Source organism: Flaviaestuariibacter amylovorans, assembly GCF_039541815.1.
Taxonomy (GTDB): Bacteria; Bacteroidota; Bacteroidia; order Chitinophagales; family Chitinophagaceae; genus Flavisolibacter; species Flavisolibacter amylovorans.
Map to the genome: position 1 here is coordinate 227,179 of NZ_BAABGY010000008.1, position 230,686 is coordinate 457,864.

141 protein-coding genes (2 of these 141 running past the window's edge) are annotated in these 230,686 nt (G+C 60.0%); 87 read left to right on the top strand and 54 right to left on the bottom strand.

What is annotated here, in order from left to right:
- A protein-coding gene (locus ABD937_RS14675) for an ImmA/IrrE family metallo-endopeptidase (protein ID WP_345256508.1) crosses the window boundary here: on the top strand, positions 1-261 show its end. The gene continues 510 nt to the left of window position 1, outside the view; only the last 261 of its 771 coding nucleotides appear in the window; the start codon falls outside the window, past its left edge; it ends in the stop codon at positions 259-261.
- A 278-nt stretch (positions 262-539) separates the two neighbouring features.
- Here the strand turns inward: ABD937_RS14675 and ABD937_RS14680 are convergent, their stop codons facing one another.
- Both ABD937_RS14680 and ABD937_RS14685 read right to left on the bottom strand, forming a co-directional pair.
- The gene (locus tag ABD937_RS14680) at positions 540-2,132 is read right to left on the bottom strand and encodes a DnaA ATPase domain-containing protein (RefSeq protein WP_345256509.1); all 1,593 of its coding nucleotides are present in this window, start codon (positions 2,130-2,132) and stop codon (positions 540-542) included.
- A gap of 37 nt (positions 2,133-2,169) precedes the next feature.
- Positions 2,170-2,940, bottom strand: a complete 771-nt coding sequence (locus ABD937_RS14685) for a hypothetical protein (protein ID WP_345256510.1) — start codon at positions 2,938-2,940, stop codon at positions 2,170-2,172.
- 249 nt (positions 2,941-3,189) lie between these two features.
- Between ABD937_RS14685 and ABD937_RS14690 the strand changes: the two genes are divergently transcribed.
- Together ABD937_RS14690 and ABD937_RS14695 are read left to right on the top strand one after the other, a co-directional pair.
- Positions 3,190-4,347: a site-specific integrase gene (locus tag ABD937_RS14690; RefSeq protein ID WP_345256511.1), complete on the top strand. Its 1,158-nt coding sequence runs from the start codon at positions 3,190-3,192 to the stop codon at positions 4,345-4,347.
- Positions 4,348-4,576: 229 nt separating this feature from the next.
- Positions 4,577-6,022, top strand: a complete 1,446-nt coding sequence (locus ABD937_RS14695; RefSeq protein ID WP_345256512.1) for a hypothetical protein — start codon at positions 4,577-4,579, stop codon at positions 6,020-6,022.
- Between the two features lie 401 nt (positions 6,023-6,423).
- Here the strand turns inward: ABD937_RS14695 and ABD937_RS14700 are convergent, their stop codons facing one another.
- The 3 genes from ABD937_RS14700 to ABD937_RS14710 all read right to left on the bottom strand — a co-directional run bounded on the left by ABD937_RS14700 (position 6,424) and on the right by ABD937_RS14710 (position 9,029).
- A complete protein-coding gene (locus tag ABD937_RS14700; protein ID WP_345256513.1) occupies positions 6,424-7,128 on the bottom strand; it encodes a hypothetical protein in 705 nt (234 codons plus the stop codon).
- A 668-nt stretch (positions 7,129-7,796) separates the two neighbouring features.
- A complete protein-coding gene (locus ABD937_RS14705) occupies positions 7,797-8,258 on the bottom strand; it encodes a hypothetical protein (protein WP_345256514.1) in 462 nt (153 codons plus the stop codon).
- 3 nt (positions 8,259-8,261) lie between these two features.
- Positions 8,262-9,029, bottom strand: a complete 768-nt coding sequence (locus ABD937_RS14710; RefSeq protein WP_345256515.1) for an abortive infection family protein — start codon at positions 9,027-9,029, stop codon at positions 8,262-8,264.
- Between the two features lie 182 nt (positions 9,030-9,211).
- Here ABD937_RS14710 and ABD937_RS14715 point away from each other — a divergent pair, with 182 nt between their 5' ends.
- Positions 9,212-10,093, top strand: a complete 882-nt coding sequence (locus tag ABD937_RS14715) for a hypothetical protein (RefSeq protein ID WP_345256516.1) — start codon at positions 9,212-9,214, stop codon at positions 10,091-10,093.
- A 379-nt stretch (positions 10,094-10,472) separates the two neighbouring features.
- Here ABD937_RS14715 and ABD937_RS14720 read toward each other — a convergent pair whose 3' ends face one another.
- On the bottom strand, positions 10,473-11,255 hold the full coding sequence (locus ABD937_RS14720) for a hypothetical protein (RefSeq protein WP_345256517.1): 783 nt from the start codon (positions 11,253-11,255) through the stop codon (positions 10,473-10,475).
- Between the two features lie 208 nt (positions 11,256-11,463).
- Between ABD937_RS14720 and ABD937_RS14725 the strand changes: the two genes are divergently transcribed.
- Complete coding sequence (locus ABD937_RS14725; protein WP_345256518.1) at positions 11,464-11,802, top strand: hypothetical protein; 339 nt, start codon at positions 11,464-11,466, stop codon at positions 11,800-11,802.
- Between the two features lie 45 nt (positions 11,803-11,847).
- Here ABD937_RS14725 and ABD937_RS14730 read toward each other — a convergent pair whose 3' ends face one another.
- On the bottom strand, positions 11,848-12,411 hold the full coding sequence (locus ABD937_RS14730; protein ID WP_345256519.1) for a hypothetical protein: 564 nt from the start codon (positions 12,409-12,411) through the stop codon (positions 11,848-11,850).
- 95 nt (positions 12,412-12,506) lie between these two features.
- On the opposite strand from ABD937_RS14730, the gene ABD937_RS14735 reads away from it, so the two are divergent.
- The 4 genes from ABD937_RS14735 to ABD937_RS14750 all read left to right on the top strand — a co-directional run bounded on the left by ABD937_RS14735 (position 12,507) and on the right by ABD937_RS14750 (position 16,810).
- Positions 12,507-13,337 carry a DEAD/DEAH box helicase family protein gene (locus ABD937_RS14735; RefSeq protein ID WP_345256520.1) on the top strand — a complete coding sequence of 277 codons (831 nt, stop codon included), beginning with the start codon at positions 12,507-12,509 and terminating at the stop codon, positions 13,335-13,337.
- 78 nt (positions 13,338-13,415) lie between these two features.
- Complete coding sequence (locus tag ABD937_RS14740; RefSeq protein WP_345256521.1) at positions 13,416-14,432, top strand: DUF3871 family protein; 1,017 nt, start codon at positions 13,416-13,418, stop codon at positions 14,430-14,432.
- 385 nt (positions 14,433-14,817) lie between these two features.
- Entirely contained in the window at positions 14,818-15,765 is a 948-nt protein-coding gene (locus tag ABD937_RS14745; protein ID WP_345256522.1) for a phospholipase D-like domain-containing protein, read from the top strand.
- Between the two features lie 43 nt (positions 15,766-15,808).
- On the top strand, positions 15,809-16,810 hold the full coding sequence (locus tag ABD937_RS14750; RefSeq protein ID WP_345256523.1) for a restriction endonuclease: 1,002 nt from the start codon (positions 15,809-15,811) through the stop codon (positions 16,808-16,810).
- 32 nt (positions 16,811-16,842) lie between these two features.
- Here ABD937_RS14750 and ABD937_RS14755 read toward each other — a convergent pair whose 3' ends face one another.
- The gene (locus tag ABD937_RS14755; protein WP_345256652.1) at positions 16,843-17,094 is read right to left on the bottom strand and encodes a helix-turn-helix domain-containing protein; all 252 of its coding nucleotides are present in this window, start codon (positions 17,092-17,094) and stop codon (positions 16,843-16,845) included.
- Positions 17,095-17,194: 100 nt separating this feature from the next.
- Between ABD937_RS14755 and ABD937_RS14760 the strand changes: the two genes are divergently transcribed.
- Complete coding sequence (locus ABD937_RS14760) at positions 17,195-17,758, top strand: hypothetical protein (RefSeq protein ID WP_345256524.1); 564 nt, start codon at positions 17,195-17,197, stop codon at positions 17,756-17,758.
- A 702-nt stretch (positions 17,759-18,460) separates the two neighbouring features.
- Here ABD937_RS14760 and ABD937_RS14765 read toward each other — a convergent pair.
- Entirely contained in the window at positions 18,461-18,787 is a 327-nt protein-coding gene (locus tag ABD937_RS14765; protein ID WP_345256525.1) for a hypothetical protein, read from the bottom strand.
- On the opposite strand from ABD937_RS14765, the gene ABD937_RS14770 reads away from it, so the two are divergent.
- Positions 18,771-21,380, top strand: coding sequence for a glycoside hydrolase family 2 TIM barrel-domain containing protein (locus ABD937_RS14770; protein WP_345256526.1), 2,610 nt, complete (start codon positions 18,771-18,773; stop codon positions 21,378-21,380). The two genes, ABD937_RS14765 and ABD937_RS14770, sit on opposite strands and share 17 nt — an antisense overlap.
- Before the next feature lie 100 nt (positions 21,381-21,480).
- Here ABD937_RS14770 and ABD937_RS14775 read toward each other — a convergent pair whose 3' ends face one another.
- The 3 genes from ABD937_RS14775 to ABD937_RS14785 all read right to left on the bottom strand — a co-directional run bounded on the left by ABD937_RS14775 (position 21,481) and on the right by ABD937_RS14785 (position 27,563).
- The gene (locus tag ABD937_RS14775) at positions 21,481-23,985 is read right to left on the bottom strand and encodes a WD40/YVTN/BNR-like repeat-containing protein (protein ID WP_345256527.1); all 2,505 of its coding nucleotides are present in this window, start codon (positions 23,983-23,985) and stop codon (positions 21,481-21,483) included.
- Between the two features lie 137 nt (positions 23,986-24,122).
- Positions 24,123-26,363 (bottom strand): GH92 family glycosyl hydrolase, encoded by a 2,241-nt coding sequence (locus tag ABD937_RS14780; RefSeq protein ID WP_345256528.1) that lies wholly within the window; start codon positions 26,361-26,363, stop codon positions 24,123-24,125.
- A gap of 9 nt (positions 26,364-26,372) precedes the next feature.
- Positions 26,373-27,563, bottom strand: coding sequence for an esterase (locus ABD937_RS14785; RefSeq protein ID WP_345256529.1), 1,191 nt, complete (start codon positions 27,561-27,563; stop codon positions 26,373-26,375).
- Positions 27,564-27,712: 149 nt separating this feature from the next.
- Between ABD937_RS14785 and ABD937_RS14790 the strand changes: the two genes are divergently transcribed.
- From ABD937_RS14790 to ABD937_RS14835, 10 genes are all read left to right on the top strand, one after another.
- Complete coding sequence (locus ABD937_RS14790) at positions 27,713-28,762, top strand: helix-turn-helix domain-containing protein (RefSeq protein WP_345256530.1); 1,050 nt, start codon at positions 27,713-27,715, stop codon at positions 28,760-28,762.
- Positions 28,663-32,142, top strand: coding sequence for a SusC/RagA family TonB-linked outer membrane protein (locus tag ABD937_RS14795; RefSeq protein ID WP_345256531.1), 3,480 nt, complete (start codon positions 28,663-28,665; stop codon positions 32,140-32,142). Before ABD937_RS14790 ends, ABD937_RS14795 begins: the two co-directional genes overlap by 100 nt.
- 18 nt (positions 32,143-32,160) lie before the next feature.
- Entirely contained in the window at positions 32,161-33,822 is a 1,662-nt protein-coding gene (locus ABD937_RS14800) for a RagB/SusD family nutrient uptake outer membrane protein (RefSeq protein WP_345256532.1), read from the top strand.
- Between the two features lie 222 nt (positions 33,823-34,044).
- A complete protein-coding gene (locus ABD937_RS14805; protein WP_345256533.1) occupies positions 34,045-35,463 on the top strand; it encodes a purine-cytosine permease family protein in 1,419 nt (472 codons plus the stop codon).
- Positions 35,460-35,642: a hypothetical protein gene (locus ABD937_RS14810; protein WP_345256534.1), complete on the top strand. Its 183-nt coding sequence runs from the start codon at positions 35,460-35,462 to the stop codon at positions 35,640-35,642. Before ABD937_RS14805 ends, ABD937_RS14810 begins: the two co-directional genes overlap by 4 nt.
- A gap of 9 nt (positions 35,643-35,651) precedes the next feature.
- A complete protein-coding gene (locus tag ABD937_RS14815; protein ID WP_345256535.1) occupies positions 35,652-37,613 on the top strand; it encodes an ADP-ribosylglycohydrolase family protein in 1,962 nt (653 codons plus the stop codon).
- Positions 37,610-39,721 (top strand): bifunctional aldolase/short-chain dehydrogenase, encoded by a 2,112-nt coding sequence (locus ABD937_RS14820; protein ID WP_345256536.1) that lies wholly within the window; start codon positions 37,610-37,612, stop codon positions 39,719-39,721. The genes ABD937_RS14815 and ABD937_RS14820 overlap by 4 nt, the downstream gene beginning before the upstream one ends.
- Positions 39,722-39,732: 11 nt before the next feature.
- Positions 39,733-41,013, top strand: coding sequence for a sugar isomerase (locus tag ABD937_RS14825; protein ID WP_345256537.1), 1,281 nt, complete (start codon positions 39,733-39,735; stop codon positions 41,011-41,013).
- Positions 41,010-42,311, top strand: a complete 1,302-nt coding sequence (locus ABD937_RS14830; protein WP_345256538.1) for an FGGY family carbohydrate kinase — start codon at positions 41,010-41,012, stop codon at positions 42,309-42,311. Before ABD937_RS14825 ends, ABD937_RS14830 begins: the two co-directional genes overlap by 4 nt.
- A 44-nt stretch (positions 42,312-42,355) precedes the next feature.
- Positions 42,356-43,501, top strand: coding sequence for an alpha-hydroxy acid oxidase (locus ABD937_RS14835; RefSeq protein ID WP_345256539.1), 1,146 nt, complete (start codon positions 42,356-42,358; stop codon positions 43,499-43,501).
- A 627-nt stretch (positions 43,502-44,128) separates the two neighbouring features.
- Here ABD937_RS14835 and ABD937_RS14840 read toward each other — a convergent pair.
- Together ABD937_RS14840 and ABD937_RS14845 are read right to left on the bottom strand one after the other, a co-directional pair.
- On the bottom strand, positions 44,129-44,818 hold the full coding sequence (locus tag ABD937_RS14840; RefSeq protein WP_345256540.1) for a nucleotidyl transferase AbiEii/AbiGii toxin family protein: 690 nt from the start codon (positions 44,816-44,818) through the stop codon (positions 44,129-44,131).
- A complete protein-coding gene (locus ABD937_RS14845) occupies positions 44,802-45,332 on the bottom strand; it encodes a hypothetical protein (RefSeq protein ID WP_345256541.1) in 531 nt (176 codons plus the stop codon). The genes ABD937_RS14840 and ABD937_RS14845 overlap by 17 nt, the downstream gene beginning before the upstream one ends.
- A 769-nt stretch (positions 45,333-46,101) precedes the next feature.
- Between ABD937_RS14845 and ABD937_RS14850 the strand changes: the two genes are divergently transcribed.
- On the top strand, positions 46,102-47,196 hold the full coding sequence (locus ABD937_RS14850) for an alginate lyase family protein (RefSeq protein ID WP_345256542.1): 1,095 nt from the start codon (positions 46,102-46,104) through the stop codon (positions 47,194-47,196).
- An 84-nt stretch (positions 47,197-47,280) separates the two neighbouring features.
- On the opposite strand, the gene ABD937_RS14855 is transcribed toward ABD937_RS14850, so the two are convergent.
- Entirely contained in the window at positions 47,281-48,288 is a 1,008-nt protein-coding gene (locus ABD937_RS14855) for a LacI family DNA-binding transcriptional regulator (protein WP_345256543.1), read from the bottom strand.
- Between the two features lie 254 nt (positions 48,289-48,542).
- On the opposite strand from ABD937_RS14855, the gene uxuA reads away from it, so the two are divergent.
- The 6 genes from uxuA to ABD937_RS14885 all read left to right on the top strand — a co-directional run bounded on the left by uxuA (position 48,543) and on the right by ABD937_RS14885 (position 59,610).
- Complete coding sequence (uxuA, locus tag ABD937_RS14860; RefSeq protein ID WP_345256544.1) at positions 48,543-49,733, top strand: mannonate dehydratase; 1,191 nt, start codon at positions 48,543-48,545, stop codon at positions 49,731-49,733.
- A 229-nt stretch (positions 49,734-49,962) separates the two neighbouring features.
- Positions 49,963-53,112 (top strand): SusC/RagA family TonB-linked outer membrane protein, encoded by a 3,150-nt coding sequence (locus ABD937_RS14865; RefSeq protein ID WP_345256545.1) that lies wholly within the window; start codon positions 49,963-49,965, stop codon positions 53,110-53,112.
- A gap of 11 nt (positions 53,113-53,123) precedes the next feature.
- On the top strand, positions 53,124-54,713 hold the full coding sequence (locus ABD937_RS14870) for a RagB/SusD family nutrient uptake outer membrane protein (RefSeq protein WP_345256546.1): 1,590 nt from the start codon (positions 53,124-53,126) through the stop codon (positions 54,711-54,713).
- Positions 54,714-54,749: 36 nt separating this feature from the next.
- Positions 54,750-55,574 (top strand): DUF1091 domain-containing protein, encoded by an 825-nt coding sequence (locus ABD937_RS14875; protein ID WP_345256547.1) that lies wholly within the window; start codon positions 54,750-54,752, stop codon positions 55,572-55,574.
- 253 nt (positions 55,575-55,827) lie between these two features.
- Complete coding sequence (locus tag ABD937_RS14880; RefSeq protein WP_345256548.1) at positions 55,828-58,278, top strand: glycoside hydrolase family 2 TIM barrel-domain containing protein; 2,451 nt, start codon at positions 55,828-55,830, stop codon at positions 58,276-58,278.
- Positions 58,279-58,314: 36 nt separating this feature from the next.
- Positions 58,315-59,610, top strand: coding sequence for a glycoside hydrolase family 88 protein (locus ABD937_RS14885; protein ID WP_345256549.1), 1,296 nt, complete (start codon positions 58,315-58,317; stop codon positions 59,608-59,610).
- Between the two features lie 258 nt (positions 59,611-59,868).
- Here ABD937_RS14885 and ABD937_RS14890 read toward each other — a convergent pair whose 3' ends face one another.
- Positions 59,869-61,410: a pectate lyase family protein gene (locus tag ABD937_RS14890; protein ID WP_345256550.1), complete on the bottom strand. Its 1,542-nt coding sequence runs from the start codon at positions 61,408-61,410 to the stop codon at positions 59,869-59,871.
- Between the two features lie 242 nt (positions 61,411-61,652).
- Between ABD937_RS14890 and ABD937_RS14895 the strand changes: the two genes are divergently transcribed.
- From ABD937_RS14895 to ABD937_RS14910, 4 genes are all read left to right on the top strand, one after another.
- Positions 61,653-62,783, top strand: coding sequence for a DUF4861 family protein (locus tag ABD937_RS14895; protein ID WP_345256551.1), 1,131 nt, complete (start codon positions 61,653-61,655; stop codon positions 62,781-62,783).
- A gap of 85 nt (positions 62,784-62,868) precedes the next feature.
- Positions 62,869-63,345 carry a YHS domain-containing (seleno)protein gene (locus ABD937_RS14900; protein ID WP_345256552.1) on the top strand — a complete coding sequence of 159 codons (477 nt, stop codon included), beginning with the start codon at positions 62,869-62,871 and terminating at the stop codon, positions 63,343-63,345.
- A 77-nt stretch (positions 63,346-63,422) separates the two neighbouring features.
- The gene (locus ABD937_RS14905) at positions 63,423-63,992 is read left to right on the top strand and encodes a sigma-70 family RNA polymerase sigma factor (RefSeq protein WP_345256653.1); all 570 of its coding nucleotides are present in this window, start codon (positions 63,423-63,425) and stop codon (positions 63,990-63,992) included.
- Positions 63,967-64,272 carry a zf-HC2 domain-containing protein gene (locus ABD937_RS14910; RefSeq protein WP_345256553.1) on the top strand — a complete coding sequence of 102 codons (306 nt, stop codon included), beginning with the start codon at positions 63,967-63,969 and terminating at the stop codon, positions 64,270-64,272. The genes ABD937_RS14905 and ABD937_RS14910 overlap by 26 nt, the downstream gene beginning before the upstream one ends.
- Before the next feature lie 29 nt (positions 64,273-64,301).
- Here the strand turns inward: ABD937_RS14910 and ABD937_RS14915 are convergent, their stop codons facing one another.
- From ABD937_RS14915 to ABD937_RS14925, 3 genes are read right to left on the bottom strand one after another with little or no spacing between them, the layout of a single operon-like run.
- Positions 64,302-66,077: an NRDE family protein gene (locus tag ABD937_RS14915; protein ID WP_345256554.1), complete on the bottom strand. Its 1,776-nt coding sequence runs from the start codon at positions 66,075-66,077 to the stop codon at positions 64,302-64,304.
- Positions 66,046-66,573 carry a hypothetical protein gene (locus ABD937_RS14920; RefSeq protein WP_345256555.1) on the bottom strand — a complete coding sequence of 176 codons (528 nt, stop codon included), beginning with the start codon at positions 66,571-66,573 and terminating at the stop codon, positions 66,046-66,048. The genes ABD937_RS14915 and ABD937_RS14920 overlap by 32 nt, the downstream gene beginning before the upstream one ends.
- Before the next feature lie 8 nt (positions 66,574-66,581).
- The gene (locus ABD937_RS14925) at positions 66,582-66,992 is read right to left on the bottom strand and encodes a DoxX family protein (RefSeq protein ID WP_345256556.1); all 411 of its coding nucleotides are present in this window, start codon (positions 66,990-66,992) and stop codon (positions 66,582-66,584) included.
- A gap of 218 nt (positions 66,993-67,210) precedes the next feature.
- On the opposite strand from ABD937_RS14925, the gene ABD937_RS14930 reads away from it, so the two are divergent.
- On the top strand, positions 67,211-67,882 hold the full coding sequence (locus ABD937_RS14930) for a spondin domain-containing protein (RefSeq protein ID WP_345256557.1): 672 nt from the start codon (positions 67,211-67,213) through the stop codon (positions 67,880-67,882).
- Positions 67,883-67,891: 9 nt separating this feature from the next.
- Here the strand turns inward: ABD937_RS14930 and ABD937_RS14935 are convergent, their stop codons facing one another.
- Complete coding sequence (locus tag ABD937_RS14935; RefSeq protein ID WP_345256558.1) at positions 67,892-69,346, bottom strand: sialate O-acetylesterase; 1,455 nt, start codon at positions 69,344-69,346, stop codon at positions 67,892-67,894.
- A gap of 763 nt (positions 69,347-70,109) precedes the next feature.
- Complete coding sequence (locus ABD937_RS14940; RefSeq protein WP_345256559.1) at positions 70,110-73,934, bottom strand: glycosyl hydrolase; 3,825 nt, start codon at positions 73,932-73,934, stop codon at positions 70,110-70,112.
- Positions 73,935-74,580: 646 nt separating this feature from the next.
- On the opposite strand from ABD937_RS14940, the gene ABD937_RS14945 reads away from it, so the two are divergent.
- Positions 74,581-75,813, top strand: coding sequence for a DUF2264 domain-containing protein (locus ABD937_RS14945; protein ID WP_345256560.1), 1,233 nt, complete (start codon positions 74,581-74,583; stop codon positions 75,811-75,813).
- A gap of 418 nt (positions 75,814-76,231) precedes the next feature.
- Here the strand turns inward: ABD937_RS14945 and ABD937_RS14950 are convergent, their stop codons facing one another.
- Positions 76,232-76,570 (bottom strand): helix-turn-helix transcriptional regulator, encoded by a 339-nt coding sequence (locus ABD937_RS14950; RefSeq protein WP_345256561.1) that lies wholly within the window; start codon positions 76,568-76,570, stop codon positions 76,232-76,234.
- 234 nt (positions 76,571-76,804) lie between these two features.
- Here ABD937_RS14950 and ABD937_RS14955 point away from each other — a divergent pair, with 234 nt between their 5' ends.
- The 9 genes from ABD937_RS14955 (at position 76,805) to ABD937_RS14995 (ending at position 105,816) form a co-directional block, all read left to right on the top strand.
- Positions 76,805-77,545: a LytR/AlgR family response regulator transcription factor gene (locus ABD937_RS14955; RefSeq protein WP_345256562.1), complete on the top strand. Its 741-nt coding sequence runs from the start codon at positions 76,805-76,807 to the stop codon at positions 77,543-77,545.
- 200 nt (positions 77,546-77,745) lie between these two features.
- Entirely contained in the window at positions 77,746-80,544 is a 2,799-nt protein-coding gene (locus ABD937_RS14960) for a sensor histidine kinase (RefSeq protein WP_345256563.1), read from the top strand.
- Positions 80,545-81,998: 1,454 nt separating this feature from the next.
- Entirely contained in the window at positions 81,999-83,672 is a 1,674-nt protein-coding gene (locus tag ABD937_RS14965; RefSeq protein ID WP_345256564.1) for a fibronectin type III domain-containing protein, read from the top strand.
- A gap of 134 nt (positions 83,673-83,806) precedes the next feature.
- Positions 83,807-88,030, top strand: a complete 4,224-nt coding sequence (locus ABD937_RS14970; RefSeq protein ID WP_345256565.1) for a beta strand repeat-containing protein — start codon at positions 83,807-83,809, stop codon at positions 88,028-88,030.
- Between the two features lie 463 nt (positions 88,031-88,493).
- Positions 88,494-92,291 (top strand): tail fiber domain-containing protein, encoded by a 3,798-nt coding sequence (locus ABD937_RS14975; RefSeq protein WP_345256566.1) that lies wholly within the window; start codon positions 88,494-88,496, stop codon positions 92,289-92,291.
- Between the two features lie 139 nt (positions 92,292-92,430).
- Positions 92,431-97,266 (top strand): tail fiber domain-containing protein, encoded by a 4,836-nt coding sequence (locus ABD937_RS14980; RefSeq protein ID WP_345256567.1) that lies wholly within the window; start codon positions 92,431-92,433, stop codon positions 97,264-97,266.
- A gap of 187 nt (positions 97,267-97,453) precedes the next feature.
- The gene (locus ABD937_RS14985; RefSeq protein ID WP_345256568.1) at positions 97,454-99,856 is read left to right on the top strand and encodes a tail fiber domain-containing protein; all 2,403 of its coding nucleotides are present in this window, start codon (positions 97,454-97,456) and stop codon (positions 99,854-99,856) included.
- A 132-nt stretch (positions 99,857-99,988) separates the two neighbouring features.
- Positions 99,989-105,100 (top strand): tail fiber domain-containing protein, encoded by a 5,112-nt coding sequence (locus ABD937_RS14990; RefSeq protein ID WP_345256569.1) that lies wholly within the window; start codon positions 99,989-99,991, stop codon positions 105,098-105,100.
- A gap of 266 nt (positions 105,101-105,366) precedes the next feature.
- A complete protein-coding gene (locus ABD937_RS14995) occupies positions 105,367-105,816 on the top strand; it encodes a hypothetical protein (protein WP_345256570.1) in 450 nt (149 codons plus the stop codon).
- Between the two features lie 92 nt (positions 105,817-105,908).
- On the opposite strand, the gene ABD937_RS15000 is transcribed toward ABD937_RS14995, so the two are convergent.
- Entirely contained in the window at positions 105,909-106,691 is a 783-nt protein-coding gene (locus ABD937_RS15000; RefSeq protein ID WP_345256571.1) for a metallophosphoesterase family protein, read from the bottom strand.
- Positions 106,692-106,949: 258 nt separating this feature from the next.
- On the opposite strand from ABD937_RS15000, the gene ABD937_RS15005 reads away from it, so the two are divergent.
- The 14 genes from ABD937_RS15005 (at position 106,950) to ABD937_RS15070 (ending at position 151,935) form a co-directional block, all read left to right on the top strand.
- Positions 106,950-108,062: an MBL fold metallo-hydrolase gene (locus ABD937_RS15005; RefSeq protein WP_345256572.1), complete on the top strand. Its 1,113-nt coding sequence runs from the start codon at positions 106,950-106,952 to the stop codon at positions 108,060-108,062.
- A 181-nt stretch (positions 108,063-108,243) separates the two neighbouring features.
- Entirely contained in the window at positions 108,244-122,298 is a 14,055-nt protein-coding gene (locus ABD937_RS15010) for a PKD-like domain-containing protein (protein ID WP_345256573.1), read from the top strand.
- Between the two features lie 274 nt (positions 122,299-122,572).
- Positions 122,573-124,333, top strand: a complete 1,761-nt coding sequence (locus ABD937_RS15015; RefSeq protein ID WP_345256574.1) for a DUF885 domain-containing protein — start codon at positions 122,573-122,575, stop codon at positions 124,331-124,333.
- Positions 124,334-124,420: 87 nt separating this feature from the next.
- Positions 124,421-125,038, top strand: coding sequence for a Crp/Fnr family transcriptional regulator (locus ABD937_RS15020; protein WP_345256575.1), 618 nt, complete (start codon positions 124,421-124,423; stop codon positions 125,036-125,038).
- A 311-nt stretch (positions 125,039-125,349) separates the two neighbouring features.
- Positions 125,350-141,630 carry a glycine-rich protein gene (locus ABD937_RS15025; RefSeq protein WP_345256576.1) on the top strand — a complete coding sequence of 5,427 codons (16,281 nt, stop codon included), beginning with the start codon at positions 125,350-125,352 and terminating at the stop codon, positions 141,628-141,630.
- Between the two features lie 288 nt (positions 141,631-141,918).
- Entirely contained in the window at positions 141,919-143,166 is a 1,248-nt protein-coding gene (locus ABD937_RS15030) for an efflux RND transporter periplasmic adaptor subunit (RefSeq protein WP_345256577.1), read from the top strand.
- Positions 143,167-143,170: 4 nt separating this feature from the next.
- Positions 143,171-144,625, top strand: coding sequence for a TolC family protein (locus ABD937_RS15035; RefSeq protein WP_345256578.1), 1,455 nt, complete (start codon positions 143,171-143,173; stop codon positions 144,623-144,625).
- Between the two features lie 21 nt (positions 144,626-144,646).
- Complete coding sequence (locus ABD937_RS15040) at positions 144,647-145,339, top strand: ABC transporter ATP-binding protein (protein WP_345256579.1); 693 nt, start codon at positions 144,647-144,649, stop codon at positions 145,337-145,339.
- On the top strand, positions 145,332-146,573 hold the full coding sequence (locus tag ABD937_RS15045) for an ABC transporter permease (RefSeq protein ID WP_345256580.1): 1,242 nt from the start codon (positions 145,332-145,334) through the stop codon (positions 146,571-146,573). The genes ABD937_RS15040 and ABD937_RS15045 overlap by 8 nt, the downstream gene beginning before the upstream one ends.
- 24 nt (positions 146,574-146,597) lie before the next feature.
- Positions 146,598-147,773 carry an ABC transporter permease gene (locus ABD937_RS15050; RefSeq protein ID WP_345256581.1) on the top strand — a complete coding sequence of 392 codons (1,176 nt, stop codon included), beginning with the start codon at positions 146,598-146,600 and terminating at the stop codon, positions 147,771-147,773.
- 18 nt (positions 147,774-147,791) lie between these two features.
- The gene (locus ABD937_RS15055; protein ID WP_345256582.1) at positions 147,792-149,165 is read left to right on the top strand and encodes a sigma-54-dependent transcriptional regulator; all 1,374 of its coding nucleotides are present in this window, start codon (positions 147,792-147,794) and stop codon (positions 149,163-149,165) included.
- On the top strand, positions 149,149-150,459 hold the full coding sequence (locus ABD937_RS15060) for a sensor histidine kinase (protein WP_345256583.1): 1,311 nt from the start codon (positions 149,149-149,151) through the stop codon (positions 150,457-150,459). Before ABD937_RS15055 ends, ABD937_RS15060 begins: the two co-directional genes overlap by 17 nt.
- Positions 150,460-150,591: 132 nt before the next feature.
- The gene (locus ABD937_RS15065) at positions 150,592-151,017 is read left to right on the top strand and encodes a hypothetical protein (protein WP_345256584.1); all 426 of its coding nucleotides are present in this window, start codon (positions 150,592-150,594) and stop codon (positions 151,015-151,017) included.
- 33 nt (positions 151,018-151,050) lie between these two features.
- Positions 151,051-151,935, top strand: coding sequence for a glycerophosphodiester phosphodiesterase family protein (locus ABD937_RS15070; RefSeq protein WP_345256585.1), 885 nt, complete (start codon positions 151,051-151,053; stop codon positions 151,933-151,935).
- Positions 151,936-152,022: 87 nt separating this feature from the next.
- Here the strand turns inward: ABD937_RS15070 and ABD937_RS15075 are convergent, their stop codons facing one another.
- The 3 genes from ABD937_RS15075 to ABD937_RS15085 all read right to left on the bottom strand — a co-directional run bounded on the left by ABD937_RS15075 (position 152,023) and on the right by ABD937_RS15085 (position 158,298).
- Positions 152,023-153,525, bottom strand: coding sequence for a calcineurin-like phosphoesterase C-terminal domain-containing protein (locus ABD937_RS15075; RefSeq protein WP_345256586.1), 1,503 nt, complete (start codon positions 153,523-153,525; stop codon positions 152,023-152,025).
- 103 nt (positions 153,526-153,628) lie between these two features.
- Positions 153,629-155,068, bottom strand: a complete 1,440-nt coding sequence (locus ABD937_RS15080; protein WP_345256587.1) for a SusD/RagB family nutrient-binding outer membrane lipoprotein — start codon at positions 155,066-155,068, stop codon at positions 153,629-153,631.
- A 17-nt stretch (positions 155,069-155,085) separates the two neighbouring features.
- Positions 155,086-158,298, bottom strand: a complete 3,213-nt coding sequence (locus ABD937_RS15085; RefSeq protein WP_345256588.1) for a SusC/RagA family TonB-linked outer membrane protein — start codon at positions 158,296-158,298, stop codon at positions 155,086-155,088.
- A gap of 379 nt (positions 158,299-158,677) precedes the next feature.
- Between ABD937_RS15085 and ABD937_RS15090 the strand changes: the two genes are divergently transcribed.
- The 3 genes from ABD937_RS15090 to ABD937_RS15100 all read left to right on the top strand — a co-directional run bounded on the left by ABD937_RS15090 (position 158,678) and on the right by ABD937_RS15100 (position 161,784).
- Positions 158,678-160,921 carry a YCF48-related protein gene (locus ABD937_RS15090; RefSeq protein ID WP_345256589.1) on the top strand — a complete coding sequence of 748 codons (2,244 nt, stop codon included), beginning with the start codon at positions 158,678-158,680 and terminating at the stop codon, positions 160,919-160,921.
- Between the two features lie 247 nt (positions 160,922-161,168).
- A complete protein-coding gene (locus ABD937_RS15095; RefSeq protein WP_345256590.1) occupies positions 161,169-161,303 on the top strand; it encodes a hypothetical protein in 135 nt (44 codons plus the stop codon).
- A gap of 232 nt (positions 161,304-161,535) precedes the next feature.
- Entirely contained in the window at positions 161,536-161,784 is a 249-nt protein-coding gene (locus tag ABD937_RS15100; RefSeq protein WP_345256591.1) for a hypothetical protein, read from the top strand.
- A gap of 143 nt (positions 161,785-161,927) precedes the next feature.
- Here the strand turns inward: ABD937_RS15100 and ABD937_RS15105 are convergent, their stop codons facing one another.
- From ABD937_RS15105 to ABD937_RS15130, 6 genes are all read right to left on the bottom strand, one after another.
- Positions 161,928-162,389 carry a response regulator gene (locus tag ABD937_RS15105; RefSeq protein ID WP_345256592.1) on the bottom strand — a complete coding sequence of 154 codons (462 nt, stop codon included), beginning with the start codon at positions 162,387-162,389 and terminating at the stop codon, positions 161,928-161,930.
- 139 nt (positions 162,390-162,528) lie between these two features.
- On the bottom strand, positions 162,529-162,822 hold the full coding sequence (locus ABD937_RS15110) for a hypothetical protein (protein WP_345256593.1): 294 nt from the start codon (positions 162,820-162,822) through the stop codon (positions 162,529-162,531).
- 28 nt (positions 162,823-162,850) lie between these two features.
- The gene (locus ABD937_RS15115) at positions 162,851-163,159 is read right to left on the bottom strand and encodes an RNA recognition motif domain-containing protein (protein WP_345256594.1); all 309 of its coding nucleotides are present in this window, start codon (positions 163,157-163,159) and stop codon (positions 162,851-162,853) included.
- Positions 163,160-163,321: 162 nt separating this feature from the next.
- Positions 163,322-163,666 (bottom strand): hypothetical protein, encoded by a 345-nt coding sequence (locus ABD937_RS15120; RefSeq protein WP_345256595.1) that lies wholly within the window; start codon positions 163,664-163,666, stop codon positions 163,322-163,324.
- Positions 163,667-163,708: 42 nt separating this feature from the next.
- Positions 163,709-164,572: a sigma-70 family RNA polymerase sigma factor gene (locus ABD937_RS15125; RefSeq protein ID WP_345256596.1), complete on the bottom strand. Its 864-nt coding sequence runs from the start codon at positions 164,570-164,572 to the stop codon at positions 163,709-163,711.
- 40 nt (positions 164,573-164,612) lie between these two features.
- The gene (locus ABD937_RS15130) at positions 164,613-165,020 is read right to left on the bottom strand and encodes a hypothetical protein (protein WP_345256597.1); all 408 of its coding nucleotides are present in this window, start codon (positions 165,018-165,020) and stop codon (positions 164,613-164,615) included.
- A 343-nt stretch (positions 165,021-165,363) separates the two neighbouring features.
- On the opposite strand from ABD937_RS15130, the gene ABD937_RS15135 reads away from it, so the two are divergent.
- Complete coding sequence (locus tag ABD937_RS15135; RefSeq protein ID WP_345256598.1) at positions 165,364-165,675, top strand: RNA recognition motif domain-containing protein; 312 nt, start codon at positions 165,364-165,366, stop codon at positions 165,673-165,675.
- A gap of 115 nt (positions 165,676-165,790) precedes the next feature.
- Positions 165,791-166,240 carry a cold shock domain-containing protein gene (locus tag ABD937_RS15140; RefSeq protein ID WP_345256599.1) on the top strand — a complete coding sequence of 150 codons (450 nt, stop codon included), beginning with the start codon at positions 165,791-165,793 and terminating at the stop codon, positions 166,238-166,240.
- A 249-nt stretch (positions 166,241-166,489) separates the two neighbouring features.
- On the opposite strand, the gene ABD937_RS15145 is transcribed toward ABD937_RS15140, so the two are convergent.
- The gene (locus ABD937_RS15145) at positions 166,490-166,729 is read right to left on the bottom strand and encodes an RNA recognition motif domain-containing protein (protein WP_345256600.1); all 240 of its coding nucleotides are present in this window, start codon (positions 166,727-166,729) and stop codon (positions 166,490-166,492) included.
- Positions 166,730-167,006: 277 nt separating this feature from the next.
- On the opposite strand from ABD937_RS15145, the gene ABD937_RS15150 reads away from it, so the two are divergent.
- Positions 167,007-167,648 carry a porin family protein gene (locus ABD937_RS15150; protein ID WP_345256601.1) on the top strand — a complete coding sequence of 214 codons (642 nt, stop codon included), beginning with the start codon at positions 167,007-167,009 and terminating at the stop codon, positions 167,646-167,648.
- 359 nt (positions 167,649-168,007) lie between these two features.
- Here ABD937_RS15150 and ABD937_RS15155 read toward each other — a convergent pair whose 3' ends face one another.
- Positions 168,008-168,247, bottom strand: coding sequence for a hypothetical protein (locus ABD937_RS15155; RefSeq protein ID WP_345256602.1), 240 nt, complete (start codon positions 168,245-168,247; stop codon positions 168,008-168,010).
- Between the two features lie 171 nt (positions 168,248-168,418).
- Here ABD937_RS15155 and ABD937_RS15160 point away from each other — a divergent pair, with 171 nt between their 5' ends.
- Positions 168,419-170,419 (top strand): amidohydrolase family protein, encoded by a 2,001-nt coding sequence (locus ABD937_RS15160; protein WP_345256603.1) that lies wholly within the window; start codon positions 168,419-168,421, stop codon positions 170,417-170,419.
- Positions 170,420-170,719: 300 nt separating this feature from the next.
- Here ABD937_RS15160 and ABD937_RS15165 read toward each other — a convergent pair whose 3' ends face one another.
- Positions 170,720-170,905, bottom strand: a complete 186-nt coding sequence (locus ABD937_RS15165; protein WP_345256604.1) for a hypothetical protein — start codon at positions 170,903-170,905, stop codon at positions 170,720-170,722.
- A 177-nt stretch (positions 170,906-171,082) separates the two neighbouring features.
- Here ABD937_RS15165 and ABD937_RS15170 point away from each other — a divergent pair, with 177 nt between their 5' ends.
- The 5 genes from ABD937_RS15170 (at position 171,083) to dctA (ending at position 186,327) form a co-directional block, all read left to right on the top strand.
- The gene (locus ABD937_RS15170) at positions 171,083-172,783 is read left to right on the top strand and encodes a tetratricopeptide repeat protein (protein WP_345256605.1); all 1,701 of its coding nucleotides are present in this window, start codon (positions 171,083-171,085) and stop codon (positions 172,781-172,783) included.
- A gap of 119 nt (positions 172,784-172,902) precedes the next feature.
- Positions 172,903-173,064 carry a hypothetical protein gene (locus tag ABD937_RS15175; protein ID WP_345256606.1) on the top strand — a complete coding sequence of 54 codons (162 nt, stop codon included), beginning with the start codon at positions 172,903-172,905 and terminating at the stop codon, positions 173,062-173,064.
- A gap of 19 nt (positions 173,065-173,083) precedes the next feature.
- The gene (locus ABD937_RS15180) at positions 173,084-184,075 is read left to right on the top strand and encodes a LamG-like jellyroll fold domain-containing protein (RefSeq protein WP_345256607.1); all 10,992 of its coding nucleotides are present in this window, start codon (positions 173,084-173,086) and stop codon (positions 184,073-184,075) included.
- A 156-nt stretch (positions 184,076-184,231) separates the two neighbouring features.
- The gene (locus tag ABD937_RS15185) at positions 184,232-184,891 is read left to right on the top strand and encodes a GDSL-type esterase/lipase family protein (RefSeq protein ID WP_345256608.1); all 660 of its coding nucleotides are present in this window, start codon (positions 184,232-184,234) and stop codon (positions 184,889-184,891) included.
- Between the two features lie 176 nt (positions 184,892-185,067).
- Positions 185,068-186,327: a C4-dicarboxylate transporter DctA gene (dctA, locus tag ABD937_RS15190; RefSeq protein ID WP_345256609.1), complete on the top strand. Its 1,260-nt coding sequence runs from the start codon at positions 185,068-185,070 to the stop codon at positions 186,325-186,327.
- A gap of 285 nt (positions 186,328-186,612) precedes the next feature.
- Here the strand turns inward: dctA and ABD937_RS15195 are convergent, their stop codons facing one another.
- The gene (locus ABD937_RS15195; RefSeq protein ID WP_345256610.1) at positions 186,613-186,816 is read right to left on the bottom strand and encodes a hypothetical protein; all 204 of its coding nucleotides are present in this window, start codon (positions 186,814-186,816) and stop codon (positions 186,613-186,615) included.
- Between the two features lie 223 nt (positions 186,817-187,039).
- On the opposite strand from ABD937_RS15195, the gene ABD937_RS15200 reads away from it, so the two are divergent.
- Positions 187,040-187,261 carry a hypothetical protein gene (locus ABD937_RS15200; RefSeq protein WP_345256611.1) on the top strand — a complete coding sequence of 74 codons (222 nt, stop codon included), beginning with the start codon at positions 187,040-187,042 and terminating at the stop codon, positions 187,259-187,261.
- Positions 187,262-187,774: 513 nt separating this feature from the next.
- Entirely contained in the window at positions 187,775-188,206 is a 432-nt protein-coding gene (locus ABD937_RS15205) for a hypothetical protein (protein WP_345256612.1), read from the top strand.
- Positions 188,207-188,335: 129 nt separating this feature from the next.
- Here the strand turns inward: ABD937_RS15205 and ABD937_RS15210 are convergent, their stop codons facing one another.
- Entirely contained in the window at positions 188,336-189,979 is a 1,644-nt protein-coding gene (locus ABD937_RS15210; protein ID WP_345256613.1) for a M28 family peptidase, read from the bottom strand.
- Positions 189,980-190,123: 144 nt separating this feature from the next.
- Between ABD937_RS15210 and ABD937_RS15215 the strand changes: the two genes are divergently transcribed.
- Positions 190,124-191,035 carry a YsnF/AvaK domain-containing protein gene (locus tag ABD937_RS15215; protein WP_345256614.1) on the top strand — a complete coding sequence of 304 codons (912 nt, stop codon included), beginning with the start codon at positions 190,124-190,126 and terminating at the stop codon, positions 191,033-191,035.
- A gap of 87 nt (positions 191,036-191,122) precedes the next feature.
- Positions 191,123-191,377, top strand: coding sequence for a WGxxGxxG family protein (locus tag ABD937_RS15220; RefSeq protein ID WP_345256615.1), 255 nt, complete (start codon positions 191,123-191,125; stop codon positions 191,375-191,377).
- Positions 191,378-191,466: 89 nt separating this feature from the next.
- Here the strand turns inward: ABD937_RS15220 and ABD937_RS15225 are convergent, their stop codons facing one another.
- A complete protein-coding gene (locus tag ABD937_RS15225) occupies positions 191,467-192,273 on the bottom strand; it encodes a DUF1206 domain-containing protein (RefSeq protein ID WP_345256616.1) in 807 nt (268 codons plus the stop codon).
- 276 nt (positions 192,274-192,549) lie between these two features.
- Here ABD937_RS15225 and ABD937_RS15230 point away from each other — a divergent pair, with 276 nt between their 5' ends.
- Together ABD937_RS15230 and ABD937_RS15235 are read left to right on the top strand one after the other, a co-directional pair.
- Positions 192,550-193,509, top strand: coding sequence for an SMP-30/gluconolactonase/LRE family protein (locus tag ABD937_RS15230; RefSeq protein WP_345256617.1), 960 nt, complete (start codon positions 192,550-192,552; stop codon positions 193,507-193,509).
- Positions 193,510-193,522: 13 nt separating this feature from the next.
- The gene (locus tag ABD937_RS15235) at positions 193,523-194,062 is read left to right on the top strand and encodes a VOC family protein (RefSeq protein ID WP_345256618.1); all 540 of its coding nucleotides are present in this window, start codon (positions 193,523-193,525) and stop codon (positions 194,060-194,062) included.
- A 332-nt stretch (positions 194,063-194,394) separates the two neighbouring features.
- Here ABD937_RS15235 and ABD937_RS15240 read toward each other — a convergent pair whose 3' ends face one another.
- The 3 genes from ABD937_RS15240 to ABD937_RS15250 form a co-directional block, all read right to left on the bottom strand.
- A complete protein-coding gene (locus ABD937_RS15240) occupies positions 194,395-195,522 on the bottom strand; it encodes a fatty acid desaturase family protein (protein ID WP_345256619.1) in 1,128 nt (375 codons plus the stop codon).
- A gap of 115 nt (positions 195,523-195,637) precedes the next feature.
- Entirely contained in the window at positions 195,638-196,084 is a 447-nt protein-coding gene (locus ABD937_RS15245) for a cold shock domain-containing protein (RefSeq protein WP_345256620.1), read from the bottom strand.
- Between the two features lie 133 nt (positions 196,085-196,217).
- Positions 196,218-196,430, bottom strand: coding sequence for a hypothetical protein (locus ABD937_RS15250; protein ID WP_345256621.1), 213 nt, complete (start codon positions 196,428-196,430; stop codon positions 196,218-196,220).
- A gap of 377 nt (positions 196,431-196,807) precedes the next feature.
- Between ABD937_RS15250 and ABD937_RS15255 the strand changes: the two genes are divergently transcribed.
- Genes ABD937_RS15255 through ABD937_RS15265 form a run of 3 tightly spaced genes read left to right on the top strand, consistent with a single transcriptional unit; the run spans position 196,808 to position 201,471 of the window.
- Positions 196,808-197,839, top strand: coding sequence for a LacI family DNA-binding transcriptional regulator (locus ABD937_RS15255; protein ID WP_345256622.1), 1,032 nt, complete (start codon positions 196,808-196,810; stop codon positions 197,837-197,839).
- Entirely contained in the window at positions 197,836-198,888 is a 1,053-nt protein-coding gene (locus tag ABD937_RS15260) for a glycoside hydrolase family 53 protein (protein WP_345256623.1), read from the top strand. Before ABD937_RS15255 ends, ABD937_RS15260 begins: the two co-directional genes overlap by 4 nt.
- A gap of 36 nt (positions 198,889-198,924) precedes the next feature.
- Complete coding sequence (locus ABD937_RS15265; RefSeq protein WP_345256624.1) at positions 198,925-201,471, top strand: glycoside hydrolase 5 family protein; 2,547 nt, start codon at positions 198,925-198,927, stop codon at positions 201,469-201,471.
- Positions 201,472-201,945: 474 nt separating this feature from the next.
- Here the strand turns inward: ABD937_RS15265 and ABD937_RS15270 are convergent, their stop codons facing one another.
- Together ABD937_RS15270 and ABD937_RS15275 are read right to left on the bottom strand one after the other, a co-directional pair.
- A complete protein-coding gene (locus tag ABD937_RS15270) occupies positions 201,946-202,533 on the bottom strand; it encodes a hypothetical protein (protein ID WP_345256625.1) in 588 nt (195 codons plus the stop codon).
- 218 nt (positions 202,534-202,751) lie between these two features.
- The gene (locus ABD937_RS15275; RefSeq protein ID WP_345256626.1) at positions 202,752-203,780 is read right to left on the bottom strand and encodes a branched-chain amino acid aminotransferase; all 1,029 of its coding nucleotides are present in this window, start codon (positions 203,778-203,780) and stop codon (positions 202,752-202,754) included.
- Between the two features lie 342 nt (positions 203,781-204,122).
- Here ABD937_RS15275 and ABD937_RS15280 point away from each other — a divergent pair, with 342 nt between their 5' ends.
- From ABD937_RS15280 to ABD937_RS15290, 3 genes are all read left to right on the top strand, one after another.
- Positions 204,123-205,568: an aminotransferase-like domain-containing protein gene (locus ABD937_RS15280; protein WP_345256627.1), complete on the top strand. Its 1,446-nt coding sequence runs from the start codon at positions 204,123-204,125 to the stop codon at positions 205,566-205,568.
- Positions 205,569-205,809: 241 nt separating this feature from the next.
- Positions 205,810-206,754, top strand: coding sequence for a phosphatase PAP2 family protein (locus tag ABD937_RS15285; RefSeq protein ID WP_345256628.1), 945 nt, complete (start codon positions 205,810-205,812; stop codon positions 206,752-206,754).
- Positions 206,755-206,814: 60 nt separating this feature from the next.
- Positions 206,815-209,031 carry a TonB-dependent receptor gene (locus tag ABD937_RS15290; protein ID WP_345256629.1) on the top strand — a complete coding sequence of 739 codons (2,217 nt, stop codon included), beginning with the start codon at positions 206,815-206,817 and terminating at the stop codon, positions 209,029-209,031.
- A gap of 187 nt (positions 209,032-209,218) precedes the next feature.
- On the opposite strand, the gene ABD937_RS15295 is transcribed toward ABD937_RS15290, so the two are convergent.
- Positions 209,219-211,855: an MGH1-like glycoside hydrolase domain-containing protein gene (locus tag ABD937_RS15295; protein WP_345256630.1), complete on the bottom strand. Its 2,637-nt coding sequence runs from the start codon at positions 211,853-211,855 to the stop codon at positions 209,219-209,221.
- Complete coding sequence (locus ABD937_RS15300) at positions 211,830-213,044, bottom strand: MFS transporter (protein ID WP_345256631.1); 1,215 nt, start codon at positions 213,042-213,044, stop codon at positions 211,830-211,832. The genes ABD937_RS15295 and ABD937_RS15300 overlap by 26 nt, the downstream gene beginning before the upstream one ends.
- Before the next feature lie 264 nt (positions 213,045-213,308).
- Here ABD937_RS15300 and ABD937_RS15305 point away from each other — a divergent pair, with 264 nt between their 5' ends.
- From ABD937_RS15305 to ABD937_RS15315, 3 genes are all read left to right on the top strand, one after another.
- Entirely contained in the window at positions 213,309-214,163 is an 855-nt protein-coding gene (locus ABD937_RS15305; protein WP_345256632.1) for an FRG domain-containing protein, read from the top strand.
- A 357-nt stretch (positions 214,164-214,520) separates the two neighbouring features.
- Positions 214,521-214,712 (top strand): hypothetical protein, encoded by a 192-nt coding sequence (locus ABD937_RS15310; RefSeq protein WP_345256633.1) that lies wholly within the window; start codon positions 214,521-214,523, stop codon positions 214,710-214,712.
- A gap of 79 nt (positions 214,713-214,791) precedes the next feature.
- On the top strand, positions 214,792-214,959 hold the full coding sequence (locus tag ABD937_RS15315) for a DUF6728 family protein (protein ID WP_345256634.1): 168 nt from the start codon (positions 214,792-214,794) through the stop codon (positions 214,957-214,959).
- 597 nt (positions 214,960-215,556) lie between these two features.
- On the opposite strand, the gene lpxB is transcribed toward ABD937_RS15315, so the two are convergent.
- The 3 genes from lpxB to surE all read right to left on the bottom strand — a co-directional run bounded on the left by lpxB (position 215,557) and on the right by surE (position 217,870).
- Positions 215,557-216,666: a lipid-A-disaccharide synthase gene (gene lpxB / locus ABD937_RS15320; RefSeq protein WP_345256635.1), complete on the bottom strand. Its 1,110-nt coding sequence runs from the start codon at positions 216,664-216,666 to the stop codon at positions 215,557-215,559.
- Between the two features lie 129 nt (positions 216,667-216,795).
- Positions 216,796-217,110, bottom strand: a complete 315-nt coding sequence (locus ABD937_RS15325) for a hypothetical protein (RefSeq protein ID WP_345256636.1) — start codon at positions 217,108-217,110, stop codon at positions 216,796-216,798.
- A complete protein-coding gene (gene surE / locus ABD937_RS15330; protein WP_345256637.1) occupies positions 217,082-217,870 on the bottom strand; it encodes a 5'/3'-nucleotidase SurE in 789 nt (262 codons plus the stop codon). The genes ABD937_RS15325 and surE overlap by 29 nt, the downstream gene beginning before the upstream one ends.
- Positions 217,871-218,132: 262 nt before the next feature.
- Between surE and ABD937_RS15335 the strand changes: the two genes are divergently transcribed.
- Together ABD937_RS15335 and ABD937_RS15340 are read left to right on the top strand one after the other, a co-directional pair.
- Complete coding sequence (locus tag ABD937_RS15335) at positions 218,133-218,882, top strand: XRE family transcriptional regulator (RefSeq protein WP_345256638.1); 750 nt, start codon at positions 218,133-218,135, stop codon at positions 218,880-218,882.
- A 217-nt stretch (positions 218,883-219,099) separates the two neighbouring features.
- Positions 219,100-221,583, top strand: coding sequence for a DUF5916 domain-containing protein (locus ABD937_RS15340; RefSeq protein WP_345256639.1), 2,484 nt, complete (start codon positions 219,100-219,102; stop codon positions 221,581-221,583).
- A gap of 279 nt (positions 221,584-221,862) precedes the next feature.
- Here the strand turns inward: ABD937_RS15340 and pdeM are convergent, their stop codons facing one another.
- Entirely contained in the window at positions 221,863-222,516 is a 654-nt protein-coding gene (gene pdeM / locus ABD937_RS15345; RefSeq protein WP_345256640.1) for a ligase-associated DNA damage response endonuclease PdeM, read from the bottom strand.
- A 75-nt stretch (positions 222,517-222,591) separates the two neighbouring features.
- On the opposite strand from pdeM, the gene ABD937_RS15350 reads away from it, so the two are divergent.
- The gene (locus tag ABD937_RS15350) at positions 222,592-223,401 is read left to right on the top strand and encodes an alpha/beta hydrolase (RefSeq protein ID WP_345256641.1); all 810 of its coding nucleotides are present in this window, start codon (positions 222,592-222,594) and stop codon (positions 223,399-223,401) included.
- Positions 223,402-223,470: 69 nt separating this feature from the next.
- On the opposite strand, the gene ABD937_RS15355 is transcribed toward ABD937_RS15350, so the two are convergent.
- The 5 genes from ABD937_RS15355 to ABD937_RS15375 form a co-directional block, all read right to left on the bottom strand.
- Positions 223,471-226,083: a ligase-associated DNA damage response DEXH box helicase gene (locus ABD937_RS15355; protein WP_345256642.1), complete on the bottom strand. Its 2,613-nt coding sequence runs from the start codon at positions 226,081-226,083 to the stop codon at positions 223,471-223,473.
- A complete protein-coding gene (locus ABD937_RS15360) occupies positions 226,080-227,453 on the bottom strand; it encodes a c-type cytochrome (protein ID WP_345256643.1) in 1,374 nt (457 codons plus the stop codon). Before ABD937_RS15360 ends, ABD937_RS15355 begins: the two co-directional genes overlap by 4 nt.
- A 118-nt stretch (positions 227,454-227,571) precedes the next feature.
- Entirely contained in the window at positions 227,572-228,822 is a 1,251-nt protein-coding gene (locus ABD937_RS15365) for an MFS transporter (RefSeq protein WP_345256644.1), read from the bottom strand.
- A 71-nt stretch (positions 228,823-228,893) separates the two neighbouring features.
- Positions 228,894-230,591 carry an ATP-dependent DNA ligase gene (locus ABD937_RS15370; protein ID WP_345256645.1) on the bottom strand — a complete coding sequence of 566 codons (1,698 nt, stop codon included), beginning with the start codon at positions 230,589-230,591 and terminating at the stop codon, positions 228,894-228,896.
- Positions 230,588-230,686: the 3' portion of a ligase-associated DNA damage response exonuclease gene (locus ABD937_RS15375; RefSeq protein ID WP_345256646.1), read on the bottom strand. 942 nt of this gene lie beyond the right edge of the window; 99 of the gene's 1,041 nt are visible here — the last part of the coding sequence; its start codon lies off the right edge, out of view — the gene reads right to left on this strand; the stop codon is at positions 230,588-230,590. The genes ABD937_RS15370 and ABD937_RS15375 overlap by 4 nt, the downstream gene beginning before the upstream one ends.

Below are 230,686 nucleotides of genomic sequence, written 5' to 3' on the forward strand. Positions count from 1 at the left end.
ATCGATGACGGTGTTATTAAGTGGAAGATGAACTCAAAAGATTTCTCATTTCCATACCTGCCATACGGTACACGAGTGCCGGCGTGGACGGTCGCGGGCGACTTTTTCAGTGGAAAGCCGTTGGAGAATAAACCTGTTCAGGTGGATGCAATTGAATGGTTTCCGGACGATTTCAAGCTTCGAGACAATGCCAAACGGAAACTCTGGGAACAGTGTTTCCGCGTTTCACAAAAAGGGCTTATGGTCTGTCTTTGGTCGTAAAGACCACTCTTGCTATTGCAGATATGTTAGTTCGCTTCCAAGATGGAATCTTGGATTAAGCTGAAACTTGCATGTCCTGAAAGTCCGCAGCAAATCGTCCAAGCCTTTTGCTGGTTGGCATAAAATTGAGGAGGCGATCTAGTGGAATTAATTTGATATGTAGTTACCGAATTGATTCTCCGAGAAAGTATAAATTTTCCGTGCACAATACAATTGACTCCGGCATCATTAATCTATATGACGTCGTGCGCCACTATTTACTTTACCTCAATAGCCGGCTATAGATTATGAATGATGGCGTTTCGTATGATAGAAATCACCGTGTCTTTAAAACTTTTATTCTCAAAAAGCATTTTTTGCAAATGCGTAAGTGAATATTGGAAAATATTATTTTGCGAATTGATAAACGGTTCGGAAGAGTAATTTGATTTTTCTTTGAATAATCCGAAGGCAAAATGATAAAAGATGTCGTCACCCAGCTTTGAAGGACGTATGTGGTCGATATCAATAGACGATGAAAAGGGTAAAGAGTCGGGTGACTTATATTTCCTCTCAAAAAGTTTTCTCAATGAATTGAAATCCGAAAATTGAGTTCCTAGTTGATTTAAAACAAGAGCCCTGCTGAGATACAACTCGACGTCGGCAACAGAGGAAATTTCAGCATTTTGGGATAGCCTGGCGATGGCGGTTTCCGTCAGCGGAATTTCATAATCTTGAACTTTTGCCCTAATTAAACGGCTCTTATCGGCCTCCTTTGGTGGATTTAGAGTAAGGGTGTCTGCGTGTCTTATTTGCTCTGCCACCAAGGGCATAGCTAAATCGTTTCTTTGCGAAATGATAATGTTTTTGCCTTGATCCGACCATGCTTTTAGGATTTCGACGAGTCGAGCAAAGTTCTTTTCCTTGCTAACCCAGTGAATGTCGTCAACGATGACGATTTTTTGATGTTCGGCACTGCGGTAAAAGGTGTCGATTGCTTCATTGTCTAATTTCCCGGTGCCAGACGGATCTACGATCCGGTAGAAGCCAACATTGTCAGTTGCAGCTTTACATCGATTAGCAATCGCATTGATAAAATGAGTTTTTCCCACTCCCCATGCTCCCTGTACAACTGCGAAATTTGACGGCTTTAAAGAAAAGAGTTCTTGGGCTCTCAGGAATGCTTTCTCGTTAAAATCGCCTACTACAAAGTTGTCAAAGTCTTGATGTGGGTTTATAGCAGTTTGTAAGATAAAACTTCCCGCGGTATAGATTGCATCATGCCCACCATAATAGACAAATGGAGGAAGTGTTAGGCCGCTCTCGTATTGTTCCTCAAATACAATATGTATATCAGATTCTTTCAGTTCAGTTTCTATCTTCAGTTGAAACTTCTGTTCAAAAAGTTGCTTTGCTGGCTTATTGTTCGACTGGATGCGGAGCGTTTTTCCGTCGAAAGAAATCGGTACCAGTTGATTTCGAAAAATTTGAGCGAGCCTTTCACTATCGTGTGAGACAATTTGAAGCGATAAGTCCCATACTTCTTCTTTTGAGCTTGGCTGTTTTGGTAACTCTAATTTCTCCCATTTGTCGAAAAAGGCTTGCGCAAGCTGACTAATGTGGACTTTTCCATTATCCAACTCCTGTTTCAGAAATGCGTCCATTTCGCGTCCATTCAGGTAAATAATCTTTTCTTCATTCTTGAATCCATAAATAGGAGAATCGACCGAATGTTCGGAAGGCGAGGCACCATATTTCTTTACAAGCGTCGAATAGCCTTCATCTAAAGTTTGCCATTCAATAAATTGTCGGCACCGACTTCCAACCTGAATAAAAAAACTACCAGAACCATCGGAAAAAACAGGAGTTACAAAGCCGACATCATCCGGCACGTACTCGAGGTACCCGTAAACTTGATATCGATTTTTGTTAGGCATTGAGTAATTTCTTATCGATCATTAATTTTTGGACCTTGTCCAGCAGGTGGACGTAGTAATTTCTCGATGCGACGCCAAAATCTGAGTAAGACAGGGTCGGAATACTCAACCCATCAAGAATGCGCCTGACAGTTGGTGATTTATCCAAGTGTTCCGGAAGCACGATTGCGTCTATGTTGTCAGAAGTAATGTCAATTGGATAGTCCAATTGAATTTCAATTGTAGCGCGACGGTCATCGGTGGTTGACTCGCGGCTGCTGGTGATGAGCGAGTGGTATCCTTCAACTTGATAATGCACTTGATCATATGGAGGAAGCTCCTGCCTCGCCTGACCTTTGAAGTACCTCGTATTACTGTAGTAGAAGAAGTCAATAATTTTTCTGATGGCGTCAATGTTGGGATTTAGTTGAAACTCTTCCCGGCCCATGGATTTGTGGAAAAAACCGTCGTAGCGATCGAAAGCCCCCGAATCGAAAGCCAATGCTCGTTTGATGCTCGGCACTGCGTTCCAGTTGATCATAAAGCAAACCGGTGACAGGTAACCTGGGTTCGAATTGTCATTTGCCGATTTGTAGGACGGCTTTCCGTAGAACAGGTAAAGCAGTTCCTCATGATAAACGTTGCAGAGACGCGGCTTTAGCTGCATGCTGTCCAATATCCTCTGAATATAAATGGCTTCGAAGCAGTGAAACAACGGGAGTGCCGGGTGCGCTGCACCGGCCGCCACAATACGCTCATCTAGAAATTGATCGCTTAGACCCATTGCTAACTGTGAATGTACAAAAAAACCAAGCGCGGTGGTATGATCGATTGTCACCTATTAAGCCCAGAAAAAATTGTAATTAGGCGCATAAGTCATTGATTAACAGTAATTCAATTTCAAAAAGGTTCGAGTTTTGTCCGCCGCTCTCCACGCTTTAAAAGAGCCTCGCGGAAACGCGGGGTTTTTTTATGTCCGTCACTGTCCTGTTTATACCCTTTTCAACACCCGTCACTTCAAAATGGGTACGGAATGGGTACGAAAAATCCAAAGGGCTCCGTCAGTATCGAGAACATCGACGGACGCATCAGGCTGCGCTTCAGGTATCTAGGAAAGCGCTATGCCATTAATCTGTTCGCTTACAATAGAGCAAACCTTCTGGAGGCGAAAAAGGTAGCACTCCAGATTGAGCAGGACATTAGGTCATGCTCCTTAGACCTAAGCCTAGATAAGTATCGCCCAGGGCAAAAGGCGGCAGAGCAGGAGCCAAAGACCATCATTGAGCTATTCGAGGGCTGGGTAAGGGACTATCGCAACATGGATTGTGAGAAGGATATCGACTATAACTCTACCCGCAATATGATGCGACGGTGGGGGAGGTTCGACACAAGAAGTGTGGTACGGCTCTTAAACGCTGAGAACATAGCCCCCAGGACGTATAATCGGCGTTTGACCCTTCTACGTGCCTTCTTCACTTGGGCGGTTAAGTCAAAAGCGGTTCCAGAGAATCCATTGGAGGAGGTTTTGCCTAAGAAGGCAAAGCGAACTGAGAAAGCTAATCGGAAGCCATTCACCGAGTATGAGATAGTCAGAATCCTAGAAGCTTTTAGAAAGGACAGCTTTTCTAGCGACGGGCAACAGGTCAGGCATTCGCATTACTACCCATTTCTGTTCTTTATGTTCTCAACCGGAGTACGCAATGCAGAAGGAGTGGGGCTTAGAGTGAAGCACGTTGACTTGCAGCGCAATTGCATTTACATCAATGAAGCTTTAGCTAGGTCGCTCAAAGGCACAAATGCAGCAGCGCGCGTGCGAAAAGATACCAAGAATGGTAAGCATCGTGTTATTCCAATGTCTGAAGAGCTTAGAGTAGTTGTTGAGCCCCTGTTGGAAGGAAAGGGTCCTGAGGACTTAGTTTTTAAATCGCCCAAGGGGAAGGCCATAGACGATAGCATGTTCCAGAAACGCATCTTCAGTAAGGTCCTTAAAGGCTTGGGCATCGAGCATCGAGTCTTATATGCTTGTCGGCATACATTCGGAAGCAGATGTATCGCGGATGGTATAACTCCCGTAATGACGGCATTTTTAATGGGCAATAATCCAGAGACAGCGTTGAGGAATTATACACACCAGCTTGGGCTCCCTAAAGCCTTGCCGGCGATAAGCGGTAATAGCAATGACGCTCGATAGCAGTTTGCGATGTATTGATTTAGGGTTAGGCCTTCTGTAAAGGGGCCTAACTTTTTTTGGAATCGCCTTGCGATTGTTGTATATTTGCTTTACGCCGACCGGCTGAAAGGCTCTCCCAGAGCTGGTTTGAAGATATCGCCGAATAATTAGCAGACTTAGCACTACACTTATTGCAGGAACAAAGAAGGATTAAGAAGGAGTTTTAATTCCATCTCAACTTCTATCACTTGTGAGTAATATACTCATACCCAAAAACCTCACTTTCGACGGTTCAGAATGCTCATTACCTGGAGGTAAGAGAGCTAAACACATCCTCGCCTACTTCATTCACCTCGTAATCACACAAAGTATGAAGCACGGAGGCTACAATGAAAAGCATAATGGCTTTATCCCATTAAAGGCAGATTACTTAAGAAGAATACACGAAGACTATAAGCAACATATGGCATACCTCGTCAGGCAAGGATATCTTGAATGCGATGGGTATTGGGTTCAAGGTGTAAAAAGTAAGGGATACCGTCTCTCAGACCGATTAGCACTTGATGGATATATGGAACAGGAGGTTACCGACTCAATACTTAGGAGCACTCTGCGAGAGCAGGATGAGCTGCAACGTAAGGAAAGGAAGCTGTCCCTAAAGCCGTATAAGCATATCGTTGATTGGTATCTCACAAACGACCTCGAAATAGACGCTGATGGCGCGCGTAGATGGGCGAAGAATCACTTAGACCAGGAGTTGATGAATTGTAATGTGGCACGAGCAGAAAGACGTGCCAAGACGGACGCCTACAATGCGTCGATGTGGTTCATTAATAAGATTGCGAATAAGTCCATAACCGAGCTTGACTTCTCCGTCTGCGAGTTCGGCGGACGTCTACATGGAATGTTCACGTTCCACAATAAGGAGCTGAGGAAGTTCGTGACCTACAAAGGTCAGGGGCTAGTAAGCATGGATATAAAGAATTCTCAGCCGTTCTTCTCTACACGTCTTCTGGATACCGATTTCTGGATGTGCTCAAAAAGCTCCTCCGATAGGCTCCGCCTATCAAAAATAAACGAGGAACTATATAAGGAGATAAGGAAGGAGGAGGAACTATATAGAGGTATTACGATTCGGAAAAGGCCTGAACCCCTTACCAGTGGCGGGTTCCACACATCGAACTTTCGGAACTCTGTCGTCGGCGGCAACATTTATGAGGCGTTTATGTCGAAGCTGCATAGCACTTTATGCGAGCAACAGCGGATAGAACTTGCTAGTCGCGTGAACGACAGGCAAGCTGTAAAACGGGAGGTGTTACGGACGTTCTATGAATGCCCAACTATGTTCACTCGCCCCTTCTACAAGCCCTCTGAAGTACTTATAGGCATGTATCCTGAGGTGTTTGAGGTCTTCAACAGGATAAAGAGGAACACGTTCTTCAGACGCGAGCAGCGCAAGCAATACACGTTACTAGCAAAGATTATCCAGCTCGTCGAAAGCCATTGTGTACTCAAAGGGGCTGCTAAGAGGATAGCTAGGGAACAGCCTGGGCTTCCCCTATTCACTATTCACGATAGTATTGTAACTCTAGACGGGCATCAAGCATATGTAAAGCAGGTAATAGAAGAAGAAGTTAATCGACTTGTAGGAGTGACGCCAAAGCTTGAGGAAGAGAGATGGCAGATGCCCCATTAAAACTCTAAGCGAATCAATAAAAACACTATACATTAGCCTTCCTATATGGAGGGCTACTTTTTTTGCCTCACATATGTAGAACAAACACTGGCAGGGCTACATCTCGAGTAAACAACCCGCTAACACCATCGCAGAAATCCGTCTCACATAGGAGAATATAGATAATGCTCTCTGACCACCCAACGACAGAACACCTCAGAATAAGTCCAAGGGTCTTAACGCAACCCCGCCATTCTTCACATGATGCCTGTTATACAAAGCAAAGACACCATAAGTGTCGTTGAATATAGCTTACACCGAAGGTCGCGTACAATGTAGAATGACAAGGCTCTGGCCTATTTTTTTAATAACACTATCCTATTCTATAAAACCGTATCAACTTCAGACAGGGGTAGAGAAATCTATTGTTTTCGTGATTGGCTTACATACTTCTCTCTTAAAAACATCTCAAGCGGGATGCATGCCGGATAATATTCGCGTCGACTATACTCCAAAAGCCTAAACAGAATCATTTCCTTTATCTGCAACGCCATCAGTTTACTAAAAGTACCAAACTTATCCAACCGGGTTTGCTGAACGCTCGCCTCAAACCATTCATATTGTTCAAATTCAGCGGTAGGGCCTCCATGAACATAACTTGACGTGATATTGTATGCTTTTATTAGAACAGGATAAGAATCCATAATGTCAGCATATTCATGTGACTCTGGAATTCCGTGAATCAGGAACTTCATAATGTTCTTTATATCGAATCTGTATTCGACTTTATGTATTCTCTCTCTGTCGCTTTGTGACCACGCTTGGTCTAGAGCACGATTGATATTCTCTAGACTATCATTCTTTTCAACGTTATGCAACATTCCCTCTAGGCGTAAATCATATGCAGTCCGTTTGATTATTTCAGAATCAAGATATCCAGTGTAGTAATCAAGTGCTGCCTCGTCCGACTTCTCGATATCATTTCGGATTCCAACAAATAGAGCTGTTAAGAAGTGCTCAACAATTGTTCTGAATAGAATAGAATTGGGATAATAATGTTCGAGGTTATTATGCTTCAAAAAAAGCCCAACTAAAGTATCAACCTTCAATGTTGCTCTATAAAGCATGTGCAAGGTTAATGAATGCTTCGCCCTTTGTATGTCTGCAACAATTTTTGGGCGAAGAGTCGAAAATATCCCATTTACAATCCTATACCTTTCATCAATACGCCTATCGTCTGACTGTGTGTCCATTTGCTTAAGCGAGTAGTTGAAATAATGATTTTGGAGAGAACGTTTCTGTCTTAAGGTCCAGAGACGCTTTGTTATTGGTCGCCATACACTGCGCCTGAATTACTCAAAGGAATCTATCGCTTCTCCGCCAATCGTTTCATCATGCCTCCTATACCAATCGAATGACTCATATTCACATTCTACCCACTTACCTTTTCTGGACCTAAAGCCATATGTCAAGATACCCTTATACCCACCTTCCGGCACACTAAAGGAGACTTGCAGCCTATCCCTTTCTTTAGGGTGCAAAGGAATATCAAAGGCGCCTGGGTCATTGACCCTTTCCAACAGAACCCTCCGATTATGTGCATCATCGAAGGTAATGAGTGAAGGCGGCGCCAAAGGCTCCCCTACCAACTCCACATTCTTTCCTTTTACATATGTGTGGAAAACCCAATAGTTATCTAGTTCATTGATGTCTTCTAGATTGCTGCAGGTACAAAACTTTATCTTATCGGATACTTGGCACATAAACGCTTCAGCTACTTAATTTAGTCTGCTATCTAGAAATGGTTGTCGTTTCTATTTCTGAATGTAGACCAGTCTATCTCTGCCACTACTTTACCCCATTTCTCTTCATTGTGAGTGCATTCGACTTCGAAGTATTTGTAATGGTGGGTAACCCACTTGCCCGCCTTAAATTGAAACTGATACCTCACAAAACTGCCATGGTCCATGTATTCTCCTTTCTGACGCGGCACTTCAAAGACAATAATCAAAGCATCACGCTCTTTAGGGCTGAGTGGCATATCAAAGGCATCTGGCTCATTGATTCTTACCAATAGAATCTTCTTATTTGCCGCATCATCTTTCAGGTCTATGCTTGCAGGAAATAGGGGACGACCCATCATATGAATTCCCTTATCCTGGTCAAAGGAATGAAACACCCAATAACTTTTGAGTTGAGCAAGTTCATCCGGCTTGGCACAAGTGCAGAACTTTATCTGATTAGAGACTCGACACATAGGTTAAAAAGGCAGTTGTTCGTCTGTATTGATTTCTAGCCTTGCTTTATTGTCCACACGGCTCTCAAGGGCTTTAATGAACTCCACTAGGCTGGAGATTGACTTGAATATAAGCCGACTCTCGTCATAGTTCAAAAGGCTATTATCGTGTGCGAAGGAATGATGATTACGCACATGATTAAACTCCTCAAGAACCGATATGGATGTCTTTAATATCTTCTCAGACATACCAGACTCTAAGTGACCGCACTTCTTGAGGTGGTTTACATATCGGCCGAAAAGACCATGAAGGGCCATCTCCTTATTGTGCTCCAACGCATGCTTATCACATAGCTTTCTAATATGCTTTGTAACAAATGTGTGGAGCCTATCTAATGATACGTCAGGAGCATCTCTCTCAATTGCTTCCCTTATCTCTTGTGCTAACCTATCGAAATCTTCGTCATTCCCATCAGTCTTGATAGCATCTATGTCCAAGTCTCCTTCAGCTTCTAGTTTTTCTACAACTCTTAAACAGAAAGTAAAAGCCTCATATTCTTCATCAGATACGTAGCAGCCGCCCATTAATACCTCTCTCCAATAAGTCGCTAACTCCCGCAATACCTTTGCTACCACTAGGTTCGGTTCCACCTCCCAGAAGCACCGTAAACGGTTTGCTTTAGAGTTTCCTTTATCGCCGTACTTGTCGTCATAAATGTTGCGCCCCGTATTGTACTTGAAGAAGTCCTGAAACGTATTATTTGAGAAGTCAAGCACGAAGCCTCCGCTCATCTGAAACAGAGTTTCTAGCCTTATGCGTTCGATGTAAGAAATGTTAGCCATACAGTTGGTTGGTGCAACCAATATAAGAAGAAAGCTGATTCTGCGCCATTAACGTGTGTCTTCTTCTTAAACTGACGGCAAGGCAATGCTAACATTTTTAGCTACCTTTATCCAGAGCAATACAGGCCCTTATGGCAATCAACCAGAATGCACCATGTAAACTTTGCGGAGTCACCGCCAGGCTGATTCGAAAGTCTCATATTATCCCTGACTTTCTGTACGATGGAATAAGGGACCAGACCAACCGTATGGTAATGCTCAATAATACTGACAGCACAAGTCGGCCTCGCATACACCAAACCGGAGTGTTTGAGAAGTATATATTATGTGATAAGTGTGAACATGAGAGGCTCGGGCAACTTGAGCGATACGCTGCTATGATACTAAATGGTGGGACGAGCAAGACCGCACCAGTATTCGAGAATAGAATCAGCAACGATGGAATTCGTAGTATATATGCTTCAAATCTAGACTACACAAAATTCAAGCTGTTCGTTTTATCAATTGTCTGGAGAGCTCATACATCTTCACAGCGTTTCTTCAATGCTGTTACCCTCTCCAAGGAAGATGCAGAATGCATCAAATCCCTACTACTCCGCCGCCTCCCAGGCAAAGAAGATGAATACAGGGTTTCAATCGTAGGCTTGAAGAATGTAAATGGTGAACTGGTCAGGTTCTTAACTAGCCCCTGGGTAGGCGTTATCGAAGGTCGCCCGATGGCAACTTTTTATATCGCAGGCTTTTGCTACTTTATCAATCTTTCTAGCCTCCCCGCCATGGAACTGCTTGAGAAAGTATATTTAAAGGAAACTGGCGAGATTGAGATACCGATACTTAATGGCATGCAGAGCTTCGAGCTATTGAAGGCGATGAGGATAAACGAGCCGTTAGCTAAGTACATGACGTTAATGACAGTGGGCAATGTTATTGCAACAAAAAAGAAGGCAGAAGCGCCTACTTATACACTCACATACAGAAATCCACCTCTTTCCTCTTCAAAACCATTCCGGTGAGTGGGTATCTAACAAGGGCAAACTCCGTCTATTAGTTCATACTCAGTATGACCCATTAAATTACCTACATCGTCTACAGTAACTAGAAGCATTCGACCATCACCCAACCCATAGCAATGATGGATTACAAACTCGGTCCGAAAGGTTTCATAATATTCTCCGTCCTCTAGATTAGTAAAATCATTAGCGTAATACCCGCTTTCAAATAGCGTGTTGAACCTCTCAAGTACTCCTTCTCGAACATACCTATCTACAAAACAGAAGTCATTGATGACGGTACCAGCTCCGAAAAATTTAATGAAAGTATAAGCATCCATGCCATTAAATAATACGGCCTGCTTACTCTTATATACCAAGCTAGTGAAATTCATAAAACATCTTAGTTCCACCAATAGGAGTGATTCCAGTATCTAACGCCGCCATGCCAAGAGCAAGCGCCTGACCCCGTTGCGTAACTTTCGGTGCCATCTTCGCACTTGCACCCTACTCGTTTCCTAGTGCACATTGTAAATATGGAGCCTAAGAATAATACGGATAGTACTACTCCAAGCAACCCAGAAAAGAAGTTCGACTTAGCTTGTTTCCATCTCATTAACTCTTCAGCCTTCGCTGCCTCTTGCATCTTTCTATAGTCGTGTATCACCGTGGAAGGAGGGTCTATATACCTACTTGTTGGAGCGCGAATGGCATCCAACAAGTCATTCTTGGGCTCCTTCCTTTGTTGAACGACCTTAGCAGTGACGATTGACTCGGCAAACGCATAGGAGCTCAAATTAATCGAGCCAAGGTGATTAGTCCTTACAAGTGGTTTGTCGGAGAACTTGAATGAACCAACCCCACCATAAGGCAGGAAGTCCATCATGGCCTTTCCAACATTAGAATTCGACATCCTAAACAGTTGAAGAGCGTCTCCTTTGAACGCACCAGAAAATGATGTTTGTTGTTTATCACTTAATCGAAGCTGAAACGACTTGCCGTCATAAGTGTACTTCCCGCTTTTGACACCCGGTTTAACACAGCCTATGTTGAACCAGGTCATTACCTTATCAAAGTCCTTAACAGCCCGGCCGACGTTGCACCAAACCGCACTACCGTCTGTATAGACACGCAGGAGTATTGTCGTACTGGCACTTGAATAGAAATATAAAAGTTTGCTCTCCACAGACTCTAAGTTAAGATAGCCAAGGCATCTCAGGTTTCTGTCTTGTTTTTTTCTATTGTATTTTTTGCGCCCTTTTCTTTTGGGCAAACGCACTTTGTATAGACACCCCCTGGGTCCTCCCCTTCAAACAACCCGGGTCTCACAGCGCAGGTCGGGGTACCCCCGGCCACTAAATCTCATAAGTTTTAAAACCTTAAAAGTTTATCCCATGGTCAAGGTAACAAATGTCGTACTCCGTGAAGGAGAGAATGGAAATTTCGTGCTTCTCGAACTGTCTGGCGACTTAGAGCTCGTGCAAAGCCAGAAGACAGGCTTATTCTATGGCACCGTACGCAAGTCGACGATGCCAGTTACAGTGGACTTCGAGTCTGCTAAAGCGTTTATTGGACGTGAGATTCCCGGGACGATTGTTCGCGTCGAATGCGCTCCGTACAACTATGTAACGGAGCAAGGAGAAGTCTTGGAACTAAATTACCGGTGGGCTTATGTGCCGGAGGAAAAAATGGGAATGAAGGAGCTGCCTACCGTGGATAGCCAGATTGCATAGCTCATAAAGCTGGCTAAAGGCAGGTGGGTCCTATACCCATCTGCCTTATTTTTTTTTATACTTACCCATTGCCTTAATAGTCTTTCGCAGTTGCTTCCAATCAACATTATCAGCCTGACTGATTTTCACAATGGCTTCGACATCAGCACCGTTGTTATATGTGCGCACTTCCAAGCTGACATCGCCATACTTGGGCCTGCCATACTCTTTCGTCAGCTCATCATTCTTTCTTATAAAGGCCTTAAAGTAGTATTCCACAAAATCACTTATTGTGTTCATATGTTCCATAAACTGAACGGCCAATAAGAAGAACTCTGGCCCGCTCTCATGAATACTGAACAACACCTTCTGTCCCGTCGCGTTCTCAACAATGGCGGAGCTATAATTGGATTCAACCTTATATCCCTGAAGCGAGGACAGGTATTCTAAAAACTCGCCGTTCTCAGAGCCGTATACATACTCATTTACATACTGACCATTCTGTTCCTTGATTGGACGAATCTTTATTGATAGCACTTCCTCAGGCTCCGCTCTAAGTACTGAGGCTGCTTCTTCCAAATCTCGATTATAAGTATCCATCGGTAAGGTGGTCGCAAAGTGCTTTATCATAATAGTTGCTTTGAGGCTAAAAATATATAGAAACTGATATACACCGACCTCTCTTTAACCGGATGCCTTTCATCCACTAATCCAAACAGAATCATATGAAATTGAATCCAGCGACTCAGAAAAAACAGAAACTAAGATTAAGCCTCGAAGGCCAAACTTACACCGGAAAGACGCTTTCGGCACTTCTGGTTTCCTATGGACTTGCAAAAGACTGGTCCAAGACAGCCATTATTGACACTGAGCATCACTCGGCGTCTTTTTACAACTGGCTCGGGCCATTCAACACTATCCAGATAAGCGCTCCCTACCGGACAGAGAAGTACATAGACGCTATCGACCTATGTGAAAGTGCAGGCATTGAGGTCATTATTGTGGACTCCATCAGCCCAGAGTGGGTAGGTGAAGGCGGCATTCTGGATGTATACTGCTCGACGCCAGGCTCACGGGCACAAAAGCGCAATAATGCATTTCCTCAGCACCATGCCTTTATGAGCTATCTGCTGGAGAGCACAGCTCACATCATTACGACAGTAAGAGTATCAGGTAGTAGGCTTGAGCAGGACCTAGCCTACCGGCACAACTTCCATGCAGTAGTCTCCTTAGACCAAAATCAGGAAGCAAGTGTCGTTAAGGACCGCACAGGAATATTGAAAGGCGAATGCCCTTGCAAACTCTCACTTGAAATAGGGTCTAAGCTACTCCAATGGTGTAATCAGGGGGAGGACCCTGTATCACCAGCATTGCAGGGGCAAATCGACTCCTGCAGGAACCACGAAGAACTCCAGCGGCTTATGATTTCCCTTGATATGGAGGACATGAGCCTTATGTCGGCCTTCACGCGCAGGCGCCTGGAACTAGATGGCATAGTGTCATTTCGTCAAATTGACAACAGTGGACCTAAGCACCCGCCGATGACTGTCGTCTGACATGAAGCAAGAGATGTACCCCTTAACATCTAGTCTAAGCTCCCCAACAATCATCTATTCATTCATTTAAGAAAACCAATGGAAACATCAACAAAGCCTGTGAAAGGCAAAAAGAAGCCCCTAAACGAAACAGAACCAGTTATCTCGGGTAATGTGGTTGACCAGCCCGTAGAAACCTCTCCCGGCGCATTTATTTCGGCTAATACCGTGGAGAGCTCCTTAGACCAGATTCAAAAGGAGCATGTGATACCGGTGTTCGTAAAAGATAATGAGCCGGTCATCAGCCATGCCGACTTTATCGAATGTACACAGGATATTGTGCGGGACATCTTCCACGGGGAGACCATTATGAAGCCCGCCGTTCGCCTGTCGCACGAAATCAAGGGCAGAATACCAGAAGCCAGGAATAAGCCTTCTAAGGAACTACTGGACCACGAACGGACCATTTACTACGAGCGGATGGCGTTCCTCATCAACATTCCGTCTATTGCAGATGAAGTCGGCGGGAATACCCTCTCACTTACTATTGGTGGGGTGAAGGCTTATAACCTGGACAACCTGTATAGTAAGAAGGGTACCGACGAACACTTTAAGGTATTCATCGGGTTTCAGGTGAAGGTGTGCACCAACCTCTGTGTCTGGACTGACGGTTTTGTAGGCGACTTGAAGGTAAAGAACCTTGACCAACTCAAAGCCTGTATCAAGACCCTTCTGGCAAACTATAATGGTCAGCGCCAGCTCGAGGCCTTGAATTCTCTGAACGAGTATAGCCTGACCGAGCATCAGTTTGCCCAGCTGATAGGAAGGTGCCGGATGTATAATTACCTCCCTTCGACCCAGAAGGCAGGATTGACGCCGCTACTGCTCAATGACACGCAGCTTTCCTCTGTCGTGCGTGACTACTACCGGGATGAATCATTCTGCAGGATGTCAGACGGCAACATCAACCTCTGGAAGCTGTATAACCTGTTCACGAGCACAAATAAGAGCAGCTACATCGACACGTTTGCAGACAGGTCGGTCAATTGCTTTGATTTTGTATCCGATGTGAAGAACGCTTTGTCAGGAGACTGGAGCAGCTGGTTTCTTTCATAGGTCAAGCAGAAGCCAATGAGTGAACTATTCGTGCCGAAATACTGCGACTCTAGTAGTATTTTACTCGTGAACTCAACTGGAGGTCTAAGGAAGCTCTACTGCCCATTTCTGGTTAAAGCACTTTACCATGTGGGCTCGATAAAGCAAGGTAGTCAGGTGTGGGTTGAGAGAGTTGCTTGCAGCAGAACGTGGAACCTTGTTTATATCATCCACGGACAGGCATATGCTTACACCAGGTTCGGGATATTAGCTACCGTTTAGCATTTTCTATCGTTCTGTCAAACTTCGGCTAGTAGCTTTCTATTGGTTACTAGTCGAAGTTTTAATGGCTATAAATGCAGTGCGCAATATTCTTATATTAGATGTTCTAAAACTAAGCTGCGATATGAGGATTACCCCCAGCCAATCCTTCCTAGATAGAAATGCAATTATTGAGTCAGTTAGCAACATCCTTAATAGTGCTAGCTTGGAGATTGTCATTGTTGCGCCATACATAAAGTTGTCCGAGCACTTTAGCAACTTACTGAAGAATGCGAATGACAGAGGTATAGAAATAACTATTGTTTACCGAGAAGATAGGCTTCACAAAAATGAGAAACAGAGGCTGATGAGTTTTGAGAACCTTACCTTACTATGTCACCCAGACATTCATGCTAAGTGTTACTTTAACGAGTATGAAATGGTCATCACGTCGATGAACCTATATGACTACTCTGAGAAGTATAACCGAGAGATGGGGGTTCTAGTCGCTAACCAGGAGTTTGCAGGGGATACTTATCGTCTAGCGCTAAAGGAAGTCAGGGAGATAGTTCAAACGGCTCGGCTTGAAAAAAGGAGTGCAAAGGTGAGTAGCAATGGATTTCGGCCACAACTACTTCAACCGGAACACGAAAAGCTTTTCGCAAGTTGTGTACTTATTAATAGGTTGTTTGATAACAAGAAATTTGAAGTGATAGATAATACACACAAAGGGGAGATAAGATGCAAGAACTATTACGAGAAAATCGATGTGGTACTTGAGCCGGATTTTAGTAAAAGTATAGATGTTGTAACAGGTGAGTTCTCCCTGCATAGAGTTGCACTAGATTTTCGGTGGGATGAAAGTAAGCTTGAAAGGATACATGACTTATTCTTCACGCCAATGATGGAGTATCAGTACACTAACTATAAGATTTACTGGGATTATCATAAGAGCAATCTAACGATTTACAGAGATAAAAGAGGCCAGCCAAAATGGGATACGGCTACTTGTGAGCAGACGTTGAGACTGTTTAAGAACGGCATTGAACAAGTAATCGCAGACATTCGTAAGGTGGAGATGCGGTTACGATAGGTGTCTTAGCTTCTGCGCTTTGAATATTTTTAATATCAACATAATGAAGGAGAAGAAGAAAGGTGATGTTCTGGAGCTTATGGTGTTTATCCTAGAGAAGTCTTTGTGTGATAACCCCAACACCAGAATCGAAACGAATAGAAAAGTAAAAGATAGGGATGGAATTGATAGGGAGGTTGATATATACGTTACAACATACGTGAACGGGCTATCGTTAAAGTATGCTTTTGAGTGTAAGGACTATAAGCGTGGTATAGAGCTCAAGCATATCGTTGACTTTCATTCGCGCCTAGAAACAAATGGCATCTTGGGACTTTTTGTTACAAGCTCCTATTACCAAAGCGGAGCTATTGCGAAAGCTAAAGCGCTTGGGATACAATTACTTCGCTTGAAGAAGCGAGAAGTTCACACAGATAGCATTTCTGCGCTTTTGTTTGCGAGAAAGCTGTTTAGGGTCTCTGATGTTCAGGTGGTAGGCGACCCTTTCGAAGGGAGGATTGTGAATGAAATAGTAAATGGCTGTTCGGATTGTAGAGAGGCAATGCACAGGCGTATCGAGAAAGACTTTCGGGAGTATATTCAGGAACAACTAGAAAATGGTCTAGAGGAAATATTTCCAGAAACGGGGCATCCTACTCATATTCTTAAGCACATAGGGGAGAAGAGAGCCAAGGAACTCCAATGCGTCGCTCAATATGAAGACGCGAGTTTTACCCACGAAGGTAAATTGATTCCCTTTGGGTTTATTGCAATGAAGCTTCATATCTGGTGGGTTATGACAGAGCACAAGCCGGTCGAAGTAAACTCATTCAGCTATATAAAGCATGATGATGAAGGTTTGCGTGCTACATTTTCGATGTCTGAATTCTTTATTGAAGGAGAACGTGTCATTGCCAGCGTATCAAGTTTGAACACGGGTGAAACGAAGTTTACAATCGGAAATCCGGCTAACAAGGACAAGTTAGATGTTAGTAATCGAGTGCTATTAGGGGGAGCAAAAGATTATGATTTAGGAAGCCCAATGGAAGACAAGGATGCCCTTTGACCTCTATTTACTTTAAGTTCGTTTCTTATCTATCAGGGATTCAGCATAAACCTTTCTGGTAGATGCTCTTCGAAGAATGATTTTATTTCTACGTTAAGTGCAATCGCCAGTTTGACAATCGTAGCCAACTCAATGTTTTTCTGACCGTTCTCAATCCTACTAATCTCGGTTCTGTTGATATTGGATTGCACTTCCAGGTCTAGTTGCGAAAGACCCTTAGACTCCCTTATCTGACGGAGCCTAATACCAAACGCCTTCTTTTCCAATGTGAACCTATCATCCATTAAGGATGACAAGGTCCAAGGATTCCTGCATGAGAAAAGTGAGTTATAACACACATTACTTACCTTCCAAGCCTAACTGCTTACTTAAATCTAAAAAATCATGAAAGCATTCTATTCTACAATTGTCATTATGTCAATGATGTCATCTTGCAGCCGAAACAGTTCAACGAACAATGTAACTGCGCCTCCAAGCAGTTTTACAGTAACAGCGAATGGAAGGACCCACACAATAAATGGGTCGCTCGCAAGCTCTAGTTCTACTGGCTCGATTATCTACAAGCATGTTATCACAGGAACGTCAGGAAGTGTCACGACCACCTATACGGCTTATACGCTAAAGGCTACCGACCAGACGATAAACAGCACTGACCCTAACTACCTGTATTTTGAGATTCCGGTGAGCCCGCAGAAAGCTAGCATCGCTGCAGGCTACTCATCCAACCAAGCTACAGGCGGGGATGGCTATTACAAATTCTTCGGAGCTAATGCCGGTGGTACAACTTATGATGACAACATGAACAACGACACCTGGACTCTGAATGTTACAAGCGTCAATGATGGCTACGCTTCAGGGACATTCACTGGAACAATTGTTGACTCTAGGAACAATCGGAGCTTTATCATCACTAGTGGTAAGTTCACGAGCGTGAAGATTATTGATTAGAACACTATTGGGTACGAATTGGGTATAAACAGAGGGGTGGGGCTTGATAAGTGACTGGCGTTCAACTAGCTCAGCTGGCTAGAGCGCTTGCATGGCATGCAAGAGGTCATCGGTTCGACTCCGTTGTCCTCCACGCTTTAAAGGAGCCTCGCGGAAACGCGGGGTTTTTTTATGTCCCTACCTGAAGCTGGCTGGAGCGTACCGCTGGAACCGGGAAGGTCATCGGTACTCCCGAGGCCTCGGGATCCGTTGTTCTCCGCCTCAACAGGCAACTTCAGCATTTCGTAGCATTGTCCTGTTTTCTTATGCCTGGATACAGTGTGTGGCGAGTATCAGCCGTTGCGCTTCGTTGATGCGTGCGGTTCGACGTTAATTTTCTGAGCTGAGCACCGGTGCGTGCAGATGCAGCCGCTCCGGCATTTGAATGGCTTGCCGGAGCATGCGGCGACCGGCTGGATAGACCGGAAGTGATACAAGGGAGCGCCTATGTGGCCGGGTGAACGGAAGTCCCTTATCGCGGCGCCATGCGACCGGTGGGAGGGAGGTCGTCTAGTTCTTGGGGCGCGCACCGGGTGCCACCGTTGGCTACCACTTTGCGGATAAGCCAGGCGACCGCAACCGGATAGACGGTGCTTGCCACGACCAGCTGTCATTCGCCGAACCTTGATTTTCCTGAAGGCGCCGGAAAACCCCCAACGCAGCTTACAAACGGTCGGAGTTTGCGCATGCCCAAAACTTACTCACGGAAACAACTCCGGTTTTCCAAAATGAGAGCTTAAAATGCAGGAATTGAACTGTTTCGTTGGGCGCGCGGAATACCTTGGCGGCGTCGCCAAGACGCCATCTGCCTAACGGGTCATTCAAAGCAACCGTTGCCGCCACCCGTGAATGCGCGGGATTTCTTACCGCGCGGTCGTAAAGCGCATTGGGGCGATAACCCGCTTCTGCCATGCGAGGCAGCCTGAGGACGCGCCTTGGGCGACCAATTAATTCCATGTAAAAACGATCGCCAATGAGAGCTCTTTTCATTTTTGCTTCCTGGTTATTCCTTTTGACCGCAAGTGCCCAGCGCATCAAAACCTCCGTCAACAGCAACTGGTGGTTTTGCAAGGGCGACAGCAGCAGCGGCCACTGGCAGCAGGTTACCATCCCGCACACGTGGAACGCGGCCGATGTGTTGGACGACGAACCGGGTTATTACCGGGGAGCCGGATGGTACAAGCGGTTGCTTTCCGTAAGCCCTGCGTGGAAGGGAAAAACCATTCACCTGTATTTCGAGGGGGCGAACCAGGTGGCTACCGTTTTCGTAAACGGGAAGAAAGCCGGCACGCACACCGGTGGGTACAGCGCTTTCTCCATACCGATCGGCCACCTGCTCCGCTTTGACAGTTCGGCAACTGACGAGGTGGTAATACACCTTACCAATGCGCACGACGAGAATATTCCGCCCCTGAACGCAGATTTCAGCTTTTTCGGCGGTATCTACCGTGACGTCTATCTGCTGGCAGCCGATGAAGTGCATTTCGATCTGGACAATTATGGTTCATCGGGCGTTTTTGTGTCCACGCCAAGGGTTTCAGAGCAGTGGGCCGACGTACAGGTAAAAGGCCTCATTGAAAACGCGGGTGCCACTCCGAGACTGCTACAGGTGCACACAGAGATTTATGACGACAGGGGAGCACGGGTGGCGCAACAGCAGGCTGATCTCACGGTAGGCGCTTTCGGAAAGGTGCCGTTCCTTGCCTTTTTCAGCAGACTGCAGCAACCCCGGCTCTGGAGCCCCGACAAGCCGAACCTGTACCGCGTGTTGACCCGGATCATCGACAGGAACAGCGGCGTCACGACCGATGAAACCGCCCATCCGCTTGGGTTTCGCTGGTTCCGGTTCAGCGCGGACAGCGGCTTCTTTCTCAATGGGAAACACCTGAAGCTGATTGGTGCGAACCGCCACCAGGACTTCAAGAAATTGGGCAATGCCCTGCCCGATGCGCTGCATGTTCGCGATGTGGAGCTTTTGAAAGGCATGGGGAGCAACCTGATCCGGATTGCGCACTATCCACAGGATCCTGCAGTGCTGGAGGCCTGCGACCGTCTGGGCCTGCTCGTGATGGAAGAAATCCCGATCGTCAATCGCATAACTCAGACGGAAGGTTTTGAAGCCAATTGCCTGGCCATGCAAAGGGAGATGATCCGCCAGCATTTCAATCATCCGTCGGTGATCATCTGGGCCTATATGAACGAGGTGCTGATTGAGCCCCGGTATGAGAAAGGCAGTCCGGAACAAGAAGCCTATTTCAGGGATGTGCTGACGCTGGCGAGGAAGCTCGAAGCGCTCACCCGGCAGGAAGACAGCAGCCGCTACACCCTCATTCCCGGCTACGGCGATTACGAGGTGCACCGGCGCACGGGCATCATCGATGTGGCGATGATCTTCGGCTGGAACCTGTACCGGGGTTGGTACGAGGAAACATACCACGATTTCGGAAAGTATCTGGACCGCTTTCATGCCGACTATCCGAAGGTGCCCACGATCATCACCGAGTACGGTGCAGACTGTGACGTACGGTTGCATACTACGAAGCCGCAACGCTTTGACAAAAGCATGGAGTATGCGGCGCTTTTTCATGCCGCGTACATAAAGCAAATGATGGAGCGGCAGTATATCTCCGGCGGCGCTGCCTGGAACTTCGTCGATTTCAACTCGGAGTACCGCCAGGAGGCAACGCCCCACATGAACACGAAAGGCCTTATGACCGCCGACCGCATTCCCAAAGACGCATACTGGATCTACCAGGCGCGGTTTGGCAAGGAGCCGGTTGTGCGGATCGGCAGCCGCGAATGGAAGCTGCGGAGTGGCCTCTCGGTGTCGGGGGTTGATCAGCATAGCTTGCAGCCGGTGGACGTGTACACTAATCAACCCTTTGTGACCGCTTACCTCAACGGGAAAAAGTTTGCATCGGTCAAGGCCGTCGACCGGCGGTGCCGGCTGATGGTGCCGTTTGTCGACGGCAGGAACAAGCTTGAGGTAAGATCGCCTCAGGGGGCCTCGGATGCGGTGGATATCGACTTTGAGCTGCAGCCCGCTTCCTATGCCTCCCCGCTTCCGTTTAAGGACCTGCATGTTAGCCTGGGCGATAGGCGGCAAACCAGTGATGGCGCAGGGCGTACCGTTTGGTTGCCCGAGCAGGAATACAAAGCGAACAGCTGGGGATATATCGGAGGCGAGTTGTACCGGTTGCGTGATAGCGATCAGATTCCTTACGGTAGTAACCGGGCCATTCTGGGTACCGGTCTCGATCCGGTGTATGCAACGCAGCGTGTCAATATCGAGGCTTTCCGGGCAGACGTACCCGATGGGAATTACCGCGTGGTGCTGCATTTTGCCGAACTGGGCGAAAACCGGATGCGTAACCCGGCGCCGGCGCCCGAGCGCTCTTTCGACGTAATTGTTAACGGCCTCCTGGTGTGGAAAGGCCTGAGCAACCAAAAGGAATTATTGCCCCGGCAGGCTTTTCAAACCGCGACCGACGTGGAGGTGCGAAACAAAAAAGGCATCACCGTGTCCTTCGTACCGTTGAAGGGGCAAACGATCTTGAATGCGATAGAAGTCATCCGGCGCTGAGGCCTTCGGGCTGCTTCCCCAATGCCACTGGCCAAAGTCTTTTTCCGTGCATCCCGCCCTTTGTTTGCGCCTACGAAGGGCGGACCCGCGGAGAGCGTGGTCAGGGCTTGATTTCCCGCTTCCAGCTTCCGCTGCCATGCGTGGCGGTCCATAAAAAGGGTTTCTTTTTCTCATCCAGCCATATTTTGCTGTTCCGGATAACGGGGAACTCGAGATCGCTCGAGTTGATGTCGGTGAATTTGCCGGTCCAGTCCGCCCACGTGATGGAGCCGTCTTTGCGGATGGTGCCTTTCAGGTAAGAGATGCCTTTGGACAGGCCGGGCCGGCGTACAAAAACGGCGGCGAATACGTTCTTGCCGTAGCCGCAAACTCCGTTGATCGTTACCGGAATATCCTCGCTATACCAATCACCCGCAGGGCGCCGGATCCTGAAGCTAAGGGCTTTGTCCAGGATCTTTCGAAAGCTGCGTCCCTCATCGGCCGATAGCCAAAGCTCATTCTGGCCGTCGTTGGGATTGGTTCGGGTAAGGGCAAGATAGCTGCTGTCGTTTCCGGCCCAGGTATTGAGATCGTCGAGGCTTTGGTAGCTGCCCGTAAGTCCCGCTTCCGACCCCTCGATCCGGAGGGAGTACCACCGGTACGATCCGTCGGGTTGTCGTTCGCCGCGGTGGGTGCCCGACAGGGAACGGGCGTATAGGATACCGGGGCGGTGGGCGTCGGCCACTACCTTACGCGTGTTGCGGTCGCCGGGGCCGCCTGTGCCGATGTTGCGGAAGTAAAAAGCTGGATTGCCGGGGTTGCCGATCAGGGCTTGTATGTCGTCGCATACATAGACGCCGCCGTTGCTTACACTGTGCGGCGCTGTGCTGCTGCTCCCTGACGCGCAGGCAATAAAAAGCCGCCGCGGATCATGCGGATCGGAAGCGATGGAAACGATGCGGTTGTTGACCGGAGCGAGCCCCTTCAGATCGGCTTCCCTTGCCGGCTCCCCGTTTACGAAGGTGGTATTTATGAGTTCTTGCCACCTGTCGGTTGGACCGTTCAGATTAGTCAGTGTTTTAAAACGCAGCACACCGGTGCCGAAGTTGAGTGCGCCTCCGTACCCATTTTGAGTACTGGCGAAAACGACAGGTGTGTCGAGCAACGCAACGGCCACCGCATCGCAATTGCCCTGGATGCTTGGGAGAGGCGGATTGTTCTGGTACCACGACCGGCCACCGTCGTAGCTTTCCACCAGGGCATTGTCGGCTTGCGCCTGGGCCACATAGTTCTTATAGCCCGCTACGTCCCAGTTGACTGTGGAGGCGGTGCCGTTGGTGCGGTACATCCGCACCAGTTGATTATCGGGCAGCCGGAAGCTGCGTATGTAATGGGTACTGCTGATGCGCCAGTTGTGGAGGCGGGCGAGGTCGCCCACAAAAAACGACTGTTGGGCCATCACCAGTGCGCCTCGTTCCTGGTTGTCGGTATGCTTCCAGGCGGGCGGGAAGTAGCAATAGGTTCGGGTATAATTCTGGTAGGCGTTCCAGCCTACGTCGAAAGAAACGTCTTGTCGCGCGCGGTAATTCAGTGCCATTCGTATTGAACCACCCGCCGTTGCTTTGCCGGACAGGTTCACCTCGGCTTCGTACAGGCCCACCACGCCGCCGCGCTCATAACCGCCCATGAGCACATAGTGCCGTTGCGCACCCGATTTCTTGAACACCACCGGTCGCCAAACGGTTTGCCGGAGGTCTTTCAGGGGGTTGCTGCTATCTGGTTGAATTTCCTGCCAGTCGCCGTCCGGGTAGCTCCGAACAAACAGGCCGGAGCGCATGCCGCCGGGCGTGTTCCGGTTATAGACCGCATACAGCCAGTTGCCATCGGGAGAGAAGTCGCCCCCCTGGCAAACGATGGCGCCGGCGGGAGCGGGGAGCGCCTTCCAGCTGCTGCCACCATCGGTGGTTTCTACAAGCGCCGAGTCGTTGGCGATCACTACCCGGCCTGGTACGGTCGGGTGAATGGATATCGTATATACGTTCCGGTCGCCGGTGCTTTGTTTCGGAAAATAGTAGCTCATGGTCCACGTAGCGCCGCGATCGCGGCTGTGCCAGATCTTACGGGTGCCAATGATGCCGCCGTTTTTTGCCACGGCCGGTTCCGTCTCGCCCGATTGGGCGTTGTAAGTCGCCGCGGGCGGGTTGTCTTCGAGCCAGCTATTCGCCACGAAAACGATGTTCGGATCCTTCGGGTCAATTTCGATCGTGGCCACCGACATATTGGGGCTGGCGGTGGGCAGGGTGATGCGCCGCCACGTTCGGGCATTGTCGTCGCTGATGGCGAAGCCTTGCTGGAACCCGCCGTAGATCCGGTTTGCATTATGGGGCTCGCCCTGGATGATGAAGGTGTTGTGGGTAGGCGTGGTTTGTCCTTTGTAGTGCCAGCTGCGCCCGAAATCGTTCGACTGGTAGAATCCCTCCACGTCGGAGGCGAAATACATGCGTCCGGCAATGGTTGGATGACAGGTAAGGTGTTGTATCTGTCCGCCGGCGCCCGGATTGGTGTTCACCCACTGGGCATCGGTGCGCGAGGGAAGCGTCACTAACAATAAGAAGAGCTTTTTCATTCCTTGGCTGTTTATGAATCAACGAGGACATGGCGCGGAGCGCGCGCTTTGTTTCCGGTCGTATTTTTTTGACCGCGCGATGGGATGTGTTCGCCATCCGGGACGATGGTACGCCGGTTCGAAGGTGGCTAGGGGCATCACCTGGCAGGCGCGGCCGCGGCTTCCTCGTCGGGTCCCATCTCGATGGTCAGTTTACCGCCGTTGGTGATCTCGTGGTGATCCAGCGTATATCGTGTCAACAGCGTTCCGTTCAGGTGCATGCGTTTGATCGTGGATCCCGTTCCTTTTTTTTCGATGACAAACTGCTTTCCCGCATGGTAGCGCGACGTGAGGGTCAGGGTTATCTTATCAAAGGCGGGCGTATTGATCTGGTAAGCTACTTTGCCTGGGCAGTCGGGGTAAATTCCGATCATGGCAAACAGGAGCCAGGCGCTCAGCGTGCCGGCGTCGTCGTTTCCGGGAATCCCGCCCGGAGCATTGCTGAAGTATTTCGCGACGCACTCGCTCACCGTCTTCTGGGTGCGCCATTCTTCGCCTTTTACGTAATTGAACAGGTAGGGGTAGCTGATATCCGGCTCATTGGTCATGTCGAAGTGGCCGCCTTCGAACAGCTGCCGCAGGCTGTCGGTGAATGCCTTTGCGCCGCCGTACAGGCGGATCACCCCGGGCATGTTGTGCGATGCAAAAAAGCGGTAGATCCATGCGTCCCCCTCCACATAACCATGCCCGCCGCTGCCTTTCCAGCGAATGTCGTATTCCCGGTTTTTCGAATCGAACGGTGTCAGCCAGCTGCCGTCTGCCCGGCGGGGGCGGAACATTTTGCTGACAGGGTGAAACAGGCTGCGGAAGCGGTTGCTTTGTTCGAGCCACCTCCGGCTTTCCTTTTTTTTCCCGATGGCCTGTGCAAACGTGCCCACGCTGAAGTCGGCCAGGTGGTATTCGAGCGAAGTGGATACAGGCCCCCATACATAGCCGTTCGTCCAGGTGAAGAGGGTGCTGTCGCTGCCCCCGCGGCGGTCGATCGGTACATAGCCCAATTGCCAGTAATCCTTATTCCCGGGCCGCAGCATATTCTGGGGTCTCGTTTGCAGGCTGCCTTTCCGCATGGCCTCCCAGGCAAGCGGCACGTCGATGTTTTTCAGTCCTTTTATGTAGCTGTCGGCGATAACGATCGGGGCGGGGTCGCCCACCATCACCCAGCTTTCCTGTCCGTAGAGCTCCCACTTGGGCAGCCATCCTCCTTCCCGGTACATCCGTAGCATCGAATGAAGGATAGCTTCCTGTTGTTGCGGATGCATCAGGGTAAGAAACGGGTGTACCGTGCGGTAGGTGTCCCAGAGAGAAAACACGGAGAAATGTGCTCCCCTGCTTTTCTGAGGCCGCCGGCTTTGAGCGGAGTCCGTTTGCATACTCAGGTATTCGCCGTTCACATCGTTAACTATTACCGGCGACAACAGGGTGTGGTAGTAGGCCGTATAAAATTTGGTTTTGTCGTCGGTGGTGCCCCCTTCCAATGCGATCCGCGACAGCGCCGCGTCCCAGCTCCGGAAGGCGGCCTGTCGCAGCGCGTCGAAGGAGTGACGGCCTTGCTCAGTGATGAGGTTCATCCGGGCGTTTTCTGTGCTGACAAAGGAAACGCCCACCGAAATTTCCATCTCCAGCCGGTCGGGCGCGCTGCCCTCCAGGATCATTCCCGCGCCGGCCCCGGCAACGCTATCTTCCGCTACCAGCCGGCCGTTGTTGAAAAGCCGGATCCGCCCACCGGTCGTTTTTGCCCGGAGCACAAAGTACACCCGCCGCGTGAGCGGCATGTCGCAGAAACGGCCGCTCCATTGGTAACCTTCTATTTCGGTGTCGCCGAGCTTCCGGATATAGCCCCCGCGCACACTGCTTTTGTTCTGCGCCAGGTCCAGGACCACTCCGCCCGTCGGTCCGTCGAAGAAGAAGCGCGACCGGCCCGTGCGCTGCGTGGCGGTTGCTTCGGTGTGAACTGCCGGCTTTTCCAGGTAGCAGCTGTAATATCCGGCCCGGGCCACTTCGTTGCGGTAAGCCGATTTGCGGTCTTCGGCTGCCAGGAACGGTAAGCCACTTGCCACCGGCATCAGCACGATGTTGCCGGCGTCGTTGCAGCCCACGCCCGACAACTGCACATGACCGAAGCCGTAGATGAAGGGCTGGCCGGCCTCGTAGTAGGCGGCGCCTTTGAACTGCGCGGTGCTGTGGGGGGAAACCGATACCATGCCCCAGGGCAACACCGCTCCCGGGTGGGTATTGCCTTTATTGGCGGTACCGATAAAGGGATTGACATAGGTTGCCGGCGACTGGCCGGATACGCGGGTCCCGATCAACAGGACAAAGGCAAGCAACATTTTCTTCATGGTCATTTTTTATTTCCAGAGGGCCGGTAGAAAATCGTCATGGAGTAGCCGGCGCCAGGCATACCACGTGTGATCGGTTTCGGGCAGGATCCTGAGCCGGTGCCGGATGCCGCTTGCGGAAAGCTGCTCGCTCATGTTCTTGCATTGATGGTAAATGCCGCTTTCCCCTTCACCCGGCGTATGGCCAACCCGGTCGCGGTCGCCAACGCCCAGGAACAGCAGCTTGAGTTCCCGGTTTGCTTTCGCCGGATCGGACATGAAGCCGGCATGGTTGCCGCGCAGGTTTTTGTCGCCCGCGCTGAAGATGCCTATATAGTCAAACAGGTTGGGATGGCGCAGGCCGATGTAGGTGGTTTGCGCAGCGCCCATGGACAGGCCTGCCAGCGCCCGGTATCGCTGGTCGCGCCGGGCACGGAACTTCCGTTCCGTCAGCGGGATGATGTTTTCCAGCAGCTCCTTTTCCATCCAGCTAAACCGATGCGGGCCGGCGAGCAGGTTGCTGTCCACACGTCCGTCGAGGCCGTCGGGGTGGCCCAGCGGCATAACAATGAGGCAGGGGCGCGCACGTCCCTGCGCGATGAGGTTGTCGGCGATCTGATTCGCTTTTCCGGCTTCGATCCACGATCCGGCTATTTCGCCGGCACCATGCAGCAGGTACAGCACCGGGTAGAGAGCCCTGCCTGTTTCGTATCCCGGCGGGGTATACACCACCAGTGGGCGTTCGGTTTGCAGCACCTGCGAAAAATAAGTGAGGTGATGCACGGTTCCGTGCGGCACAGCTTGTCGCTGCCAGAACGCTGGCTTACCAGGCCGGGTGACCTCCGCCACGGAAAAAGGCTGTTGGTACGTAGTGAGCGTGTTCCGGTTGCCGGGGTCGAGCGTGCGCACGCCGTCCACCCAATAGAAATACTGGTAGGGGTTCGGGTCCATGTTAGGCAAGGTGACGGTCCAGGTGCCCGCGCTGTCTTTGCGCAAAGGAATACCCGGGAAACTCTTTTCCCCGCTTCGCGCATTTCCGGTGTAGCTGACGATATCCCAGCCGGCCAGTCGAACTTCTTTGGCGTTTGGAGCAAAGAGTCTAAATTGCAATTGGTTATGGGTGTACCGGAAGGGAAGTCCTCCGTTACGGTCGGTTAATTGCGCCTGCGCCAGTGCAGGAAGCAACAGACATAGCGTCGGGTAAAAAAGTTGTCGGTTCATATAGCGGCGGCTTTTCCAAAGTACGCGGCTCACCGGTGGCTATCGGTTTGGTTTTGCAAAAACAGAGTCGTTTTTCATCAATAAAACAGAAAGAAACAGTGATTCAAGGCTTGTACATCTGGGCGTGTCTGCAGAATTTGATGATCGCCATGAGTATCTATGGAGTGTTTCGCAACAGGAGCAACTTGTTTCTTTCGCTGTTTTTTCTGTTCAATTTCTCCCTGATTGGGTCGCAGCTGCTGCTGCGCTTCGGTGGATACATGGATTCGCACCCGCAATTGTTCGTGGTAACCGAGTTCGTGCACTTCTGCCTTGGCCCGCTACTTCTATTATATTACCACCAGATCTTCCGGTTGCGCCTCCCCGCCCGCTGGCCACTTCATTTTGTGCCCGCCTTTCTCTTCCTGATCTATTTCGTCTTGTTCCAAAGCGTAATCATCGGGCCGTTGAATGCCACGAATTACCTGAGGGTGCCGAACCACGCAACCGTGGTGTCGCTCACCTCGCTTTCCTTGTTTCTATATTCCGCTTTGATCTGGAAAGAGATATCGGCGTACAAGACCAAGTTCAAGAACCTGAAGCTGAATATCGACTTCTGGCTTTACCTGCTCGTTTCGATCATACTGGTAAAAGGCGTGGAAGCCATCATGGTGGTATCCAAAAAGTTGTTCTTCAACGACCGGACACCGCTGTTCAATGCCCTCTATGAGCCCTTTTTTATTTTCGTGGAGACCGTGGCACTGCTGGCAGTCGGTTATTTCGGGCTAAAGGAAGCCAATACATTCCGGCTCGAGAAACTCGCGGGCGCGACCGAGACCAAGGGAAAGAAGCAACTGGTGACACAGGAGGAAGCCGATGTGTACCTGGAGCGACTTTCCACTGTGATGCAGACCGACCGGCTGTTTATCGACACCGACCTCGATGAAAAGAAAATGGCCAAAGCCATCGGCATCCAGTCGTACCAGCTTTCCATTTTGCTAAACAAATACCTGGGCAAGTCCTTCACCGAATTCGTCAACACCTACCGGATCGACGAAGCCAAACGGATGCTGCTCGACAGCAAGACGAGCAAGAACAAGATGTTTTCCATCGCCATGGATTGCGGCTTTCATTCCGAATCGGTTTTTTATACCAATTTCAAGAAATACACCGGAACCACCCCGCGTCAGTTTCAAAAAGCGAATATCGAGGCTTCGTAAGCCCTTTTGTTCCCTTATTTCTCAAATACAGCAGTATTATTTGTGAAATAGGAGCGCTCCAGCACATCTGCCAGGCTATTTTGGATACTCAATCAACAGTCCAAAAAATGTTTGCTATGATGAAAAGATGGTTGCTGCTATTAGCGCTCCTTTGTTCTGCCGTCGTCTTCGGGCAGGACCGGGTTACGGTTTCCGGCACGGTCGTTTCCCGTTCCGACAAACAGCCTCTTGAAGGAATCAGCGTCTCCGTTGCATCAGACCGGAATACCGGTACGACAACCGACCGCTCCGGGAAATTCACCTTACTCGTGCCCCGGAATGCCCGACTCGTTGTTTCGGGGGTCGGCTATCCCGCCAGCGAGGTCGCCGTCGGCAATCGGGCCAGCCTCACCATTCAGCTGGAGTCCACATCGGCGATGCTTGAAGACGTCGTGGTGGTTGGTTTCGGTACGCAATCGCGCCGCACGCTCACCGGATCCGTCTCCAGGATCAGGGGCGATGAAGTGGCGCAGATCGCCTCCACGAATTTTCAGAGCGCCCTCCAGGGGTTGGCTCCCGGTCTTAGTGTAGCCAACTCCAGCGGTATGGCAGGCGCTCCCGTGCGGGTGCGGGTGCGTGGTACGGGCTCGATTTTTTCCAGCGGCGACCCGCTCTATATTATCGATGGTGTGCCGGTCGATGCGGAGAACTCCGGTTTGTTTGCCAACACCGGTCGCGGCGGAGCGCCACCGGCTAATCCCATGTCCAACATCGATCCGAACGACGTCGAGTCCATCGAAGTACTGAAGGACGCTGCTGCCTCCGCAATCTACGGCGCCCGTGCTGCCAACGGTGTGCTACTCATCACGACCAAAAAGGGCAAGTCAGGCAAGACCCGCATCAACGTCAACGTTTCTTATGGCTTCAACGAAGCGACCAACAAGGTAGACTATCTGAACGGCAAGGAATACATGGACCTGCGCGCGGAGTCAATCCGGAACTCGCTGGCTACCGGCATTACCTTCCAGGGAAACCTCGGGGGCGTACCGGCCATCTGGCTTAACGGCGGCTATAACCAGTGGTTTTCGAATGCGGTGCCGCCGCTCAATTATGATAGCTCGGTGGCAGCGCAGACTGCCGCACAAAACATCAACCATTTTGAAGACGTGTTCAGAAAGGGTAAGGTGATCACATCCAGCATCAGCGCTGCAGGCGGGAACGACCGCACCCAGTTTTTCCTGAGTGGCAATTACCAGGGGGAGGAAGGGATTCTCCACCGCAATGACTTCAAGCGTTTTTCCGGCCGCGCTAACGTCGACCACCGGATCAACGACCGGTTCAAGATCGGAACGCAGGTTTCGGGCAGCTATTCAAAAAACGGTGTGTATCCAATCGGCCCCCTGTCGCAATTTGCCGGAGGCTTTAACCCCGGAGGCTTTCTGAATGCCACGAACAGCGTGCTGCCCATCTTCCCGAAGCGGAACCCGAACGGAACATTGTTTGGCGTACCGCAGACCGTCAATAACCTGGTTTACCTCGACGAGAACTTATACTTCAACACCGTAGAGCAGCAACGCTACCTGGCCAATATATATGGTGAGTATACCATCACCCGCGGACTCACCTTCCGATCGGAAGTGGGTACTGATTTTGTGAACCAGGTGAACCGCCTCTATATGAATCCGACGATCACGGCCGGCGGAACCCAGGGCACGTTGCAGGGAGTCGCCGACTCCCGCTCCCGGTCGTCCAACACACTTAACACGAATACCTACTTTACCTATAAGACGGGGTACAAAGACCATAGCTTCGACGTGGTCGCCGGCTCGCAATACACCGGCAGTACAACCCGGAGCAGCTGGATCCAGGGCAACCTGCTGCCGGCGGCACCCACGCTGAATACAACACAGGTGGCAGGGCAGATATCCGCCCAGGACCGTCTCGATGAGTTCTCCTACCTGTCGTTTTTTGGTCGCGTGAATTACAACTACAAACGCAAATATTTGCTGGGCGCCAGCGTCCGCCGCGACGGTTCGTCCCGCTTTGGCGCAAACAACCGCTGGGCCAACTTTCCGTCACTCTCTGCCGGGTGGGTGCTCAGCGAAGAGTCTTTCCTCCGCAGCAGCAAAGCCGTCAGTCTCCTGAAACTTCGCGCAAGCTGGGGCCTCACGGGCAACTCCAACCCGGGCGGTGTAGAGCCGATCGCCTATGGCGGCTATGGTATCGGCGGGGCCTTCTACGGAGGGGCTATCGGCTACCCGTTCCGGCGGGTTCCGGCACTGGCCGACAACATCCGTTGGGAGCGTACCGAGATGATTGACCTGGCCCTCGATTTCGGATTTTTTCGCAACCGGATCAATGGCTCCGTTAATTATTACCGCCGCAATACGAGCGACCTTATTCTCGGGGCCGCGCCGCCGCCTGCCTCGGGAATCGTCGGCGGCCGCAACTTCGCCAACATCGCCTCCCTGCGCAACGATGGCATCGAGCTCAATATCGGCAGCAAGATCATTGATGGAAAAAACTTCAAGTGGCAGGTTGACCTGAACGCAGCGTACAACCAGAATGAGGTGGTGAGCCTTGGCGGACTGGCACCGACGGCAGTGGCTTTCGGCGTGAACCGGACCTTCGTGGGCATGCCCTTGTCGACCTACTGGCTACCGATGTATCTGGGTGTTGATCCGCAAACGGGCTTCGAGGTATATGCCGGCAGAATGCAGAAGGACGGCAAAGAGGTGCTCGACGCTAACGGTTATCCCGTTCACGATCCCAATAATCGGATTGTAGTGGACCCATTCGGGAGGATCAACGGCACCACCACCAACGTTAACTGGGAAGGCATTTCCGCGCCTGTCAATGGGAAACCCGGGTTACCCGTATGGTCCGGCGGCCTCTCCAATACGCTGAGCTACAAAGGACTCAGTTTTGCCTTCCTGTTTACTTTCAACCAGGGCAACTGGATCTATGATGAAGGCGCGCGCACACAGGCCTTCATGCTGCAGACTTACCGGAATGTACGCCGGGAGTTTGTCGAAAACCGCTGGCAGCGTCCGGGCGATATCGCGAGCAATCCCGGCGTGTTTTTCAATCCGATCACGCAGAACCAGCAATCTACCCGCTTCTTGTACCGGGGAGATTTCATCCGGCTGCGCAACGTTCGCCTGTCCTACAACCTGCCGGTAACGTTGACCCGCCGTCTGCGCATGGACCGTGTGAATTTCTTCGTAAATGCCACCAACCTTTTATTGTTTACAAAGTTTCCCGGATGGGATCCCGAAGTGGTGGGCACGATCGGTTTCCAGGATTTCAACAACCAGCCGCAGAACATCGCCGCCGGGCAAACGAACAGTGAGCCGCCGCAGGCACGCAACATCACTTTCGGTCTGCAACTCGGTTTCTAATCAAACAAAACAACTTTCATGAAAAAGATATTTCTTTTTGCCACGACCGCTTTCCTCATTGCTGTGGGCAGTTGCAAAAAATTGGAACTGCCACCTACGTTCGAGCTCGCATCCAGCGAGATCAACAAGAGCACCTCCAACCTCGATGGACTGATCAACGGGGCTTACGGTCGCTGGATCGCGCAGGGCGCCGGCAACCTCCAGTTTGCTTCCGGGTTCGACCACATCCTGTTTGCGGAGGCGATGGCCAGTGGCCGCACCACCTTTCCCTCACCGCAAAGCAGCGCGGCAGCCGTAACCAACCTCGCCTACAACTTCAGCCTGCTTGAAGACAACGCCGCGCTGGGCCGTCTTTCCCGAAACCTCTATGCGAGCATCGCCATGGCCAATAGCGTATTGTATTATGCACAATACGATCCTCCTCAGGACGCCGACTTCCCGATACAAAAAGGCCGGCTCCTAGGGGAAGCCTACTTCATTCGTGCCCTCTGCTTTTTTCAGGCGGTACGGTATTGGGGCCACCAGTACGGACATAATTCCAACGCGGCCGGCGGAGGGATTATGCTCGCGCTGGATATCTCGCGCGACGGCACGGTAGGTGTTGGGCGTAGCAGCGTCGAAGACGCCTACAGGCGTATCCTGAACGACCTGGATTCGGCGACCTTGTTGTTGCCGGCAAACTACGACCCGGTGCAGCATGCAGCCTATCCGGCCTACCGCTTCCGGGCCAGCAAAGCGGCCGCAATCGCCCTGCAGGCCAAAGTGAACTTTCAGCAGGCGACACCGGCATCGTACCAGAAGGCAAAAGAGCTGATCAACCGGGTGCTCGGCCCGACACCCGGAGCCATCGCTTCGACGCCGGAAACCGGTGGAAGAACATTTGCCCTTCAAACAGACGTAAAAGTCCCGTTCAACGCAGTGGGATTTCAGGCGCCTCCTGCCAATTCCGAGGAGATCCTGCGGCTGGTCAACAACACGTCGGCCACGCAAGGATATACCACCGCGTCGCAAAACCTTACAAGTGAAAGTGGCGGCAATCCGTTCAACCGCGGGCAGGCCCGCTGGTTCCTCGCACGTCCCACACCCAATCCGCCTGCAGGGTCACCGGTGAACACCAGCCCCTTATTCGACGACCCGCTGAATGACCGCCGCTTCACGGAACTGACCGCCAACTTTTCGTTTACAGGCGGCGTGGGTAACCAACGCTTCTCGCAAAAGTGGGGCTTGCAGACACAGCAAACGCTGATCGGGATGCAGTCGCTTCCCCTGCTCCGCGCGGCCGACCTGGTGATCATGCGCGCCGAGATCAATGCCGTGCAGGGAAACCTGGCGGATGCCCTGGCCGATTACAATTTGATACGGCGGAGAGCAATTACGGGATACGCCGACCGGACCCTTGCGCACCCCGCGATTGGCGGAACGCAGGCCGGACTCATTGCCGAAATCGTTCAGGAGCGGAGACGCGAACTTTTATTTGAAGGCGACGAGTTCTGGAGCTGGAAGCGCATGGCTGCGTATAACGCGCAAAACGGCCCGGTGTACCCGGCTGCGGAAGTGGCCCCCCTTATCCGGGGCACACAAACATTCGCGTGGAACGCAAACCGCATCCTGCTGAAGATCGCGCTCGACGACTTGACCCTCAACCCGCAGTTGGGAACCGGCGCGCAGAACCCAGGATAGATAGTTTTTCTCATGAATACACTAGCAATCGTGACGGGCCGCTATTTCGATGGCGGCCCTTTTCCAGGCGCACGGGAAAGAGAGCCGTGATACGATTTGTTACGAGCCGGGCTGGTGCCCTAGCTACCGGATCACCGCGCGTTCCGGATCATCACCCGAATCGTCGCTGATGCACGTGGGCTTCCGCTGCGTAAAAGACATTGACTAAACCCTACGAACTCCATGAGTGAACAGCCAAAGGCGTCGCTGAACCAACAGCTGGACGCGATCAACGACTACGAGCGGCAGCCGGTGCCGGAACATAAGACAAAAGGATTCAAGGACTTTCTTGCCCTCGTGGCCGGCGAGCACATCGCCGGTACCGAGTTCGTGATCGGGCCCTTGTTTGTACTGCATGGCGCATCGGCCACCGATGTGGTGCTTGGGCTGTTGTTCGGGAATATCCTCGCCACGCTGAGCTGGACCTTTATCTGCGCTCCTCTGGCCGTAAAAACACGGCTTACCTTGTTTTACCAGCTGGAGCGCATTTGCGGATACAAGCTGGTGTCCATCTTCAATGCATTGTCCGGCCTGCAGGCGGTAGCTTTTGCAGCTTTCATGGCGGTCGTTTCGGCCGGGGCAATCGGGTTGGTTGCCGGCCTCGATACACCCGGCTTCACGCAGATGCTTCCCAACGGGCCCTCCTGGATCATACTCGTTTCAGTTCTGGTGGCCCTCATCACCATCATCGCGATACAGGGAATCGACTGGGTGTCGCGCTTCGCCAAGATCAGCACGCCCTGGATGCCCTGGGTGTTCCTTTCCGCGGGCATCGCCACGCTGCCACAGCTGGGTGTCAACTCCATCAGCGATTTCTGGTCGGTGGCGAACACCACGATCTGGACCGGCACGCCCGCTCCCGGCATGGCCAAGTACGGCTTGTGGCATATCCTGTTTTTCTCCTGGCTGTGCAATACGGCCATGCACATTGGTCTGAGCGATACGTTCATCTACCGGTATGCGCGGAAGTCCTATTATGGACTCGCCTCCATCGCGGGCATGTTCATCGGGCACTTCATGGCCTGGATCTCTTCGGGAATACTTTGCGCCGCCGCCTTGCGGTCGGGCATCGCTGACCCGACACCGGGGCAGGTGGCCAGCATCGGTGCGGGTCTGGCAGGTGTGATCTGTGTAGTGATCGCCGGCTGGACGACGGCCAACCCCACGCTGTACCGCGCGGGTCTTGCCGTGCAAGGCATCTTTCCCAACACGAAGCGTTGGAAGATCACCGCCTGGCTCGGCGTGCTGGCGGCAGTGATCGCCTCTTTTCCAGGCGTGGTGTCCAAACTGGATTCCCTGCTGGCGTGGTTTGCGCTGATCGCGGCGCCAGTGGGCGCAATCGTGGTGCTTGAAGTGTATGTCTTCGACCGGCTTCATCTAGAACGCGATTATTCCCATAAGCGCAACGGGATCGTCAACTGGGCGGTCGCGGCTACATGGGTCGGGGCCCTGGCGATTTGCTGGCTCCTCTACGAGTGGTGGGACCTCGACTTCTTTTTCTTCATGGCCATTCCCGGTTGGTTCATCGCCGCCTTCCTTTATATCATTTTCTCCAAGGTCATGCAACGCTCTCCCACAACCGTTCAATTATCACGCGTATGAGAAAGGCATTGATACTGGCCGGATATATCGGTCTTACGCTCACAGCACTTCCTGCGTTTCTCGTTTTCGCGGGACGCCTCTCGTTCGATCAGTACAAGGCACTCATGATCGGCGGCGCCGTGCTTTGGTTTTCGACAGCGCCCTTTTTCATTGACAAGAAAACGAAATCACCCCGGTAAGTACACATCATGCAACTGACGCAAGAACGATATTTTGACAAAGTGCTGGGCGGCTGGGTCGGCAAATGTGCCGGCGGCATCCTGGGCGCGCCGATCGAAGGCTTCAAGCGCTTCAACAACATCGAAATCAACGACGCGCTTTTCGATACCAACTTTCCGAACGACGATCTTGACCTCCAGGTGCTGTGGCTCGACATGGTGATGCGCAAGGGCCCGCAGGTGCGTGAGCGTGATTTTGCGGAGCACTGGCTGGCGCATGTGGGATTCCCCTGGAACGAATACGGTATCGCCACGCGCAACCTGCGGGCCGGCATCCTGCCCCCCGAAAGCGGCCGCGTCAACAACAGCTATTGGAAAAACAGCATGGGTTGCCCCATCCGGAGCGAGATCTGGGGGATGCTCTGTGCCGGACGTCCGGATCGAGCCGCTTTCTATGCCGGCATCGATGGCAGCCTCGATCATGAAGGCTTCAGTGTACACGCCGAACAATACCTGTCGGCTTGCGCGGCAATCGCTTTCTTCGAAGAGGATGTCACGAAGGTGCTGCTGCAGGCGCTGAACGTGATTCCGGCCGACTGCCTGATGGCAACGATGGTGCACCGCGTTGAGGGCTGGCAGAAAAGCCTGCCTGCTGATGTAGTGGTGCGGAAAATCAAGAGCGCCTACGGCGATGCGGACTTTACCTCGGCGCCGATGAATATCGCGTTTACGCTGTTCGCGCTGTTTCGATCCAATGGCGACTTTTCGTGCATTACGGAGGCGCTGCACATGGGCCACGACAGCGACTGTATCGTGGCTACGGCAGGTGCCCTGGTGGGCATCATCAGTGGCTATGAGCGCATCCCTGACGTTTGGAAGCGCCGTGTCGGCAACGAGCTGCTCATCAGCGATGCGATCACCGGGATTACTAAGCCGGCTACGATCTCCGAGCTGGCGGAGTGGACCTGCCGTGAAGGCGATCGCTTCCGGAAGTATTTCGACGATGCGGGTACACCGGCGCCAGGAAAATATAGTGTGACTGCAACGTTGCCCCGCTGGGATGATTTGCGGATGCCGGATACCCACCTGTTGCGTCTTTGTTATGAAAACCTATTGGCCACACCGCAACAGGTAGCGCTCCGAAATGCCGCCGCACCCGATGATGGCCAATCCAAGGCGGGCGCGCAACACGTTGGTCCTTTCGAACGAAAGACGTTCGAACTACCGGTCAGGGTGGCCCTCCCCGACGGACCTGCCACTACGCTTAAAGCTCCTGTAGCGATTTGGGTTGACGGCACGCAGGTTGGTACAGAGGAGATCGGTATCCCGTACTTCGGGAATTGGTTGCTGCTGGGTCCGTTCATTCAGGATGATCGTCGACTCGAGCCCTGCCATCCCCGGTTTCCCGATCACGGCGCGAGCGGCCTTCCCTCGGTGCAGTATATGAACCATGATGCGGTGGATACCGACACGAGCTTCCTCTCGCCGCAGGAAGTAGCGCGCATCGCGCGCGCTGGAAATTGGGATCGCTGCCCCTTTGAGGTGGCGCGCGTTCATTGCGCTTCTTTCGAGATTCCGCTCCAGCAAGGATATGGCAAAGGCGAGCGCACCTTGTACTTATATGCCGAGGTAGAGCTGGTTGCCGCTGCGGAAAAATGGATCAGCATGGGCTGTACCGGCTTGTTCGACGTCTTCATCAATGAAAAAGTCGTATACCGCTCCCGGGAGATTCGCCGCTGCTGGCCTGGCGCGCACAGCTTCCGGCATTTTTTCCGGCCGGGAAGAAACAGTATTTGCATCCGACTCACCTGCGTCATCGACGAAACCCGGCTTCAGTTCGGACTCAAGGATTTTGCAGGACAGCATCCGCACCAGAGTCATTGGAGTCTTACTCTTCCGCATGTTCCCGTGCCCGTCGGCGTTTCTGAAAATGCTCATTCAGCAGAAAAAGCGCTGTATGAAAATTTCTCCGTCAAAACAGAAGACATATGACAACCGTTTATAAACATGTAAGCTATTTGTGGGATGAGGCCCGGGCCGCCGAACTAGCGGGCGACGAAGTAGGGCTTTTGATCTATCGATCGAACCTGCTGGGCGCTGATCTCCGGATCACGAACTATGGCGGCGGGAACACTTCCTGCAAGACAACGGAACGCGACCCGCTTACCGGGCACGATACCGAAGTGCTCTGGGTAAAAGGCTCAGGCGGCGATATCGGTACGCTCACCCGGGACGGACTTGCGGGATTGTACGTAGACCGTTTGCACCGGCTTCGCAAGGTGTATCGCGGCCGCGAACACGAGGATGAAATGGTGGAACTGCTGCAGCACTGCATTTTTGACCTCGCGTCAAAAGCGCCTTCGATCGACACGCCGCTGCATGGGTTGCTGCCCTTCAAACACATCGATCACCTCCATCCCGATGCCGCGATCGCCATCGCGGCCGCCCGCGACGGAAAGCAGATCACCCGGGAGTTGTTCGACGGAAAGATCGGCTGGCTGGATTGGCAACGTCCGGGCTTCGACCTCGGGCTGAAGCTGCTGGAATGCGTGGAGCATCACCCGGCCCTCATCGGGGTCATGCTCGGCGGCCATGGACTCTTTACCTGGGGCGATTCGGCGCATGCCTGCTATGTCAACTCGCTCGATGTGATTGAGCAATGCGGGCGTTATATCGACGAGGCCACAAGGAGTAAGGGCACCGTGTTCGGGGGCATGAAGCGCACAACTCGGGCTGCGGAAGAGCGCCGGGCGCAGGCCGTGGCCCTGATGCCCGTGCTGCGCGGGCTCTGTTCTTCGGCACGCCCGATGATCGGGCATTTCACCGACGACGACCGGGTACTCGAATTCATCGCTTCAAATGACCTCGAACGCCTCGCTGCAATGGGCACCTCCTGTCCCGATCATTTTCTTCGGACCAAGATTTCGCCTCTTGTATTGGAACTTCCCGCCGACGCGGATCTTTCCGATGCGCCTGCGCTGCGGGACAGGCTCGTCACCCAGTTCGAATCCTACCGGGAGGGATACCGTACCTACTATGAAATGCACCGGGGTGCCGACAGCCCGCCAATGCGGGATCAAAACCCGGTGGTCATCCTGTATCCCGGTGTGGGCCTTTTCAGCTTTGCGAAAGATAAGGCCACTGCCCGCGTGGCTGCCGAATTCTACATCAATGCCATCAATGTGATGCGTGGTGCAGAAGCAGTGTCGGAGTATACCGCGCTTCCGCGCCCGGAAGCCTTTGCGATTGAATACTGGCTGCTTGAAGAAGCGAAGCTGCAACGGATGCCGAAACCAAAGCCCTTGTCTGGAAAGGTGGCCCTGGTAACGGGAAGCGCCGGTGGGATCGGAAAGGCCATTGCCCTCCGCTTCGCACGCGAAGGCGCCTGCGTGCTGATCAATGACATGAATACCGCGCGCCTGCTCGAAGCGGAACAGGAGCTGCGCCAATGTCTGAGCAAGGACCAGTTTATCGTGGCCCCGCTCGACGTCACAAAGCCGGATACGATCCGTTCGGCAGCGGAGGCCGCCGTTCTGGCTTTTGGCGGCCTGGATATCATCGTCAATAATGCCGGTCTTTCCATTTCGAAAACGATCGAGGAGCATTCCGGGCAGGAGTGGGACCTTCTGTACGACGTACTCGTGAAGGGCCAGTTCCTCGTAACGCAAAAAGGCGTCGAGATCCTGCGCCGGCAAGCAATGGGTGGTGATATCCTCAACATCGTAAGTAAGAACGCTTTGGTGAGTGGACCCAACAACGCGGGCTACGGCTCCGCAAAGGCAGCGCAACTGCACCTGTCGCGGCTCAGTGCTGCCGAGCTGGGACAGGATGGCATTCGGGTAAATGCTGTCAATCCCGACGCGGTGATTGCCGGTTCCAATATCTGGAGCGGGGGATGGGCCGAGGGCAGGGCGAAAGCCTACGGCGTGCCGGTAGACGAGCTGCCGGAGTATTATGCCCGGCGCACACTCCTGCAAACGGTGATCGAGCCGGATGATATCGCCAATGCCTGCTTTGCCTTTGTGGGCGGGCTGCTGGGCAAGTCGACAGGTAACGTTTTAAATGTGGATGGAGGGGTCCCTGCGGCCTTCGTTCGATAATATACGAGCTTATGTATGTGAATGCAATTGAACTGGAAGAACACAATGAGCCGCGCCGGAAGAGACTGGCTATGGAGCTCGAACATATAAGCGAACAGGTGGGTGCCGATAAGTGCCGCCAGGTGATCGACCTGCTCCGGAAGTTTGAGATTGCCATACCTTCCTGGGCCCTCGGTGCCGGGGGCACGCGCTTTGGCCGCTTCGGGTTTGGAGGGGAGCCTTCCACGCTTGCTGAAAAGATCGAAGACGTGGGCTTGCTGCAGCAGCTCAACCGGGCATCCGGGGCGATCTCGCTGCACATCCCCTGGGATATTCCGGAAGATCCGGAGTCCATCCGGCGGCTGGCGGCCTCTTATGGGCTCAGGTTCGACGCCGTCAACTCCAATACGTTTCAGGACCAACCGGGTCAACCGTACAGTTACAAATATGGCTCCCTGCATCATGTGGATGTGCGGGTTCGCAAACAGGCGATTGCGCACAATGTGGAGGTCATCCGTTATGGAGTGGCGCTCGGGTCGCAATCGCTGGCCCTTTGGCTTGCTGATGGGTCTTCCTACCCGGGCCAGCTTAATTTTCGCCGGGCCTTCGCCAACACCCTGGAGAGTATGGAAGCGATCTACGCCGAGCTGCCGTCCGATTGGAACCTGCTGGTGGAGTACAAGGCTTTCGAGCCGAATTTTTATTCGATGACGATCGGCGATTGGGGACAGGCTTACCTGCTGGCATCCAAGCTGGGGCCCAGGGCAAAGACATTGGTTGATCTTGGCCATCACCTTCCCAATGCCAACATCGAGCAGATCGTGTCGCTGCTGTTGATGGAGGAAAAGCTGGGCGGCTTTCATTTCAACGATTCCAAGTACGGCGATGATGACCTCACGGTAGGGTGCATCAACCCGTACCAGCTTTATCTCGTCTTTTCGCAGCTGATCGAGGGGATGGACGCCCGGGGATTGACGCATGCCACCGGCCTTGCCTGGATGATCGACGCATCGCACAACCTTAAAGACCCGCTGGAAGATTTGCTGCAGTCCGTCGAGGCAATCCTGCAATCCTATGCGCAGGCGCTGCTGGTGGACCAGGATGCGCTCCGGGAGGCGCAGGAAGCGAGCGATGTGGTGCGCTGCCAGGAGCTATTACAGGATGCGTATCGCACCGATGTGCGCCCGCTGGTGGCGCAGGCACGCATAGAACAGGGTGGGGCCTGCGCTCCGGTTGAATTTTACCGCCAGCACGGCATCCGGAAACAATTGATGCAGCGGCGTGGTGTTCATGCAAAAGCAACAGGACTATGAAAACCGAAGTAACTGCCGTATTCGATCTCGGCAAAACGAACAAGAAATTCCTGCTCTATGATGAGGCCCTGCAGCCCGTGTACAAAAGCAGTGTGCAACTACCGGGCGCAGTGGATGAGGACCTGTACCCGTGCGAGGATTATGTGCTGTTGAAAGACTGGATGCTTTCGACCTTTGCGGAGGCGGTGCACCACGCAAAATACCGCATCAAAGGGGTTAATTTTTCGGCCTATGGCGCTACGCTTGTGCACCTCAACCGGGCCGGCGAGCCGATTGCGCCGATTTACAATTACCTCAAGCCTTACGACCCGGCGCTGCAGCATGGATTGTATGAGCGGTATGGCGGGCGGTCTGCATTTTCCAGTCAAACAGCCTCGCCTCCCCTGGGGCACCTCAACTCCGGGCTCACCTTGTACTGGTTGCAGCAGCAGCATCCCGACGTATACCGGCAAATCCACAACAGCCTCCACCTGCCTGAATTCTGCAGCTTTCTTTTCAGTGAAGAACGGTACAGCGGGATCACTTCGGTTGGCTGTCATACGCACCTCTGGGATTTCACGCGCCTCGAATATCATCGATGGGCTGCCGCAGAGGGGCTCCTCGAAAAGCTGGCACCACTTGCCGCCGCACGCTCGGCTGCGCAGCGTGTTTTCAACGGTGTTCCCGTGCTGGTCGGGCGCGGGCTTCATGATAGTTCGGCCGCGCTGATACCGCACCTCAAGCGGGAGGAGCGTCCGTTTCTGTTGCTCTCTACCGGTACTTGGTGCATTACGCTCAACCCCTTCAGCCAGGAGCCCTTAACGGATACCGAGTTGGATGCCGACTGCCTCTGCTACCTGAGCTATGAAGGGGCGCCCGTGCGCGCTGCGCGCTATTTCGCCGGGAAGATTCACGAAGACATGGTCAACGGGCTTTGCAAGGAGTATGGGAAGTCGCCAGCCTATTTTTATGATCTTCCCTTCGACGAGGGCCTCGGTCTTATCGCCGAGGAAGCCTACGACCTTCACGAAAGCATATCGTATTATCACCAGCCCAATGCCGCGCAGGCTTATCATCATTTCATGTATTCGCTGGTAAGGCATCTCCTGCCGTCGATCCAGCTCGCAAAAGGCCGTACGCCGGTGCGTCGGCTGATCGTAGAGGGGGGCTTTTGCCGGAATAAGATCTTCATGACCCTTCTCCGGAGGTTTTGCCCGCAAATGGAAGTGCTGACATCCGGCGATGAGGAAGCCAGCGCCCTGGGTGCAGCCATGCTGACGCAGGAGTTGTATCAGGAGCACGCCCTGGTGATGGCCTGATTTGTATTTCTATTGAATCTCCGGTTGCTCCTGATCTGATTTGTATGATTGCCTACCATCCGTCTTACCCGTCCATTGACGACCTGCGCGCCCGGGCGCGCCGCCGCATCCCCCGGTTTGCATTCGAATACCTGGATGGTGGGTGCAATGAGGATGTGAACCTCGATCGGAATACGCGAGAGTTGCGGGAGGTGCAGCTACGTCCGCAGTATCTGCGTCCGTTCACCGGCGTGCGGCTCGACACGGAGCTGTTCGGGCACACCTACAGCGCGCCCTTCGGCATCGCGCCCATCGGACTACAGGGGCTGATCTGGCCAGGCGCCCCCCGGATCCTAGCACGTGCTGCCCGGGAGGCGAATATTCCGTTCATCCTCAGTACCGTTACCACCGCCTCGATCGAAGAAATTGCGGAGATCACGGAAGGGCGCTGCTGGTACCAGCTGTATCACCCGGCCGAAGACCGGATCACCGAAGACATCCTGAAGCGGTTGGAATCAGCCGGGGTGGAGGTGCTCGTTCTTTTATGCGATGTGCCGTCGTTCGGCTTCCGGCCCCGCGATATCCGGAACGGACTTTCCATGCCCCCGCGGATGACGCTTCGGAATATCGCCCAGATGCTCGGATGTCCGGCCTGGGGCGTACAGATGCTCCGGCAAGGCATTCCGCAATTCGCCACCATGAAGCGCTATATGCCGGACGGTATGAGCATGAAGCAGTTGGGGCTTTACATGAACCGGACCTTCGATGGTCGGTTGAGCGAGGAGAAGGTGGCTCGTTTGCGCGCCCGTTGGAAAGGAAAGCTGGTATTGAAAGGCGTTGCCGGAAGCGAGGACGCCGCAGCGGCCGTCCGGCTTGGGTTAGACGGATTGATCGTTTCCAATCATGGCGGCCGCCAACTGGATGCCGGCGAGTCTTCCATCCGATCGCTTGAGTCGATTGTCGCCGACTTTGCCGGCCGTATTCCGCTGATGGTAGACAGTGGGCTTCGGGACGGCCCCGATGTAGCCCGTGCGATGGCCGTTGGTGCTGACTTTACCTTTTTAGGACGCAGCTTTATGTACGGTGTTGCGGCCCTCGGAAATGCGGGCGGCAGGCATACGATTGAGTTGATCAGGGCGCAGCTGAAGCAGGTGATGGAGCAGGTGAACTGTGCGCATATAACAGGATTGCCGCAGCATAGGGTGGGGTAGAGGTGGAGTCGGTTCAGGCAAATTGAAAAGGCCCAGATCTGACGATCGGGGCCTTTGTGCACAGGACTGGTGTCGAACTGCTTAAAACTGAAATGAGGAAGGTTCTTAGCCTTGCTCCCTGTCTATAAGATGAGTTGCGATCACCAACTCAAATTGATAAGTTGTTGATTAGCAATAGATCAGTTTCGAATAGGTTCGACTTTAGTTCGCCATTCTCCACGCTTTAAAAGAGCCTCGCGGAAACGCGGGGTTTTTTTATGTCCCTACCTGAAGCTGGCTGGAGCGTCCCGACGGTACCGTTGGGGGACTATGCAGGAGCGGAATTTAGTTATATGGGGGAAGAGAACATCGAAATTGAAGAGTCGGCCAATGAGGTAGCTGTAGAGAAAACCCTGAATGGGATCCGAAACTCGGCTCTTAGGGTGTTTGAGGATTTCTATGATGACTGTATCAATAATTCCCTTTCCATGCGCTCATGTCAATCCACATATCGATTTGGAGCCTTTCACGTCTTAAGTAGAAGCTGATCTGGATAAGTGCCCGAACTAAATTACATTGTAGTTTTTCAGCTCAATCGGCAACACCAGTTTCTTTAGTCTGAGTGGCTGTAAAGGGGTTTTCAGAGAGTCAGAAGTCCATGGCCACAAAGTTTTCCAGCTGTTCCTGTATAAAGTCAGCCCTGGATTCCTGTGAGTATTCCAGATTGGCAGATATCCACTCACGGAGATACGTTATCCGCACAAGCTTTTGCGCTTCTTCCTTCAAGTATGACCGTACGGATTCTGGGGCTGCTTCCATTTCCTCCCAGATTGTCGACCGGTTGTTGAATAGGAACACGATGTCCTCAAAATCATGGCTGGTGCGCCCATCCCCACTGCCGCGCCCGTGGAAAGCCTCCAGCTTAGAAGCCACAAAGTAGGGCGGGGTGAAAATGCGGATTGTATAATCTTCGTCCAGCCGGTGATCCATAGCCGTTTGATAACCTTGCCCATGCCACTTGTTGGAAAAGCCTAGTATGTCTGCGTCAATCGGTATCACGTCCACGGTGATCCCTTGCACCTTGTACCGGCAGATCACTTTCGATTCATGATCCGGTTGAAATCCTTTCCCCTGAAGCTTTTCTTCAATCGCTGCATAACCAGTGCGGCTATAGAGCTCCACTACGATATCCACGTCGTCCGTCTCCCGCACGTCCGAAGCTTCACGGTCTGCATAGAGCGATACAGTTGCGCCGCCTACAAATACCACTTCGTTTGAGAGATCACCGAGCGCATGATAAACCGCACGAATCCGTGTGATGTTATTCTGATGATTCACGAATCAGGAGTTTTTGCTTCAGAACATTGGTAGCCATCTTTATCTCCCGTATGCGGCCGACGCGAACAATGTCGATACAGGCAAGAAGCAGGTACAGTTTTTCGTCCTGCTCAGCGATTTTGGGAAGAGCGGAGTAGAGCGGTTCGATGGAAAGCCCTCGCGCCCGCCCTTCTGGTAGTGGCCAGATATATTTGAATTCTGCATGAAAGTGCTTTTCAAAATAGGGATGGGCATGCGCCGTGGGTACTCCGTTTACCATAGGGCCAGGCATTTGCGGGAATACATATTGGAGCCCATAGCAAATGAACTCAAACAGGCTCAACCGGTGCACCTTTCGCTTTGTCGCGTCGACCAGGCCGGCAAGGTGACTGCGGTTTAGCGACTCACTGATTTCTGCGGGGCTGAGCGCCAAGTGATATGCCAAGTCCTTGAACTGCCACGACTGCTGCTCCAGACAAATGATCTTGAGCAAAACGACAATATCCTGAGGCCGCATCCCATTGTGCTTTCGCATATCGCAAAAGTAATTCTCAATTCGCGAATTGCGAATTAAAAATTGGATTTGGTTTTCATACGATAAGGAGTTCATCTGAAGGAGGAACGCGGCCGCGATCACTTCTAGGAAAAGTTGACAATACTATAGGTAAAATGCTTAATACCCGAATCCAGTGCATTACCCTAGCTTTCTTCATGATTCTGAGTCGCCGGCAATGATCAAATTTGTAAGCGATTGACTAACAGAAGGTCCCGCTCCAAATGATTCGACTTCTGTTCGCCCTTCTCCACGCTTTAAAATAGCCTCACCGAAAGGTGGGGTTTTTTTGCTCCGACTTAAGGCACACCGGGGCGTTCTGGCGGTTTCAATTGGGGGACAACAGTTCCTTCATCGCTTCCGGGTCCCCATATTCATTTACCTCCATTGCGGGTAGCGGCTTGATCCCGGTCGCTTTTGTGCAGGCGATGACTTCCTTTGCCCTTATTGTTCCTGTTCTCCCGTATACAAAAGCAGCGGCAGCCATCGCCCGGGTAATGCTGTTACCCGTGTGATCCAGATAAATAGCCGTGACCCGAGACGCGGCGACGATTGGTGCAATCGGCCCCCTTTTTTGCGAGATGCGTTCCCGCGCTCCCGTGGGTAAAGAGGTAGCTTCGACGAGGGAGAAAAGGTGGTGTGACAGAGGGGGTCGTGTTGCTGCCCAAACTGCGATTGTTTACAACTCCATTGCTTACTGGAACAGGTAATCTGCCTCCTGCCGAAGGAGAACGCCACGAAAATGCTGCTGATGAAACACGTATTGCTTGCTCTGTTTACCCTGGTCTTCATGGACGCCTGCGCACAAGCCGTAGGCCTCACGAAGAAAGAGGTGGTGGCGCTTAAGAAAACGATTGCCCGGGATACGAGCGCTCAGCGGTTCTATACCTCGCTGAAGCGCACCGCCGATAACGCGCTCTCCGAAATGCCCGACCCGGTAGATACCGTTGTTTCAGAAGGGCACCTGATCACCCACCCGAAGAAGATACGGACGCTGCAAGCGCTGAAAGACATCGATAAGATCTACGCCCTGGCCCTTGCCTACAAGGTGGAAGGCCACCCGCCTTACCTGCAGCAGGCAGCTGCGTACCTCAGCGCCTGGGCAACCGTGAATCAGCCAAGAGGGAACCCGATCAACGATTCCAAGTTCGAGAAGCTGTTCTTTGCCTATGACCTGCTGCGCAAGGATGTTCCGGACGATCAGCGCGCAACCATCGACCGCTGGCTCGGAAAAATGGCCGACGAAGAGATGCGCACGGCGGACCGGCAGAAGAAGAACTCGTTCAGCAACTGGCATTCCCATCGCCTGAAGGTCATTGGCCTCATTGCCTACGTCCTCGATCATGAGGCGTACAAGAATTACGTCGCGGAAGCGTTGCCCGAGCACATTGAGCGCAACCTGAAGCCGGATGGCAGCGGCTACGACTTCCATGAGCGTGATGCGCTCCACTACCACGTGTATACGCTGGAGCCGATGATCAGCCTGGCCACGGTGCTGCAACGCGCGGCCCGCAAGGACTATTACCATTTCACATCGCCCTCGGGAGCCTCTATCGGGAAATCCATCGATTTTCTGATCCCCTTCGTCACCGGAGAAAAGACACACGCGGAGTACGTCAACAGTAAAGCGGCGTTCGATAAGAAGCGGGCGGCCAACAAAGAGCCCGGCTTCGAGATCGGCGCGCCCTTCAAACCCACGGAAGGTCTTTCGGTGCTGGTGCAGGCGTCGTTTTTCGAAGCCGGGTGCATTGACGTGGTCCGGAAAACGATGCAGGCCACCGGGACTTATCCTACGTGGCAGGCTGTGATGAACGGGGCACAGAAGACCGCGATGCGCAGGAAGTAGCAGGATCTATACGGACCGGGTTCTGAAAAGATCCGGCTCAGAAGAAATGATGTAGGGGAACAAGGCAACAGGGGTCGGTGTGATCTAGCCGATTGTAGATGTACGGAGCTCCAGTGTTGCAGGAAGAGACAGCTTTCGGAATCCCGGCGTCGGTTTTTGCTCGATCAGGTCGATCAGGATGCCGGACGCGGAACTGCCGATCTCATACGCACGCTGGTGTACGGTGCTCAAGGCAGGAGATAGGAGCGGCGCTGCCTCGAGGTTAGAGAAGCTGATGATCTTCAGGTCTTGGGGTATCCGGAGCGCTAGTGACGCACAAGCTTGGTAGGTGAGCAGCGCCAGGTTCTCGAACGAAGAAAAGACCGCTTCCGGCCGCTCCCGAGCCAGGAACGCATGGAGGGCCTCGTACTTCTGCTCGGCGTCAACCGGGCACGCAAACACCAGGTCCGGGTCTTCAGCGATGCCGTAATCCCGGAGCGCGTCGAGATAGCCCTGGCGCCGGCGGTCGGCGATGGAGAGCGAGCGGTCGAGGGTAAGGTGAGCGATGCGGCGGCAGCCGAGGCCGAGGAGATGGGCAGTGGCGCTGTAAGCACTTTCGCGGTCGTTGGTCGTAACCTGGAAGTGGTCGTCGTGTTCATATACCCGGTCGAAGAACACGACGGGAATGCCTTTCGCCCCGAGCTCGGACAGGTGGCCCAGGTCTTTGCCGGCATCGGCGATCGACATCAGCACACCATCGATCCGGCCACGCTGCAGGCTGTTGGTAAGCGCTACTTCCTGGTCGTGGTCGTCGTAGCTGACGTAGATGAGCACATGATAGCCCCGCTGCCGCGCTACCGTTTCGATCCCTTTCAGCGCCTGAACGAAGAAGGTGTTGTCGATCGCCGGGAGGATCACCGCAAGAGTCTTGCTTTGCTGGGTGCGCAGCGAGGCCGCGGCAGGGTTGGGCTGGTAGTTGAGCTCGCGTGCGAGCGCAAGGATCCGCTCACGCGTTTGCGGGTTAATATCATAACTGTTCCGGAAGGCTTTCGAAACAGTTGACACCGAGAGATTCAGTTTTTCCGCGAGCTGGCGGATGTTGATTGGGTCCATATGTAACGGTCTCTGACGTCCGAAAACGGTTTCGATAACGATTGCATAAAAATACTTGTACTACTACAGAATGCAGACAAAGAAAATACATCAATTTAACCAAGTGGAAGCGAAAGCAGCCACGCTTGCGGAAACGTAGCGGGCCTGTGACGCGGTCCGGCCTTGCCCGATTCTTCGCAGGGCAGGAATACAGGGCCGGCAGCCCGGCGGCAATACTCCCGGAATCCTTTACCACCAAATTTCAACCCGACAGCATGACGACCGATTTGTTCCAGATGCAGCAGACCATGCGGTGGTTCGGCCCCGATGACCCGGTGCGCCTGTCGGATATCCGCCAGGCGGGATGCACCGGCGTCGTTACGGCGCTGCACCACCTGCCCAACGGCGCGGTGTGGAGCATCGACGAGATCAAGGCCCGGCTCGCGCTCGTCGAAAGCGCAGGCCTCAGCTGGCCAGTGGTGGAGAGCGTGCCGGTGCACGAATCGATCAAGACCCGGAGCGGCGCCTTCGCCACCTACATCGATCAGTACAAGCAAAGCCTACGTAACCTCGCCGCCTGCGGCGTGCGCATCGTTACGTATAACTTCATGCCCGTACTCGACTGGACGCGCACCGACCTTGCCTACGCACAGCCCGACGGGTCGCTGGCGCTGCGCTTCGAGCGGGCCGCCTTCATTGCCTTCGACGTTTTCCTGCTGCGCCGGAAAGGTGCCGCTGCCGACTACAGCGCCGAAGAGCTCGCCCGGGCACAGGCCCGCCTCGACGCCATGACCGACGCGGAGCGGGCCCTCCTCCATCGCAACATCATCGCCGGCCTGCCGGGCAGCGAGGAAAGCTTTACCCTCGCCCAGTTCCAGCAAGCCCTCGATGCCTACGCCGGCATCGACGCCGCTACGCTGCGCCGCCACCTGATCCTGTTTCTCCAGGAGATCGTTCCCGTTGCCGAGGAATGCGGCGTGCGCCTGGCCATCCACCCCGACGATCCTCCTTATTCCATATTGGGCCTCCCGCGTGTGGTGAGCACCGCCGCCGACCTCAGCGCCCTTTTCGAAGCGGTGCCGGCACCGGCCAACGGCCTCTGCTTCTGCACCGGCTCTTTCGGCGTGCGCCCCGACAACGACCTGCCGGCCATGGTGCGGCAGTTCGCCGACCGTATCCACTTCCTGCACCTCCGGAGCACCCGCCGCAACGAGCTTGGCGACTTCTTCGAAGACAATCACCTCGAAGGCGACGTTGACATGTACGCAGTGCTGCACGCCGTGGCCGGGATCATGCAGGAGCGCGGCACAGGCATCCCGATGCGCCCCGACCACGGGCACCAGATGCTCGACGACCTGAAGAAGAAAACGAACCCCGGGTATTCGGCCATCGGCCGCCTGCGCGGGCTGGCCGAACTCCGCGGCCTCGAGCTCGGCATCCTGCGCAGCCGGGTCCGGATGGAGTGACACCGGCGCCCGCAAACAAACATCACATCACGACTGCTACTATATGAACACAAAAGACTTTTCTCCGCTTCCTCGCCTGCGGGCCCTGTCATCGGCCGGGCCGCCGGGCACACACGCAGCCACGCGCCCCGTACTAATACGGTATTGGCGCCGGCGCTCCCGTGGCGCGCCTTTACCCGGCGACGCCTGCTCCCCTTCATCATTTTCTTATTTTAAATCGGACTGTTTTATGGAAAGATTACGCGTTCACCTTATGCCGGCAAAGGTCACAAGATGCTGGTTGTTGTTCTTCGTGCTGGCCCTGCTTGCGGGTACTGCTTCGGCCCAGGGGATCCGCGTGGCCGGCACCGTGCGGGATGGAGGGGGCAACCGGTTGCCCGGCATCTCGGTGCGCATCAAGGGAAGCACTATCGGCAGCACCACCGACTCCGTGGGTGCCTATTCGATCAACGTACCCGCTGCGAGCTCGATACTGTTGTTCTCCGGGGTCAGCTTCGTGGAGAAAGAACAACTGGTGGGCGACCGCCGCTCGCTGAACATCACCCTGACCGAGAAGCCCAACAACCTCGACGAGGTCGTGGTGATCGGTTACGGTCAGACCGTTCGTAAGCGCGATATCGGCGGCTCCATCTCGTCCGTCAACAACAAGCAGATCCAGGAGCGGCAGCCCATCAACCTGTTCGACGCCCTGCAGGGGCAGGCAGCCGGTGTGCTGGTGATGAACGACAACGGCGAGCCCGGCGCAGAAGGGTCCATCCAGATCCGCGGCGCCAGCACCTTCACGGCCGAGGGCAACTCGCCCCTGTACGTAGTGGACGGCGTTATCACCGACAACGCCGGGGCCATCAACCCCAATGACATCGAGCGGATAGAGGTGCTGAAAGACGCTGCTTCCGCTTCCATCTACGGAGCGCGGTCGGCGGCCGGTGTGATCCTCATCACCACGCGCCGCGGCGCTGAAGGCAAGACCCGCTTCGATGTGCAATACTCGAAAGTGTTCGGATGGCTTGCCCATAAAATGCAGGTGGCCAACGCCGCGGAGCTGCGCCTGTACCGCAAGATGCAGACCGGCAACCTGAGCGGCACCAGCGGCACCTTCACCGATTCGCTCAACCCCTCGTTCAACTCCGATAACGATTACCAGGAGCTGCTGCTCGGCAACCGGGGGAACCGCGACGACATCAAGATGAGCATCAGCGGCGGACAGAAAGCGCTGACGTATTACGCAAGCCTCAACTACATCAACGACCGCGGCATTGCACTCAACACCTGGAACCGGACGGTGCAATCGCGGATCAACACCGAATTCCAGGCCTCAAAGAAATTCAAGTATACGACCAACCTCTCGTTCTCCTGGTCGTACGGCAACTTCACCAGCGTCAACAACTCGATCAGCTCGGTGTTCTTCCGTCCCTCGTACCTCCGGGTCTATAACCCCGACGGATCGCTGACAAGCTACCTGAACTCCACCCGCAACCCGGTGGCCAACGCGCTGCTCGAAGACAATACGCGCGAGACGCTGAAGGCCCAGATGAACCACCAGATCGACTTCCAGATCTACAAGGACCTGAAGTTCACCACCGCGTTCAACGCGCAGATGATGAGTTACCAGGGCTTCTACTTCATGCCGCGCTTCCTGGAGACGTCCGGCACCACAAACCTCGGTCGTAACAACCTGAACAAGAGCTTCGACTGGATGTTCCAATCCTTCCTCAACTACCGGAAGAAGGTCGGCCAGCACAGCATCACCGGTCTGCTCGGCGTATCGAAGGAGCGCGAGAAGGACGACATCACCCAGATGGAGGGCCGCGATTTCGTGATCGAAACGGCGCACTATGTAAAGGGTGCGTTCATCGACAACCTGACCCGCCAGACCACAAGCGGCTCGGCCGTGTCCACCGCCTCCGCGTTCGGCCGGGTGATCTACAGCTTCAAGGACCGATACATCGCGCAGGGTAACTACCGCCGCGACGCCACTTCGCGCTTCGCCCCGGAAAGCCGCGTCGGCAACTTCTTTTCCGGATCGCTGGCCTGGCGCTTTTCCGACGAGCGCTTCATGGGCTGGGCGAGCAACTACCTCTCCGACGCCAAGCTGCGGGTGAGCTGGGGCCAGCTGGGCAACGACCGTGTAGGCAACTACGAATACCTGCAGCTCATGACCCAGGGCCTCGAAAGCTACAACGGTGTGGCCGGCGCTTCGCTGAGAAGCACGCTCGGCAACCGCGGGCTCAAATGGGAGGCTACGGAGCAAAAGAACCTCGGTTTGGATCTCTCGTTCCTGAAAGGCCGCTATAACCTCACGGTAGAATACTATATCAAGACCACGCACGATCTGCTGTACAACCGCCCGCTTCCCCTGGAAACCGGTTTCAGCAACGGCACCAAAGTGAACGTTGGTACCATCGAGACCCGCGGTCTCGAGTTCCAGCTGAATTCGACCCCGATCGTGACGCGCAACTTTACCTGGGCACTGAACGGCAACCTCTCCTTCGAGCGCGGCCGGATCCTGAGCCTCCAGGGCGGGCAGCCCTTCATCATCGGCAAGTGGCTCATCGAAGAGGGCGGCCGCCTGGGCAACTTCTACGGCTGGAACAACCTTGGCGTGTATCCCACCGATGCGCACAATGCCTACGACCAGTATGGCAACAAGCTGACCCCCATCGGTGTCAACATCGTACACGGAGCCACACCCCGTGGTTCTACGGTGACCGTACAGGGCTACCAGCTCAATGGCAAGGACTACACCGACAGCATCTACCGCAAGCGGGGCAACGGCCTCGTGCTGCTGGGGGGCGACACGGAGTGGGAAGACGTGAACAACGACGGCGTCATCGACGACAAGGACCGCCACATCATCGGCAACGCCCAGCCCGACTTCTACCTCGGCGTGATCAATACCTTCACCTACAAGCAGTTTAGCCTCAACGTGATCGTGAATGCCACCATCGGCGGCAAGGTGTACAACAGCTTCAAGCAGGGCCTCACCAACAACCGTACGGTCAACGGTCCGGCGCTGCCGGAAGCGGTATACGGAGCCTGGGTGGCCCAGGGACAGGAAGGCGCCACCTACCCGTATTTCCCCGACCGCGACACCCGCGGCAGCCAGCGCGCCAGCGGCAACAGCTACTTCCTCGAAGACGCCTCGTTCATCCGCCTGTCGAGCGCACGCCTCACCTACCGCTTCAAGCCGGCAACCGCCCGAAAGGCATTCATGAACGGCGCCAGCCTCTATGTGTACGGTATCAACCTGCTTACCTGGACCAACTACACCGGCTACGATCCCGAGTTCAGCTCGACCAACGCGCTGCAGATCGGCGACGACAACGGCCGCTACCCGAAGCGCCGCGAGTTCGGGATGGGTGTAAACGTTCAATTCTAAAAATGACAGTCATGAAGAAATTACTCGCAATAGCCAGCTTACTGTTTTTCATTGTTCTCGGCGGATGTAAAAAAATGGTCGACGAAGTCCCGCTCTCCGATGGTACCCTCGATCTGTTCTTCCGCAACCGTTTCGACGCCGATGCCGCCATGGCCGGTATGTATGGCGCCTTCCAGACGACCATGATCGGGGAGTCGCAGTTCAACAACCGCATCACCTACTGGGGCGACGCGCGTGCGGACAACATGATGAACAACATTCAGAACAACATCTCGAACGAGATCCACTTCAACAGCCTCACGCCGAGCAATACCTACGCCGACTGGGGGCCGCTGTACACCATCATCGGCCGCGCCAACCTCAACATCGCGAAGTTCCCGGAGATCAACAACTACGCAAAAGTGGCCGAGCGTATCTCCGATGCCACGCTGAACAGCTACCTGGCGCAGTGCCATGCCATGCGCGCTATGTGCTACTTCTACATCCTGCGGGTGTGGGGCGATGCGCCGATCTGGACGACCCCTTACCTCAACGTTTCCGAGAACCCGGCCCGCCCGCGTGCCCCGAAGACCGAGGTGCGCGCACAGATCATCGCCGACCTCGAAAAAGCCTACGCGCTTACGGCTAAGGGAGCCACATCCAATGCCTGGTACATCGGTGAGGGCGCCATCGCCGCCATGCTCGCCGACGTGTACATGTGGCGCAGCCACGACGACGCCATCATGCCCGACTACGCCAACGCCATCACCTGGTTCAAAAATGTGTTCAAGGCCAAGGGCCCCACAGGACGTGTGTACAATGCCTCCGGCACCGTCGCCACAGGCTCCGGCGGCGCCGCTGCCGACCTCGCTTCCACGGCCGACTGGAAACTGATCTTCACCAACCCGGCAGCCAACCTCGAGAGCATCTGGGTCATCCACTGGGACGTGGCCGCCAACGGTTGCCCCTGCATGATGGGCGTATCGACCACGGTGAACCTCTCCTCCATGCGCACCGACCGGGTGCTGTATACCGGCGCCGCCTCGTGGCTGCGCGCCGGCCTCGACACCCGCGCCAAGCAAAGCATCGACTCCTCCAAGAGCGACAACTTCGACCGCGTGCTGAAGTGGTACGGACCCTCCGGCTACACCAATGCCCGCAGTACGTACATGACCCGCTCGCAGGCGGATGCCGCGGTGGGTATCAACAAGCCGGTGTACATCCCGGTGTACCGCATCTCCGACGTATTCCTGCTCTATGCCGAAGCGCTCAACAAGACCGGCGACCGCGCCAATGCCCTGCGCTACCTGAACCTGGTGCGCCAGCGCGCCACGCTCGCGCCCTACACCGCGGCGCAGCTCACCACCGAAGATCAGATGGAAGATGCCCTTCTTGCCGAGCGCCGCTCCGAGCTCTTCGCCGAAGGCAAGCGCTGGTTCGACCTCGTGCGTACGCACAAAGTAGCCCAGTATATGGACCAGATGCTGCGCGAGCGCCAGCTGGCTGCCGGCTCCGCCCAGACCGGCTGGGGTACCGACAAGCGCCGCTACCTCTGGCCGCTGCACCGCAACGTGCTCAACGCCAACCCGAGCCTCGTGCAGAACCCGCCCTACTCTGAATAACGCCGCATTTTTCTTTGCTCACTCAAGACTTATCGCATGAAAAAGACATTGCTTCCCCTGCTCTCCGTTGTCCTGCTCGCCACCGTTGCGCTCACCAGCTGCTATAAGCTGCAGAAGGACCACATATACCGCCCGTCGACGCTCAATCCCAATATCAACATGACGGCAAAACAATTCCTGCTCTCGCGCGGCTCCGCCGGCGTCGGGGCGGATACCGTCTTCAAGTGGATGCAGCTTGGCCTCGAGTACGCCGAGCTCGACCTCGCCGAATTCGAGCGCGCCGGCCGCACCTATATCTTCCTTCACAACAATGCGATCCGCACCACCACCGGTACCGGCGCTGCCTTCCGCGTCAACGGCGGCTTCTTCTTCGACTACCCGATCGTGGTGAAGGATGCCATGGGCAACCCGATCCGCTCGGTGTTGAACCCCGCTGCCGATTCGATGCGCCCCGCGCTCTACTGGACCGATTACCCGAAGCAGTTCGTGAAGAACTACTTCTCCTACCTGATCCTCCAGGGAGATTATACCTTCGAGAACCTGAGTATCAACAACGTCTCCGTACCCACGCTGCTCCCGCCCGGCACAACCGTCAGCCCGCGTGATACGAGGCTCGGATGGGTGGTGACCAGGAACGTACCCAACCCCGATCCCGCGTCGGCAGCCACCATCAAACTGGACTCTGCTACCGGCACCGGCTTCGACCCCGAAGGCAAGATCAACCTGAAGCTCGTGAACAACCAGAATGCACCGATCAACGTGAACGACCGCGCCGATGACCGCTCGGCGGGCTACTTCGCCACCAACGGCAAAGTGCACGTCTTCGACCGTACCATTCACCCGTTCCGCTACAGTCACTAGAAATCGTTTTTAATTGAACCTGTCCTGAGTTCAACGTGAAGCGTCAGGCGTCAGGCGTGAGAAGTGAGTGTCTGACAGTAAAGCGTTTCCCGCTCACGCCTCACGCCTCACGAAGAATACCGTCTTCCGGATTTGGAGACAACACTAAACAATTGCAGCGAACGTACCTGCCCCTCGCCTGGAATCCGGCTGTTAGCAGCAGCCGGATTCCTTTTACCCGTGCCTGCCCGGCTTTTCTACACCCAACATGAACATGAAGACCTGTATCATTCTCCTCCTATTGCTCTGGAGCAGCCACAGCGCCTCGGCCCAGCAGCGCGTACGCCTCAACGAAGACTGGGAATTCGTACGGCAGGACCTTGGCGGCATCTGGGAGGCCGTGCGCCCGAGGAAGGGCGGCAACCCGGAGGATGTGCCGCTGTGGACGCGTGTATCGCTGCCGCATTGCGTGAACGCCACCGACGCCGTAGACCCGGACCTGAATTATTACCAGGGGCCCGCATGGTACCGCACGCAGCTCGCCGTGGCCAACCCGTATCCCGGCGGCCGCACCGTGCTGCACTTCGAAGGCGCAGGGCAAAAAACGGAGGTGTATATCCACACCACGAAAGTGGGCAGCCATGTGGGTGGCTACGATGAGTTCTCGGTCGACATTACCGACGCGGTGGCGGCCTTCACGAAAACAGAAGCCTTCCGCAAGCAGTTCAACGGCAAGGTGCCGCTGTCGGTGCGCACCGACAACGGCCGCGACCTCGAGCTGATGCCCTCCGACCTCTCCGACTTCAACTTGTATGGCGGCATCTACCGCTACCTCAACCTCGTATACCTGCCTGCCGTTTCGGTGGACCGGCTGTTTGCGGAAGCGCAGGTCGACAGCACGGGAAAAACGGGCTCGCTCGATGTGCGCGCCCGGTTCCATGCGCCGGTTGCTTCCGGCCCCGCCACCGTTTCGGTGGTGCTCAAAGACCCGCGCGGCAAGGTGCTGCAGCGCGTCGAAAAAACGCTTGCCGATCTTTCCGGCGACCTGCCCCTGGCGCGGTTCGCGGTGCGGGCGCCACGACTCTGGAACGTGCAGGACCCCGCGCGCTACACGGTGCTCACCACCGTCACGGCCGGCGGCGTCGCGTCGGTCGATAGTCAGCGCATCGGCTTCCGGCAGGCCACCTTCGTGAAGAAGGGACCGTTCCTGCTCAACGGAAAGCGCCTGCTGCTGCGCGGCACGCACCGACACGAGGACCACGCGGGCGTGGCCGCAGCCATGACGGAAGACCAGATGCGGCAGGAGATGCTCCTGATGAAAGAGATGGGCGTGAACTTTATCCGGCTCGGCCATTACCAGCAGTCGCGCATCATCCTCGACCTCTGCGACAGCCTGGGCATCCTCGTGTGGGAAGAGATCCCCTGGTGCCGCGGCGGGCTCGGCGGCTCTGTATACCGCGAGCGGGGCAGGCAAATGCTCACCAACATGATCGAGCAGCACTACAACCACCCATCGGTGATCATCTGGGGACTCGGCAACGAGAACGACTGGCCCGGCGATTTCGAGACCTTCGACAGGGACAGCATCCGCAGCTATATGCGTGAGCTCAACGACCTCTCGCACCGCCTCGACCCGGGGCGCAAGACCGCCATCCGCCGCTGCGACTTTTGCAAGGACATCGTGGATGTGTATTCGCCTTCGATCTGGGCCGGGTGGTACCGCGCCACCTACACCGACTATAAAGAAATCTCGCGGGCCGAGTTCGAGAAGGTCGACCATTTTCTGCATGTGGAATGGGGCGGCGACAGCCATGCGGGTCGTCATTCCGAGAGTCCGGATAAGGCCCTGCAACAGGTGCCGCCGGCCGCCGGCAACGATCACTCCGGCGACGCCGCGCGTTTCGCCCATGCTGCCCGCGGGTCGAAGGATGGCGACTGGAGCGAGTCTTACATCTGCAACCTTATCGAGTGGCACCTCAGGGAGCAGGAGACGATGCCCTGGCTCACCGGCACGGCGCAATGGCCGTTCAAGGACTTCTCCACGCCGGTGCGCCCCGACAACCCCGTGCCCTACATGAACCAGAAAGGCGTGGTGGAGCGCGACCTTACGAAGAAAGAGGCCTACTACCTGTTTCAATCGTACTGGACCGACAAGCCGATGGCGCATATCTACGGGCACTCGATGCCGGTGCGCTGGGGCGACGCGGGTGAAGCCAGGATGATCAAGGTCTATTCGAATTGCCCGGAGGCCGAATTGTTCGTGAACGGCAGCAGCCTTGGGGTGCGCACCCGCAACAGCCAGGATTTCCCCGCGGCCGGCCTTCGCTGGAATGCCGTGCTTCGGGAAGGCCCGAACGAAGTGCGGGTGCGGGCGCGCCGTGGCGCCACCGTAGTGGAAGACAGCCTACACTTCGAGTTTCAAACTGCGAAATGGGGCAAGCCGGCGCGCGTGGTGCTGGAGCGTGTGAGTGAATCCGACAGCATCGTCACGATCCAGGCCAGGGTGCTGGACGACAAGGGCGTGCTTTGCCTGGACGCAGCCCAGTTCATCCGCTTCGGGCTCGCGGGCGACGGCCGCCTCCTCGACAACCTCGGCACACCTTCCGGTTCGCGCGCCGTGCAGCTTTCCAACGGCCGTGCGCTGATCCGCATCGACCGTCGCGGCGGCCGCTCGGTGGCCAGCGCGCAGGTAGCCACGCTTCCTACCGTATTTCTCAACCTCTGACCGATACAATCTTACCCATCAACCAAACGCAACAAGATGACGAACCGATATACCTGGGCAATCGCCGCCCTCCTGAGCAGCAGCATGCCGGCAGCGGCACAAACGGGCAAGGCACTTGCCGGAAAGGCGCTTCATGCGAAACGGAGCACCGATACGCTGGGCATGGCGGCCGTGTTTGCCGCGGCCGAAGCCCAGACGCGGGTGCTGCTCGATGCCATCCCGAAAGCACGCGCCGCCCGCTCGGCGCTTACCGCAGGCGGAACACCGGGAAGCGCCGGCGGTGTACTCGTGTCGCCGCGCACGCTCGACAGCGGCGCCCTCCGGCTGGTGACGGCGCGCGACTGGACCAGCGGCTTCTTTCCCGGGGTGCTCTGGCAGTTGTACGACTACACCCGCAAGCCCGAATGGAAAGGAACCGCACAGGCCTATACCGATCTCATCGAGAATGAAAAATGGAACAGCGGCACCCACGACATGGGCTTCAAGGTGTATTGCAGCTTCGGTACCGGCTATGCCCTCACCAACGACCCGCGCTACAAGGACGTCATCCTGCAATCGGCACGCACGCTCAGTACCCGCTTCAACAAGACGGCCGGCGTACTCCGCTCTTGGGACCACAACAAGCAGAAATGGGACTTCCCCGTCATCATCGACAACATGATGAACCTTGAGCTGCTCTTTGCGGCGTCCCGGCTTTCGGGCGACTCTTCGTTCTACCGCATCGCGGTAAGCCACGCCGACAATACGATGCGGAACCACTTCCGGCCCGACTACAGCTCCTACCATGTGGTGGATTACGATTCGACCGCCTTCGGAAGCATCCGTAAGAAGACGACCCACCAGGGCTACTCCGACGCGTCGGCCTGGAGCCGCGGGCAAGGCTGGGCCTTGTATGGGTACACGATGTGCTACCGCGAAACCCGCGACCCGCGCTACCTGCAGCAGGCGGAGCGGGTTGCGGCCTACGTGCTGCAACACCCGAATATGCCGAAAGACCTCGTGCCGTACTGGGACTTCAACGCACCCGGGATCCCCGCCGAGCCGCGCGATGCTTCGGCCGCGGCCGTGATCGCCTCGGGCTTGTATGAGCTCAGCACCTACAGCAAAGAGGGCAGGCGCTATCGTGCCGTAGCCGATAAGATCGTACAGAACCTGACCCGCAGCTACCGCGCGCCGGTGGGCACGGCACAGGGGTTCCTGCTGCTGCACAGCACGGGCTCCAAGCCAGCGAACAGCGAGGTGGACGTGCCCCTCAACTACGCCGATTATTATTACCTCGAGGCCCTGCTGCGCGGCAATAAGTTGCGCAAGGCGAAGCGGCTTTTCCCGTGATTGGTTCCCTGTATTATTACTGTATTCTGCGGCAGCCTTCGGCCGCCGTCATTGCAAGCGCAGCGTCCCGAAGCTTCGGGACAATCTCCACAACTTGCGGGGTGCATCAAAAGCGGCGCTCTTTTGCAGCCCACCACGTAACGGGGAGATTGCTTCGTTGCAGGCTGCCGTCGGCGCCTGCTGCCTCGCAATGACTGTCTCCGCATAGGCTGGAGCTGTTCGAACTCAAAATTGCGCTTAAGCACGGTTGCTGATCCGCTACCGCTGTCGCTCTTCCTTCGCAGCCAACCGACGCGCCTGCAATTGCGCTTCATACAACGATGCCGGCGCCAGGCCCTTCCGGTTGGTCCCTTCCCAGATGCCTTGTGGCCGGTCGGGGAAATGCCCCGGCCATTGTGTTCCCTTCAGCCCGATGCAGTAGTTGTTGCCCGAAACACCGTACGGGCTTTGCACGGCCACGCGGCTTGCGGTGCAGTTCCAGAGCACCTGCGTGGTGCCGGTCCAGCCGTGGCCCGTGCCCATCTGGCCGCGGTCCTGCACGTTGATCTCACCGTCGGTATCGATGTTGTCGTAGAGCGTTCCCATGGCCCAGCGGTGGTGTGGGCCGATGTCGGCATGCGTGCGCCGGGCGGTGCAGTGCGCAAAGACGTTGGGTCCGGGCACCGTGGCCCCGGTCACGTAATCATGGCGGCCGTCGGTGGCCGTGCAGCGCAGGAACAGGTTGAGCTGGCCGTCGTTGTTAAAGGAGTAGCGGCGGCCGCCGGTGATCACCGACTTATGATCGGAGCAGTGCGCATCCGCGACCGTGATGTGCTTTGCCGTAGCAGCCAGGTTCACGCAGGCGTAGGCAAAATAGCGTGCTGTCACCGACCGCACCCAGCCCTGCTCCACCGCGCTGAAGTGGACCGCGTCCCAGGCATGGTTCTCCGCCGTATCGCTGTCGTATTCCGATGCACAATACAATTGCTCGATACCCACGTGGCGGATGCGCCCTTCGAAGGCATAGCGGTATAGAAATCCACCGCCGTACTTCGTTTCCATCGGCATCACCACGGGGTTGTCGAGGAACACGGTATTGCCCGACACGCGGGTGACGACCCGCTCGAAGCGCAGGGTGTATTCTGCCGGCTGCCATTGACGCGTGCCGGGGCGCTCCACGATCTGGTCCATCCTGAGATCGGAGATCCATTGCCGGGTGCCGGGGCGCAGTACGATCACTGCGTCGCCGGGTTTCAGTCCCGACGCGTCGGCTACGGTGACCGAGAAGCTGCCCGCCGGAACATAGGCGTCGGTGATCGCCGTACGCGTGCCCCGTATTTCTACGGGCGCGCCGCTTCCTGCCACGGCGATCAGCGGGTCTTTGCTGCGGGTGGTAGCCAGGAGCCGGGTATCCCCGGGGCCGTCGCCCGCGCCCCGGAGCACGATGCCGCTCGCGCCGATGCGGAGGCTGCCGTTGACCCGGTAGGTACCTTTTTGCAGGAGCAGCGCGCCCCGGAAGCCGGCAGCATCGACCGGCCGGCCGGCAATGGAATCGATGGCGGCCTGGATCCGCGCACGGTCATCAGCTCCCCCGGAGGGCGCAAGCGTGTGTACCACCGGCACCTCGGGTATCGGGTGGTCGCCCGAATAATACCCTACACGGCTGAAATCGGGGATCACGTTGCCGTTGGCATCGGGCGTATACCGCAGCGTGCCGTCCGCGTCGCGGCGCACCCATTTCGATTGCCAGGTGCCGGAAGGCAGGAAGGCAGTGGCGCCCAGGAACAGCAGCAGCAGGAGGGGGAAGAGTTTGGAGGACATGGATCAGCGCTTATACGTTCTTTAATGATTGGCCGGCGATACCGTCGCGTACGTGAACGGGGGCGCTGCTTTCACCAGCGCCGGATACAGATCAACGGTCGTTGCCCGATTGATCCCGACGCTTACAAGCTACGCATGATTCCCGGCAACGGCCATCTCCATCCGGCATTCTAGCCCGAATGCCCCCCATTTTTGAAGATGCGTCCCGCGTCACCTGGTTTGCAAAAGCCTAGATTCGATCGATGAAACATTGCTGCGCCAGCTTTCTTTTTTGTATCGTCTTCAATGGCGTCGCGGCCCAGCAGGGAACGGTTCCCGCGTATGCTACGGTCACCCTGCACAATCCTTCCGGCTTCGAGCGGACGGAAGTAGTGTCGATACCGTGGTCCGGGATACGGGAAGCCGCGGCGGCGGTCGACACCGCCACTTTCCGCGTGGTGCTGGCGGCCACCGGGGCCACCTTGCCGTTCCAGTTCGAGCGCGCCGGTACAAATACGGTGCAGAACCTGCTGGTGCTGGTGTCCCTTCCCGCCCGCGCGGAAACGAAGCTTTTGCTGCAGCGAAAGAGCAGCGCTCCCATCCGGCCCCTGACCTTCGGAAGGCATGTGCCGGAACGAAAGGATGATTTTGCCTGGGAGAACAACCGCGTGGCTTTTCGCATGTATGGCAAGGCCCTCGCCGCCACCAACGAAAACGCGTATGGCATCGATGTGTGGAGTAAGCGCACCGACAGCCTGGTGATCGATAAATGGTACCTCGGCGGCGATTACCACAAGGACCATGGCTCCGGGCTCGACTATTATTCGGTAGGTTATACACTGGGTGCCGGTGATGCGGCGCCCTACATCGGCGACAGCCTTTGGTTCAGCCACAATCATCACCAATGGGAAGTGCTGGACAACGGTCCGCTGCGCACGACCTTCCGTTTGTCGTATCCCGCGCGGGAGGTGGCCGGTCGGCTACTGACCGCACATAAAACGATATCGCTGGACGCAGGCACGCAACTCAATCGCATTACGGTTCGCTATGACAACGCCGGCGACAGCCTGCCGGTGGCCATCGGCATTGTGCGGCGAGCAAGTGCGGGTGTTCAGCTGCTCGATGAACAGGCAGGAGTTCTGGGCTACTGGGAACCGACGCATCCTGCTTCCGGCACAACCGGGGTGGGTGTGCTCTGTACGTCGGCGCCGGTGCGGGCCAGGCAGGATCCAAAACACTGGCTGCTGACAGGCCGGCAGGCAAAGGAGTTTACCTACTATGCCGGTGCCTGTTGGGACCGGGCCGGCCTTTATCGCTCCAGCCAGCAATGGTTCGATTACCTGCGCCGGTTCAGGGAAGCATTGCAGCAGCCGGTGTCGGTGCGGGTTCAATAGCCGGTTGACCGGGAACTGCCCTGTAAAAAAGAGCGGCAGGATGTAAGGTTTAACGGCGGGCTGCGTCCCTATGAAAAATCACCTTATGACTCGTTTGTTGGTAGCGCTTTTTCTGCTGTTCTCCGTCAGTGCCGTTGCCCAGCCGGAAGTGCGCCGGGCGCATTATAATCTTTCTAAATCCAGCCTCGCGATCTCCGGGTACGACCCGGTGGCCTACTTCTCGCAGAACAAAGCGGTGGAAGGCCGGAAAGATATCTCCGTGGTTCATGAGGGCCTTCTGTATCATTTCGCTACAGAGGCCAACCGCGTGGCGTTCCGGTCGGCCCCTTCGAAGTACGAGCCGCAGTATGGCGGCTGGTGCGCGTACGCGATGGGGGCGAAGGGCGAGCAGGTGGATGTGGACCCGGAGACGTTCAAGGTCGTGAACGGGAAACTGTTCCTGTTCTACAACCGCTTTTTCAACAACACGTTGAAAAGCTGGAACAAGAACGAGCAGCACCTTCATGCCAATGCCGATGCCAATTGGGATAAGCTGCTGCGGCAGTGGTCACGGCCGCGCTGAGGCGGTGGTTGTTTCCCGTTCCCTCTTTCGGGTAGGGCATTTTTTTGTTACTTCGATATCAACCATCAGTGCAGCAAATGAATAGCGGGCAAATATCGGAGCAGGTCTTTCACAGCTGGGTCGGCGAGCATAGCGATCTGCTTTACCAGTTCTGCCGGAAGCGCGTAGCCGACCGGGAGACCGGCAGGGACCTCGTGCAGGAAACCTTCCTCGCGGCCTGGCGCAACCGGACTGCGTACCGCGCGGAGACCTCGGTCAAAAACTGGTTGCTGCTGATCCTGAAGCGAAAGATCATCGATCATTACCGGAAAGCCGGTGCCCCGGATCCGCTACCACACGAAGAGCCCGGCGCCAACCCGTTTTTCGATGGGGCAGGTCATTGGAAACAAGGGCTCTATCCCCGTGCCTGGCGTGTCGAGGAAACGGATCACACCGAGCGGAAAGAGTTCTATTCCATCTTCGATAGTTGCGGGAAAAAGCTGAAAGCACTGCAGCACCATGTGTTCACCATGAAGTACGTGGACGGGCACAGCAGCGAGGAGATCTGTAAGGAACTCGGTATTACTTCGTCCAATTACTGGGTGCTGCTGCACCGGGCGAAGGTGCAACTGAGGGCTTGCCTTGAAAAAAATTGGTTCATCAAGTAGTGTTGCAATGGCGTCGAAAATCACATGCGCGGAGGCGGTTGATTATATTTCCCGGAGGGAGGAAGGAAAGCTTACCCGCGGCCAGCGCTTCCGGTTGTGGCGGCACCTCGCCGCCTGCAGTCTTTGCCGGATCTTCTCGGCTCAGAATAAGCTGTTGGCCCGCTTTGCTGCCGAACGCCCGGTAGCGGATGCGCTCACCGAAACCGATAAGGACATCATCATCCAACGGGTGCTTGGTGAAAGCCAGGAGGGAAAAACCGATTCCGGATCGGCCCCGTAATGGGCGCGCCGGGCAATGGCGGAAAGCGCTTACCCGATCTTTTTCACATAGCGTGCATTGTCGCGGAGCAGCCGCAGGCCCTCCCGGGTGGTCAGGTAGGGCAGGCGTTGCATCGCTTTGTTGCGCCGGCTGATCTCAAAAAGGATCCGCAGGTGCCGGCAGATCTCCTTCCAGGCAAACAGCAGCGAATGGCGCGGATCATAGATATGCGCCGGCTCGCTCCCGGCCCCGTTCAGCTCCACGATGGCGAAACGCCTTCCGGCGCGCAGCTGCTCCCAGCTTTCATAACGGATATCAAGGCGGCCGAAATAAAATCCAGGCACCTCCCTGCAGATGCGGTCAATGGAAGCCGTTAGCTCCGGATCGATCCGGTCCGAAACATCGATGAACTTCGCGCCCCGGCTATGGTTCCCGAACGGCACCAGCACGCGTTCTTCTCCCGGTGCCAGCACCTCGGAGAGCTGCGGACCGAGCTTGCGGCGAAGCTGCGGCAGCTGCAGGCGGTAGCGCGGCTCCTGTTGCAGCAGTTGCGTGATCGTTTCGCGCCCGTTGCCCCGAAGCGTCAGCAGCTCCTTTTCCACGAGGCCCGTAACCACTCCACTGGCAGCGCCCGGGTAGCGGTAGTAGAAGACGCCGATCTCCCGCTGGTAGGGGATGAGTGCCTGCACCAGGTAATCGACGCAGGCCGATCGGTGATACCGCACGAGTTCCGTTTCCGAAAAGAGCTTTTGCACGCCCATGCCGCGGAGGCCGATATCGGGCTTTACGATCAGGGGAAAGGAAATGCCGCTGCGACGTGTCTCCTGAACCACGTCCTCCGCATTTGCGGAGCCAGGCTGTACCAGCACCGTTGCCGGGTAGGTGCCCCGGGGGAGCAGGTCATAGATCTCCTTTTTGCTTTCCATGAGAAATCCGCCATTCCGGATCGTGGGATTGGCGGTGTTGAAGAAGAAGAACGAGCGTGCCTTCAGGCAAAGAAAGAACCAGTAAAAGAATATGGGAAAGTATACCACCGTGAAAGGCCAGTATTCCCAATGACGCAGGCGGATCCGGAAGCGCCCGATCCATTCAGCAACACTGTTCCCGTTCCGTCGGCCATCCCGGGGCAGCACCTGCAGGAATTGTTGCTGCGCCAGCAGGTCGCGGTGGCGCATCCTCGTATCATCGTTGCCAAGTAAGACAGAAGTGATGCTCACGGTAAGCAGTTCGCCGTTGCGGTTCATCACCAGGTCGTTGCCGCGGTCGCCGTCTCCCGCTTCCTCGTGAAAGCGCAGCACCGCGTGCCAGTCGAGCGTTGCCTGCTCCGACTGCCATTTCTGAAACCATTGTTCCCGCCGGCGCATCGTTTCTTTCGGATACAGCGTGGCCGACGACCAGATCCAGGATCTTGAGCCGTCGAGCTCGGTCACCGTTTTCCACTGTCCGTCCCAACGGCATTCGAAGAGACGCTTGTCCTGGTACAGGATCAACGTAAAGGGCTCGGTGTCGTCCCAGTTGTTCTGCTGAAAGGCCGCTGCAGCACCGGGCTCAGCGAGCAGCATCGGTATCACTGCGCCGCGGCTGCGCGTATACCGCCGGTCGGGAGTGTGTGGGCGAAACGCGCCGTTGAGCAATACCGCGGCATCGCCGGTGGCGGTTGCCGCGATCCAGGTACCGCCTTTATCAGGGTCTTTGGGAAAAAGAATGCTGCCCCGCTTGGTTGGGTGGATTTCCGGCGGCAGCGCGCGCTGCCGCTTTTGCTGCTCGTCGCGGTTGCTCGTCAGCACAACGCCGTCAGCGGTCGGCAGGAAGGTTACGGTGCACATGTTGGCGATATTGCTGGGTAGAGGCGGCAACGCCGAACCCGGTGGGCAGCGCGATGCCGAAATGAGTGGCCCCGATGCGGACGAGGGCCATATGATGAACGGTGTGCTCCAGGTTGAAGACGAGTTCGCGCTGGTAGCTCGTAGCGATGCGGATCACTTCCTTGCCCGAAGGGTCGTAGCACTGCTCCAGCACAAGGGGCTTGTCTACCCGGTCGAGGCAGCCCTGGAACCCGGCCAGTTGCGTACCCGCGAGCCGGGGGCAGCTTTCGAGCGCATGGTCTCGCTGCCGCTTGTCGTAATTCACTACCCCCGACGGGTATCCGTGCTGCAGGGCGGCGTAGAATTCGATGACATGACGAAGGTGCTGCCCGAGGGTGCTTCCGTTAAGCAGGTGCACGGGAGCGCGGAACTGCTCCTGTGTCAGTTGTGAAGCAAACTCCTGAAGCTGCCGCAACAGGGCTTCCGAGTGCGTTACGATGTGGTTGGAACGGCGCATGGAGCTGGCTATTTGGACGGAAAAAGGGATGCGGGAAGCAGGGTGCCCAACTGACGCCGGTAATTGACGACCAGCACCAAAGCGCTCAGGAGCACCAGCACCGCGTAGGCGAACAGCTGGCCGCCGTCTCCCTGCACGGAAATGCCGAGGACCAGCAGGTGGCTCAGTATAGCGCCGCCCATTATTCCCAGTGCGAGGAGCGCTCCCCAGGCCGTGGTGCGCGGCCAGAGCATGAGCACGGAAGCCACCAGCTCAAAAACACCGGAGGCGATCCGGCCCCAGGGCTCAACACCCAGTTTCGAGAAGATGTAGACCGACTCTTCCGCGGCGCTGAATTTGAAAAACAGGGTTTGCAGGAGCAGCACCGAAGCAATGGCCTTGCACATGAAATTGACGATGTTTTTTGTTCGGACCGTCATAACTATTTTTTTGTAGAGACGGAAGCATCCGGGTTTCCTTACAGCACAACCGAAAATCAGGAAGGAAAAATGTCCCGCGCAAGTGATGGACGCTGCAGCGGAGCATCGGGGCCGCTCGTGGGCGCTGTAAGGAAATGTGGTTTGTATCGTCCCTGGTCATTCAGGAAGGCGGAGCCCTTGTCCCCTTCGATTCCATCACTTCCTATTCAATACATGTCATGAGAACATCGATCTTACTACTGATCCTGTCTTGCGTACTGATTTCCTGCAAGCGGCGCGAAGCCCTTCCCCCGCAGGTGGAGGCCTTCGACGTCACCTATGCGGTCACCTTCACCGGTAAGTGGGCATCGCCGCGGTTCGGCGTACCGGCGGGTGTGCATTTCACTGAGCTCGTGGGCGCGGTGCATGCCCCCGATACTTTGTTATGGGAAGCCGGCGCCCCGGCAAGCCGCGCCGTGCAGCTGGTGGCCGAGGACGGTGTTTCCACGGAGCTGCTGCAGCAGGTTGACGCGCTCCTGGCTTCCGGAAGCGCGCGGCAGGCAATCAACCGCCCCGCTCCGCCGCCCGACGGCCCTGACTCCTTCCAGCTTCGCCTCAGCCGCAAGCACTCCGCGGTTTCGGTGATCACGATGTTGGCGCCGACGCCCGACTGGTTTACCGGCATCTCCGCTTTCCCGCTTTATCGCGGGCACCGCTGGGTTCGGGACACCACGCTGTTTCTTTTCGCCTACGATGCCGGCACCAAGGAGGGAAATGCGTTCAGCTACGATTTTCCGCCGACAGTTCCAAGGGGTACCGTGCAACAGCATACCGTTTCCAGCGCAACGCCCCTGGCGGGAGGAAACGCGGTGCTTCATCCGATCGCGGAATTGCGCTTCCAGCTTCAATAGCGGCGCTGCCTATTGCTTTGCAGGAGGCACGTGCGGCCAGTCGTCGGTGCGGAACGAAGAAGCCGGCAGCCCGTGGGTATCGAACAGGGAGGCGGTGGTCCAGCTCCGGAACGCATAGCGCACGGCCACGGGGGCCTTGACGCTGTCGCTCCATACCGTGACCCCGGGGAGTTGGCCTTTTACCTCCGGGTTGATGGTGGCAGTGGCCGGGTAGAACACCTTGTCCTCACCGGCGATCTCGAACTCGGCCAGCGGCTTGCCATAGTTGTGCAGGCCCAGGCTGGCGTTTTCGAACCGGACGATCATCCGGCCGTTGGCCGTTTTCTCCATCGACTTATACACGGGACCGCTGAAAGCGATACCGGTCATATTGTAATCCTTCGTCAGCGCCCAGTAGGCCAGCCGTTGTCCTACCTGCTCTTTGGGGGCAGGGTGGATCGACTTTTCCTCGCCGAGGTCGAGGGTGACGGCCATGCCGGTGCGCGGTACCGACTGCATACATTTCAACTGGGCCTCGCGCAGGTAGGGGGCTGTAGTAGTGCCCGGGTATCCGAAGGGCGCGATCTGGGCGTAGTATACCGGGAAGTCGCCCTGCTGCCATTGCTTGCGCCACAGGCCGACCATGCGGCTGAACATCGCCTCGTATTCGTAATGATTCTCGCGGTTGGCCTCGCCCTGGTACCAGAGTGCGCCTTTGATGGTGTAGCCGGCGTAGGGATGGATCATCGCGTTGTACAGCAGGGTGGGGATGCGGTGCGGGTTGGCCTTCGGGATCGTGTCGGGGATGGGTTTGATGGTGAAGCCGCTCAGCGATTCCTTGTCCATCCAGGCCTCGATCGGGCTGCCGCCCCAGGAGGTATGGATGATACCGATGGGCACGCCCAGTTGCGCGTGCACCGTCCGGGCAAAATAATACGCCACGGCGCTGAACTTGCCGGTGGTGGCCGGGCTTGCCAGCTGCCAGTCGCCCTTCATCTCCGTTGTGGGGGTGAGGCTGGTGGCACGCGCCTGCGTGTACATGCGGATCTGTTCGTTCTTCGAGTTGAGGATGGTTTCATTGCTGCCGATCACGGGCTGGTTGTAATACCCGTTCAGGGTCATGCCCATGTTGGATTGCCCCGAGCAAAGCCATACTTCGCCGAGGAGCACATTCTTTACGGTCAGGGGGGTGCTGCCGGTCACCGATAGGGTTTGGGGGCCGCCACCGGCCGCAGGAGTCGGCAGCTTCAGCCGCCACTGACCGGCCGCATCGGAGGTGGTCTTTGCTTCCTTGCCCCAGCTTCCTTTTACCACCACCCGGGTGTTCGGCTTGTCGGTGCCCCAGATCGTTACCTGGCTTTGCTGTTGCAGGACCATGTTGTCGCTGAATATCGACGGCAGCTGGGTCTGGCTGAAGGCAAGGTGCGTTGCGAGCACCAGCAGGCTGGCTAAAAAGACATGTTTTTTCAAGGCAGGGCGCGTCATGGTAACTTGTTTTGAAGTGGTAAAAAGGAAGACGCTGGCGGCAGCAGTGGATACAGGGCAAGCAGCTTCCCGGACCGGGGCGTTGTTTTGCAAAACCCGCCGGAACGGCCCGGTAAATATAAAATCCGATGCAGCTTGCCGGAAGTGGGCGCCGTGTCGAAAAAGAGGTTGAAACAGGTCATCTGCCGGTGCGCCACCGTTGCGGGCTCCTGTAATAGCTGTTTGAGTTATTCGCGATGTTGCTTTGCCAGCCGTGCCAGCACGGCATGCGGGGCTATCGCCCCTTTACACCCCAAAGCTTCGGGGGGCACAACGACACTGCCGCACGACGAAACAAGAACAATCAAGACGGTTTCCTCGTCGCGCCTCCCGAAGCTTCGGGAGCGACGTTGCGCGCAGCGGCCGCTTGCGGCCGACCGCCCGTTCCGGGTGATCAAGTAGCTTAACCAGTTTTTTAGAGGCTGTTTGAATTAATGTACTTTCCCAGAAGCTCGGAAATGTCGGCCGCAAGCGGCCTTGGCACGCCCCCGAAGCTTCGGGGGACGCAACGACGCGGCGACGCAATGCAAGGAGAAATCTGTACCACATTTCCGCTTCGCGGCGCCGCCGCGCGAAACAGGCCGCTTGCGGCCTTGCCGGCCTATTAATTAATTCAAACAGCCTATTAGTGTTCCGGACAGCGATGGTGGCCAGGGGCGCATAAAGAAGGCCCCCTGGAAAGGGGGCCTTGTCATGATTGCTTACTGTAGAAACACTGCAGCTCTTATTGAATGATCACTTTGCGGATCGTTCGTTCTTGTCCTTGCTGGATGTTGACGAGGTACAGGCCTTTGCCGAGGCCGCTCGTCAGCCGGAGCTCCACCCGGTTGCCCTCGCTGAACCGCTGGGTAAGGAGTGTTCGTCCATTCATGTCGGTCAGGTGCACCAGTACCGCTCCCGGGTTGCGCGACAGGCCGTTCAGCACAATGGTGCAGGGGCTTCCCGCGGTTGCCGGGTTGGGATACACGACCACCGCTTCCGCTTCGGTACCGGCAGGCTTCGTCTCCACCACCGACCGCGCCAGGGCAGCTGCCGCCGGTGCCGGCTGCGTGGTAACGGGTGCCTGCTCTTTGATCACGATCTTATCCAGGTAGATACCGTCGGCGCCGGAGGTGCGCAGCTCAATGGTGTTGGTGCCCTGTACCAGCGTCAGGGGGATCGTTTTTACAGCCGGTGTGCCGCCTTCAGCACAAAGGTTGCCCGAGGGGGCAAGCGGGTGCACGACGAAGGGGCCGCCATTCACCGACACGCGCAGGTTGCGGGCAAACCGGGCGATGTACGAGATGTCGACGTCGTAGGTCCTCTCTTCTTCCGACACCAGGTTCTTGTACCGGACGCCGTTGGCGGAGCTCGCCCCGAGGTTCACGAGGCCCAGGTTGGAGGCCGCGGCGCAGCCGACGATCGTGCTTCCACCCACCAGCTCGTTGTGTTCGGCCTCGAGGTTCACGTTGGCGAGCGGGGCCTTTACCAGTTTGATCTTATCGATGAAGGGCGCATTGGGGAGCGAGCCCGAAATCGTTGCCCCCCATGGCTTGATATCAATGTTATTCAGGCCACGATTCAGGTTGACCACCACTTCGTAAACGCCGGGGAAGCCCCGCGTTGGATTGCCTGCATCGACATAGCACCAGTTGCCGGACGAAGTGGCGATCTGGCGGGTCAGGGTTGCGCCATTGACCACTACTTTAAAGCTCCTGCTGTCTTTGCTCATGTACGACACTCTCAGTACATACGTGCCGGCATTGCTGGCCACAATCCTGTCAAAACGTACGCCATTGGAGGCTGCCGTGAACAGGTTCACCTGCTGACCATTGGAAGAATTGACACAGTTCACAGCGGTAACGGATCCAAGGAATGTTGCCGTCTCGGCTTCGAATTCGAGCTGGTCGTTCAGCACCAGCACGTTCGGGTCGGTGGTTTCCGGAAGTACGCCCGTGGTGGCCACGGCAATGCGGTCAACCGCTACGATACCGCTGCCCATGGCAATTTTTACGGTGTGCGTACCGGCAGCCAGGAAGTAGGTGAGTGCCCGGTCTTCGCTGCCGTAGCTGAAGTAGAATTTCTTCCAGTACCATTCGAAGCCGGGGTTGCCCAGGCGGTTCCATTTCCGGAAGGGCTGGTCGTCTACCGAAATCCAAAGGCTGCTTTCGCCGTTGCCCCTGGCCTGGATCTTCGCCCAGATATCGTATTCGGCCGTAGTGGGAACGGATACCGAGAAGCTGATGACCTCATTGGTGCCCGCGGGAGGCTGCTGTCCGCTGCCCTGGCTGCTGAGGTAGGCGCCGCCGCCGGCGTTGGGCGATGTGCCGCCGCTCCACGACGAGCCGTACGCCGCCACTTCGGCTTCATAGAAACCAGCATGCTTCGTGCTGTCGATACCATACGTTACCGACGAAGGCTGGCAGTAGCCGGAATCTTGTTTCAGCGCGTCGAGGTTTTCGCTGCCGTTGCTGATCGCAACCTGATCGAGCTGGAAGTTCGTGTTCGGGAACTCGATGGTCAGCCGGTGCAGGCCGGGGCCGAGGTCGTAATACCGCGGTATCTGGTGCCAGATGAAGGTGCTGCTGCTCAGGGGGGTGATGAGTTCCATGGTTTTGCCATCCATGCCGATCCGGACGGTGCCGGTTCCGACCGATGAGGAACGGAGGTAAACCCGGTAGGTGCCCGCTTCTGTCAGCTCAAACTCGTAATGTACCCGCCTGGCCAGGGGCGTCACACCGGCCTGGCTGTTGTCGCCCCGGAGGTAAAGCTCGTTGGAGGCGGCATTGATGGACAGCACTTTCCACTGATTGCCGATATACTGGCCGCACTCGGCTTCAAAGGCTTTCGTGTTCAACACCGGCGCCGTATAGGGCTGGTCGAGGCCATCGAGGTTGTTGGGGCACACATAGGTGGCGTTGGGCATGGAAGGAGAGGACGCCTGCGCATACACCTGGCCGATATTGGTGATCACACCGTTGACGAAATAATCGGCATTATCGGAAAGCGGCTGGAAGTACGCATAGCGCTCCACGTAGGGAAGGCTCTCCAGGTAGGGGAGGGCGAGTGCCAGGAAGCCTTCCTGTGTGGCGTTGGGCCGGTAGTCGTTGGCGTTGAACTCCGTGATCCAGATCGGCAGCTTGTATTGGTTGTACACGTTCTGCAGGTACGACTTGAAGCGGATGAAGATCTGCTGCGGCGTGGCGTTGACGTTGCTCTGCGGGTTGCTGCCCCAGTCGTACCAGTGCACGGCCACGAAGTCGAAGCGCACGTCCTTTTCCTTGGCAATGCGGTTGAATTCCTTCAGCCAGCCCGTGGGTCCTTCCTCGCGGGGTGCCGGGGAGCCGAGGCGCAGGCCCGTGCCCATCAGGTTCTCGAAATAAGCGACGGCTACCGAGGGCTCGCACAGGTTGTTGTATTGGCCCGACTGGTCGTTGCAGTTGTCCGACTCGTTGAAGCCCAGGAGGTGGGTCGATTTTTTCTTGGCGATCATGTTCCGAATGGAGCCGGGGAAGGCCCCGCTGGCGCCCCAGGCCATCGGCACATATTCGAAGTTGGGTGTAGAAGTACTGTTGTTGTTCCAGTTGTACAGCCATCCGGCGTTGAGGTTGTTGATGCGGCCGCCGGTGCCTTTCTTGGTCGACCAGTTCCAGGGCAACACGCGGATGAAGCTGACGTTGCCGGCCAGCGCTACGTCCAGCGTATTCACCGTGAGGTCCTGTTCCGAAGCGATGTATACCCGGCTCTTGCTGGTGCCGTTGGCATTGACGGCGAGGGTGGCCATATAGCCTCTCTTGAGGATGAAGGAGCGGGTGGCGTTATCCATTCCGTTGGGGATGCCCGTGCCGCTGTAGATGAGCTCTTCGGAAAGTGCGGCCGGCGTGCCTTGCGTGCCGGCGCCGCTGAAGATGGTGGCAGCGGCGAAGGAAGGGGAGATCGGCCGTACGACGGCGCCCGTGCTGTAGTAGTCGTTGATGCGGAAGCTGCTGTCTTGTGTGCCAGTGCCGTGGTTCACCCGGATGTTGCCCACGAGCGGCTGCAGCGTTCTTGGATTGTCCTGGTGAAAGTAGACCCAGGAGGCCGCGTCGAGGAAGTTGAGGGTGAGCGAGGGCGACATGGCTCCCTGCCGCAGGTGCACGGTGCTTTCGTCCATCAGGGAGAGCACGCCGCTGCTGACGGTGCCGCCGGTCACTTCGAGCCGGGCGCCGTTGAGGGTGATGCCTTTCTGGGCGCAGGCGAAGAGCACCTCGCCGTTGGCCACTACGGAGCCTGAGTCGATAAAGAGGTTGAGCCGGATGGGTGCGCCCGGGTTCAGCGTGTTGGGCCTCGGGTACCGGTCGCGGGCGGGGTCGGGCGCTACGGTGCAGATCTGGTAGAGGAGGGGGCTGCCCGGAAAGCAGGTGGGGCGGCCGGGCCCGCCGGAAGGATGCTCATGGGTGATGCGCCAGTTCTTTTCATTAAAGAAGTCGTTGTTCTCCTCGCCGGTCCAGTATAAATACCGGGAGGTGGTATCGCAGGGTTCGTCGCTTGTCTGCGCAAACGCAGGCAGGGCGTAGCTAGCGAGGATCATCAGTAAGATTGTGGGAAAGATCTTTCGGGTGAGGCAAATAGCAGGCATGGCGTGTGGTTTTGAGTGGCCTAAAGCTATTTGCCCCTGCGCACATCCGCTGGGCGCAAACGGGTCAATAAAAAGGCCTCTGGTTCTATTTCGGTGCGAATGTGCGGGCAGGGGGATGCGCCGACGGACCTGCTCCGGACAGAGGCGCGCCAGCAGTCTTTGTTGCAGCAGTATGCCGACCTCGTGCCGATGGAGCAGGAGCAAGTCATTATCGGGCAAAGGCAGGTGCCCCATCCGCATCCGGCAAGGCAAACACCTGACCCACCGGAAACGGATCGTGCCATAGCCCGGATACCTCTTTCTGTTATCAAGCAATCGTTGCCGGGGCCCCTTTTCTAAGGGGCTTCTTGTTGCGGGCCCTGGCCAGGCACCGGCCTCCGAGGCAGGCGTTCGCAGACGGGTGCAGGCCGTGCAGCCATAGGCTCCACTGTTTTGACCTGTTTCCACCCCTAATGCGAACAATAGCGGTGGACGTTTGAAATTAGATTTATACCGACGGCCGATGCCCGCCCGGGCCTTTCCGCGTTCGGGAAGATCCCCGGCGGCTGTACCGACCAATCAAACCTTTTCAAACACCTGTTCAACCCTGATCATGTTTATGGACCGCACCCGGAAAAAAACCTGCCTGCTGCTGCCCGCTTTGCTCTGCTTCCTTTCCCTGGCTGCCCAGAAAAAAGAAGAGCCCGACCGAAAGCTATGGCTGCACTACATGGACCGGATCGCCCGCCCGGTACTGGCCAACCTTGCGGCGGGTACCTTGAAGGAGAAGATGCCGGTGGTGCTCCCGGCAAACGTGGATAACGCGGCCAGCCGCACCCGGGCATCTTACCTCGAAGCATTTGGTCGCACACTGAGCGGCATCGCTCCCTGGCTCAACGGGGAGGGGGGAAGCCCGGAAGAGCAGGCCCTGCGCGAACAATACCGGGCATGGGCTATTAAGGCGGTTGCCCGGGCGGTGGATACTTCATCGAAAGATTACCTGGCCTGGAGCGGCGGGCAGCCCCTGGTGGACGCCTCTTTCTTTGCCCTCGGGCTCGTTCGTTGTCCCTGGCTGTGGAACCACCTCGCCGACAGCACCCGTGCACAGGTGGTGGTGGCCTTGCGGCGAACGCGCGGCACGGTGCCGGTCTATTCGAACTGGATCCTGTTCAGCAGCATGATCGAAGCTTTCTTCTGCAAGTATGGCTATGAGTACGACAAAGTACGCATCGAGTTCGGCATCCGCGAATTCGCGCAGCACTGGTACGTGGGCGACGGCATGTTTTCGGATGGGATGAATTTCGCCTTCGACTACTACAACAGCTATGTGATCCAGCCCTACCTGGTCAATATCCTGGCCGCTCTTGAAGACAAGGGAGCGACCTATGCCTGGTTTGCGCCCCAGCTGGAAAAGATCACCCGCCGGTATGCCGAGCTGCAGGAGCGGATGATCAGCGCCGACGGATCGTTCCCGGTGACCGGCCGTTCGATTACCTACCGGGGCGGTGCGTTTCATCACCTCGCCGATATGAGCCTGCGCAAAAAGCTGCCGGCATCGCTTTCTCCGGCACAGGTCCGGTGCGCACTCACAGCGGTATTGAAAAAAACCATGGCAGCATCGCAAACGTTTACCGCCGAAGGCTGGCTCAACATCGGACTTTCCGGCAGGCAGCCCGACCTGGCGGAGCGGTATATCAACACCGGCAGCGTCTACCTGTGCATGAATCTCTTTCTGCCGCTGGGGCTGCCCGAGACCGATGAATTCTGGGCTTCCCCGGCCAGGCCCTGGACGGCGATAAAGGCCTGGAGCGGCGAGCAGCTTCCGGCGGATCATGCGCTGGACCTGCACTAGGCGGCTCGTTCATCCTAGATCTCAAAATATCCGGATCCGCATCCGGCAAGGCGACATCACGGCACCCACCGGAAACTGATGATTCAAAAGGTCGAATTCCCGGAAAAGAGCGGTGCCTGTGCCATTGAAAGCAGGGGGAGGTTTTATGTAAAGGCACAAAAGAGCTACGCCAACGGGGAGGGGGGGTACGATCAACGGCCTATTTTTGGCCGATCCGGATGCAAGGGTGTGGATGGATTCGATAGCGATCGTGCTGGATTGTTTTTTGGATCGGCGTGCGGATCGCGATCGTCGGATCTTGCCCCGAGAAACGCAACCGGGCGCGGCCTGGGTGCTCATCGGGATCGCGGGCTAACCCGGTGCCGGTATCCGGGAACTGACCGGCGGCTACCTCATCGGGCTTATCAGGTGGACGCTTTTACTGTGCACTGTTCCCCGTTGCGGTGCACTGCCGCTGCAGGTTCATCTTTTGGTCGCGTAGCTGCCTTTGCATCAGATACATATCGAAAAGCTGGTTTGTCCAATTTTCAGGTAAGAATTTATTAAGTAGCTTTAACACAGATTCGCTGTTCAACTTCCGGAAAATATTATACTTGTGTACTTCAACTGTTTTAATCGACACGCCCATGATGCCTCCTATTTCCTTAGCTGAATATCCACGAAAGGAGAAAAGAAGCACTCTCAGCTCCTGGCGCGTCAATTCGCCAAGGTCCGTTTCCTGCAAGTTGAACTCGGTATTTTGGTTTGGTTTTTTCATTGACAGGCTACTACAAAGAAATTGTTCAATGGCGTACCTATCCGCTTACCGGCGAATATTTTTCCGAAAGGGGATTTTTTCGCCCTGATCATTGCTTTTTTGTGCACGCACGCTTCGATTTCGGCTTTGCATCCGCAGGCAGAAGCCTGATTAACGGGATAAGAACACCACACCATACGATCTAACCTGGCATTTGAATCTGATTGAACAAATTCCAGTAAATACTATTGACCTATGGCGAAAACATCCGATGCTATTAAGGTGGTTCATGTTGAGGATAACGCGATTGACCGGGCTAATATGGCCAGGCTGATCGAAAATTCCGACTCGTTTGTCCTGGTACGGCAGTTCGACAACTGTGCAGATGCCCTTAGCTATATCGAGGCAACACCCCCCGACCTTGTCATTTTCGATATTCATTTTGAAGAAGGCACTTCCCTTCCGTTCGCCAAAAAGGTAATGGAAATGGATCTGCCGTTCGCGTTCGTTTCCAGCCATGACCAGTTTGCGCTTCAATCCTACGATCTGGGGGGTATTCACTATATCGTGAAGCCCATCACCTCCGAACAGCTGGAGGCGATCGGGCGCAGGGTGCAGCAGGTAAAGCAGGTCGATCCTGTAGAGCGTGTGCTGAGCAACATCAAGGATGCCCTGCACCGCCCGAGCCGCATCATCGTCAATGCGCAGAACCGGATCACGGTGCTGCAGCTTGCCGACGTGGTTTATGTACAGGCCGATGGCGCCTACAGCAGCTTTTACCTGTTGAACGGCGATGTGGTGGTGAGCAGCAAGCCGACCAATCATTACGAAGAGGATATCCTTAAGAACGATGATTTTATACGCGTTCACCGGAAGTATATCATCAACCAGCGGCACCTCCTGAACATCGAGAAAAAGCGGCTGAATGCCGTTTTCAATTTTTCCAACGGCCTGCACATCACCCTGAACAAATTCCGGCGGGAGGATTTGCTGTAGCCGGCCGCACCGGGAGCATATACTCCCGTCTTTGAGCCACCTGTTCTCTGCAACCTGAGCTTTTGATAATCCAGCCGATGGGGCGTACGACACTGCTTCTCTTTTTTCTGACGGTAGCGAATCTGTTCGCTTCCCGCCTCTCTGCGCAGCAGGTGATCCGGGACGGCATTTCCATCCGGGATTATGGCACCCAGGAGGGCTTGCTGAACCGCGACGTGACCGGGCTGGTCTTCGATAAGCGGGGAGTGGGTTGGTTGTTGAACAGTACCGGTCTGCACCTGTTCGACGGCAAGCGGTTTTACGAGGCTGCGCCACTGCTGGGGGCCGACTCCGGGCTGCTCACAAAACCCGGGAATGTGCTCCATTACGTATCGAAGGAGGATGCGTTGTACGTGCTGACGCATTGGAAGGGAAATCTGGAAGTAACGCGGGTACCGCTGGCGGATATTTTTTCGGGCAATACAAGCGCGCCGGCGCGGATCCTGTTTTCAGCGCCCGGCATTATCTATGGTCGTCCGGTGTTCACAGACAGCAGCATGCTGGCGATCCAGGGCGGGCGGTTGCTGCTGCTGCGCTTTCGCAACGGACGGATCGTTACGGTCGCGCGCAGCGCCTGGTCGGGGCAGCACCATGTTTTTGCCGCCCCCCACGCAGGTGTCTTGGTAACCGGTGATCCGCAGCATATACTCTATCGGGCCGACACCACTAGGCCTGGCTTCCCGTTGTCCCGGATGGATACCCTGACCGATCCCCAATACAATTTATTGATGATAGACAGTGGGCGGGTGCGGACCGCCGCAGGCGCATACGAACGGCCCCTTGTTGCAGACAGAACCATCAGGTTGGACAAAAGCGTGTTTGAAGCGATCAAAGACATCCATTTAACGGTGAGCGGAATGACGCGGGACGCAGCGGGCAACTACTATTTCTACGGTTCTTTAGGGGTGCGTCGCTGTGTCCGGTTCGGAAACCTGTTCCGGACCATTTCCCTGCCCTATGAAACCCGCGCCATCACGTACCGTCCGGACACCGATCAGGGGATACTGGCTACGGCGGAGGGGATGCACCGGTTCCACCTGAACGGCGTTCTCGCGGCTGCGCGCATCGACTCGGCCAGTCGCAACCATTACTGGGCTGCAGCCGGCGTAAAGGACGGAAGACAGTTGTTCTTTCCCCTGGACACCGAGCGTCCCGCCGTGGTATTCGATGCATCCGGCAGCCGGTTCGGCTATTACCCGATCGACCGGCGCATGCAGGTGTTTTGTGCCCATGGGCCGCTGCAGGACGGCAGTTACCTGTTGGGGACCAACCAGGGATTGATGCGGGCGCGCCTGACCCGGAACGGTATCGAAACGCAGGCACTCGACATCAACCTGAGGTCTTCCATCAACGCGATCTGCCCCACCGGCGACGGCCGCTACCTGCTGGCGACGGTAGACGGTCTTTATCTCGTCCATCCCGATAGCCCTGCCGCACAGCTATTGCTCGCCGGTGACGTTCTGTGTATCGAATCTTATCCCCAGGGCTGGATGGTCGGCTTCCGGCACCGGGGTGCCCGTATCCTCAACCGGCAGTTGCAGCCAGTGAGATCATTGACCTATTCAGGGGGGCTCCCGGGCAACACCGTGTACAGCATCGTTTTCGACAAGGTGAACGAGCTCTTTTTCGTGGGTACCTCTGACGGGCTGGTAGCCTACGATCCGCTCGCTGGAATACTGCGCAACTATACCGTAGCCGACGGGCTTGCCGACAACGAGCTGAACCGGGGCAGCACCCTCCAGCTTGCTGGTGACAGTCTTATTATTTTCGGAACGATCAAGGGGATCAGCGCGATGGATGTGCGGCTGCCCTTCAATATTCGGCGAACGCGTACCGGTCCCTTTGTATGGGGCTTTGAGTACCAGGCACAGGGAAAGGGAGCTGTCTTTTCCTTGTCGCGCAACGAGGCGCTTTACGGGCAGCCCCTGCCCCACAATACCAACTGGATGCGCCTGAAGATCGTGGACCTGGACTTCGAAAACCATCCGTACTCCGTAGCCTACCGCCTTGATGAGGGTGAATGGCACTACCAGCCTGCCGACAGGGAGCTCACGATCTGGCGTCCTGAGGCCGGTACGCACCAGATCGAACTCCGGTTTCTTTACGCGCGCAACGGGGCGTCGGAGATCACCCGCTATCATTTTGAAGTAAAGCAGGTGTGGTACCTGACCACTCCGGCGTTGGTTGGACTCCTGGTGCTGGTGCTGTCGCTGAGCTACCTGATTGCCTGGTTGCGGATCCGGGTGTTGAAGATCAAGGCACTTGCCCAGATCAACCGGAACCGCCAATTGTTGTTTTCCATCATCGCGCACGACCTGCGCAGTCCCCTGAAATCGTACCAGGATCTTGCGGAGACCATCAACTACCTGATGCAGAAGCAGGATCTTCAGACGCTTCAGGAAGTAAGCCGGCAGATCAACGACAACGGGCGAAAACTCGACCTGGTGCTGAACAACCTGCTGAATTGGAGTCTCCTGGAGCAGAAAGGACTAACACCGCATTTTGAGGACGTCGATGTGCGCGCCATCGTCGATGGGCTTCTTCCCCTCTACGCAACGGCAGCGGAACGAAAGAGCATTCCGATCGAAAGCATGATTGACGTGCCCGCCCTCTTGCCGGCAGACGCCAACCTGATCTCCCTGATCCTGCGCAACCTGTTGGACAATGCCGTGAAGAACAGTCCGGCCGGCTGCCCGGTGGCCGTGGCCGTTTCGTTCACCGACGGGCAGCTGCAGCTGTTGGTGCGGAACGCGATCCGGGTGGAGAACCTTGCGGCCATTACCGAGGTGATCGGCCAGCTTCAACGGGGCGAAGGCGACGTAGGGCGGGGGATCGGGCTCAATTTCATTCGCCAGGCGACGAGGATCCTGAACGGAACCCTGCGCTTCCGCCTCATCGCCGGCGATACGCAACTGGAAGCCCGGGTTCTTATTCCGGCCAAGCCCGAAAACGGTATTTGAGGCAATTGCCTGGTCGTCAAGGCCGCTGGCGGCCAGTTTAGCGCGGCGGCGCAGCGAGAGGCGGCGCAGCGAAGCGGCGACATACTGAAAATTCCTCATTGCTTTTCCTCGTCGCGCCGTCGCGTCGCTGCGCTCCCGAAGCTTCGGGGGCGTGCCGAGGCCGCTTGCGGCCGATCATTTCAGAGCCTTCAGCAAAACCTATTCGTTCAAACAACTGCTCAACGCTTCCGGACCCGGATCAGCACCCATTCGTGATCATACTTCCGGCCGTAAACCCGAACACTTGCGAAATAACTCCTGAAAAATCATGTTTCAGACCCCGGTAGTCGCTTTTTGAAAACAAAACGTGCAGTACTTTCTGCGGGTAAGCCTTAATTCAGAACTTTACCGGTACCAATACCTATACTTCGCGGCCTCACTTTACACGAGAGGTCCGGCGATGTCCGAAAAAGCAAGCCCCCTTTCCCAACAAACCGATCGTTTCGACGCGAGATCTTGCTATTGATTCGTCAGCATTTCCAGGACTCGTCCTGACAAATGGTGTTGCCTGCAATGCATTTTGTCGAAGCCATTATCACCGTGCAGCACCGGCTGCGGTGCGCCACTTCGGGGGAAAGTAGTATGACTACAAGCTCCCTGAAGCCGCACGGTGCCATGGATCGAGGATGGGTGCACGAGGGCTGGCGAAGTCAATCTGTAATGATAAGGCAGCGGCTGAAACGTAGCAGGGACGCGGGTTTGAGGCCTGTGGCCGGATGGGATCGCTATGCGCACCCGTGCGCGGGGAGGTGTTTGCCTGAAGCGCTGGATTGTAGAAATACGGTTTCTTCGCTGAAAAAAATATTTGACGGAGGCGTGCGAACGATGCAACCAATCCGCCGGCGATCGAATCATCACAAATAATGCGTTTCGCCGGCAAAAAAGCAGGACTCGTCTAAATGAAAGCGTACCAGATACACGATGCGCTACTTTCGATAAGTGGATGGCTGTACACCTTGATGAGTATTATTGGTCACCTGATTTTAGTCATACTCTTATAAGGACAGTATCGCGATCCTTGCATTTTTAGGCGGCGCTTTTTGTGTAGTCTGCGGCTCCCGGTCCGCAGTGTGTGTTGAAAGCCAGCTGAAGAACGCCTGACCCCCCACCCAGTTCCAAGAAGCCCTTTTTCGACCGCCATGGCGGTTGCGGCCTTTTATTGTGTTTGAGAAAAATTGGATCTACCAAAACCGATCGTTATGAACCAGCTTATGAGCAGCGACAGTATCGCTACCGGCGCACCGGATACACCCAGGATCCCTGGTGGTGCTATTGATCCGATAGCCGCCTCCATTTGCCACAAGCATGGCCGAACAAATGAAGCGACACATGCGTTTCAGGTTGCTTTCCCATCCACATCCGTGCGCCCTGCCGGCGCACCGCTTCCCGTACAGACATTATCTAAAAACAAGAATATGACCAAGCGCTACTCCCTCCACCCTTTCCTGCTCATGTCGCTGCTGCTCCCGTTCGCCGGGGCCGCGCAGCGCACCACCGATCCCACGCCGCCCGCCACGCCGGTATATGCCTCGCAAACCACGGTAAACCCGGGCTACGGCTTCGGGAACATCGCCTTTGATGAGGGCGGTAACATCAACGCCTCTTTCTTTACGAGCGGCCGTGTTACCGACGGTACCGGCAGCGCCGAATTCGACGATTATGTAACGGGCAATATGGGTGCGAACCAGGCCTACCTGATCATGAACCAGGCCACCCTGCGCATCGCCACGCATATCTTCTCCGACAATACCAACCCGTTCCGCCACGACGTAGCGAACACCATTACGCAGCAGCGCTGGGAGGCTGATTTCGGCCTGTCGAACCCGGGCTGGACCTTCCTGTTCGGCCGCAACGAGTTCAACCAGAACAGCCAGTTCCCGCAGCTGTCGATCATCAACTTCCAGAATTATATCATCGACCAGTCGATCGGTGCCGGCCCCTTCATCCAGCCGGTAGGCCTCTCCAACGTCCTTGTGACGATCACCGGAACGATGACCTTCACCAACGGTAATATCTACGCCCTCCGCCAGGACGGCTTGAACCTGAACCTCGAAGAGTTCGTGTTCCAATCGGGCGCCAGCACCGCCGGCGGCAGCGCTACCTCTTACCTCGACGCGCCGATGCGCGTGCTTGGGGCTACCAACAACTTCAAGTTCGTACTGGGCGACCAGGGCATCTACAGCCCGCTCACCTACACGGGCAGCAACCCCGGCGCCAACGGCACGGTGGCCCGCTACTTCGCCAACGGCGGTGGCAATACGGCGTCGCTCAACAGCTTGCTTACCAGCGTGAGCCCGGAAGAGTACTATGCCATCAGCAGCACCGATAACGCCGCTACCCTCACGCTCAACACCGCCAACTTCCCCACCTATACGGGTGCCAACTGGACCATCGCCGGCTTCAACGGCACCCAGTGGGTGAACCTCCGCCCCGGCGGCGGCGCCGGCACCATCAACGGCAACGAAGTGACCGTTACGGGTGCCAACCTCACCGGCATCACCCGCATCGCACCGGCGCTGGCCACGAGCCTGCTCCCGCTGCCCCTCAACTTCGTTTCCTTCAAGGCTGTGGCCCTCGGCAGCAGCGCGAAGCTCGATTGGGATGTGGCCGACGTAGTGAACGTATCGCATTTCGTAGTGGAGCGCTCCTGCGACGGTAACAACTTCACCGCCATCGGGCAGGTGTCGCTCACCAGCGCCAGCAGCTATACCTACCTCGACGTGCAGCCCTGTGCGCCCATTTCCTACTACCGTGTACGCAGTGTTGATTTTGACGGCAGCACGAAGATGACGCCGGTGCGTAACGTACGCTTTGCCCTCGCCGACGCACGCTTCACGCTCTGGCCGAACCCCGCCCGCGGCAGCTCCATCCAGATCATGCTCTCGCGCACCGACGGCGCCACCGCGGCCAAGGCCATCCAATGGCAGATCCGCACAGTCGCCGGCCAGGTAGTGAAAGAAGGCAAGGCCACGCTGCAAGGCGGCACCCCGCTGCAGATCGGCCTCGACGGCCTGTCGAACGGTACATACCAGTTCACCAGCATTGCCGCCGACGGCGCCACCGAAACCCTCGCCTTTATCAAGCAGTAAGCATCCTTCATCGGCCCTTGCTTGCCTTCGCTCCCGGTATCCGGAGGGCGAACGGTCACCCTCATGCCTTTGCGGTTCTTGCCGCGAAGGCATGGGGAGCGGGCCGGAAGAACACCGATCTATAAAAAAGCTATATGCAACGCATCATGAACCACTCCATCAAGAACCGGGCGCTTGCCCTCTCCCTGCTCCTGCTGGCCTTCGGGGCCAACGAGGCCGGGGCGCAGGTAACGTCTCAACAGATCAACAAGAACTTCACGGGCGACAGCTCCAACATCAACATGGGCCGCCTGCAAGTGTCTTCGTCGAACCCGAAGGCGCCGGTCGCTACCGACGGTATCCTGACGGTGCGCATCGACACCTTTCCCGCGAGCAACCCGAATGCCCGGGCACGCGGCCTGCTCGTGTTCCTGCAGCGCGATAACCTCGGCGCCACCAACAACACGAAGGGCTTTTACTACTGGGACGGCACGGCCTGGTACCCGCTCTATGGCGGCAACTTCAACTCGCCGTGGGTACGCAGCAACACGACCAACGCCACCACGCTCCGCGTGGGCACGGATCGGGTAGGGGTGGGCACCAACACACCCGATAACTCCGCCCTGCTCGACCTGTCGAGCACGAACAAGGGTGTGCTGCTGCCGCGCGTAGCGCTGACGGGCATCAATGATGGTACGACCATCTCCAGCCCCGCCAACTCGCTGCTGGTGTTTAATACCAATGCAGCGCTGACCGATGGCGCCGGCTATTACTACAACACCGGCACTTCGGCAGCTCCCGTCTGGATGAAGCTGACGGCAGGCCCGGGCGCGGCCGGTGCAGACGGCAAGACGGTACTCAATGGTACGGCTGCTCCTGTCGCAGGCACGGGCAACAACGGCGACTTCTTCATCAATACGGCCACGAACGAGATCTATGGACCCAAGACCGCAGGCGCCTGGGGTAGCCCCACGTCGCTCGTAGGCGCACAAGGTGCTGCCGGTGCGAATGGCGTCGACGGCAAGTCGGTACTGAATGGCGCTGCTGACCCGACCGCGGGCGAGGGTGCTATCGGCGACTTCTTCATCAACACGGCCACCAACACGATCTACGGTCCGAAGACCGCAGGCGGCTGGGGTACAGGTACTTCGATTGTTGGTGCCACGGGCGCAACCGGTGCTCAAGGCATCCAGGGTGTTGCCGGTGCAGACGGTGTGGACGGCAAGTCGGTACTGAATGGTACCACGGCGCCCACCTCCGGCGACGGCGCCATCGGCGACTTCTTCATCAACACAGCCACCAACACCATCTACGGTCCCAAGACTGCAGGTGGCTGGGGTACGGGTACTTCGATTGTAGGAGCGCAAGGCGCTACAGGTGCTACAGGTGCCGCGGGTGCGGATGGAAAGACGGTCCTCAACGGTACGGTTGCTCCGACCGCCGGCGACGGTGCGATCGGTGACTTCTTTATCAACACAACTGACAATACCATCTACGGTCCCAAGACCGCGGGTGGCTGGGGTACGCCCTCGTCTTTAGTCGGCGCCACGGGCGCAACAGGTGCTGCCGGTACCAATGGTACGGCGGTACTGAATGGTGCTGTTGACCCGACCGCGGGTCAGGGTGCGATCGGAGACTTCTTCATCAACACGGCCACCAACACGATCTATGGTCCCAAGACCGCAGGCGGATGGGGCGCCGGCACTTCCATTGTAGGAGCTCAAGGTGCCACGGGTGCCACAGGTGCCCAGGGTATTGCAGGTACGAACGGTACCAATGGTACAGACGGTAAGACGGTCCTCAACGGTACGGTTGCTCCGACCGCCGGCGACGGTGCTATCGGCGACTTCTTCATCAATACAGCCACCAACACGATCTACGGCCCGAAAACGGCCGGCGGTTGGGGTACCGGCACTTCGATAGTGGGAGCTCAAGGCGCTACCGGTGCTACCGGCGCTACGGGTGCCGCGGGTGCGGATGGCAAGACGGTCCTCAATGGTACTTCGGTGCCTGATGCAGGCCAGGGTGCTATCGGCGACTTCTTCATCAACACAACAACTAATTCGATCTACGGTCCGAAGACCGCAGGCGGCTGGGGTACGCCCACGTCACTGGTTGGTGCTACAGGTGCTACCGGTGCCACTGGTGCTACGGGCGCCACCGGTGCTGCAGGTACCAACGGTACGGACGGTAAGACGGTACTGAACGGTACTGCTGTACCGACCACTCAGGGTGTCATCGGCGACTTCTATATCAACACCGCTACCAACACCATCTACGGTCCCAAGACTGCAGGCGGCTGGGGTACCGGCACTTCGCTGGTAGGACCTCAGGGTGCTGCCGGCTCCAATGCCACGGTTACGGCCTCCAACGGTGTGGCCGCCACGAACGGCAACGTGACCCTCGGTGGTCCGCTCACGCAGGCCACCTCGATCGCTACCACGGCGGCGAATACCTTCACCGTGAATGGCGCGGGCGCTGTAAACGTCGGCACCGGCACGGGCAACACCGCGGTCGGTAACGGCACCGGCACCACCAATGTCACCGGCAGCAGCATCGGCCTCACCGGCGCTACCACCGTAACGGGCGCAGCGAATATCAACAACACCGGCACTGCGGCTACCAATATCGGCACGGGCGCTACATCCGGCGCCGTCACCATCGGCCGCTCGGGTGCTACCACCACCATCAACGGCACTACAAGCACCCCCGCTTTGCAAATAACCGGCGGTGCACCTGCTGCCGGCAAAGTACTCACCTCCGACGCCAGTGGCAATGCCACCTGGCAGAATGCTCCCGCGGCCGAGAGCACCACGGCCTCCAACGGCCTGACCATGACCGCCAGCGACGTGAAACTGGGCGGGACGCTCACCGGCGCCACCACCATTGCCCAGGCAAACCACAACTTCAGCCTGACCGGCGGCAGAGTAGGCATCGGTACTACCGCCCCCACCCAAACACTCGACGTTTGGGGTGGTATTGTGGCCTCCGGCAGCACTGCGGTTACCGCACAGGGCGCCCATCTGCAATGGAACCGCAACAGCGGCGACGGATCGACCTATCTTCTCAACCAGCGTGGCCTGAGCAGCAATACAAGCATCATCTTCGGAGATGTAAGCACGAGCAACGTGGTCACCGAATGGGGCCGCTTCAATGTCGCGGGCAACTTCGGCATCGGCACCACGGCGCCCAACGCCCAATTGCAACTGGGTAATACGATAGCTAACCGCAAGCTGGTGCTCTACGAAACGGTCAACAACGACCACGAGTTTCTCGGCTTCGGGATCAATGCCGGCATGCTGCGCTACCAGGTAGCGCACGCAGGCGACAACCACGTATTCTTCCGCGGCAACGGCGCTGCAGCCTCTACGGAGCTGATGCGCATCACCGGCACGGGCAACGTAGGCATCGGCGTCTCGGCTCCGACGGCCAGTCTGGCTGTGGCACGAGGCACAGGGGTCAACGGCACCGCTGTGTTTGGGGGCACAACCCGCACCTCCCACTTCAACTTCAACACCTCCGAAGACACCTACATCCGTGGCGGCAAGGCCACCAGCAACGTGCTCCTCAACGACGACGGCGGCAACGTGGGTGTTGGTACCGCTACGCCCGGTGCAAAGCTTGATATCGCAGGATCGGGAGGTGCTACCGTAGATTTGAGAACCACCGGCAGAGTAGCGATCAACAGTGATAATAGCGGCGTATTTTTCAATACCGCCGCCGGGGCTAATAAATCTTTCATCGGTTACGATAATTCTATAACCAATCATGCTTTTGGCGTATGGAGTCCGACAGCAGGCTGGAACATCAACATGCTTCAGAACGGCGACCTGGGTGTGGGTACAGCTGCGCCTACCGCTAAATTAGACGTGAATGGAACGGCAAGAATCCGCACAGTACCCGCTCCTGCCGACGCGTTGGAAGTAACGAATATGGTCGTGGATGCCAGCGGAAACGTTTTGAAGAATAATGTTTCCGACAGGCGCCAGATTGTATCGGTTGCCGCCAGCACCGCGAGTGGTGTGGTCGCCGTTCCAACGGGGACGGGACGGTACCAGGTGATCGTCACCACAGCTGATGGTTGTGCGCAAATGTCGATCGCCAAGTTTTACCTGGTAGGTTCCACGTTCAATGGCACGTATACGCTCACCTACGAATCGGGTACCGGCGCAGGTACGGGCAATGCTTCCGTTGTCACGGTTACCCGTAACTCGAAAACGAATATCACGGTCACCTTTTCCGACATTGCTGGCTGTGCCGATGGCGGTAGTGTCGCATCCCTCAATTTCACGGTTGCCGTTAGCGGCAATGGTATCGTTGTCGGAAACAATGGTAACGTAACCAGAGCTTATATCGTAAGAATTGAGTCGCTGCTTTAATGCTGTGCTATTTTCCTTTTCTTATTCAATTATTCGGTGCAGAAGCAGCAAGCCACCATCAGGGAATCGGAGAAGATCGACCAGCAGTTCTAAGAGGGTCTCAAAAAGCTCCGGCAGCTGATGCTCCATAAGAACGAAGAAGGAAAAGGTTCTTTATCAAATGCCGCCGGTATGTTGCCGGCGGCTTTTGATAAACCTTTCCCAGGTCCGGTCTCCAGGCGCTACCATGGTAATACGGAATACTACGAAGCTGGATCTTGTGGGGAAGAATAAAGGGATGTATTTCCGGGTATGCCTGACCGTTATCGGATCGGCGATCCACTAACGGGATGATGCGAGACATCAACGGGAAGATCCGCCACCTCGCCGAACTGTTTCGTTTTCCCTATAATCAACCTCGACCTTCGTCGGGAATTTCATCCTACGGGGTATCTTTTATACAACCCCATTCAATCCAAACAACATGACTTCAGTTACCAGGATCGGCACCCTTATCTGCCTGTTGCTGGCCTTCGGGGCCGGCGAGGCCGGGGCACAGGTGACGGCGCAGCAGATCAACAAGAACTTCACGGGCGACAGCTCCAACATCAACATGGGTCGCCTGCAGGTGTCTTCGTCGAACCCCAAGGCGCCGGTGGCTACCGACGGTATCCTGACGGTGCGCATCGACACCTTCCCCGCGAGCAATCCGAATGCCCGGGCACGCGGCCTGCTCGTGTTCCTGCAGCGCGACAACCTCGGCGCCACCAACAACACGAAGGGCTTTTACTACTGGGACGGCACGGCCTGGTACCCGCTCTACGGCGGCAACTTCAACTCGCCCTGGGTGCGCAACAGCGCCAACAAGACCACGCTCCGGGTAACTACGGACTCCGTGGGCATCGGCACGGCATCGCCCACCGCGAAGCTGGACGTGACCGGCGGCAAAATCAACATCGACGGCGCCAACGCCATCACTACGGATGCGGCACTGGGTAACGCCTTTGTAGGCGCGGGCTCCGGCGCGGCCAACACCTCCGGTCAGTACAACACGTTTGCCGGCCATCAGAGCGGCCTGGCCAACAGCACCGGCGGCAACAATACGTTCACCGGCTACCGGAGCGGCTACAGCAACACCACCGGCTTCTACAATACCTTTAATGGTACGATGAGCGGCCAGGCCAACACCTCCGCCAACAACAACACGTTCACCGGTTTCCGGAGCGGGTACAACACCAGCACCGGCGGCAACAACAGCTTCTACGGCTACCAGAGCGGCTTTGCTAACACCACGGGTGTGTACAACACCTTTACCGGTGCCGTGAGCGGCGGTGCCAACACCACCGGCAGCTACAATACCTTCAATGGCTACGAAAGCGGCTCGGGCAACACTACCGGCAACAACAACACATTCACCGGAACCCAGAGCGGCTACGCCAATACGATCGGCAACAACAACGTATTCACCGGCTACCAGAGCGGCAACGCCAATACGAGCGGCTCCGATAACATCTTCACCGGTACCCAGGCCGGTATCTACAACAGCACCGGCAACAACAACATCTTTACCGGTACGCTCGCGGGCCGTGCCAACACCGGCGGCTCCAACAACGTGTTTACCGGCTACAACAGCGGCTACGCCAATACGGTGGGTGCCAACAACACCTTTACCGGCTACCGCGCGGGTTACAGCAACACGTCGGGCACGAGCAACCTGTTCAGCGGCCTGCACGCCGGTCTTACCAACACCACGGGTGGCGAAAACACCTTTGTGGGTAATGGTGCCGGCCAGAACAGCACCACCGGAAATGGCAACACCGCCTTGGGCTTCCTGGCCAATATGGGCGCGGGCAACCTCAGCAAGGCTACGGCCATCGGCTATGGCGCGGTGGTAAGTGCCTCCAACAGCCTCGTGCTGGGCGGCACGGGCTCCGATGCCGTGAACGTTGGCATTGGCGTGACGACGCCTTCCAACACGCTCCACGTAGCCGGTACGGCCCGTATTACTACGATGGCCGGCGGCGCTGCCACCGACAGCGTCGTAACGGTAGACGCCACCGGCGTACTCCGCCGCCGCACGGTAGCCGACCTCGACGCGGGCGCCTTTATCCGCAACGGCGTGAGCAAGACCTACCTGCGCGTAACGGGCGACTCCGTCGGCATCGGCACCATGACGCCGACCGCCAAGCTGGACGTGACCGGCGGCAAGATCAATATCGACGGCGCCAACGCCATCACCACCAGCAATGCCCTGGCCAGCACCTATGTGGGCATCGGCGCCGGCAACGCCACCAGCTCCGGTGGCGGCAACCTGTTCAGCGGCTATGGCGCCGGTAATAAGAATACCACCGGCAACAACAACACTTTTTCGGGTTCCAATGCCGGATTCTATAACACCACCGGTACCAGTAACGTATTCACCGGCTCGGGTAGCGGTAACAGCAACACTACCGGTAGCTACAACGTTTTCACGGGCCACGCAGCCGGCTACAGCAACACCACGGCTATCAACAACACGTTTACCGGCTACCTGTCCGGCTACGCGAATACCACCGGCGACAACAACACGTTCAGCGGACGCAGCGCCGGTCAGAACAACAGCACGGGCTTGAGCAACAGCTTTTTCGGCATGGCTTCGGGTCTCAACAATACCACGGGCAGCTACAACGTCTTCTCCGGCCACAGCGCGGGCGGTTCCAACACCACCGGTAACCAAAACAACTTTATCGGTTTCGAGGCTGGCTACGCCAATACGACGGGCGGCGCTAACGTATTCAACGGCTTCCGCAGCGGCTTCAGCAACAGCACGGGCGGCGCCAACGTATTCTCCGGCCACCACAGCGGCTACAGCAACACCACGGGCAGCGAGAACGTATTCGCGGGTGCGGCCGCTGGATACAGCAACACCACGGGTATGCGCAACGTGTTTACCGGCTATGGCGCCGGTACTGCCAACACCCAAGGCAATTACAATACCTTCACCGGCTACGGCGCCGGTAGCATCAACACATCTGGCAACAACAATGTGTTCAGTGGCTACCGCAGCGGCGCGTTCAACAGCACGGGGGAAAATAACGTGTTCACCGGTTTCGAGGCCGGCTTCAGCAACACCACCGGTATTCAGAACACGTTCTACGGCTACCGCAGCGGCTATGCCAACACAACCGCTTCCTACAACACCTTTTACGGCTTCGGAAGCGGCAATGCCAACACAATTGGAGCCAACAACACGTTTACCGGACACGCGAGCGGAGCTGCTACCACCACGGGTAACAATAACACCTTCACCGGCTTCCATAGCGGCATCACCAATACCACTGGCTACGACAACACCTTTACCGGCAACCAGAGCGGTTACTTCAATACCACGGGCTTCAGCAACATGTTCGCCGGCCTCAATTCAGGCCTGGGCAATACCACCGGCGCACAAAACACCTTCGTGGGCAACGGTGCCGGGCAATCCAACACGACGGGCAATTATAACACAATGCTCGGCTTCCTCGCAGACGTCACCAGCAACAACCTCACCCGGGCGACGGCCATCGGCTACGGAGCAACCGTGTCCGCCTCCAACAGCCTCGTGCTGGGCGGCACCGGCAGCAACGCGGTGAATGTAGGCATCGGGATCACCGCGCCCCAGTCGAAGCTGCACGTAAAAGGCAGCGGCCTGTTTTTCTCGGCTGCGGATACGTATACCGGCAATATCTGGAACGGTACCGCCAACCAGAATGCCATTGACATTCACGGTGGCGACGGTGAGGGCTATATCGCCGTGCAGCGTGCCATTGGTTCACCCCTGTACTTGACTAAGGGTGCCGGCGGTGATGGTTCCCTGGCAACGTTTGTATACAACGGTGCGGTAGTTGGTGGGATTACAACGAATGCCTCGAGCACCACGTTCAATACCACTTCCGACGCCCGCCTGAAAGAGAACGTGCGCAGCACGCAGTACGGCCTCAACACCCTGATGAAGCTGAACGTGAAGGATTACAACTATATCAGCGACAAAACAAAGACCGTATCTACAGGTGTGATGGCGCAGGAACTCTACAAGTTGTACCCGCAGGCCGTTACCAAGGGCGGCGACAATGCCACCACCAACCCCTGGACGGTTGACTACAGCAAGCTCACGCCGGTGCTGATCCGGTCGGTGCAGGAGCAGCAAGCGAAGATCGACGCCCTCGAGAAGCGTAGCCAGGAAGTGGAGGAGCTGAAGAAGCGCAACCAGGAACTCGAGGAGCGCCTGAAGAAGATCGAGCGCTTCATCGCAGAAAAAATGTAAGCAACAGGAGCGGCTCCCGGAAGCGGTGCCGCCCCTTTCAAAAATAACACGGCCAGGTAGCGCGGCGAAACGCTCGCTTCGCAAACAGCCATCCATCAACGAATCGGTCCCCTCTCGGGTTACCACCACGCAACACGATATGAATTACTTCACTAAACTTGGGGTTTTGGCCCTGGGCGGGCTCTTACTGGGTAACGGTAGGGTGCAGGCACAGGTAACGGCCCAGCAGATCAACAAGAACTTCACGGGCGACAGCTCCAACATCAACATGGGCCGCCTGCAGGTGTCTTCGTCGAACCCGAAGGCGCCGGTGGCTACCGACGGTATCCTGACGGTGCGCATCGACACCTTCCCCGCGAGCAACCCCAATGCCCGGGCACGCGGCCTGCTCGTGTTTTTGCAGCGCGATAACCTCGGCGCCACCAACAACACGAAGGGCTTTTACTACTGGGACGGCACGGCCTGGTACCCGCTCTACGGCGGCAACTTCAACTCGCCCTGGGTACGCAGCAACACGACCAACGCCACCACGCTCCGCGTGGGCACCGACCGGGTAGGGGTGGGCACCAACACACCGGATAACTCCGCCCTGCTCGATCTGTCGAGCACCAACAAGGGCGTATTGCTGCCGCGCGTGGCGCTGACGGGCATCAATGATGGTACGACCATTCCCAGCCCCGCCAACTCGCTGCTGGTGTTCAATACCAATGCTGCGCTGACCGACGGCGCGGGCTATTACTACAACACCGGCACTTCGGCAGCTCCCGTCTGGATGAAGCTGACGGCGGGCCCGGGCGCGGCCGGTGCAGACGGCAAGACGGTACTCAATGGTACGGCTGCTCCTGTCGCAGGCACAGGCAACAACGGTGACTTCTACATCAACACCGCTACTAATCAGATCTACGGCCCGAAGACCGCAGGCTCCTGGGGCAGCCCCACATCCTTAGTAGGACCTCAGGGCGCTCAGGGTGTTGCCGGTACCAACGGTACGAACGGCACCAACGGTGTGGACGGCAAGTCGGTACTGAATGGTACTACGGCGCCCACCTCGGGCGACGGTGCTATCGGTGACTTCTTCATCAATACGACAGATAACACCATCTACGGTCCGAAAACGCCCGGCGGATGGGGTACGGGTACTTCGATTGTAGGCGCCACGGGCGCTCAAGGCATCCAGGGTGTTGCCGGTACCAACGGTGCAGACGGCAAGACCGTCCTTAACGGTACTTCGGTGCCTGACGCAGGCACGGGCGCCATCGGCGACTTCTTCATCAATACAGCCACCAACACCATCTACGGTCCGAAGACTGCAGGTGGCTGGGGTACCGGCACTTCGATAGTGGGAGCTCAAGGCGCTACGGGTGCAACCGGCGCCACGGGTGCCCAGGGCGTTGCCGGTACGAACGGTACCAATGGTACGAATGGTATCGATGGCAAGACGGTCCTTAATGGCGCGATTGCTCCCGGGGCAGGTACCGGTAATAACGGCGACTTTTATATCAACACCGCTACTAACCAGATCTACGGTCCGAAGACTGCTGGTTCATGGGGTAGCCCCACCTCGCTGGTAGGCGCTACGGGTGCCACCGGCGCCACCGGTGCTGCCGGTACCAACGGTACGGCTGTACTCAATGGTACCGCCGTGCCTACCTCGGGCCAGGGCGCCATTGGCGACTTCTTCATCAACACAACAACTAATTCGATCTACGGTCCCAAGACCGCAGGCGGCTGGGGCAGCCCCACGTCACTGGTTGGTGCTACAGGTGCTACCGGTGCCACTGGTGCCACGGGTGCCACCGGTGCTGCAGGTACCAACGGTACGGACGGTAAGACAGTACTCAATGGTACTGCTGTACCGACTACCCAGGGTACAATCGGTGACTTCTATCTCAACACCGCCACTAACACGATATACGGTCCGAAGACCGCGGGTGGCTGGGGCGCCGGCACATCGATTGTAGGACCGCAGGGTGCTACGGGTGCCACAGGTGCCCAAGGTATTCAGGGCGCCCAGGGACCCCAGGGTCTTCAGGGGCCTCAGGGTGCCGCAGGTGCCAACGGAGCCAACGGTGCCCAGGGACCTCAGGGCATTCAAGGTATCCAGGGTGCCACGGGCGCTACGGGTGCTACCGGCGCAGCAGGTACGAATGGTGTGGACGGCAAGACGGTGCTCAACGGCACTGCCGCGCCCACGTCCGGCCAGGGCGCCATCGGCGACTTCTTCATCAACACGACTACGAATTCGATCTACGGTCCGAAGACTGCAGGCGGTTGGGGCAGCCCCACCTCCCTGGTTGGACCTACCGGTGCCACGGGTGCCGCTGGCTCCAACGCCACGGTAACCGCTTCCAACGGTATTACGGCTACCAGTGGTAACGTCACGCTTGGCGGTCCGCTCACGCAGGCCACCTCGATCGCTACCACGGCTGCCAACACGCTGACCGTAGACGGAGCAGGGGCTGTCAACCTCGGCACCGGCACGGGTGCCACCGCGGTAGGTAACAGCACCGGCGCTACTACCCTCACGGGCAGCTCCGTAGCGGTTACCGGTACCACCAACATCAATACTACCGGCACGGCGGCCACCAACGTCGGCACGGGTGCATCGGCAGGCGCCGTCACCATCGGTCGCACGGGTGCTACCACCACCATCAACGGCACTACCTCTACCCCGGCGCTCCGCGTCACCGGCGGCGTTCCCGCCGTTGGTAAAGTGCTTACCTCCGACGCCAGCGGCAATGCCACCTGGCAGAATGCGCCCGCAGCCGAAAGCACGACGGCCTCCAACGGTCTGACCATGACCGGCAGCGACGTGAAGCTGGGCGGCGCTCTGATCCAGCCCACGACCGTGTCGGCCATCACGGCTACGAATACGATGAGTTTTACCAGTCCGACTTCGGCTGACGCAGTCATCACGGTAGGGACCACCGGTAACTCCGGCGGCAAACTTTTCCTCGGAAACTCCAACCACGGCGTTCAGCGCGACCTCTCCGGCTCCACCGGCGGCACGGCCAACGATGTAGCGCTTTTCACAACGAATAATGGGACCGGCGGCAGGCTGTTCCTGGCCAGTAACCCGACTGCTACCGGCAACACCAATCTGCCCCTCGGCCAGTTCACGCTCCTTTCCAGCGGAAACGTGGGCATCAACACCGCAGCACCCGCACAGAAGCTCGAGGTAGCTGGTACGGTGGCACCGACTTCCGTATCTACCGAGTCGATCCTGCGCCTCAGCCGCGCGGGCACGAATAGCGTCAAGTGGCCCAATACCTTCGAAATGGCCCTGGGCTCTTACAACACCGGCATCAACAGCCAGTCGCGCATTGACTTCAACCTGGGCAATGGCGCCTCCAACAATCCCGACGTGGGCGTGCTCTCCATGCTGGGCAATGGTCGCGTAGGCATCGGCACCGGCGCTCCCTCGCAGGGACTCGACGTTGCCGGGGGCGGTATCCGGACCGGCGGTTATAGTCCGGTGAGCGCCCAAGGTGCGCACCTGCAGTGGAACCGCACCAACGCGGAAGGCGAAACCTGGCTGCTGAACCAGAAGGGCATCAGCGGCAACAACAACCACGGCATCCGCTTTGGCGACGTTACCTCAGGCGACGTGGTAACGGAGTGGGCCCGCTTCAATGGCTCGGGCAACCTGGGCATCGGCACCACGGCACCGGGTGCACGACTTGATATTTCAGGAACTGGCGGTACTGCCATAGATCTAAGAACCACCGGTCGAATGGCGATCAACAGTAATTCAGCCGGGGTTTGGTTTAATAATGCTGCCGGGACGTCTCAAACATTTACGGGTTATGAATCAACCATACCCAATCATGCATTTGGCGTATATACTGCAGGAACAGGTGCTTTTACGCTTAATCTGCTTCAAAATGGCAACCTGGGTGTTGGTACCTCGGCGCCCAACGCCCAGCTGCAACTGGGTACTACCCTCGCCAACCGCAAGCTGGTGCTTTACGAGTCGGCCAATAACGACCACCAGTTCCTCGGCTTCGGTATCAATGCCAATGTGCTGCGCTACCAAGTGGCCAACGCTAGCGACAATCACATTTTCTACAGCGGAAACGGTACGGCAGCCTCCACGGAGCTGATGCGCATCACCGGCACCGGCAACGTAGGCATCGGCGTTTCGGCTCCGACGGCCACCCTGGCTGTGGCGCGTGGCACGGGAGTCAACGGAACGGCCACCTTACAGGGCACGAACCGCACCACTCATTTCAATTACAACAGCACCGAGGACACCTATATCCGGGGCGGTAAGACCACCAGTAACATCTATCTCAACGACAACGGCGGAAATGTAGGGATCGGAACTACGGCCGTTGAGAATAGGTTAGACGTTGCGGGCGTCATCGGCGCAGCCGGTGGAGCTTTCCCCACTACGTCTAACAAGTTCATGGTCGGCTGGAACGTGGTCATACCCGGTTTCGGCGAAGTGGACTTCGTGAATGCGCGCGGCACCGGTGCTTCGGGTACGCCCTTCCGGTTCCATTCGTACAATGGCGTAGGGACTGCCTCCAATGCTACGGTTATTTCTACCATCAGCACCACGGGCGCCTACGCAGCGGTGTCCGATATGCGGGTGAAGTCGGAGATCAAAAGCCTCGGTTACGGCCTCAAGGAGATCATGGCCCTCAAGCCCGTTTCCTACCGCCGCCACCTGGATACCAGGTTCGCGAACGGAAAAGTTAACTATTCCGACAGCGGTGTGCACACCATTGGTTTCCTGGCCCAGGAAGTTTACAAGGTACTGCCCGAGGCGGTTATCAAACCTGCAAATGAGTCGAACACGCTCTGGGCCGTTACCCATTCCGAGATGATCCCGGTGCTGGTAAAAGCCATACAGGAACAGCAGTCGAAGATCGACACACTGGAAAAGAGCAACGAGGAACTGAAGAAGGAGCAGAAGGAACTGCAAGCCCGCTTGCTCAAGCTCGAGCAGATGGTGCTGGGCAAGAACTAACGCACCGGTCCGAACTACAGAACCCACCGCAACCCCGCTCGCAGCAACGCAGCGGGGTTTCGTGGCAAAACTCATTTCCGGAGTAAGCGCTCCCCGGCTGCCTGCAGCGCAGGCCCGCGATCAGCAAGCTCCCGCAACATCAGGCAATAAGTCACCCGGGTTCCGTAACCCGATCAAACAACAGCATATGAAATACTTTGCCAAACTGAGTGTTCTGACACTCGCCACCATCCTCCTCGCCGCAAGCAGCAACGAGGCCGGGGCGCAGGTGACGGCGCAGCAGATCAACAAGAACTTCACGGGCGACAGCTCCAACATCAACATGGGCCGCCTGCAGGTGTCTTCGTCGAACCCCAAGGCGCCGGTCGCCACCGACGGTATCCTGACGGTGCGCATCGACACCTTCCCCGCGAGCAACCCCAATGCCCGCGCAAGGGGCCTGCTCGTGTTTTTGCAGCGCGACAACCTCGGCGCCACCAACAACACGAAAGGCTTTTACTACTGGGACGGCACGGCCTGGTACCCGCTCTATGGCGGCAACTTCAACTCGCCGTGGGTGCGCAACAGCTCCAACAAGACCACGCTCCGGGTAACTACGGACTCCGTAGGCATCGGCACGGCATCGCCCACGGCGAAGCTGGACGTGGCCGGCGGCAAGATCAATATCGATGGCGCCAACGGACTTACTACCAGTGCCGCGCAAGCAAACGTATTTGTAGGTGCCGGTGCGGGTACTGCCAACACAGGCGGTTACTCGAACCTGTTTGCGGGTCAAAGTGCCGGCACAAGTAACACGTCGGGCTACTACAATGTATTTACCGGCGCTAGTGCCGGTGCTGCCAACACCACTGGCGCCGACAATACCTTTGTGGGCTACGCCAGCGGCAACGCCAATACAACTGGCGGCCGCAACGTCTTCACCGGCGCGGGCAGCGGGTTTAACAACATCAACGGCAACCACAACGTATTCAGTGGCTACCAGAGTGGGTTGAACAATACTGCGAGCAATAACACGTTCACCGGCTACCAGTCCGGCTTTACGAATACCACGGGTACGGAAAACGTGTTCATGGGTTTGCAGGCGGGCTACGCCAATACTACGGGCGGCGCCAACGTATTCAACGGGTACCGCAGCGGCTTCAGCAACAGCACGGGCGGCGGCAACGTATTCAGCGGCCACCACAGCGGCTACAGCAACACCACGGGCAGCGAGAACGTGTTCGCGGGTGCGGCCGCCGGTTTCAACAACTCCACAGGTATGCGCAACGTGTTTACCGGTTACGGCTCCGGTACTACCAATACCACCGGCAATTACAACTCGTTTACCGGGTACCAGAGCGGTGGTGGCAACACAACAGGCTCCAACAACGTGTTCAACGGCTACCGAAGCGGCCTGCTTAATACTACGGGCGGCAATAACCTGTTCACCGGTTTTGAATCCGGCTTGAGCAACACCACGGGCAACCATAACGTGTTCAGCGGTTACCAGTCCGGGTACAGCAATACCATTGGTGTTGAAAACGTTTACGTTGGTAATCGTGCGGGTTATTTGAACATCGGCGGCAACTGGAACACCCTGGTTGGCAATAATGCAGGCTACAAAAACACAGGTACAGGGAACGCCTTTTTTGGCCACCTTGCAGGTACGAACACTACCACAGGTTGGTTCAACTCCTTCTTCGGTACCGGTGCCGGCGAAGCCAACAGTACCGGCGAGCGCAACGTCTTCAGCGGTTACAGCGCCGGTGCCAACACCAATGCCAGCGAGAACGTGTTCCTGGGCAACCAGGCCGGCAGCACGAATGTGTCGGGTGCGGGCAATATCATGATCGGCAGCAATGCAGACGCAACCGTTAACAACCTGAGCAATGCTACCGCTATTGGCTTCAATGCCAAAGTATCGGCATCCAACTCCCTGATCCTTGGCGGCACCGGCGGCAACGCGGTGAATGTCGGTATCGGCGTCACGGCTCCCCAGTCGAAGCTGCATGTAAAAGGCAGTGGCTTGTTCTTCTCCGGTGCGGATACTTATTCCGGCAATATCTGGAACGGTACCGCCAACCAGAATGCCATCGACATTCACGGTGGCGACGGTGATGGCTATATCGCTGTGCAGCGTTTCAATGGTTCGCCCCTCCACCTGGCCAAGCCGGCCGGCGCAGATGGCTCCCTGACTTCTTTTTACTACGGCGGCACGGGAGTGGGATCTATTACCACGAACGGTACGAGCACTTCGTTCAACACCACCTCCGACGCCCGCCTGAAGGAGAATATCCGCGGCACGCAATACGGTCTCTCCACGCTGCTGCAGCTCCAGGTGAAGGACTATAACTACATCTCCGACAAATCGAAGACCCTTTCTACCGGCGTGATGGCGCAGGAGCTGTACAAGCTCTACCCGCAGGCCGTTACGAAGGGCGGCGCCGATGCGGCCACCAGCCCCTGGACGGTCGACTACAGCAAGCTGACGCCGGTGCTGATCCAGTCGGTGCAGGAGCAGCAAGCGAAGATCGACGCCCTCGAAAAGCGCAACCAGGAGCTCGAGGAGCGCCTGAAGAAGATCGAGCGCCTCATCTCAGAAAAAATGTAAGCAACAGGAGCGGCGCCTGCGAAGGGTGTCGTTCCTTTTTTCATAATTCAGTCAGGAAGAACAACGACAGCCAAGCTCATTGTCCAGCAAAAACGAACCGGTACCGTTATGGTAACCACCACGCAACACAATATGAATTACTTCACTAAACTTGGGGTTTTGGCCCTGGGCGGGCTCTTACTGGGTAACGGTAAGGTGCAGGCGCAGGTAACGTCTCAACAGATCAACAAGAACTTCACGGGCGACAGCTCCAACATCAACATGGGCCGCCTGCAGGTGTCTTCGTCGAACCCCAAGGCACCGGTAGCCACCGACGGTATCCTGACGGTGCGCATCGACACCTTCCCCGCGAGCAACCCCAATGCGCGCGCAAGGGGCCTGCTCGTGTTTTTGCAGCGCGACAACCTCGGCGCCACCAACAACACGAAGGGCTTCTACTACTGGGACGGCACGGCCTGGTACCCGCTCTACGGCGGCAACTTTAACTCGCCGTGGGTGCGCAGCAACACGACCAACGCCACCACGCTCCGAGTGGGCACGGATCGGGTAGGGGTGGGCACCAACACGCCGGATAACTCCGCCCTGCTCGATCTGTCGAGCACGAACAAGGGTGTGCTGCTGCCGCGCGTAGCGCTGACGGGCATCAATGATGGTACGACCATTCCGAGCCCTGCCAACTCGCTGCTGGTGTTTAATACCAATGCAGCGCTGACCGATGGCGCCGGCTATTACTACAACACCGGCACTTCGGCAGCTCCCGTTTGGATGAAGCTGACGGCGGGCCCGGGCGCGGCCGGTGCAGACGGCAAGACGGTACTCAATGGTACGGCTGCTCCTGTCGCAGGCACAGGCAACAACGGCGACTTCTTCATCAATACGGCCACGAACGAGATCTATGGACCCAAGACCGCAGGCGGATGGGGTACCGGCACCTCGCTGGTAGGGCCGCAAGGTGCTACCGGTGCCACAGGTGCTACCGGTGCTCAGGGTGCTCAAGGCATCCAAGGCGCTACCGGCGCCACGGGTGCAGCCGGTACGAACGGTACCGCAGGTGCAGACGGCAAGACGGTGCTGAATGGTACTGCCGTTCCTACGTCGGGCCAGGGAGCGATCGGCGACTTCTTCATCAACACGACAGCCAATACGATCTACGGTCCCAAGACCGCGGGCGGCTGGGGTACGCCCACGTCGCTGGTGGGACCCCAGGGTGCAACCGGTGCTACGGGCGCCACGGGTGCTCAGGGTATCCAAGGTGCCCAGGGACCGCAGGGTCTTCAGGGTGCTACGGGTGCTGCAGGCGCCAACGGTGCCAACGGTGCTCAGGGGCCTCAGGGTATCCAGGGTTCGACGGGTGCTACCGGCGCTACGGGTGCCGCAGGTGCGGATGGCAAGACGGTGCTCAATGGTACGGTGGCTCCGACCACGCAAGGCGTCCTCGGCGACTTCTATATCAACACGGCTACCAACCTGATCTACGGTCCGAAGACCGCAGGTGGCTGGGGTGCCGGCACTTCGCTGGTAGGCCCTCAGGGTGCCGCCGGCTCCAACGCTACGGTGACCGCGTCCAACGGCCTCTCTGCCACGAGCGGTAACGTGACCCTGGGCGGCGCGCTGACACAGGTGACCACCATTGGCACCACCGCAGCCAACACGCTCACCGTAAACGGCGCTGGCGCCGTGAACCTCGGCACCGGCACAGGTGCAACGGCCCTAGGTAACAGCACGGGTGCAACCAATATCAATGGATCCACCACGGCCATCAACGGCGGCAACGTGGGCATCGGCACAGGCGTAACGGCTCCCTCCAACACCCTGCACGTAGCCGGAACGGCGCGCATCACCACCCTCGCCAGCGGCACCTCGGCCGACAGCGTGGTAACGGTAACTCCGAGTGGGGTGCTCAACAAGCGCAGGGCCTCCGATATCGCCGACAACTCCGGTGTGTTCGTACGCAACGGCCTGAACGAAGCTTACCTGCGCGTGAGCACCGACTCCGTAGGCATCGGTACACAAACACCGACCGCCAAGCTGGATGTAACCGGCGGCAAGATCCATATCGACGGCGCCAACGCCATCACCACCACGGCTACCAACAACATCTTCCTGGGTAAGAGCGCCGGCAATGGCAGCACCACGGGCACCGAGAACATTTTCGCGGGCACCAACAGCGGCCAGGCAAACACCACGGGCAGCAACAACGTGTTTTTCGGCAACGACGCCGGCTACACCAATAGCACGGGCTCCTTCAACGTGTTCAGCGGCTTCCAGAGCGGCTACCGCAACACCACCGGCGCCTACAACGTGTTCAGCGGCTACCGGGCCGGCTACAGCAACACCTCGGCAGGCGAGGGCGTGTTCGTCGGCTACTTGACCGGCTACAGTAACACTACGGGTGAGAACAACACGTTCACCGGCTTCCAGAGCGGCAGTGCCAACACCACCGGCAGCTACAACACGTTCAGCGGCCACAACAGCGGCTTGTACAACACCACGGGCGGCAACAACTCGTTCTTCGGCCGCGGGGCGGGCCGCAACAATACCACGGGTAACAATAACTCGTTCTTCGGCTTCCAGGCCGGCGTGGCCAACACCGGCGCCGAAAACGTTTTTCTCGGTACCCAGGCCGGCTACGGCAATGCGGGCAGCAACAACGTGTTTATCGGCAACGATGCCGGCTTCAGCAACTCGACGGGCAGCAACAACGTGTTTACCGGCATCAATGCCGGCCGCAACAACGGAACCGGCAGCAACAACATCTTCACCGGCAACCAGGCCGGTTTCAAAAACACGTCGGGCACCAACAACGTGTTCCTGGGCCCGCTGAGCGGCTACAACAACACCACGGGTAGCGAGAACGTGTTCCTCGGCTCCAACGCCGGCCAGGCCAACACCACCGGTGCCAACAACACGTTTCTCGGTAATAACGCCGGCTACAGCAATACCATTGGTTATAACAACATCTTCATTGGTATCCAAGCCGGCCAGGCCAACACAACGGGCAGCGAGAACTATTTCTCCGGCTCGCAGGCCGGCTTAAGCAACAGCACGGGCAGCAACAACCTGTTCCTGGGCAATAACGCCGGCTTCACCAACAGCACCGGCGCCTACAACCAGTTCACGGGCTTCTCCAGCGGCTTCAGCAATACCACCGGCACCAACAACCTGTTCAGCGGCAACCAGAGCGGCTACTTCAACACCACCGGCGGCGGCAACATCTTCACCGGCGCCATCAGCGGCTACAAGAACACGACCGGTTCCTTCAATGTATTCTCCGGCTACCAGAGCGGCTACAACAACACCACGGGCGGCAACAACGTATTCACCGGCTACCAGAGCGGCATGTCCAACACCACGGGTATCCAGAATGTGTTCTCCGGCTATCGTGCCGGCTACGCTAACACGACCGGCAACAACAACACGTTCACCGGCGTCAACAGCGGCTACAACAACACCACGGGCTACAACAACGTGTTCACCGGCGCCAACAGCGGCTACGGCAACACCGAGGGCTTCAACAACGTGATGCTGGGCCGTGATGCGGGCTTCGTCAACAACACCGGTAGCGAAAACGTGTTCTTCGGCTCCCAGGCCGGCCGGTTGAACACCACCGGCAGCAACAACGTATTCAGCGGCAACGATGCCGGCTACAGCACCACCACGGGCGGCAACAACTCGTTTGTGGGCTTCCAGGCCGGCTACCACAACACCACGGGCAGCAACAACTATGCACTGGGCTATAATGCCGGCCCGTCCACCGGTGCTCTCACCAATGCCGGCGCCATCGGCTTCAGTGCCCGGGTGGCCGTTAGCAATGCGCTGGCGCTCGGTGGTACGGGTGTCAACGCCATCAAAGTAGGCATCGGCACCACCACGCCCACGAAAGAACTCCATGTGGTCGGCAACGGCTATTTCACCGACTCCCTCGGTCTCGGCACGGCAGCACCGGCTGCCCGCCTCGATGTGGCCGGAAGCAAGATCTTCATCAACGGTGCGAACGCGATCACCATTCTGGGCCCTTCCTCCACCGCCGGCACACTTATCGGAAATAACGCCGGCACAGCCCTTACAACAGGCGACTACAACACATTTGTGGGCACGAACGCCGGCTCTGTAACAACCACCACGAGCTTTAACACATTTGTGGGCTTCAATGCCGGGCGCGACAATACCGGTGGCTACAATACGTTCAATGGCGTAAATGCCGGTCTGCTCACTACTACCGGCGCCAATAACACCATGATGGGCGTGAATGCCGGCAATACCAACACCACCGGCTCGAACAATGTGATTATCGGCACCAATGCGGACGTTGCCAGCGCCGCCCTCTCCAATGCCACGGCCATCGGTTATAGCGCCTCGGTGTCTGCCAGCAACAGCTTCGTACTGGGCGGCACTGGCGCCAACCTCGTGAATGTGGGCATCGGCACCACCGCGCCCAATTCGCGCCTCAGCATCACTCCCTCGGCCACGGAGGCCAAGATGACGCTGTTCGATGGCGGCAGCACCACCGCCCATTACGGCTTCGGCATCTCGTCTAACCAGTTGAACTATGACGTGATGAACGGTGCGAGCCACGTATTTCACGTGAACAGCAAGAACGGCAGCGGCTCGGAAGTGTTCCGTTCGAATGCCGCCGGTGCCTATATCCGCACCGCCGGAGGTCCGCAGCTGGGCATCACCACCACTACCGGTGCCATCAATAGTGTACCGGCAAACGCCACCGGCAACATTTACTATGAAGTGATCGGCCTGGAGAACCACGTATTCGGCGGCAACGTGTCCCCTAATGGAGACAACGCCCTGATGCTGGGTCTTCCCACGGCCCGCTGGTCGGCAGTGTATGCGGCAAACGGCACGATCCAGACTTCGGACAGCCGGTTGAAGACGAACATCAGGAATTCGGGCTATGGCCTGAAAGACGTGATGAAGATGCGTCCCGTAACCTACAACTGGAAAAGCGAGGCGACCACGAATCCGATGGTCGGTTTCATCGCCCAGGAAATGGAGCAGATCGTGCCGGAAGCCGTTGTGGCTCCCAAAGCGGCCGGCGAGCATTACGGGATGAAGTACACGGAGCTGGTTCCTGTGCTCACCAAAGCGATCCAGGAGCAGCAGGCAACGATCGAAGAACTGAAAACACGCAGCCAGCAGCAGGAGCAAATCAACCAGCAGCTCGAGAAGCGCAACCAGCAGCTCGAAGAGCGCCTGCAAAAGATCGAGAAGCTGCTGCAAAGCAAGAATTAAAAAACCACTCCGGCGTGGACACCGGTTGTCGGCAGCAGCCGGCGCCACAACGCCCGGAAAAATAACAATCCAACAATCCGCAGTAACCCCGCTCGCCGCAAGGCAGCGGGGTTTTGTGGTGACGGGAAAGCATTGTTCGTCAAAAGCGACCGATGCTGTTCGGTGACGTGCACGGTGCCCGGCAGTACCTGTTGTTGCGGCGCGGTGGAACGTACCCGACTCACGACCAGGCGATCCAATAAAAACCGCTATAAAAAACGATGCATATGAAACTCCTTTTTCACCAGCCCTCCAACCTGCTCTGCCTGCTTTTCTGGATCCTGCCCCTGGCCGGAATGGCGCAGGCCACTCCCGCCACCGATGGCGACCCCGTGCCCGAGCTGCATGCCGCCCCCTCGCGGGCAGCGCGCATGCCGGCCCGCCCCGCCGACTCGGTGCGGCGCCTGCTGGCCAGCCAGTGCGACCGCAAAGCGCCGGTGTTCATCTTCGCGCCGTCGCTCAACCACGATCTCTACCTGTTCAATCCCTTTGCCTATAGCGGGAAGCTCGACGTGCTGCTGTACAGCAAGGAAGGACAGCTGCTGGCACGGCAGCAGCTCAAGCTCGCCAACGACCTCCTCGAGCTCAAGATGCACCCGCACTACCGCGGCGAGTACTTCGTACAGGTGTCGGCGCCCGGCTTCGTGGTGGCCAAAAAGATCCGGAAAAGAGGGTAGGAGCGTCTCCGGATCGATCCCCCCGCAGGTGGTCGACAGGCGTGAGGTGTCAGGCGTCAGAAGGACATTGACGCCTGTAGGAAAGTCCCCGCTCACGCCTCACGCCTCACGAAAGCCGGGGCTTTGCGGTCGGACGCTGCGGTACGCCCCGGATCGTCTGCCTCGCAGAAGCGATGGATGCGCCACTCGCCGTCTTCGAATTCAAGCGCCGTAAGGCTGGCACACCAGTTGCCCGGATGGAGCCGGCTGATCCGCCCGTTGCCGAGGGTCCACGTGCGCCCGCCGGAATCCCCGGCAGGGCCTTCCTGCACGAAATCGAAGCCGTGCTCGATCCCGGTGGCGGCAGCGGCAGGCCCGAAGAAGTTGCTGCAGGAGACGGCGCTTTTGAAGCGGTCGATCACCCGGCCCGACAGGAAGCTCCTGTTGACGAAGCGACCGGCTGCCAGGAGGCAGCCGTAGCCGGCGGCGCCCAGCCGGGCCAGCCATGGGGCCCGCTGCATCGACACATCGAACACACTACCGGGAAAGCACCACGCGCTGCGGCCACCGGGTAGCTCCAATGCAACCTTGCTGGCGATGCGGATGTTGCCGAAGCGGAAGCCGGCAAGCCGGCGCAGGGGATCGTTGTGGCTGCCGGGAAGGTACCAGATCTGCACCCCTTTCCCGGCCCAGCCCAACAGGTGCCGGATCACCTTCCGGTGACTCCCCGGCCAGAAGCCGGTACCGGATGATTCCCTGTCGATGCTGTCGCCGTTCACCACCACCGTTTCCGGACGAATGCTTTTCAGGTAGTGGAGCAGCTCGCGGGACGGGCAGCCACGGGAGCCTAAATGCAACCCGGAAAGCACGACGGCCTGTGGGCGGCGTTTTTTCATCGGCACGTATTTTTTCAGGTGGCTAAATCGGGTGCTGCGCAGAACGAAGCGCCGGCCGGAAGCCGGGAGCGTGTTGTATTGTGGGTAGCTGGCGTGCACGTGCGTTTGTTTTCCAAAACAACAACGGGTGTGTGACCCCTGTGTTAGCCCTTCATTACCTTTCCGTGAAGACCGCAGCAGCTGTGCCGCGGAGCAGCAGGTTTTGCGCAGGTGCCGTATCCTTCCCGAACGTTTCGGCCGTAGCTTCGTTTGATCACCATGCGCACCTTCTTTCAACGATTCGCCCTGCCGCCACTGCTCTTCTGGTGCAGCCTCGCGCTAGCCTCCTGCATCCCCGTGCGCGGGCTCGGCGACCGCCCGTCGGAGGCGGAGCGGCAACGCTTCAGCACGCTGAAGCAGCACAACGGCAGCACCTTCTTCAATCACCCCGACTACTTCGGCGGGCCTGCCGCACCGCGGCGCAAAAAGAAGTTCTCCGTGCTCCGCATGGCGCGCTTCCTGATGGCGCGGCCGGAAGAGACGCGCCCGGAATATGCGCTGCCGGTAGTCCCTTTCGGACTGGATGCCCTTGGGCCTGACGATGCGGAGGTGGTCTGGTTCGGGCATTCGACGGTGCTGGTGCGCGCCGGCGGCGCCACCGTTCTGTTCGACCCCGTGTTCCGCTCCTCCGTGGGCCCCTACAAGGGCGCCGTGCCGGCCTTCACCGGCACGCATATCGACCCCTCCAAAGACCTGCCGCCCATCGATGCCGTCGTGATCTCGCACGATCATTACGACCACCTCGATTACCCCACGCTCCGACGCCTGCGCAAAAAGATCCGCCGCATCATCGCGCCGCTCGGCGTGGCCGCGCACCTGCGGAAATGGGGCTTTGCCGACTCCGTGCTCCACATCGTGAACTGGCAGGATTCGGTGCGCCTCAACGCGCAGGTGTCGGTGATGGCCGTGCCCGCCTTCCACCGCTCCGGCCGCCGCTTCCGCGACAACGAAACGCTGTGGGCCTCCTATGTGCTGAAGGCCGGTGGCAGGCGGATCTACTTCAGCGGCGACACGGGCTACAGCGGCCACTTCGCCGCCATCGGGAAGCAATACGGTCCCATCGACCTGGCGCTGCTGGAGTGCGGGCAATACAACGAGAAGTGGCCGCACAGCCATATGTTTCCCGAGCAGACGGCGCAGGCCGCCGCCGACCTCGGCGCGCGCGTGCTGCTCCCGATCCACTGGGCCAAGTTCGCCGAGTCGGAGCACCCGTGGAACGAGCCGGTGCAGCGGCTGCTGCGGGCGCGCCCGGCGGCGCCCGTGGTGGTGCCGATGATCGGGCAGCCGCTGCGCTTTGGTACGCCTTTTCAGCAGGTGCGGTGGTGGGAGTAGCGGGCGGCCGGTGCGCCTTCCCCTCGCAACGCAGGTGCTGAATGCACTGGTAAGCCCGGAGCAATCGCCGTACGGTGCCTGCTCGCCGGCGCGCGTTAAATACCCTCCTGACGGTATAGGCCAGCGAATTAGCCGGCCTACTTTGCACCATGGTCCAAAATGGGCCTGTCAACTACTGTTTATGAGGAATCTCTCCCGCGTACTGATGCTGGCGGCCTGCCTGGTCGTTCCCCACATCCTGCTGGCAACGCCGCTTTCCGGCACCTATACCATCAACGCCTCCGCGCCCGCGTCGGCAAGCAACTTCCGGAACATCGCATCGGCGGTGGCCTTCCTCACGGGCACGGGCGGGCGCACCGATGGCGGCCCGGGCAACAGCGCGCCCTATGGCGTCAGCGGCCCGGTGCAGTTCCAGATGGCCGCCGGCACCTATAACGAAGTGGTGACCATCGGCGCCATTGCCGGCGCAAGCTCCTCCAATACGATCACCTTCCAGTCGGCCAGCGGCAACGCGGCGGACGTTACGATCACCTTCCCGGGCACACCGGCCGCCTACAGCATCACGCTCAACGGATCCAGCCACGTGCAGTTCCGGAATATGACCTTCGCGGCCGGCACCGTATCGGCCTACCGGGGGGCGCTCCTCATCAACGGGTGCCGCTCGGTGGGCGCCAGCGGCTGCGTCTTCACGAGCCCGCTCAACAACTTCCGGGGCCTGCAGTTCATCAGCTCCGCCAGCAGCAAGAGCACACTCGTAGAGGGCAGCAGCTTCAACGGCTACCTGAAGCACCTCGAATCCCAGGGCGACAGCGGCCTCGTGGTCCGCAACAACAGCTTCACCGGCAACGGGGGCTCCAACAACAGCGTCGTGCTGGGTTCGCTTTCGGTGGGCAGGATCACCGGCAACACCTTTCAGAATACCAATGCCACGGCACTCGAGATCACGGGGGGCACCTCCACCGATACGTTCCTCGTCAACGGCAACAAGTTTCAATCGCATCTTGGCCAGTATACCATCTCGATCTCGCACCGGGCCTTTCCTTCCGACAAGCCGGGGATCTTCCAGAATAACTTCTTCACCGAGGTGGCGCGCGAAGCGGTATACCTCTATTATACTGATAACGTATGGCTGCTGCACAACAGCTTCAGCAGCTCTAACGCTACGGCCAACACCAGGTACGTGACCTTTATCGAGCCCTACAACACGGTAGTGCGCAACAACATCTTCGCGCTCCGGGGCGCCGTGCCCAACAGCGGGCTCATTCTCTACTTCCCCTACAGCTACACACTGCCCGGCATCAGCAACAACATGTACCTCGCGTCCGATACGGCGCAGTACGCCTCCATCCGCAACCGCGACGGGCTGGCGCGCTTCGGCGACCCCGGCTACAGCAGCCCCCTCGACCTGCACATCCAGAATCCCTGCCTCAAAACGACGGCCATACCGTATGTGACCACCGACATCGACGGTGAATACCGCACTGCCGCGCAGGCCAGCTACGGTGCCGACGAAGTGATACCCGTGCCCAACGACGCCGCCATCGCTGCCATTACGGCGCCGGTAAGCCCTGTAGTGAGCAACGGCGCTTCGCTGACCTTCACGGCACGCGTCCGCAACTCCGGCAGCGCTCCCATCACGAGCGTAGAAGCCGCGTACACGGTCAACGGCGGCGCCCCGGCGACGCAGACCTTCAGCGGGCTCAACATCGCGCCCTGCGACAGCGCCCTGGTGACCTTCTCCGGAACCTATACCGTAAACTCCGAGCAGACCACGGTGCGCGTGTACCCGGTGCAGGTAAACGGCGTTGCCGAAACGAAAACCTTGGGCGATACCGCCAGCCGGACCTTTTACCTCGCCATGTCGGGTACCTATACGGTGCACGAGGGCGGCAGCGGCGTCCGCAACTTCAAGCGCTTCCCCGAGGCCGATTCGGCGCTCCTGGTCCGGGGCGTCAACGGGCCCGTCACGTTCGAGCTCTACCCGGGCACCTACCTTGGCGACAGCCTCCGGAATGTGGCCGGCCTATCGGCACAAAACCCCATCACGATCAAATCCTTTTCCGGCGATACGGCCTCGGCGATCATTACGGGCAAGATGACCGTGGCCGAGGGTGCGGGCTACTACACCCTGCGCGGCCTCAAGTTCACCGGCGTCCCCGGTGGCTGGGACGGCGCCGGAAGCGGGCAGGTATCGCTGCTTCGGAATGCCCACGACGTACTGATCGAGCAGTGCTCCTTCATCACGCCGCCCGCCTCGGTCTGCAACAGCTTCATGTGCTCCTCGGAGCGCACCTATGCCGTGCGTGCTCTCAATGCCGACTCGGCCATCCTGCTCCGCAACAACAAGTTCTCGGGCAACGTCTTCATCGAGAGCGCCATCGAGAATCCGTCCAACAACCCGCGGCCGGCTATCGCCACGAAGGGTGTGGTGGTACGGGGCAACCGGTTCGGCAGCGGGCGTGGTTACCAGTACACCTCGTACACGGTGTATGCGCTGAACGTGGATGGCGCGCCGGCAGCCGTGGTGGACTCCAACTTCGTGCAGGACGACCTTGTATTTGTACGGTCGAGCGGCGCCTTCCGGGTGACGCGCAACCGGATCTATGACCACAAGCACCTTTCCTTCCAGACCTATATCGGTTTTATCGGCAACCTCTACGCCTACGGCAATGCGACGGCCCTGATGGTGCGCGGCGACGGCACTCCCGGCGCCCGTGCGCTGGTGGGCAATAACCTGATCCACATCGCCGAATCCGGTGGCAACGGCCTGAACGTCCAGGGCGATCACATCGACGTGGTACACAACACGATCAACGACCGCTCCGACATGGCTCCCAATCCCACCAACATCTACAATACCACCGGGCCATCGGTGGCGGCGTCGGTCGGCGGTAACGGCACGATCTTCAAGAACAACATCGTATCGGGCATCCATACGGCCGGTACCGCATTCAAAGGCCGGATCATCGCCTCCACGCTCGCCCCGGCCGATATCGACTATAACGGTTATTTTTCGAGCGAGCCCACGAAGAACTTCGCGACGCTCGACGCCAACAACACCTCCACGTTCGCTTCCTGGCAGGCCACGGGCGCCGACGCGCACAGCGTGTTTGCCCACCCCAAGTTCCGGAGCGATACGCTGCCGCGCCCGAATCAGAACGTCTTCAACGGTGCCGGAACGGGCCTGGCCATGCTGACCTTCGACTTCGAGAACGAGGAGCGCCATGCCACGAACCCGGACCTCGGCGCCGACGAGTTCACCCTGCCCTCCGCCGATGCCGGGGTGCAGCGCTACGTGGGCCCGGCCCGCATCTTCCCCGCGGGCCCCACGCCCGTGCAGGTGGTACTGAAGAACTACGGTACGGCGAACCTCACCGGAGTCACCGTGCACTGGACCGTGAACGGCGTGCCGCAGGCGCCCTACACCTGGAGTGGCGTGGTCAATTACGACAGCCTCAGCACACCCGTAACGATCGGAACCTATGATTTCCCGGGCGGCAAGGTCCATGACCTCCGGTTCTGGACGACGGCACCCAACGGCGCCACCGACCCCGTGCCTGCCAACGACACCCTTTACCAGAACAATATCGTAGCCGCCCTCAGCGGCACCTATACCGTCGGCGGCGCAACACCCGACTTCAGCACCTTCGCCCAGGTAACCAACGCGCTGCAACTGGGTGGCATCACCGGGCCGGTTACCTTCAACATCCGCGACGGCATCTACAACGAGGCATTCGTGCTGAAAGAAGTGAGCGGGGCCGGAACGGCATCCCGCATCGTGTTCCAGTCGGAGTCCGGCGACAGCAGCCGCGTCACGATCTCCCAATCATCGGCGTACGGCAGCTTCCAGGGTGTGGTCACCTTCGATGGCGCCGATCATATTTCGCTGCGGAAGCTCACCGTGCTGCAATCGGGCAGCTACGGCACCGGCGGCGTCGTGGTGAAGAACGGCGCGCACGAAGTCATGATCGAGCAGTGCGTGCTGCGCGCCAACAATGGCAATTACAATACGACGCTGCTGGTAGACAGCACCGGCATCGACAGCAGCCTGGTGATCCGGGGCAACCGCTTCCTGTTCGGCAACATGCAGATCGATATCAACGGCAACGCGTTCCAGAACGGCGTGCCCCCGCAGTCGGGACTCCGCATCGTGGACAACCGCTTCGACTCGATGTCGGCCCGGGCCGTGCAGGTGAATGCCGCACACGGGATCGTGGTCACGGGCAACCGAACCTTCAATGCAACTAGCAACACGCCTTCGGCCTATTACTTTACCGGGCTTTCGGGTAGCTCGCTGCTGCACGGGAACAGCGCCTATGGACGGTACCAGTACGGCATCTATATCGCCAACAGCAATTCGGCGACGAGCGACACGCTGCGCATCCACAACAACATGATCGGGGTCGGCAGCGCCAGCGGTACGGCCTATGGCATGTACCTGGCCAACGTCCGCTCCACCAGCATCTACCACAATACCGTCACTGCACCGGGTAATGGTTTCGTGGTCTATCTCTCCGGTATCACCCGCACCCACGTGCGGAACAATATCCTCCAGCATTTTGGTACGGGCAACTGCTACTACCTCGCGGACTTCACGCCGGACGCAAGCCTCGTGATCAACTATAACAACGCCTTTACCAACGGCAGCAATGTCGGCCGGGTCTTCAGCACCCAGCAGACCTGGGCGCAGTGGCAGGCTGCCGGGCGTGACGTGGCGGGTACCAACCTGCGCCCGCGCTTCCTCGACTCGCTCACGAACCTGCACCTGAACCGGGCCTTCAATGGTCTCGATAATACCGGTACCCCCGTAGATGTGGCTACCGATTTCGACGGCGAGGCGCGCAACGCCGGCACGCCCGACGTGGGCGCCGACGAGTTCAAGCCTTATGACCACGAGGCGGCCCTCGTCCGCTTCGACAGCCCCCTGACTCCCTTCACCGCAGGGCCTACCGATATCCGGGTCACGATCCGCAACTTCGGTCAGCAGCCGCTTGCTTCCGCACAGGTGCATTATACGATCAACGGCGTGGCCGGGCCTGTCTTTACTTTCCCCGGCACCGTTGCCTACGGCGACTCGGCGATGAACGTCGTGATCGGCAACTATACATCGGTTGCCGGCCGCGTGGATACGATCCGCGTCTGGGTGAGCGCACCCAACGGCGCTGCCGACGAGTTCAACGGCAACGACACGATCAGCGGCATCTTCCTGCCCGCCTTCTGCGGTACCTATACCGTAGGCGGCACGACTCCTGATTTTGCAGACCTCCAGCAAGCCTCCTCGGCCCTGAGCCGCGGCGGCGTTTCCTGCCCGGTTATTTTGAACATCCGCAACGGCGAGTACAGCGGCACTACCCAGTTTGCCGCCATCCCCGGAACATCGGCGCTCAATACGGTCACTGTGCAGAGCGAGAGCGGCGACAGCAGCGCGGTGGTACTCAGCACGCCCTACGATTTCTCGTTCAACGGGTATATCATCCGCCTCAAGGGCGCAAGTCACATACAGTTCAAGGGTCTGACCTTTACGCGTCGCCCCTTCAGCTTCTACACGCAGGGATTCCTGACGAGCCTCATCCTGATGGACAGCACCAGCGGGCAGCACATCTCCGTGTCGAACTGCTACTTCAAGGCACTGGGCACCACTATGAACGCGGTGAACATCACGAACACCGGCGGATCGTTCCGGTTCGTCAACAACCACATCGACTCCACGCTTGCTGTGACGGTGCGGGCCCGCAACTTCCAGTTCGCCGGCAACCGCATGCGCTTCGGCAGCATCAGCAGCACGTCGGACAGCACCTACATCACGGGTAACGTACTGGATACGTCGGCCGTTGTTAACCTGGCGTCGGTATCGAACGTGCTGGCGCGGACCTATGTCAGAGACAACGTGTTCAAAGGCCACTCCACCTCCAGCTCGACGCTCGTGGTCGGTAATACCGGCGGCGGTGAAGTAAGCGGCAACCGCATCGAGAACAGCTCCGGCCACGGCATCACCCTCAACGTCACGAACGCCACGCTCGCCAGCCCTTTCATCGTGAGCAACAACTTCGTGCACGTGCGCTCGGCCAGCCACGGCATCATCCTGAACGGCGCCGCGCACACCTACCTGCTGCACAACAGCGTGAACCTCACGGGCGCCAGTACCAGCACCGCGGCCGTCTACAGCAACGGCGGCACCGGCATTACCCTGCTGAACAACAACCTGGCCCACCAGGGTGGAGGATACGCCATCCGCATCGATCACGTGTCGACCCTCAAAGACCTCAATCACAACAACTACTTTACCACGGGCACCAACCTCGGGCAGTACAACAACTCCAACATCGCCACACTGGCCGCCTGGCGCAGCGCCACCGCGCGCGACGGTGCGTCGAAGAACGTGTCGCCGGGATACCTGAGCGCCAGCAACCTGCACACCCTGCAGACCGCGCTCGACAGCGCGGGCACGATCGCCCAGTACAACCCGGGATCGGGCTATACGCAACTCGTTGCTACCGATATCGACGGCGAGGCGCGCAATACTGCCAGGCCGGACATCGGCGCCGACGAGATCAGCCTCGCCGGCGTGGATGCCGGGGTGGTGCTGATCACCGAGCCCTTTAGCGGTCCTTTGCAGGCGCCCGACGCGGCGAAGACCGTAAGAGTACGGATCAAGAACTACGGCGCCGCCCCGGTGACCGCCGCCACCGTCAATTGGACCGTGAACGGCCTGGCCCAGGCGCCCTATAGCTTCTCTGGCAGCATCGCCAGCCAGGATACCTCGGCCGCAGTGGCGATCGGCAGCATGAACTTCGTGGTCGGTAGCTCCTATACCGTGAAGGCGTGGACAAGCGCCGTGAACAACGGCAGCGACGGCAACAACGCTAACGACACGGCTACCGTTCGCGACGTATACCCGGCGCTCTGCGGCACCTATACCGTAGGCGGCACGGCACCTCACTTTTCCGACCTGCGCAGCGCGCTGCGTACGCTGCACGGCGGCGGCCAGCTCTGTGCCGTTACGCTCGACGTACGCAATGGCACCTACAGCGACTCGGCCCTCGTGTTCGGCGTTGTACCCGGCCGCTCTTCGGTCAATACGATACTCGTGCGCAGCGAGAGCGGCGATTCGTCGGCCGTAATTCTACAGCCGCTCGCCTCTTCCAACCCGGCGCACTTCACCAATACGAACGTGGCCTCGGTGATCTTCGACAAAGCACAATACATCACCTTGCAGGGAATGACCTTCCGCTACGGCAACAACCCCGGCGGCATTGCACCCGAGGCGATGCTGCTCTTCCGCGGCAGCGGCAACAAGAGCATCAGCCTGCTCAACAACGTGATCGATAACCGCGCCTCCAACAACCGGACCCCGGGAGCGGGCATCGCCTCCACAGGTAATGGCTCGGTGGACTCTTCGATCGTGGTGCGCAACAACTGGCTGCGCAGGGTAGGGGGCATCTCGTTGCGCAGCGACCCCGACAACAGCAGCGTGTTCTCGCCCCTGCTCAATATGCCTGGCATGCTGATCGAAGGCAACCGCATCGATACGGCCGGGAACGGCTCAGGTATCTACTTGAAGAATGCGATCGCGCCGGTGGTGTCCGGCAATACGCTGGCGCAAGGCGTCATCACGCTCCGCTATGTAACGTCGCCGCGCATCACCGGCAACCAGGTGGCGGTAACGAACGAGGTACTGGGCGGCACCGTCCGTGACGGTATTTCGCTCAGCAACAGTACTAATACGGGCGCCCAGCGCGCGCTCATCGCGAATAACTTTGTGAGTGTGGCCGACCTGATGCCGGCCAACAGCAATGTTCCGAACGGCATTTCCGCCTCGGGCGTAGACCAGCTCGACGTGCTGTTCAACAGCGTACTGCTGCGTCATACCGATAACCAGGGCTACCTGTTCCAAGGTGGTGGCGCTACGGTGCGGGTGCTCAACAACATCTTCAGCTCGCCCACCGGCAGCACCGTCTTCTCCGGAAGCAGCTTCCAGGAGAGCGACCGCAACGACCTGTACACTACCGGCGCCATCGGCAGTGGCCGGCCCACGCTCCAGAGCTGGAGAACGGCCACGGGCTACGATCACCACAGCATCAGTGTGGATCCCTTCTTCACGAGCCTCACCGACCTGCATGCCCATGCCGGCGAGCTGAACGAGGCCGGTATCTATGTTCCCGGCATCATGACCGATATCGACGGAAACCCGCGCGGCAACGACCCCGATATGGGCGCCGACGAATTCGTGGTGCCCCCGGTGGATGCCGCTCTGACACTGCTTGCCGCACCGGTGGTGCCTTATACGCACGGCCTGCAGCCCGTGAAGGTGGTGCTGAAGAACAACGGCAGTGCACCGCTTACCGCCGCCACCATCAACTGGAAGGTGTCGGCGATGGCCCAGGCGCCGTTCAGCTACTCCGGCAATCTCGCCCCGCTCGCCAGCGACACGGTAACGATAGGGACCTACGACTTTCCCCTCGGGGCGGCAAACCCCCTGCAGGTGATCGTGTCGGCACCGGGCGACGCTTTTGCCGGCAACGACAGCCTCGGCAACAGCCAGCTCTGGGCGGCGCTCAACGGCTCCTATACGATCGGAGGCGCGGCACCCACTTTCCCCGACTTCGTGCAGGCCTTCAACCAGCTGCAAAAAGGCGGGGTGACAGGACCTGCCCGTGTTGCTGTGCGCAACGGTGTGTATGCCGACAACCTGTATCTCAACGGGGTTCCGGGCAGCGGTGCCGGCAAGCCGATCCTTTTCTACGGCGAATCGCATGACCGCGACTCGGTGCGCATCACCGGCTACACCACTTCCTTCTCGCACGAATACATTGCCGTGCTGATGAACGTGAGCTACCTCGGCTTCCGCAACATCAGCTTCGACAACTTTACGACCCATCCTTCGGTAACGCAGGGAAGCGTGATCAAGGCGGGCCTTGATGCCCATCACCTGACCTTCGATTCCTGCTTTTTCCGGGCCGTGCAGCCGAAGCAGGTACTGGCTACCTCGGACGCCTATAACCTGCTGTCGTTCGAGAATTACGTCGGCTCCACACGCAATGCCGACAGCTGCACCATCACCAACAACGTGTTTGTCGGTGGCGGTAAGGGCGTCCGGATGGTCACCAGTAACTTCGGCGCTCCGCTGCGCCAGGTGACCATCAGCGGCAACCGGTTCCTGAATCAGCAGTTCTCCTCCATTGAAAGCGGGGTGCCTGTCTCAGGTACGCTTATCGAGCACAACCGCATCACCGATACCACGGCATTCCCGAATTATAAGGCCGTCGCGCTCACCGGGTCACAGGCCAGCGACGTGCGCATCCGTAACAATACGGTTGCCGTTTCCGGCGATGGTACCGGTATCGAAATCGTCAATTCCTTCACCGGTACGCAGGTCGATTCCCGCATCGTCAACAACTTCGTGCAGATCGGGTCGGGCGGCGCCTCCATCGGCATCCGTGCCTATGGCAGGTGGCTGCGCGTGTACCACAATACCGTACACCTGACCAGCACCAGTGCCGCGGCTACGGCAGGTGAGTTTACCCCGGATGCAACGGCGGGCGGCCTTCAGGTGCAGAACAACATCCTGGCCAACAGCGGAGGAGGGTATGCCGTCAAGGTGATCCAGAGCTCCTTCGGCAGCGCCCTCCAGAGCAATTACAACGACCTGTTCACCACAGGCGCCCGCACCGGCTCCTGGATGAATACGGACGCCGCCTCGCTCGCTGCCTGGCAAAGCCTGTCGGGTAAGGATGTGAACAGCAGAAGTACGGACCCGAACTTTTTCAGCCGCACCGACCTCCACAGCCGCCAGGCGCTCCTCAATGGCGCCGCCGGTATACTCATCGACATCGAGCCTGCCGACATCGACGGCGACCCGCGCAGCGTCAGCACACCCGACATCGGCGCCGACGAGTTCGGCGTGCCCAATATGAGCGTCGTGGAACTGGTGACGCCTGCCAACGGCTGCACGCTTACCGGCACCGAGACCGTACGGGTAAAGGTGGTCAACTCCGGCTCTTCCGCGCAGGCGCTGGTACCGGTGGCCTACCGGGTCAACAATGGGCCCATCGTGCGCGATACCATTGCCGGACCGGTGGCTGCGGGCGATACGCTGTTGTATACCTTCCCGGGTACCGCCGATTTCGGCGCAACCGGGTCGTATGACCTGAAGCTGTGGACGAACATCATCGGCGACAGCGTGCTGTCGAACGATACACTGTATACCCAGGTGCACCACACGCGCGTGGTGAGTGCCTATCCTTATTTCGAAGGCTTCGAGGCCAGCAACGGCGGCTGGTTTGCGCAAGGCCGGAACAGCAGCTGGGCCTGGGGCGTACCCGCCTCTGCCAATATCGACAGTGCCTACGGCGGCACCAAGGCCTGGAAGACCGCGCTCGCCGGGCAACACAACAACGACGAGCGGAGCTACCTCGAGTCGCCCTGCTTCAACCTGGCTTCCTTTGGCAGCGCCGTTCCGAAGCTTTGGTTCATGCACGCCTACCAGATCGAGCCGGTGAACGACAGCAACTGGGTGGAGTGGAGCGACAACGGCGGGGCCACCTGGAACCGCATGGGCCGCAGCGGGGCGGGAGCGCACTGGTACAACGGACCCGGCAATGTATGGCAGGGCGAGCGTAAAGACTGGGAGCTTGCCGGCTTCGACATCCCGATGGCCGACATTGCCAACAAGTCCGCGGTGCGCTTCCGGATCGCGTTCGCCACCAACGGCAGCGACGTGCGCGACGGCGTCGGCATCGACAATATCTTCATCGATACGCTGCTGCCGATCGCGCAGGGTGATACACTGTTCACCGCACGTGCCCGCAGCAGCGCCAACGGCTTCGTTGACCTCATGAGCGAGTTGAGCGAGCGCCTCGTGCAGATCAACGACAGCGGGAACAACATGGGCGTCGTTACGGCCGAGGCGCGCATCACTACGATGCCGGTGGTACACAACGGCGTGCCCTACCTCGGCCGACACTGGGTGATCACGCCGCAGGCGCAGCCCACTACACCGGTGCTCGTTCGCCTCTACTTCACCCGTGCCGAGCTCGATTCGCTGATGGCCCGCGACCCGTCGGTGACGTCGGTGAGCGACCTCGCCCTGTATAAATACGATGGGCCTGCCGCCGACCTCGACCTCGGTAACAATACGGGTGCCGGCCAGTATATCAGCGCACCGGAGGTGCAGTTCCATGCGTATGGCAACGGGTATTATGCCGAGTTCACGGTCACCGGCTTCAGCGAGTTCTGGCTCACCAAGGCAAACAGGGCCGTGCTGGTGGACATGGGTGCGCAGGGCCTTCTCGTTCCGGCGCAGCAGTCCTGCTTCGGCAGCGCCGAGCCGGTGCGCGTCGTTGTCCGCAACTATGGTTTCGCTACACACGACTTCGCCATGCACCCCCTGACGGTGAGCGCCGCCGTATCCGGCCCCCATCCCGTAACCTTCGCCCCGGTGCTGATCAACAGCGGCTCGCTGGCCGCCGGCGATACGCTGGTGGTGGAGGTCGCATCGGCCTACGATATGAGCGCCCCCGGCTCTTACACCTTTACGGCGGGCACCAGCGTAACTGCGGACAGCCTGTTCGCCAACGACACGATGCCGGTAACGGTGCGCACGGTAACGGCCCTTGCTGCCGGAACCGTATCGGCTGATGTGTCTGCCTATTGTGGCAGCGGTGGAACACCCACACTGACGCTGATCGGCGCCACCGGCTACGCCTCCGTGCAGTGGCAGGAATCACCCGCGGGTACGGCCTCCTGGGCTAATGCCGGAAGTGGTGCTACTACATACACGCCTGCCGTTCCGGTCGGCGCCAGCATGCAGTACCGCGCACTCGTGGCTTGCGGCGCAACGACCGATAGCTCCAACACCGTGAGCGTACTGCTCCTGGCTCCGGCGATCGACCCGCCCGCCAACCGCACCTTCTGCGCGGGTGCGCCGGCTGCGGTGTCCTTCTCCGGCAACGCCACGAGTTATAGCTGGACCACGAGCAATACGGCCATCGGCCTTCCTGTTTCGGGCACCGGCGATCTTTCCTTCACCGCGGCAAATGCCGGAAGCCTCCCGGAGGTGGCTACCCTCACCGTGACACCGTTTATCGACGGATGCGCCGGCAACGCGGTCACGTTCAGCATCACCGTGAACCCAGCACCTTCCGCGGCCATCAGCTACGCCGGATCGCCCTACACGACCGGCTCCGGCACCGCTTCGGTAACGCTCTCGGGCAGCACCGGCGGCACCTTCAGCAGCAGCGCAGGGCTCTCCCTCGATGCGGCCACGGGCGCCATCAACCTCGCCGGCTCGGTGCCGGGTACGTATACGGTGACCTACCGGATCGTACCGGCCGGTGGTTGCGACTCCTTTGCCACCAGCACATCCGTGCAGCTACTCGAGGCCTTTGTAGCCACCATCGCCTATGCGGGTTCCCCGTACTGCGGCAGCACCGGTATCGCGCCGGTAACGCACAGCGGCAGCACCGGTGGGACCTACACGGCTTCGCCCGCAGGTTTGTCGATCGATCCGGCCACGGGCGCCATCAACCTCGCTGCTTCCGCGGCCGGTATTTATACGGTGCGCTATGGTACGGTGTCGGACTTCACCACCACCCAGGTAAGCATCCGCCCCGGCGGCCAGATCAACCCGTTACCGAACTCCGTATACTGCTCCGGTCAATCCATCCCGGCCACAGCCTTCATCGGCAGCCCCGGGTTCAACGTCACGTGGACGAACAGCAATACCTCGATCGGGCTTCCCGCCGCAGGCTCCGGTGATCTGCCCTCCTTTACGGCGGTCAACACTTCGGATACGCTGCGTTACGCGTTTATCCGCGTTTCGGCAACCGGTGGAACGGGCTGCTCGCTTACACCTATGGCTTACCGGATCACCGTGAAGCCCCTGCCCAGGGTGAGCCCGGTGGCCAGTCAGGAGCTCTGTGCCGGAAGCCTGTCGGCCCCCGTGCTTTTCAGCGGCTCTTTTGCCAATACGCTCTATCGTTGGACCAATAACAACGTAGCCACCGGCGTCGGTGCCTCCGGGGTCAACGGGATACCGGCATTTGAAGCGGTCAACAACAGCGGCGCTGCGCAAACCAGCGTAGTGACGGTAACGCCGGAAGCTGCCGGTTGTACCGGATCCCCGATGACCTTCACGTACACCGTGCGCCCCGCTGCGGGTAGCATCGTGTATGCCGGTTCGCCCTATTGCCCGACAGGGAAAGTCATCCCCTCGCTGAACGGTAGTGCAGGTGGTACCTATAGTGCCCCTGCCGGTCTGCAGCTCAACCCCGCAACGGGCGAAGTGAACCTGGCCTATTCTGCCTCGGGTACCTACACCATTACCTACAGCATAGCCGGCGCCGGGGTATGCGCCACTACCGCAACGGCAACGATTACCGTGCTTCCGCGTGCCGCGGTGAATACGGTGTCCAACCAGGTCCATTGCGCCGGCAGTAGTGTAGCGGCACTCGCATTCACCGGCAGCGCTACTTCGTTTTCGTGGACCAACAGCGAGCCGGGCATCGGGCTGCCCGCGTCGGGCAGCGGTGGCTTGCCTGCCTTTACCGCCACCAACACGGGCATCACCCCGCTTTCCGCCACGATCAGGGTAGTAGCGGGGGGCGACAGCACTTCGTGCGGCGGGCGGATCATGGCCTTCCGGATCACCGTGAAGCCGACACCGACAGTGCTGCCTCCAGCCAGCCAGGTACTTTGCCGTGGCCAGCTTTCGACGCAGGTGACCTTCACCGGTAGCATGGGCAGCGCCGCCACCTACACCTGGACGAACTCGTCTACAGCAACGGGGCTGGCGGCTACACAGGGACGTACCAGTGTGCCTGCCTTTGTTGCGGAGAACCCAACTTCGGGCACCGTAACCAGCATCATTACCGTGACGCCTTCAGCCGACAAATGCTTCGGCGCGCCTGTTTCCTACGAGTATACCGTCGGCAACTGCGTAACGCGTTCCGCGTTCACCGGTACCGGCGGGGACGAGACGGCAGCAGCGTCGGTGCGCCTGCACCTTAGTCCTAACCCGACGCAAGGAGCAGTGGCGATCCGGGTCACCGGGTTGGGTGATGGTCCTTACCGGGTGCGGATCGTGGACCAGTTCGGGAACAGCAAAGAGCCGGCTGCCCCGTTTTCCGGCACCACCGGGTTTGTGAGCCTTGCCGATCGCCTCCCGGGTACGTACGTGATCCAGGTCATCAACATCCGCACACAAAAGACCATCCAGCAGAAGGTGATCAGGCTTTGATAAAAGCGTCCTGCACAAGTAAAGGCCTCCCGGTTCGGGGGGCCTTTTGGTTAGGGCCGGGCCGCGCCGCGCAGACAGACGATGCAAACGGTTAGCCACTCTTGAATGCCTTGTCGCACCGGCGAAGCAGGCCCTGATCCTTTCTTCCCAAACCGGCGCCGGAAGATGCCCGTTATCGGTATTTTCATGAAGCCGCACCGGGGCTGCCGAATGGGGGGACGATCTGCTCCCTAGTAGAAATACTGGTGCTGCCCTACACCTTTAAATAGCTACGATGCGCCGCTTCCTGATGTTTATATGCCTGCTGCTTGCGGAGTCACTTTGCGCGCAGCCCGACTCCAAAGCCCTGCGGGCGCTTTTCGACACCTACCAGGAAGAGGAAAACCGGCTCAACCCGCTGGGCGCCACCTTCAACGGCGATTACCGATACAACGACCAGCTGCCGGTGACCTTCACCGATAGCTATGCCGCGAAGTGGGAAGCGCTGCTGCAGCACTATCTCGGCGCGCTCTCGGGGATCCGGCGGGAGCGCCTCAACGAGCAGGACCGGCTTAGCTACGACGTATTCGAATGGAATACGAAAGCGGCGCTGGAAGGACTGCGCTTCAAGAGCAGCCGCATCCCGCTCACGCACTTCACCGGAATGCACCTCACGCTGGCGCAGGCGGGCGGCGGCGACGGCTTCCAGCCGTTTAAGACGGTGCGCGACTACGAGCAGTGGGCGCGGCGGGCCGCCGGGTTCGCGGTGTGGGCCGACAGTGCCATCCGGTATATGCGCCTAGGCATGGCCGAAGGGATCGTGTTGCCGAGGGCACTCGTGCTGAAGATGATCCCGCAGCTCGAGGGCTTCGTCGTGAACGATGCGGCGGAAAGCGTCTACTTCAAGCCGGTCCGGAATTTCGCGGAAGACGTTCCGGAGGCTGAGCGGGCGCGGCTCCGGGAGCTGTATACGGCGCTGGTGCGGGAACACCTCGTGCCCGCCTACCGGCGCCTGGCCACCTTCGTAAAAGACGAATACTTGCCGGCGGCGCGTATCGCCGACGGGTGGGGCAGCCTGCCCGGCGGTGCTACCTGGTATGCCTTCCTCGTGCGCCAGAGCACCACCGGCACGCTGACACCGGAGGCGATCCACCAGCTCGGGCTATCGGAAGTGGCCCGCATCCGGGGCGAGATGGAGCGCATGAAGGACGTTGCCGGCTTTAATGGATCGCTGAATGACTACGTCGCCTTCCTGCGGGCGGGCCCGGGCGGCGGCGGCTACCGCACGGTGGCCGAGTTTCTTGCCGGCTACAAGGCCATCGAAGCCCGGATCGCGCCGCGGCTGAAGAACCTGTTCGTGACCGTTCCGAAGACCCCCCTCGAGGTACGCGCCGTGGAGGCAGCCCGCGCGGCGACGTCGCCCGCGCATTACGTGGCCGGGCTGGCCGACGGCAGCAGGGCGGGGATCTTCTATGTGCCCGTGGTGGATGCCACGAGGGCCAGGGTGCGGGAGAGCCTCTTCCTCCACGAAGGGGTGCCCGGCCACCATTACCAGATCATGCTGCAGCGCGAGAACGAGCGCCTGCCGGCCTTTCGCCGCCTCGGTGGCTTCACGGCCTTCGCGGAGGGCTGGGGGCTGTACGCCGAGAGCCTCGGAAAGGACCTTGGCCTCTATACCGACGACTACCAGGCGATGAGCGCGCTGCTCGATGAGCTGTACCGCGCGGCAAGGCTGGTGGTGGACCCGGGTATCCATGCAAAAGGATGGACCCGCGAACAGGGCATCCGCTACCTGCAGGAGGAAGCCCTGCTGGGCGAGCGTACGGCGATGTTGGAGGTGGAGCGCTATATGGCCATTCCCGGACAGGCACTTGGCTACAAGGTCGGGTCGCTGAAGCTGCAAGAGCTGCGCGACCGCTACCGCAGACAGCTGGGTGCCGCCTTCGACCTGGCGCAGTTTCACCACCAGGTGCTGAAGGACGGCGCCCTCCCGCTGGACCTGCTCGAGGGCAAGCTGGATGCGTGGGCAAGATCGGTTGGCGGGCAGGGGCGATAGGCGCACCGCGGCGATCGGCATTGGCGGCGTCATTAATCCAATTATCTTAGCTTCCATTGGGCCGGAGCTGCCGGCTCACCCAAGCTCATGATGCACCTGGAGCGAAAGGCAAGCGCTTCCGAAGTGGAGCAGCTGTGCCAGCTATTTGACCGGTTCCATAAAACGGGAAAGGGCGTGCGCCAGTTCCTGTCGGGACACCTCTACGCCGGCTCGCTCCGGCGGGGCGATTTCCTGCTCACCAGCGGCACCCGGTGCACGCACATCTACGTCATCAAGTCGGGCGTGCTCCGGGGGTTCATTCGGGAAGGGGAGAAGGACATCACCACCTGGATCACCGTCGAGAACGAGATCGTGGCGGCCATCAGCTCCTTCATCCTGCAGGTGCCCACCATCGAGAACATCCAGGCGCTCGAAGACTGCGAGCTGCTCGCCATCTCGCACGAGGACCTCGAGGCGCTCTACCTCAGCGTACCTACCTTCAACATCGTGGGACGCAAGATCACCGAGCTATACTACACCCTTGCGGAGAACCGGAGCTTCATCACCCGGATGCAGAAGGCGGAGAACAAGTACGATCTTTTTCTCCGGCACTATGGCCACCTTGCCAACCGCATCCCGCAGAAATACATCGCTTCCTTCCTCGGCATAGCCACCGAAACCCTGAGCCGGGTGCGCCAGAAGGCGCGCAAGGGGAGCAAGACCTGAGTGAAAATGAATCGATTGTGGAGTGGGGCAAGTTGACTTTTATCAATTAATCGGGGATCTGTTGACGGCCGGTTGGGCGGATCTATGGTGATAACCTCCTTAGAGATAGCCTGTTAGCTGCTTCAAATGCACGCCGGAACCTCCCCGATGCCTGGAGACCCGGCCGCCCATGCCTGCCGGATGCCCCGATAACGGTACCTTCCGTTTATCCGAAACGCCCTTCCTGCCTGCTTTTTCTGACACAGAACGGACCGGTGCCCCCGCACCGCCGGATTTATGTGCCCGCATGCCGGAGCGGTAAACCAACGCTTATGACCCCGATCTCCCGTCCGGCGCAATCCCTCACCCGCACTGCGCTTTCCTTGCCCGCCCGTTCGCGTGCCGTGCCGGCGCTTGTCAAAACGATCCCGTCGAGGATCCTGCTCGTATTCCTGCTCCTGGCCACGGCTAGTATGCCCGCCCTGGCCCAGGTCCATGCGCTCGACCGCGTCGGGCTCACGTCGGCCACGCCGGCCTCACCGGCGTATTCGCTCCGGAAGCTGAGCACGTCTTACACCGGCAGTGCCATCCGTGTGCGCCGCAGCAGCGACAACGCCACGCTTGATGTCGGGTTCACGGCGGGCGGCGACCTTGATACCGTTTCGCTGAAAGCATTCGGCGGGGCCCAATCGCTTTTTGTGACCACCTGGTACGACCAGGGCGGCCGCAGCATCAACGCCACTCAGGCCACCAACAGCCTGCAGCCGCGCATCCTGGATGCCGGCGTGGTGGAGCGCATCAACAGCCGCCCCGCCCTTTACTTCGGTACCGCATCGCTGGCCACCGCCGCGCAAACGATCTTCACCAACAACGCATCGATGGTGGGCTTCGCCAAAGGCAATAGCACCACGCCATCCGCGCTCGTCACCAAAACGGGCACCGCCTCCGGCTTCAACCCGGCACATCCGGCTCCCTTCGATTATACCAACAATGGCGGCGAATTCACGGTTGGCCAGGCCCAGACCGGTGACTACCAATCGATGCCGACCAACAGTTCCACTCCGGTTTCCGGCGTGCGGAGCAGCGTGCCCGCGTCGGTATACAGCTTCGTAATCAACCACGGCACGGCTGCCTGCCACCACTACCTCAACGGGGTGCAGGCAGGGTCCCTTACCTTGAATTACTTTGCCGACAACGGCGCTGCGCTCCGGATCGGCAACCGCAACGACGGGAGCAGTGCCGGTAATTTCTGGACCTCCGAAATCGTGCTGTTCAACGAGGCGCTGTCCACGGCGAACCGAACGACGCTCGAAACGGCCTTTACCCGCTACCATTCGACAGAATCGTCCCTGGCGGCCCTTTCCGTATCCAACGTCACGCTGGCACCCGCCTTCACGTCGTCCTCCTCGGGTGTCTATACCGGCAGTACGGGTTTGTCTTCCGTTACGCTTTCTGCTACCGCCACGGGTGGGGGCGCCAGCATCCGCGTGCGGGTCAACGACGAGGCCTGGATGACGCCGGCTACCGGCAGCGGCTCCTGGACGCTCTCCCTCCCGGCAGGTATGACCAGCCGGGTCGATGTGGAAGTGACCGGGCTTACCGGCGCCACGCGTACCTACCAGCTTGCGCTCCGCCGCCTGAATGGGCTGGACGTGCTTGGGCTTACCGGCACCCAGGAAGCGTTGCCTGCCTTTTCGCTCCGCCGCCTGAGCAGCAGCTATGCCGGCGCCGCGATCCGCGTGCGCAGGAGCACCGACAACGCTTTGCAGGGCATCGGCTTCACGGCAGCCGGCGACCTCGACACCGCCGCGCTCAAGACCTTCGTGGGCGCGGCCGACGGCTTCGTCATCGCCTGGGTCGACCAGGGCGGCTGGGGCATGAGCGCCACCCAGAGCGACCCCGCGCTGCAACCGCTGATCGTGCGCGGTGGTATCGTGGAGCGCCTGCACGGGCGCCCGGCCCTTTACTTTGGAACGGCCAGCCTGGCCACGGCAGCACAGGTCTTGTATCCTACTGCGGTGACCATGACCGGCGTAGCCAAGGGCGACAGCTCCGTTGCCGGTTCGCTGGCGACGAAAACCGGGACGGCGGGCGGAGCCAACGCGCACTTCCCGGCACCCTTCGACTTCACCAATGCACAGGGCGCATTTACCGCCGGCAGCGCCTCGATACCTTATTTCTCTTCGGTGGGGCTGGCGCAGCCGATTCGGAAAAGCGAGCCCGCCTCCGTCTACAGCTTTGTGATCACAGGTGCCAACTACCTCGCCCGGCTGAACGGTACGCAATCGGCCTTTAGTCCCCTCCAGCACTACGCTGACGCAGGCGCGCCGCTTCGTATCGGCAACCGCAACGACGGCGGCGGCTCAGGCCGCTTCTGGACTTCCGAGCTCGTGCTGTTCAACAGCGCGCTCAGCACCGCCGATCTGGCTACCGCCGAGCAGGCGCAGAAAGCCTATTACTTCATCCCCTGCAGCACCATCACGTTCACCCAGCAGCCGCTGAGCGGGAACGTCTGCCCGGGCGGCAGCCGTACTTATACAGTGGCAGCATCCGGGCTTGCGCCGCTCAGCTACCAATGGTGGCACAACGGGACGCCGGTAGGGGGCAACTCCGCTACCCTTACGCTTTCCGGGATCACGGCGGCGCAGGCCGGATCCTATTATTGCACCGTCACCAACCTCTGTGGATCGGCTACCTCCGATACCGCGGTGCTGATGGTGGTCGACGCGAGCACTGTGTTGCCGGTGCCAACGGTGTCGGGCAACCGCTTTTTATGCAGCGGCAACGGCACGAGTCTTACCGCCACCGGTGTGGAAAGCGCCGCCTTCGCATGGTATACTTCGCCTTCGGGGGGTACGGCGGTTGCCCAGGCCACTACCTACAACACGCCGGCGCTCAGCGCAAACACCACCTTTTATGTAGCGCAGTTGCGCTGCGGCTACAGCAGCGCGCGCGCCTCGGTTCCGGTACTGGTGAACACAACGCCGGCCATGGCGCAGCCTTCCGGGCTTCTTGCTACTCCCTCGGTGATCTGCCAGGGAGCGGCCAGCCAGCTTTCCGCTACGGTGGAAGCCGCCTCTGGGCAAAAGGTCTATTGGTATGCGAGCCCGACGGGCGGCCTGCCGCTCGGGCATTCGTCCTCCGGTACTCCCTTTGTTGTGACCCCCCTGGTCACGACCACCTATTATGCGCAAAGCGAGCTGCGGAAGGATACCGTGCGTTTCGCCTACACCGGCGGAGCGCAGACCTTTACGGTGCCCGACGGGGTTACCGAGCTGCGGGTAGACGCCCAGGGCGCTTCGGGCGGGCATTACGGGGGCGCCGGTGGGCGCGTCGAAGGGACCCTCAAGGTGACGCCCGGGCAGGTATTGTATATCTACGTTGGCGAAGGAGGTACCGGGTTCAATTACATTAGCCAGGGGCAGGAGAGCGCGCGCACCTTCAACGGTGGCGGCCATTCAGGCAATACCGGTGGCTCCGGCGGCGGCGGCACCGATATCCGTACCGGCGGCACTGAACTTGAAGATCGGGTGTTGGTAGCCGGCGGCGGGGGCGGGGGATTCCGCTTCGGTACCGTGATGGTAGGAGTGCCGGGCGGCGCTGGCGGCGGGCTTGTAGCGAATCCTGGCTTCCGGGACCGGCCCTCCTGGCTCCCCGGCGGCCCGGGTACGCAAACCGAGGGCGGAGCGCCGGGAACCCTGGGCTACGTCCAATTTGGGAATGGGGGCGCTTTCGGCAGCGGCGGCAACTCGTTCTATCAAAGCAACGGTACCTGGGGCGGCGGCGGCGGCGGCGGCTGGTACGGCGGCGGCGGCGCCAACTCCGCGGGCGGTGGCGGCGGCTCGTCCTATACACACCCCAGCCAGGTAACGGAGGTGATCCATACACAGGGGGTCCGCTTCGGCCACGGCACGCTGACCATTTCCTACAGCACCGGCGCCCAATGTGCGTCCACTTCGCGCGTGCCCGTCACCGTGAACGTGAGCACACGGCCCGACGTGGTCCTGCGCGATAACTTCCGCTCCTGCCCGGCGGCTCCCGTTACGCTCACCGCTACGGGCGCGGACAGCTACCTTTGGAGCCCGGGCAACAGCACCAACGCCTCCATCACCGTGGCGCCAACAGATACTACTACCTATACCGTGATCGGTACCAGGTCGCTCGGCGGGTGCAAGGATACCACACAGACAACCGTGTGGGTGGCCGACGTGGTGGCCACCGGCGGTACCATCTGCCTGGGACAGTCCGTTACGCTGAGCGCCGGCAACGCCGATACCTATACCTGGCAGCCGGGCAACCTCACGGGACAATCCGTATCCGTGAGTCCGTCGGCCACCACCACCTATACCGTCACCGGCGCCGACAGCTCCGGCTGCAACACCATCACCACCGTAGAAGTACGGGTGAACCCGCTCCCGCCCACGTCCGCCGGCCCCGACCAGACTGCGCCGGCCGGCACTCCGGTGACGCTGAGCGCCAGCGGCGCCGACACCTATGCCTGGGGCAACGTGTACGTGACAACGGCAAGCCTGACGCTGACCCCCGCCGAATCGCAGACCTATTGGGTCGAGGGCCGGTACACGGCCACGGGATGCACCTACACCGACAGCGTGCGCGTGCACCTGTTGCCCGTGCCGGTCATCACCGGCACGCTTTCGGTCTGCCCGGGCGGCGCCACCACGCTTACTGCCTCGGGCACCGGGCCCTTCCATTGGTATGATGCTGCCACGGGCGGCAACCTGCTCTTCACCGGCGCAAGCTTCGTAACCCCTTCGCTGGCAGCAACCACAAACTATTGGGTGGCCGGCGCCGGCGGCGCACGCGTACGCGTAACGGTAGCGGTGATCGCTGCGATGGCGACCGCCACGCCGGCTGAGATCTGCGCCGGTGGCCATACGGAGCTGGCCGCGGCCAACCGGCAAGCCGTCACCTCCTGGTACGACGCCCCTACGGGCGGTAACCTGCTGGCCACAACCGCGAACGGGGGCTCCCTGTTCGTTGCACCAGCAGGCACGACCACTTATTACGCGCAAAGCGCCGTGCAGGCGAAGACCGACACCTTCCGGCTGACCAATAACACCCAAACCTTCACCGTACCTGCCGGGGTTTCGTCGATCCGCGTGGACCTCAGGGGCGCCTCGGGCGCCAGCAAAGGCCCAGGGCGCGGCGGCAACGGCGGCCGGGTAGAAGCGACGCTCACCGTTACCCCGGGCGAAGTGTTGTACCTCCAGGTCGGTGGTCCCGGCACGGCCTACCAGGGCAGCTCCGTGCCAATGGCCGGCGGCTATAACGGCGGGGGCTCTTCCTACATCTATGGCGGCTCCGGTGGCGGCGCTTCCGACATCCGGATCGGTGGCAATGAGTGGACGCATCGGGTGTTGGTAGCGGGCGGGGGCGGCGGCTCCTATAGCGAACAACCATACAGCGCCAATGGCGGCCACGGCGGCGACCTCGTGGGCGATTGGGGCAGCGGTGGCAATGCTGCCGGCCCCGGCTCGCAAAGCAGCGGCGGCAGTAACAACATTATTCATGGAACTCCCGTAGGCGTGTCCGGCGCCTTCGGCCAGGGCGGCCGCTCCACCGGCTACGGCGGTACCCACGGCGGCGGCGGCGGCGGCGGTTGGTACGGCGGTGGCGGCACCGCTTCGTCGGGCGGCGGCGGCGGCTCTTCCTACAGCAACCCGGCGCTTTGCCAGAACGTAGTGCATACGAAAGGGTTCAACGAAGGCCCGGGGATGATCATCCTTTCCTACGCGCTGGATTGTGCCGATGCCGGCCGCACCCCCGTTACGGTAACCGTTAAGCCGTTACCGCAGATCACCGTCAGCTCCGATACCGATACCACCTGTACCACAGCGCAACTCACCGCCTCGGGCGGGGTCAGCTATTCGTGGACAGCGGCGCCTGCCTTCCCCGCCAGCGCACAACTCGCAGCGGGTTTACGGAAGCTCAATCCGGACTATGCCGGACCTGCACTGCAGCTGCGCCGGGCCTCCGACGGGGCTACCGCGGATTTCGGATTCAGCGGCATCGAGCTGGATAAGGTAGCCATCATCGCCTTTCTCGGTGCGGAACAGGGTTATTGCGTGAAGCTGTACGATCAGTCGGGCCGCGGCAACCACCTGGTGCAGCCCGACCCGTCCCGCCAGCCGCTACTGCTCCTCAACGGGATCGGCGGGCGACCGGTGCTCCAGGTGAGCGCCAACCCCGCCCGCTTCCTCACGAGCCCCGTTTCGGTAGCCGTTCCCTACACCGCGCTGTATGCAGCCCGCCAGAACGGACCTGCGCGGGGACGCATGCTTTCCTCCGTGAGCAACAACTGGCTCCTGGGCTGGCATGGCGGCAGCAAAGACATGGCCCATTTCGACGGGTGGGTATCGCCGAGCGGCGGGATCCCGGCCGGCAATGCACCGGTGGTGTATTCTGCTACCCGCATAAACGGCGCCACGCGTGTGTTCGCGAACGGCACGCAGCTTTATGCCAACAACCAAGGCCACAGCGGCATCAGCGGTCTCCAGGTCAACGGCTGGCTGGGCGGTCCCAACGAGCTTTCCGACGCCGAATTCGGCGACATCCTGCTGTTCAATACCTCGCTTCCGGATGCAGATCGGGCAGCGCTCGAGCGCAACCTGGCCGAGTACTACGCTATCCTGCCTGCGGCTTTCGCGGCCACCTTCACTGCAACCCCGCTCGCACCCTACAGTAGCTACCTGGTCACGGGCACCGGTGCCAACGGCTGCGTAAGCACGGCCACTAAAAAGATCTACCACGACGGGCGCCCGCCGGTACTGCAATGCCCCGCCGACCAGCCGCTGGTGCGCAGCAGCACGTGTACGGCCACGCTGCCGGATTACCGGTCGCTCCTGGTGGCAACCGACAATTGCTCCCCGGCCGGCTCCCTGCAGGTAACCCAAACGCCGGCCGCCGGAACGGTGCTTACCGGCATGGATACGCTGACCGTACAGTTCACCGTGCGCGACAGCACCGGTTACGCCGCTACCTGCAGCTTCCGCGTGCTGCCCCGCGACACCACCACTCTTTCGCTTACCTGCCCGGCGTCGATTGAAGCCCCGCAGGAGGTGGATGTCTGCGGTGCGCACGTTACGTTCGCTCCACCCCCCGTGAGCAACTGCCGCACGCTGCCCGTGCTGCAGACCGGCGGCCCTTCCAGCGGATCGCTGTTCCCGGTTGGCTCCACTTCCGTCACCTTCACGGCATATGATCTCGATGGCGGCACCCGCTCCTGCTCCACTTCCGTGACTGTGCTGCCGCGCACCTACGTAATATCCGGGGCCGACTCGGTGTGCAAGGGAGGCAGCGCCACGCTGCAAGTGGCGGGCTTGCCCGCAGGTGCTCCGGTAAACTGGTTCACCCAGCCCGGCGGCCAGGGAACCGTCGTTGGCAGCGGCCACTCCCTTCCGGGAGCCGCTGCAGGTACCTACTATGCACAGATCGGTGCGCCCTGCGGACCGCTCGAGCGCTCGTTCACGGTATCTGAATACCCCGACTCCTTGCTGCAGATCGGTGGCGACACCTCGTTGTGCCCCGGCACCCGTGGTTTCGTGACCGCAAGCGGTTTCCCGGCGATCAGCTGGGGACCGTTGACGCTCCCTGCCGATGCGGCGCCCGCGTCGGCACGCCTGGCGGCAGGCCTGCGCTTGCTGAACAGTACTTATACGGGACCGCTGCTGCGCCTGCGGCGTGCATCCGACGGCAACGAGCAGGATTTTTACGCGCTTGGCCGCGACCTCGATACGGCCGCCGTCCGTACCTGGCTCGGTGGCGGCAGCGCCTTCTGCGTCACCCTTTTCGACCAATCGGGAAACAGCCGCCACATTACCCAGGCAAGCCCGGGCGCGCAGCCGCAGTTCATCCTGCGCAGTGCGGTCAACAACCTGCCGGCGCTGCGCTTCACTACGAGCCAGCAGATGCGGCTCGACGCTACCTTTCCGGCGCCGTTTACGATCAGCTACACCGCCCGCCAGACGGGCGGGAGCCGCGGACGCGTGCTCTCCGCGTACCGCAACAACTGGCTGCTCGGTTGGCATCTCGGTCAGCGGCGAAGAGCTTTTTTCGAAGGTTGGGTGCATGCGGGCAATACGGCGGCAAACAACGACCTGCAGGTATACACCGGCACTTCGAGCGGTACGGTCGCCGCTTTCTATGAGAACGGAACACTCATCGCTTCCAACAGCGCCGGAACGGCCGGGCCCGATGGCCTGCAGCTGAACGGATACCCGGGCGGAGAGTACTCCGACTGCGAGATCCTCGAGCTGGTTGTTTTTGCCTCGGTGCTTCCCGAAGCAGCCCTGGTGGACCTGGAGGCCGGCGCCCTCAACTACTATCTGGCGCGCAGCCGCCTGCTGGTGGCGGCGCCGCCAACTGGTCATCTCCGAACCTATTCCGTCACCGGATCCCGGCCGGGCTGCAGCCTCTCGCAGGCAAGGTCCGTAGTAGTACGGTCTTCGGTGATGGGCGATCCCGCGGTTTTCGGCAACGGCACGTGGCATGTATATGTCTGGAACAACGGCACCGACACTATCGGCAACCGGTCCTGGAACGACCGGTACTCCGGGTACTATACCTCCGGCGACCTCAACTTCAACACGACCACGCATTGGGGAAGCGGTACGGCGCCCTCGGGTGCGGTCGGCTACCAGGGCTGCCCGGTAGGCAGCACCAACCATTCGTGGAGCGCCAAACGCCAGGGCTTCCCCTGCGCCGACTACCGCATCTCGGTAGCGAGCCACGACGATGCCGGTCAGCTCTGGATCAACGGCGTAAAAGTGTGGGAGCACAACGCCTGCTGCGACGCGCACAACAACGTCTGGGAAGGACGACTCGGTTCCACGGATTCCGTCGAATTCCGGGTCACACAAGGCATCGGCGGTGCGCACGGCGCGCTGCAGTTCACGGTCATCAACAGCACCGTAACGCTCTCGTATCCGGTTACCTCGCTGTGCAACGCCACATCGACCCTCCAGCCTGCCGTTAGTCTTACGGGTGGCCGCTTCCATGCCGCCCCGGCCGGGCTCGCGATCGATCCGCTTACCGGTATCATCGACGCAGGCGCGAGTGTCAATGGCAGTTACGTGATCACCTATGTACGGGCCGGCACCTGCGGCGACAGCCTGCGCGCGACCGCGACGCTGCAGGTATCGCTGCCGCCGGTGGGCCCGTCGGTATTCGGCATCAACAGCTGGAACGTCTTCGTCTGGAACAGCGGCGGCGCGACGATCAACGCGAATACCTGGAACGCCAATTTCGCAGGCGCGTATACGGTAAGCACCGTCGATTTCAACAGCACGGCGCAATGGGCCAACGGAACGGCGCCATCGGGTGCCCCCGGGTACCAGGGATGCGCCGTAGGCGTTGCCAATCACTCCTGGAGCGCCAAGCGTACCGGCTTCCCCTGCGGGAACTACAAGCTTTCGGTAACGAGCCACGACGACGCCGCGGAGCTCTGGATCAACGGGGTGAAGGTATGGGAGCACAGCGTGTGCTGCGATATCCATAACGATATCTGGGAAGGCCCGCTCGGCGGCAGCGATTCCGTAGAATTCCGGGTAACGCAGGGCGGCGGCGGCGCCGAGGGATCGCTGCGCTTTACCAACCTGACCACCACCAACAGCGTCGTATACAGCAAGACCACCGTTTGTACCGGCGAGACCGTTCCTGCGCCCGTCGTCAGCAACAGCGGCGGCTGGTTCACGGCGAGCCCTTCGGGCCTGGTGGTGGATAGCGCCAGCGGCCTTGTGGACGTGGCGTCGAGTACGGCAGGCAGCTATGTGATCACCTATCACCGGGTGACCTACTGCAACGATACCCTGCGGACGCAGGTGCCTTTCCGTATAAATGCGGTATCCGGCGATCCCCTGCAATATGGCGACGGGGCCTGGAACGTCTACGTCTGGAATGCCGGCGGCGCCCTTCCCGGCGCAGGCGCCTGGACCACGAATTATTCGGGCTACTACACGGCTAGCGGACTCGGCTTCAACTCCACCGACGGGTGGGCCAATGGCGCGGCGCCCTCCGGTGCGCCCGGCTACCAGGGATGTGCCGTCGGCACTACGAACCATTCGTGGAGCGCCAAGCGAAAAGGCTTCCCCTGCGGGCTCTACCGGCTGGATGTGACCGGGCACGACGACGCCGCGGAGCTCTGGATCAACGGACAGAAGATCTGGTGGCACGACCAGTGCTGCGACCAGCACGGCAACGTATGGACCGGCTACCTGGATGCTACCGACAGCGTCGAGTTCCGGGTGACGCAGGGAACCTCCGGCGGCTTCGGATCCCTGGCGGTGGTTCTGCTCCCCGATACCGTCACACTTACTTATCCCGCTACGACGGCTTGTATCAACGCGGGATCCCTGAACGCTTCGGTGAATCGCCCGGGCGGCGTCTTCAGCGCGTCGCCGGCCGGCCTGTCGCTGGATACGGCCACGGGCCTGGTGGAGCCTTCATCGAGTGCGGCGGGCTCCTATACTGTCACCTATACCGTTCCGAACCATTGCGGCGGCGTGCTTACCACGACGGCACCGGTAACGGTGACCGCAACCGCGGGCGATCCCTCCGTATACGGAAGCGGCGCCTGGAACGTCTACGTATGGAACGCCGGCACCGGCAGGATCAACAATGTTTCCTGGAACGGCAACTACAGCGGGTATTATACGGCGTCGGGGCTCGACTTCAATACGTCGGATCAGTGGGCCAGCGGAACCGCGCCCTCCGGGGCGCCGGGGTATCTCGGCTGCGCGGTGGGTAGCAATAATCACTCGTGGAGCGCGAAGCGCGAAGGCTTCCCCTGCGGCCGCTACCGGATCGACGTGCTGCGCCACGAGGATGCCGGCGAGCTGTGGATCAACGGCGTGAAAGTGTGGGACCACAACAACTGCTGCGACGCGCACTTTGGCGCCTGGACCGGGACGCTCGGCGCGGGCGATCGCATCGAGTTCCGGGTGACGCAAGGCAGTGCCGGGGCCGGTGGCCAGCTGGCCATCGTACCGATAGACCCGGTGCTGGACCCGGCCTACCCGGCGGCGGCCGTTTGCCGTAACGCACCCGCCCTGGCAGCCACGGTGGGCACTCCTGGCGGCACCTTCAGCGCTGCGCCCGCAGGCCTGTCGATCGACACCGCCACCGGCACGGTGACCCCCTCGCTGAGCGTACCGGGCACCTACACGGTGCGCTACACCTGGGCCGGGCCTTGCGGTACCTCCCTGGTGGATTCAACGACGCTCTTCATCCAAAATGCCGCCGGTGATCCTTCCGGGTTCGGCGATGGCGCCTGGAACGTGTACGTCTACAACAGCGGCGACGGCTCCCTGAACACCACTGCATGGACCACCCAGTATTCCGGTTACTATGTCGCTGCCGGGCTCAACTTCAATACCACCGACCAGTGGGCCGATGGCACCGCGCCGTCGAACGCACCGGGCTACCAGGGCTGCGCCGTCGGAAGCAACAACCACTCGTGGAGCGCCAAACGACAGGGCTTCTCCTGCGGCTATTACAGCATCAGCATCAACAGCCACGACGATGCCGCCCAGCTCTGGATCAACGGCGTGAAAGTATGGGAGCACGGCACCTGCTGTGATACGCACGCCGACGCCTGGCGCGGACCGCTGGGCCCTTCGGACCGCGTGGAGTTCCGCGTGACCCAGGGAACGGGCGGCGCGCACGGCGCCCTCAGCTTCGCGGCATCCGTGCCCTCGGTGGCCTATGCAAAAACATCCTTCTGCTCCAACGAAGGGCTGCTGGCGCCTGCGGTCAGCAGCACCGATGGCAGCTTCACGGCTACCCCGCTCGGCATCGCGCTGAACAGCAGCACCGGGGTGGTGGACGCAGCCGCCACTACGCCGGGTACGTACACCATCGTCTACTCCTGGCTAAGCCCCTGCGGCGACACGCTGCGGGCCAATACGGCACTCACTGTCCTTGCCGTGGTGGGTGACCCGTCGGTGCCGGGCGCCGGCGTCTGGAACGTGTATACGTGGGCCGATGGCGAGGACGGCGACAGCACCCGTTCCTGGAACACCAACTACGTGGGCTATTCCGTCATCAGCACACTCGACTTCAATACCGCGCAGCTCTGGGGCGCCTACACACCGGTTGCCGCTCCCGGCTACCAGGGCTGCAACGCCACCGACGAAGAACACTCTTGGATCGCCAGGCGCCAAGGCTTCCCCTGTGGCCGCTACTCGATCACAGTGCCGACGAACGCGGGCAGCGCGGAACTCTGGGTCAACGGTGCTCGGCAGCGGTACCTTCCCGAAGCATTCCGGCGCCTGAATTCGGTGTGGACAGGGTACCTATCCACCACCGACATCGTAGAATTACGGGTACGGAGCAACTACGGCTCCCATGCGGTGATGCGCTTTACGCTGGTGGCGACGCAGGTGTCGCTTTCTTATCCCACGCAAGCCGGCTGCCGCACGGGCGGCCAGCTCCAGCCGTCCGTTACCGGGCCGTCGGGTGGAACCTTCAGCGCCGATGGCGCAGGCCTCGTGCTGAACGGCAACACCGGGGTCATCGACCTCGGCGCCTCGGCGCCGGGAACTTACCTGATCACGTACACCGTCACCGATCCCTGCGGCGCCGTACTTTCCGCCACCTGGCCGATGCAGGTCGCCAATGCAGCCGGGGATCCGTCGGTATTCGGCAACGGTGCCTGGAACGTGTATGTCTACAACAGCGGCGACGGTACGCTGAGCGGCCCGGCATGGACCACGAATTACTCGGGGTACTATGTCGCTTCAGGACTTCATTTCAATACAACGAATCAATGGAGCGACGGGGCGCCACTCTCCACCGCAACGGGCTACCAGGGTTGCCCGGTAGGAGCCGGCAACCACTCCTGGAGCGCCAAGCGCACCGGCTTCCCCTGCGGCTTCTACCGGCTCGATATCCAGAACCACGACGACGCCGGCCAGCTCTTCGTCAATGGCGTGAAAGTGTGGGAGCACAACGCATGCTGCGACGCGCACAACACGGCCTGGCAGGGCTTCCTCGGCGCCACCGACAGCATCGAGTTCCGCGTGACGCAAGGCAACGGGGGCGCCAACGGGGCCTTCACCCTGACGCCCGCGCAGCCGGTGCTGGCCTACAGCAGCACTTCCGCGTGTACCGGTATCGGCCTCATGAGCCCGCTGCACGGCGGCCTCACCGGCACCTTCACCGCGAGCCCCGCCGGGCTCGCGATCGACGCCGTCACCGGGCTTGTCAACGCCGGTGCGAGCGCTGCCGGCAACTACACGATCACGCATACGATGGCCGACGTCTGCGGCGGGGCCGCTTTCGTATCCACAACAACCCTGGCGCTGACCGCAACGGCCGGCGACCCGTCGGTGCACGGAGCGGGCGTCTGGAACGTATATACCTGGGGCGATGGGGAGATGACCGATACGACGCGCTCCTGGAACACGAACTATGCCGGCTATAACACCATAGCCCCCCTGGATTTCGATACCGAGGAGCACTGGTACACGTACAACCCGAGCGCTGCTCCCGGCTACCAGGGCTGCCCTGTCAGCGATGAGCAACACTCCTGGATCGCCAGGCGCCAGGGCTTCCCCTGCGGCCGCTATTCGATCCGCATACCGCTCAACGACGCGACCGCGCAGCTATGGATCAATGGCGCGCCGGTCTGGTACGGCGCGCGGTATACGCTCAACAACCCGGGCCGCGTCGCCTGGGAGGGATACCTGTCGGGCTCGGACATCGTAGAATTACGGGTGCGCAGCAACTGGTACGGGTCGAGGGCAATAATCAACTTCATCGGGCTTGCGCCTGCTGCTTCGCTGGCTTATGCCACCGGCAATGCCTGCAGTAACAGCGGGCCGCTGATGCCCACGTCCGCCACACCGGCGGGCGGGGTGTTCAGCGCCCTCCCCGCAGGCCTTTCGCTCAACCCGGCTACGGGCGCGGTAACAACGGGCACGTCGGCAGCGGGCACCTACCAGGTTACCTATACCGCCACCGACGCCTGCGGCAACACCGTCAGCGCCAGCTGGCCGCTGCAGGTATCGGCAACAGCCGGATCGCCAGGCGTCTTCGGCGCCGGCGCCTGGAGGGTGTATGCATGGAATTCGGGTGGACTGCCAGGCGCTGCATGGTCGGCCGGCTACGCCGGTTATTTCAGTGCGGCAACACTCGGCTTCAACAGCATCGACTTCTGGGATCCTGCGGTCTCGCCCTCGTCGGCAACCGGGTACGCGGGCTGTCCCGTCGCGGATGACCAGCATAGCTGGAGCGCTAAGCGCACCGGGTTCCCCTGCGGCTACTACCGCCTCTCGATCCCGGATCACGACGATGATACCGAGCTCTGGATCAACGGCGTGCGGGTGTTCCAGGAGGCCGGCATCGGCGGTAGTGCTGCCATCGTATGGGAAGGCGTGCTTGGTCCGCAGGACAGCGTCGAATTCCGCGGACTCGACGCTACGAGTGGTTCTTATGGTACGCTGCTGCTTACGCCCGCTCTGCGTTCCGCCTCCATTGCCTATACCGGCAGCCCGTATAGCTTAGGCGGCGGGCTTGCACCCGTGACCCGCACCGGCGATACTACCGGCGTGTACCGCTCTTCGGCCGGTCTCGCGCTCGATTCGCTGAGCGGAACCATCAACCTGAACGCCTCGGCATCCGGTATTTATACGGTGAGCTACCTGCTCCCTGCGGCCCGGGGCTGCGTGCGGGAGTCGGTTTCCACCACGGTGGCCATCAACAGCGGTATGAGCCAGCCGGCCAGCCAGACGCTCTGCAGCGGTGCGCGCACGGCTGCGGTGTCGTTCAGCGGCTGCGGCGCCGGCGCTGTGTATAGCTGGACCAATACGGAGCCTTCCATCGGCCTGGCTGCCTCGGGCACCGGCAGCCTGCCTGCGTTCATCGCAGTCAATACCACCACCAGCCCGATCGTAGCCACCATTACCGTTACGAGCGCCGGCTGCGCGGGCCGCAGCTTCACCATTACGGTGCTGCCTGCCGCCACGGTTCCGGCGCAGGCGAACAGGGTAGTGTGCGCAGGCACCGGGATGACTCCCCTGGAGATGAACCCGAACTACGCCTACAGCTGGACGAACTCGGAGCCTTCGATCGGCCTCCCCGCCCAGGGCACGGGCGACCTACCGGCCTTCGTTGCCGCCAACGCGTCGACGGCTTCCGTAACGGCGGTGATCACCATCCGGCCCAGCTACTCCGGCAGCGGCCTTACCTGCCCCGGTAAGTCCACGGTCTTCCGCATCACGGTAAAGCCGCTACCGCAGGTGACCGTCCCTGCCAACAGCACCGTATGTGCCGGCGCCGTGATCAGCGCGGTGTCCTTCACCAGCGCGGTTGCCGGTGCTACGTATGCGTGGACGAACTCGAACCCGGCCATCGGCCTCGCTGCCTCCGGCACGGGCGACGTGCCTTCGTTCACTGCGATCAACAACAGCGGCAGCAACCGGGTGGCGACCATCACCGTAACACCCAAGGCGAACGGCTGCAGTGGTACTCCGCGCTCCTACAGCATCACGGCCACGCCGGGAGCGGGCAGTATCGCTTACCCCGGCTCGCCCTATTGTGCTTCGGGCTGGGCATACGTACAGCGCGGCGGCGCCGCCGGCGGCACGTTCAGCGCCACGCCCTCCGGCCTCCTGATCGATACGGCCTCCGGTGCGGTGAACCTCGCGCATTCGGCACCCGGTACGTATACGGTAACTTATACTTCCGGTCCGAACGGCTGCGGCGGAGCCGCCACCACGCTGATCACCGTGAAGCCCCTGGCTACCGTGAGCGCAATTGGCAACAAGACCTACTGCGCCGGGGCGGCAGTGCCGGCAATCCCCTTCAGCGGTACGGCTTCGGCATATTCCTGGACCTATTCCGGACCCTCGATCGGGCTTGCGGCTACAGGTACCGGCATCGGGCTGCCGGCCTTCACCGCGGTAAACAACGGCACCGCTACGGTGACGGCCGCCATTACCGTGACGCCGCTCGGCAATGGATGCCCGGCCGGGAAGCCGGTCACCTTCCGCATCTATGTGCAGCCGAAAGTGGTACTGGCTGCGATCGCTGACCAGGTGCATTGCAGCGGAGCGCCGGCGGCAGGCGTAGGCTTCACGGCGAACCTCTCCAACGGGGTCACGTATAGCTGGAGCCGCACCCCGGCTGCCATCGGCCTGACGGCTACCTCGGGCACCGGCAGCTCCATCCCGGCCTTCGTGACCCAGAATGCGAGTGGGGGTACGCTTTCGTCGCTGGTGACCGTGACCGGCACCGCCAACAAATGTGCAAGCGCACCGGTAACCTTCACCTATATCGTGAACCAGTGCGTAGCCCGGAGGGCGCCCGATAAAAAAGCGGTCGCCACGCCGAAGGAGGAGGAGGGTAGTCTTTCCACGGCCGTTGTGGGACCCAACCCAACGCAGCGCCTGCTCACGGTATATACCGGTACGGCATCGGGTACGTACACGGTGCGCATACTGGATCCAAACGGTCAGGAAGTGTTGCGGCCGGCGTCGTTCACCGGTACCCGCCACACGTTCGACCTCACCGGGTTGCCGGCCGGTACCTACCTGCTGCAGCTCACCGACAGGCGTACGGGCGAGCAGGTACAGCGCAAAGTGGTCAAGCTCTGATGCCCCATGCCATAAAAAGCCCCCGCCTCAGGCGGGGGCTTTTCTGTGTCCGTATTAATACGGGACGCCGCCTTTGCGGGCACAACCTGGCCGCGGCGTTACCAAGCCGGTTTCGTGAGCCAGCACTGGTGCACCACGATCCCGTTGCCGGTATCCGGGCCGTTCCGCTCCCGAACAATTTGTCCGATATCGGACGTTTTTCACGAATCGAGAATGGATAACCAGTTGTAATACAGCATGTTGTGTTTGGCATCCGCCTTGGAAGGTATAGGGCTGAACGCAACCACCATGGATAAACTAATTGCTCCCGAAGTCATCGGCCGTAGAAAGAAGAAGCGCTGGCTCTATGCCGCACTCATTGCAGGGGTGCTCGTTGCCGCTGCCGCCTCGCTGCGGTTCGCGCTCGACAGCTCCCTTTCGCGCAACAAGATCACGACAGCCGTTGTCGAAAGCGGCGACATCGAGAACACCCTCACCGCTTCCGGACAGATGCTCCCGGAGTTCGAGCAGGTGATCACGAGCGCCATCCCCGCCTCCATCCGGCAGGTACTGCTCGACGCGGGCACCGCCGTGCAGCCCGGGCAGGCGGTACTCGAGCTCGACAAGGCCGCCGCGCAGGCCGAGTACGGCAAGCTGCAGCTCGCGCTCGCCTCCAAACGCAACAGCATCCAGAAGCTGCGCCTCGAGCTCGAAAAGAGCTTTTACGACGTGCGCTCCAACAACGATATCAAGGGCCTGCGCATCAGCCACCTGCAGGCCGCTGTGGAAGACGCCCGCCGCCTTCTCAAGGCAGGGGGCGGTACCCGCGAGGATGTGGAGAAGGCCGAACTTGAATTGAAAGTGGCCGGTCTCGAAAAGAAGCAGCTCGAGAACGACGTGCGCAGCAGGCAGCAAACGATGCAGATGGAGATCCGCGAGTCGGAGCTGTCGGCGGCCGCACAGGAAGGCGACCTCCGCGAGCTCGAGCGCAAGCTGCAGCTCGCACGCGTGGTGGCCACCCGCCCGGGCGTCATCACCTGGGTCAACAAGAACATCGGCGCCTCCGTGCAGCCCGGCGAGGCGCTCGTGCGCATCGCCGACCTCGAGAGCTTCAAGGTGGCCGGCAGCATCTCCGACAATTACCTGGGCCAGCTGCACAACGGCATGTCGGCCATCGTCATGATCAACGAGAAAAGCTTCCGCGGCACCGTCACCAACATCAACCCTTCGGTGCAGAACGGCGTCATCGCTTTCGAGGTGCAGCTGAACGAGCGCAAGGATCCGCTCTACCGGCCCAACATGAAGGTGGACGTGCACCTCGTTACCGACAAGCGTGCCGGCGTGCTCAAGGTGGCCAACGGGCCGGCCTTCAGGGGCGGCAGCCAGCAGGATGTGTTCGTGCTGCAGAACGGCAAGGCGGTACGCCGCAGCGTCGGGATCGGCCTCAGCAACTTCGACTACGTGGAGCTGCGCAGCGGCGTCCGGGCAGGGGAGACCATCATCACCTCCGACATGAGCGGGTATAAGAACGTGAACGAGATCACCATCAAAAACTAAGCGCATGAAAAAATTGCTTTTACTCCCTTTGCTGGTGATCGCTCTGGCAGTGTGTGCGCAGGCACCCGATACGGTACGTCTTTCGCTGACCGACGTGGTGTCGATGGCGAAGGAACGCTCGCTCGCCGCCCTGCAGGCCAGCACCATCAGGGAAACCCGCTACTGGGAGTGGCGCACGCACCGCTCCAACTACGCGCCCCAGCTTGCACTGCAGGGCACGCTGCCGGCCTATACCAAATCCTTCATCCCCGTGGTGCAGCCCAACGGCACCATCGACTTCCTGTCGGTGCACAACAACAACTCGTCGATGAGCCTTTCGTTCAGCCAGCGCATCGCGGCCACGGGCGGCACCGTGTTCGGCACCTCGCAGATCCAGCGCTTCGACGACTTCGACCGTAATAATACACTCTACAGCGGCGTGCCCTACGGCATCGGCTACGAGCAGCCCCTCTTCCGCTTCAACGCGCTGAAGTGGAACAACAAGATCGAGCCGCTCAAGTACCAGGAGAGCAAGCAGCAGTACATCGAGTCGATGGAAGAAGTGGCGCTCGTGGCCGCGGGCTATTTCTTCGAGCAGTTGCTGGCGCAGGTGAACCTGCAGATCGCCGACGCCAACCTGTCGAACACGCAGAACATCCTGCGGATCGCCAACGAGAAATACGACATGGGCAAGATCGCGCACAACGAGATCCTGCAGCTGCAGCTCGAAGAGCTCAAGGCGCTGAAGGCGGTGGCCACCGCGCGCCGCGACATCGAGATCGCCAACCTGAACCTCAAAGCCTACACCGGCCTGGCGGGCGACGAGCGCCTTCAGCTCCTGGTGCCCGATGACGTGCGCAACATCCGCATCGAAGCCGGCAAGGTGCTGAGCGAGGCCAATGCCAACCGTTCCGACGCCATCGCCTTCCTGCGCCGCGAGCTCGAGGCGAAGCGCGACGTCGTGAAGGCAAAGGCGGAGAACGGCATCAATGCCACACTTACGGCGCGCGCCGGCTTCACCAACAGCTCCACCGGCTTCGGCAAGATGTACCAGGCGCCGAAAGACCAGCAGGTGGTACAGCTCGAGTTCGACATCCCGATCCTCGACTGGGGGCGCTCCAGGTCGCGCGCGCGCACGGCGGCCGCCAACCAGAAGTTCGTGGAATACGCCGTACGCCAGGACCGCCAGAACTTCATGCAGGAGATCGTAACCGAGGTGACGCTCTTCGATATGATGAAGGCTCAACTCGATCTCACCCGCCGCGCCGACTCCATTGCTACGGAGAAATACGGGATCGCGCGCGACCGCTACGTGCTCGGCAAACTGAGCATCACCGACCTCAGCATCGCCTTCCAGGAGAAGGACCAGGCAAAGCGTGATTACATCTTCGTGCTGCGCGACTACTGGAAGGCCTTCTACCGGCTCCGCTACCTCTCGCTCTACGATTTCGAGCGGCAGCAGAAGATCACTTATCCCTAAATTCAATCAACAACCCCGAATATGATCCAGTTAAAAGCGGTCGAAAAGACCTACCGCACCGATACGATCGAAACCACGGCCCTCAACGGCATCGACCTGAACGTCGCCAAGGGGGAATTCCTCTCCATCATGGGGCCCTCGGGCTGCGGCAAGAGTACGCTGCTCAACATCATCGGCCTGCTCGACACGCCTACCCGCGGCGAGGTGCTGATCGGCGGGCAGCAAACGACGCAGCTCTCGGACAAGCAGCTCGCGCGCTTCCGCAACCAGCAGCTTGGGTTTATCTTCCAGAGCTTTCACCTGATTAACGATCTGCGCGTGCTCGACAACGTGGAGCTGCCGCTTCTGTACCGCAACGTGTCGGCCAGGGAGCGCGCGGAGCTGTCGAAGGAGGCCCTTGCCAAGGTGGGCCTCGGCAACCGCATGAAGCACTTCCCGTCGCAGCTCTCCGGCGGTCAGAAGCAGCGCGTGGCCATTGCCCGCGCCATCGTGGGCCAGCCCGCGATCGTGCTCGCCGACGAGCCTACCGGTAACCTCGACTCCGCCATGGGCAACGAGATCATGGACCTCCTGCTGCAGCTCAACGAGCAGGACGGCGCCACCATCGTGATGGTGACGCACGACGAGCTCATGGCCCGGAAGACCCACCGCCTCGTGCGCCTCTTCGACGGCGCGCAGGTCAACGATCACTACTTAAAGAACGCATATGCTTAAGAATTACTTCAAGACCGCGATCGCCGTGCTTCGGCGCCGGAAGTTCTTTACGTTCATCTCGCTGTTCGGCATCGCCTTCACGCTCACCATCGTAACCGTGCTGGCCGCCTTCGTCGACAATACCGTGAGCGCCAACTACCCGGAGGTGCACCGCGACCGGTCGCTGTACATCACGCTGCTGAAGCAGGAGAACACGAAAGACCAGGGGCAGTGGAACTCGCCGGCGTCGTTCTATTACCTGGATAAATACGTAAGCACGCTGAAGACGCCGGAGAAGGTGGCCATCAGCTCTTTTTTCAACCCCACCAACGCCTACCGCAACGGCCGCAAGCTGGCCGTCAACCTGAAATACACCAACGCGCCGTTCTGGGAAGTGATGCAGTTCGATTTCATCGAGGGCAAGCCTTTCACGGAGCAGCAGGTGGCCAACGGGGAGCGGGTAGCCGTTATTTCGGAAGACACGAAGCGCGACTATTTCGGCAATGCGGCAAGCGTAGCAGGCCAGACCATCGAGGTAGACAACCAGGCCTACCGCGTGAGCGGCGTGGTGAAGAGCGTGCCGGTGACGATGCCCATTGCCCATGCCGACATGTACGTGCCCTATACCGTGTCGAAGGCCGACTACCGGCAGCCGACGCTAATGGGTAATTATACGGCGGTGCTGCTCGGGCGCTCGGAGGCCGACCTGCCTGCCATGCAGGCCGAATACGCGGCCGTGGTGGCGCGCGTGAAGCCGGAGGCCAAGGGCTTCGATGTGTTCAAGAGCAATGCGGATCCCTACCTTTCGAGCTTCCTGCGCAACTCTCCCTTCGGCGATACCGACGACGGCGGAGTAGGGCGGGCCATGATGGCCGGGGCGCTCATCCTCCTGCTGTTCATGCTGCTCCCGGCGCTCAACCTGGTCAACATCAACATCAGCCGCATCATGGAGCGCTCCTCCGAGATCGGCGTCCGAAAGGCCTTCGGTGCCTCGGGCCACACGCTCGTAGGGCAGTTCATCGTCGAGAACCTGATCCTCACCTTTCTCGGCTGCTGCATCGGCATTCTGGTTTCGTTCGTCGCCATCCAGGTGATCAACGGGGCCGGTCTCATCAACAACATTCACCTCACGATCAACGGTACGGTACTCGGCTTCAGCCTCATCGCCTGCGTCGTGTTCGGACTCCTTTCGGGTGTGTACCCGGCCTGGCGGATGTCAAGGTTGCAGGTGGTGCAGGCGCTCAAGGACCGTTAATCTTTCCCGTACAAAACTCGTATCATGTTCAAGCATTTGTTTAAACTCATCTGGAATAAAAAGAAGCAGAACGCGCTGCTCATCACCGAGATGTTCATCTCTTTTCTCGTCATCTTCGCCGTGTCGACGATGGCGGTGTACGCGTACCGGAACTACCGCCAGCCCATGGGCCTCGAGTACGCCGATGTGTGGGTGGTGAATTACCAGCCGCCCGCCAATATCCGTACGCTCGATTCGGTGTACGGGTTCCAGGAAGCACTGAGGCGCGAAGTGAAGGCGATGCCGGCCGTGCTCGACGTTACCTACTCCGGCAACAACGTTCCCTTCTCCATGAACTCGTCCAACTCCACGCTCAGCACCGACGACAAGCGCCGGGCGAATGCCAACTTTTACACGGTAGAGGAAGCGTACCCCGGAGTACTGGGCATGAAGATGAAAAGCGGGCGTTGGGTAACCAAAAGTGACCTGGTATCCAACGTGCCGGCAGTCGTGATCAACGCGCGGCTCGAGGAGGCGCTTTTTGACGGGACGGATGCGGTTGGCCGGTACGTCCACACCGATATGGAAAAGCTGAAGGTGGTAGGCGTGGTGGAGAATGCCAAGGAGAAGGGGGCCTACCAGGTGGTGGAGAGCGGCATGTACCGCCACCTCGATTCCAACGCAGCGCGCTGGACCGGCACCATGCTCCTCAAAATGAAGCCGGGCACCGGCGCCTCCTTCGAGAGCGGCCTGTTCCGGACGCTTTCGGACCGCATCGGCTCGAGCATCGAGATCGAGCACCTCGACGAAAAGCTGGCGAGCAAGAACCGCCTGTCGCTGGTGCCCATGATCATCCTTTTCGTCGTGGGGGGCTTTCTCGTCATCAACGTGGCCCTCGGCCTCTTCGGGGTGCTGTGGTACAATATCAGCAAGCGCCGCGGTGAGATCGGCCTGCGCCGCGCCGTGGGTGCCTCGGGCGCCTCGGTATCGAGGCAGCTGGTGCAGGAGGCTCTTTTCCTCGCCACCCTCGCGCTGCTCATCGGGCTGTTCTTCGCGGTGCAGTTCCCGATCCTCCACGTGTTCGACCTGCCGTCCTCCGTTTACGTGGCGGCGATCGGTTTATCGGTGGCGTTCATTTATATTTTAGTATTCTTATGCGCGCTTTACCCGGGCAGGCAGGCGGCGGCCATCTACCCCGCCGTGGCCCTGCACGAGGAATAGCGCCCAATCACCTGTTGCATGATCCTGATCATTGATGATGACGTAGCGGTACGCGCCTCGCTGCAGCTGCTGCTGCAGGGCGAGGGCTTTGCTACCTGCGAAGCGGCCGACCCGGATGAAGCCCTGCGGATGCTGGCGGAGCCGGCGCTGGCGCTGGTGCTGCTAGACCTGAATTTCTCGATCGAGACCTCGGGCGACGAGGGCATGGCGCTCCTGGAGCGGATCCGGGCCGCGCGGCCGGGGCTGCCCGTAATCCTCGTCACCGGCTGGGGTACCATCGACCTCGCCGTGAAAGGCATGAAGCTCGGCGCCTCCGACTTTATCAACAAGCCCTGGGAGAACAGCCACCTGCTGCAGTCGGTGCGCACCCTGATCGACCTGAAGGCGAAGCCCGAGGCGCCGATCGGCCGCAGGGAGCTCGACCGGCGCTACCAGTTCGGGCACATCGTTGGCGAAGACCCGCAGATGCTGACGCTCCTCGAGACCGTGGGCCGCGTGGCCGATACCGACGCCCCGGTGCTGATCATGGGCGAGAGCGGAACGGGCAAGGAGCTCATCGCCGAAGCCGTGCACCAGAACAGCCGGCGGCGCGGCAAGCCCTTCGTCAAAGTGAACCTGGGCGGCATCTCCACCTCCCTGTTCGAAAGCGAGATGTTCGGCCACGTGCGCGGCTCCTTCACCGACGCGCGCTTCGACCGCGTGGGCCGCTTCGAGACGGCACACAAAGGCACCATCTTCCTCGACGAGATCGGCGACCTCGACGCCAGCAGCCAGGTGAAGCTCCTGCGCGTGCTGCAGGACCGTACCTACGAGGTGCTGGGCAGCAGCCGCACCCGCACCGTAGATGTACGGGTGGTGTGCGCCACCAACCGCAACCTCGAGGAGATGGTTGCCCGCGGCACCTTCCGCGAAGACCTGCTCTACCGCATCAACCTCATCACCCTCCGCCTTCCCGCGCTGCGCGAGCGCCCGAAAGACATCCCGCTGCTGGTCGATTTCTTTCTGGGCAACCTGAAGGAGATCTACGGCCGGCCCGGCCTTTCGGTGACGCGCGAGGCGGCCCGCTGGCTGCAGGGACTGCCCCTGCCCGGCAATATCCGGCAACTCAAGAACCTGGTGGAGCGCACGGTGCTCGTTAGCCGCGGCGACGCCCTCGACGTGGCCGACTTCAAAAGCCAGTACGACGCAAGCCCGGTGAAGAGCGGCACGGTGCAGCTGCCCGGCGTCGGCACCCTCACGCTCGAGGAAGTAGAGGTGGAGATGATCAGGCGCGCCCTGGCCTTTCACAAGGGCCGGATCGCCAAGGCGGCGGTGGCGCTCGGGCTCACGCGCAGCGCGCTCTACCGGCGCCTGGAGAAATACAACCTACCCTACGATGAGGCTGCGGACTAAATACCTCCTGTTCATCTTCTTCCTGCACGCAGTAACCCTTGTGCTCAGCTTCTTCGTGTTCCGGGAAAACAAGCTGCTGTTCCTAGTGACGGAGGCCGTGATCCTGTTTTCGCTGTGGCTGGCGTGGGGGCTCTACCGCGAGCTCATCCGGCCGTTGAAGACGCTCATGACCGGCGTGGAGGCGATCCGCGACCGCGACTTCAACGTCAGGTTCCTGCCCACCGGCAAGTGGGAGATGGACCAGCTCATTTCCGTATACAACAGTATGATCGACCAGCTGCGCACCGAGCGCACGCGGCAGGAGCAGCAGCACTTCTTCCTGGAGAAGCTGATCGCCACGGCGCCCACGGGCATCATCATTCTCGATTTCGATTTTCACATCGAAGGCCTCAACCCGAAGGCGGAGCTGCTGTTGCGGATGGAAGGGCAGACGGTGCGCGGCAAGAAGATCGGCGACCTGCCCCACCCGCTGTTGCAGGCCGCCGCCGCCCTTGCCTCGGGCGAGGCGCGCACGGTAAGCATCAACGGCGTCAACACCTACCGGCTGCAGGTGTCGCATTTCGTGGACCGCGGCTTTCCCCGCCACTTCCTCACCATCGAGGAGCTGACCGCAGAAATACTGGAAGCGGAGAAGAAGGTGTTCGGACGCGTGATCCGCATGATGGCGCACGAGGTCAACAACACGGTAGGGCCGGTGAATTCCATTCTGGACTCGGCTGCGAAGGCCGACCGCATGAACGACGCGCAGCGTGCGCTGCTGCAGAATGCCCTCGGGGTAGCCGTGCAACGCAATAACAACCTCAATGCCTTCATGCGCAACTTCGCCGACCTCGTGAAGCTGCCACCGCCGCGCCTCCGGCGCATGGACCTCCACGCCCTGCTTCGCAACCTCCGCGACCTGATGCAGGTAGCAGCGGCCGACCGCGCCATCGACATCGTGCTGCATACCGACGAAACGCCCTGGTACATCGAGGGCGACGAGCAGCAGCTGGAGCAGGCGCTGATCAACATCGTAAAGAACGCTGCGGAGGCCATTGGGCAGGGGGGAAGGATTTCGCTCGAAACCGACCGGCAGCGGGGCGAGCTGCGGATCCGCGACACGGGCAAGGGCATTGCGCCGGACGACGCCGAAAAGCTGTTCACCCCGTTCTACAGTACGAAGCGCGACGGGCAGGGCATCGGGCTCATGCTGGTGCGCGACGTGCTCCGGCAGCATGGCTTTGCCTTCTCGCTCCGGACGGAGGCGCCGGGCGATACGGTCTTTCGGTTGGCGCTGTCCCCTTCACTCCGCTAAGCAGGGCATAACGATTCGTTAACGCGGGCTTTACCTTCTGTTCATACACGTGCGCCAGCTTTGTTGTGGTGAAGTGTTGCCGGTCCTGGAGTTCGATCATCCCGGCCAGCACCCCGCCGCTCAAGCTTCCCTATGCGCTGTCTGCTGGTCCTTGTACTCCTTTGCTCTCTTTGCTGCTCGAAGCCCGCTACCAGGGAGCAGTTGCCTTACGTGCAGCTGCGCGTGGAAGGACGCGCCGGTGAAGTAGCCTGGGACGAGCTGACCGGCAGCTGGACCCCCGCAACGCAGCACCTCGAGATCGATGCGCAAGGCTACGATTCGGAGCGCTTTTTCCTGCAGCTCGACGGCATCACCGGTACCGGCCCGGTCTACCTCACCGGTAATGGCCGGTTCGGGTATTCCGATGGTGTAGGCTTCACCGCCTCGGGGGTGCGTGCCGAAGCCGTGCGCATCACGCGCTACGGCCCGGAACTGATCGAAGGGGAGTTCCGGATCGTGTTCGGCAACGGTGCCGATTCGGTACGCACCAGCGGCACCTTCGGCATCCGGCTACCGTAATACTACAGGCCTTTTTCCTTCCGCCCCTTACTTATGAAATCACTCCCGCTGCTTTTATTCGCCCTTGCCGCCTGCGCGCAGCGTCCGGCCTCCCGCCCATTGCCCTCCATCGATTTTCAGGGACACCGCGGCTGCCGCGGTCTGATGCCGGAGAACACGCTGCCGGCAATGCGGCATGCCGTTGACCTCGGCGTGACCACGCTCGAGATGGACGCGGTGGTCACCGCCGATAGCCAGCTCCTGCTGTCGCACGAGCCCTTCTTCAACCACGAAATCAGCACGGCGCCCGATGGTACGCCGGTGCGCGCAGACCAGGAGCGCGATCACAATATCTTCCGCATGACCTATGCGCAGGCGGCGCGTTACGACGTCGGCCTTCGGCCGCACCCGCGTTTTCCGCAGCAGCGGCGCATCGCCACGCACAAGCCCCTGCTGGCAACCGTGATCGACAGCATGGAAGCCTATACGGGCCGTCGCATCCGGTACAATATCGAAACGAAGTGCCTTCCGGCTACGGACGGGATCTTTCATCCCGGCCCCGACGCTTTTGCGGAGCGGCTCGTGCAGCTGGTGCTGCACAAAGGCATCGCAGCGCGCACTACGATACAATCCTTCGATCCCCGCACGCTGCAGTACCTGCACCGCCGTCATCCCTCAATCCGGCTCGTATTACTCGTTGAGCCCATAGAGCGCCGTCCGCTGGCGCAACAGCTCGCGGATCTTGGATTTACGCCCTTTGCCTGGAGCCCGCACTATACACTGGTCAATACGGCCGACATTGCCGCCTGCCACCGCGCGGGCATCCGTGTTGTTCCCTGGACGGTGAACGAGCGCGCCGATATGGAGCGCCTGCTAGCCATGGGCGTCGACGGGCTGATCTCGGACTACCCGGACCGGTATGCTGGTCTGGGCCGCTAGGGGAGGGATTGTATTCCTACGGGTTGCCTGATCAAAAAAAATCCCGCCACGTAGCCGCGGCGGGAAAGGCTACTTTACCGGTTTTTCTTAAGTAGTGCGTTGCAAGCCGCTTCCCGGTGCCTGCAGGGCCAGCTCCTGGCTGAAGACGTTGCCGAAGCGGTCGGTCGCCTTTATGGTAACGCGCTGCGCGGTGGCGGCCGGCGTAGCCACGAAGAGGTGGTCGGCGATGGTGGGCTCCACGAACTTGTGCTTGGCCGGGAGCTGCGGGCCGGCATACAGCTCCACCGCCCAAGGGTCGAGGCCCGTGCGCTGCTGCATGGCGCCTTTTGCCTGGCCGTCTTCCCACCATTCCACCTTCCAGGCGGGGTCCCAGTTCCAGACGTTGGCCACGATCTCGTTGGGCTGCTCCTTGCTAGCCCCGCGGCCGTAGATCCGCAGCTGGTGCTCCTTCGGCTGGCCAGTGGATTTGTAGTACCAGCGGATCTCGGAGCCATCTACCTCGTACACGCCGTAGCCGCCCGGCGTGCCGTCGCCGCAGATAGGGCCGGTCCACCAGGCGCCGCAGACGGTGCCGTGGTTGTGCTCCATCAGGTTGCCTTCTTCCCAGGACTCGTTGAAGTGCGTGTGTCCCGACATGATGTGCGTCTTGAAGGGAGCAAGAAGCTTATACAGTTGCTTGCGGTTGGACACCGACCCGCCGAGCTCGTCGGTTTTGCCGGTCCGGCGTGCGGCGCCGGTATTGGTGGGGATGTGCACGCTCAGCACCACGGTGCTTCCGGGCTTCACGAGCGCGAGGTCCTTTTCGAGCCAGGCGAGCTGCGTGTCGGTGATGTAGCCGATGTACTTCTTGGCGGTGCCGATGAAGAACACGTCGTCGAGCACCACGTAGTGCACCGCGCCGCGGTTGAACGAATAGTAGGTGGGACCGAATTGCTGCTTGAAGGTGGCCGCGGAGAAGTCGTCGCCCCGCGCGCTGATGTCCATGTCGTGGTTGCCGATCACGTTGAAGAAGGGAACGCCCGTCATGCCGATGGCTTCCTTGTAGTCGGCGAAGAGGTCGAACTTGTCCCACACGAGGTCGCCGCAGCCGATGCCGTGGAAGAGGGCACTGCTGCCGTAGCCCGCCACGAGGGCCTTCAGGTCGGGCACCGATTCCGCCTTCAGCTGCTCGCAGTCCTTTTTTGAGATCATCTGCGTGTCGGCCCAGACCACGAACTGGTGTTTGCTGTCGTCAACGCCGAGCTTTTCGAGCGCGAAGTCGTTGACGACAGCGCCGGTCTTTCCTGCAACCGGTGCATAGAAACGCGCGATGCCCTTTTCGGTTGGGAAGGCGTAGCCCGCCGGAATGGAAATGTAGACGAACTCGGCATCGGGATGCGCAGCCAGCTCGTAGCGGCCGCCGCGGTCGGTGACGGCGATCGTACGCCCGTCGGTGACGGCTACTCCGGCGATCCCGGTGCCGCCGGCATGCACCTTTCCTTTCAATATAGTGGCCCCGTCCTGCGGCTTGTCGGTCCCTTGGGCAAGGGCCGGCGTGCCCAGCCAGGCGCCGGCAAGTCCGAGGCTCTTGATGAATGTTCTTCTTCTCATAGTTTAAGTAAATGGTTGGTGGTAATCCTGTGTCAGCGTGTGGCCGGAAGAGATGTTCCGGACGTTCTTGCCTCTTCTCCTCACGCTTCACGCCTCACGACCGCTATTGCTGCCACCAGGCTTTGATGTTGATGTGGTCGCCGCCCATCTGGCTGACGGCGCTGTTGTAGTGCTCCAGGTTGTAGATCCGCTGCGATACGGGGTAGATAAGCCGCGACGGCATCACGCCGCCATTGAGCATACCGGGGCCCTGCGGCAGCACCGGCAGGCCCGTGCGGCGGTACTCGAACCACTGCTGGTAGTCGTTGAAGAACAGGGCATAGTATTTCTGCAGGTGGATGCGTTGCAGCGTGCCGTTGTAGGCGGCGCTGGCGTTGCTGAAATAGGTAGCGGGCATCGTAGCGCCCCACTGCTCCACGGCGGCCTTCACGCCTTTCTCGTAAGCGGCCCTGGCGAGGTCGTGACGCTGGCTCCGGTGGTAAAATTCTGCCTTGATGAACTCCACCTCGGCATAGGTAAGGATCGGGCAGGTCATGGGCGCGCTGATCAGCGCCTGCAGCAGGTTGGAGGGCGTGAAGTTGAACTGGCTCTCACTGCCCGTATAGCCGCTCGGGATGCCCTTGTAGCCGATGTTGACGTTATTGAGGTCTTTGGCCTGCGACGCGAAGCGGGCGCGGCGCGGGTCGTTGAGCACGTTGAGCGAGTCGAGGAAGAACTGCGCGGCGGCGCGCCCCGTGGTGAAATCCTGCGGCCGGCCCCAGGGCGAGGAGAGCGGGTACACACCCGTCAGCTTCAGCACCGCGGCCTCCGTGTTGGCGTTGAACACCGGGTACTTCGTCGGGTTGTTGATTATGGAGTCGAGGCGCGTCCAGGCATTCATCTCGGGGCGGGCCGACACGCGCAGCAGCAGGCGCATCTGGAGCGAGTTGCAGAACCGCTTCCAGTTCGTGACGTTGTTGCCGAACAGGATGTCGGTGCCGAAGGTCATCGCGCGGCTCGTGTTGAACAGGCGGTTGGCGGAGTCGAGATCGGCGATGATCGTTCTATAGATCTCTTCCTGCGTGTTGTAGCGCGGCTGGATGATGCCCTCGTCGGCACGAATGGCTTCTTCCATCGGTACCGACCCGAAGCAGTCGGTGAGGTTGGCGTACACCCAGGCATTCAGGGTCAGGGCGATGGCCGCGTAGTTGGGATCGCCGGCGGCAACGGCCGCCTCGCGGATCTCGCGGATGTTCTTGAGCCAGCGGTAGTAGGTGCTCCAGGTGCTGCTGCCGGTGCCTTCGTTCACATCGTAGCGGTGCATGCCGGGTGTGGGGCTCGGGAAGTTGAGCGCCACCTGCATGAGGTCGAAGGTGATGTCGTCGGCCTTCTGCATGTTGAACGCGGCCAGCTCATAAAGCGTTGGGTTGAGCAGGGTTCCGGGGCTGATGATGGAGATCTTGTTGGGATCGGTATTGATCTTTTCGAACCCCTTGGTGCAGGCGCCGAGCAGCAGGGCCGCCGAGGCGAGCGCGGGAACGATATAGCGGGTGATCTGTTTCATGATGCGGGTAATGGGGGTTAGAACTTGAAGGTTAGGTTGGCGCCGATGGTACGCGTCGAGGGCAGCTGGCCCATTTCTACGCCCGGCATGATGGAGGTGCCGTTGAGGGCAGCCGTTTCGGGATCGAACATCGGGAAGCGCGAGAGCATCAGCAGGTCGCGGCCATACACGGCAAAGGAGGCGGACTTGAAGAACTTGCCGAGATGCTTCTTGGAAAGCGAATACTCGAGGCGGGCCTCGCGCAGCTTCACGAAGGAAGCGTCAAAGGAATTTGCTTCCACGTTGGCGCGGCGGTAGTATTCGGCATAGAACGTCGCCGGTGCCACTTTGGTCGTGTTGGGCGCGTAGCGTCCGGGCCCGGTCTCCACTACGCCTTCGCCGATGATGTAGCCTTCGGCACGGCCGCGGAGCGTGTGCTCCAGCTTGCCCTGCTCCGACATTTTGTGGTGCGTTTGCGAGTATACGATGCCGCCGTACTGTCCGTCGATAAGGAAGCTGAAGCGGAAGTTCCTGTAGCGGAACTCGTTCTGGATGCCGCCTTTCCAATCGGCATAGGCGTTGCCGATGTATTGCACCTCTGCCGGGCGTGCCGGGAGGCCGTTCGCTCCGTAGATGATCTGTCCGTCGGGGGAGCGCAGGAAGCCGAAGCCGTAGATGTCGCCGGAGGAGCCGCCCACGCGGGTCTGCTGGTAAGCATTGCCGCCGGTGGCGATCACGAAGTAGTCGCTCTCGATCTCGGCGGGCAGCGACAGCACCTTGTTGCGGTTGCGGGCCCAGGTAAAGGTGGTATTCCAGGAGAAGTGCGGCTTCGCGATGTTCTTCGTGGCCAGCAGTATTTCTACGCCCTTGTTCTGCACCTTGCCGCCGTTGATCACCTTGCGCGCATACCCGGTCGTCGGGTCCACCGGGATCTCCATGATCTGGTTGGTGGTGAAGTTCTGGTAATAGGTGACGTCGAGGTGCACGCGGCCCGAGAAGAGGCGCAGGTCGAGGCCGGTCTCGTAGCTTACCTGGCGGCGCGGCGACAGGTTCTCGTTGAACAGCACGTTGGGCGCCGTAGCCGATCCGGAGAAAGGGCTCTGGTCGTAATAGCGCTTGTTGAGGTAGGGCTTACGCGAGTCGAAGCCGGCGCCGGCCACCGAGCCGCGCAGCTTGGCGAAGGCGAAGGGCTTCGGCAGCGCGAACACGTCGCTGAGGATCACGCTCGCATTCACCGAAGGGTAGAACATCGAGTTCGACTTCGGCGATAGCGTGCTCCACCAGTCCTGTCGGCCCGTGAAGTCGATGAAGTACCGGTCGCGGTAGCTGAAGGCGGCGATGCCGTAGAGGCTGTTCACCTTGAAGTTGTTGTCGGTCACCATTAGCGTGGGCGATGCCTGCCCGTTGGTGAGCTTGTATACGCCCGGCACCACGAGCCCGTCTACGAAGGCATTCGATACGTGCTCTTTCGCATTCATCGTATTGCCGCCGGCCGAGACCTTCACGTCCACGCGGTCGGCGATGCGATCGTGGTAGGAGAGAAGGAAGTCGGCATTCGTTTCCAGGAAACCTACGTCCTGCTGCTTGTAGTAGCCGCTGAGGAAGTTGGCCGTGTTGAAGGGTCGGCGCATTTCGCGGAACTCGCTGTTCATGTTCATGGTACCGCGCACCGCCAGGTCCAGCTTCTTCGTGAATTCGTAGCGGAAGCCCAGGTTGGCGACCACCGAATTGGCGTTGATCGAGTTCGTCATCTCGTGCGCGATCAGGAAGGGGTTGTCGATGAAGGAGCTGAAGGGGTGGATCTGCTGCAGGCCGTGCTGGTTGCGCTTCCAGATGGGGCGATACCAGTTCAGGTCCACGTTCGGATTCTGGAAGATCATGAAGTAGGCGATCGACTGGTTGTTGTAGCCGGTGGCCGGCAGGTTGTCGCTCTTCTTGTTGGTGTACGAGAGCCTTGTGTTCATGGAGAGCTTGTCGGAAAGCTTGTAGTTGCCGCCCGCCTGCACGGTGAGGCGCTCGTAGCCGGTGTTGGGCATGATCCACGTATTCTTCGAATGCGTGATCGAGGCGCGCATGCCGCCGCGCTCGTTGCCGCCCTCGAGCGAGATGTTGTTGGTGAGGGTGGAGCCGGTGCGCCAGAAGCCGGTGATATTGTCTTTGTACGGACGCCAGAGGGTGCGCTCGTCGCCACGGCCCTCCTTGTTGGGATCGTACTGGAAATACAGCTGGCCGTCGAACTTCGGGCCGAAAGCGCTGCTGGTGCCGCTCGTGCCCGGGCCGTCGGGGGAGGCGCCGTACGAGTAATAGAGCTGCCCGGCCGAGTTCACGGTGCCGGTGCCTTGCCCGTATTCATACTGGTAGTCGGGCCACTTCAATACCGTGTTGATGCTGTAGTTGCTGTTCACCGTGATGCCGATGCCTTTCTGCTTCGATCCCGACTTCGTGGTGATGAGGATAGCGCCGCCGCCGGCGCGGCTTCCGTACAGCGCCGTGGCGCCGGGGCCTTTGAGGATGGAGATGCTCTCGATGTCGTCGGGGTTGATGTCCTGGAGGCCGTTGCCGAAGTCGACCGGTACGTCGTTGCCCGAGCCCGCGCCGTAGGCGCTGCTCACGCCCGACGTATTGCCGCCGCTCTGGATGGGAACGCCATCGATCACGATCAGGGCATTGTTGCCGTCGGCGTCGAGGGCGGCATCGCCGCGCAGCGAGATGCGGGTGGAGTTGACGGGTCCCGACCCGGGCGAGATGAGGCTGAGGCCGGCCACCTTGCCGGAGAGCGCGGCCGACCAGTTGTTGGCGCGCGCGTCGTTGACCTCTTTCGAGCCGAGTGTCTGTGTGGCGGAGCCCAGCGCCTTGTATTCGCGCTTGATGCCGAGCGCGGTGACCACTACATTGTTTAGGGTGCTGTAGTCGGTTTTGAGCACATAGGAAAGCGCCTTGCCCGCAGGGTGCGCCAGCTCCCTTGTTTCGGATCCGTAGCCCACCGAGGTGATCGTGACCGTATAATTACCGGCGACGGCCGCCAGGGAGAAGGAGCCAGCGGCATCGGTGCTTGCCTGGTAGGTCTGTTTCGTGTCCTTTTTGCGGAGCAGGAGGGTGGCGCCGGGTACGGGCTGCCCCTGCTCGTCGAGCACCTGTCCGCTGAGCGGGCGGGCAATTTCCTGGGCCTGGAGCAGGCTGGCGGGGAAGGCCGTGGCGAGCAGGGCCATCCCGGCCAGTACAGTTGCCTGTCGGGTAACGTTCATGTTCATAGTACGTGCAGTTGAGGAGTTGAAGGGTGCGTTGGGTTTGAGGGGATCGGAGACAGGGACAGAAAGCTTTTTCTTTCCGGTGCGAAAGTGGCGTCCTGCTGTGACGTAATTGTTAATCCAGGATTATGGGTTGATTAACCTGTGCCTGCCCGGCGCCTCGCGCCTCGGGTATTGCCTGTATTAATACGGGCGCCCGTCGGCCCGGTGCGTGCTGCTGCCCGGATGGCCGCTACTGCCGGGCTGCCTAGGGGTAAACCTGCAACGGTCGCTGTTTTGCGCCGCTGCGTCCTTCTTTTTTCGCTTTATCGCCGCCGCCCGTACCGGTTCGCGGCGTTCCTGCCGGAATAAGGTGGTAAATTCGGGACCCCAAACAGTTTCGATGAAAACACTGCTACACACACTCGCCCTTACCCTTGCCTCCTTTGCCGCCGGTGCCCAGGGCTGGACGCTGGTGACGCCCGTAAAATCACAATCCGCCATTGAGGATGTGTTCATGACGAGCCCGAGCACCGGCTTCGCCTTCGACGACCTCGACGACCGCATGCTCCGTACCCGCGACGGCGGCCTTACCTGGCACCGCCAGGGACTCGTGTTCGGCACCACGCCCACCTCGCTCTGGATGTTCAACGACAACGTCGGCATCATGGGCACGGCAACCGGAACCTTTTACAAGACCACCGACGGCTTCGTTACCCGCAGCACCGTCAACTCGAGCACGGGGGCGACGAAGGCGCTGTTCTTCGTGAACGAGCAGACGGGCTACGCGATCGCGGGCGACGTCAACATCAAGAAGACGACCGACGGCGGCAACACCTGGACGCTGATCAACACCGGCAACAGCAACTTCCTGTTCGGGCTGTATTTTATCGATGCGAATACCGGCTTTGCCAGCGGCGCCTCCGGCACCATCCTGAAGACCACCGACGCGGATGCCACCTGGACACCGCTCACCACGAATTACAGCTTCCTGTTCAACGACGTGCTGTTCACCAGCCCCACGGTGGGCATGGCGGTAGGCGCGCAGGGCTACCTGTCGCGCACCACCGATGGCGGCGCCACCTGGACAGCCGTGGCCATGCCTACCACGCAGCACCTCTTCACCCTGTATTCCTACAACAACACGCTCTTTGCGCTCGGCGCGAACGGCGCGCTCCTTCGCTCCACCAACAACGGCGCGAGCTGGACCGCCACGACCCTGGGCACGTATACGCTGCATTCGATCCACATCAACTCCTTTGGGCAGGGCTTTATCGGCGGCGATGCCGGAATCTACAAGACCACCGACGGCGGAATGACCTGGACACCCAGCCAGCTCGGGAGCCCGCACAGCAACCTGAATAAGGTAAGCTTCGCCAACGAGAACATCGGCCTTGCCGTGGGCACGCAGTCTACGGGAGGCATGGTGAACGCACTCGTGCGCACCACCGACGGCGGCAAGACCTGGACCGGCCGGAACATCGGTACCTCCGTGCTCGGCGTGCACCTGCGTGCCGACGGCAACGGGCTCTTCGGCGGCAGCAGCGGCTATTACGAATACACCAGCAACTACGGTCAGAACTTCAACTTCGGCGGCAACCGGCCTAACGTAGCCGTCCGGACGGTGTGGGCGCAGAACGCCACCACCTGGATCATGGGCGGCGGCTTCTTCAACGGCGGTCTTTACCGGACCACCAACAGCGGCGCCACCTGGACCTACACGGCAGGCGGCAGCATGCTCGACATCTACTTCCCGACGGCCCTCGTGGGCTACGCCGGCGGCGAAGGCGGCGAGCTCAAGAAGACAACCGACGGCGGCGCCAGCTGGACAACCATCAATTCCGGCGTCACCGGCGACATCAACGCGGTGTATTTCCTCAACGAGCAGGTGGGCTTTGTCGGCACGCCGGGCTCGCTGCGCAAGACCACCGATGGCGGTGCCACCTGGTCGGGGTTCGGCCCTTCGTATGTGATGGCGCTGCATTTCTATACGGCCGATTCGGGCTACGCCGTTACCGTTTCCGGACACCTGCTGAAAACGATCGATGGCGGCGCCAACTGGAGCACGCATGCACCAGGAATCATTGCCGACATGCTGGTGCGCGATGCCGCCTTCCTCAACGGGCGGGTGGTGGCGGTGGGACAACTGGGCGATGTGTATGTGAGCAACCTGTCCTGCGCCGGCGCGGTCGGCACGCCGCGCGTTATCCAGAGCGGCGCCACGCTGTATTCGTCGTTCGCCACCGGCAACCAGTGGTACAACGGGAGCGGGGCCATCGCGGGAGCCACGGGTGCTTCCTACACGGCTTCCGTGCCGGGCACCTACTACGTGGTGCATACGAGCGCCGACGGCTGTGCCTCCCCGGTCTCCAACAGCATCACCATTGTCGCCACGAGTATTCCCTCGGTGCGTGAGGGCAGGGCGCTGGTCATCTATCCCAACCCCACGGCGGCGCGTATCCGGATCGAGGTGCCTTCGGCCCTGCGCCGCGAGCCCCTGCTGCTGCGCAATGCGGCGGGCCAGCTCGCCCTTGTGCGCAAGGGCGCCCACCCGCCGGTGCTGACGCTTGACCTCGGCCACCTGCCGGCCGGCACCTATTACCTGCAGCTGGGAAAGACCGCCAGCCCGGTAGTACTCGGCAAATAGCCATCGATTTGAACTGATTGCTGGGCGGCCTCCCGAAAGGAGGCCGCCTTCTTTGTAGGGAAAACGCCTTAAAAATGGGGCATGGGGGCGACAGCGGTGCCGTGGCTGGTGGCCCTCTACAGGCACCGGAAATCCATTCGAACGTCTGTTTTGTGGCCTTTTTCCGCCAGCGGCCTGCGTTTCGGGGCATGCCGGCCACAAGCTGTGGCTTAACAGTTTGCGGCATGGTATTGAACCTTTATACCGTATGCTAACCTCAATACTCAATACCGCGGCCGAAGATTCCCCGTCGGGCTTTCGGATGCTCCCGGCCATCCTGACGATGCTGATCTTCCTGGCTTTTTTCGGAGCCATGTTATACGTGCTGGTTGCCAGCTTTTAAACGGGGCCAGACACCGGTTTTCGCGAGGCGCATACGCGCCTTTTGTTTTTTTGCGTTCGCTATGTCGCGGCAGGAGCTATATTTGTCCGCAGGCGGCGGGGCGATCCTTGCTCTTCGAAGCTCCTGCCTTCATTTTGTGCTGCCTCATTCTGCTTCTTAGTTACAGCCTCTCGTGCATCAGATCCTTGTACTTAGTGAATTTTATCAGTGCCTCACTTTTAAAACTCGAGCTATGCGACTATCTGACTTTGTCTTGCTGTGTCCCGGAGAGAAGAAATTTACCGTACTGCACCGCGGCGTGCTCGTTGCGAAGCGCGCCATCCCTGGTCACCTGGTGCTGTTGTTCCAGATGAAGGGCTATTACGTCGAGGCCTTTTGCCATGTGGAAAGTAAGGCGATCGCCCGGTATTCGGCCTTTGTGGATCCCCGCCACCTCGATGTCTACCTCGATGCCATCCGCCTCGACGAATTACTGCACTGACGCCTGCCTCCTTTGTTTCGCCCTGGCCTTCCTTGGGACGCTGCCGGCTCCGTAGATCTACGGGGCAGCGAAAACCCCCTGTGAAAACAGGGGGTGGTTAGTGCCTGGAATGCGTTTGAACGGTTTAAGAGTCAAAGCAGCCTTTATATGGCACTAAAGGGGACAAATCGTTCGCCCTGCCGCTGCGCGCGCCTGATGGTGCCCGGATCGGTCCAGTCGAGTACGAACAGGGCCGTGAGCTGCGCGCTGAGTTGCTGCATCGACATCGGTTTCGTCAGGAACATCGTAGCCCCGGAGCTGAAGCTATCGTCGATGACGCGGCCAAAGTCGCTGCCGGAAAAGGCGATCACCGGGAGCGCATGCATTCCCCGGCCGCGGATCCGCCGCAGGCATTCGTGCCCGTTCATGCCGGGCATATTGAGATCAAGGAAAATCAGGTCGGGAGTTTCGGCCGATAGCTGCGCCAGCAGGTCAATGCCCGTGGTGAAGGCCCTGAAACGCGTAGAGGGGGAGAGGCTGTTCAGCACACTTTCAAAAACAAGGAGGTCATCTTCGTCGTCATCAACCATCCAAATGTCTTTGAGAACGGATCGGGTGATATCCATTTTCAAAAATTTAGATAAACCGTTGAGAAAAAATTGTCCCCTCTTTCTCTGTATGAGTTGCGATGCCTTGTGAAGGTACGGGCTATTGCTCCAGTGCGCAGTTTTATTTAAGCCAGGCGGCTACGCGGTGCGGGCGGCGTCAGCGTGTTCGCTGCACGAAGGCATGTACGTATTCGGCGATGGCTCCCTGTAATGCGCGGTCGATGTGCGCGCTGTCGGCCCGGTTGCGGTGCGTGTGCAGCAACGCCTGTGCGTGTTGCTCCAGTTCGAGCCGCAGGGTGTGCGTATAGCCGGCACAGAGCTGCCGGTAGTGAAGCTCTTCGCGTTCGCGGTTGATTGCGGCCGCGTTCGCGAAGAACTCCTCGACGAGCTCGAAGAACCGGCTGCGCACGGCTTCGTGAAAGGCTACCAGTATGGTTTCAGAGTCGCTCATCACGCTGCTTGTGTGCGCGGGTTACGGATCAATTCTTCCGGAATTTGTAGACGCGCACCGGGCCGGTGCCGACCTTGTAGGAGCCGAGCTGCTCCTTCTTTTCGGGAGCTTCCTGCACGGAAAGCTGCAGTCCCTTGAATTCGGTGTCGTGCAGCGAGCGGATCGCGTTGAGCGCGGCAGTCTCATCGTCCATCACGATCTGGCCAAAGCCGCGCGATACGCCGGTGAACGCATCGAGTGCGATCTCGGCGGAGGCGACCGGTCCAAACGGGGTGAACAATTCCTGCAGGGCAGCGTTCGTTACCTCGGAATCGAGGTTATAAATGGCAATATTCATCAGGAGGGGCGGGGTCCGAGGCGTGGAAAAAAGCAGGAGCGGGAAAGGGAAGGAGGCGGAATTCCAACGCTGGTGCCGGGATGACATAGTAAAGATAGGCCGAACGGCCGCAAGAATGCGCACGCGCCCGGAACATTAACAGTAACGGGCGCGCACGGGTTCTTATTCGCCCTCGTTGGGAACGGTGGTATGGGCAATATGACGGATCGACAATTCGTAGCGGGGGCTCAGGCTGATCACGAACTCGCGCTCCTGGATGAGCGACTGCACGGTGGCGTCCTCGAGCAGCACCTGGGCAAGCGCCGAGGCGAGGGGCACGTCCACGATCACGTTCCGGAGCTTGCCGTTGGCAAGGCCGATCTCGAACTTATAGCCCGACTTGCGGGTGAGGCCGATGCGCTCAAAGTCAGGGGCGTTGAGCGGGAGCACCTGATCGCCGCTGCTGAGGGCACGCTTCATTACGATGCGGATAACGGGCAGGTAGCGCTGCCATACTTGCTGATACATATTGTTGACCGTGGAGTTTCGTTTAAAAAGTAGATTTCCGCCTCAAAGATAACTCCGAAGCAGGCCCGCATTGCTGCGACCTCGCAAGGATCGCAAGGCTTTGTCTTTTATTTGACGTACCCGCTCTGCCGTCATGCCGAGCGAATTGGCGATTTCCTGCAGGCTGCTGGGCGCCGTCTGGCCGATCCCGAAGAAGGCGATCACCACGGTACGGTCGCGCTCGCTGAGCCCGGAAAGGCTGCGCCCGAGCTCGGTTTGCAGCGATTGGGTATGCGCCACGGCCCGGTCGGAGGCTCCGCTGTCGTCGATCGCCAGCTCGTCGTAAAGGCTGCTGTCTTCGCGGCCGGGGAGCGGTGCGTCGAGGCTTTCGTGGCGGTCGGCGATGCTGTTGGCAAGGCGCACGTCAGAAACCTTCAGCTGCAGCGACTCCGCCACTTCCTCAAGCGTAGGCGTGCGCTCGTGTACCTGCTCCAGGGCGCAGGCAGCCTGGTGCACGCGCAGGCCAAGCCCGATGCGGTTGGCCGGCAGGCGTACCAGGCGCGCCCCATCGGAAAGCGCCTGCGTCATGCTCTGGCGGATCCACCATACGGCGTAGGAGATGAACTTGAAGCCCTTCGTTTCATCGAAACGGCCGGCGGCGCGGATGAGGCCCACATTTCCTTCGTTGATGAGGTCGGAGAGCGAGAGCCCGCGGAACTGGTATTGCTTGGCCACCGACACCACGAAGCGGAGGTTGGCGTGCACGAGCTGCTCCAGCGCGTCGGGATCGCCTTCGCGGATGAGGCGGGCAAGCCGGGCCTCGTCTTCCATGGTGATCATCGGGAGGCGCGAGATCTCGAGCAGGTAGCGGTCGAGGCGGTCGGCCTTCCGGGGCGTAAGCAGGGATTGGATGACGAAGGGGCGCATCGGCAGTTGTTGGGGAGTAAAGCAGGAACCGGGCACGGGCTCAGGCAAACACGCGTACGTGCAGCGGGAGCTCGGCTCCGTGGAGGGCGTGGTACAGGTTCTGCACTTCGTGCAGGTGGCGCACGGTGCGGCGGAGCGCGGGCTGCGTGCAACCGGGCTCCGGGCGGGCGCTGTCGAGCTCCAGCAGGTAGTTGCCGGTGAGCGGCACCGCGTGGAGGCGTACCCGCGGGCTGGCAGCGAAGCCCACGGCGCGCAGCACGGCTTCGGAGAGGGGGGCGGCTTCGACGCGCGGGGAGGCACAGCTTTCGTAGGGGTGCTCCTCGCAGCCGCTAAAGCCGACATAGGGAGCGCCCTCGAAGCCTTCGTCGGCGTTGATGAGGCAAATGCTGCGCAGGGCGCGGTCCACCCAGATGAAATTCCCGATCCGGTAGTCGTTGATCTGTATCATAAAACAGTATTAGAGCCGTAAGCGGAAATCGTAAAGCAGTAGGGGAGCGTAGGAAGAATTGCGATTTGAGACCGGCGGTAAACAATGAAGGTAGTTCTATTCCAACGGAAGCCCTTTTTTATTTAATGCTGCAGGCAAGGGCGGGCGCCGATTCTGCAACATTGACAAATCGTTGGCGTTATTGTGCGGGATAAGGCCTACCTTTACACCGTCAATCGTTTGAGCCTCGCATTCAGTATCGGCTAATTATCCTGCCTTCGCATGTAACACTGCCTCCGCATCTTAGTTACTCTCTTACTCCTTGCCTTCCTCAGATCTTTATTTATTTTTTCAATCAACACGTATGAACATCTACGTATCGAACTTATCCTTCAATATCCAGGATGAGGACTTAAGAGAGTTTTTTACCCCCTACGGCAACGTCACTTCCTCGAAAGTGATCATGGACAAATTCACCGGCAAATCCAAGGGCTTCGGCTTCGTGGAGATGAGCGATGATGAGGCCGCCCGCAAGGCCATCGCCGAGCTCGACAACGGCAGTGTGGAAGGCCGCACCATCCGCGTGATGGAAGCCCGCCCCAAAGAAGATCGCCCCGCCCGTAGCGGCAGCAGCCCCTTCCGCGACAACAACGGATCCGGCAACCGCCGCTGGTAAACGATACACAGGGGCCTTTCGGGGCCCCTGTATTTTTACGGCCGTCGAACCGGCTCCACCCTGCAACCATCGGAGCCACCGGAGTTGCGGGATTTTTTATTCATAAAACAAGTGAATGGCAAAATCAAAAGAAACGTTCAGCAAGCGCGAAATGGAAAACCGCAAGCGCAAACAACGCCAGGAAAAGAATGAGCGGAAGCTGGCCCGCAAAGATCAGGCGCCGAAGTCGTTTGACGACATGATCGCTTACCTCGACGAGAACGGCAACCTCACGACGCAGCCTGTCGACATCAAGAAGAAGAAAGTGTATTCCCTCGAAGAGGTACCCGATGCGGTGCCCAAGGCCGAGCACTTTATCCTCGACGATTCGATGCACACCGGCAATGTCCAGTATTTCAGCAAGTCGAAAGGCTTCGGCTTTATCAACGACAGCGTCACCGGCGAGCGCATCTTCGTGCACAAGGACCAATGCAACTTCCCCATCATGGAAGGCGACAAGGTCACCTACATCCTCCGCAGCGGCGACCGCGGCCTGCTGGCCACCCTCGTGCGCAAGGCAGTGTAGCGTCTTTCTCCGGATCGGAAGCGCCCTCCGGCTGCGCCAGGCGTACAGCGCCCGGCCTGAGCAGGTGGTGCTTACCTCCTGCATCAGTAGTCATAAGCTTCGGCAGCGAGATCCGCTCGGGAACGACAACCATCTTCAAAAACAATCAGTCCGTATGCACCCGGGGCACAACGCCCCGGGCTCTCGGCGTTGGGCCTGTCCGAAAAAAGCACGTTACTTTTCTCCGTAGATATACGGTACCGGCTGCCGTTATACCGGCGCCACGCTTACCGTGAGGCTGCGGCTCGCAAAGGAGTAGCCGTTGAGCCGGGCTACGGCGGCAAGTGCCTGCTCCGGCACCGGCATCTCGATGAAGGCGCGGCCCTGCGAGCGGTTGTTCCATTTGTCGCGCTGGATCTCCACCGAGTGGATCTCTCCATAAGGCGTGAACAAACGTTGCAGGTCGGATTCAATAAGGCTCGGGTCGAGATTGCCGATCAGGAGGCGCATGTGCGGATGTTTTCGTTACAAAGGAGCGGGAGGGAGGCAAGGAGCAGGAGAGTAACTAAGATGCAGCCGCAGGATAAAGTGCAAAGGCAGGATAATTAGCAGGACCGATCGCTCGTCTCGGGGAAACTTTAGTGAAGATAGGCTACCCGAGCCGTATTGCAGCTCATCGTTGGCAGGGGAAAGCCGTTTTTGTTCCGTAGAAGCACGGTCGGCGTCCTTTTTTTCCACCGCGAAGCTTGTGCTACGGGCCTTAATTTAGCGCGACAAACATAACTGTATGAAGATCCTGCTCCTCCTGCTTTGCGTGGGCTTCGTTCTTTCCGCACCGGCACAGCTCACCCTGAAGCCGAAGGCGGGCGTCACGCTAAGCCGCTTCCAGCGCGCGGAGCAGGGCTACCCGTATTCTTATCCCGATCGGAACGTTGGCGGCTTTGCGGCCGGTGCTGCCCTGTCCTGTTCGCGGGGCCACCTGTCGCTGCAGGCGGAGCTGCTCTACAACGCCAAAGGAAACCTCGTGGCGTATCCCGCGGACGGGTACTCCATAGGCATCCCGCCGCCGAACGCGCACCGCTTTCATTACCTCGAGTTGCCGCTGCTGGCGTACTACCGCCTCTTCAGCGGCCTGCACGCGGGCGCCGGTGGCTATTACAGCTACCTGCTTCGTGGCGACGCGTTCCGCAAGGGTAAGCGGATCGACGACCCAGCCGTAAGCTACTCACGCTCCGACTTCGGCCTGCTGGCGGAGCTGGCCTTCCGCAGCCGCCGCTTCGAGGTCGGTGCGCGCTACAGCTGGGGCCTGAAGACGGTGCAGCAGATCACCACCGTGCCCAACGACCCCGAGTTTGCGCAGCAGGCTCCGGTCGATATGGGCCGCAACCGCAGCCTGCAGCTTTATGTGGCTTACCCCATCCGCTTCTGACCGCCCACGCTGACCACGGGCTGTCGTTTAACCCATGCCGTACGATGCGCTCCGGACGGCTTCGACTGTCTGACTTAGTCGAACCCTGCTCATCGGACCGCGCAAGCGCGGGGAGCGGGGCTGACCCCCCTTGTCGCAACGGCACGACGGCGCTCCCGAAGCCTCGGGAGGCACAACGAAAAGAGGAGACTCGTTGCCTTTCTTCGTCGCGCCGTTGCGCCGTTGCGCCGTAGTGCATCGAGGCCGCTTGCGGCCGGCCATTTCAGCGCTTCCGCGAAGCACATTAACCGGAAAGGCTTTTACGGAACTAAAAAAGCCTCCGGGGGAGGCTTTGGTGTTTGCGGCAAAGAGGTTGGGGACTAGTTCAGGTAGCTGTTCGCACGAAAGCTGTGTCCGCCGATCAGCACGGTTTCACCGGTGCGGTCGAGCAGGAACTCGGGGCGGGCGCCGGGGCGCTGCAGGAGCGGCTCGTGCTCTTCGCAAAGCACCCGCATGGTGCCCTGCAGGTAGTGCACCCGCTCCTCGGGCGTATGCAGCCCGTTGTAGTTGAGGGGCACTACGGCCACCAGCAATCCGGAAACATACATTTTGAGGTACATGGCGTTCAGGTTTTAGGTCCGCCGCCGGAAGACCCGGGCGGCGCTCACTGTATAAGACGCCTGGCGGGCCTTGTTGTTTGATAAGGGAATGCTAAAAAGAGGGCCCCGAACCCCACGCGGGGCTGTATCGGTGAACGTATCGCGCCGGTATTATTCAGTACCTTTTACGGGATGAAACCCTCCGTTCCACCGCCCGCCGCCCGCCGATACCACCCTACGTCCGGAGCGGGACTGCTCCTGTTGGCGTTGTTCTGCGCAGCAACCGCCACCGCCCAGCGAACCGCGCTCCCGGACAGCGGGCGCTTCCTGCTCTACCTGTGGTACAAGCCGGTGGGCGAGGAGACGTATACCGTCACCCGCCAGGGCGGGCAACGCCTGATCGACGTCCGTTTCCAGTACGAGGACCGGGGCACCAGGGTGCCGATGGAAAGCCGGCTCGAGCTCTCCGACCGCTTTGCCCTCCGGTCGTTCACGCTCACCGGCAAGCCGGGACGCTTCAGTGTCATCAACGATTCTTTCTCAACGAAGGGGGAAGGCTTGTCGCTGACACGCGGCGGCCGGACGACGGTGCAGAAGTCGACCCGCAAGGTGTTTCCGCATTATACGAGCGCGCCGGCGAGCCTCTACCTGTTCCTGGTGAAATATTGGGAAGCATCCGGGCGACCCGCAAGTATTTACTCGATCCCCGACGGCACGCCGGTCCGGATCGCGCACGCGGGCGTTGATTCCTTCTCGCGCAACGGCAAGACGCTCGTGCTGCACCGCTACCGGATGGAGCGCGAGCGCTTTCTCGTACGCTACCTCTGGTTGGATGCGGACGGAGCCCTGGCCGGTATCGCCGCGGGATTTCTGTCGACCATCAATGCAAAGTACAGCGACCTGCTCCACGAGTTCCGCACCCGCACCGCGCGCTACACCTTACTGGAGTTCCCGGTGCCGCAGCCAGAGAACAGCCTCGTGATCCGGAATGCGCGGCTTGTGGACATCGAGACGGGTACGGTTACCGGGAATGCAGTGATCCACATTCAGCGCGGTGTGATCGCCTGGGCGGGCCCCGCTTCGGAGGCACCGGTGATCAGGAAAGGGAAGACCCTCGACGCCGCGGGCGGTACCGTGCTGCCCGGACTCTGGGACATGCACCAGCATTACAACAGCGCGGTGCTCGGGCCGGCGCTGATCGGCATGGGCATCACCTCGGTGCGCGACTGCGCCAACCAGGACGATTTTCTTGCACTCGTGAAGCGCTCCATCGACCAGGGCGAAAGCATCGGGCCGCAGATCTACCGGGCGGGCCTGATCGACGGGTCGGGTCCCAATATGCTGGGCACCGTGGCGGCCAATAGTCCGGCCGAAGGGCGGGAAGCCGTGCGCCGGTACCACCGCGCGGGCTACGACCAGATCAAGGTGTACAACTCGGTGAAGCCTGCCGTGCTCGGCGCCATCTGCGCGGAGGCCCGCGCACTCAGGCTCCCGGTGGTGGGCCACGTGCCGCGCGGCATGAGCGTGGGTGCCGTGCTCGACTCGGGGATGACGGGGTTGAGTCACATCAATAACGTGATGGCGGGCTTCGACATCGACAGCAGTAGTTATACGATCGATTATGCAAAGCCGGTGAACGCGGCACTGCTGGCCAGGCTGAAAGCGACCGGCGCTGTGATCGACCCGACCTGCGTGTTCCTCGAGCTTGCCCGCCGCCCCCTCGCGGCCGATATTCGCGCGCTCTACCCGGACGTGGATACCTGGCCGCGCTTCATGGCCACGGACATCCGGACCTACGGCTCGCCGGCCGATACGATCGCGAAGTACCGCTTCGGCCGCCGGCAGCCGCTTTACGGAGCAACGCTGCTGCGGATGCTGCGCGCGGGCATTCCCGTGGTGGCCGGCACCGACCTGCAGCCCTTTCCCGGCTATCCGCTATACCGCGAGCTGGAGCTGTATGTGCAGGGCGGCTTCACGCCACTGGAGGCGCTGGAAACGGCCACATCGATCCCGGCCCGGGTAATGGGAAGTAAAGCCGGTACGCTCCGCGCCGGCGCCACCGCCGACATCATCATTGTGGAGGGCGACCCGCTCACCCGGATCGGCGACTTGCGCCGCGTGCGCTGGGTGATCCGCGGCGGGCAGCTGTACGACGCGCCCAGGCTGCGGCGCGCACTCGGGTTCGGGCGTTAGCCCGCGATGGCCGTTCCCGGAAAGTGATAGCAGAACAAAGGATGGATAGAAGTCGTTCTTAGATCAAGAACTCCGCTCATTCTGGTCAGGCGAGCGGCGAGCCGTGACGTCCCCTGCAGGAACAGCTTTTTTCTCCCGCCTCCCGCTGGACGCTTCCCGATTTTGCAGGGAGCCCCGGATCCGGGGGCAGCTCGTGGTCGCTTTGTCCCCTGGCCTGGTCGGTCGGGCAGGAATTCGCCGGGAGATGATTGCGAACGCAGGCGTGGCAGCGCCCGCCGGGTGGTTGCCTTTTTGGGTTGCCTACAGCATCACGTTGCGGTCTACCAGCACGCCGTGGAACTTCTTGGCGCGCTCTACCTGCTCGGGTGTCAGTTCGGCCGTGAGGGTGAAGCGGTCGTAGTCGATCACCGGCCGGCGGATGCTGAGGTGATACATGCATTCGGCCAGATCGGCGAGGGAAGGAAAAAGGAGGGTAACCTGGCTCATAATCTGTTGTAAGCCGTGAAGATAAACAATCTTCCGAGAGCCCGGTCCAATTGCGCGCACGGGGCGGTAAGAAAAGCTGCGCGGAAAGCCGTGGCGCCCGGCGCCGGCTTTACCGCGTCCGGCGAATCGGGGCGCGGCTTTCGGCCGGATTGGCTACCTTTGCTCCTGCTTCGCCCTATGTGCCGACAACTGCTTATCCTCCTCCTCCTGCTGACCGGCAGCCTTCCCGCCGTTGCCCAGTCGCTCCCCCGCGACTTCGCAAGCCAGTACCTCCTCGTTGCCCGCGTCGGCGACCTGCGGGCGGTGGCCGACAGCCTCGTGCGCGTTGGGGAGCAGGAAGGAAACAAGGACTTCGTGCGCCTCGTGCAGCTCCACCGCTCTTATTATCGCTCCTACGATCCCCTGAACTACGGTCCCGGCAAGTCCGGCGGCGACCCCGAGCGCGAGCTGCTGGCTTCACTCGAGGCGGCCCGCAAGCGCAGGGCCACCGGCTTCGAGGCGCTCAACCTGCTGCTGCTCTCGCAGTTCTACTGGGGGCGCAACGATTTCGGCCGCGCCTTCGAGTACGCCCTTCGTGCCCGCGAGCTCTATGGCCCGCGCGACGCCCGCTGGTTCCCGGCCAAGTACTTCGCCCTCTACGAGCTCGCTTCCAAGTATTACCACTTCGAGGACTTCAAAACGGCGCGTAGCCTGCTGCAGGAAGCCCTCACGTCCGCCAACCCGGATGCGGACGTGTTCGAGGCCGTGCCCCGCAGCGTGGCCCTCAACACCCTCGGCCTCTGCTACCGCAACCTGGGCCAGTACGACTCCGCCCTTACCTACTTCCGGCACGCCCTCGCTGCCGGCGATCCCTCGCCCGACAAGATCTATATCAGCATCATCCGCGGCAACCTGGGCATCACCTATTACCACCTGCGCCGCTACCGGGAGGCGATCCCCCTGCTCGAGGAGGACATCCGCCATTCCCTATACAAGAATGCGGCTACCGTGAACGGCGTCAAGAGTATGGTGATCCTGGCCCAGATCCACCTCGACGAGGGCCGCCTTGCCGACGCCGGCCGGCTCATCACCGACGCCTACCGCATTACCCGCGAAGGCGGCCTCCTGTCCGACCACAAGCTGCTGAATACCCTCTACCCGGTGCTCGCCCGCTACCACGATGCCATCGGCGACCCCGCTGCCGGCGGCCGCTACTGGCGGGCCGCCCTCGACAGCCGCGACTCCTTTCACCGGCAACGCAACGCGCTGGTGGCCTCGGGCGCCGTGCTGAAGGTGCGCACCGAGCAGCATGCCCGCGAGCGCGTGCTGCTGGAAGATCAGCTCGGGATGCAGAAACTGATGCGCAATGTGCTGATCGGCGGCATCCTGCTCCTCTCGGCCCTCGGTATTTTCACGATCCAGCAGCAGCGGGCCCGGCACCGGTTGCGCCAACGGGCCGCTTCGGCCGAGCTGGAGCACGCCCGGGCGCGGCTCGAAGCGTTCACGACCGCCGTACAGGAAAAGAACGAGCTCATCGAGCGCTTCCAGGCCTCTGTGGGGCAGGCGGTATTCGAGGCAGCCGATACGCCCGAAGACGCCGGCTCCTACCGCGAACTGCGCTCCCTCACCATCCTCACCGACGAGCAGTGGGTGTATTTCCAGGACCTCTTCGAAAAGGTGCACGCCGGCTTCCTCGACCGTCTGGCCCGCAAGATCCCGGGACTTACCCCGGCCGACACCCGCTACGTGGCCCTGAGCAAGCTGAATCTTTCCAACAAGGAGATCGGCGCCATGCTTGGCATCAACGCCGCCTCGGTGCGCGTTACCCGCTCCCGCCTCCGCAAGAAGCTCGGGCTGGGGGAGGAGGCGTCGCTCGAATCCGTCATCGCCACCATCTGACCGGGTGTAACGCCCGCGTTACAGTGCTGTAACGAGCTGGTAATCAATATCTAAAAATGTAACGCCGGTTGTAGCGCCGTTTTCTTGCAATTTGGGTCCGGGCGGGTCATCTTCGGCCCATGAACGGTATCCGGCCTCTTCTTCGATCCAGGTACACCTGGCGCATCCTGCTGGTGCTGCTGCTTGCCTTCGCGGCTTGCACGGCGATCTGGCGTTGGTCTGATGCGCAGACGGAGCACCTGGAAAAAAAGATCGGGGCCCCGGGGCCGTCCATCGACTAAAACGCCCAAACCCAGTCCCATGCACCCTGCTTATGTTGCGCGGCCCCTTTGCCGCCTGTTCCCCCTTTCTGCCCGGTTCTGTCTCCTGCTCCTTTGCCTCCTTGCCGCCGGCGCCCTGCGCGCGCAGTCGGGAACGGCCGATGGCGTCTATGATTACCGCGACGTCGGTGCGGCCGGCTCGGCCGGGACCGGGATGAAATCCCTGAACGACAAGTTCGCGGTCTCCGACGCCTTCGTGGCCGACGCGGGAGGTACGCCCTCCCTGGGCGCCGGCAACGTGCTGTATATGGCCAACCCGGGCCCCGGCTCCCTGCTTACCGGCACCATCCGGGCGGCCGGCGGCGCCGTGTGCGCGACCTTTTCGCTCCGCGATATGAGCTTCAGCAACTACAGCGGCGGCGAGTTCGAAAGCATCTCGGTGACCCTGTACGGCTACTGGGGCAACACGATCGCCCAGCACTCCTTCATGATGCCGAACTATATGTTGGCGGCCGGGGCGCGCACGAGCCTGTCGGCAATGCCCTTCTCGACGCCCTGGCCCGCCTCGGGCTACGACGGCGTGAGCCGGATCGAGCTCTCCTGGCGCTATGGGCACATGGGCGTCGCGGGCAACCTCGTATTCTGGGATATGACGATCGCCAACGTAAGCAACAGCGTGCCTGCCGGCACGGCCGTCGGCGCCCTTTCCGCCAGCAGCTTCTGTCCCGGCGCGCCCATCACGGTCCCCTACACCGCCGGTGGCTTCAGCACGGGCAACGTATTCACGGCCCAGTTATCCGATGCCTCGGGCTCCTTCGCCGCGCCGGTGACCCTCGGCAGCGTCACGTCCACCGCATCGGGCGTCCTGACGGGGCTCATCCCGGCGGGCACCACCCCGGGCGGCGGCTACCGCATCCGCATCGTGGGCAGCAACCCCTCCTTTACCCCCGATACCGACAACGGCAGCAACCTGACCGTATATGCGCCGCCGGCCGCGCCCTTCCTCTCCGCCGGGCACGTTTCCTGCTTTGGCGGCACCAACGGCTCGCTACAGGCCAACATGGGACCCGCCGGGATGCCGGGCGGCGAGATCTATACCTACCTCTGGTCCAATGGGGCAACGGGCGCGGGCATCAGCGGGCTTTCGGCCGGCACCTACTCGGTGACGGTGACCGACGGCCGCGGCTGTACGGCGAGCGGCAGCAGCAGCATCACGCAGCCCGCGGCAGCGCTGACGGCCACCGCGGTGGCTACCGGCGTTTCCTGCTACGGCGGCAGCAACGGCGCTATCGACGTCAGCGTCAGCGGCGGCACGGCACCCTATACCGTCGTGTGGCAGGACGCGGCCGGTGGGCCGGCGATGCCCGGGATGATAGCGGAGGACCGCAGCAACCTCGCCGCCGGTACCTACTCGGCCACCATCACCGATGCCAACGGCTGCAACACGGCGCTGAGCGTCACCGTCGGGCAGCCTGCCGCCGTCCTGTCGGTTTCGGCGCTCGCCACCCCGGTGACCTGCTTCGGGGATACCGATGGCGCCGTAGACCTGACGGTCACGGGCGGCACGGCCCCGTATTCCTACAGCTGGAGCGACAGCGTAGCTACGGAAGACCGTAGCGGTCTCCCCGCCGGTTTGTACTCCGTAACGGTCACCGATGCCCAGGGGTGCACGGCCGGGGCGATGGCCCCCGTTGCGAGCCCCGTGTTGCCGGTTGTGGATTCGATCCCGTCGCGCGAGCTGTGTGCCGGCACCTGGGTGCCCACGGCCTTTTTTACCGGGAACGCCGCCACGTACCAGTGGACCAACAGCAACCCGGCCACCGGCTTCGCGGCATCGGGTGCCGACAGCATCGCTGCCTTTACGGCGGTCAATACGGATACGGTGGCCCGTATTTCTACGGTCACCGTGATCCCGGTCACGAACGGATGCGCCGGCGCGGCGCGCACGTTTACGATCAGCGTACACCCGGCGCCCTCTGTGGATCCCATCGCCGACCAGTCGCTCTGCGCGGGTGCCGCTTCCGCCGCCGTAACCTTCAGCAGCCCGGTGGCGGGTACCTCGTTCCTCTGGTCGAACAACAACACCGGCATCGGGCTTGCCGCCGGCAACGGGATGGGCCATCTTCCTTCCTTTACCGCACTCAACGCCACCGACACGACCCAGACGGCGACCCTTACGGTGATCGCGTCTACGGCGCGCTGCCTGGGCTCCACCCGTACATTCTCCTACCGCGTGCACCCGGTACCCGTGGTGGATTCGGTAGCCAACGTGCCCCTGTGCGCCGGCAGCAACAGCAACATCGTTGTGTTCAGCGGCCCGGTTCCGAATACGACCTATAGCTGGACCAACAACAACACAAGCATCGGGCTCGCCGCTTCGGGCGCCGGCCATATCGCCTCGTTCGTACCGGTCAACAGCGGCACGGCGCCGGTATCGGCCACCGTGACCGTAACCCCGGCTACCAGCTTCTGCACCGGCGCGGCGCGGTCATTTGCGTTCATCGTGAACCCGAAGCCGGCGGCCTTCTTCAGCTATCCCGCAGTGGCCTATTGTGCCGCCGACTCCACCGCGCCGACCCTCACCGGCACGGCCGGCGGCGTGTTCACCGCAACGGCGGGCTGCATCGTCAACCCGTTCACCGGCGTGGTGGACCTGGCTACGTCGACGCAGGGGATGCACACCATTACCTATAATTCGGTAGCGCTGTTCCCCTGCACGCCTGCAACTGCCACTGCCATCATCTTCGTGCGCTCCGTGCCGCAGGTAACGGGCACTTCGGATCTCGTAGCCTGTAACGGACAAGCATTCGTCGCACCTGCCTTCACCGGCACCGACTCCAGCACGGCGACCTATACCTGGTCCAACTCCAACCCCGCGATCGGGCTGCCCGCGGGCGGCACCGGCAACCTCCCGATGTTTACGCCGGTAGCGCCCACCGCGCCGCAAACCGCAACCATCACGGTAATCGCTTCGAAGCGCACGACCACCGGTGGTGCTACACCCGAAGTGCTGTTCTACAACTTTGAAGGCAGCGGGAAAACCGTCGTCAACGAGGCCAGCGCGCCGCCTTCCGGAACGGCCAGCACCTCCATCATTGGATCGATGAGGCAGGCCACGCCCGGCATCTGCGGCAAGGCGCTGACCGGCGCCGGCGGCTCCTCGCTCACCAACTATTTCAACACGGGCTGGGCGCCGAGCCTGCCCTCTACCGGCTGGACGGTCTCGTTCAAGACGTCGAACATCCCGCAGGTGCGCGACACCACGTATTATGTATTCGGCGACGTGAACGTGGGCGGCTTCCGCTGCCTCACGGGCAGCGCTTCGGGTAAGGGCGCCTGGATCCTGCGCGGCGGCTTCACCGACGTGGTGGCCACCGGCGGCGCGGCATCGGGTACCCGTACTACTACGTTCGTGTACGATGCCACCGCACGCGTCATCAAAGCCTATGTCGATGGGGTGCTGGTCAATACCGTAGCCCAGTCTTCTGTAACGGTGAGCGGCGCCCGCCTCAAAATCGGCGGCTACAGCAACTCGCTGTCGCTGCCGAAGGGCGCGCTGGTCGACAACTTCCGCGTGTACAGCCGCTCCCTCAGCGCTGCGGAGGTACTGGCACTGAACGATTGCGTGAGCGACCTCACCTGCACCGGTACGCCGAAGACGATCACCCTCACGGTGAACCCGGTGCCCAATGTGGCCGCGGTGGCGAACCTCGTGTATTGCAACGGTGCCACCACCGATTCGATTCCCTTCGCCGGCACCATCGACGGAGCTACCTATACCTGGACCAACAGCAACCCCGGCATCGGTCTCGCGGCCGCAGGCACCGGCACGCTGCCTTCCTTTACCGCGATCAACGATACTACCGAGGCACGCTCGGCGACGATCACCGTGACACCCTATTTCGGGAACTGCAGCGGCGCGCCCGTGACGTTTACGATCACGGTGAATCCGTCGCAAGCGGCTACGCTCAGCTACCCCTCGGCGGGCTTCTGTGCCAGCGGCTCCGCGGTCGCCACGCTCACGGGTAACACGGGCGGCAGCTTCAGTGCGGATGCGGGCCTCGCGCTCGACGCGCAAACCGGCAACATCGATCTCGGCGCCTCCGCTCCGGGTTCGTATACCGTCACGTACACCGGCCCCACGGTGACCGGCTGCACCCCGGCAAGCGCGAGCGCCGTGGTGACCGTACTCGCCATTCCGACCGCGCAGGCCGACAGCTTCACGCTGTGTGCCGACGTGCCGGCAACGCTCCCTGCATTCACGGGTACCGGTACTTCCTACAACTGGATCAACAACGACCCGTCGATCGGTCTCCCTGCCTCGGGTACCGGCGACCTGCCTGTATTTACCCCGCTGAATGCCGGCAACAGCCCGGTGTCTGCTGCCATTACGGTAACGCCTGTGAGCGGCTACCTCGTGGGCGCCGATTCGCTGTATTGCGTCGGTACGCCGGTCGACATCGTGCTTACCATTAAACCGGCGGCCGTACCGACCAGCATCTCGTACGACGCGGCTCCGTATTGCCCGTCGGGCACGGCCACGCCGCAATTCGCCGGTGTCGCCGGCGGCTTTTATACGGGTGAGGCGGGCCTGATGATCGATGCCGCAACGGGTATCGTGGATCTTGCCGCCTCTGCTCCGGGAACGTATACGGTTACCTATACGCCCCCGTCGGATTGGTCCTGCACGGCAGCGGATACGGCCCTTATCGTGATCCTCCCGACGCTCGTGGCGGACGCGATCGCCGATACCACCGTTTGCGCCGGTACCTCGGTGCAGCTGCCCGCCTTCGCCGGCACCGGCAGTAGTTATACGTGGACGAACACGGATATGTCGATCGGCCTTGCCGACGCCGGCACGGGCGACCTGCCCGCGTTTACGGCCACCAACAGCGGCACCTCGCCGGCGACGGCCATCGTCACCGTAACCCCTCAAGGCAACGGCTGCCCGGTAACGCCGGTTACCTTCAGCATCACAGTGAACCCGGTGTTCTCGGCTGCGATCACCTACGGTGATGCTAACTTTTGCCAGACGGGCACCGCCACACCTACGATGACCGGAACCCCGGGTGGTACCTGGAGCGCCCCGGCAGGAGTTGCGATCGACGCGCTCAGTGGGCTGGTAAACCTCGCGGCTTCAACGCCCGGTATTTATACGGTATCCTACACGGTTCCCGCCTTCGCGCCTTGCGCAGCGATGGTGGCTACGGCAACGATCGTGATCGCAAAGCTCCCGGAGGTGACACAGCCTGCCGACATCGTGGTCTGTACCGGTACTTCGGTGGCGCCCGCTGCATTCAGTGCCACACAGGGTGCGACGCTGTCCTGGACGAATGCGACCCCCGCGATCGGTCTGGCCGCCTCGGGAACGGGCAACCTGCCGTCCTTTACCGCCACCAACAGCGGAACGGCACCCCTCACCGCAACGATCACGGTAACCGCCGCTACAACCGCCACCACGGTGCCGGTTCCGGACATCCTGTATTATACCTTCGAGGGCAGCGGCACTTCGGTACCCAACCTCGCCAGCGCCCCTCCTGCGGGCACCGCTACGGCCACGATCTCGGGGCCGACGCAAGGCGTAGCCGGCACCTGCGGCAACGCGCTGCAAAGTGTGGGCGGCGGCTCTTCCGGAAGCAATATGGTGTCTACCGGCTGGAACATCAACCTGCCGGGTACCGGGTGGACGATCTCCTTCCTGACGGCGAATATTTCGAACCTTTCCACAATAGGCTATGTATTCGGTGACGCCGACATCACCCGCTTCCGCTGCTTCGCCAACGGGGCAGCCGGCAACGGGAACTTCATCTTGCGCGGCAACGACATCGCCGACGTGCTGGTTACCGGAGCCGTCTCCGGCACCCACGTGATCACCTTCGTGGCCGATCCCTCGGTCGGAAAGATCAAGGCCTATGTAGACGGCGTGCTGGTCAACTCCGTCAGCCAAAGCAATATTGCCATCGGCGGCGGCGCGTTTACGATCAACAATTTCGGTACGTCGAATACGCTGCCTGCGGGATCGCTGCTGGATAATTTCAGGGTGTATGGTCGTGTACTTAGCGATGCGGAAGTAAGCGCGCTCAACTATTGCCCCGAGACGCCCTCCTGCACGGGCACCAGCGTTGCGCGCACCTTCACCATCACCGTGAACCCGGTGCAGGACGCGACGGTATCCTATGGCGCCGACATCCTGTGTCCCTCCGGCACCGCCACGCCCACAATCACCGGCGTCAGCGGCGGCACGTTCTCGGCGCCTGCCGGCGTATCGATCAACCCGGCCACCGGTGTGCTCGACCTGGGCGCGTCGACGCCGGGCACCTACACCATTTCCTATACCGTTCCCGCGCTGGCGCCCTGCACTTCGAAGGTGGTGACCACATCGGTCGTGATCGGCCAGGCGGCCGTGCTGAATCAGCCCGCGGATGTCGTGGCCTGCGGCGGCAGCACGGTGGCCCCGGCCGCCTTCAGCAGCAATTCGAGCAGCTCGGTCACCTACACCTGGACGAACTCCAACCCGGTGATCGGGCTCGCGGCCTCGGGCTCGGGCAACCTGCCCTCGTTTACCGCGGCCAACAGCGGAACTTCCCCCGTTACGGCCACCATCACGGTAACGCCCACTTCGGTAGCGGCCAACCCGCCGGTGCCCGATGTGCTGCTCTACACCTTCGAAGGCAGCGGTACCTCGGTGCCGAACGGCGCCACCGCGCCGCCCTCGGGCACCACCAATGCCACGATCGTAGGCAGTCATACGCAAGGAGTGGCAGGCGTCTGCGGCAACGCGCTGCAGATCGCCGGCACTTCGAGCGGCAACTACCTCAACACCGGCTGGGCCACCAGCCTGCCGTCCACGGGATGGACGGTTTCATTCCAGACCGTCAACTTCCCCTCTTTCGACCTCAGCGATGTTGGTGCCTATTACCTGTTCGGTGACAATACCGGCTCCGGTATGCGCTGCTTCGCCAACGGTGCCGCCAACCCCGGAAACGAGACCGGGAACCTCCTGCTCCGCATCAGCGGCTTCAGCGACATAAAGGTGCCCGGCGGCGGCGCCACCGGCTCCCATGTCGTTACGTTCGTAGCCGACCCCGCGGCCGGCAATGTGAAAGCCTATGTAGACGGTACGCTGGTGAACACGGTATCGCAAAGCAATTTTTCAGTATCCGGCAGCGGCCCCTTCCGGGTGGGTGGGTACAGCGGCCAGAACGGCCTGCCCGCCGGCACGCTGCTCGATAACTTCCGGGTCTACAAGCGTGCCCTGAGTGCCGCCGAAGTGGCTTCCCTGAATTATTGCCCCGGGGCCCTGACCTGTGCCGGCACGGGTACGCCGAAGACCTTTACCATTACGGTGAAGCCGAAGGCGGGCGTCAATGCCGTAGCGAGCGCGGTGTATTGCACCGGCAGCGCCGTTGCGGCCACCCCGCTCACCGCCCCGGCGGCAGGCACTACGTTCACCTGGACGAACAGCAACCCGGCGATCGGCCTTGCGGCCTCCGGCACCGGCGACATCCCGGCATTCACCGCCACCAACAGCGGCAGCAGCGCCATCAGTGCCACGATCTCCGTGACGCCGTCGCTCGGCGACTGCGTGGGCACTCCTTACCAGTTCACCCGCTTCGTGGAGCCGGCACTCAGCGTGCCCGTCGTGAGCGATGTGACGCTTTGCGCCGGCAGCAGCAGCCCCGCGATCTCCCTGGGCAGCAATGCCTTTACCACCTATGCCTGGACGAACCCGAACCCGGCGATCGGCCTTGCAGCCACCGGCTTGGGCACCATCCCGGCATTCACGGCCACCAATACCACGTTTGCCCCGATGAGTGCCGGTGTAACGGTAGCCGCGCGGTATACCGGTTTCCAGTACACGACCTATACGACGCATGCCGGCACCGGCAGCACGTCTCAGTACGGGATCGCGCCCAACAACGCCGCTGATTTCGACGCCCTTTTCAATTCCGGCAACAGCCATACGACCGTGTATGCAACGGGTACGGCCAACCCGTCGAGCCTGCTCAATTTCGGCAGCCGCAGCGTGCTCGATGCGGCAGGCGTGCAAATGCCATCGAGTGGGGATTACTTCGGCCTCGAGATCGTGGGCACCTTCACCCCCGTGGAAACGGGCACCTACCGGTTCGGGATCACGGGCGACGATGCCGTGGAGCTTTCCCTCGATGGTACGGTGCTGATCGCGTATTACGGGGCACACGGCGCGGGGCATTACGAAGAAGCCAATATCAACCTCGTGGCAGGCACCCCGTATCGCATGCGGGTGCGGATGCAGGACTATGCCGGCGGCGAGGCGTTGCGCGTAGACTGGAAGCGTCCCTCCCTGAACTACTATTTCCCCCATGCCGACGAAATGTATTCCAGCTGTGCCACGCCCGACACGTTCCACATTACCGTGAACCCGCTGCCGAAGGCCACGTTCAGCTACGAGCCGCTGCCGCTCTGTGCCTCGGGCACGGTAGCGCCCCTCTTCGAAGGCAGCACCGGCGGCACCTTTACGGCACCGGCAGGCGTCGTGATCGACCCGTCCACCGGCGTCGTGAACCTTTCGGCCTCCACACCCGGTAGCTATACGGTGACGTACACCACGAATGCTGCCGACGCCTGCACGCCGCAGGCAGTAGCGGAAGCCGCGCTCATCATCAATGCGCTCCCGGCGATCGCCACCCCGGCCAGCATCAGCACCTGCAACGGTGTGCTGCTGACGCCAGGCGCCTTTACCGGTACCGGCCTTGATTACACCTGGACCAACAGCAACCCCGCGATCGGGCTCGATGCCTCCGGCTACGGCGACCTGCCGGCAGTTACCGCTGTGAACACCGGTACCTCGGACGCCACAGCCACCATCACCGTCACGGCGATGTCGCAGGAGACGGGATGTGAAAGCGCCCCGGTCACGTTCACCATTACGGTGCGCCCGACGCCGGCCGCCACGATCACTTATGCCGCATCGCCTTACTACATTGGCGCCGGCACTGCATCCGTGACCCAAAGCGGTACCACGGGCGGGGTATACAGTTCCACGCCGGGACTCGTGATCGACGCCGCCACGGGCAGCATCGACCTCGCGGCTTCCACGGCCGGTAGTTATACGGTAACGTACACCGTTCCGGCCACTTCTTCCTGCGCGGCATTCTCGACAACCACGACCGTGCAGCTCATCGAGTTTGCCGCCGTCATCACCTACACCGGATCGCCCTACTGCGGCAGCACGGGCACGGCTACGGTGACGCGCACCGGCGCCTCGGGAGGCACCTACAGCGCCCTGCCTGCCGGGCTGGTGATCAATGCGGCGACCGGTGCGATCGACCTCGCCCTCTCTGCAGCAGGCACCTATACGGTACGCTATAGCTACGGCAGTACGTTCACGGAGGCCACGGTGAGCATCCGCCCCACGACCTATATCAACGCGCAATCCAACGAGGTTTTCTGTGCCGGCAGCCAGACAGCACCTCTGACCTTCAGCGGCGCGCACGGCTTCACGTTCGGGTGGACGGCGTCGGACCCCAGTATCGGCTTGCCGGCCTCGGGTACCGGCGGGATCAACGCCTTCACGGCGGTCAACACCGGTACTTCTACGGTACAGTCGACCATTACCGTCACTGCCTATGGCGGCACGGGCTGCGCTACCAAGCGGATGGCATTCCGCTATTCCGTGAAGCCGGTGCCGGTACTCACGGCCATTGCCAACCAGGCACTCTGCGCAGGAAGCCCGTCGGCCGCCGTGACCTTTACGAGCTCGCTGTCGACGGCTAGCTATGCATGGACCAACAGCAACACGGCCACCGGCCTCGCGGCTTCCGGAACCGGCAACATCGCCTCGTTTACCGCCGCCAACAGTACCGGCAGCACCCAGGTGTCGGCTGTGACCGTTACGCCCACCGCGTCGGGCTGCGCCGGCACGCCCGCGAGCTTCAGCATCTCGGTGTCGCCGGCGGCCGGCAGCATCGCCTATCCTTCGGCAACCTACTGCCAGACGGGCACGGCCACACCGGTGCTCTCGGGCGGCACGGGCGGCATCTTCAGCGCCAGCCCGGCAGGCCTGGTGATCGATGCGGCCACAGGCGTCATCAACCTCGCTACGTCGGCTACGGGCACCTATACGGTGAGCTACGAGGTAACCGGCGCCGCAGCCTGCGGCGGTGCAGCCACCACCACGGTCTCTGTACGGTCGGCGCTCTCGAGCATCGGCAACATGGTGTTGTGCAACGGGGTTACGACGGCGGCGATCCCGCTCAACGGCGTATCGGGTTCTTACAGCTGGACGCTCACGGGCTCGGCTGTGGGCCTCGCTGCCGGCACGGGCACCACCATTCCCTCGTTCACCGCTACCAACAGCGGTAACGCGCCGATCTATGCCATGGTATCGGTTAGCCCGATCGGAGGCGGAACCGGTGGCTGCACCGATAAAGTGACCACCTTCCGCATTACGGTGAACCCGACGCCCACGGTCAATACCATCGCTTCGCAGACCGGTCTTTGCCCGGGCATGATGACCAATGCCGTCACCTTCTCCGGCAACATGACATCGGGCGTGACCTATAACTGGACGAATACCGAAACGCGCATCGGCCTCGCTGGCCGCGGCACTACCCATATCGCTTCCTTCAGTGCGCTCAACCCCACCAGCGGCACGCTAACGGCCAACGTCACGGTAACACCGATCGCCAACAAGTGCACCGGCATCGCGAAGACGTTCAGTATCTCGGTGGGCAGCTGCGTCACCCGCACCTCCGGCACACCGGGCGCGGTGAAGCGCGCAACGGAAGAAGAGCCGGTGTTGTCCGACGAGGTGATCGTAGGTCCGAATCCCACGCAGGGGCGGCTCCAGATCCGCTACCGCGGCAGGGGAGCGGGTCCCTTCACGGTGCAGCTCACGAGCGCGCTCGGCCAGGTGATCCTGCGCCCCGCCACCTTCACCGGCACTACCTACAGCATGGACCTCACCGGCCTCACCTCCGGGGTATACCTGCTGCAGTTCACGGCGCCCGGGATGAAGCGGGCGATGGTCAGCCGGATCGTGAAGCTTTGATCTGCCTGCGCGCGCAGAAAACAACGAAGGCCGCTCCCAGGGAGCGGCCTTTTTCGTGCGCCGGTGCGGTCGGTGCCGTGCCCGGGCAATGATTTAATTCGTAACATAGCAGCCCGCCCGTGCCCGCTTGAGCAGGTGCCGGCTACATTGATCTTTATGAAACAATTCCTTTCGCTCCTGCTCCTGCTCGCCTTGTGCTCCGGCGCGGATGCCCAAACGGCCCCGGCCTTCTGGTCCGATATCGTCGCTTTTAAAAAACAGGATTCTGCAGGGCCCGCGCCGGCCCGTCCCATTCTGTTTGTAGGCTCTTCGTCGTTTACCCGCTGGACCGACCTGCAACAGTATTTCCCCGGTTACCCGGTGCTGAACCGCGGCTTCGGCGGGTCTACGCTGAAGGACGTGATCCGGTACAGTTACGATGTCGTTCTGCCCTACCGGCCGAAGCAGGTGCTGGTATACTGCGGCGAGAACGACCTCGCATCGGCGGACAGTATTTCTGCGGAGGAGGTGACGCTGCGCTTCCGGACCCTGTTCGGCATCATCCGCACCAACCTGCCCGACGCACACATCGCTTTCGTATCGATCAAGCCGAGTCCTTCCCGGGCGTCGATCCAACCCAAGGTGCGCGCCGCCAATGCCGCCATCCGGAAGTTCCTGAAGAGGCATCGACGCACTGCGTTTATTGATATCTACGACGCGATGCTGGATGCCAACGGCAACATGCGTGCGTCGCTGTACGTCGCCGACCGGCTCCACATGACGCCTGAGGGCTATGCCATCTGGCAACGCATCATCGGGCCCCACCTGCTGAAGTGATCGCAGATCTGTGATCGAGGATCTGGGATCTCGGATTTCAAATTTTTGATTTCGGATTTCAGATTTAGCTGGGGCAGGCCCGGTGCGTCCGGATTTAGGGCAACTGAACTAGGTGTAGCAAGCTGGCGTCGCTAACGTTTACAAGTAGACCAATAGACAAATAGACCTTCTGTTTTATGAGATACCTCCGCGTGCTCTATATCCAGGTCCTGATCGCGATCGTGCTGGGCGTTGCCGCCGGCGCGCTGCTGCGGAACGACTATCCCGGTTTTGCGCCGGCGATGAAGCTCGTTTCGGAAACCTTCATCAACATGATCCGCATGGTGATCGCACCGGTGATCTTCCTCACCGTGGTATCGGGCATCGCGGGGGCGGGCTCGCTGAAGCAGGTGGGACGCGTGGGCCTGAAGGCGCTGATCTATTTCGAGGTGGTCACCACGATCGCGTTGGTCATCGGGCTCGTTACGGCCAACCTGGTGCGCCCGGGTGCGGGCGTGGCCCTGCCTGCCGGTACCGCTTCCCCGCAGGTGTCCGACCTTTCGAAGCAGGCAGCAACGGTAGACTGGGGCGCCTTCTTCGCGCACATCGTGCCGGCCAACATCGTGGAGGCGTTTGCGAAGGGCGATATCCTGCAGGTGCTGTTCTTCTCGGTGCTCTTCGCCATCGGCCTTAAAAAGCTCGGCGCGGCAGGGGCGGGGCTGTTGGCTACGTTCGACCGCCTCAACAAGGTATTGTTCAACGTGCTACACATCGTGATGCGGCTCAGCCCGGTGGGCGCCTTCGCAGGCATGGCCTATACCATCGGCAAGTTCGGCTTCGGTACGCTCGCCGTGCTGGGCAAGCTGCTGCTGACGTTTTACCTCACCGGGCTGCTGTTCATCTTCGTACTCCTTTGGGGCATCTGCCGCTACTACCGCGTGTCGCTCCTGAAGCTGCTCGGCTACATCAAGGCAGAGATCCTGATCGTGGTCGGCGCGAGCTCGAGCGAGGCCGCCCTGCCTTCGCTGATGGAAAAGCTGACGGCGGCGGGCTGCGGCAAGGAGGTGGTCGGGCTCGTGGTCCCCACGGGCTACAGCTTCAACCTCGACGGTACCACCATTTACCTGAGCATGAGCATCATCTTCCTGGCACAAGTGTTCGGGATCGACCTCTCGCTCGGGCAGCAGCTCACCGTCATCGGTATCCTGCTCCTCACGAGCAAAGGCGCCGCGGGCGTTACCGGGAGCGGCTTCCTGGTGCTGGCCTCCACGCTTACGGCACTCAACGTGGTCCCCATTGAGGGGCTCGCGCTCCTGATTGGCGTCGACCGCTTCATGAGTGAGGGCCGCGCCGTCATCAACTTTATCGGGAACTCCGTCGCCGCCGTCGTTATCGCCGCCTCCGAGAACGAGATCGACCGCGAGACGTATTACCGGGTAGTAGAGGGGAAGGTTTAGGCGGTTTTGGGGGTTTTGAAGGTTTTGGAGGTTTTAGGAGGTTTCGGCATGGATAGCGATGGAGTTCTTAATCGTACAACGACATCTAATTGGCAACATAGAGATGCGGTGGAGGCGAAGTCGAAGAACAAATCCGTCCTGATCTTATAAAATCCGTACAATCTGCGTTCCTTCTCTCCCGGCCCAAGCGGTTGCCGTTGGCTGAAATTGATGTTGGGTCAATGAAAAAGGGGCCGTTGAAGGCCCCGTATTTTGGATAGATCGTTTGGGTATTTTTTGCCGCGATCAGGCTGATGCGCGCCGGGAGTCGCTTTCACTTAAGGTCCCGATGCGGGCGTTACGCATGCTGATCTCGTACTGCAGGGCTTTCAGGTCACGGTAGAGGTCCCGGGCAAGCGGACTTGCGCTTTCCCGCTCCAGTTGTTCTTTCTTATCCTCAAGGGAGGCTTTCAGGGTTTCCAGGTCAAGGCCTGCGAATTTGTCGCTCATAGTGGGTTCAGGTTAGACGGTAAAAAAGGACAGGCGTGGCCATCCACTCCCTGTGTTGCATACGCAATTAGGCGTTCTCCCCTAATTGTTAAACAAATTATAATCAAATTGCATACCAGAGCCGGTATCGCCCGTTTTGGCACGCCGTTCGAAATATCCTCCTTGCTAACTTATTGAAAAACACCATTTTTTACCGGTCTACTGACCCAAACCCCGTTTTATTATGGGACGCATTGAAGAACAAGAGATCACCCGGATGGACCTCGACGGGTTGCAGCTGGAATACGCCCAGGCCCTGTCGGAGTTGCGCTCGTCGCTGCTCAACGGTACCCCCTGGGAGCAGGTGCAGGAGCACCGTTTCCAGGTCACCACCCTAAGCATCGCGCTGCACCGGCGCCTGCAATCCGGCAGCCTGGACCCGGCCCAACACCGCAATCGTGGCTGAGCGCGACCAGCGTGGAATGTATTGCCTCGTGAACGAAGGGAGCCCGCCGGCTCCCTTCTTCTATTAGGGCCTCCGTAGAAGTACGGGCGGGAGCAGTTTGGCGGCTACATGCAGCTCAGGTCTCATCAATTTTTCGCCCGGGGTATTTTCAGCCTCACCTGCAGGCGCTGCAGGGTGGGGCGTGTACCCATCGCTCCGCCAGGAGGTATCCACCGTGCCGCCAAGGTTGCGTAAGCGGGCAGGATTGCCGGCGCATTCCGGAAGGTGATGCAGCCGTTGGCGAAAAGCCGTTTCGTTTTCTGAAACCTTTGCTGCGCGTAGGTTTCGGCTCTCGGAGATCGGACTGACAATCCGAAAATGGCCCGCAGGTTGTTCCGCCGCGCCGAAAGCAGGCCGCTATTTTTGTATCGCTGTGAAGGAGCATGTGCTCCGCTCCGGCACGGTTCAACCGGTTGCTTGCTGATGACGACGGTTGTTTTGCTGTAAAGATTTTTTTACAACAAAAGGTAACATATGAAAAAACACATCAGCCCTTACGTACGCACATTTTCCACTCGTCTTTCCTCCTTCGTGCTGCTTGCCGCCTGCTTCGGCTCGCTGCTGCTCCCTGTGTCTGCCCGTGCGCAGGAAGAAGAGCCTGCGAAGCCGCGGGTTTCGGTGCAGGATGCCGGCCTCATCGGCGGCCTCCCGGTATTCGATGTTTATGTTGATCAGACCGGCGGCGAACCGCTGGAGCTCACGATCTCCGACGAGGCCGGCGTCGTTCTCTACAGCACCCGGATCCGCTCGGGCTCCTTCTCGAAGCGCTTCCAGGTCGAAGACCTTGGCGTCGAGGACATGAAGCTCGTGCTCCGCCTCAACAGCCGCAAGTCGAAAGAAGCCCAGGCCTACCTCATCAGCTCCCGCGTGAGCCAGGTGCAGGACGTGGTCGTTTCCCGACTCTGAGTTCCTGCCGTTGCCCGGCCTCCCCTGACCCCTCCTGTGAAGGATACCAACCACCGGTACATCCGGTGAACACAAAAGCCACCGTGAGGTGGCTTTTGTTGTGGGAAGGCGTGGGTATCGTCCGTAGTATTACGGTTGCTGCTCCGACGGGGCAAACAGGTCGCCTTTGTTCCAGGCCGGGCGCGTAGCCGTCTGCGCAATGGAGTAGGAGACGAGGAAGTTGAGGTGCACGTACTTGCGGGCGGCGCCGAAGTTGAAGATGCCCGTCTCGAGGTTGTCGGCCGTCTGGTGATAGTATTTGGCGCGCCACTGCTTTACGAACGACACGAGGTCGAAGCCGGGCACGTCGCTCTTGTTGCCGTACTTGATGTGTAAGGCCGGCACGCCGCTCAGCACAAAGCTATACTGGTCGCTGCGCACAAAGCGGTTCTCGGTCGGCTCCGGATCTTTCTCCACGTCGAGGCCAAGCTGTTTGGCGGCAAACTGCACATGCTGCATCATCGTGGAATGCTCGGCGCCGAGGGGCACCACCGATAGCAGCGGCGCGATCACCGTAGGCATGTCGGTATTGACGTCGGCCACGATGGAGCCTTTGGGCACGGTAGGATTGGCGGCGAAATACGAGGAGCCGATCAGGCCCATCTCCTCGCCGGTCACGAGCACCATCAGGATGGAGCGCTTCGGGCGCACGCCGCTGCTGCGGTAGATGCGCGCGATCTCGAGCAGGGAGGCTACGCCCGAGGCATTATCGTGTGCCCCGTTGTAGATGGAGTCGCCGTTCACGGGCTTGCCTACGCCGAGGTGATCGAGGTGCGCGGAGTGCACTACATATTCGCTGCGCAGCCGGCGGTCGTCGCCGGGGATGAGGCCCACTACGTTGTAGCTTTCAATGTCGGTATGCGTGGTGCTGTAGCCGGCGCTGAGCGTGTAGGGCAGCTCGAAGGAGGCCGGCTTGCGGCTTTTCAGCCCGGCAAGTACCTGCTCGATATTCTTGCCGCTGTTCATCAGCAGGCGGTGGAGCAGCACCCGTCCGGCATTGAGCGCGATGCCTGTGTTGCCGGTGAAGTGCCTTGAGTACACCGCCGAGCGGTCGGGGTTGAGCGCCGCGTTGCTTTGCAGTACGGGAGGATTCGTTGGATTTCCCGGACGCAGCGCGGGGTTGATCACGATCACGCCCGCGGCGCCGCGGGCTGCCGCCGCATTGAACTTGCTGCCCATGTTCGAAAGGTGCGCGGTGATCGTGGACGGGAAGCCGTCCGGGGCACCGGTGAGCAGCACCACGATCTTGCCTTTCACGTCTACGTTATTGTAATCGGAATATTCACCGGGAACGTCGAGGCCGTAGCCCACGAACACGAGCCCGCCGCTGGCCGACGTCTGCGTGCGCATCGGGTGCGGCACCGGAAGGAAGTCACGCTGCAGCGTGAGCGAGTCGCTGTTGCCGGCCGCGTCTTTCAGCACGGCATAAGCGGAAGCGTTCGTCACGAGCGACTTGCGGATGAGCAGCTTTTGCGTATAGGCGCCCGCATCGCCGCCGGGCTTCACACCCATTTTTTTGAATTGCTCAGTCACATAGTCCACCGCAAGCTGATAGCCTTCGGTGCCGGGAAGGCGGCCGCGCAGGCGGTCGTCGGCGAGGTAGGCCACGTGGCCGCGAATGCTGTTGCTGTCGACACGATCCATGGCGGCGCGCACCCGGGCACTCACCGCCGGTCCCTGGGCCGCTGCCTGCAGGGCAAGGCAGGCGCAGGGAAGAAGCAGGTATTTCATCATGGCGGGAAGATAGCAAAAAGCAGGTGCGCGGCGCGGGGCAACCTTTTCCCCGTGCGGTAAAGAAGGCACGACTTTGGTGGCAGCAACAGCCCGCATCGCCGTAGCGGTGCGCCATTGAATCTTTAAAAAAAACTGGAGGTAATTATGTCTCAAACAGTAATCGGGCTCTTTGATGAGCAGTCGCAGGCACAACGTGCCGTAGAGCAATTGGAAGCGCGTGGCATCGGCCGCGACCGTGTAGACGTGTCGAGGTCCGGTTCGGGCGCCGCCGGCAGTACGGCAACGAAAGCCGGCGCCGACCGGAACACCGACCATGTAACGGGTGAAGGACGGACGGTGGACGAGAAAGGACGCAATACGAACGCCATCACGGACTTCTTCAACAACCTGTTCGGTGGCAGCGATAAGGATGAAAGTGACCGCTACAGCCGGGTTGCCGAGCGCGCCTCCGCGATCGTGACCGTACATGCGCGCGATGCAGCAGAAGCACGCGTGGCTGCCGATATCCTCGACAACAGCGGCGCCATCGACGTGGACGACCGGGCGCGCTCTTATGGCGTCGGCAATACGCGAAGCGCGGAAGCCGGCCACCGGGGCGATGTTTCGGCCGACCGGGGTACTACGATCCCGAGGGTCGAGGAGCACCTCGAGGTAGGAAAGCGCGAAGTGGAAGGCGGCGGAGTGCGCGTGCGCAGCCGCATCGTGGAGCGCCCCGTGGAAGAGCATGTGCGTCTCCGTGAGGAGCATGTGCATATCGAGCGCGAGCCGGTGAACCGCCCGGTGAGCGATGCCGACCGGAGCGCCTTCCAGGACCGCGACATCGAGGTGCGGGAGCACAACGAGGTTCCGGTGGTGAACAAGGACGCCCGCGTAGTGGAGGAAGTGCGCGTATCCAAGGAGGTGACCGAGCGCGACGAGACGATCCGCGATACGGTGCGCAACACCGAGATCAATGTCGACCGCACCGGTAGCTCCGACCGTGGAACTACGGATCGGAGTGGGAACACCGACCGCAACATCGACCCGCTGCAGCCTGGCAGCAGCCGGCCGCTCTAAGGGCTCACGGTAATGCAGGTACGCAAAAAGGGGAGTATGGTACGGTCATTGTGTTCATCCCATATTCTTAACCAAAATCAAATTAAGATGAAGAAGGTAACAAGAAGCTTTGCTGTACTGGCGCTGAGCGCAGGCCTGTTCTTTACGGCTCCTGCCATGGCGCAGACAACAGAGAACACGACGACGACAACGACGGCGGCCAACGATGACCGCGATGATGATGATGATGATTCTGGTAAGATCGGTCTTGCCGGCCTGCTGGGTCTTCTGGGCCTGCTGGGCCTGAAGCGCCGGGATAACCATCATGTGCATACGACCACGACGCACAACCCCAATCGCTGATCAACCTGCATCTAAGAAAAAAGCCACCGGCCCTGCAACAGGAGCCGGTGGCTTTTTTATGTCGTTTGACGTCAATGGTTTGCTGCCCATCAGTAGTGGCCCCGGCCCGGCCGCTCGTGGCGCGCGCGGATAAAGTTGAATACACCGTAGCAGAGCAGCCCCGCGCCGATCACCGCCAGCAGGTAGGTGCCGTAGCCGCCGTCCGAGAGAAAGCCGAAGGCCTTGGAGGTATCGCCGGCCTCGCGGGCATTGCTGCTCAGCGCTGCCTTACCGAAGAGCCATCCGAGAAGGATCCAGACGGCCCCGCGGGCACAGTAGCCGATCTTGCCGGCGAGGCGCAGGGTGGCACTCGTGTCGCCGTCCACATGCTTCAGGTATTTCTCCTTGTAGGCGTAGTAAAACTGGAAGACGCCAATACCGATGAGCACCAGTGCCGCAATACCGGTAACCACTGCCCCAAAAGGCTTCGAGAGGGTTTCCTGCGCCAGCTGCTGCTTTTGGTCGCCCGATGAGCCACTACCCGAAAAAAGGAGGCGTGCCGCGGCGAAGGCCAGCGAAGCGTAGGCAAGCCCGCTAAGCAGGTAGCGGCCCCGCGATGCCCAGCCTTTGGCGTCGCGCCCCTCGCGCTCCGTATCACCAAAAGCCTGGATCCCGCGCCAGAGGCTGTAGCAGGCGAGGCCAACGGCGATGGCGCCGAGCAGGAGCTGTCCGCCCGTCTGTTCGTGGATGAAGCCCAGCACGCCGGAGGTATCCGCTTCCTGCGTCGAGTGCCCGTTGATGTGAAAGGCCGCCATGAAGGCCAGCGCGCCCAGCAGGCTGTAGAGCACGCCTTTGGCGATGAGCCCGGCCTGGGCAAGACGCTGCACGAGGGAACGATTGGGAGCAAGGTCGATCATATGGTATAGTTGAGTGCGACCGGGTTGTTGCAAGCGCCGGGCCACGAAGGATCTCAGATGTCAGATCTGGGATCTGTGATCTTGCTCAAGAGTTCGCAACCGTCCTGAGGGTGATGCTGTTTTCACCCCGGTGGCAAATGGAGCGCCTTAGGTGCCCCGGATACACAACCTGCTAAACCTGCTAAACCTCCTAAACCACCTAAACCCTTCTCCTGCTGTGACAAGCGGTACCCACCCGCGCCGCGCTACCCTTACATTTGGCGATAACTCCCGCTGATGCGCACCTGTTTCTTCTTTTTGCTTTGCCTCGCGCTTGCCGCCTGCCGGGCCCGCAAACCGGCGCCATCGCCTGCCGCCGTCACGACGCTCCGCGATGCGGCGCTCATCCCCGAAGGCATCGCGGTGAACCCGGTGAGCGGTGCCGTGTATGTAAGCAGCCTGCACCGGCGCAAGGTGGTGCAGGTGCGTGCCGACGGCTGGCTGCAGGAGCTCTTCCCTGCCGGCAGCGAGGGCTTCCTGATGGGCCTTGGCATGAAGGTCAGCACCGACGGCAGCACCCTGTGGATGTGCAGCGCCCTGCTCGACGGCAGCAAGGCACCCGGACTTTTCCGCTATGACCTCACGGCGCGCCGTATCACCGGGCGCTACCTGCACGACTCCGCCCTGTTCCTGAACGACCTGGCGCTGCATCCCGATGGCAGTGTCTATGTTACCGATACCTATCGCGGGGCGGTCTTCCGGCTGCCACCCGGCGGCAGCGCCCTGGAACTCTGGAGCCGGCAGCCTGCCTTCTCCTATGCCAACGGGATCGCCAGCTCGGCCGACGGCCGCCTCCTGTTCGTAGCCTCCGGCGACAAGGGTGTTCAACGGGTCGACCTGGCCACGAAGGAAGCGGTGTCCGTAACCCGCGGCACCCGTACCGATTATGCCGTTGACGGACTGCTCCTGCACGGCAGCAGCCTCATCGGGGTGATCGGCTGGCCCCACGACCGCCCGGAGCAGCACCGCATCATCCGTTACCGCCTCACGGCCGAAGGCTACCTCGACGGGGCAGAAACGATACGCGGTGCCGACTCGCTGCTGCTCATGCCCACCACCGCCGCCGTCAGCGGCAACGAGCTGCTCGTGCTCGGGCGCACCAACCTGGCCCTGTTCAACCGGCACTGGAAGGGCATGGAGCGGGTGTTCGACTCGCTGCAGCGTTCCGTAATACTACGTGTCCCGATCGCGAACTAAAACGATGAAACCGATGAAGCTTCCCTTCCTCTTGCCCCGCTATGCTCCGCTCCGGAAGCTACTGACGATGTCCGTGCTGCTGTTGGGCGCCGGGATATCCGCCGCTGCCCAGGCCCGCGACAGCAGCCGCCTTGCGCCCGACCTCCTGAGCATCGTCGTCACCGACATCCGTATTGCTACGGAATGGTACCGGGACCGGCTCGGGTTTTCGACCGTGCGGGAGATCGACCTGCCGGAGCGCGACAGCCTGCGCATCGTGTTCCTGAAGCGCGACTCCTTCCTGCTGGAGCTCGTGGGCAAGCGCACCGTGTTCGGGATCGGCAGCAAGGTGCCGGGCTACGACCGCTTCAACGATCCGCGCCTCGCCGGGTTCAACAAGGTCTCCTTCCGCGTGCCGGACATCGAAGCCTGGGAGCGCCGGCTGAAAGCGAAGGGCGTTCTGTTCCACCTGCCGCTGATCCACGACCGCAACTTCGGGCTCCGCACCTTCATCATCGCCGACCCCGACGGCAACCTGGTGCAATTCGTTCAGTACGATGCGGCCCGGCAGTAAAAGACTTGGCGACTGGTTAAGATCATGTGCTTCCAACAAGTGCTCATGAGATCGCCACATTCTGTGGGCCGTCACTTTTGCGGAGGCCGCAAGCGGCCTCGGCACGCGACGGCGCGACGGCACAACGGCGCGACGATAAAATGCAAAGGAGAATTCTTCGCACATAGCCACTTCGCTGCGCCGCCACCCGCCGCGTCGCTGCGTGTAAAAGGCCGCTTGCGGCTTTGCTGGCCAACCAGTTTGCTTTGAACAACTTTTCAGGGAATGCTACTCTCCTGCGCAAAAGAAAAGCCCCTGCGTAGCAGGGGCTTCAAATAATTTCTCCGGCCGGATCATTCCGCCGTGGCCAACACCGGCCTGCCGGCATTGGTGGTCACGTAGCTCAGTTGCGTAACGCCCTGGCCGAGGCGCTTCATGGTGCGCACGTGCGACGCGATGGCCGACGATACCGTGGGGAAGCTGTGGTAGGGAACGCCGAAGCGGCGGCAATGCTCCTGCACGATGGCGCTGAGGGCGGGGTAATGGATGTGGCTGATCCGCGGGAAGAGGTGGTGCTCCACCTGGTAGTTGAGGCCGCCCACGAACCAGTTGACGAAGCGGTTGCGCGGCGCGAAGTTGGCCGTCGTGCGCAGCTGGTGGATCGCCCACTCCGTTCCGATCACCCGGTCTTCGTCGCCCACCGACTCGAATTCGGGTCCTTCCACGGCGTGCGCCAGCTGGAAGGTGTAGGAGAGCACCACGCCGGCCACAAAGTTCATGGTGACGTATCCGGCCAGCCAGGGCAGCGGGCCGAGCACCATGATCGGGAAGATGATGTATACGAAGTAATAGAAGGCCTTGCTGATCCAGAAAGTAAGGTGCTCGGCGAAGTCCATCGGCGGCAGGGGCGTATTGTGTACGCGCCCGGTGAAATACTTCACGAAGTCGCGGAAGGCAACCCAGTGCATCAGGGAGAGGCCGTAGGCGAGCGTGAGGTACACGTGCTGGTAGCGGTGCACCTTCATCCAGGCCTGCGAGGGGCTCTGGCGCAGCCACTTGCTCTGCGCGATGTCGTCGTCGAGGCCTTCGATGTTGGTATAGGTGTGGTGGATGATGTTGTGTTTCTGCTTCCAGAAAAAGGCGTTGCCGCCGAGTACGTTCATGGTAAGGCCCATCACGTTGTTGACCCACTTCTTATTGGAGTAGGAGCCGTGGCAGGCGTCGTGCATCACGTTGAAGCCGAGGCTGGAGATGACGCAGCCGAGGAGCCCGCAGGCCAGCAGGGCGGGGAAGGCCGGCAGGAGGTCGAGGAGCAGCACGGTATAAAGGCCGATGCCAAGGGGAAAGAGCACGAGTGCCTTGTGGTAGAGCTTCCAGCCGCCGGTCTTAGACAGCCCGCGCTCCTTGAAATAAGCTTCCACCGATAGCCGGAGCGACCGGAAGAACTGGTTGTTTGTGTTGTCAAAGGTTACTTTAGCCATGAAGTTGGTTTAAGGGTAGCGGAAAGATAGCACATGACGGGATCGGCGAAAAGGTGTAAACGGAAATCGGCGCCGGAGCGCCGTTCTGCTAACCCGGGACGAGGCGCTGCGGTCATTACTGCTTGCGTACGTTGAGGGCCACGGGGCCACGGTCGCCGTCGGTGACCTCGAAGGTGACCTTGTCGGTTTCCATGATGGGCTCGGTGCATTGCTCGATGTGCACGAAGATGCGCTCGCCGGAGCGGGCATCCACGATAAAGCCGAAGCCTTTGGCCTTGTTGAAGAATGATACCGTGCCGTTGCGCGGTCCGGCGTCGGCAGCCTCATCGGTGCGGCGGGCCACCACGTCGGGGATTTCTTCGAGGGTGAACTCGCGCTTCTTGCCCGGGTCCGGCGGCGCCGACGTCAGGTTGCCGTCCTCATCCAGGTAGGCCATCATGTCGTCGAGGCTCTTCTTTGGAGCGCTTTTCCGCTCCTGCATCTTTTCCTGCTTCTCCTGGCGCTGCTTCTGCTTTTTGCGCTCGAGTTCCTTTTTGTGAAAGCTTGCTTTTGATTTCGCCATAAATGATCGTTGATGAAAAAGGCCGGGCCTTTACAAGCAGCAAGATACGTCAGGATGGGGGCATCTGGCAGTTTTGCCCCCGGAACTTGTTGGCTGCGGGAGCCGGCGTGGGGGTTTTTAACAGGAAAGTGGATCAGGAGCGCGGTGCGGGCGCGGCGCCGCCGGCGCCGGGAAGCTGGATCCGGGCAGCCGGGTCGCACTGGTTGACGCGGTCGAGCTCCGGCGCGGTAAAGTGGCCGCTCAGGGTAAGCTGCGCGATATTGATGCGGTAAGGCCGCTCATCCAGTGATTTGAAAAAAGACGTCAGCCCCCGGAGGTCGCTGAACTGAAGTAAGGCTTCTTGCATGAACAATCAACTTCTGTTCCGGGGGAACGTTCCTCCGGGCGTTAAAAGTAGGGATTCCGGCGGGATCCGCAAAGCGGTGCGGTTCGCCCTCAGTTGGCCTGCAGCTGCAGCCAGAGGATCACGAGCACCGTGATCACCGTTAGTACGATGCCGAAGGCATAGAGGGGCCGGTTCGGGTTGCGGCCGTAACGATCTTTGCTCATAGTTGGTCGTGGGTTAAATAGACGGGGCGTGCCTGTAATTTAGGCTTTTTGTCGATCAGTGCAGCGCGGTTTCCGGGCGCCGGGAAGCAGTCACCTGATCATCAAAGCGTTATCGCGAGACATTTTTTTACCCGGCAGTGGTAAATCCGCTATTTTCATGCAAACGATTGCACCTTGGCAAAGAAGGTCACCATTCACGACATCGCCCGCGAGCTGCAGGTCAACGCGGCCACCGTTTCGCGGGCGCTCAACGATCACCCGGCCATCTCGGCCCGCACCAAGGAAGCCGTACGCAAGGTGGCCCGCCGCCTCCACTACCAGCCCAACAGCATTGCCGCCTCGCTGCGCTCCGGTCGCTCCCGCATCCTCGGCGTGCTCATCCCGAGTGCCGAGATCACGTTCTTCGGCTCCGTGGTACACGGCATCGAGCGCGTTGCGGCCGCGGAGGGCTACACGGTGCTCATCTACCAGACCAATGAGTCGGAGGAAGGCGAGCGAAAGGGCGTGGAGACCTTCCTGCGCTCGCGCGTGGACGGGGTGCTGGCCTCCATCGCCAAGGGCACACGCGACCTGGCACACCTCCAGGATCTGAAGCGCCGCGGCGTGCCGCTGGTGCTCTTCGACCGCGTATCCGCGGAGGCCGGAGTGCCTTCCGTATCCATCAACGACAGCGCCGCCGCCTTTATGGCCACCGAGCACCTCCTGCAGCAGGGCTACCGCCGCATCGCCTATATCTCCGGGCCGCTGCACGTGCCCATCTGGAAGGAGCGCCTGAAGGGCCACCGCAAGGCACTGAAGAAATACGGTCTGCCTGCCGACCGCGCGCTGCTGCGTGAGGGCGACGTTTCGATCGGATCCGGCGCGGCCTGCATGGAAGCGCTGCTCCGCCTCCCCGAGCCGCCCGACGCGGTGTGCTGCGTCGAAGACTATACCGCGCTCGGCGCCCTGCAGGCCCTCCGTCGCGCGGGCATCGCCGTACCCGGCCAGGTCGGTATCATCGGCTTTGCCAACGAATTGTTCGGCCAATACATCGAGCCCGCGCTCTCCACCATCGACCAGCAAACGATCCGCATGGGCGAGGAAGCCGCGCGTCTTTTCTTTGAGCTTTCCGCCGGGAAGTTCTATGGTTCCGCCCCGCGCCACATCGTGCTGGAGCCGCAGCTCATCATCCGTCAATCATCCGTAAAGATCCACACAGCATCATGAGAACTTTGCTCCTGCTCTGCCTCGCCGCCATCGGCTTTGCTTCATGCAAAAAGGAACGCCAACCCGCAGTGCCCACGCCCCTGCCACCGGTACCGGTGGATACGACCACCGTCGCCGTCACTGACTCCTTTGCCAAAGGCGCCGACGTCAGCTGGATCACGGAAATGGAAGCGGCCGGTCGCCGCTTCTACAACAGCGCCGGCGCCGAAATGGAGGGGATGGCTCTCCTCAAAAGCCTTGGGATGAACACGATCCGCCTCCGCGTATGGGTAAACCCGGCGGGTGGCTGGAACGGAAAGAACGATGTGCTGGCAAAGGCGCTGCGCGCCAAAGCGCTCGGCATGCGGGTAATGGTCGATTTTCACTACAGCGACTCCTGGGCCGACCCCGGGCAGCAAACGAAGCCCGCCGCCTGGGCAGCCTTGAACCTGCAGGGACTGAAGGGCGCGCTCGCGGCGCACACCGTAGATATACTGTCGGCGCTCCGAACGGCGGGCGTGACGCCCGAATGGGTGCAGGTGGGCAACGAGACCAACAACGGGATGCTCTGGCCCGAGGGGCGCGCCTCTTCCAACATGGCCGCCTACGCGGCGCTCGTTGATACGGGTTACGTGGCAGTGAAATCGGTATTCCCTGCGGCAAAGGTGATCGTACACGTATCCAACGGCTGGGACAACGGGCTCTTCACCTGGAACATCGGCGGGCTCGTCAGCAACGGCGCCCGCTTCGACGTCATCGGGCTCTCGGTGTACCCGACGCTCAGCAACTGGGCTACGACCAACGGCGAGGTGGCCATGAACATGAACAATATGGCCGCGCGCTACAACAAGCACGTGATGGTGGTGGAGGTGGGCATGCCCTGGGACAGCCCCCAGGAATGCGGCCCCTTTATCGCCGACCTCATCCGGAAGACCCGCGCCGTGCCCAATAGAAAAGGCCTTGGCGTACTGTACTGGGAGCCCCAGGCCTACGGCGGCTGGAAGGGCTACACGCTCGGCGCATTCGACAACTCCGGCAAGCCCACCCCGGCGCTCGCCGCTTTCCAATAAACGCGGGCTGCATCAGCCCGGATTATCAACACCCACATGATGAACACATTCTTCCCTCGCCGGATCCTCCAGCTCGCCTTCCTGTTTATCGCAACAACAGCTGCCGCGCAGAAGCGCAATCCCGGCAACCCCGTATACGTAGATAAGGGCGGCGTGCTCCGCTGGACGCGCGACGGCAAAGAGGCCGCTTTTTTTGGTGTCAACTACACCGTGCCCTTCGCCTATGGCTACCGCTCGCACAAGGCGCTGGGATTAGACCTTGAAAAGGCCATCGACGCCGATGTGCACCATCTGGCGCGCCTCGGCCTCGACGCTTTCCGGGTGCACGTGTGGGACGTGGAGATCTCCGACACGGCCGGAAACCTGCTGCAGAACGAGCACCTGCGCCTCTTCGATTACCTCCTGGCCCGGTTGAAGGAGAAAAGGATTAAAATACTGGTAACGCCCATCGCCTTCTGGGGCAACGGCTACCCCGAGCCCGATACCAAAACGCCGGGCTTCGCCACGAAGTACGGCAAGGGTCCGTCGGTAGTGAAGGAGGAAGCGTTTGTAGCACAGGAGAATTACCTGCGCCAGTTCTTCCGGCACGTGAACCCCTACACGGGGATGACCTACACGGCCGACCCCAACGTGATCGCGATGGAGATCAACAACGAGCCGCACCACAGCGGCCCGCGCGCCCGTACCACGGAATACGTAAACCGGATGGCCGCTGCCGTGCGGAGCACCGGCTGGTCGAAACCGGTGTTCTACAACATCTCCGAGTCGCCTTCCTATGCCGGCGCGGTGGCTGCCGCCAATGTAGACGGGCATAGCTTCCAGTGGTATCCGACGGGCCTGGTGGCCAACCGCGAGCTACGGGGCAATTTCCTGCCGCATGTAGACCGCTACCACATTCCCTTCTTCGATTCGATCCCGGCGGTGCGGGCCCGCGCGCTGATGGTGTACGAGTTCGATGCCGGCGATATCTACCAGTCCAACATGTACCCGGCCATGGCACGGGCATTCCGCACGGCGGGCTTCCAGTGGGCCACCCAGTTTGCCTACGACCCGATGGCGACGGCCTATGCCAACACCGAATACCAGACGCATTTTCTCAACCTTGCCTATACGCCGGCGAAAGCCATCAGCCTGCTCATCGCCGGCAAGGCCTTTCACCGGCTCCCGCGGAAAAAATCCTGGGGCACCTTCCCGGCCGACACCACCTTCGACGCCTTCCGCGTCAGCTACGGGCAGGACCTCAGCGAGATGAATACGGAGGAGGAGTTCTACTATACCAACAACACGACCACCCAGCCAAAGAATGCCGCCGCGCTGCAGCACATCGCCGGCGTGGGCTCCTCGCCGGTGGTGCAGTACGCCGGTTCCGGCGCCTACTTCCTCGATAAGGTGAGCGAGGGCCGCTGGCGCCTCGAGGTCATGCCCGACGCGGTGCGGTTCCGCGATCCCTTCGGCAAGGCATCGCCATCGCGCGAGGCCGTGCGCATTCACCATGCCGCCCGGCGGATGACGCTGCGCCTCCCGGGATTGCCGGACGGCTTCCGGCTGCAGCGCACCGACAGCGCCGGCTTCGGAAGGATCATCCACAACGACAATGGCTTTATCGTGGAGCCGGGTGTATACGAATTGTCGGCAAGTGGGGTTGCAGCGGCGGGCACCGCGCCCTTCTATGCGCCCGCTTCGTATACCGGCGCGCCCTATGCCGTACACGAGCCGGCCGGCGAAGTAGCTGCGGGCAGCGTCTTTCAGCTGCCGGTGCGCATCGGTGGGGCCGACAGCGGCGCGCGCGCCTCGCTGGAGCTGCGGCATTCGCTCGGCAAGTGGAAAACAGTGCCGATGCAGCGCCGCGACGGGCAGACCTTTGTGGGTGAAGTGCCGGCCGAGATGACCGAGGGCGGGCTCCTGCAATACCGGGTGCTGCTGCAACAGGCTTCCGGCGCACAATACACGTTCCCTGCCGGGGTCAAAGGGAATCCCTATGCCTGGGACGCGGCCAACGACGATACCTGGCAAACCTTCGTAACGCCCGGGAGCACGCCGCTCGCCCTGTTCGACGCCACCCGCGACCGGGGCCGGCTGTCGCAATGGACCGGCGACTGGCGCCGCAATACCATCGGCTTCGCCGCCGCCGGTGAGCCGGGCCGCCTGCTGCTCCGTGCGGTCATGACCGCGCCCTCGGCCGGACAGCTCACCGGCTGGCAGCTCTTTGTCGGCGATCACCTGGCCTCGCGTGCCCCGGACGCCGCTTTCTCGACGGTGGTGGTGCGGGGAAGTTCGGCGGAGGGCCGCTCGCTGCGCCTGACCCTCATCGATGCCAACGGCAACGCCGTGTCGGCACTCGTGTCGCTACCCGCCAGCCCGTCGACCGTAGAAATACCGCTCACCGATTTCCGGCCTGCACCTGCGGTGCTGTTGCCGCGCCCGTACCCGGGCTTCCAGCCCCTCCTGTTTGAAGGAAGCGCCGCGGTACCCTTCGACATCCGGAAGGTGGACAAGCTCCAGTGCAGCTTCGGCCACGACGTGAATGCAGCCCTGGCCGGTAAGCGTCAGAGCATGGAGGTGGAATGGATCCGGCTCCGGTGATCAGGCCGGTAGGTATGTATGACATTGCCGTAACCCGTTCGGCAAACAATGTGCTGCCACGTGTATTTGGATTGCAGTTTGAGTCGTGCTTTATGTGGCAACAGGTCCAGCATTGACCTTGTTTTTTTACGCTCCCGAAGCTTCGGGAAGAGCAAGGGATTTTTCTGCAGGTGCGGGGATAGCGGGTCGTTTACAGGCCGACGTTTCCGGATACGGGTAGCGCCCCCCCCGAAGGCTGCGGCTTTTCTTCAAGGACGCAAAGGGAAAGCGGCAAGCGGCTAAATGGGACAGATTCGGTTCTCCCTGGACGAGTCCGGGTGCATCTTCCGAGAATACAGGTACTACAGACATCGTGCCCGGACTCCCCGTCATTTGCGTTCGCTGCGCGCCTATGCGCGAAACCGGCTTTCATCTTAAGGATCACCCGGCGAAAATGGCAGCGAAGCAATCACGGTCGCTCATCGAAAATGCCGCTCAGGGCTTGTCGTAATTGGCCTGGATCATCTGGTGAAGCTGCAAGATGAGGTTGATCTCAAGGCCTACCTGTTGCTCGTGCTGCAACATGAAGCCGTCCTTGGTCACCTTCTGGTTGTTCTTCCGGTCGAGCATCCGCAGCCGCACGGACGCCTTGGCGGGCTGCATCGTTCCGGGGTGATAGCGTTGCTCGGGCGTGTTCACATACACCACGCGGCTTTCCATGTTGCCTGTTGCGGGGTTGAGCCCGCGCTGTACCGTGGGGCGGGAAACATTCACCGTTTCGTAGCGCGGCGGGCCCATCACGGGCTCGCGCAGGTCGAGGTCGATGTCCACCACGTGATCCGCATAGTAGCCGCTGCGCGTATCGTCTTTCGTGTTCACGAAGTAGCGCACCCGCTTGCTTTTCTTGAAGCGGTTGAGGTGGGCCACCAGCGTATCGACCGTATACTCGGTGAGGAAGTTGTTTTTCGACGAGTAGATCGCTACCGTACGCACGGAGTCGGGGATGGCGTTGCTCTGGGCGTGGGCAGCGTCCGCAAGCAGGAGCAGCAACAGCAGGAGGCCGGAGGGCAGGATGCTTTTCATGTCTGGTCGGTTGGTGTCCCTAAGTTAAGACATCCTCGCTTAAGTGCGGTACACGGGAAGCTGCCTCGGATTGACGGCCACGCTACCGTGTCGTGAGGCATGAAGCGCCGAGGCGTAAGGAGGACATTCATTGGTATCGGAAAGTCGCTACTTAACGGACGCCTCACGCGGGACACCCGGGGTGTCAATTCAGAGAAAATCTCTATCTCCGTCGCCCATCAAATTACGATCGTGTTCCATTCCTGCGGGTCGGGCAGGAGGCCCCGGCGCAGGTCGGTGAGGTAGCGCCGCGCCCGCATGCAGAAATGTTGCTCAGATAGAGGCGGCAGCTCAAGGCGCTCGCCCCGTACGGTGATCGAGGCCAGCGGCGCCACCACGGCGGCGGTGCCGCAGCCGAAGGCTTCCTGCAGGGTGCCCGCGCGGTGCGCTTCCACCAATTCCTTTGCCGGGATACGGCGCTCTTCCACCGCGATCCCGAGCGTGCGGGCATACTGCAGCACCGAGTCGCGCGTGATGCCGTCGAGGATCGTGTCGGAAAGTGGCGGCGTCACCAACACATCGTTGATCCGGAACAGCACGTTCATCGTGCCCGACTCCTCGAGGTGCAGGTCGTCGGAGCCGTCGGTCCACAACACCTGGTCGAAGCCTTCGGCGCGGGCGAGCTGCGTGGGGTAGAGGGCGCCGCCATAGTTGCCCCCGCATTTGGCAGCACCCACGCCACCGGGAGCGGCGCGGATGTAGCGGTCTTCCACCTTCACGTGCAGCGGCCTCGGGTAAAGCCCGGCCACCGGCCCCGTGAACACGAGGAACAGGTACTCTTCCGATACGCCCACGCCAAAGCGCTCCTCGGTGGCAATGAGAAACGGACGCAGGTAAAGCGCGCCGTCGGCGTCCTCCGGCACCCAGGCCGCATCTTTCGCCACCAATGCCGTCAATCCTTCCGTGAACAGCGCTTCCGGTACGTGCGGCATGCACATGCGGTCGGCCGACCGGCACAGTCGCCGGTAATGGTCGGCCACGCGGAAGAGCGAGATACGCCCGTCGGCGCGGCGAAAGGCCTTCATGCCCTCGAAGATCGTTTGCCCATAGTGGAGGCAGAGCGCCGCGGGCGAGAGCGACAGGTTGCCGAAGGGGAGGAGCTCGTAATCGCTCCAGCTGCCCTGCGCATAGCGCGCCAGGAGCATGTGGTCGGAAAAGGCTTTGCCGAACGCCGGTGCGGCAGGGGTCGTGGCAGGAGCAGGGTGCATGGGCATTTTTTTAGATGAGTGGCATTGGGCTTCGGATCGGACAGGCTCCGGATTCGTGAGGCGTCAGGCGTGAGCGGGAGTTTCTTCAAGTGGAAGGCTCCTGCCCGCACACAACACCCGGCAGATGCTGCGCACGCTCTTTCGAAACACATACACGGAGCTTGTTACTGTATCTGTGATCGCTCTCCTTGTAGTGATTCGCGAAGCGTGCTGTGAAGTTTCCAGGCGTAACCACTTTCTCCTCACGCTTCACGCCTCCCGACGACGCTCCACAAAATTGATGGAGGAGCGGCGACCGGAACAGATACAAAAAGTATATTTTTGGGCATAACAGTTACCCCCATGGCCGTTCTTTCCCCATCCCGCACCGACTTCCGCTACCTCCAGCTTTCCCGCAGCATCGAGCAGCAGATCCGCGACGGCGTGTGGAAGTGCGGCGACAAGCTGCCCTCCGTGCGCAGCCTCTGCCGCGAGCAGGGCATCTCCATGAGCACCGTGCTGCAGGCCTACCTCGAGCTCGAGAAGAAAGCGCTGATCGAGTCGCGGCCGCAATCAGGCTACTACGTGAGCTATTGGCACCGCCAGCTGCCGCCGGTGCCCGGTGCGAGCCAGCCTTCGGCGCTGTCGGAAGTGAGCGAGCCCGACGACATGATCCGCAAGGTGTACAGCCAGCTGGGCAGGGAGGGCCTTGTGCCGCTTTCGCTCAGTGTGCCCTGCGATGCCCTGCTGCCCGTAGCCAAGCTCAACAAAGCGATGATCGCGGCGATGCGCGAGCTGCCCGGCTCCGGCACCGGGTACGAGGAGGTGCAGGGCTACCGGCCGCTGCGCCGCCAGGTGGCGCGCTGGTCGCTCAGCTGGCAGGGGCACCTGAATGAGGAAGACATCGTGACCACCGCCGGCTGCATGAATGCGCTCAGCCTCTCGCTGATGACGCTCACCCGGGCCGGTGATACCATCGCCGTGGAAAGTCCCGTCTACTTCGGCATCCTGCAATTGGCGCGCTCGCTTGGCCTGCATGTGCTGGAGCTACCCACCCACCCGCAGACCGGCGTGGAGCCCGATGCGCTGCGGGCAGCGGTTAAGGGCGGCAAAGTGAAGGTCTGCCTGCTGGTGCCCAACTTCAACAACCCGCTCGGCTCCTGCATGCCCGACGCGCACAAGAAGGAGGTCGTAGAAATACTGGAGTACTACGGCGTGCCGCTCATCGAGGACGATCTCTACGGCGACGTGTATTTCGGTGATGCGCGTCCGCGCAGCTGCAAGTCGTATGACGAGAGCGGCAACGTGCTCTGGTGCGGCTCGGTATCGAAAACGCTGGCGCCCGGCTACCGCGTGGGCTGGGTGGCGCCCGGGCGGCACAAGGAGGCGCTCATCCGCCTCAAGCACTACCACTCCATCGCCTCGGCTACGCTGCCACAGGCCGTGATCGCGAGCTTCCTCGAAAACGGGCGCTACGAGCACCACCTGCGCCGCCTCCGCAGCACGCTGCAGGCCAATGCCTTCCAGTTCATCCGGGCGGTCAGCCGTTACTTTCCCGAAGGCACGCGCGTGAGCCGTCCGCAAGGTGGCTTTGTGCTTTGGGTGGAACTCGACCCTCGTGTGCAGACCGCTTCACTCTACGACGCCGCCATTCGCCAGGGCATCAGCATCACGCCCGGCCGCATGTTCACGCTGCAGCAGCAATACCATCATTGCATGCGCCTCAGCTACGGCCACATCTGGAACGCGGAGCTCGACAACACCTTGAAGCGCCTCGGCCGACTCGTGCATCTCGAGCTCGGCGCCTGAAAAGTTGCTTCACTCAAGTGAGTATGAGAAGCGGCCGCAAGCGGCCTTATCACGCCACGGCGCAACGACGCTGCGACAGTAAAATGCAAGGAAAAATATGTTGCACATTTCGGCTTCGCTGCGGCGCCCCCCGAAACTTCGGGGCGCCGCGTCGCCGCGCGAAACAGGCCGCTTGCGGCCTTGCCGGCCTATCAACTAATTCAAACAGCGGCTAAGGCATTTTTTTTGGAGGGGCAAGAGCATGCCTCCTCAAAAATTCCCGACCCTGCAACGACCCTTTTTCCTGTTGCTCGGCTGCCTCTCGCTTGGGGTGACGCAGGCGCAGCCGCCTGCCGACAGCTCCGTGCTTCGCGACTCCTTGGTTTCCTCACCGGGGATCGTGCGGCTGACGCCGCGGGCCTACGGCGGCCTCCTGCTGCGCAACATGCGCGACGCGTTCACGAAGCCTTTTCACATGAGCCGGCGCGACTGGGGCAATGCCGGCAAGTTTGCGCTGGCAGCGGGTGCCCTCGCGTTTGCCGACCTGCCGGTGCAGCGGGCGGCCGTGCGCTGGCGCAACCGCTCGGGAACGCTCCGTACCCTCAGCGCACAGGTAACGGAGTTCGGTGGCGATTACGAGGGCATGGTGATCGGCGGCATCGGCGTATATGGTTTCCTCGCCAAAAAGCCCAGGATGCAGACGGCCGCATTGCTCGCCACGCAATCCTACCTCACCGGCTCCGCACTCTTTGCCGTGCTCAAGAAGCTCACGGGCCGGCAGCGGCCGTATATCACCGATCCGAATACGCAGGAAGTGAGCCCGCGCTTTTTCGGGCCCTTCTATAAAACACCGCCGAACCCGGGCGGCGGCAGCACCAACAGCGCCTTTCCTTCGGGCCATACCACGGTCAGCTTTGCCGCCGCCACGGTGTTTGCCGAAATGTACCCCGACCGGAAGTGGGTGCCCGTTCTTTCCTATTCCGTGGCCACCCTCGTGGGACTGAGCCGCATCACCGAGAACAGGCATTGGGCCACCGACGTGCTGGCCGGGGCGGCGCTCGGCTACCTCACGGGCAGGCTCACGGTACGCAACTACAAACGCTATGCAGCTTCACAAGCGGGCGCCGGGGTACGATCCCGCACCTCGTTTCGCCTGTCGTATGCCTACGGGCAGGTGCTGCCAGGGCTCGTGCATACTTTTCGCTGAAAGCAATGCTGATTCCATGAATGGTGTTCCCGGCAGGTGGCCATTGCCGAATTTTGACGCATGGCCCTCCTGAGAATCCTGCTTTTACTCTCCTGCTGCCTTTCTGCTTCGGGCGCGGGCGCACAGCACGTGTTCCGCGGCCGCATCCTGGGTGGCGGGCTGCCGCTCGAACTGGCCACGGTTTCAATAGCCGGGAGCCCCCTGCGCGTGTCGAGCGACGTTACGGGACGTTTTCAGTTTTCGTACGGTAAGACCTCCGCGCAGGTAACGGTATCGTATGTGGGCTATAGCCCCGTGCAATTCACGCTGCAGGCCGGCACCGAGCCCCTGATCCGGCTGCAGCCGCAGGAGGTGAGCCTCCAGGAGCTCACCCTCGCCACCAGCGCCGTGGTACCCTTCCGGCAACTCACCCGCGTGGATGGCCTGGTGCGCCCGGTGATCAACACACAGGAGCTACTGCGCACCGCCCCGGGCCTCATCATCGCACAACATGCCGGCGGCGGCAAGGCCGAGCAGATCTTTCTGCGCGGCTTCGACTCCGACCACGGCACCGACGTGGCGGTGAACGTGGACGGCATGCCGGTGAACATGGTGTCGCATGCGCACGGGCAGGGTTATGCCGACGCGCACTTCGTGATCCCGGAAACCGTGTCGACCGTCGACTTCGCACCTGGTCCCTATGGTGCTACGCAGGGCAACTTCTCCACGGCCGGGCAGATCGACCTTTCGACCTATCGCACCCTGCCTGCGAGCCGGGTGCAGCTGGAGGCAGGCCGCTTCGGCACGGCCCGCGCACTCGTGCTCGCCAACCTGCTGCGGGCCGACGCGTCGCGCAGTGCCTACGTGGCCGGTGAATACTACTACACCAATGGGCCTACGCTGCAGCCGCAGGACTTTCACCGCATCAACCTCTTTGCGAAATACCACACCCCGCTGGGCCAGCGCGACGAGCTGACGGTGAGTGCCTCCACGTTCGGCTCTTCGTGGGATGCCTCGGGCCAGATCCCGCAACGAGCGGTCGATGTCGGCATGAGCCGCTTCGGGGCCATCGATCCTACCGAGGGCGGCAATACGTCGCGGCAGAACCTCAACCTCCTGTGGCTGCACCGGAACGGCAGCGACCGCTACTCCGAGCACCGCTTCTATTACACGCTCTATGATTTCAACCTCTACTCCAACTTCACCTTCTTCCTGAACGACCCGGTGCGCGGCGACGGCATCAACCAGCGCGAGCGCCGCGACCTGCTGGGCCTGCATTCGCGCTTCGTGCGGAAACGGGCGCTCGGGAATGGTACGCTGCGCTCCACCTGGGGCACCGGCATCCGTTACGATGCGGTGCCCGAAACAAGGCTCCAGCGCCAGCAACAACGCACGCTGCTCGAAGACCTGCAGCGTGGCGCCGTGCGCGAGGCCAATGCGTTTGCCTATACGGCGCAGCAATGGCGGGCCGGCCGCTGGCTGCTCGAAGGTGGCCTGCGGGTAGACGGGCTCTGGTCACGCTACCGCGACGATCGCGCCGGTGGCAGTTCGGCACGTTCCGGCGGCCTGCTGCAGCCAAAGCTCAGTGTGCAGTATGAGTGGAATGCGCAGCTGCAGCTCGTGGCGAAAGGGGGTAAGGGCTTTCATTCCAACGATGCGCGCGTACTGCTCGGTGCGCCCACTCGTGACGTGCTGCCCGCTGCCTGGGGCGCCGACCTCGGACTCCAGTGGAAGCCCGCACCCAGGCTCTTTTTCGGCCTCACCGCGTGGACCCTGTTCCTGGAGCAGGAGTTCGTGTATGTGGGCGACGAGGGCATCGTGGAGCCGAGCGGCCGCACGCTGCGCCGCGGTGTGGACCTGCAGGCGCGGTGGCAGGCCGGGCGCTACTGGTTCGTGAACGTGAACCTGAATGCGACGCGCCCGCGAGCCCTCGACGAGCCCAAGGGTGCCGACTATATTCCGCTGGCGCCCGTGCTGAGCAGCAACGGGGGCATCTTTTTCAAGCACGACCGCGGCCTCAACGGCAGCCTCAGCTACCGCTACCTCCGCAACCGGCCCGCCAACGAAGACAACAGCATCGTGGCCCACGGCTATTTCGTGGCCGACGCCGCACTGCAATACACAGCGAAGCGCTTCGAGGCCGGCGTGGTGATCGAAAACCTCTTCGATGCCGAATGGAACGAAGCCCAGTTCGCTACCGAGTCGCGGCTGCGCAACGAGGCCGCCCCCGTGAACGAGCTGCACTTCACGCCGGGCAACCCCTTCGCCGCGCGCCTCCGGGTGGCCTACCTTTTTTAGCGGGAGGCGTCAAGCGTGAGCGGGTGAGCAGGCGAGCGGGCCATCTTCACAACTGTTCATTTCCTGTAGCACGTAGCCGGGGTTGAACAAGAAACAGGCACACCATCCGGTGTGCCTGTTTCTTTTAAAGGCGGGCAGAACTTTCCGATCCTAGCGATGCTCTCCCTCACGCCTGACGCTTGACGCTCTACGACATCGTCTCCAGTTCCTGCGGGGCAGCTGCTTTCGACGCGCAATGGTCCTTGATCAGCTCGGCGATGAGGGCCGTCCAGCCAGTCTGGTGGCTCGCGCCGAGGCCGGAGCCCGTATCGCCGTGGAAGTACTCGTAGAACAGCACCAGGTGCTCGTTGCCCACGCGGCGGTAGAACTCGTTGTAGGCGCCATAGCAGGGCCGGTCGCCGTGCTCATTGCGGGTGAACAGCGAGATGACGCGCTCGGTGAGCGCATCCGCCACCGCGCACAGGGTCATCTTCTCGCCGGAGCCGGCCGGGTATTCCACCAGCAGGCTGTCGCCATAGAACTGCCCGTAGCGGCGCAGCGAGCGGATGATGAGGTAATTGATCGGGATCCATACCGGGCCGCGCCAGTTGGAGTTGCCGCCGAAGATCTCCGAGGTGGAGTCGCCCGGGTCGTAGGTGATGCTGTACACGTTGCCGTCCACCGTTACCGAGTACGGGTGCTCGCGGTGGTCCTGCGAGAGCGCGCGGATGCCCCCGGGCGAGAGAAATTCCGACTCGTCGAGCATGCGCTCCAGTAGAAATACGAGGCGCTCGCGCTTCACCAGCGACAGCAGGATCTCTTCGCCTTCGCCCCGCTCCTCGTTGGGCCAGAATTTGTTGTTCTGCTTTCGGTAGTTCTCGAACCAGGTGGTACGCCGCAGGAAGTCGGGGAGGCGCTGCAGCGTATCGCGGCTGATGGTAGATACGGCGAAGAGCGGCGTAAGGCCCACGATGCTTTTGATGCGCAGGGAAATAGGTTCCGATCCGTCGATGGAGAGGACGTCATAAAAGAACTTGTCCTCCTTGTTCCAGAGGTGGTGCTCGTTGAGCGATTCGGCGATGAGCACGAAGTGCTCGAAGAACTTGGTGGCCGTATCCTCGAAGGTGGGGTCGTGGCGTGCGATCTCGAGCGCGATGTCCATCATGTCGAGCGCATAGGTGCCCATCCAGCTCGTGCCGTCGGCCTGCTCCAGGTGCATGTGGCCGGCATAATGACTCCGGTTGAATACACCGATATTATCGAGGCCGAGAAAGCCGCCTTCGAAGATGTTGTTGCCGTTGCGGTCCTTGCGGTTCGTCCACCACGTGAAGTTGATGAGCAGCTTCTGGAAGATCTTCTTGAGAAAGGCGATGTCGCCGGTGCCGGTCTTGCGCTGCTCGATCGAATAGACCTCGTAGGCGGCCCAGGCGTGCACGGGCGGGTTCACGTCGGAGAAGTTCCACTCGTAGGCCGGCAGCTGCCCGTCGGGCTTCATGTACCACTCGCGCATCACGAGCAGGAGCTGCTGCTTGGCGAAGGCGGGGTCCACATCGGCAAGGGCGATGCACTGGAAGGCGAGGTCCCAGGCGGCGTACCAGGGGTATTCCCACTTGTCGGGCATCGCAATGATGTCGTGGTTCTTGAGGTGCTGCCAGTCGTGGTTGCGCCCGGTGAGGCGTTGCGGGATGGCGGGCATGATGCCGTCGCCCTGGTGCAGCCAGCGCTCCACGTCGAAATTGTAGAACTGCTTGCTCCAGAGCAGCCCGGCCACGGCCTGGCGGTGGAGGCGGCGCAGGTCGTCGGAAACGGGGTCGGGGAGGAGGCTCTTGTAGTAGGCGTCGGCCTTGGCCTTCTGGCGGGCGAATACAGCGAGGAATCCTGGCTCGAAGGGCACGTCCTGCAGCGTATCGGTGAGGCGCACGAAGATGGTGCGTACGCCGCCGGCCGGCACCCGCCACTTCTGTACGAAGGCGGCCTTGGTGCCGCTCACCCGATTGGCGAGGTCCTCGGTGCCAGTGCCGCCGATGATCGCATTGTGAAAGGCATCCTTGCAGAAGGGGTCGTTGGGGCCGTCGCCGTTGAGGCGCCCGAAGTTGGTGCTGTTCTCGGTGATCCACGCAGGCGCCTCTCCGTAGAAATACAGGAACCGCTCGCCGAGGTCGGGGTGCAGGGCCCGTAGGCTTCCCTGGGTGCCTCGCGACAGCTTCGGGCGCAGGGGTGCATACTGCTCGATGGTGTGTCCTGAGAACCACAGGGTGGGCAGTACGGTGAGGTCGGCCGCGCGGTGGTAGCGGTTGTGTACCTCGATGCGGATGAAGATGTCCGAGGGGCCTTCCTTCGCATAGGTGATGTGCACATCGAAATAGCGGTCGTCGTTGAAGATACCCGTGTCGAGCAGCTCGTACTCGGGGTCCAGCTTGCCGCGCGCGGCATTGGCCGACTTGAGCCCCTCGTACGGGAATTCCAGCTGCGGGTATTTGTAGAGGAACTCCATGTAGCCGTGGTCGGGCATGTTGTCGAGGTAGTAATACAGCTCCTTCACGTCCTCTCCGTGGTTGCCCTCGTAGTTGTGGAGTCCGAAGAGGCGCTCTTTCAGGATGGGGTCGCGCCCGTTCCATAGTGCGATGCCGAAGCACAGCTGCTGCTGGCGGTCGGAGATGCCGGCGAGCCCGTCCTCGCCCCACTTGTAGGCCCGGAAATGGGAGTGCTCGAAGGGAAAGTAGCCCCAGGCGTTGCCGTCGCCGCTATAGTCTTCGCGTACGGTGCCCCACTGGCGCTCGCTCAGGTAAGGGCCCCAATCGGGTATGCTGGTATCGGGATTATGATAGGGTAGCTTCGGGTTCATGCGTTACAGTTTTAGGTTGGGCCCGTTGCTTTTCAGCGGGGCGGTAGGTGCGGGCCAGCAGCAGCACCAGTAGGCCTACGGCGGCGATCCCGGCAAACGACACCCGGAGTCCGAAGAGCCCGCCGATAAAGCCGATGAGCGGCGGACCGCTCAGGAAGCCGAAGAAGGCGATGCTCGATACCGCTGCCAGCGCGATGCCCGGTGCGCCGGTGGCCGTGCGGCCGGCCTCGCTGAAAACGAGCGGCACTACCGACGACACACCGAAGCCCACCAGCAAAAAGCCTGCGATCGCGTAAGGTAGGTCAGGAACCGTTACGGAGAGGAGCAGCCCGGCCGTAATGAGCGCGCCGCTGAGCTGCACGGTGCGTGAAAAGCCGAGGCGCTGCGCGACCCCGTCGGCGAGGAAGCGGCCCGTGGCCATGGTGGCCATGAAGGCCGTGTACCCCGCACCCACCCAGGCGGCAGGCGCCTGCACCACCCGCTCGAAGTAGATGCCGCTCCAGTCGAACATACAGCCTTCGGCGAGCATGCAGCAGAAGGCCAGCAGCCCGAGCCGGAGGAGGGGCTTGCCGGGCCAGGTAAAAAGCTTTTGCGGCCCGGAGGGGCGCTCCTCGTTGGGCAGCAGCCGCGCCAGGCAGGCAGCCAGCCCGACCAGGATGAACGCCGCCACCCCGGCAAAGTGGGCGAGGGGCCGGATGTCGTTCCCGATCATATAGGTGCCGATGCCGGCGGCAGTGAAGCCGGCCAGGCTCCAGAGGCCATGGAAAGAGGCCATGATCGGGCGCCGGTAGCGGGCCTCCACGCCCACGGCCTGCGTGTTCATGGCGATGTTGGCCGTGTTGCCCACGAGGCCGAAGCCCACCAGTACGGCCAGCAGGGCGGGTACGGTGGTGGCGGCGCCGATGCACAACAGGAGGGCAGCATACAGAACGAGGGCCCAGGATACGACGCGGCGGCTGCCAAAGCGGGTCACGAGGGCGCCGGCCAGGGGCAGCCCGAGCAGGGAGCCCACGGGCAGGGCCAGCAGGAGGGCGCCGAGCGCCGTGTGGGAAAGGTGCAGGGAAGCCTGTATGGTGGGGATCCGCGATGCCCAGCTGGCAAAGCAAAGGCCCTGCAGGAAGAAGAGGCCGCTGACAGCCACCCGGTACGTGGGGTTAGTTCTTGCTATGTTGGATGTCCGTTCGCGCATAGTTTCCTTTTTGCCGCACCCAACCAGGGGCGGTTTCATACACATAGCAGGAAGGCAACCGGGAATGGCCATGGACGCACTAATTTCAGGCCACGGCTCCTAATGTGTACTGAATACACAAATATAGGGCCATCCGGCCGCCTGGCCCGATCCGGGGGTAGCCGGGCGGGGGAGGGGCTCTGGGAACCGCTGGGGGGCAGGGGGCGGCCGGTGCTGTACGAGCGGGTGGGGGCGGCTGGCGCGGGATTTTGAGTAATGCCGGTGATGGACGCTTTGTACACTACGATCGCACTTACGCACTGGAGCGATTTCCGCAACCTTGTAGACAAACTCTCCGAGAACTGGGTATTCCGGGGCCAGGCCGAAGCGGCATGGGACCTCCAGAATACCATCGAGCGCACCGATTTTATCCGCCTCCGCCCGGAGATCGAGGCCGAGTTCATGGCCGAATTCCAGCGGGGCGCGCGCAACTACCTTACGCGCGACCAGATCCCGGAGCACCTCATCGAATGGCTGGCGCTGATGCAGCACCACGGCGCGCCCACCCGGCTCCTCGACTTCACGAAGTCGCCCTTCATCGCCGCTTATTTCGCCTTCGAGATCGCCCTCGCCGAAGGCGGGGGCAACGTCGCCATCTGGGCCATCAACATCCACTACCTGAAGCAGCGCTCGCTGGAGGCGCTGCGGGCGCAGTACGGCCGCGAGCTCGAGGCAAGCCGCAACATCGTGAACGAGACCCTCTTCGAAAAGATCTTTCACGGCAACCACTGTAGCCTCGTGTTCCCGGTAGAACCCTTCCGGATGAACCGGCGCTATTCGCTGCAGCAGTCCACCTTCGTGAGCACCGGCCGCGCGGCCGAGCCCTTTATGGAGCAGTTGCGCTTCCTGGGCACCGAGATGGAGCGGGCGGTGCTCAAGATCGAGCTGCCCGCGGTGCTGCAAAAGCAGGTGTTGCGCGAGTTGCAGCGGATGAACCTGAACCGTGCCTCCCTGTTCCCCGACCTCGATGGCTACGCCGCGTCGATGCGCCTGCGCTACAACAGCATGCGCACGCCGGAGGAAGTGCTGGCCGACGGGATGCGGAAGCTGGAGGATGGCGAGTACCGGTTTTTGCCGTGAGGAGGGGAGGGAATATCGAACAGGGAACAGGGAATATCGAACAGGGAACAGGGAATAAGGAACCTGGTGGCGTGTGCGCTACTGCTCTTCCAGCAAGGGATGGGAAGGGGGTGGTCGGCTGATGGGAAGTACAAAGTTTGGGAAGGCGAAACACACGCAAGAAGGACGTTCCTGCAGTTGCTTGTTCCGCCGCACCGCACAACGATTGGCTTTTTCCTGCGTTGCCCGGGAATTCGGGGGCGCCGTCGTTTCGGGACGCCATTCCGACTAAAAAATTTCTTAAAGCCTTGCTCATCCATAGCTCCTCCCTTAACTTGTGACCCGATCCTGAGTCCAATTTTTATCGGAGGAATTGCTATGAAAACACGGTTTACCCAATGGCCCGTTTCGGAGCCCCTGACACATCATCCGGCTGCCGAGCCGAAGAAAAAATCGGCCCTGAAGCGCCGCAAGCTGGAACGCACGTATCCGCCTTCGCCGTCGCCCGACAGCAATAATTTGCGGGGCAGGAACGATGCCGGTGGCCTGCGTTATACCCCTGCTCCCTGACGCGGCAGCCAACCATTTCCCTGCCCGCTTGTTTGCGCCTTGCCGACCTTTGTGTCGCCACTAAAATTTGTGCTTCGTTATGGGTGTATGGAAACAGATCGCCGAATACCTCTATCTCCGAAAGCCTGACCCGGGTCGTCCGAAGACGCAGTGGGTGCGCTATATGCACGGCATCAACCGCATCAGCATCCTGATGTTCCTGCTCTGCCTGGTGATCCTGGCCGTGAAGCTGATCGTGCGGCGGTGAGGTCGGGAATCGGGAATCGGGAATCGGCAATCGGCAATCGTGAATAGGGCATCGTCCTATTGCGTGCCATAAACCGTGAGCGCGCCATTCACTATTGCTTCATCCTACATGGTCATAGGAGGCTCCTGTTGCTGATAACCTTTGGCGATGAGTGCATTCCGGGCGTCTGCGCCAACTGCTTCGCAACGGGCGGCGGAATCGCTGTGCCGTCATAGAATGCTTCCCGTAGGGATGCGCATTCGGGATCCCGGCATGAAATGCCCGGGAAGGGCATAGACAAAAACGCCTAAGCACCCCGTAGGGGTGCTCGCTAAAGGGATAAAGGACCGGTCGAAAAGGCAAGCGACGTAACGCACCTTCCAATGTCTGATAAAAACGGGCACCTTTTTTTACGTTTGATCATCCCTCTGGCGCTATCTTTTTTGGTAGCGCGCATCCCACCGGGATGCATTCGTTGCTATAGGTGTAAACGGGAAAATCCTTATGCTGTTCGAGAGGCCTTCTTTGAGACCTGCGTCCTTCACCTCTGACGCCTCGCGGGTCAGCTTCGAAACGCCCGCCGTCTTGACAACACAAAGATCCATTCCAAATTCCCGATCACCGCTTCACGACCTCCAGCACGGCCTCCGCGGCTTTCGCCGATGCGTTGCCGCCCTGCTGCAGCAGTTGCTTCAGCTCATAATAGTCATTCTTCACCTGCGCGCGGCGCGCCTCGTTGTGGAGCAGCGCTTCCAGCTCACGCACCACGTTGGGCGGCGTGCATTCGCCCTGAATGAGCTCCGTGACCACCGGCTTGTCCATGATCAGGTTTACGAGCGAGATGTACTTGATCTTCACCAGGCGCTTCGCGATCTGGTACGAAATGCTGGAGCCTTTGTAGCACACCACCTGCGGCACGCCGAAGAGGGCGGTCTCGAGCGTAGCGGTGCCGGAGGTCACGAGGGCAGCGGTGGATTGTGCCAGCAGCGCATATGTGTCGTTCTTGACCGACAGCACGCCCGGATGATCGCGCAGCAGCTCCTCGTAAAAGGCATCGTCGAGGGCGGTGGCACGCGCCACCACGAACTGGTAGCCGGGAAAGGATTTTGCGGCAGCCAGCATCACCGGGAGCTTGATGGCCACCTCCTGGCGGCGGCTGCCGGGCAGGAGCGCGATCACCGGCTTCAGGTACTCGGCCTCGGGCCGGAAGCCGGCCAGGAATTCCTGCACCACCTGCATCAGCGGGTGCCCCACGAATTCGACTTGGTACTCCCAGCGATCGCGGTACCAGTGCTCCTCGAAGGGCAGGATCACGAGCATCTTGTCGACCACCTGGCGGATCTTCTTCACGCGGCTCTCTTTCCAGGCCCATACCTGCGGGGAGATGTAGTACACGACCTTGATGCCCTGTGCCTTCGCCCACTCGGCCACGCGCAGGTTGAAGCCGGGGTAGTCGATCAGCACGAGCACGTCGGGCTTGAAGGCCGCAATATCTTCCTTGCAGAATTTAAGGTTATTGAGGATCGTGCGCAGGTTGCGCAGCACTTCGATGAAGCCCATGAACGCGAGGTAGCGGTAGTGCTTCACGAGTGTGACGCCCGCGCCTTCCATAAGGTCGCCGCCCCAGCCGCGGAGCACCGCACCGGGGTCGCGGCGGCGCAGCTCCTTCACCAGGTTGCTGCCGTGCAGGTCCCCGGATGCTTCCCCTGCGATGAGGTAGTACTTCATAGGCGCAAGATAATGTGCTAATGTGCTAATTAGTTAATGTGCTAATAGGGATCAAACTCCCGTCCAAGTTCTTTGGACGGTTTCAGACGCGGGCGCATTAGCACATCAGCACATTAACCCATTACCACATTAAATCAGCGCTTTCACGAGCAGCACGCCGATGCCGACGACCACGGTCACGATGAAGAGCCCGCGGGCGGTGAGGTGCCGGTCGGTGTTGGTGTAGTAGGTGAACAGCGCGATGTTGCCGAGCGTACACCACACACCGACGAAGGTGATGATGCTGCGCTCCTTGAAGAGCGCGGCGATGAACTCGCCGAGGTCCATGAAGTCGAACCGGATCTTGTAGATGATCAAAAAGATCAGGAGTGGCGCGAGGATGCCCAGGACCACGCCAAGGCGCCAGTCGTCGCGCTTAAGAAAAAATGTTCCAGCTGTTTTCAAGTTGCTCTTTTTGTTTGTAATGGGTGAGGTCGAACTGCACCGGCACCACGCTCACATAGTTGTTGGCCAGCGCCCATACGTCGGTATCGGTGCCTTCGTCGAAATTAACGAACTCGCCCGTGAGCCAGTAATACTTGCGGCCGTGCGGGTCGTTGCGCTCGAGGAAATCTTCCTCGTACTTGGCATAGGCCTGCCGGCACACCTTGATGCCCTTGATGTCCTCAGGCTTGCCGATCGGGATGTTCACGTTCAGCACCGTGTGCTTGTCGGGGGGCGCGGCCAGCAGCTGCTGCACGAGGATACGCGCGTACTTGCGCGCGGCGCTGAAGTCGGCCTCGAGGCTGTAGTCGAGCAGCGAGAAGCCGATGGCCGGGATGCTTTCGATAGCGGCTTCCACGGCCGCCGACATCGTGCCCGAATAGATCACGTTGATGCTGTGGTTGGCGCCGTGGTTGACGCCCGAGATGCAGATGTCGGGCTTCTGGTGCAGCACCTTGTCCACCGCCAGCTTCACGCAGTCGACCGGCGTGCCCGTGCACTGGTACGCTTCGATATCGGGTCCGAAATACTGCACCTTGTGGAGGCGCAGGGGCAGGCCGATGGTGATGGCATGGCCCATGCCCGATTGCGGCTTGTCGGGCGCTACCACCACCACCTTGCCGAGGTCCTTGATCGCTTCTACGAGGTTCTGTATGCCGGGGGCGGTGACGCCGTCGTCGTTCGTAACCAGGATCACCGGGGTCTTTTTCTCTTGGGTCATTCGTTTGTTGCTTTCGTGCGCCGAAATTCCTGCATTTTTCATGCCTTGCAAAGAAGAGTTGAAAAAGGAGCGGCCGCCCCGCCGCAGGCCGGTTGCCCTTAATAACGCTTTCGCCCCGGAAATCGTATGTGCGGCACCGGTTCCCTGCGCGGCGCGGTGGAAAGAGCCCATCGGGACCGGCGCGGAAATTCGGCGTGGAGCCCGGCAAAAAAATTTGTGGTTCTAAATTAATTAGTATTTTGCGGCTAAATAAGTTAGTTGCATGGGCCTCTCCAACAAGAACCTGAAATACCTGCGTAAGCTGCGCGGCTGGACACAGGAAGAATTCGCCAACAAACTTCACATCAAGCGCTCCCTGTTGGGCGCCTATGAAGAGGAGCGCGCCGATCCCCGCATCGACGTACTCGAGGTGGTGGCCGACCTGTTCAAGCTGTCGCTCGACGAACTCCTGCGCAAGGACCTCAGCGAAAGCAAGGGTACCTACATCTCCCGCCGCCGTGCCCAGAAGCTGTCCGCCGGCCGTGCCGACATTGCCTTCGTTCCGGTGAAAGCCGCCGCCGGCTACCTCGCCGGCTACTCCGACCCCGAGTTCATCGATGAGCTCAACACCTTTACCCTCCCCATGCTCGCCGGCGGCGACTACCGCGCCTTCGAGATCGTGGGCGACTCCATGATGCCGACGCCCACCGGCTCGGTGATCGTAGGGGAGAAGGTGGAGAGCCTCGACGACGTCAAGACCAACCAGACCTACATCGTGGTGTCCAAGACCGAAGGCATCGTCTACAAGCGGATGGCGAAGAACAACCGCTCCAAGAACAAGTACACGCTCATTTCCGATAACCCGGCCTACCAGCCCTATACCGTGTCCGCCGAAGACATCGTGGAGGTGTGGCAGGCGCAGATGATCATCTCCCGCGCCAACCAGCAACAGCGTTGGGACGTGAATCAGATCGCCTCCCTCGTCACCAACCTGCAGCAGCAGGTGAGCGTGCTGAAGAAGAAGATCAACTAAACGGAAGTCCTGCGGAGGTTTACCGGATCATCCCGGAAACACGAGCAGACAGCTTTCGGAGTTTTCTCCTCACGCCTGACGCATCACGCCTCACGCCCCCGGCGTCGGGGCTTTTTTATGCCGGTGACTAGGGTTGCTGCAGCCCCGGACCCTTTCCGGAGGCCCCGTTTGGGCCGAAGCCCCTATATTTACCGACCAAACCTGACGCCGCGCCTGCATGCTGAGGAGCCTTCTTTTACTGCTGATCTGTATCCCGCTGAACCTGCTGGCCCAACAGCGTACCTTGTCGGCTACCCGCACGGCGCACCCGCCCCGCATCGACGGCGACCTCTCCGATACCGTGTGGGCCTCCGCGGCCGTAGCTACCGATTTCATCCAGAACTTCCCCGTATTCGGAAAGCAGTCGGAGCGCCGGAGCATCGTCCGCATCCTGTACGACGATGCCGCGCTCTATGTGTCGGCCTATCTCTACGACAATCCCAAATTGGTGCGCCGCCAGCTGACGCCCCGCGACGGGGAGAGCCGCCAGGACGTGGATTATTTCTCCGTCTTTTTCGACACCTACCGCGACCACCAGAACGGCTTCCAGTTTGGCGTTACCTCGGCCAACGTGCAGACTGATGCCCGCCTCGGGGGAGCCTCCTCGGACGGCGACAAGACCTGGGATGCTGTGTGGCAGAGCGCGACGGCGATGCGGCCCGACGGCTGGACCGTAGAAATGCGGATCCCCTACATCTCGCTCCGCTTTACCGCTAAGGACGCGCAGTCGTGGGGGCTCCAGTTCCTGCGCTTTACCCGCCGCGACAACAGCAACGACTACTGGAATCCTGTCAACCCGAGCGTCAACGGCTTCGTAAACCAGTTCGGGCTGCTCGAAGGCCTGCAGGCCATCCGGTCGCCGCTGCGCCTTTCGCTTTCACCCTACGTGTCGGGCGGCGTGCGCTTCAACCCGGAAGGCAGTGCCCGGCGCACCGAGGTGCTGCGCAGCGGGGGCATGGACGTCAAGTGGGGCGTCAACAAGAGCTTTACCCTCGATGCTACGCTGATCCCCGACTTCGGACAGGTGATCTCCGATAATATCGTCAACAACCTGACGCCCTACGAGATCCGCTTCCAGGAGAACCGCCCCTTTTTCACCGAGGGTACCGAGCTGTTCAACAAGTCCGGGATCTTTTACTCGCGCCGCATCGGCGCCCTGCCCTCGGGCTATAGCCGCGTAAACAATACCTACCGCGATGCATCGGCCTGGGAGATCGTCCGCAACCCTTCCGTGACGCAACTCTATAACGCCATCAAGTTCTCGGGCCGCACCGACCGCAAGCTGGGCATCGGCGTCTTCAATGCCGTGACGGCGCCCATGGAGGCGCGGGTGCGCAACCTGGCTACGAAGGAGGAACTGCGTGTCGAGACGGAGCCGCTTACCAACTACAACCTTTTCGTGCTCGACCAGGCTTTTTCGCAGCGCTCCTCGGTGACCTTCACCAACGCCTCGGTGGTTCGGGCCGGCGCTGCCCGCGACGCCAACACGAGCGCGCTCGACTGGTCGCTGTTCAACCGCTCCAACACCTATGCCCTGAGCGGCTCGCTGCGCAGCAGCCACATCTTCAGCTACACCTACTGGACGCCCGCGTACTACACCAATACCGACACCATCACCCGCAACGGGCAGCGTTACCTGAAGCCTTACGACGGCTTTGCCGCGCGGCTGCGCCTCGGCAAGGTAAGCGGCCGCTGGCGCTGGTTCGGGCAGGTCAACCTCGAGTCGGACAAGTACGACCCCAACGACCTGGGCTACCTGCAGGCGCCCAACGAGGTCAATTACAGCGCTGGCGTGCACTTCACCGAGTTTACGCCCACGAAGCGGTTCATTACGTATAACTACGGGCTGAACCTGTACCACAGCAACCTGTATAAGCCTTATGCGTTTTCTTCCTTCGAAGCGGTGGCCAGCGGCTACCTGGTGTTCCATAACTTCTGGGACATCGGCCTTACCCTCGGCGCCGTTCCGGGTGTGCAGACCGACTTCTTCGAGCTGCGCAACATGAACTACCGCCTGCGCCGGCCGGCCTTCTATTACGGCAATATCAACGGATCCTCCGACAGCCGGCGCAAGCTGTTCGTCAGCTTCGGCTTCGGCTATGAGCACAGCACGCTGGCCGAAAGCCCGTATTACGAGGTCCGCAACGGCATCCGCTACCGCTTCTCCAACCGCTTTCTCCTCAGCCTCGACGTGTCGCGCCAGCACGACAAGCTCCAGATCGGCTCGGCCTACCAGTCCGATCCCGGCATCGTGGGCTACCGCGACTATAAGGACCTGACGTCGGTGCTGTCGGGGATCTACAACTTCACGCCGCGGATGAACCTGACGCTGCGCGCCCGCCACTACTGGAGCCAGGTGCACTACCTCAACTTCTTCAAAGTAAACGCACGCGGCGACCTCGGCCCCATCGCCTTCATCCCGGGGCAGGATCAGAACTTCAACATCTTCAACCTCGACGCCTTTTACACCTGGGATTTCCGCCCGGGCAGCCGCATCATCCTCGGCTGGAAGAACTCGCTCAGTGCCACCACCGCCATCGACGGCATCAAGTACCGCGATTACGGCCGCAACCTCACGCGCACCTTCGAGCTGCCTCATGCCAACGAGTTCACGCTACGGGTCATCTATTTTCTGGATTACAACCAGCTGCGGAGGAAGTGATTTCGGATCTCAGATCTCAGATTTCAGATTTCGGCTGACGCACGACGGTGGGAGCTCGGAGCCTGGATTTCAAATCTCCTATTCCGGGAAGGTCGAACCGGTGAGCTTCGGTCGTCCCTACCTGCACCCAGACATAGAATTATTGCATTTTCGGGCCCTCGCGTGTATCAGCGCCAGGTAGGGTCGGTACCTATAAGAAAAGTCGCTTCCGGAGCGACCCTTACCAATAAACCAATAAACCAATAGACTAATAGACCAATAGACAGCCGCGCAGCGGCTTCACGACCGCACCTGGATAACGCTTTGCTCCACTACGGCAAACACGGCGTCGCCCTTGCCGGGCTGCACGTTGGCGAGGCCGGTGAATTTGCCGAAGGCCGGCAGGATGCAGTATTCCGCACCGAAATAAAAGCAGGGAAAGCGCAGCGATTGCCGGCCGAGGCCATGCAGTACCACACCGGGATGCAGGTGACCACAGAAAGTGTATACACCGGCAGGGGCGTCGGCCGGGTCGTGCGCGAAGCAGAAAGGCCCCACCCGGAGCGGCTCTTCCTCCACTTCGATCCCGGCATCCCGGTACCACTGGTCGGGCAGGATGTCGTGGTTGCCGCGTACGAGGGTGATGCGCTGGTCGGGGAGGTCGTCGCGCCAGCGGCGGAAGAGGTCGTGCTCGCGGTTGTCGCGGCTGTGAAAGAAATCGCCCACCACCACCAGTTGCTTAGGTTTGAAGTGCCCCAGCAGGTGCAGCAGGCGCTGCATGTCTTCCTTCATCACCGCCGCCGGCACCGGGATGCCGGCTTTGCGGAAATGCCCCGACTTGCCGAGGTGAAGGTCGGAAAGCAGCAGGATGCCGGTCTCTTCCCAAAAGAGCGCGCGCTGCGCCGAGAGCCAGAGGCGCTGACCAAGATGTGTGTGAAGGAGGGGCGGCTGCATGAGCGGTGCAAAGGTAGGCTGGCGCCGCCCGCGCCGATGGTTCTTTACCCTATCTTCCCGGAATAATCAACCCTGATGAGGGCCCATTGCCGACCGATCTCCCTGCTTGTTGCTATCTGCTTCCTTTCTGGATCCGGCTATGCGCAGCACACGGTCACGGAAACCTTTACGTCAAAGCTCGTCGGCGACTCCTTCCGCCTACACATCACCGCGCCGCGCGCCACCGACAGCCTTTGGGGCACCGTGTACTACCTCGATGCCGGCATCCGCTCCGGTGCGGCCCTCCGTAGCCTGCTGCCATCGCTCGGCACCGCCTGGACGCGCCACGTGCTCTTTGTCGGCATCGCCCATACCGGCGACTTCCACGTGCTGCGCCGCCGCGACTTTATCCCGCCCGGCTTTGCCGAGCGGGATGCGCCGAAGCATTCGCCCGACTTCGGACAGGCGCACCGCTTTCATGCCTTCCTCGCGAAGGAGCTGTTGCCTTATATCGGGAAACGTTATCGCGTGCGGTCGCGGCGGACGCTGATCGGGCATTCGTTCGGCGGCCTGTTTGCCCTGTATGCCCTCTTCCGGCCGGAGCGGCTCTTCGATCAATACATAGCAATGGGACCATCGATCTGGGCCAACCATTGGGACCTGCTGCGTTACGAGGCACAGGCAGCGACCGCAAAGGAAGGATTTCGGAATTACCTCTACTTCAGCGCCGGCAGCCTGGAGGCATTCAACCTGGTATTGCAGGGCACGCGCCGCCTGCAAAGCTTGCTGCGGCAACGGAGCTACCCGGGGCTGCAATGGCGGTATGAAGAGCACGCCGGCAAAGGCCATAACGACGCCGTGTTGCCCGCCTTGCGCACCTACTTCAGGCAGCGGCCCTGGCCATAGATCTTTCAGAGGAAAAACAGGCAGCTCGCTGCAACGGCCGCCTTGTGTAACTGCATTGAAACCTACAAACTACGAACCTCCCCGCTCGAGTTGCTCCTGCATCCGCCGTACGCGGTCCGCAAGCTTCTCGGAGGTCAGCGTCTCGCGCATGCTGTCGACCTTGATCGGGAAGCAGAACGGCGTAAGGCGCTCCGGGAAGGTGAGTACGATCTTCGAGCGCTGCACCCGCTCCAGCATGCTGCGGAGGCGCTGCTCCTCCATCTGCTGGTCGAACACTTCCTGGAAGGCTTGCCGTAGTAATACGTTTCCGGGCTCGTACTCATTGAAGACGTTGAAGAGCAGGCCGGCCGAAGACTGCAGGTGCCTTGCCTTTTTGCGCTCGCCGGGCATGCCCTGGAAGATGAGTCCGCCAATGACGGCAATGTCGCGGAACTTACGGCGGGCCATCTCCGTAGCATTCACGCTGTGCTGGATATCGGCGATCAGGTTGGCTGGCGAAAAGAGCTCGTATACGTTGCTGTCATCCACCGGCACGGGCTGATCGCTCAGGAGCTCGAAGCCGTAATCGTTCATGGCGATGGAGAAAGTGATGGGCAGTAGCTTCGAGATGCGGTAGGCGAGGAGGGCCGCCGTGGCCTCGTGCACGAGCCGTCCTTCGAAGGGATACACGAACAGGTGAAAGCCGTCGCGTGTTTCGATCTGCTCGATGAGAAGCTCGCCCGCGGCCGGCACATGCGAAAGCTGCGCCTGTAGCCGCAGCAGGGGCGACAGCGCTTTGATCTCTTCTGCCTTTTTCTTCGTTTTGCCAGCTACATCGCCTGCCAGCTCCACCTGCTCGCGGAGCACGGCGCCCAGACTGGCGGAGAGCGGCAAGCGCCCACCCTGCCAGCTCGGAACGATGGCTTTCTTCGCCTTTGATTTTTTCACGACTACCGTCATGTCCTTGATGCTCACGAGCTCCAGCTGGTGGCCGGCAAGCGTGAACGAATCGCCCGGCTCGAGTCGCGAGATAAAGCCCTCTTCGATCATGCCGATGTATCCACCCCCCATGAACTTGACCTTGAGCATCGCATCGCTTACGATGGTGCCGATGTGCATCCGGTGCCGCATGGCGATGCGCCGCCCGATGATCTTGTACACGCCGTCTTCGATCACCACCTTGTGGTATTCATCGTACTGCTGCAGCGCGGTGCCGCCGGCAGTGATGAAGTGAAGCAGCTCGCGGAAGTCGTCTTCCGTAAGCTCCCGGTAGCAATGCGTGTTCTTCACTTCCGCAAACACGTCTTCCGGCACGAACCCGTCCGACACGGCCAGCGTACAGAGGTATTGCACCAGCACGTCGTAGCAGAGTACCAGCGGCTCGCGGCTCTCGATGAGCCCGCGGTTGATGGCTTCCTTGAGGGCCGCGGCTTCCATCAGCTCGAGCGAGTGCGTGGGCAGGAAGTAGATGCGGCTCACGGCGTCGGGGCGGTGGCCGCTGCGGCCCGCGCGCTGCAGGAAGCGGGCGACGCCTTTGGGAGAACCCACCTGGATCACCGTTTCCACCGGCCGGAAGTCGACGCCGAGGTCGAGCGAGGCGGTGCAGACGACGGCTTTGAGCTTTCCTTCGTGCAGGGCGTCCTCCACCCAGTTGCGCAGCTCCATGTCGATGGAGCCGTGGTGCAGGGCGATGGCCCCGGCGAGCTCAGGGGCGATGCGGAGCAGGGTATGGTACCACTGCTCGCTCATGCCGCGGGTGTTGATGAAGATGAGCGTGGTGCGGCTCCCATTGATGATGGGCAGCACCTTCTCCGCCAGCTTCAGGCCAAGGTGTCCCGCCCAGGGATACTTCTCGATCTCGTCGGGCAGGATCGAAGACACTTCCAGCTCCTTGTGGATCTTTGCCCGTATAATTACGGGTTTCGCTCCGCCCTGCGCCACCACCGGCGCCAGCAACACATCCATGGCCTGATCGAGGTTGCCGATGGTTGCGGAGATACCCCAGACCGAAAGGGAGGGTTTTGAAGGGTTTTGAGCGGTTTTGGCCTTCGACAGGCTCAGGCTGACAACGGGCCCCTTGTCACCCTGAGCTTGTCGAAGGGGACTTTTGACTTTTGACTTTTGACTTAGCTCGGAAAGCGCGACCAGCCGGCTCATCGCCAGCTCGATTTGCACACCGCGCTTCGACCCCATCAGCTCATGCCACTCGTCGATGGCTACGAGCTCGAGGTATTTAAATACTTCCGGGTACTGCTTCTGCGCGAGCAACAGGTGCAGGCTCTCGGGCGTGATGAGCAGCACCTCGGGCATGTGCCGCTTCTGTTTGGCGCGGTCGGAGAGCGAGGTGTCGCCGTTGCGCACACCGATCTTCCATTGCAGCCCCAGCTCGGTCACCACTTCCTCCATGGCGCGGGCGATGTCCTTGGCCAGCGCGCGGAGCGGCGTTACCCAGAGCAGGCGCAGGCCGTTGCCGCTGCGCTCCCGGTAGTCGTTCGGGTGCTCGTTGATGAAGCGGATGACGGCGCCGAGAAATACGGAGTAGGTCTTGCCCGATCCGGTGGGCGCATTCACAAGGCCGCTACGCCCGTCGAGGATATGGCTCCAGGCTTCTTCCTGGTACGGAAAAGGGCGAAAGTCCTTTGCGGCCAGCCACTCCTGCACGATGCGGTAGCCGGGGCTTTCCTGCAAGCGGGTGGAACTCATAGCGTCTTCAGGTATTCGAGCACGGCGCGGCGCTGCGCGTCGGTCAGGTGATCGCCGAAGGTATGGCCGCCGTTGCCGTAGCCCGGCAGGTCGGTATTGTAGATCTCTGGCTTGCCGCCTTTCTCTTCGATTTTGTATACCCATCCAGGGCTCTCGTAGTTATACTGGGGCCGCTTGAAGTTGCGCGACCAGTAGCGCGGGCGCGCCTTGCTGTTCAGCACGCCCTCCAGCGTAGGCACGGATGCGTTGTGCAGGTACGGCGCCGTTACCCAGATACCGTCGAGGGGAGGAGCGATGTATCCTGCAAAGGGCTCGAGGCGCGCGGGGTGATCGCCCTGCGTGAACCAGCTCTGGTTGAACCAGCCCACGAACTGCGGCGTGGAATAGTTGCTCGCATACAGCAGCGAGTCGGTGCCGATGATCGATCCCGGGATCAGCAGGTTGGGATAAGATCCTTTGCCGTCGTAGGTGCCGTGGCAGCCGCTGCAGTTCTGCTGGAAGATGGCCTTGCCTTTTGCCGCCAGCGGCTTGTCGATCGCCTTCGGGTATTTCGGTGCCTGCAGCGAATAGATGTAGGCGAGCAGGTCGGGCATATGCGTGTCTACCTGGCGCGACTCGGCCGTGTCGCCGGTAGTGAGCAGGTTGGAGGCCATCAAGAAGCGCCCGAAGTCGCCGCGGCCGAAGCCGTTGTAGAACATGGCGTTCTTTTTCTTCAGCAGCCACCACGGTGGCGTATCGGTGGGCACCACCGCGTGGTTCTTCTCGAGCTGCGCGGAGTCGTTCCATTTGAAGGTCACGGGGTCGCGGTGGGCCACGAGCAGGGCGGCAAGGTGGTCGGCGAGGTTCACGCCCCGCACGTCGGCAATGAGCTGCGGGGAGATGGCCTTCGTGACCGTAAGGAAGGTGGCCGAGGCCTCGTATTGTTTCGGTGAGGTTTTTTTGATCCAGTTCTCCAGCATGGCGATGCGCTGCGGGGTCATGCCGCGCGCGTTGGTGAAGTCGATGCCGGCGTTACCGAGTCCCATCACGAGCTTGCCGTCGAAGGGCATCGCATGGCACTGCAGGCAGTTGGGTGCCACGATCACTTCGCCGTTGCTGGCCGTCAACGCGGTGAAGTCATAGGGCATGTTGGCGTTGAGACCGGTGCGGGTCAGCAGCGACGAGTCGTAATTGAGATAACCCATCCGGAACACGTTCAGCGGCAGCCCGCTGCGCACGTAGTCGCCATTGACGAGGTAATCAAAGCCCTTGCGCGCGTCGCCGGTGCGTTGCTTGCTGGGCGGAATGGGTACCGGCTTGTCTTCGGTGCCGAAAAAGCGGAAGGCGAGCAGGGTGCTGCAGAGAACGGAAAATAACAGGATCTTTTTCATGGGAACTGTCTCCCGTGAAATTACGAAACGGCCGGGTGGGAGGCTGTTAAAATCAACCCTGGTTTAGGTCGAAAGTCAAAGTCAGAATTCAAAAAGGCTGTTTGTGAATGGATGCTCCTCAAAGGTGGGAGGACGGTTCAACGTGCAAGCTTTTTGACTTTTGAGTTTTGACTTTTGAATTCAGGAGCGCAATGAGCACTGCAGAAGCCAGCGTCACCCCGGCCACCAGCAGGATCGCGGGTTCTGTTCCGAAAGCGTCGGCTACGGTGCCGGTGAGGATGGCGCCGAGCGCATAGCCCATGTCGCGGCAAAAGCGGAAAGTGCCGATGGCGCGGGCCCGGCGCGTGGGGGCGGTGCTTTCGTCGATGGCCGCAAGGAAGTTGGGATACACGAGCGCTTTGCCGATGCCGAGCGCCACGGAGAGTCCTACGAACACGGCCCGCTCTTCCACAAAGGGCAGTGCCGCTAATGTGGCGGCCTGGAGCGTCATCCCGGCAAAGAGCAGGTGTTTCTTCGGAAGCAGGTCGCCGAGGCGGCCGGTGAACAGCTGCCCGATGCCCCAGCAGGCGGGGTATAGGGCGATGATGGCGCCGGCCTCCGCGATCGTGAAACCCTTCGCGGCCAGCACCAGCGGGTAAAGGCCCCACAGCATGCCGTCGTTCATATTGTTGACCGTGCCTGCCTGCGTGATAACGGGCACAGGGCTGCGGGCGGCAGGCCGCTCCCCGAAGCTGTCGGCAGGCTGCGCCGCCTCGGCGACCCGGAGGTGCCGGGTGTCTTTGGTGAAGAATAGGCTGAGCAACAGGCCGAGCAACGAAAAGAGCACCCCGGCATAGAAGGGGTAGGGGCGCAGGCCATAGGTGCCCGCGATCCAGGATACGAGGAGGGTCACCATGCCCACGGCGAAGTATCCGGCGAACTCGTTGACACCCATCGCCAGGCCGCGCTCGCGCCCGCTGGCGAGGTCGAGCTTCATCACCTGCGTGCTCGACCAGCAGGCGCCCTGCTTGATGCCGAGGAGGATATTGCCGGCGATGATCCAGTTCCAGTGATCGGCATACATCAGGATCCAGGGCACCGGCAGGGCAAAGAGCCAGCCGGCCACGAGGAGGCGCTTGCGGCCCCAGCGGTCGGAGAGGCGGCCGGTAACGAGGTTGCTGAGGGCCTTGGAAATGCCGAAGGCCACGATAAAGGAGAACATGGCCGTCTTCGAGGTGAGGCCGAACACCGACTGCGCGAGCTGCGGGATGAGCGGGCGCTCCATGCCCACCATCGAGCCGATGAAGGCGGTGATGAGCACGAGCAGCAGGAACTGCGCGCGGTGCTGTCGGATGCCGGTGCGAAGGGCGATCGGATTGGGATGGTTCATGGTGTCGGGTGCAAGGTTACGGGATTGCCGATGGGCAAGAGGCCCATGGCTGAAGCCGTGGGCTGGCGGGTTCACCGCTCCCCTCCCTCCCGGGGAGGGGCCGGGGGTGGGGTCCCATACACCTCGAGCAGCTGCTTCAACTCCTCGAGCGTATTGATCTCATCGGCCTTTTTATCCTGCCGCCAGCGGCTGATGCGCGGGAAGCGCAGGGCCACGCCAGATTTGTGGCGGTTGCTCGCGGCGATGCCTTCGAAGGCGATCTCGAAAACGAGCTCCGGCTTCACGGTACGCACGGGACCGAACTTCTCGAGCGAGTTGCGCTTCACAAACGCATCCACCTGCGCGAACTCCTTATCGGTGAGCCCCGAGTAGGCTTTGGTAAAGGGCACGAGCTTGTCGCCGTCGCGCACGGCAAAGGTGTAGTCGGTATAGAGGTTGGAGCGGCGGCCGGCGCCTTTCTGTGCGTAGATCATCACGGCGTCGATGGTGAGCGGGTCGATCTTCCACTTCCACCAGTCGCCGCGCTTTCGGCCCACCTGGTAGGTCGACGCCTTGCGTTTCAGCATGAAGCCTTCGGCACCTTTTTCGCGCGAGCCTTTTCTCAATTCGGCGAGCTCGGTCCAGCTACCGAACGCCACGGCTTCGGACAACAGCAGGATGGGGTGCTTCGCCGCGCGCACCACTTCCTCCAGTTTTGCCCGGCGCTCCGAAAGCGGGCGCGTGCGCCAGTCTTCGCCTGCCCACTCCAGCAGGTCATAGGCAAAGAAGGCGATGGGTGCTTCCTGCAGCTGCTTCTTCGTCACGTTCTTTCGCCCGATGCGGGTTTGCAACAACGCAAACGGTAAGGGCGCGCCGTCCACGCTCGGGATGATCTCGCCATCGAGCACCACCCCGTCGGGCAATTGGTCGAGCAGGGCTCCGTACTCCGGGAACTTTTCGGTCATGAGCTCTTCACCACGGCTCCAGACGAACAATTCGTTATTGCGTTTGATCAGCTGCCCGCGGATGCCGTCCCACTTCCACTCGGCCTGCCACTCCGAAGGAGCGCCGAGCCCTTCGAGCTCCGGCTCTTCGATGGCGTAGGCGAGGTAGAAGGGATAGGGCTTGGAGTAGTCAGTGGCTTGGGCCTCTTCACTCAGGAGGTCGGAGAACGTGATGGTGGACGGGTCCCAGTTGCCGGAGATGCGGTGCGCGATCACCGAGGGCTCGGCCTTCACGGTCTTGGCAAGCGCGTTCACCATCAGCTTCTGCGACACGCCGATGCGGAAGCCGCCGGTAATGAGCTTGTTGAACACGAAGCGCTCCGCGAAGCCCATCTCCTGCCACGACTCGAGGATGAAGTATTTGCGGGCCTCCTCGCTCTGCCTGCCGAGGTGCATCAGCTGCTCGATGTAATAATGCAGCGGCTCGGCTTTTGCTACCTCCTGAGGGTTCTCGGGCAGCAGCAGCGCGATGGTCTCGGCCAGGTCGCCGACGGTGCCGTATGATTCCTCAAACAGCCAGAAGGGCAGGTCGATGAGCTCCACGGCCCAGGTGGCCAGCTGCGTGGAGTTTACCACGCGCTTCGGGCGGCGTCCGCTGAAGATGGCTATCATCCACACCTTGTCTTTGTCGTCGGCACCGTGGAAATACTGTACGAGGGCGTCGAGCTTCACGTTCGTCTTCGTGCTGGAGCCGATGCGGAGCACGAGCTCGGCGAAGGCCCGGAAGCCCTTCATAGTTTCGGCCGGTGCGGGCAGCGGATCGTTGGGCGTGACTTCTGTTGTCATGATGCCTCCTCGTTCGTTTGTGGTGGTTCTTCTTCGGTGGGCGTGGGGCCGGCGTCCTCGTCGCTGCCGTACTCGGTGATGACTTCGCGCGCGTC

Bases quoted from the DNA above. Each gene is read 5' to 3' on its own strand.
- ABD937_RS14685 (WP_345256510.1), bottom strand. From the start codon at position 2,940: ATGGGTCTAAGCGATCAATTTCTAGATGAGCGTATTGTGGCGGCCGGT.
- ABD937_RS14690 (WP_345256511.1), top strand. From the start codon at position 3,190: ATGGGTACGAAAAATCCAAAGGGCTCCGTCAGTATCGAGAACATCGAC.
- ABD937_RS14700 (WP_345256513.1), bottom strand. From the start codon at position 7,128: ATGCTTTATAGAGCAACATTGAAGGTTGATACTTTAGTTGGGCTTTTT.
- ABD937_RS14705 (WP_345256514.1), bottom strand. From the start codon at position 8,258: ATGTGTCGAGTCTCTAATCAGATAAAGTTCTGCACTTGTGCCAAGCCG.
- ABD937_RS14710 (WP_345256515.1), bottom strand. From the start codon at position 9,029: ATGAGCGGAGGCTTCGTGCTTGACTTCTCAAATAATACGTTTCAGGAC.
- ABD937_RS14715 (WP_345256516.1), top strand. From the start codon at position 9,212: ATGGCAATCAACCAGAATGCACCATGTAAACTTTGCGGAGTCACCGCC.
- ABD937_RS14725 (WP_345256518.1), top strand. From the start codon at position 11,464: ATGGTCAAGGTAACAAATGTCGTACTCCGTGAAGGAGAGAATGGAAAT.
- ABD937_RS14730 (WP_345256519.1), bottom strand. From the start codon at position 12,411: ATGATAAAGCACTTTGCGACCACCTTACCGATGGATACTTATAATCGA.
- ABD937_RS14735 (WP_345256520.1), top strand. From the start codon at position 12,507: ATGAAATTGAATCCAGCGACTCAGAAAAAACAGAAACTAAGATTAAGC.
- ABD937_RS14740 (WP_345256521.1), top strand. From the start codon at position 13,416: ATGGAAACATCAACAAAGCCTGTGAAAGGCAAAAAGAAGCCCCTAAAC.
- ABD937_RS14745 (WP_345256522.1), top strand. From the start codon at position 14,818: ATGAGGATTACCCCCAGCCAATCCTTCCTAGATAGAAATGCAATTATT.
- ABD937_RS14750 (WP_345256523.1), top strand. From the start codon at position 15,809: ATGAAGGAGAAGAAGAAAGGTGATGTTCTGGAGCTTATGGTGTTTATC.
- ABD937_RS14755 (WP_345256652.1), bottom strand. From the start codon at position 17,094: ATGGATGATAGGTTCACATTGGAAAAGAAGGCGTTTGGTATTAGGCTC.
- ABD937_RS14760 (WP_345256524.1), top strand. From the start codon at position 17,195: ATGAAAGCATTCTATTCTACAATTGTCATTATGTCAATGATGTCATCT.
- ABD937_RS14770 (WP_345256526.1), top strand. From the start codon at position 18,771: ATGAGAGCTCTTTTCATTTTTGCTTCCTGGTTATTCCTTTTGACCGCA.
- ABD937_RS14765 (WP_345256525.1), bottom strand. From the start codon at position 18,787: ATGAAAAGAGCTCTCATTGGCGATCGTTTTTACATGGAATTAATTGGT.
- ABD937_RS14775 (WP_345256527.1), bottom strand. From the start codon at position 23,985: ATGAAAAAGCTCTTCTTATTGTTAGTGACGCTTCCCTCGCGCACCGAT.
- ABD937_RS14780 (WP_345256528.1), bottom strand. From the start codon at position 26,363: ATGAAGAAAATGTTGCTTGCCTTTGTCCTGTTGATCGGGACCCGCGTA.
- ABD937_RS14785 (WP_345256529.1), bottom strand. From the start codon at position 27,563: ATGAACCGACAACTTTTTTACCCGACGCTATGTCTGTTGCTTCCTGCA.
- ABD937_RS14790 (WP_345256530.1), top strand. From the start codon at position 27,713: ATGAGTATCTATGGAGTGTTTCGCAACAGGAGCAACTTGTTTCTTTCG.
- ABD937_RS14800 (WP_345256532.1), top strand. From the start codon at position 32,161: ATGAAAAAGATATTTCTTTTTGCCACGACCGCTTTCCTCATTGCTGTG.
- ABD937_RS14805 (WP_345256533.1), top strand. From the start codon at position 34,045: ATGAGTGAACAGCCAAAGGCGTCGCTGAACCAACAGCTGGACGCGATC.
- ABD937_RS14810 (WP_345256534.1), top strand. From the start codon at position 35,460: ATGAGAAAGGCATTGATACTGGCCGGATATATCGGTCTTACGCTCACA.
- ABD937_RS14815 (WP_345256535.1), top strand. From the start codon at position 35,652: ATGCAACTGACGCAAGAACGATATTTTGACAAAGTGCTGGGCGGCTGG.
- ABD937_RS14820 (WP_345256536.1), top strand. From the start codon at position 37,610: ATGACAACCGTTTATAAACATGTAAGCTATTTGTGGGATGAGGCCCGG.
- ABD937_RS14825 (WP_345256537.1), top strand. From the start codon at position 39,733: ATGTATGTGAATGCAATTGAACTGGAAGAACACAATGAGCCGCGCCGG.
- ABD937_RS14830 (WP_345256538.1), top strand. From the start codon at position 41,010: ATGAAAACCGAAGTAACTGCCGTATTCGATCTCGGCAAAACGAACAAG.
- ABD937_RS14835 (WP_345256539.1), top strand. From the start codon at position 42,356: ATGATTGCCTACCATCCGTCTTACCCGTCCATTGACGACCTGCGCGCC.
- ABD937_RS14845 (WP_345256541.1), bottom strand. From the start codon at position 45,332: ATGCGAAAGCACAATGGGATGCGGCCTCAGGATATTGTCGTTTTGCTC.
- ABD937_RS14850 (WP_345256542.1), top strand. From the start codon at position 46,102: ATGAAACACGTATTGCTTGCTCTGTTTACCCTGGTCTTCATGGACGCC.
- ABD937_RS14855 (WP_345256543.1), bottom strand. From the start codon at position 48,288: ATGGACCCAATCAACATCCGCCAGCTCGCGGAAAAACTGAATCTCTCG.
- uxuA (WP_345256544.1), top strand. From the start codon at position 48,543: ATGACGACCGATTTGTTCCAGATGCAGCAGACCATGCGGTGGTTCGGC.
- ABD937_RS14865 (WP_345256545.1), top strand. From the start codon at position 49,963: ATGGAAAGATTACGCGTTCACCTTATGCCGGCAAAGGTCACAAGATGC.
- ABD937_RS14870 (WP_345256546.1), top strand. From the start codon at position 53,124: ATGAAGAAATTACTCGCAATAGCCAGCTTACTGTTTTTCATTGTTCTC.
- ABD937_RS14875 (WP_345256547.1), top strand. From the start codon at position 54,750: ATGAAAAAGACATTGCTTCCCCTGCTCTCCGTTGTCCTGCTCGCCACC.
- ABD937_RS14880 (WP_345256548.1), top strand. From the start codon at position 55,828: ATGAAGACCTGTATCATTCTCCTCCTATTGCTCTGGAGCAGCCACAGC.
- ABD937_RS14885 (WP_345256549.1), top strand. From the start codon at position 58,315: ATGACGAACCGATATACCTGGGCAATCGCCGCCCTCCTGAGCAGCAGC.
- ABD937_RS14890 (WP_345256550.1), bottom strand. From the start codon at position 61,410: ATGTCCTCCAAACTCTTCCCCCTCCTGCTGCTGCTGTTCCTGGGCGCC.
- ABD937_RS14895 (WP_345256551.1), top strand. From the start codon at position 61,653: ATGAAACATTGCTGCGCCAGCTTTCTTTTTTGTATCGTCTTCAATGGC.
- ABD937_RS14900 (WP_345256552.1), top strand. From the start codon at position 62,869: ATGACTCGTTTGTTGGTAGCGCTTTTTCTGCTGTTCTCCGTCAGTGCC.
- ABD937_RS14905 (WP_345256653.1), top strand. From the start codon at position 63,423: ATGAATAGCGGGCAAATATCGGAGCAGGTCTTTCACAGCTGGGTCGGC.
- ABD937_RS14915 (WP_345256554.1), bottom strand. From the start codon at position 66,077: ATGTGCACCGTAACCTTCCTGCCGACCGCTGACGGCGTTGTGCTGACG.
- ABD937_RS14920 (WP_345256555.1), bottom strand. From the start codon at position 66,573: ATGCGCCGTTCCAACCACATCGTAACGCACTCGGAAGCCCTGTTGCGG.
- ABD937_RS14925 (WP_345256556.1), bottom strand. From the start codon at position 66,992: ATGACGGTCCGAACAAAAAACATCGTCAATTTCATGTGCAAGGCCATT.
- ABD937_RS14930 (WP_345256557.1), top strand. From the start codon at position 67,211: ATGAGAACATCGATCTTACTACTGATCCTGTCTTGCGTACTGATTTCC.
- ABD937_RS14935 (WP_345256558.1), bottom strand. From the start codon at position 69,346: ATGACGCGCCCTGCCTTGAAAAAACATGTCTTTTTAGCCAGCCTGCTG.
- ABD937_RS14940 (WP_345256559.1), bottom strand. From the start codon at position 73,934: ATGATCCTCGCTAGCTACGCCCTGCCTGCGTTTGCGCAGACAAGCGAC.
- ABD937_RS14945 (WP_345256560.1), top strand. From the start codon at position 74,581: ATGGACCGCACCCGGAAAAAAACCTGCCTGCTGCTGCCCGCTTTGCTC.
- ABD937_RS14950 (WP_345256561.1), bottom strand. From the start codon at position 76,570: ATGAAAAAACCAAACCAAAATACCGAGTTCAACTTGCAGGAAACGGAC.
- ABD937_RS14955 (WP_345256562.1), top strand. From the start codon at position 76,805: ATGGCGAAAACATCCGATGCTATTAAGGTGGTTCATGTTGAGGATAAC.
- ABD937_RS14965 (WP_345256564.1), top strand. From the start codon at position 81,999: ATGACCAAGCGCTACTCCCTCCACCCTTTCCTGCTCATGTCGCTGCTG.
- ABD937_RS14970 (WP_345256565.1), top strand. From the start codon at position 83,807: ATGCAACGCATCATGAACCACTCCATCAAGAACCGGGCGCTTGCCCTC.
- ABD937_RS14975 (WP_345256566.1), top strand. From the start codon at position 88,494: ATGACTTCAGTTACCAGGATCGGCACCCTTATCTGCCTGTTGCTGGCC.
- ABD937_RS14980 (WP_345256567.1), top strand. From the start codon at position 92,431: ATGAATTACTTCACTAAACTTGGGGTTTTGGCCCTGGGCGGGCTCTTA.
- ABD937_RS14985 (WP_345256568.1), top strand. From the start codon at position 97,454: ATGAAATACTTTGCCAAACTGAGTGTTCTGACACTCGCCACCATCCTC.
- ABD937_RS14990 (WP_345256569.1), top strand. From the start codon at position 99,989: ATGAATTACTTCACTAAACTTGGGGTTTTGGCCCTGGGCGGGCTCTTA.
- ABD937_RS14995 (WP_345256570.1), top strand. From the start codon at position 105,367: ATGAAACTCCTTTTTCACCAGCCCTCCAACCTGCTCTGCCTGCTTTTC.
- ABD937_RS15000 (WP_345256571.1), bottom strand. From the start codon at position 106,691: ATGAAAAAACGCCGCCCACAGGCCGTCGTGCTTTCCGGGTTGCATTTA.
- ABD937_RS15005 (WP_345256572.1), top strand. From the start codon at position 106,950: ATGCGCACCTTCTTTCAACGATTCGCCCTGCCGCCACTGCTCTTCTGG.
- ABD937_RS15010 (WP_345256573.1), top strand. From the start codon at position 108,244: ATGAGGAATCTCTCCCGCGTACTGATGCTGGCGGCCTGCCTGGTCGTT.
- ABD937_RS15015 (WP_345256574.1), top strand. From the start codon at position 122,573: ATGCGCCGCTTCCTGATGTTTATATGCCTGCTGCTTGCGGAGTCACTT.
- ABD937_RS15020 (WP_345256575.1), top strand. From the start codon at position 124,421: ATGATGCACCTGGAGCGAAAGGCAAGCGCTTCCGAAGTGGAGCAGCTG.
- ABD937_RS15025 (WP_345256576.1), top strand. From the start codon at position 125,350: ATGACCCCGATCTCCCGTCCGGCGCAATCCCTCACCCGCACTGCGCTT.
- ABD937_RS15030 (WP_345256577.1), top strand. From the start codon at position 141,919: ATGGATAAACTAATTGCTCCCGAAGTCATCGGCCGTAGAAAGAAGAAG.
- ABD937_RS15035 (WP_345256578.1), top strand. From the start codon at position 143,171: ATGAAAAAATTGCTTTTACTCCCTTTGCTGGTGATCGCTCTGGCAGTG.
- ABD937_RS15040 (WP_345256579.1), top strand. From the start codon at position 144,647: ATGATCCAGTTAAAAGCGGTCGAAAAGACCTACCGCACCGATACGATC.
- ABD937_RS15045 (WP_345256580.1), top strand. From the start codon at position 145,332: ATGCTTAAGAATTACTTCAAGACCGCGATCGCCGTGCTTCGGCGCCGG.
- ABD937_RS15050 (WP_345256581.1), top strand. From the start codon at position 146,598: ATGTTCAAGCATTTGTTTAAACTCATCTGGAATAAAAAGAAGCAGAAC.
- ABD937_RS15055 (WP_345256582.1), top strand. From the start codon at position 147,792: ATGATCCTGATCATTGATGATGACGTAGCGGTACGCGCCTCGCTGCAG.
- ABD937_RS15060 (WP_345256583.1), top strand. From the start codon at position 149,149: ATGAGGCTGCGGACTAAATACCTCCTGTTCATCTTCTTCCTGCACGCA.
- ABD937_RS15065 (WP_345256584.1), top strand. From the start codon at position 150,592: ATGCGCTGTCTGCTGGTCCTTGTACTCCTTTGCTCTCTTTGCTGCTCG.
- ABD937_RS15070 (WP_345256585.1), top strand. From the start codon at position 151,051: ATGAAATCACTCCCGCTGCTTTTATTCGCCCTTGCCGCCTGCGCGCAG.
- ABD937_RS15075 (WP_345256586.1), bottom strand. From the start codon at position 153,525: ATGAGAAGAAGAACATTCATCAAGAGCCTCGGACTTGCCGGCGCCTGG.
- ABD937_RS15080 (WP_345256587.1), bottom strand. From the start codon at position 155,068: ATGAAACAGATCACCCGCTATATCGTTCCCGCGCTCGCCTCGGCGGCC.
- ABD937_RS15085 (WP_345256588.1), bottom strand. From the start codon at position 158,298: ATGAACATGAACGTTACCCGACAGGCAACTGTACTGGCCGGGATGGCC.
- ABD937_RS15090 (WP_345256589.1), top strand. From the start codon at position 158,678: ATGAAAACACTGCTACACACACTCGCCCTTACCCTTGCCTCCTTTGCC.
- ABD937_RS15095 (WP_345256590.1), top strand. From the start codon at position 161,169: ATGCTAACCTCAATACTCAATACCGCGGCCGAAGATTCCCCGTCGGGC.
- ABD937_RS15100 (WP_345256591.1), top strand. From the start codon at position 161,536: ATGCGACTATCTGACTTTGTCTTGCTGTGTCCCGGAGAGAAGAAATTT.
- ABD937_RS15105 (WP_345256592.1), bottom strand. From the start codon at position 162,389: ATGGATATCACCCGATCCGTTCTCAAAGACATTTGGATGGTTGATGAC.
- ABD937_RS15110 (WP_345256593.1), bottom strand. From the start codon at position 162,822: ATGAGCGACTCTGAAACCATACTGGTAGCCTTTCACGAAGCCGTGCGC.
- ABD937_RS15115 (WP_345256594.1), bottom strand. From the start codon at position 163,159: ATGAATATTGCCATTTATAACCTCGATTCCGAGGTAACGAACGCTGCC.
- ABD937_RS15120 (WP_345256595.1), bottom strand. From the start codon at position 163,666: ATGTATCAGCAAGTATGGCAGCGCTACCTGCCCGTTATCCGCATCGTA.
- ABD937_RS15125 (WP_345256596.1), bottom strand. From the start codon at position 164,572: ATGCGCCCCTTCGTCATCCAATCCCTGCTTACGCCCCGGAAGGCCGAC.
- ABD937_RS15130 (WP_345256597.1), bottom strand. From the start codon at position 165,020: ATGATACAGATCAACGACTACCGGATCGGGAATTTCATCTGGGTGGAC.
- ABD937_RS15135 (WP_345256598.1), top strand. From the start codon at position 165,364: ATGAACATCTACGTATCGAACTTATCCTTCAATATCCAGGATGAGGAC.
- ABD937_RS15140 (WP_345256599.1), top strand. From the start codon at position 165,791: ATGGCAAAATCAAAAGAAACGTTCAGCAAGCGCGAAATGGAAAACCGC.
- ABD937_RS15145 (WP_345256600.1), bottom strand. From the start codon at position 166,729: ATGCGCCTCCTGATCGGCAATCTCGACCCGAGCCTTATTGAATCCGAC.
- ABD937_RS15150 (WP_345256601.1), top strand. From the start codon at position 167,007: ATGAAGATCCTGCTCCTCCTGCTTTGCGTGGGCTTCGTTCTTTCCGCA.
- ABD937_RS15155 (WP_345256602.1), bottom strand. From the start codon at position 168,247: ATGTACCTCAAAATGTATGTTTCCGGATTGCTGGTGGCCGTAGTGCCC.
- ABD937_RS15160 (WP_345256603.1), top strand. From the start codon at position 168,419: ATGAAACCCTCCGTTCCACCGCCCGCCGCCCGCCGATACCACCCTACG.
- ABD937_RS15165 (WP_345256604.1), bottom strand. From the start codon at position 170,905: ATGAGCCAGGTTACCCTCCTTTTTCCTTCCCTCGCCGATCTGGCCGAA.
- ABD937_RS15170 (WP_345256605.1), top strand. From the start codon at position 171,083: ATGTGCCGACAACTGCTTATCCTCCTCCTCCTGCTGACCGGCAGCCTT.
- ABD937_RS15175 (WP_345256606.1), top strand. From the start codon at position 172,903: ATGAACGGTATCCGGCCTCTTCTTCGATCCAGGTACACCTGGCGCATC.
- ABD937_RS15180 (WP_345256607.1), top strand. From the start codon at position 173,084: ATGCACCCTGCTTATGTTGCGCGGCCCCTTTGCCGCCTGTTCCCCCTT.
- ABD937_RS15185 (WP_345256608.1), top strand. From the start codon at position 184,232: ATGAAACAATTCCTTTCGCTCCTGCTCCTGCTCGCCTTGTGCTCCGGC.
- dctA (WP_345256609.1), top strand. From the start codon at position 185,068: ATGAGATACCTCCGCGTGCTCTATATCCAGGTCCTGATCGCGATCGTG.
- ABD937_RS15195 (WP_345256610.1), bottom strand. From the start codon at position 186,816: ATGAGCGACAAATTCGCAGGCCTTGACCTGGAAACCCTGAAAGCCTCC.
- ABD937_RS15200 (WP_345256611.1), top strand. From the start codon at position 187,040: ATGGGACGCATTGAAGAACAAGAGATCACCCGGATGGACCTCGACGGG.
- ABD937_RS15205 (WP_345256612.1), top strand. From the start codon at position 187,775: ATGAAAAAACACATCAGCCCTTACGTACGCACATTTTCCACTCGTCTT.
- ABD937_RS15210 (WP_345256613.1), bottom strand. From the start codon at position 189,979: ATGATGAAATACCTGCTTCTTCCCTGCGCCTGCCTTGCCCTGCAGGCA.
- ABD937_RS15215 (WP_345256614.1), top strand. From the start codon at position 190,124: ATGTCTCAAACAGTAATCGGGCTCTTTGATGAGCAGTCGCAGGCACAA.
- ABD937_RS15220 (WP_345256615.1), top strand. From the start codon at position 191,123: ATGAAGAAGGTAACAAGAAGCTTTGCTGTACTGGCGCTGAGCGCAGGC.
- ABD937_RS15225 (WP_345256616.1), bottom strand. From the start codon at position 192,273: ATGATCGACCTTGCTCCCAATCGTTCCCTCGTGCAGCGTCTTGCCCAG.
- ABD937_RS15230 (WP_345256617.1), top strand. From the start codon at position 192,550: ATGCGCACCTGTTTCTTCTTTTTGCTTTGCCTCGCGCTTGCCGCCTGC.
- ABD937_RS15235 (WP_345256618.1), top strand. From the start codon at position 193,523: ATGAAGCTTCCCTTCCTCTTGCCCCGCTATGCTCCGCTCCGGAAGCTA.
- ABD937_RS15240 (WP_345256619.1), bottom strand. From the start codon at position 195,522: ATGGCTAAAGTAACCTTTGACAACACAAACAACCAGTTCTTCCGGTCG.
- ABD937_RS15245 (WP_345256620.1), bottom strand. From the start codon at position 196,084: ATGGCGAAATCAAAAGCAAGCTTTCACAAAAAGGAACTCGAGCGCAAA.
- ABD937_RS15250 (WP_345256621.1), bottom strand. From the start codon at position 196,430: ATGCAAGAAGCCTTACTTCAGTTCAGCGACCTCCGGGGGCTGACGTCT.
- ABD937_RS15260 (WP_345256623.1), top strand. From the start codon at position 197,836: ATGAGAACTTTGCTCCTGCTCTGCCTCGCCGCCATCGGCTTTGCTTCA.
- ABD937_RS15265 (WP_345256624.1), top strand. From the start codon at position 198,925: ATGATGAACACATTCTTCCCTCGCCGGATCCTCCAGCTCGCCTTCCTG.
- ABD937_RS15270 (WP_345256625.1), bottom strand. From the start codon at position 202,533: ATGAAAAGCATCCTGCCCTCCGGCCTCCTGCTGTTGCTGCTCCTGCTT.
- ABD937_RS15275 (WP_345256626.1), bottom strand. From the start codon at position 203,780: ATGCACCCTGCTCCTGCCACGACCCCTGCCGCACCGGCGTTCGGCAAA.
- ABD937_RS15280 (WP_345256627.1), top strand. From the start codon at position 204,123: ATGGCCGTTCTTTCCCCATCCCGCACCGACTTCCGCTACCTCCAGCTT.
- ABD937_RS15285 (WP_345256628.1), top strand. From the start codon at position 205,810: ATGCCTCCTCAAAAATTCCCGACCCTGCAACGACCCTTTTTCCTGTTG.
- ABD937_RS15290 (WP_345256629.1), top strand. From the start codon at position 206,815: ATGGCCCTCCTGAGAATCCTGCTTTTACTCTCCTGCTGCCTTTCTGCT.
- ABD937_RS15295 (WP_345256630.1), bottom strand. From the start codon at position 211,855: ATGAACCCGAAGCTACCCTATCATAATCCCGATACCAGCATACCCGAT.
- ABD937_RS15300 (WP_345256631.1), bottom strand. From the start codon at position 213,044: ATGCGCGAACGGACATCCAACATAGCAAGAACTAACCCCACGTACCGG.
- ABD937_RS15305 (WP_345256632.1), top strand. From the start codon at position 213,309: ATGGACGCTTTGTACACTACGATCGCACTTACGCACTGGAGCGATTTC.
- ABD937_RS15310 (WP_345256633.1), top strand. From the start codon at position 214,521: ATGAAAACACGGTTTACCCAATGGCCCGTTTCGGAGCCCCTGACACAT.
- ABD937_RS15315 (WP_345256634.1), top strand. From the start codon at position 214,792: ATGGGTGTATGGAAACAGATCGCCGAATACCTCTATCTCCGAAAGCCT.
- lpxB (WP_345256635.1), bottom strand. From the start codon at position 216,666: ATGAAGTACTACCTCATCGCAGGGGAAGCATCCGGGGACCTGCACGGC.
- surE (WP_345256637.1), bottom strand. From the start codon at position 217,870: ATGACCCAAGAGAAAAAGACCCCGGTGATCCTGGTTACGAACGACGAC.
- ABD937_RS15335 (WP_345256638.1), top strand. From the start codon at position 218,133: ATGGGCCTCTCCAACAAGAACCTGAAATACCTGCGTAAGCTGCGCGGC.
- ABD937_RS15340 (WP_345256639.1), top strand. From the start codon at position 219,100: ATGCTGAGGAGCCTTCTTTTACTGCTGATCTGTATCCCGCTGAACCTG.
- pdeM (WP_345256640.1), bottom strand. From the start codon at position 222,516: ATGCAGCCGCCCCTCCTTCACACACATCTTGGTCAGCGCCTCTGGCTC.
- ABD937_RS15350 (WP_345256641.1), top strand. From the start codon at position 222,592: ATGAGGGCCCATTGCCGACCGATCTCCCTGCTTGTTGCTATCTGCTTC.
- ABD937_RS15355 (WP_345256642.1), bottom strand. From the start codon at position 226,083: ATGAGTTCCACCCGCTTGCAGGAAAGCCCCGGCTACCGCATCGTGCAG.
- ABD937_RS15360 (WP_345256643.1), bottom strand. From the start codon at position 227,453: ATGAAAAAGATCCTGTTATTTTCCGTTCTCTGCAGCACCCTGCTCGCC.
- ABD937_RS15365 (WP_345256644.1), bottom strand. From the start codon at position 228,822: ATGAACCATCCCAATCCGATCGCCCTTCGCACCGGCATCCGACAGCAC.
- ABD937_RS15370 (WP_345256645.1), bottom strand. From the start codon at position 230,591: ATGACAACAGAAGTCACGCCCAACGATCCGCTGCCCGCACCGGCCGAA.